The 218937-nt window shown below is 65.6% G+C and carries 191 protein-coding genes, 6 tRNA genes and 8 pseudogenes; 129 read left to right on the top strand and 76 right to left on the bottom strand.

Translation table 11 applies throughout. From position 1 onward, the window contains the following. The first annotated feature begins 80 nt into the window (after nt 1–80). The 3 genes from ACQY5A_RS16055 to ACQY5A_RS16065 all read left to right on the top strand — a co-directional run bounded on the left by ACQY5A_RS16055 (nt 81) and on the right by ACQY5A_RS16065 (nt 1473). Nucleotides 81–164 (top strand) — tRNA-Leu (locus tag ACQY5A_RS16055). 119 nt (nt 165–283) lie between these two features. Next, a complete protein-coding gene (locus ACQY5A_RS16060) occupies nt 284–631 on the top strand; it encodes a hemophore-related protein (RefSeq protein ID WP_428341305.1) in 348 nt (115 codons plus the stop codon). 83 nt (nt 632–714) lie between these two features. Continuing rightward, a complete protein-coding gene (locus ACQY5A_RS16065) occupies nt 715–1473 on the top strand; it encodes a thioesterase family protein (protein ID WP_428341535.1) in 759 nt (252 codons plus the stop codon). An 87-nt stretch (nt 1474–1560) separates the two neighbouring features. Here the strand turns inward: ACQY5A_RS16065 and ACQY5A_RS16070 are convergent, their stop codons facing one another. Then, a complete protein-coding gene (locus ACQY5A_RS16070; protein ID WP_428341306.1) occupies nt 1561–2139 on the bottom strand; it encodes an MPT63 family protein in 579 nt (192 codons plus the stop codon). A gap of 281 nt (nt 2140–2420) precedes the next feature. Between ACQY5A_RS16070 and ACQY5A_RS16075 the strand changes: the two genes are divergently transcribed. After that, nucleotides 2421–2561 (top strand): hypothetical protein, encoded by a 141-nt coding sequence (locus ACQY5A_RS16075; RefSeq protein ID WP_428341307.1) that lies wholly within the window; start codon nt 2421–2423, stop codon nt 2559–2561. A gap of 24 nt (nt 2562–2585) precedes the next feature. On the opposite strand, the gene ACQY5A_RS16080 is transcribed toward ACQY5A_RS16075, so the two are convergent. The 5 genes from ACQY5A_RS16080 to ACQY5A_RS16100 all read right to left on the bottom strand — a co-directional run bounded on the left by ACQY5A_RS16080 (nt 2586) and on the right by ACQY5A_RS16100 (nt 7953). Then, a complete protein-coding gene (locus ACQY5A_RS16080; protein ID WP_428341308.1) occupies nt 2586–3005 on the bottom strand; it encodes a lipoprotein LpqH in 420 nt (139 codons plus the stop codon). A gap of 87 nt (nt 3006–3092) precedes the next feature. After that, a complete protein-coding gene (locus tag ACQY5A_RS16085; RefSeq protein ID WP_428341309.1) occupies nt 3093–3935 on the bottom strand; it encodes an SDR family oxidoreductase in 843 nt (280 codons plus the stop codon). Between the two features lie 178 nt (nt 3936–4113). Continuing rightward, nucleotides 4114–5433, bottom strand: coding sequence for a TetR/AcrR family transcriptional regulator (locus tag ACQY5A_RS16090; RefSeq protein WP_428341310.1), 1320 nt, complete (start codon nt 5431–5433; stop codon nt 4114–4116). Nucleotides 5434–5698: 265 nt separating this feature from the next. After that, nucleotides 5699–6799, bottom strand: coding sequence for an acyl-CoA dehydrogenase family protein (locus ACQY5A_RS16095; RefSeq protein ID WP_428341311.1), 1101 nt, complete (start codon nt 6797–6799; stop codon nt 5699–5701). After that, a complete protein-coding gene (locus tag ACQY5A_RS16100; protein WP_428341312.1) occupies nt 6796–7953 on the bottom strand; it encodes an acyl-CoA dehydrogenase family protein in 1158 nt (385 codons plus the stop codon). The genes ACQY5A_RS16095 and ACQY5A_RS16100 overlap by 4 nt, the downstream gene beginning before the upstream one ends. A gap of 195 nt (nt 7954–8148) precedes the next feature. On the opposite strand from ACQY5A_RS16100, the gene ACQY5A_RS16105 reads away from it, so the two are divergent. Further along, nucleotides 8149–9633: an aldehyde dehydrogenase family protein gene (locus tag ACQY5A_RS16105; protein ID WP_428341313.1), complete on the top strand. Its 1485-nt coding sequence runs from the start codon at nt 8149–8151 to the stop codon at nt 9631–9633. Nucleotides 9634–9715: 82 nt separating this feature from the next. Then, on the top strand, nt 9716–11182 hold the full coding sequence (locus ACQY5A_RS16110; RefSeq protein WP_428341536.1) for an adenylate/guanylate cyclase domain-containing protein: 1467 nt from the start codon (nt 9716–9718) through the stop codon (nt 11180–11182). Nucleotides 11183–11203: 21 nt separating this feature from the next. Here ACQY5A_RS16110 and ACQY5A_RS16115 read toward each other — a convergent pair whose 3' ends face one another. Beyond that, nucleotides 11204–12316: an NDMA-dependent alcohol dehydrogenase gene (locus ACQY5A_RS16115; RefSeq protein WP_428341314.1), complete on the bottom strand. Its 1113-nt coding sequence runs from the start codon at nt 12314–12316 to the stop codon at nt 11204–11206. Between the two features lie 113 nt (nt 12317–12429). On the opposite strand from ACQY5A_RS16115, the gene ACQY5A_RS16120 reads away from it, so the two are divergent. Next, on the top strand, nt 12430–13518 hold the full coding sequence (locus tag ACQY5A_RS16120; protein ID WP_428341537.1) for a phosphotransferase family protein: 1089 nt from the start codon (nt 12430–12432) through the stop codon (nt 13516–13518). A gap of 6 nt (nt 13519–13524) precedes the next feature. Here the strand turns inward: ACQY5A_RS16120 and ACQY5A_RS16125 are convergent, their stop codons facing one another. Both ACQY5A_RS16125 and ACQY5A_RS16130 read right to left on the bottom strand, forming a co-directional pair. Beyond that, entirely contained in the window at nt 13525–14346 is an 822-nt protein-coding gene (locus ACQY5A_RS16125) for a mycofactocin-coupled SDR family oxidoreductase (RefSeq protein WP_428341315.1), read from the bottom strand. Between the two features lie 85 nt (nt 14347–14431). Further along, nucleotides 14432–15598, bottom strand: a complete 1167-nt coding sequence (locus ACQY5A_RS16130; protein ID WP_428341316.1) for an acyl-CoA dehydrogenase family protein — start codon at nt 15596–15598, stop codon at nt 14432–14434. A gap of 100 nt (nt 15599–15698) precedes the next feature. Between ACQY5A_RS16130 and fabG the strand changes: the two genes are divergently transcribed. The 5 genes from fabG to ACQY5A_RS16155 are packed head-to-tail and all read left to right on the top strand — an operon-like array spanning nt 15699 to nt 20782. Then, nucleotides 15699–16487: a 3-oxoacyl-ACP reductase FabG gene (gene fabG / locus ACQY5A_RS16135; RefSeq protein ID WP_428341538.1), complete on the top strand. Its 789-nt coding sequence runs from the start codon at nt 15699–15701 to the stop codon at nt 16485–16487. Then, complete coding sequence (locus ACQY5A_RS16140) at nt 16484–17704, top strand: acetyl-CoA C-acetyltransferase (protein WP_428341317.1); 1221 nt, start codon at nt 16484–16486, stop codon at nt 17702–17704. Before fabG ends, ACQY5A_RS16140 begins: the two co-directional genes overlap by 4 nt. Next, the gene (locus ACQY5A_RS16145) at nt 17701–18894 is read left to right on the top strand and encodes a CoA transferase (protein ID WP_428341318.1); all 1194 of its coding nucleotides are present in this window, start codon (nt 17701–17703) and stop codon (nt 18892–18894) included. Before ACQY5A_RS16140 ends, ACQY5A_RS16145 begins: the two co-directional genes overlap by 4 nt. A gap of 17 nt (nt 18895–18911) precedes the next feature. After that, nucleotides 18912–20105, top strand: coding sequence for an acyl-CoA dehydrogenase family protein (locus ACQY5A_RS16150; RefSeq protein ID WP_428341319.1), 1194 nt, complete (start codon nt 18912–18914; stop codon nt 20103–20105). 2 nt (nt 20106–20107) lie between these two features. Beyond that, nucleotides 20108–20782 carry a GntR family transcriptional regulator gene (locus ACQY5A_RS16155; RefSeq protein ID WP_428341320.1) on the top strand — a complete coding sequence of 225 codons (675 nt, stop codon included), beginning with the start codon at nt 20108–20110 and terminating at the stop codon, nt 20780–20782. 180 nt (nt 20783–20962) lie between these two features. On the opposite strand, the gene ACQY5A_RS16160 is transcribed toward ACQY5A_RS16155, so the two are convergent. After that, entirely contained in the window at nt 20963–21751 is a 789-nt protein-coding gene (locus ACQY5A_RS16160) for a TetR/AcrR family transcriptional regulator (protein ID WP_428341321.1), read from the bottom strand. 462 nt (nt 21752–22213) lie between these two features. Here ACQY5A_RS16160 and ACQY5A_RS16165 point away from each other — a divergent pair, with 462 nt between their 5' ends. Further along, on the top strand, nt 22214–23260 hold the full coding sequence (locus ACQY5A_RS16165) for an acyl-CoA dehydrogenase family protein (protein ID WP_428341322.1): 1047 nt from the start codon (nt 22214–22216) through the stop codon (nt 23258–23260). Between the two features lie 49 nt (nt 23261–23309). On the opposite strand, the gene ACQY5A_RS16170 is transcribed toward ACQY5A_RS16165, so the two are convergent. After that, nucleotides 23310–23462, bottom strand: a complete 153-nt coding sequence (locus ACQY5A_RS16170) for a hypothetical protein (RefSeq protein ID WP_428341323.1) — start codon at nt 23460–23462, stop codon at nt 23310–23312. A 283-nt stretch (nt 23463–23745) separates the two neighbouring features. Here ACQY5A_RS16170 and ACQY5A_RS16175 point away from each other — a divergent pair, with 283 nt between their 5' ends. The 3 genes from ACQY5A_RS16175 (at nt 23746) to ACQY5A_RS16185 (ending at nt 26162) form a co-directional block, all read left to right on the top strand. After that, nucleotides 23746–24639 carry a hypothetical protein gene (locus tag ACQY5A_RS16175; RefSeq protein WP_428341324.1) on the top strand — a complete coding sequence of 298 codons (894 nt, stop codon included), beginning with the start codon at nt 23746–23748 and terminating at the stop codon, nt 24637–24639. Between the two features lie 714 nt (nt 24640–25353). Beyond that, nucleotides 25354–25932: a GAF domain-containing protein gene (locus ACQY5A_RS16180; protein WP_428341325.1), complete on the top strand. Its 579-nt coding sequence runs from the start codon at nt 25354–25356 to the stop codon at nt 25930–25932. After that, on the top strand, nt 25914–26162 hold the full coding sequence (locus ACQY5A_RS16185) for an ANTAR domain-containing protein (protein ID WP_428341326.1): 249 nt from the start codon (nt 25914–25916) through the stop codon (nt 26160–26162). Before ACQY5A_RS16180 ends, ACQY5A_RS16185 begins: the two co-directional genes overlap by 19 nt. A 31-nt stretch (nt 26163–26193) precedes the next feature. Here the strand turns inward: ACQY5A_RS16185 and ACQY5A_RS16190 are convergent, their stop codons facing one another. The 3 genes from ACQY5A_RS16190 to ACQY5A_RS16200 all read right to left on the bottom strand — a co-directional run bounded on the left by ACQY5A_RS16190 (nt 26194) and on the right by ACQY5A_RS16200 (nt 28310). After that, on the bottom strand, nt 26194–26949 hold the full coding sequence (locus ACQY5A_RS16190) for a GAF and ANTAR domain-containing protein (RefSeq protein WP_428341327.1): 756 nt from the start codon (nt 26947–26949) through the stop codon (nt 26194–26196). Further along, entirely contained in the window at nt 26946–27656 is a 711-nt protein-coding gene (locus ACQY5A_RS16195) for a GAF and ANTAR domain-containing protein (protein WP_428341328.1), read from the bottom strand. The genes ACQY5A_RS16190 and ACQY5A_RS16195 overlap by 4 nt, the downstream gene beginning before the upstream one ends. Nucleotides 27657–27821: 165 nt before the next feature. Then, the gene (locus ACQY5A_RS16200) at nt 27822–28310 is read right to left on the bottom strand and encodes a winged helix-turn-helix transcriptional regulator (protein WP_428341329.1); all 489 of its coding nucleotides are present in this window, start codon (nt 28308–28310) and stop codon (nt 27822–27824) included. Nucleotides 28311–28401: 91 nt separating this feature from the next. On the opposite strand from ACQY5A_RS16200, the gene ACQY5A_RS16205 reads away from it, so the two are divergent. Next, the gene (locus ACQY5A_RS16205) at nt 28402–29586 is read left to right on the top strand and encodes a thiolase family protein (RefSeq protein WP_428341330.1); all 1185 of its coding nucleotides are present in this window, start codon (nt 28402–28404) and stop codon (nt 29584–29586) included. 166 nt (nt 29587–29752) lie between these two features. Here ACQY5A_RS16205 and ACQY5A_RS16210 read toward each other — a convergent pair whose 3' ends face one another. The 11 genes and pseudogenes from ACQY5A_RS16210 to ACQY5A_RS16260 form a co-directional block, all read right to left on the bottom strand. After that, nucleotides 29753–29908 (bottom strand): hypothetical protein, encoded by a 156-nt coding sequence (locus tag ACQY5A_RS16210; protein WP_428341331.1) that lies wholly within the window; start codon nt 29906–29908, stop codon nt 29753–29755. Further along, complete coding sequence (locus ACQY5A_RS16215; protein ID WP_428341332.1) at nt 29905–30240, bottom strand: hypothetical protein; 336 nt, start codon at nt 30238–30240, stop codon at nt 29905–29907. Before ACQY5A_RS16215 ends, ACQY5A_RS16210 begins: the two co-directional genes overlap by 4 nt. Before the next feature lie 86 nt (nt 30241–30326). Beyond that, nucleotides 30327–30830 carry a hypothetical protein gene (locus tag ACQY5A_RS16220; protein ID WP_428341333.1) on the bottom strand — a complete coding sequence of 168 codons (504 nt, stop codon included), beginning with the start codon at nt 30828–30830 and terminating at the stop codon, nt 30327–30329. Between the two features lie 8 nt (nt 30831–30838). Further along, on the bottom strand, nt 30839–31303 hold the full coding sequence (locus tag ACQY5A_RS16225; RefSeq protein ID WP_428341334.1) for a hypothetical protein: 465 nt from the start codon (nt 31301–31303) through the stop codon (nt 30839–30841). Nucleotides 31304–31775: 472 nt separating this feature from the next. After that, nucleotides 31776–31952, bottom strand: a complete 177-nt coding sequence (locus ACQY5A_RS16230) for a hypothetical protein (RefSeq protein WP_428341553.1) — start codon at nt 31950–31952, stop codon at nt 31776–31778. A 158-nt stretch (nt 31953–32110) separates the two neighbouring features. Next, nucleotides 32111–33850 carry an FAD-dependent oxidoreductase gene (locus ACQY5A_RS16235; protein ID WP_428341335.1) on the bottom strand — a complete coding sequence of 580 codons (1740 nt, stop codon included), beginning with the start codon at nt 33848–33850 and terminating at the stop codon, nt 32111–32113. Beyond that, nucleotides 33847–35343 (bottom strand): flavin-containing monooxygenase, encoded by a 1497-nt coding sequence (locus tag ACQY5A_RS16240; RefSeq protein ID WP_428341336.1) that lies wholly within the window; start codon nt 35341–35343, stop codon nt 33847–33849. Before ACQY5A_RS16240 ends, ACQY5A_RS16235 begins: the two co-directional genes overlap by 4 nt. Before the next feature lie 86 nt (nt 35344–35429). Then, on the bottom strand, nt 35430–36500 hold the full coding sequence (locus ACQY5A_RS16245; protein ID WP_428341337.1) for an AraC family transcriptional regulator ligand-binding domain-containing protein: 1071 nt from the start codon (nt 36498–36500) through the stop codon (nt 35430–35432). Nucleotides 36501–36749: 249 nt separating this feature from the next. After that, complete coding sequence (locus ACQY5A_RS16250; RefSeq protein ID WP_428341338.1) at nt 36750–37889, bottom strand: zinc-binding dehydrogenase; 1140 nt, start codon at nt 37887–37889, stop codon at nt 36750–36752. A gap of 62 nt (nt 37890–37951) precedes the next feature. Beyond that, a complete protein-coding gene (locus ACQY5A_RS16255; protein ID WP_428341339.1) occupies nt 37952–39610 on the bottom strand; it encodes an acyl-CoA synthetase in 1659 nt (552 codons plus the stop codon). Between the two features lie 8 nt (nt 39611–39618). Then, nucleotides 39619–39921: pseudogene (locus ACQY5A_RS16260) on the bottom strand (PaaI family thioesterase); the annotation flags it as partial. Nucleotides 39922–40167: 246 nt separating this feature from the next. Between ACQY5A_RS16260 and ACQY5A_RS16265 the strand changes: the two are divergent. The 3 genes and pseudogenes from ACQY5A_RS16265 to ACQY5A_RS16275 all read left to right on the top strand — a co-directional run. Continuing rightward, nucleotides 40168–41274 carry a PHB depolymerase family esterase gene (locus ACQY5A_RS16265; protein ID WP_428341340.1) on the top strand — a complete coding sequence of 369 codons (1107 nt, stop codon included), beginning with the start codon at nt 40168–40170 and terminating at the stop codon, nt 41272–41274. Next, entirely contained in the window at nt 41271–42314 is a 1044-nt protein-coding gene (locus ACQY5A_RS16270) for a TIGR03857 family LLM class F420-dependent oxidoreductase (protein ID WP_428341341.1), read from the top strand. Before ACQY5A_RS16265 ends, ACQY5A_RS16270 begins: the two co-directional genes overlap by 4 nt. A gap of 79 nt (nt 42315–42393) precedes the next feature. Beyond that, a pseudogene (locus ACQY5A_RS16275) lies at nt 42394–42546 on the top strand (SDR family oxidoreductase); the annotation flags it as partial. Between the two features lie 7 nt (nt 42547–42553). On the opposite strand, the gene ACQY5A_RS16280 reads toward ACQY5A_RS16275, so the two are convergent. After that, a complete protein-coding gene (locus ACQY5A_RS16280) occupies nt 42554–44050 on the bottom strand; it encodes an acyl-CoA carboxylase subunit beta (RefSeq protein WP_428341342.1) in 1497 nt (498 codons plus the stop codon). Nucleotides 44051–44108: 58 nt separating this feature from the next. Here ACQY5A_RS16280 and ACQY5A_RS16285 point away from each other — a divergent pair, with 58 nt between their 5' ends. From ACQY5A_RS16285 to ACQY5A_RS16295, 3 genes and pseudogenes are all read left to right on the top strand, one after another. Next, a complete protein-coding gene (locus tag ACQY5A_RS16285) occupies nt 44109–45182 on the top strand; it encodes an LLM class F420-dependent oxidoreductase (protein ID WP_428341343.1) in 1074 nt (357 codons plus the stop codon). After that, nucleotides 45175–46393 (top strand): annotated as a pseudogene (locus tag ACQY5A_RS16290) (cytochrome P450). The gene ACQY5A_RS16285 and the pseudogene ACQY5A_RS16290 overlap by 8 nt, the downstream one beginning before the upstream one ends. 42 nt (nt 46394–46435) lie before the next feature. After that, a complete protein-coding gene (locus ACQY5A_RS16295) occupies nt 46436–46804 on the top strand; it encodes a DUF732 domain-containing protein (protein WP_428341344.1) in 369 nt (122 codons plus the stop codon). Here ACQY5A_RS16295 and ACQY5A_RS16300 read toward each other — a convergent pair. From ACQY5A_RS16300 to ACQY5A_RS16315, 4 genes are read right to left on the bottom strand one after another with little or no spacing between them, the layout of a single operon-like run. Further along, nucleotides 46801–48162, bottom strand: a complete 1362-nt coding sequence (locus ACQY5A_RS16300; RefSeq protein WP_428341345.1) for an HNH endonuclease signature motif containing protein — start codon at nt 48160–48162, stop codon at nt 46801–46803. The genes ACQY5A_RS16295 and ACQY5A_RS16300 overlap by 4 nt on opposite strands. A gap of 46 nt (nt 48163–48208) precedes the next feature. Next, a complete protein-coding gene (locus ACQY5A_RS16305) occupies nt 48209–49033 on the bottom strand; it encodes an alpha/beta fold hydrolase (RefSeq protein ID WP_428341346.1) in 825 nt (274 codons plus the stop codon). Then, the gene (locus ACQY5A_RS16310; protein WP_428341347.1) at nt 48966–50123 is read right to left on the bottom strand and encodes a Zn-dependent alcohol dehydrogenase; all 1158 of its coding nucleotides are present in this window, start codon (nt 50121–50123) and stop codon (nt 48966–48968) included. Before ACQY5A_RS16310 ends, ACQY5A_RS16305 begins: the two co-directional genes overlap by 68 nt. Next, nucleotides 50120–51355, bottom strand: a complete 1236-nt coding sequence (locus ACQY5A_RS16315; RefSeq protein ID WP_428341348.1) for a cytochrome P450 — start codon at nt 51353–51355, stop codon at nt 50120–50122. The genes ACQY5A_RS16310 and ACQY5A_RS16315 overlap by 4 nt, the downstream gene beginning before the upstream one ends. Nucleotides 51356–51456: 101 nt before the next feature. On the opposite strand from ACQY5A_RS16315, the gene ACQY5A_RS16320 reads away from it, so the two are divergent. Genes ACQY5A_RS16320 through ACQY5A_RS16335 form a run of 4 tightly spaced genes read left to right on the top strand, consistent with a single transcriptional unit; the run spans nt 51457 to nt 55029 of the window. Continuing rightward, a complete protein-coding gene (locus ACQY5A_RS16320) occupies nt 51457–51816 on the top strand; it encodes a Rieske (2Fe-2S) protein (protein WP_428341349.1) in 360 nt (119 codons plus the stop codon). Next, nucleotides 51813–52865, top strand: coding sequence for an amidohydrolase family protein (locus ACQY5A_RS16325; protein ID WP_428341350.1), 1053 nt, complete (start codon nt 51813–51815; stop codon nt 52863–52865). Before ACQY5A_RS16320 ends, ACQY5A_RS16325 begins: the two co-directional genes overlap by 4 nt. After that, entirely contained in the window at nt 52862–54010 is a 1149-nt protein-coding gene (locus ACQY5A_RS16330) for an amidohydrolase family protein (protein ID WP_428341351.1), read from the top strand. Before ACQY5A_RS16325 ends, ACQY5A_RS16330 begins: the two co-directional genes overlap by 4 nt. Nucleotides 54011–54057: 47 nt before the next feature. After that, nucleotides 54058–55029, top strand: coding sequence for an alpha/beta hydrolase (locus ACQY5A_RS16335; protein ID WP_428341352.1), 972 nt, complete (start codon nt 54058–54060; stop codon nt 55027–55029). Nucleotides 55030–55050: 21 nt separating this feature from the next. On the opposite strand, the gene ACQY5A_RS16340 is transcribed toward ACQY5A_RS16335, so the two are convergent. Next, the gene (locus ACQY5A_RS16340) at nt 55051–55671 is read right to left on the bottom strand and encodes a hypothetical protein (RefSeq protein WP_428341539.1); all 621 of its coding nucleotides are present in this window, start codon (nt 55669–55671) and stop codon (nt 55051–55053) included. Nucleotides 55672–55697: 26 nt separating this feature from the next. Beyond that, nucleotides 55698–56495 (bottom strand): hypothetical protein, encoded by a 798-nt coding sequence (locus tag ACQY5A_RS16345; RefSeq protein ID WP_428341353.1) that lies wholly within the window; start codon nt 56493–56495, stop codon nt 55698–55700. Nucleotides 56496–56624: 129 nt separating this feature from the next. On the opposite strand from ACQY5A_RS16345, the gene ACQY5A_RS16350 reads away from it, so the two are divergent. Continuing rightward, nucleotides 56625–57767, top strand: coding sequence for an acyl-CoA dehydrogenase family protein (locus tag ACQY5A_RS16350; RefSeq protein ID WP_428341354.1), 1143 nt, complete (start codon nt 56625–56627; stop codon nt 57765–57767). After that, nucleotides 57767–59038: an acyl-CoA dehydrogenase family protein gene (locus tag ACQY5A_RS16355; protein ID WP_428341355.1), complete on the top strand. Its 1272-nt coding sequence runs from the start codon at nt 57767–57769 to the stop codon at nt 59036–59038. The genes ACQY5A_RS16350 and ACQY5A_RS16355 overlap by 1 nt, the downstream gene beginning before the upstream one ends. Here ACQY5A_RS16355 and htpG read toward each other — a convergent pair. Then, nucleotides 59035–60964: pseudogene (gene htpG / locus ACQY5A_RS16360) on the bottom strand (molecular chaperone HtpG). The gene ACQY5A_RS16355 and the pseudogene htpG sit on opposite strands and share 4 nt — an antisense overlap. Before the next feature lie 327 nt (nt 60965–61291). Between htpG and ACQY5A_RS16365 the strand changes: the two are divergent. From ACQY5A_RS16365 to ACQY5A_RS16405, 9 genes are read left to right on the top strand one after another with little or no spacing between them, the layout of a single operon-like run. Further along, entirely contained in the window at nt 61292–62155 is an 864-nt protein-coding gene (locus ACQY5A_RS16365) for a mycofactocin-coupled SDR family oxidoreductase (protein WP_428341356.1), read from the top strand. Between the two features lie 49 nt (nt 62156–62204). Beyond that, the gene (locus tag ACQY5A_RS16370) at nt 62205–62525 is read left to right on the top strand and encodes a hypothetical protein (protein ID WP_428341357.1); all 321 of its coding nucleotides are present in this window, start codon (nt 62205–62207) and stop codon (nt 62523–62525) included. 50 nt (nt 62526–62575) lie between these two features. Continuing rightward, nucleotides 62576–63514: a thiamine pyrophosphate-dependent dehydrogenase E1 component subunit alpha gene (locus ACQY5A_RS16375; protein ID WP_428341540.1), complete on the top strand. Its 939-nt coding sequence runs from the start codon at nt 62576–62578 to the stop codon at nt 63512–63514. Between the two features lie 4 nt (nt 63515–63518). Continuing rightward, nucleotides 63519–64517, top strand: coding sequence for an alpha-ketoacid dehydrogenase subunit beta (locus tag ACQY5A_RS16380; RefSeq protein WP_428341358.1), 999 nt, complete (start codon nt 63519–63521; stop codon nt 64515–64517). Continuing rightward, on the top strand, nt 64510–64746 hold the full coding sequence (locus ACQY5A_RS16385; RefSeq protein ID WP_428341359.1) for a biotin/lipoyl-containing protein: 237 nt from the start codon (nt 64510–64512) through the stop codon (nt 64744–64746). Before ACQY5A_RS16380 ends, ACQY5A_RS16385 begins: the two co-directional genes overlap by 8 nt. 19 nt (nt 64747–64765) lie before the next feature. Next, entirely contained in the window at nt 64766–65638 is an 873-nt protein-coding gene (locus ACQY5A_RS16390) for an enoyl-CoA hydratase-related protein (protein ID WP_428341360.1), read from the top strand. A 7-nt stretch (nt 65639–65645) separates the two neighbouring features. Continuing rightward, nucleotides 65646–67178 carry an acyl-CoA synthetase gene (locus tag ACQY5A_RS16395; protein WP_428341361.1) on the top strand — a complete coding sequence of 511 codons (1533 nt, stop codon included), beginning with the start codon at nt 65646–65648 and terminating at the stop codon, nt 67176–67178. A 19-nt stretch (nt 67179–67197) separates the two neighbouring features. Beyond that, nucleotides 67198–68580, top strand: coding sequence for an aromatic ring-hydroxylating oxygenase subunit alpha (locus tag ACQY5A_RS16400; protein ID WP_428341362.1), 1383 nt, complete (start codon nt 67198–67200; stop codon nt 68578–68580). Then, on the top strand, nt 68577–70277 hold the full coding sequence (locus ACQY5A_RS16405) for an FAD-binding protein (RefSeq protein ID WP_428341363.1): 1701 nt from the start codon (nt 68577–68579) through the stop codon (nt 70275–70277). The genes ACQY5A_RS16400 and ACQY5A_RS16405 overlap by 4 nt, the downstream gene beginning before the upstream one ends. 94 nt (nt 70278–70371) lie before the next feature. On the opposite strand, the gene ACQY5A_RS16410 is transcribed toward ACQY5A_RS16405, so the two are convergent. The 3 genes from ACQY5A_RS16410 to ACQY5A_RS16420 form a co-directional block, all read right to left on the bottom strand. Further along, nucleotides 70372–71220: an enoyl-CoA hydratase-related protein gene (locus ACQY5A_RS16410; protein WP_428341364.1), complete on the bottom strand. Its 849-nt coding sequence runs from the start codon at nt 71218–71220 to the stop codon at nt 70372–70374. A 30-nt stretch (nt 71221–71250) separates the two neighbouring features. Beyond that, nucleotides 71251–72444, bottom strand: a complete 1194-nt coding sequence (locus ACQY5A_RS16415) for an amidohydrolase family protein (protein ID WP_428341365.1) — start codon at nt 72442–72444, stop codon at nt 71251–71253. Between the two features lie 101 nt (nt 72445–72545). Beyond that, nucleotides 72546–73580 (bottom strand): hotdog fold thioesterase, encoded by a 1035-nt coding sequence (locus ACQY5A_RS16420; protein WP_428341366.1) that lies wholly within the window; start codon nt 73578–73580, stop codon nt 72546–72548. 154 nt (nt 73581–73734) lie between these two features. Here ACQY5A_RS16420 and ACQY5A_RS16425 point away from each other — a divergent pair, with 154 nt between their 5' ends. Beyond that, a complete protein-coding gene (locus ACQY5A_RS16425) occupies nt 73735–74064 on the top strand; it encodes a hypothetical protein (protein WP_428341367.1) in 330 nt (109 codons plus the stop codon). Between the two features lie 190 nt (nt 74065–74254). After that, complete coding sequence (locus tag ACQY5A_RS16430) at nt 74255–74386, top strand: hypothetical protein (RefSeq protein ID WP_428341368.1); 132 nt, start codon at nt 74255–74257, stop codon at nt 74384–74386. A gap of 86 nt (nt 74387–74472) precedes the next feature. On the opposite strand, the gene ACQY5A_RS16435 is transcribed toward ACQY5A_RS16430, so the two are convergent. Beyond that, complete coding sequence (locus tag ACQY5A_RS16435; protein ID WP_428341369.1) at nt 74473–75978, bottom strand: MFS transporter; 1506 nt, start codon at nt 75976–75978, stop codon at nt 74473–74475. 322 nt (nt 75979–76300) lie between these two features. Here ACQY5A_RS16435 and pstS point away from each other — a divergent pair, with 322 nt between their 5' ends. Beyond that, entirely contained in the window at nt 76301–77398 is a 1098-nt protein-coding gene (gene pstS, locus ACQY5A_RS16440) for a phosphate ABC transporter substrate-binding protein PstS (RefSeq protein ID WP_428341370.1), read from the top strand. A 24-nt stretch (nt 77399–77422) separates the two neighbouring features. Here pstS and ACQY5A_RS16445 read toward each other — a convergent pair whose 3' ends face one another. The 5 genes from ACQY5A_RS16445 to ACQY5A_RS16465 are packed head-to-tail and all read right to left on the bottom strand — an operon-like array spanning nt 77423 to nt 83262. Further along, the gene (locus ACQY5A_RS16445; protein ID WP_428341371.1) at nt 77423–78925 is read right to left on the bottom strand and encodes a class I adenylate-forming enzyme family protein; all 1503 of its coding nucleotides are present in this window, start codon (nt 78923–78925) and stop codon (nt 77423–77425) included. Continuing rightward, nucleotides 78922–79857 carry an acyl-CoA dehydrogenase family protein gene (locus ACQY5A_RS16450; protein WP_428341372.1) on the bottom strand — a complete coding sequence of 312 codons (936 nt, stop codon included), beginning with the start codon at nt 79855–79857 and terminating at the stop codon, nt 78922–78924. The genes ACQY5A_RS16445 and ACQY5A_RS16450 overlap by 4 nt, the downstream gene beginning before the upstream one ends. Further along, nucleotides 79857–81002 carry an acyl-CoA dehydrogenase family protein gene (locus ACQY5A_RS16455; protein ID WP_428341373.1) on the bottom strand — a complete coding sequence of 382 codons (1146 nt, stop codon included), beginning with the start codon at nt 81000–81002 and terminating at the stop codon, nt 79857–79859. Before ACQY5A_RS16455 ends, ACQY5A_RS16450 begins: the two co-directional genes overlap by 1 nt. Before the next feature lie 2 nt (nt 81003–81004). Continuing rightward, the gene (locus ACQY5A_RS16460) at nt 81005–82132 is read right to left on the bottom strand and encodes an acyl-CoA dehydrogenase family protein (RefSeq protein ID WP_428341374.1); all 1128 of its coding nucleotides are present in this window, start codon (nt 82130–82132) and stop codon (nt 81005–81007) included. Next, nucleotides 82129–83262, bottom strand: a complete 1134-nt coding sequence (locus ACQY5A_RS16465; protein WP_428341375.1) for an acyl-CoA dehydrogenase family protein — start codon at nt 83260–83262, stop codon at nt 82129–82131. Before ACQY5A_RS16465 ends, ACQY5A_RS16460 begins: the two co-directional genes overlap by 4 nt. Before the next feature lie 90 nt (nt 83263–83352). On the opposite strand from ACQY5A_RS16465, the gene ACQY5A_RS16470 reads away from it, so the two are divergent. Beyond that, complete coding sequence (locus tag ACQY5A_RS16470; protein ID WP_428341376.1) at nt 83353–84204, top strand: LLM class flavin-dependent oxidoreductase; 852 nt, start codon at nt 83353–83355, stop codon at nt 84202–84204. On the opposite strand, the gene ACQY5A_RS16475 is transcribed toward ACQY5A_RS16470, so the two are convergent. Continuing rightward, nucleotides 84201–84491 carry a hypothetical protein gene (locus tag ACQY5A_RS16475; protein ID WP_428341377.1) on the bottom strand — a complete coding sequence of 97 codons (291 nt, stop codon included), beginning with the start codon at nt 84489–84491 and terminating at the stop codon, nt 84201–84203. The genes ACQY5A_RS16470 and ACQY5A_RS16475 overlap by 4 nt on opposite strands. Before the next feature lie 169 nt (nt 84492–84660). Here ACQY5A_RS16475 and tnpA point away from each other — a divergent pair. From tnpA to ACQY5A_RS16490, 3 genes and pseudogenes are all read left to right on the top strand, one after another. Beyond that, nucleotides 84661–85075: pseudogene (gene tnpA, locus ACQY5A_RS16480) on the top strand (IS200/IS605 family transposase). Nucleotides 85076–85077: 2 nt separating this feature from the next. Continuing rightward, on the top strand, nt 85078–86307 hold the full coding sequence (locus ACQY5A_RS16485; RefSeq protein WP_428341378.1) for an RNA-guided endonuclease InsQ/TnpB family protein: 1230 nt from the start codon (nt 85078–85080) through the stop codon (nt 86305–86307). Between the two features lie 180 nt (nt 86308–86487). Further along, nucleotides 86488–86739 carry a hypothetical protein gene (locus tag ACQY5A_RS16490; RefSeq protein ID WP_428341379.1) on the top strand — a complete coding sequence of 84 codons (252 nt, stop codon included), beginning with the start codon at nt 86488–86490 and terminating at the stop codon, nt 86737–86739. An 18-nt stretch (nt 86740–86757) separates the two neighbouring features. Here the strand turns inward: ACQY5A_RS16490 and ACQY5A_RS16495 are convergent, their stop codons facing one another. After that, nucleotides 86758–87477: an SDR family oxidoreductase gene (locus ACQY5A_RS16495; RefSeq protein WP_428341380.1), complete on the bottom strand. Its 720-nt coding sequence runs from the start codon at nt 87475–87477 to the stop codon at nt 86758–86760. Between the two features lie 18 nt (nt 87478–87495). Further along, entirely contained in the window at nt 87496–88317 is an 822-nt protein-coding gene (locus ACQY5A_RS16500; RefSeq protein WP_428341541.1) for a FadR/GntR family transcriptional regulator, read from the bottom strand. A gap of 136 nt (nt 88318–88453) precedes the next feature. On the opposite strand from ACQY5A_RS16500, the gene ACQY5A_RS16505 reads away from it, so the two are divergent. Further along, the gene (locus ACQY5A_RS16505; RefSeq protein WP_428341381.1) at nt 88454–90835 is read left to right on the top strand and encodes a CoA transferase; all 2382 of its coding nucleotides are present in this window, start codon (nt 88454–88456) and stop codon (nt 90833–90835) included. A gap of 19 nt (nt 90836–90854) precedes the next feature. Beyond that, entirely contained in the window at nt 90855–91046 is a 192-nt protein-coding gene (locus ACQY5A_RS16510) for a ferredoxin (RefSeq protein WP_428341382.1), read from the top strand. A gap of 4 nt (nt 91047–91050) precedes the next feature. On the opposite strand, the gene ACQY5A_RS16515 is transcribed toward ACQY5A_RS16510, so the two are convergent. Next, on the bottom strand, nt 91051–92277 hold the full coding sequence (locus ACQY5A_RS16515; protein WP_428341383.1) for a cytochrome P450: 1227 nt from the start codon (nt 92275–92277) through the stop codon (nt 91051–91053). 197 nt (nt 92278–92474) lie between these two features. On the opposite strand from ACQY5A_RS16515, the gene ACQY5A_RS16520 reads away from it, so the two are divergent. From ACQY5A_RS16520 to ACQY5A_RS16550, 7 genes are read left to right on the top strand one after another with little or no spacing between them, the layout of a single operon-like run. Then, nucleotides 92475–93605, top strand: a complete 1131-nt coding sequence (locus ACQY5A_RS16520) for an aromatic ring-hydroxylating oxygenase subunit alpha (protein WP_428341384.1) — start codon at nt 92475–92477, stop codon at nt 93603–93605. Continuing rightward, complete coding sequence (locus ACQY5A_RS16525; RefSeq protein ID WP_428341385.1) at nt 93605–95200, top strand: AMP-binding protein; 1596 nt, start codon at nt 93605–93607, stop codon at nt 95198–95200. The genes ACQY5A_RS16520 and ACQY5A_RS16525 overlap by 1 nt, the downstream gene beginning before the upstream one ends. Nucleotides 95201–95235: 35 nt before the next feature. Then, complete coding sequence (locus tag ACQY5A_RS16530; RefSeq protein ID WP_428341386.1) at nt 95236–95646, top strand: nuclear transport factor 2 family protein; 411 nt, start codon at nt 95236–95238, stop codon at nt 95644–95646. A gap of 56 nt (nt 95647–95702) precedes the next feature. After that, nucleotides 95703–96173 carry an FAS1-like dehydratase domain-containing protein gene (locus ACQY5A_RS16535; RefSeq protein ID WP_428341542.1) on the top strand — a complete coding sequence of 157 codons (471 nt, stop codon included), beginning with the start codon at nt 95703–95705 and terminating at the stop codon, nt 96171–96173. Next, the gene (locus tag ACQY5A_RS16540) at nt 96170–96577 is read left to right on the top strand and encodes a MaoC/PaaZ C-terminal domain-containing protein (protein WP_428341387.1); all 408 of its coding nucleotides are present in this window, start codon (nt 96170–96172) and stop codon (nt 96575–96577) included. Before ACQY5A_RS16535 ends, ACQY5A_RS16540 begins: the two co-directional genes overlap by 4 nt. A gap of 8 nt (nt 96578–96585) precedes the next feature. After that, nucleotides 96586–97116, top strand: a complete 531-nt coding sequence (locus ACQY5A_RS16545; protein ID WP_428341388.1) for a maleylpyruvate isomerase family mycothiol-dependent enzyme — start codon at nt 96586–96588, stop codon at nt 97114–97116. 15 nt (nt 97117–97131) lie between these two features. Then, the gene (locus ACQY5A_RS16550; RefSeq protein ID WP_428341389.1) at nt 97132–98388 is read left to right on the top strand and encodes an NAD(P)/FAD-dependent oxidoreductase; all 1257 of its coding nucleotides are present in this window, start codon (nt 97132–97134) and stop codon (nt 98386–98388) included. 9 nt (nt 98389–98397) lie between these two features. Here ACQY5A_RS16550 and ACQY5A_RS16555 read toward each other — a convergent pair whose 3' ends face one another. After that, complete coding sequence (locus ACQY5A_RS16555) at nt 98398–99867, bottom strand: aldehyde dehydrogenase (RefSeq protein WP_428341390.1); 1470 nt, start codon at nt 99865–99867, stop codon at nt 98398–98400. Nucleotides 99868–100013: 146 nt separating this feature from the next. On the opposite strand from ACQY5A_RS16555, the gene ACQY5A_RS16560 reads away from it, so the two are divergent. Then, on the top strand, nt 100014–101336 hold the full coding sequence (locus ACQY5A_RS16560) for a lipocalin-like domain-containing protein (protein WP_428341391.1): 1323 nt from the start codon (nt 100014–100016) through the stop codon (nt 101334–101336). A gap of 13 nt (nt 101337–101349) precedes the next feature. Here ACQY5A_RS16560 and ACQY5A_RS16565 read toward each other — a convergent pair whose 3' ends face one another. Further along, nucleotides 101350–103047, bottom strand: coding sequence for a serine/threonine-protein kinase (locus ACQY5A_RS16565; RefSeq protein ID WP_428341392.1), 1698 nt, complete (start codon nt 103045–103047; stop codon nt 101350–101352). A 141-nt stretch (nt 103048–103188) separates the two neighbouring features. Between ACQY5A_RS16565 and ACQY5A_RS16570 the strand changes: the two genes are divergently transcribed. From ACQY5A_RS16570 to ACQY5A_RS16585, 4 genes are all read left to right on the top strand, one after another. Then, nucleotides 103189–104412, top strand: a complete 1224-nt coding sequence (locus ACQY5A_RS16570; protein WP_428341543.1) for a low temperature requirement protein A — start codon at nt 103189–103191, stop codon at nt 104410–104412. 503 nt (nt 104413–104915) lie between these two features. Then, the gene (locus ACQY5A_RS16575; protein ID WP_428341393.1) at nt 104916–114179 is read left to right on the top strand and encodes a fatty acid synthase subunit beta domain-containing protein; all 9264 of its coding nucleotides are present in this window, start codon (nt 104916–104918) and stop codon (nt 114177–114179) included. A 78-nt stretch (nt 114180–114257) separates the two neighbouring features. Continuing rightward, a complete protein-coding gene (acpS, locus tag ACQY5A_RS16580; RefSeq protein ID WP_428341394.1) occupies nt 114258–114650 on the top strand; it encodes a holo-ACP synthase AcpS in 393 nt (130 codons plus the stop codon). A gap of 57 nt (nt 114651–114707) precedes the next feature. Further along, the gene (locus ACQY5A_RS16585) at nt 114708–116042 is read left to right on the top strand and encodes a dipeptidase (protein ID WP_428341395.1); all 1335 of its coding nucleotides are present in this window, start codon (nt 114708–114710) and stop codon (nt 116040–116042) included. Here ACQY5A_RS16585 and chrA read toward each other — a convergent pair. From chrA to bcp, 3 genes are all read right to left on the bottom strand, one after another. Further along, the gene (chrA, locus tag ACQY5A_RS16590; RefSeq protein WP_428341396.1) at nt 116039–117199 is read right to left on the bottom strand and encodes a chromate efflux transporter; all 1161 of its coding nucleotides are present in this window, start codon (nt 117197–117199) and stop codon (nt 116039–116041) included. The genes ACQY5A_RS16585 and chrA overlap by 4 nt on opposite strands. Continuing rightward, a complete protein-coding gene (locus ACQY5A_RS16595) occupies nt 117199–117978 on the bottom strand; it encodes a VIT1/CCC1 transporter family protein (RefSeq protein ID WP_428341397.1) in 780 nt (259 codons plus the stop codon). Before ACQY5A_RS16595 ends, chrA begins: the two co-directional genes overlap by 1 nt. A gap of 80 nt (nt 117979–118058) precedes the next feature. Next, nucleotides 118059–118532 (bottom strand): thioredoxin-dependent thiol peroxidase, encoded by a 474-nt coding sequence (bcp, locus tag ACQY5A_RS16600; protein WP_428341398.1) that lies wholly within the window; start codon nt 118530–118532, stop codon nt 118059–118061. Between the two features lie 118 nt (nt 118533–118650). On the opposite strand from bcp, the gene ACQY5A_RS16605 reads away from it, so the two are divergent. Next, nucleotides 118651–118878, top strand: a complete 228-nt coding sequence (locus ACQY5A_RS16605; RefSeq protein WP_428341399.1) for a DUF3618 domain-containing protein — start codon at nt 118651–118653, stop codon at nt 118876–118878. 8 nt (nt 118879–118886) lie between these two features. Here the strand turns inward: ACQY5A_RS16605 and ACQY5A_RS16610 are convergent, their stop codons facing one another. Then, nucleotides 118887–119747 (bottom strand): lysophospholipid acyltransferase family protein, encoded by an 861-nt coding sequence (locus ACQY5A_RS16610; RefSeq protein ID WP_428341544.1) that lies wholly within the window; start codon nt 119745–119747, stop codon nt 118887–118889. 74 nt (nt 119748–119821) lie between these two features. Here ACQY5A_RS16610 and ACQY5A_RS16615 point away from each other — a divergent pair, with 74 nt between their 5' ends. Beyond that, nucleotides 119822–120394 carry a TetR family transcriptional regulator gene (locus ACQY5A_RS16615; protein ID WP_428341400.1) on the top strand — a complete coding sequence of 191 codons (573 nt, stop codon included), beginning with the start codon at nt 119822–119824 and terminating at the stop codon, nt 120392–120394. A gap of 137 nt (nt 120395–120531) precedes the next feature. Further along, entirely contained in the window at nt 120532–120684 is a 153-nt protein-coding gene (locus ACQY5A_RS16620) for a hypothetical protein (protein ID WP_428341401.1), read from the top strand. A gap of 51 nt (nt 120685–120735) precedes the next feature. On the opposite strand, the gene ACQY5A_RS16625 is transcribed toward ACQY5A_RS16620, so the two are convergent. Next, a tRNA-Lys gene (locus tag ACQY5A_RS16625) sits at nt 120736–120811 on the bottom strand. Nucleotides 120812–121030: 219 nt separating this feature from the next. On the opposite strand from ACQY5A_RS16625, the gene ACQY5A_RS16630 reads away from it, so the two are divergent. After that, entirely contained in the window at nt 121031–122188 is a 1158-nt protein-coding gene (locus ACQY5A_RS16630) for a L,D-transpeptidase (protein ID WP_428341545.1), read from the top strand. 130 nt (nt 122189–122318) lie between these two features. Next, nucleotides 122319–122504 (top strand): hypothetical protein, encoded by a 186-nt coding sequence (locus tag ACQY5A_RS16635; protein WP_428341402.1) that lies wholly within the window; start codon nt 122319–122321, stop codon nt 122502–122504. A gap of 43 nt (nt 122505–122547) precedes the next feature. Here ACQY5A_RS16635 and ACQY5A_RS16640 read toward each other — a convergent pair. After that, nucleotides 122548–122620 (bottom strand) — tRNA-His (locus tag ACQY5A_RS16640). Nucleotides 122621–122654: 34 nt separating this feature from the next. Then, entirely contained in the window at nt 122655–123302 is a 648-nt protein-coding gene (orn, locus tag ACQY5A_RS16645) for an oligoribonuclease (protein ID WP_428341403.1), read from the bottom strand. Nucleotides 123303–123422: 120 nt separating this feature from the next. Between orn and ACQY5A_RS16650 the strand changes: the two genes are divergently transcribed. Beyond that, complete coding sequence (locus tag ACQY5A_RS16650) at nt 123423–124958, top strand: helicase HerA-like domain-containing protein (RefSeq protein WP_428341404.1); 1536 nt, start codon at nt 123423–123425, stop codon at nt 124956–124958. Between the two features lies 1 nt (nt 124959). Here the strand turns inward: ACQY5A_RS16650 and cmrA are convergent, their stop codons facing one another. Next, on the bottom strand, nt 124960–125763 hold the full coding sequence (cmrA, locus tag ACQY5A_RS16655; protein ID WP_428341405.1) for a mycolate reductase: 804 nt from the start codon (nt 125761–125763) through the stop codon (nt 124960–124962). Between the two features lie 24 nt (nt 125764–125787). Between cmrA and ACQY5A_RS16660 the strand changes: the two genes are divergently transcribed. Then, nucleotides 125788–127101, top strand: a complete 1314-nt coding sequence (locus tag ACQY5A_RS16660) for an MFS transporter (protein ID WP_428341406.1) — start codon at nt 125788–125790, stop codon at nt 127099–127101. On the opposite strand, the gene ACQY5A_RS16665 is transcribed toward ACQY5A_RS16660, so the two are convergent. Together ACQY5A_RS16665 and ACQY5A_RS16670 are read right to left on the bottom strand one after the other, a co-directional pair. Next, on the bottom strand, nt 127098–127853 hold the full coding sequence (locus tag ACQY5A_RS16665; protein ID WP_428338518.1) for an MmpS family transport accessory protein: 756 nt from the start codon (nt 127851–127853) through the stop codon (nt 127098–127100). The two genes, ACQY5A_RS16660 and ACQY5A_RS16665, sit on opposite strands and share 4 nt — an antisense overlap. A gap of 76 nt (nt 127854–127929) precedes the next feature. Continuing rightward, nucleotides 127930–128562 (bottom strand): SACE_7040 family transcriptional regulator, encoded by a 633-nt coding sequence (locus tag ACQY5A_RS16670; protein WP_428341407.1) that lies wholly within the window; start codon nt 128560–128562, stop codon nt 127930–127932. An 81-nt stretch (nt 128563–128643) separates the two neighbouring features. Between ACQY5A_RS16670 and ACQY5A_RS16675 the strand changes: the two genes are divergently transcribed. The 5 genes from ACQY5A_RS16675 to ACQY5A_RS16695 are packed head-to-tail and all read left to right on the top strand — an operon-like array spanning nt 128644 to nt 134718. Continuing rightward, entirely contained in the window at nt 128644–130194 is a 1551-nt protein-coding gene (locus tag ACQY5A_RS16675) for a carboxyl transferase domain-containing protein (protein WP_428341408.1), read from the top strand. 5 nt (nt 130195–130199) lie between these two features. Next, nucleotides 130200–132185: a biotin carboxylase N-terminal domain-containing protein gene (locus ACQY5A_RS16680; protein ID WP_428341409.1), complete on the top strand. Its 1986-nt coding sequence runs from the start codon at nt 130200–130202 to the stop codon at nt 132183–132185. Next, entirely contained in the window at nt 132178–133338 is a 1161-nt protein-coding gene (locus ACQY5A_RS16685) for an acyl-CoA dehydrogenase family protein (RefSeq protein WP_428341410.1), read from the top strand. Before ACQY5A_RS16680 ends, ACQY5A_RS16685 begins: the two co-directional genes overlap by 8 nt. A gap of 49 nt (nt 133339–133387) precedes the next feature. Next, nucleotides 133388–133900 carry a MaoC family dehydratase gene (locus tag ACQY5A_RS16690; RefSeq protein ID WP_428338523.1) on the top strand — a complete coding sequence of 171 codons (513 nt, stop codon included), beginning with the start codon at nt 133388–133390 and terminating at the stop codon, nt 133898–133900. Beyond that, entirely contained in the window at nt 133900–134718 is an 819-nt protein-coding gene (locus ACQY5A_RS16695; RefSeq protein ID WP_428341411.1) for an HpcH/HpaI aldolase/citrate lyase family protein, read from the top strand. Before ACQY5A_RS16690 ends, ACQY5A_RS16695 begins: the two co-directional genes overlap by 1 nt. A gap of 18 nt (nt 134719–134736) precedes the next feature. Here ACQY5A_RS16695 and ACQY5A_RS16700 read toward each other — a convergent pair whose 3' ends face one another. Together ACQY5A_RS16700 and ACQY5A_RS16705 are read right to left on the bottom strand one after the other, a co-directional pair. Further along, a complete protein-coding gene (locus tag ACQY5A_RS16700; RefSeq protein ID WP_428341412.1) occupies nt 134737–135486 on the bottom strand; it encodes an enoyl-CoA hydratase in 750 nt (249 codons plus the stop codon). A 97-nt stretch (nt 135487–135583) separates the two neighbouring features. Further along, nucleotides 135584–135657: transfer RNA gene (locus ACQY5A_RS16705), tRNA-Arg, on the bottom strand. A 191-nt stretch (nt 135658–135848) separates the two neighbouring features. Here ACQY5A_RS16705 and ACQY5A_RS16710 point away from each other — a divergent pair. The 10 genes from ACQY5A_RS16710 (at nt 135849) to ACQY5A_RS16755 (ending at nt 153394) form a co-directional block, all read left to right on the top strand. Then, entirely contained in the window at nt 135849–137087 is a 1239-nt protein-coding gene (locus ACQY5A_RS16710) for an alpha/beta hydrolase fold domain-containing protein (RefSeq protein WP_428341413.1), read from the top strand. 272 nt (nt 137088–137359) lie between these two features. Next, entirely contained in the window at nt 137360–138835 is a 1476-nt protein-coding gene (locus ACQY5A_RS16715) for a wax ester/triacylglycerol synthase family O-acyltransferase (protein WP_428341414.1), read from the top strand. A gap of 61 nt (nt 138836–138896) precedes the next feature. Then, nucleotides 138897–140678, top strand: coding sequence for an HAD-IB family hydrolase (locus tag ACQY5A_RS16720; RefSeq protein WP_428341415.1), 1782 nt, complete (start codon nt 138897–138899; stop codon nt 140676–140678). After that, nucleotides 140675–143014: a glycerol-3-phosphate 1-O-acyltransferase gene (locus ACQY5A_RS16725; RefSeq protein WP_428341416.1), complete on the top strand. Its 2340-nt coding sequence runs from the start codon at nt 140675–140677 to the stop codon at nt 143012–143014. Before ACQY5A_RS16720 ends, ACQY5A_RS16725 begins: the two co-directional genes overlap by 4 nt. 24 nt (nt 143015–143038) lie before the next feature. Next, nucleotides 143039–145057 carry a cytochrome c oxidase assembly protein gene (locus ACQY5A_RS16730; protein WP_428341417.1) on the top strand — a complete coding sequence of 673 codons (2019 nt, stop codon included), beginning with the start codon at nt 143039–143041 and terminating at the stop codon, nt 145055–145057. A 201-nt stretch (nt 145058–145258) separates the two neighbouring features. Next, a complete protein-coding gene (gene ssb / locus ACQY5A_RS16735; protein WP_428341418.1) occupies nt 145259–145717 on the top strand; it encodes a single-stranded DNA-binding protein in 459 nt (152 codons plus the stop codon). Between the two features lie 71 nt (nt 145718–145788). Further along, nucleotides 145789–147465 (top strand): energy-dependent translational throttle protein EttA, encoded by a 1677-nt coding sequence (gene ettA / locus ACQY5A_RS16740; protein ID WP_428341419.1) that lies wholly within the window; start codon nt 145789–145791, stop codon nt 147463–147465. 48 nt (nt 147466–147513) lie between these two features. Further along, nucleotides 147514–152319, top strand: coding sequence for an NAD-glutamate dehydrogenase (locus ACQY5A_RS16745; protein WP_428341420.1), 4806 nt, complete (start codon nt 147514–147516; stop codon nt 152317–152319). Next, nucleotides 152316–152735 carry an acyl-CoA thioesterase gene (locus tag ACQY5A_RS16750; protein WP_428341421.1) on the top strand — a complete coding sequence of 140 codons (420 nt, stop codon included), beginning with the start codon at nt 152316–152318 and terminating at the stop codon, nt 152733–152735. The genes ACQY5A_RS16745 and ACQY5A_RS16750 overlap by 4 nt, the downstream gene beginning before the upstream one ends. After that, nucleotides 152723–153394, top strand: coding sequence for a hypothetical protein (locus ACQY5A_RS16755; protein WP_428341422.1), 672 nt, complete (start codon nt 152723–152725; stop codon nt 153392–153394). Before ACQY5A_RS16750 ends, ACQY5A_RS16755 begins: the two co-directional genes overlap by 13 nt. Here ACQY5A_RS16755 and ACQY5A_RS16760 read toward each other — a convergent pair whose 3' ends face one another. The 3 genes from ACQY5A_RS16760 to ACQY5A_RS16770 are packed head-to-tail and all read right to left on the bottom strand — an operon-like array spanning nt 153395 to nt 156452. After that, entirely contained in the window at nt 153395–154429 is a 1035-nt protein-coding gene (locus ACQY5A_RS16760; protein WP_428341423.1) for an FAD-dependent oxidoreductase, read from the bottom strand. Nucleotides 154430–154455: 26 nt separating this feature from the next. Beyond that, the gene (locus ACQY5A_RS16765) at nt 154456–156057 is read right to left on the bottom strand and encodes a glycoside hydrolase family 13 protein (protein ID WP_428341424.1); all 1602 of its coding nucleotides are present in this window, start codon (nt 156055–156057) and stop codon (nt 154456–154458) included. Then, nucleotides 156057–156452, bottom strand: coding sequence for a globin (locus tag ACQY5A_RS16770; RefSeq protein ID WP_428341425.1), 396 nt, complete (start codon nt 156450–156452; stop codon nt 156057–156059). Before ACQY5A_RS16770 ends, ACQY5A_RS16765 begins: the two co-directional genes overlap by 1 nt. 161 nt (nt 156453–156613) lie before the next feature. Between ACQY5A_RS16770 and ACQY5A_RS16775 the strand changes: the two genes are divergently transcribed. The 3 genes from ACQY5A_RS16775 (at nt 156614) to ACQY5A_RS16785 (ending at nt 158069) form a co-directional block, all read left to right on the top strand. Continuing rightward, on the top strand, nt 156614–157270 hold the full coding sequence (locus ACQY5A_RS16775) for an HNH endonuclease (RefSeq protein ID WP_428341426.1): 657 nt from the start codon (nt 156614–156616) through the stop codon (nt 157268–157270). Nucleotides 157271–157384: 114 nt separating this feature from the next. Then, a complete protein-coding gene (gene ctaJ, locus ACQY5A_RS16780) occupies nt 157385–157606 on the top strand; it encodes an aa3-type cytochrome oxidase subunit CtaJ (protein WP_428341546.1) in 222 nt (73 codons plus the stop codon). After that, entirely contained in the window at nt 157593–158069 is a 477-nt protein-coding gene (locus ACQY5A_RS16785; protein WP_428341427.1) for a DUF5130 domain-containing protein, read from the top strand. The genes ctaJ and ACQY5A_RS16785 overlap by 14 nt, the downstream gene beginning before the upstream one ends. Nucleotides 158070–158085: 16 nt before the next feature. Here ACQY5A_RS16785 and pepN read toward each other — a convergent pair whose 3' ends face one another. Next, nucleotides 158086–160668 (bottom strand): aminopeptidase N, encoded by a 2583-nt coding sequence (pepN, locus tag ACQY5A_RS16790; RefSeq protein WP_428341428.1) that lies wholly within the window; start codon nt 160666–160668, stop codon nt 158086–158088. A gap of 96 nt (nt 160669–160764) precedes the next feature. Here pepN and ACQY5A_RS16795 point away from each other — a divergent pair, with 96 nt between their 5' ends. The 5 genes from ACQY5A_RS16795 (at nt 160765) to ACQY5A_RS16815 (ending at nt 163991) form a co-directional block, all read left to right on the top strand. Next, a complete protein-coding gene (locus tag ACQY5A_RS16795; RefSeq protein WP_428341429.1) occupies nt 160765–161376 on the top strand; it encodes a DsbA family protein in 612 nt (203 codons plus the stop codon). A 28-nt stretch (nt 161377–161404) separates the two neighbouring features. After that, on the top strand, nt 161405–161887 hold the full coding sequence (locus tag ACQY5A_RS16800; RefSeq protein ID WP_428341430.1) for a ribose-5-phosphate isomerase: 483 nt from the start codon (nt 161405–161407) through the stop codon (nt 161885–161887). 6 nt (nt 161888–161893) lie between these two features. Continuing rightward, entirely contained in the window at nt 161894–162700 is an 807-nt protein-coding gene (locus ACQY5A_RS16805; protein WP_428341431.1) for an Fpg/Nei family DNA glycosylase, read from the top strand. Nucleotides 162701–162820: 120 nt separating this feature from the next. Beyond that, nucleotides 162821–163525 (top strand): hypothetical protein, encoded by a 705-nt coding sequence (locus tag ACQY5A_RS16810; RefSeq protein ID WP_428341432.1) that lies wholly within the window; start codon nt 162821–162823, stop codon nt 163523–163525. A 178-nt stretch (nt 163526–163703) separates the two neighbouring features. Then, a complete protein-coding gene (locus ACQY5A_RS16815) occupies nt 163704–163991 on the top strand; it encodes a hypothetical protein (RefSeq protein ID WP_428341433.1) in 288 nt (95 codons plus the stop codon). A gap of 331 nt (nt 163992–164322) precedes the next feature. Here ACQY5A_RS16815 and ACQY5A_RS16820 read toward each other — a convergent pair. The 4 genes and pseudogenes from ACQY5A_RS16820 to ACQY5A_RS16835 all read right to left on the bottom strand — a co-directional run. Then, nucleotides 164323–165522 (bottom strand): annotated as a pseudogene (locus ACQY5A_RS16820) (serine hydrolase domain-containing protein); the annotation flags it as partial. 174 nt (nt 165523–165696) lie between these two features. Next, nucleotides 165697–166467, bottom strand: a complete 771-nt coding sequence (locus ACQY5A_RS16825; protein ID WP_428341434.1) for a serine hydrolase domain-containing protein — start codon at nt 166465–166467, stop codon at nt 165697–165699. A gap of 79 nt (nt 166468–166546) precedes the next feature. Then, nucleotides 166547–166855 (bottom strand): serine hydrolase, encoded by a 309-nt coding sequence (locus ACQY5A_RS16830; protein ID WP_428341435.1) that lies wholly within the window; start codon nt 166853–166855, stop codon nt 166547–166549. Nucleotides 166856–167025: 170 nt separating this feature from the next. Next, nucleotides 167026–167099: transfer RNA gene (locus tag ACQY5A_RS16835), tRNA-Gly, on the bottom strand. A 126-nt stretch (nt 167100–167225) separates the two neighbouring features. Here ACQY5A_RS16835 and ACQY5A_RS16840 point away from each other — a divergent pair. The 22 genes from ACQY5A_RS16840 (at nt 167226) to proB (ending at nt 193881) form a co-directional block, all read left to right on the top strand. After that, a tRNA-Pro gene (locus ACQY5A_RS16840) sits at nt 167226–167299 on the top strand. A gap of 65 nt (nt 167300–167364) precedes the next feature. Beyond that, nucleotides 167365–168810, top strand: a complete 1446-nt coding sequence (tig, locus tag ACQY5A_RS16845) for a trigger factor (protein ID WP_428341436.1) — start codon at nt 167365–167367, stop codon at nt 168808–168810. A 97-nt stretch (nt 168811–168907) separates the two neighbouring features. After that, entirely contained in the window at nt 168908–169513 is a 606-nt protein-coding gene (locus ACQY5A_RS16850; protein ID WP_428341437.1) for an ATP-dependent Clp protease proteolytic subunit, read from the top strand. After that, the gene (locus tag ACQY5A_RS16855; protein WP_428341438.1) at nt 169510–170145 is read left to right on the top strand and encodes an ATP-dependent Clp protease proteolytic subunit; all 636 of its coding nucleotides are present in this window, start codon (nt 169510–169512) and stop codon (nt 170143–170145) included. Before ACQY5A_RS16850 ends, ACQY5A_RS16855 begins: the two co-directional genes overlap by 4 nt. A 316-nt stretch (nt 170146–170461) precedes the next feature. Next, nucleotides 170462–171745 (top strand): ATP-dependent Clp protease ATP-binding subunit ClpX, encoded by a 1284-nt coding sequence (gene clpX, locus ACQY5A_RS16860; RefSeq protein ID WP_428341439.1) that lies wholly within the window; start codon nt 170462–170464, stop codon nt 171743–171745. Between the two features lie 23 nt (nt 171746–171768). Continuing rightward, a complete protein-coding gene (locus ACQY5A_RS16865; protein ID WP_428341440.1) occupies nt 171769–173007 on the top strand; it encodes an MFS transporter in 1239 nt (412 codons plus the stop codon). Nucleotides 173008–173322: 315 nt separating this feature from the next. Then, nucleotides 173323–175263 (top strand): 2-oxoacid:acceptor oxidoreductase subunit alpha, encoded by a 1941-nt coding sequence (locus ACQY5A_RS16870; protein ID WP_428341441.1) that lies wholly within the window; start codon nt 173323–173325, stop codon nt 175261–175263. Nucleotides 175264–175267: 4 nt separating this feature from the next. Further along, complete coding sequence (locus ACQY5A_RS16875; protein ID WP_428341442.1) at nt 175268–176347, top strand: 2-oxoacid:ferredoxin oxidoreductase subunit beta; 1080 nt, start codon at nt 175268–175270, stop codon at nt 176345–176347. A 1-nt stretch (nt 176348) separates the two neighbouring features. Then, a complete protein-coding gene (gene mobA, locus ACQY5A_RS16880) occupies nt 176349–176951 on the top strand; it encodes a molybdenum cofactor guanylyltransferase (protein WP_428341443.1) in 603 nt (200 codons plus the stop codon). A gap of 687 nt (nt 176952–177638) precedes the next feature. Then, nucleotides 177639–178268 (top strand): transglycosylase family protein, encoded by a 630-nt coding sequence (locus tag ACQY5A_RS16885; RefSeq protein WP_428341547.1) that lies wholly within the window; start codon nt 177639–177641, stop codon nt 178266–178268. Between the two features lie 124 nt (nt 178269–178392). Beyond that, complete coding sequence (locus ACQY5A_RS16890) at nt 178393–180408, top strand: prolyl oligopeptidase family serine peptidase (protein WP_428341444.1); 2016 nt, start codon at nt 178393–178395, stop codon at nt 180406–180408. Further along, nucleotides 180405–181664: a saccharopine dehydrogenase family protein gene (locus tag ACQY5A_RS16895; protein ID WP_428341445.1), complete on the top strand. Its 1260-nt coding sequence runs from the start codon at nt 180405–180407 to the stop codon at nt 181662–181664. The genes ACQY5A_RS16890 and ACQY5A_RS16895 overlap by 4 nt, the downstream gene beginning before the upstream one ends. Before the next feature lie 102 nt (nt 181665–181766). After that, nucleotides 181767–182339 carry a DUF937 domain-containing protein gene (locus ACQY5A_RS16900; protein ID WP_428341446.1) on the top strand — a complete coding sequence of 191 codons (573 nt, stop codon included), beginning with the start codon at nt 181767–181769 and terminating at the stop codon, nt 182337–182339. A 72-nt stretch (nt 182340–182411) separates the two neighbouring features. After that, nucleotides 182412–185075 carry a valine--tRNA ligase gene (locus ACQY5A_RS16905; protein ID WP_428341447.1) on the top strand — a complete coding sequence of 888 codons (2664 nt, stop codon included), beginning with the start codon at nt 182412–182414 and terminating at the stop codon, nt 185073–185075. A gap of 2 nt (nt 185076–185077) precedes the next feature. After that, nucleotides 185078–186520 (top strand): bifunctional tetrahydrofolate synthase/dihydrofolate synthase, encoded by a 1443-nt coding sequence (folC, locus tag ACQY5A_RS16910; RefSeq protein ID WP_428341548.1) that lies wholly within the window; start codon nt 185078–185080, stop codon nt 186518–186520. Then, the gene (locus ACQY5A_RS16915; RefSeq protein WP_428341448.1) at nt 186517–186921 is read left to right on the top strand and encodes a DUF4233 domain-containing protein; all 405 of its coding nucleotides are present in this window, start codon (nt 186517–186519) and stop codon (nt 186919–186921) included. Before folC ends, ACQY5A_RS16915 begins: the two co-directional genes overlap by 4 nt. Before the next feature lie 20 nt (nt 186922–186941). Beyond that, on the top strand, nt 186942–187364 hold the full coding sequence (gene ndk, locus ACQY5A_RS16920; RefSeq protein WP_428341449.1) for a nucleoside-diphosphate kinase: 423 nt from the start codon (nt 186942–186944) through the stop codon (nt 187362–187364). 298 nt (nt 187365–187662) lie between these two features. Beyond that, nucleotides 187663–190506 (top strand): Rne/Rng family ribonuclease, encoded by a 2844-nt coding sequence (locus tag ACQY5A_RS16925; RefSeq protein WP_428341450.1) that lies wholly within the window; start codon nt 187663–187665, stop codon nt 190504–190506. 169 nt (nt 190507–190675) lie between these two features. Next, complete coding sequence (gene rplU, locus ACQY5A_RS16930) at nt 190676–190987, top strand: 50S ribosomal protein L21 (protein WP_428341451.1); 312 nt, start codon at nt 190676–190678, stop codon at nt 190985–190987. Between the two features lie 12 nt (nt 190988–190999). After that, entirely contained in the window at nt 191000–191275 is a 276-nt protein-coding gene (rpmA, locus tag ACQY5A_RS16935) for a 50S ribosomal protein L27 (protein WP_428341452.1), read from the top strand. A 58-nt stretch (nt 191276–191333) separates the two neighbouring features. Then, nucleotides 191334–192779 (top strand): GTPase ObgE, encoded by a 1446-nt coding sequence (obgE, locus tag ACQY5A_RS16940; RefSeq protein WP_428341453.1) that lies wholly within the window; start codon nt 191334–191336, stop codon nt 192777–192779. Continuing rightward, a complete protein-coding gene (gene proB / locus ACQY5A_RS16945; protein ID WP_428341454.1) occupies nt 192772–193881 on the top strand; it encodes a glutamate 5-kinase in 1110 nt (369 codons plus the stop codon). The genes obgE and proB overlap by 8 nt, the downstream gene beginning before the upstream one ends. Here proB and ACQY5A_RS16950 read toward each other — a convergent pair. After that, nucleotides 193878–194516: a TetR/AcrR family transcriptional regulator gene (locus ACQY5A_RS16950; RefSeq protein ID WP_428341455.1), complete on the bottom strand. Its 639-nt coding sequence runs from the start codon at nt 194514–194516 to the stop codon at nt 193878–193880. The genes proB and ACQY5A_RS16950 overlap by 4 nt on opposite strands. 92 nt (nt 194517–194608) lie before the next feature. Between ACQY5A_RS16950 and ACQY5A_RS16955 the strand changes: the two genes are divergently transcribed. Further along, nucleotides 194609–195868, top strand: a complete 1260-nt coding sequence (locus ACQY5A_RS16955) for a cytochrome P450 (RefSeq protein ID WP_428341456.1) — start codon at nt 194609–194611, stop codon at nt 195866–195868. A 41-nt stretch (nt 195869–195909) separates the two neighbouring features. Here ACQY5A_RS16955 and ACQY5A_RS16960 read toward each other — a convergent pair whose 3' ends face one another. Next, nucleotides 195910–196758 carry a Sir2 family NAD-dependent protein deacetylase gene (locus ACQY5A_RS16960; protein ID WP_428341457.1) on the bottom strand — a complete coding sequence of 283 codons (849 nt, stop codon included), beginning with the start codon at nt 196756–196758 and terminating at the stop codon, nt 195910–195912. 69 nt (nt 196759–196827) lie between these two features. Here ACQY5A_RS16960 and ACQY5A_RS16965 point away from each other — a divergent pair, with 69 nt between their 5' ends. Then, nucleotides 196828–198870: an NAD(+) synthase gene (locus tag ACQY5A_RS16965; RefSeq protein WP_428341549.1), complete on the top strand. Its 2043-nt coding sequence runs from the start codon at nt 196828–196830 to the stop codon at nt 198868–198870. A gap of 136 nt (nt 198871–199006) precedes the next feature. Here ACQY5A_RS16965 and ACQY5A_RS16970 read toward each other — a convergent pair. Beyond that, a pseudogene (locus tag ACQY5A_RS16970) lies at nt 199007–199367 on the bottom strand (molybdopterin-dependent oxidoreductase); the annotation flags it as partial. Between the two features lie 99 nt (nt 199368–199466). Between ACQY5A_RS16970 and ACQY5A_RS16975 the strand changes: the two are divergent. The 3 genes from ACQY5A_RS16975 to ACQY5A_RS16985 all read left to right on the top strand — a co-directional run bounded on the left by ACQY5A_RS16975 (nt 199467) and on the right by ACQY5A_RS16985 (nt 200912). Further along, nucleotides 199467–200066 (top strand): nuclear transport factor 2 family protein, encoded by a 600-nt coding sequence (locus ACQY5A_RS16975; RefSeq protein ID WP_428341458.1) that lies wholly within the window; start codon nt 199467–199469, stop codon nt 200064–200066. After that, a complete protein-coding gene (locus tag ACQY5A_RS16980) occupies nt 200063–200185 on the top strand; it encodes a hypothetical protein (protein WP_428341459.1) in 123 nt (40 codons plus the stop codon). Before ACQY5A_RS16975 ends, ACQY5A_RS16980 begins: the two co-directional genes overlap by 4 nt. A gap of 241 nt (nt 200186–200426) precedes the next feature. After that, the gene (locus ACQY5A_RS16985) at nt 200427–200912 is read left to right on the top strand and encodes a molybdate ABC transporter substrate-binding protein (RefSeq protein WP_428341460.1); all 486 of its coding nucleotides are present in this window, start codon (nt 200427–200429) and stop codon (nt 200910–200912) included. Between the two features lie 149 nt (nt 200913–201061). Here the strand turns inward: ACQY5A_RS16985 and ACQY5A_RS16990 are convergent, their stop codons facing one another. Together ACQY5A_RS16990 and ACQY5A_RS16995 are read right to left on the bottom strand one after the other, a co-directional pair. Continuing rightward, entirely contained in the window at nt 201062–201823 is a 762-nt protein-coding gene (locus ACQY5A_RS16990; protein ID WP_428341461.1) for an SDR family oxidoreductase, read from the bottom strand. A gap of 123 nt (nt 201824–201946) precedes the next feature. Further along, nucleotides 201947–202069, bottom strand: a pseudogene (locus ACQY5A_RS16995) (hypothetical protein); the annotation flags it as partial. Nucleotides 202070–202088: 19 nt separating this feature from the next. On the opposite strand from ACQY5A_RS16995, the gene ACQY5A_RS17000 reads away from it, so the two are divergent. Together ACQY5A_RS17000 and ACQY5A_RS17005 are read left to right on the top strand one after the other, a co-directional pair. Beyond that, nucleotides 202089–202322, top strand: coding sequence for a UTRA domain-containing protein (locus ACQY5A_RS17000; RefSeq protein WP_428341462.1), 234 nt, complete (start codon nt 202089–202091; stop codon nt 202320–202322). Between the two features lie 287 nt (nt 202323–202609). Then, nucleotides 202610–202828: a hypothetical protein gene (locus ACQY5A_RS17005; RefSeq protein WP_428341463.1), complete on the top strand. Its 219-nt coding sequence runs from the start codon at nt 202610–202612 to the stop codon at nt 202826–202828. A 20-nt stretch (nt 202829–202848) separates the two neighbouring features. On the opposite strand, the gene ACQY5A_RS17010 is transcribed toward ACQY5A_RS17005, so the two are convergent. Then, on the bottom strand, nt 202849–203403 hold the full coding sequence (locus ACQY5A_RS17010) for an isoprenylcysteine carboxylmethyltransferase family protein (RefSeq protein ID WP_428341464.1): 555 nt from the start codon (nt 203401–203403) through the stop codon (nt 202849–202851). A 28-nt stretch (nt 203404–203431) separates the two neighbouring features. Further along, nucleotides 203432–204289, bottom strand: a complete 858-nt coding sequence (locus ACQY5A_RS17015; RefSeq protein WP_428341465.1) for a ribokinase — start codon at nt 204287–204289, stop codon at nt 203432–203434. A gap of 197 nt (nt 204290–204486) precedes the next feature. On the opposite strand from ACQY5A_RS17015, the gene ACQY5A_RS17020 reads away from it, so the two are divergent. From ACQY5A_RS17020 to ACQY5A_RS17070, 11 genes are all read left to right on the top strand, one after another. Continuing rightward, the gene (locus tag ACQY5A_RS17020) at nt 204487–206667 is read left to right on the top strand and encodes an adenylate/guanylate cyclase domain-containing protein (RefSeq protein WP_428341466.1); all 2181 of its coding nucleotides are present in this window, start codon (nt 204487–204489) and stop codon (nt 206665–206667) included. Then, nucleotides 206664–208067 (top strand): mechanosensitive ion channel domain-containing protein, encoded by a 1404-nt coding sequence (locus ACQY5A_RS17025; RefSeq protein ID WP_428341467.1) that lies wholly within the window; start codon nt 206664–206666, stop codon nt 208065–208067. The genes ACQY5A_RS17020 and ACQY5A_RS17025 overlap by 4 nt, the downstream gene beginning before the upstream one ends. A 21-nt stretch (nt 208068–208088) precedes the next feature. Beyond that, a complete protein-coding gene (locus tag ACQY5A_RS17030) occupies nt 208089–209336 on the top strand; it encodes a glutamate-5-semialdehyde dehydrogenase (RefSeq protein ID WP_428341468.1) in 1248 nt (415 codons plus the stop codon). 22 nt (nt 209337–209358) lie between these two features. After that, the gene (locus ACQY5A_RS17035; protein WP_428341469.1) at nt 209359–210234 is read left to right on the top strand and encodes an AAA family ATPase; all 876 of its coding nucleotides are present in this window, start codon (nt 209359–209361) and stop codon (nt 210232–210234) included. A gap of 10 nt (nt 210235–210244) precedes the next feature. Beyond that, nucleotides 210245–211687, top strand: coding sequence for a vWA domain-containing protein (locus tag ACQY5A_RS17040; RefSeq protein WP_428341470.1), 1443 nt, complete (start codon nt 210245–210247; stop codon nt 211685–211687). Between the two features lie 157 nt (nt 211688–211844). After that, nucleotides 211845–212858 (top strand): PE-PPE domain-containing protein, encoded by a 1014-nt coding sequence (locus ACQY5A_RS17045; RefSeq protein ID WP_428341471.1) that lies wholly within the window; start codon nt 211845–211847, stop codon nt 212856–212858. Nucleotides 212859–212932: 74 nt separating this feature from the next. Then, nucleotides 212933–213553, top strand: coding sequence for a nicotinate-nucleotide adenylyltransferase (gene nadD / locus ACQY5A_RS17050; protein WP_428341472.1), 621 nt, complete (start codon nt 212933–212935; stop codon nt 213551–213553). Next, on the top strand, nt 213550–213909 hold the full coding sequence (gene rsfS / locus ACQY5A_RS17055; RefSeq protein ID WP_428341473.1) for a ribosome silencing factor: 360 nt from the start codon (nt 213550–213552) through the stop codon (nt 213907–213909). Before nadD ends, rsfS begins: the two co-directional genes overlap by 4 nt. Beyond that, the gene (gene gpgP / locus ACQY5A_RS17060; RefSeq protein ID WP_428341474.1) at nt 213906–214586 is read left to right on the top strand and encodes a glucosyl-3-phosphoglycerate phosphatase; all 681 of its coding nucleotides are present in this window, start codon (nt 213906–213908) and stop codon (nt 214584–214586) included. The genes rsfS and gpgP overlap by 4 nt, the downstream gene beginning before the upstream one ends. Further along, nucleotides 214576–215307, top strand: coding sequence for a diglucosylglycerate octanoyltransferase (gene octT, locus ACQY5A_RS17065; RefSeq protein WP_428341475.1), 732 nt, complete (start codon nt 214576–214578; stop codon nt 215305–215307). Before gpgP ends, octT begins: the two co-directional genes overlap by 11 nt. Next, nucleotides 215292–216125 (top strand): DegV family protein, encoded by an 834-nt coding sequence (locus ACQY5A_RS17070; protein ID WP_428341476.1) that lies wholly within the window; start codon nt 215292–215294, stop codon nt 216123–216125. Before octT ends, ACQY5A_RS17070 begins: the two co-directional genes overlap by 16 nt. A gap of 4 nt (nt 216126–216129) precedes the next feature. Here ACQY5A_RS17070 and ACQY5A_RS17075 read toward each other — a convergent pair. Next, on the bottom strand, nt 216130–218937 hold a 2808-nt coding region (locus tag ACQY5A_RS17075), incomplete at its 5' end, for an RND family transporter (protein ID WP_428341477.1).

The following is a 218937-nucleotide window of genomic DNA, read 5'->3' on the forward strand; positions in this document are numbered from 1 at the left end:
TTTGGCCCCTTTTACCGGGCAATGTACGAGGAGCTACCGACAGATTGATCGGTGATCGAGGCGGTACGATCGCGGGGCATGCGGGCGTGGTGGAATTGGCAGACACCCGGGCTTTAGGTGCCCGTGCTCGAAAGAGCGTGAGGGTTCGAGTCCCTCCGCCCGCACTCATTCGGTGGCAGATCTTCGGCCCTGTTGGTACTCGGCCGGTGGCAATTTAGCGGCGCTAAGCTGGTGTTGTCGCCGTATTGCTTGAGGCTGTGCGTTGGTTGGAGGGTCGTCACAGATGGTTACCCTGTCGCTGACCAGACTGGCCGTCGCAGCTGGCGGTCTGGCACTGTTCCTGACCGGCGGGGTCGTCGCGTCGGCAGACCCCGATCTAGAGCCGGTTATCAACACCACATGCAATTACTCGCAGGTGGTGTCGGCGCTTAATGCCCAGACGCCGGTCGCTGCCAGTCAACTGAACTCGTCGCCGTCGGCGCAGGCCGCGTTGCGCGGATTCCTCGATTCATCGCCGGATCAGCGCCGGCAGATAGTCGAGGAGTTGCGGAGCAAGCCGCAATCTCAGCAGTACTTTGAGCTGTACGGCGGTTTTGTCGTGCAGGTCGCCAACACCTGCAACAACTATTGAGCGGGGTCAGGTCCCGCACTCCCTAACATGAGCGGGTGGAAGCATTCTTCACCGCCGAGGGCGCATCCTATGTGCCGGGAACGATGACCCGAGGACCGTGGGGCGCGACGATGGGCGGTCAGATCGTCGGTGGGCTGCTGGGCTGGGCGCTGGACCGCCACGGCAGCGGCGATCTGCAGCCCGCCCGACTGACGGTTGATCTGTTGCGGCCGGTTCCTATCGAACCGGTGTCGATCGAGATGTCGGTGCAACGCGAGGGCCGCCGGATGAAACTCGTCGACGCCGCGATGTCGCAGCGCGGCCGAGTGGTGGCGAGGGCGAGTGCGCTGTTCTTGCGTCGCAGTGCGGAACCCGAGGGTCAGGTGTGGTCGGCAGCCGTGGCGATGCCCCCGGTGCCGATCGAGGCCCAGCCGCTTGAATCGGAAGTGCCCTTTGACATTTGGACCTACAGCGCGAACTCTGGCGACGGCAGTCCGGGTATGCCTCCACTCGAATGGGAGCAGCCGGGTGTGCAGAAGTTTGCGTGGACGCGGATATTTCGCCCGATGGTGGCGGGCCACCCGCTGACGCCGTTCGCGCGGGCAGCCTTCGCCGGGGACATCATCAGTTCGCTGACGCATTGGGGCACAGCAGGATTGCGCTACATCAACGCCGACTACACCGTGGCGATCAGCCGGCTACCCGAAGGCGAGTACATCGGTCTGGCCGCTCAGACCTATTACGGCAACGACGGGGTGGGAACCGGCGCGGCAACGCTGTTTGATCGCACCGGCCCGATCGGCACCGGGACCGCGTTAGCGCTCGCCCAACCTCCCGGCGCGTTCCAGCCGAATCCCCTGTGAATTCTTGCTACACAGCGAAATGCACGCAGGAAAGAAAAATATCTCCCCTCGCTAACCATCGCAGCGAGGGGAGATATCAGAATCGGATCAGGTGGTGGCCGGCGCCGGGAGCGCGCCCGGCAACGGACCGGAGTCACTCGGCTCACCAGTCCCCGTCGTTCCAGGCTGGCCCGACGTCGAGGTCCCGGGCACATTCGACGTCCACATCAGAATGTCTTGCAACCCGTCGTTGTAGACGATGCCGTTGGGCGGCGCGCCGGTCGCGTCGAAGTAGAGCGTGCCCTTCGACTCACTGCCCTGCGGAATGGCCGCGGGGTTGAGGCCATTGGGCACCTCGACGTTGTCGACCAGTTTGTAGGTCTGGCCGTTCGGGCCGCGGGCGCTGAAGTCGCGCACCTGAGGAGTGACGAGTCCGCCATCCGAGCGGACGGTGACGTCGGCCTGGTACAGCGTCCCCTTGGGCGTGTACCCGGGGATTGCGATGGTGCTGGGCTCCAAGTTGCTCACCGTGTAGTTGGTGACCATCGGCCCATCGATCAATGGTTCGCTGCTTCCGAATCCCTGAATGTTCGGCGCGGCGGAAGCGCTGGCCGCGGTGGCAAAGCCGATGGCAGCGATACCCGCGGCGCCAATCGCCGTCTTCATGATCGTTGTTGCGTACTTCACGATGAACTCCTTTGTGTTTCCTGCGTCTGAGCGCGAACTCTTTTTGAGCCGGCAACGCTCGAAGGGTGCAATAGCCTCCCCGTAACAGTTCCAAACGTCGCGTCATTGCGATCGCGCGATCTGCAGCGCTGTCAACTGGCCAAATGTCGATTCTATGAATTGCTGGGCGGAGGTTAATCGCGTAACTCGAACAACAGGGGCACCAGATGAATTCGTATCGCGCGCACGAATTCGGAAATCTAGCCGCAATTCGATTCACCCGACCTGGCACCATTGACGATATGAACGCCGTGATCATCGTGCTGCTGATCCTGCTCGCTACCGGCGTCGTGGTCAGCCCACTTTTGAGGATGCGGGCGTGGCTGAAAAAGTCGCCGCCCGCGCAACAGCTTCAGCCACCACCGGACGACGAAATCGACTAGCAGCCGGAGCGCCTGCCAATGAAGTCAGCAGCCCACCTCGATGGTGAACGGTTGCGTCACCGACACGCGTGGGTCGTTGAGCTGGGTTCCGGAGGCCGTGCCGGTGATGGTGTACGTGTCATGCGCGACCTGGATCTTCGACTCACCGGCGCCCGAGTTGGAGACACCGTAGAAGCCGACGAAGTTGTCGAAGTGCACCGATTCGACCGTGGGCTTTTCTGGGTCCAGCCGGAGCAGCACCTTCACGTTGGCCGGGGCCACGCTGATGTTCGCCGTCAGCAGCCAGTTCACCTGGTTGCATTTGACGGCGTGCGAGGTCCGGGTGTTGTTGTCGACGGTGACACGCGCAGTCTTCTGCGTCGCATTGTCCTGCGTGAAGCAGCCTGAGCACGATGCTGCAACCAGTACCGCGCTCACCGCCGCGGTGATCAGCCGTTGCTCCATCGGGCACCTCCCCACGCACGCAGGTTGAAGTCTCACCGTTTTTCTATCAGCCTGCGCGCGTCCCGGGGAGCAAACGTGCGCGCAGGATCAGCCGAACGAGATCTTGCCCATCAGCATGTCGATGATCGGCTTGCCCGCCTCGAACGTTCCGGTGCTGGACGAGTTGACGTGTCCGTAGTCGACCAGCAGCGTCACGCCGTTGATTCCGGCGGCAGCGTCGCTGTTGAGGAACGCCATCACGTTGCCCATCTGCTCGGGTGTGTGGGTTGCCGTTCCGGTGGCTTCGCGGTAGTCCTGGGCGAACGACAGCCAGAGGTCGGCGTTGGCCCGGGCCAGTGGAGTGTCGGTCGGGCCCGGGCAGATCGCGTTAATCCGAATGCCCTTGGCCAGGAACGGGAATGCGTGCGTGGCGACATAGGCGTTGATCGCCTGCTTGCTGGTGCCGTAGTGGCCGAAGTTTTCCGCCTCGTGCGCCTTGCTCCAGGCGTCCGCCGACTCGAAGTCGGGTGTGGCCAGAAACTCCTGCAGCCGCGGCAGATCGGTCTCCCAGCCGATGCCCGCCACCGACGAGATGAAGCAGATGGCCCCGCCGCGATTGAGTTGGCCGTTGTTGATCAGTCGGTCGATCACGTGCCGGTGGCCGATGAAGTTGATCTTCATCAGGTCCGGACCGTCGGCGATGCCGGCGGCCGAGAACAGCGCATCGACCGGCCCGCCGATCTGCTCGAGCGCGCTGTCGATCGACGCGGGGTGGCGCAGGTCGACCTGAATGCCGCGACCGAGCCCCGATTCCACCGGCGCGTAATCCAGGTTGATCACCTCGGCCCCGAGGTCACCCACGATCTTGGCCGCTGCGGCGCCCATGCCGGTGGCACCCCCGACTACCAACGCCCGCTTGCCGTCGTAGCGGAACTGCTCGATACCAGTCATTTCGATCCTCTCTTGCGACGCCCACAGCAAGGCTCGCGAGTACCCACACGGAACAGATGTTTGGTGCTACCGGTCGATAAGCCAACACGGGAAGTCCAGACGCGGACTTCAGCACAACGCACCCCGTCAGTATGCGCAGACAAACGCGCCTACCGGTGAGTATCAGATAATTTGGTTGTCAGATTTGAGTAGAAGTGTCACGTTCCGCAGCTCCGCGCACCAGGGTGTCGCGGGCATTGACCAGCGCCGCACCCCTGCCCTGAGCGCGGACGATGTTTTCCGGCACCCACAACGCATCCATCACATAGCGCGCCAGCATCGACAGCGACGGCGAGTCCTCGATCCGGATATCGCCCGACTCGATCCCATCGGACAACAACGCCCGGAGTTGACGCAGTCGCATGGTGAACGCCAGGCCGGGGTTCGGCGTGTCTGGCGGCGACTGCCGCATCCACGCGAGCTGGATCTTCCACTCGTCGGGAAACTGATCCAACGCATTGATGTTGACCCAGCTGAGCGCGTCCAACTTCTGCACCGGTGTGGCGTCCGTGCGCAGCACGCTGGCGAAGCCTCCGCCGGCCTTCTTGCCGAACGACTCCATGATCGAAGCGAGGAGTTGGTCCTTCGACCCGATCAGCCGATAGACCGTTCCGGTGCCCAGTCCCGCCGCGGCAGCGATGTCGCGGATCGTGGTGACCTCGTAGCCTTTTCGGCCGAACTCGGCTCGCGCCACCGAACGGACGTGCACGCTCTTGTCGTTACCGTCGGTCTCCTCAGCCCACGTCTTGATGGCCTCCTCGGCGGCCGCGAAAGCGCTGGATCCATTCAGTTCGGAATCGCTGTAAGGCCGACTGGCCAATCCGTGCAACATGATCCGGCACATGACGACCGCGGTTTGATCGGCCCCGCCGGTGTGCCTGATGATGTCGAGCCCGACGTGCATCATGGTTTGGCAGATTCGGTCGGCCAACGTGGGAAGGTCGATATCGGACCTGATGAAGCCGCTCCACCTCCCCGCGCGCAGTGTCTGCAGCATCGCCTGCTGGACAGCGGTCGGCGGATTCTGCAGGAGTTCGACGAGTTCCGGGTTGGCGCTGGGCGCCTCGTAGAACGACATCTGCAGCGCCGCACGATGTTGTACCGCACAGCGCGCGATTGCGGATCCCAGCTCCACAATCTTGTCCGCGACAGAGCGCGGGTCGGCCTGATCCAGCTTCTCGTGGGCGATTTCGCCGATCCGGTCCAGGTCGGCGTAGTACCGCCGGACCAGCTCGACGAGAATCGCTTCTTTCGATTCGAAGTGGTGATAGAGGCTTCCGGGCAAGATGCCCGCTGCGTCGGCGATCTCTTGCAGGGATGTCCGCAGGCCCGACGAGGCGATCAATGACGCAGCCGTGTGCAGGATTTCGGTGCGACGAGTCCCGTCGTCGTAGGAGCCGCCGGTGCCCGCTGTCAACTCGGGAATGCGCTTGGCGGCACCCCGGCCCCGCTGCGTCACGCGAGGACGTCCGGCACTGTCAGGCCGGACCAACGAATCGGCATCGGGCAAGTCTAGGCGTGCAGAGTGCGGTGTTCGTGCAGCCTCGGATGGTTGCTGAAGCCCCACGACACCTCCGCAGCTTCCACCTATAGGCGGTCGCCTTTTCGGTCGCCACCATTTCTGCCGGTGCGGCGAGACCGCTGACCCAACATTTGGTTTAACGCTACCAGGTTGCCGTGGTCCGATTGTGCAGGTTGAACGCATGTTGCGGCGCCCGCAACCGTCAGTGCAGAACCGCCTCGGCGAGCTGCGCGCCGAGTTGCACGAGGTAGCCGTCGGAGCCGTCCAGGAATGCGCTCCAGCCCAGCAGACGCTTGAGGTAGAGATGGGCGTCGTGCTCCCATGTGTAGCCAATTCCGCCGAACACCTGAATGGCGGTGTCACCGACCGCGGCAAGCCGGCCCGCGAACGCCTTCGTCCGCTGCGCGGCCGCATGCCGCTCCGCGCGGCTCCCGGCATCTGCGGCCCACAGCGCATGAATGACGCCGCTGCGGGCAAGCTCCACGGATTCGTACATGTCGACGCAGAGGTGTTGCACCGCCTGGAACGCGCCGATCGGCTGGCCGAATTGGCGACGTACCTTGGCGTATTCGACGACGAGATCGAGTACGGCACGTGCCGCACCAAGAGCGTCAGCAGCCCAGGCGATTGTCACGTCGTCGATCAGCGCCTCGACGGCGTCGGGCGATGCGATCGACAGCCGTTGCGCGGGACTGTCGTCGAAACGGACGCGAAACCGCTTGCGAGTCTGGTCGATTCCGGCCTGCAGCGTGCTCTCGAAGCCGGGGGTTCCTGCCTGGACCGCGAAAAGACCTGTCCCGTACCGATCTTCGGCCACCACGAGTACCACATCGGCGGAGCCGGCATCCCACACGTTGTCGATCCCACCGCGCAGCGCAACGCCGTCACCGTGCTCGACAACGCTCGGGCCCGGACCCTGTAATGGGCCTACCGTGGCAATCGTGGAGCCGTCGGCGATTCCGGTGAGAAGGGGGGCGGCCAGGTCGTCTTGCACGCCGAACCGCATCAGCGCACGGGTCGCCGCGACAGCGCTGGACAGCCAGGGACCGGGATGCAGGCCGGCGCCGAGCTCCTCGGCGACGATGCCGGCCTCGACCATCGTCATCCCGGCGCCGTCGTATTCCAGCGGCACCAGTAATCCGGTGGCGCCGAGTTCGGCAAGCCCTCGCCATACCGGTTCGGTCGTGCCGGTGTCGTCGTCGAGCAGCGGGCGGACATGCTCGGCGATCGGGGCTCGTTCGGCCAGATAGCCTCGGACGGTGTCGCGCAGCGCGATCTGCTCGTCGGTCAACTCGAGGTTCATGAACGCGGCAGCCCCAACACGCGCTGGGCGGTGATGTTCTTGTTGATCTGCGTCGTGCCGCCGGCGATGGTCAGCGACCGCGACGTCAGCCGGTAGTCGGCCCAGCGCCGGCCCGCGGGATCCATCCCCATCAGGTCGAAGGCCAATGCGGCGATGTCCTGCCCGACTTCACCCCAGATCGATTTGGCCAGACTCGCTGACCCGAATGCGTCGCCGCCGTGCATGATCGCCGAGATCGACCGTTTGCACAGAAGCTCGAGATACTTGATGCGCACAGCGATTTCACCCAGCCGTCGCAACGTCGTGGGCTCCTCGAGCACAGGCCGGTTGCCGACCCGGACGTCCGCAAGATCGGTGACGAGTTCCTCGAGCCGGGTCTGCATCTCCGTGTAAAGGCGTGCGGCGCCGGCGCGCTCGTGACTCAGCGTGGTGGTGGCAATGCGCCAGCCGCCGTTCTCCGTGCCGAGCAGGGCGTCCGCCGGCACCCGAACATCGTTGAAGAACACCTCCGCGAAATCGGCCTCACCGCTCAACGTGACAAGTGGTCGAACTTCGATGCCCGGCAACGACATGTCAAGAATCAGGCAGGAGATGCCTTTGTGCTTGGGCGCATCCGGGTCGGTGCGCACGTACAACTGGCACCACTGCGCGCGGTGCCCCAGCGAGGTCCAGATCTTCTGGCCGTTGACGACGAAATGGTCGCCGTCACGCACCGCGCGCGTTCGAAGCGAGGCGAGATCGGAGCCGGCCTCAGGTTCCGACATGCCCTGGCACCAGATGTCGTCAGCACGCATCATCCGGGGGAGAATGGTGCGCTTCTGCTCCTCGGTTCCGTGCTCCATGATCGCCGGCGCGATGTTGTTCATCCCGATCACGTTGAGGTGGACCGGGACCCGTGCTCGGGTGGTTTCCTCGGCGCAGACCAGCTGCTCGAGCACCCCCGCCCCGCGGCCGCCGTACTCCGGCGGCCAAGAGACCGCGGCCCACCCGGCATCGGCCATCGTCGCGTTCCACGTCCGCAGGGTCTGGAACGCCGCGTCGTCCCTACCTCTGCCGCGGTTGGCCGCGATCACGTCGTCGGTCAGGTTCGCGGCCAGCCAGGCACGCAACTCCTTGCGGACCTGTTCCACCTCGGGTGGGTATGAGAAATCCACGTGTCCTGTTGCTTCGGGGTGATTGACGTCGGGCAATGGCGAACTCTACGGTGGAACAGATATTTGGTCAACAAACTCGAGGGTGGCGTGGTTGCCGTCTGGGGGTTGCCAACCGGCTCTCTTCCGGTAAGGCTTCCCATAGTACCGTGCGACTCGGCGCTCGCTCTGCGTCCCGACTACGAAAGCGCAACACACATGACTGAAGCTGTAAAGGTCCGCTTCGAGCCGAAGATGATGATCGACGGCAAGTTGGTCGACGGCCAGGCCGGAACCTTCACCAACATCAACCCGGCCACGGAGGAGCAGCTCGGGGAGGTGGCGGACGCGTCGAAAGAGGACATGCACCGGGCCATCGACGCCGCCCGGCGGGCCTTCGACGAGACCGACTGGTCGACCAATCACAAGTTGCGTCAGCGCTGCCTGCTGCAGTTGCACGACGCGATCGAATCGGAGAAAGAGGAGCTGCGCGAGGAACTCATCCTCGAAGTCGGCTCGCCGCGCGCCATCACCTTCGGCCCACAGCTGGACGCACCACTTCAGGACGGGCTGAAGTACCCGGCCCGGCTGATTGACGAATACCCGTGGGAGACCGACCTGGGCGATCGCGTGATCAGCCTTACCGGGGCGAACACCACCATCAAGCAGTGGCGCGAGCCGGTCGGCGTGGTCGGTGCGATCGTGCCCTGGAACTTCCCGTTCGAGGTCACCCTCAACAAGCTCGGCCAGGCGCTGGGAACTGGCAACACCGTGGTGCTCAAGGCGGCGCCCAACACCCCGTTCAATGCGACTCGCCTGGGCCGGCTGATCGCCGAAAAGACCGACATCCCGGCCGGCGTCGTCAACGTCATCACCGCATCGGATCACTTTGTCGGCGAGGAACTTACGCTGTCGCCCAAGGTCGACCTGATCTCATTCACGGGCTCGACGGTGGTCGGCAAGCGGATCATGGAAAAAGGCGCGGCCACCATGAAGCGGCTGTTCCTCGAACTCGGGGGTAAGTCGGCCACCATTGTCTTGGAGGACGCCGACTTCGGCTTGGCCTGCGCGATCGGCATCGCCCCGTGTATGCACGCCGGACAGGGTTGCGCCAACCCGACTCGGATGCTGTTGCCGCGCTCGCGCTACGAGGAGGGTGTGGCGATCCTCAAGAGCATCTACGAGAGCATCACCTGCGGCGACCCGCAGGACCCCGGCACCTTGTGTGGACCGGTGATCTCGCAGCGGCAGTACGACCGCGTGACGAATTACATCAAGAAGGGTGTCGAGGAAGGCGCCACCGCGCTGGTCGGCGGACCCGGCGCGGAGACCGGTTTCGACAAGGGATACTTCGTCCGGCCAACGCTTTTCACCGATGTCGACAACAAGATGACGATCGCCCAGGAGGAGATCTTCGGCCCGGTGCTGTCGGTGATTCCATTCGACGACGAAGAAGACGCGATCCGGATCGCCAACGACAGCCCGTACGGCTTGGCCGGCAACGTGATGTCGGGCTCGCTGGAGCATTCGCTGGCGGTCGCGCGGCGCATCAAGGCCGGCTTCATCGGCGTCAACGGCGGCGCACCTTATGGCGCCGACGTCCCGTTCGGCGGATACAAGGACAGCGGCGTCGGCCGCCAGAACGGTGTGGCCGGCTTCGACCAGTACACCGAGGTCAAGTCCGTGGGGTACCCCGCGGTCTGACCTACCTCTTCGCGCACCCGGGTCGGGTTACGTTGATCCCGTGACCGACGCCGGGGCAGCGCAGCGCAAGACCGGCCGCGATATGGCCATCCGCTACGCGGCCGGTCTCGCGTGCGGTCACCTGATCGGCTGCGGGGATGCCGCCGCGATCGTCATCCCGCTGCACGGCCAGTTCGCCGGCAACGCGCGAGCGTACTTCACGCCGAGCAGCCTGATCAGCGCGGCGGTGATCGTCGCGCTCGGCACCGCTGCGGTCGCGGGCGGCGGTGTCGCGAATCTCGTTCCGGTTCTGCGCTGGTTCGTCGGCGGGCGGCGACCGAACGCCGATCAGGGATTGTCGGCGATGCGCTTACTCACGCGGCAGTCGATGATCCTCGCAGTCGTGTGGGCGGTCAGCGGTACGACCTACCTCGTGCTGAACCTCCGAGGCGTTGCCGCCCTTTGGGTTCCGACTCTGCTGGCGGTGATCTTCGGCGGAAGCGCGGCCGCGAGCCTCAGCCTGCTGCTCACCCAGCGATCACTTCGCCCCATCATGCTGGCGGCCACGCACGGCACCGAGGGCCTCGTGGTCGCGCCCAGCGTGCTGACCCGGCTTGTCGGAATGTGGCTGTTGGGAAGCGGTCTGCCGTGCTTGGCGATCGCCGGTCTGGTGTTGACGCGCTCGAACGGCTGGATCATCCAGAAGACCGGATCGGTCGAGATGCCGATTCTGGTGGTGACGCTTGTCGCACTCCTGATCGGGCTGCCCGTGATGATCATGACCTCCCGATCGATCTCGGATCCGGTGCGCGAGGTCGTCGACGCGATGGCGCAGGTCGAGCGAGGCGAGATCGACACCTTCGTCGGTGTCTACGAAAAGTCCGAAATCGGCCGTCTGCAAGTCGGATTCAACCGGATGGTTGCCGGAATCGGGGAACGTGACCGGTTACGCGATCTATTCGGTCGTCATGTCGGCGCCGACGTGGCCCGCCGCGCGCTCGAAGAGGGCACCTCACTGTCCGGCGATGTTCGTGAGGCGGCGATCCTGTTCATCGATTTGGTCGGCTCGACGACGTTGGCAGCGAGCAGGCCCCCGCAGGAAGTGGCCCGCGTGCTCAACGACTTTTTTCGCATCGTGGTCAGCGCTGTCGACGACGGCCGCGGGCTGATCAACAAATTCCAGGGCGACGCCGTGTTGGCTGTCTTCGGGGCGCCGCTGGCCCACGACGATTCCGCGTCGGCAGCATTGGCCACTGCGCGACTGCTCCGCAGCCAACTGCAGCAACTGCCGCAGGTCGACTTCGGGATCGGGGTCTCGGCTGGGCCCGTGTTCGCCGGCAACCTCGGCGCCGAAAACCGTTACGAATACACTGTTGTCGGCGACGCGGTCAACGAGGCAGCCCGGCTCGCGGACTTCGCCAAGACGCTGGAGCAACGGATCGTGGGCTCAGCCGCGGCGATTGACCGGGCCGACGCCACCGAGCGTGTGCTGTGGATGTCGGACAGCGAGACGGTGTTACGCGGCCGCTCGGACACCACTCACATCTGGACACCGGCGAACGGGGAGTAGCCGCGCGTTGGGTTGCGCAACTCAATGGTCGTGGATGATGACGCCGCGAATGTTGCGGCCCGCCAGCATATCGTCGTAAGCCTCGTTGATGTCGTTGAGTTTATATTCGGCGGTCACCGTCTCGTCGAGCAAAAGCTTGCCCTCGCGGTAGAGGCTCAGCAGTCGATGAATGTCGGCGCGCGGATTGGCCTCGCCGTAAAGACTGCCCAGGAGCCGTTTTTGAAACAGCGTGAACATCGCCATCGGAAGGGTCGGCGTCACGTCGGTGATCGACGCCAGCGCCGTCAGCACCACGGCCCCGCCCTTGCGGACGATCTCCAGCGCCTCACCGATCATGTCGCCCTTGGCAACCCCAACAGTCAGCAAAGCCGAGTCGGCCATCACGCCACGCGTCAAGTCGCCGACCAGAGCGGTGGCTTCGGTCATTGACGTTGTGAAATGAGTTGCTCCGAATTGGAAAGCCTTGTCCCGCTTGCCTTCCGCGATTTCGACTACCACAATCTTTTCCGCGCCAGACAATCGCGCGCCCTGGATGGCGCCGCTACCGATGCCGCCGCAGCCGATCACCACGACGGTGTCGCCCGGGCTCACCTTGGCGGTGTTGACGGCTGATCCCCACCCAGTGGTGACCCCACAGCCGAGGAGGCAGGCACGCGAGAGCGGAAGGTCATCGTCGATCTTGACGATCGAGCTGTCCGGCACGGTGCCGTACTGGGCGAACGTGCCCAAGAAGCATGCCGCACCCACGTCGCGGTCCCCGACCCGGCGCCGATAGGTCCCATCGAGCTGGGCGCCGCTCAGTAGCAACGCGCCCTGGTCGCACAGATTCTGGTGGCCGCTTGCACACCAACGGCAGCGTCCGCACGCCGGAAGAAAAGACGCCACCACATGGTCGCCGACCTTGATGTCCCGCACACCGGCACCGACCTCTTGCACGACGCCGGCGCCCTCGTGGCCGCCGACGATGGGCAGCGGAACGGGAAGGTCGCCGGTGCGGACATGATGATCGGAGTGGCATAGCCCGGCGGCCTCGAACGACACCAGGACCTCGCCGTCCTGCGGGCCGTCCAACTCCACGTCCTCGACGCTCCATTCGGCGTTGAAGTCCCACAGAACCGCGGCATTCATCTTCATGGTGGGGGGAGTTTAGGACGGGCCGGACGCGCGACGGGGGGGATTCGACATTTACAGGAGGTGAGAGGATGGCAGTTGTCATTCCGCGCTGCGCGAAAGGGGCGGGCATTGCCATGCCGATTCCCCGATATCCAGAGGACGTCACCATCGAGTGGCTTTCGGGCGTGCTCGGCAGCAACACACCGGTGCCGCTGTCCGGCGTGGACGTGGTTGCTATCGGTACGGGCCAGACCGGCGCGACGTACCGGGTATCGGTGGCCTACACCGGGGCGAGCAGCTTGCCGGACACCTTCGTGATCAAACTGCCCGCCCAAGACGACACCGTGCGCGAGCGGGTGGCCATCGGCTACCGCAGCGAATGCGCCTTCTACACCGGCGTCGTCGACCAGGTGAAGGTGCCGACGCCGCAGTGCTTCTACTGCGAGATCAGCGACGACGCGATGAACTATGCGCTGCTGCTCGCGGACCAGGCGCCCGCATCACAAGGTGACCAGATTGCCGGTTGCGGAGAGCGGGAAGCGCGGCTGGCCGTGGCGGCGTTGGCCGGGCTGCACGGGCCGAGCTGGTGCGACGCGGTCTGGCTGGACTTCCCGGGGATCGCGTTCGCCCGGCCCGATGAAGCGTCGGCCAACGGCCTGGGCGAGGTCGCGCGGATGAGCACCGAAATCACGCTGGACAAGCTCGGTGACCGGATGAGCGCAGCCGATCGGGAGACCTTCTCCGCGGCAATGGGTTTGGTCGCACCTTGGCTGATGGCGGAGCATGACCGGTTCGCCCTGCTGCACGGCGATTACCGCCTCGACAATCTGCTGTTCTTTCCCGACGGAGCCGGGGTGACGGTGGTGGATTGGCAGACGCTCGGCGTCGGCCTGCCGGCCCGCGATCTCGCGTACTTCACCGCGACCAGCCTTCGGCCCGAGCTACGCGCGTCGATCGAAAGGGATCTCGTCGACGAATACCATCGCGCCCTGTGTGACTACGGTGTCACCGGCTACGACCGCGAAACCTGTTGGCAGGACTACCGACTCGGCATGACGCAGACGGTGCTGATCTCGGCGCTGGGGTTCGCGTTCGCGACGGCGACCGATCGCGGTGACGATATGGTGCTTACGATGCTATCGCGCGGCTGCCGGGCGATCCGCGAACTGGGCTCCATCGATCTGGTCGGCCAGTATGCGGCGCATCAGGCGACGGCGACGTGACGCTGATCAATATTGTGTGGAACCTTGATCGACCGGAATCGCCGCCGCGGTGATGTTTCTCGATTCCCCGCTGGCCAGCCAACACACCGTATCGGCGATATCCTCGGGCTCGGCAACCCAATTCGGCAGAAACGGTGTGAGGGTGTTCGCCAAGTGCGGACTGGTTTCGGTGAATTTTGCCAAGGCGCCGGCCATGTCGCCGCCGCCCATTGCAGTGTTGACTGGACCGGGGTGCACACTGTTGACCCGGATCGAATGCATACCCAACTCGGCGGCGAACGCACGTGCCATCCCGGTCACCGCGTGCTTGCTCGCCGTGTAGTGCACCATGAACGGCTGCATCTTCATACCAGCCGCGGAGCTGATCAATATGATCGACCCGCCGCGACCACCGTCGATGATCTTCTGCGCGCCGGCCATCACCGTGTTCCACGTACCAGTCACGTTGACGTCGATAACGTCCCGGAACGATTCGGGCGTGATCTCGTTCCAGGCCTCCGGCGCCGTGATGCCGGCATTGGCGACGATGACATCCAGCCCGCCGAGCGCAGCAACGCCGTCCTCCACGGCCCGGCTTAGACCGTCGAAGTCGCGAATATCGGTGGCCGAACCCATGATTTCGCGGCCGGTGGCCTCGACGAGCCGAACGGTTTCGGCCAGATCCTCCGGTGTTGCCGAGTCGTAACGGACACAGGATGGAAGCTTGCCCGCAATGTCGACCGCGATGATGTCGGCGCCCTCGCGGGCCATTCGGACGGCGTGGGCGCGGCCCTGGCCGCGTGCCGCTCCGGTGATGAATGCCACCTTGCCGGCGAGCCGACCGCTCATGTGCGCTCCGTATCGTGAAGGTCGATCTTTATCGTCACGGGCACTGTAACTTCGACGATACTAGCGTCCGACGCCCGGCCGCCCGTCACTGCTTGCGCCGGGCCGCCTTCACCAGGTTCGAGCCGATGATCAGTCGCTGGATCTCGCTGGTGCCCTCGTACAGTCGCAGCAGGCGCACGTCGCGGTAGATACGCTCCACCGGCACCTCACGCATGTACCCGCTGCCGCCATGGATCTGTACCGCGAGATCAGCCACTTTGCCAGCCATTTCGGTGCAGAAGACCTTGGCCGCCGAAGGGGCGATCCGGCGATCCTGGTCGGTCAGCCATAGCCGGGCAGCGTCACGCACGAGGGCGCGACCGGCCATCACCCCGGTCTGCTGATCGGCCAGCATCGCTTGCACGAGTTGAAAGCTGCCGATCGGATTGCCGCCCTGAGTGGCGGTGGCCGCGTACGCGACGGACTCATCCAGGGCCCGCTGAGCGGCCCCCACCGCCAGCGCCGCGATGTGGATCCGGCCGCGCGCAAGCGAGGTCATCGCCGCTCGGTAACCGACGTCCTCGCTGCCGCCGACCAGCGCAGAGTCCGGCACGCGGACATCGGTGAAGCGGACGTCCGCGGTCCAGGCTCCTTCTTGTCCCATCTTGCCGTCTTTGGAGCCCACCTCGACTCCGGCCGCGTCCGCGGGCACCAGGAACACGGCGATGCCCGTCCCGGCGTCGTCGGCAGGACGAGTCCGGGCAAAGACCACGAACAGGTCTGCCACCGGGGCGTTGGTGATGAATCGCTTTTCGCCGGAGATCACCCAGTCTTCACCATCGCGAATTGCCTTGGTAAGCAACCCCGCCGGATTCGATCCCGCCCCGGGTTCGGTCAACGCGAACGAGGCAACCTTCCCGGAGGCGAGCGCTTCCAGCCAGGTGGCCTTCTGCTCGTCGGTGCCGAACCCAACCAGGACCTGGCCGGCGATCCCGTTGTTAGTGCCGAACATCGACCGCAGCGCCAACGAGGTGTAACCGAGCTCCATCGCCAGTTCGACGTCTTGGGTGATGTCCAGCCCGAGTCCGCCCCACTCCTGCGGAATGGCGTAACCGAACAGGCCCATGTCCTTGGCTTGGTCCCGAAGGTCGTCCGGCACCCGATCGCTCGCGAGGATCTCCAGCTCGCGGGGCACGACGGCGGACCGGACGAACGTGCGGGTCTGCGCGAGGATCTGCTGAAAATCGTCGTCGTCGACGGCAGCAGTGGACATTGGCTCAACGCTCCTTCTTCGGCGGTTCGATCGCGGGTGCGCGCAACCAGAGCGTGGACCCCGCCGATCGTCGTCTGGGCGCGATCATATATGAAATATGATGTTCGATAATGCCCCGCGCTCGGGGCGCAGACAGGAGGACACGATCGTGACGTTGTTGGCCGGCAAAATCGCAGTCGTCACCGGTGGAGCCCAGGGTTTGGGGCTGGCCATCGCGCGGCGTTTTGTCGACGAGGGTGCGCGAGTGGTGCTCGGCGACGTGAATCTCGAGGCGACACAGGCAGCGGCGGCCGAGCTCGGCGGCGACAACATCGCCATCGCCGTGCGTTGCGACGTCACCTCCGGTGACGACGTCGACGCGCTGATAGGTGCGGCGTTGGACGGATTCGGTGCGCTGGACATCATGATCAACAACGCCGGCATCACCCGCGACGCGACGATGCGCAAGATGACTGAGGAGCAGTTCGACCAGGTGATCGCGGTACACCTGAAAGGAACCTGGAATGGACTGCGCAAGGCTGCGGCGATCATGCGGGAAAATCAGCGCGGCACGATCGTGAACATGTCGTCGATCTCCGGGAAGGTCGGCATGGTTGGTCAGACCAACTATTCGGCGGCCAAGGCCGGCATCGTCGGGATGACCAAGGCGGCATCGAAGGAGCTCGCCCACCTCGGCATTCGGGTCAACGCAATTCAACCGGGGCTGATCAGGTCAGCGATGACAGAAGCCATGCCGCAACGGATTTGGGACTCTAAAGTCGCGGAGGTACCGATGGGGCGAGCGGGTGAGCCCGAAGAAATCGCGAACGTCGCCTTGTTCCTGGCCTCCGATCTGTCGTCCTATATGACCGGAACCGTGCTCGAGGTGACCGGCGGGCGGCACCTATGAGCACTCTCGACGCCGTGATCTGTGAACCGGTGCGGACCCCGATCGGCCGCTACGGCGGAATGTTCGCTTCGCAGAGCGCTGTTGAGCTCGGGGTGGTCGCCCTTACCGGGCTGCTCGACCGCACCGGCGTCCCCCCGGACGCAGTGCAGGATGTCATTCTCGGCCACTGCTACCCCAACAGCGAAGCCCCCGCGATCGGACGCGTCGTCGGGCTCGATTCCGGACTTCCGGTCACGGTGCCCGGCATGCAGGTCGACCGCCGCTGCGGTTCGGGCCTACAGGCAGTCATCCAGGCGTGCTTGCAAATCCGTTCTGGTGACCACGATCTCGTGGTCGCCGGCGGCGCGGAGAGCATGAGCAACGTCGCCTTCTACTCTGCTGATATGCGCTGGGGTGGTGCCAGCGGGGTGCAGGTGCACGACGGATTGGCCCGCGGGCGCACCACCGCCGGTGGTCGCCATTACCCGGTGCCAGGCGGAATGCTGGAGACCGCAGAGAACCTGCGCCGTCACTACGACATCTCACGTCAGGAACAAGACGAGCTCGCGGTGCGGTCACACCAACGTGCGGTGGCCGCACAGAAGGACGGTGTTCTGGCCGAAGAGATCATCCCGGTCACCGTACGAAGCCGTCGCGGCGAAGACGTGATCGACACCGACGAGCATCCGCGCGCGGACACCACGGTGGAATCGCTGAGCAAGCTCAAACCTGTTCTACTCAAGGATGATCCAGACGCGACGGTAACAGCCGGCAACGCCAGCGGCCAGAATGACGCCGCGTCCATGTGCCTGGTGACAACTCCAGAGCGGGCCGCAGAACTCGGTCTCACTCCGCTGGTGCGACTGGTGTCGTGGGCCACCGCGGGCGTCGCACCCAACGTTATGGGAATCGGCCCGGTACCGGCCACCCAGAGCGCGCTGACCAAAGCTGGACTGCACTTGAGCGAAATCGATCTCATCGAGCTCAACGAAGCCTTCGCCGCACAGGCGCTGGCCGTGATGCGCGAGTGGGGTTTCGGCGCCGGCGACCACGAGCGCACCAACGTGCACGGGTCAGGCATCTCACTGGGTCACCCGGTCGGTGCCACCGGCGGCAGGATGCTGGCGACGCTGGCCCGCGAACTACATCGGCGCGACGCGCGATACGGACTGGAAACGATGTGCATCGGCGGGGGACAAGGTCTCGCAGCGATTTTCGAGCGGGTCACACCGCGATGACCGCGCCGCTGGCCGATCTCACCGTGGTCGAGGTGTCCAGCTTCGTCGCGGCGCCCTTGTGCGGGATGACGTTGAGCCAGCTGGGCGCGACGGTGATTCGCGTCGACCCGATCGGGGGTGCCTCGGACACCAACCGGTGGCCGGTCACCGCCGACGGCACCTCGATCTACTGGACCGGCCTCAACAAGGGAAAACGTTCGGCCACCATCGATTTACGCTCGGCCGACGGGCAGGAGTTGGTTCAGCGGTTGATCATCGAAGGCGGCGGCGTTGTGGTGACCAACGCCGCGGGCCTGCCGTGGTTGTCGTATGACACGCTCGCCGCCAAGCGTCCCGATGTGGTCCATCTTCAAGTGCTGGGTCGCCACGACGGTTCCACCGGTGTCGATTACACGGTCAACGCGGCCACCGGATTCCCGTTGGTCACCGGCCCCGTGGACCATGCCGGACCGATCAATCACGTATTACCAGCGTGGGACGTCGCCTGCGGTCTGTATGCGGCACTCGCCGTCGTCGCCGCGGTGCGGCGGCGTGACCAGTCGGGTATCGGCGCCCAGATCAGCCTCCCGCTGGAAGACGTCGCCTTGGCTACCGCGGGCAATCTGGGGCTGCTCACCGAGCCTCAGATCAACGGCACCGAACGGGAGCGTCTGGGCAACGCGATCTATGGCCAGTACGGCCAGGATTTCACCAGCCGCGACGGCGTCGCGTTCATGGTGGTGACATTGACCAGGCGACACTTCCAGGATCTCGTCGAGGTATCCGGTTGTGGTGCGGCCATTTCCGCGCTCTCCGACTCACTGAACGCGGACTTTGGCGACGAAGGTGTGCGCTACCGCTACCGGGGCGTGCTGAGCGGACTGTTCGCGACGTGGTTCGCCGAGCATTCGGGCGACGAGATCACCCGGGCACTATCGGCGACCAGCGTGCTGTTCGAGCGCTACCTGAGCTTCGCCGAGACCGCTGCCGATGCGCGAGTCACCGCGAATCCCTTGTTCTCCCGGCTGCGTCAGGACGGACTGGGCGAGTACCTGGCACCCGGCTTGCCCACCGCGTTCGACGGCAGCCATGTCGCCGCCGAGCCCGCGCCTCGCCTCGGCGGCGACACTGCCGACGTACTCACCTCAGGATTGGGGCTGAGCGCCGCCGACATCGACCGCCTGACCGACGCGAAGACCATCGCCCGCTGACCAGGAGATAGACCACTATGACCAAGCTCGCACAGACGATTGGCCTGACCGACGTTCAGGACGAAATCATCTCGACCGTAAGACAATTCGTCGACAAGGAAATCATCCCGAACGCAGCCGAACTGGAACGCACCGACACCTATCCGCAGGCCATCGTCGACCAGATGCGGGAGATGGGCCTGTTCGGCCTGATGATCCCGCAGGAGTACGGCGGACTGGGTGAGTCGCTGCTGACCTATGCCCTGTGTATCGAAGAATTGGGTCGCGGCTGGATGAGCGTGTCCGGGGTGCTCAACACCCACTTCATCGTCGCCTACATGCTGCGCCAGCACGGCACCGACGAGCAGAAACAACGCTTCCTACCGCGCATGGCCACCGGTGAGATCCGCGGATCGTTCTCGATGTCGGAGCCGGAGTTGGGATCCGACGTCGCCGCGATCCGCACCCGTGCCACCCGGGGGTCCGACGGCGACTACACCATCAACGGCCAGAAGATGTGGCTGACCAACGGCGCCAGCTCGAATCTGGTTGCGGTACTGGTCCGCACCGACGAGGGAGCCGAGGCGCCGCACCGTAACCTGACCGCGTTCCTCGTCGAAAAGCCCACTGGTTTCGGCGAAGTCAAACCCGGACTATTGATCCCGGGCAAGATCGACAAGCTCGGATACAAGGGTATCGACACCACCGAGCTGATCTTCGATGGATACGCCGCAAGCGCCGAGGACATCCTCGGCGGAAGCCCGGGGCAGGGCTTCTATCAGATGATGGACGGCATCGAGGTCGGTCGGGTCAACGTATCGGCCAGGGCTGTCGGTGTGGCCCTGCGGGCGTTCGAGCTCGCCGCGCGATACGCTCAACAGCGGCACACCTTCGGCAAGCCGATCGCCGAACATCAGGCGATCGCGTTCCAAATCGCGGAGATGGCAACCAAAGTCGAAGCTGCGCATCTGATGATGGTCAACGCGGCCAGGCTCAAGGATTCCGGTGAGCGCAACGACGTGGCCGCCGGAATGGCGAAATATCTCGCCAGCGAATTCTGTGCCGAGGTGACCCAGCAGAGCTTCCGCATCCACGGCGGATACGGCTACTCCAAGGAGTACGAAATCGAGCGGCTGATGCGCGACGCGCCGTTCCTGCTCATCGGTGAGGGAACCAGCGAGATCCAGAAGTCGATCATCAGCAAGCGACTGCTTGCCGAGTACCGGATTTGATCGTGAGCGTCCCGGATTTCGCCGCGCGACCGCAGCTTTCCGAAGACGTTGCGCGCTTCGTCCGTAAGCGAATCTTCGATGGCACCTACTCGGCGGGTGAGTACGTTCGCCTCGATCAGCTGGCCGCCGAATTGGGAATCAGCGTCACCCCGGTGCGCGAGGCCCTCTTCGAGCTGCGGTCCGAGGGTCTGTTGGCTCAGCAGCCGCGCCGCGGCTTCGTGGTGCTACCGGTGACCGAGCGCGATCTTGCCGACGTCGCCAATCTGCAAGCGCACGTGGGTGGCGAGTTGGCCGCGCGGGCTGCCGCCAACATCGACGACGACCAACTGCGTGAGCTCAAGGAAATTCAGTCGCAGCTGGAAGAGGCGCACGCCGGCAACGACATTGAGCGGACCGTTCGTCTCAATCACGAATTTCATCGAGCCATCAACGTGGCGGCCGAGTCGCCGAAGCTCGCGCAGATGATGTCGCAGATCACCCGCTACGCTCCCGAGTCGGTGTTTCCGATCATCGCCGGCTGGCCCGATCAGTCGATCAAAGACCACCGCCGGGTGGTGGCAGCGTTGGCCAAACGCGACAGCGAATCCGCCCGCGTCGCCATGTCGGAGCACTTGGCCGCGGGGGCGGCTCCGCTGATCGACCACCTCGCCGAACATGGCGTGGTTGAACCGACCTGACCGCCCGCGTCGGCCAGCATTTCGCGCAGCCGCCCGACATCGGCCTTAACCGTCGGGCCGCGCGGAATCGCGTCCTCAGATTCGAGCGGTAGCCACACGGTCGGGGCCTGTCGCACACGGCTGCCGTGCCCACGCGATCTGCCTGTGCACCAGCTAGATTGGTGACGAAGCTGAGTTGCCTCAGCCGCGCGGACTCTTGGCCCGGCCGGCGGAGTTTGACTTGCGTGCCCGGGACGGCGGCGACTTACGTTGCCGTCCAGCCGACTTCGAGCCCTGTTCGATCAGCCGACTGGCGTTGTCGAGGATGCAGTCCAGGCCGTACTCGAAGTTGTTGTCATCGGGGGCGCCGATGTGGTGACCCTTGGCGGTCATCTGGGCGAGTAGCGGCGTGACCTCGGGATCGATGACCATCGCATCTTCGATGGTGTGTCCGCCACTGTCGGTTGCGTGGTTCTTTTCCTGAAGTCGGTGCAACACAACCGAGCCCCGCACGTGGACCGAGACAGCGGAGTAGGTGTCGAAAGCCTGTGCCGGCGAAAGCCCCGCTTCGACCAGTCCCACGATCGCTTTCTCGATCTCTTGGACGCCCAGCCGGGCTGCCCTCGGGCTCAGCGCCGACCTGATCAGAATCAGATCGCAAAGAATTGGGTTGCCCATGAAGGTTTTACGTATCGAGCGGGCGTGATTGCGCAGGGTGTCGCGCCAGTCTTTGGCCTCCACGTAGGGGGTGGCGAAGACATACTTACTCAGTGCCCGGTCCGTCATCGCGTTGAGCAGGTCGTCTTTCTTGCGGAAGTACCAATAGATGCTCGTCACGCCGACACCCAGGTGCTTACCGAGCAGCGGCATGCTTAGGTTGTCGATCGAGACCTCTTCCGCCAGATCGAACGCCCCACTGATGATGTCGTCGGGATTGATGGACCCGCGTTCGCGCCGCTGCCGTTTTTCGGCGGTTGCTTGCTTGGCCACTACGGGCACCTCTCTCACGTTCAACGCTGCGCCGGGTCGATCTGCGGCCGCGCAGCCGTGTCATCATCCCAGCCCACTACTGTAATACCTATCGTAGGCTTTTTGATACGCATGCTGGTAAGCGACGGATGGCCGGGAGTCTGGCCCGAGCGGATGCGCCGGACCAAATGTGTTCAGTGATAGCGGTTTTGGTTACCCAGGGCAACCCATGGATGCCCATGGCCGCTGACGGGCGGAAGGGCGAAAGCGTGGGGCTTGCGCCTGGTCGTAGGGCCTGCGCGACTGTTGCAGAATGCTGTACCGATAGGTATACAGTATGCGTACATGCTGCAGTGTAAGTGCCGCCTGAGCTCAGGGGAGGACGGTCGATGAGCACCACTGAATACCCGCCGACGTGCTGGAGAGCTATCTCTACAACAACGCGCAGACATTCTTTTTCGACGGCCACGAGGAGCGCTGACCATGGATCGTTACGAACTCCGCAGAATCGACTACAGCCTGACTGACGATCATCAGGCGCTGCAGGCTGCGTATCGGGACTTCTTCAAGACGCACTGTTCCATTGAAACTGTCCGCGCAGCAGAGGAATCCGGCTTCGACAAGAACCTCTGGGAGCGACTCTGCGGGATGGGGGCCACCACGATGGCGTTGCCCGACGCCGTCGGGGGAGACGGCGCGACATTGGTCGACCTGACGCTGGTTGCCGAGGAGATCGGCCGTTCGCTGGCGCCGGTGCCGTGGATCGATCATGTGTGCGCGGCGCGACTGCTCGCCAGACTGGGGTCCGCGGAACCCGCGGTCGTCACCGGCCAACAGCTCGCGGCGTTCGATGCCCAGCACGACAATGTGCACGGGACACGGCTCATCCCGACCGGGTCGATCGCCGACCACATCATCGTTCGCGACGGCAGTGAACACGGGGCTGTGGTGCTCCTTTCCTTCGACACCCGGCCGGCCAAGGTCGACAACATCGGCCGGCTCCCGATGGCCTGGGTCGACCCGGCCAGTGCCGACACCCGTGTCGTGCTGGCGAGCGGACCCACGGCAATGGCGGAATACCAACGCGCGCTGGACGAGTGGCGAGTCCTGATGGCTGCGGCGCTGGCCGGGCTGGTGGAAGAGACGATGACAATCGCCGCCGAGTTCGCCAAGACCCGCTACACCCTGGGCGTGCCGATCTCGACGTTGCAGGGCATTTCCCACCCACTGGCGAACATTGCGATCACCGTTCAGGGCGGGCGCAATCTGGCGCATCGTGCCGCGTGGTTTCTGGACAACGAACCCGGCGAGCGACCCGAGTTGGCGGCCTCGGCGTTTTTCTTCATGGCCGAGGAAGCCTCGAAGGCCGCGACCATGGCGGTGCACGTGCAGGGTGGTCTCGGTGTCTCCGCGGAGGCGGCGGCGACCGCGTATCTGGTGCGAGCCCGTGGCTGGGCACTGGCCGGCGGCGACCCCGGTGCAAGCGCCAGATACATCGGCGAACTCGTCGCTGCTCGCGAAAGCCGTTGAGGAACGGACAGATAGGCGGATTTCTCACGAGTCGCCCTGGCCGACGAACCTAGTGGACACTGGTGCGGGCGATTTTGGCCAATGCGTCGCTGAGGTACTCGCGTAGTGGATCGGCGGCGGTGAGGATCTGGGGGCCGGAGGTCGCACCTTGATCGGCCACCAGACCCAGCGTCCACAGCAGCGCGGCGATGGACGGCGTCACGAACGAGCGCACCACCACTATGTCAAAAAACTGCAACGTGAGCCGAGTCAGTTGACACCGGTTACTGGCACACCCGCCACCGAGGTCTCATCAACTTCGACGCGATCGACGCTTCTATGAGCTGAGGATGCGGTATTGAGCACGTCAGCGGCGGGTTGGTGGGCCAGCACCGGGCAAACGATCAATTTTTTGAACTTTTCACATATTGCGCACAGATACTGCTAAGTATAAGTTCCGCGCTATCAGCAGTTCCGCAACACAGGTGCGGCGGAAAGGAAGACTCATGAACGTTCGTCGTCTGCGTCGGCTGGGCATGGTGGTGGTGGGGTTGGGCGTCGGCGCGGCGATAGCCGCTACGCCGGGAATCGCCGCGGCAGACACCGGAATTGCCGACCCGGTCAACTGGCTCGCGGGGATCGACCCGTTGTCGGCCGCCACGCTGGCGCCGGCCTCACCGTTGGATCTGGCCATCTCGGTCGACGGATTCCAGCTGCTCGATCTGGGCACCACCGCCGTCGCCAAGTCGGGCATGGGCGACGCCGCGATCGCCTTCGGCCCCAATAGCACCGCCATCGCCGCGGGCGGCTTCGGTGACTACGCCACGGCCGGCGCCGGCGCCACGGCCATCGCCGGCGCCACGGCCACCACCGTTGCCACTGGCAACAATTTCGACTTCGCCAGCGCCAGCGGCATCGGCAGCAATGCCCTGGCCGGCATTAGCGGATTTAACGAAACCACCGGCAGCAGCTTCGACTACGCCAGCGCCAACAGCGGCACCAACATTAACGCCCTAGACGGCGCCACAGCCGTCGCTGGTGACAACGGCAGTGGTGACTCCGCCAGCGCCGTCGGCCAGGCTGCCTTGTCCTTTGCCGGCCTGAGCCACATCGCTGCTACCCCGGCAAACTTTGACTCCGCCGACGTCTTCGGCAACCTCAGCGCCCCCACCACCGGGCTCACCGAGGCCATTGCCGGAGGCCAGCCCGGCATCTTCGGTGGGGGCATCGGGGGCAGCAGCGACAACGCCTTCGTCATCGACCCGCTGGGCACCGTGGGCAGCACCGCCACCGCCGGGCTGGGCAACAACTTCGACCTCGCCGGCGTCTTCGGCGACGCCCTGCACGCCACGGCCACCAGCGGCAGCAACGTGATCGACCTGCTGCCGACGTTGTTCTAACGCAAGTCCCTCAGCGACGGCCTGCCGGTGGACTTCGTGGTGCGTCCACTCCGATGGTAGAGAGGCTGGCACATGAGCCGCACTAGTCGAAACCGCCCGCGCCGGTCAACTGGATGGCATCTTGCCGACATTGCTACCGCGTTGCCCGGTCCGCGACCCAGGTTCGACGCGGCCGTATGGAAACCGCCGGAAACACCGTTAGCGAGATAGTCCCATCCTGGTGGTCGATGCAAATTTCGGGGATGATGCCGATCGTGTCGCCGTGGGCACCGACAACCGTTGAGCCAGTAAGGATGTCGGCGTCGACGGGTGCAGCCGGCGCAGCGCCATGGTCAGAGTGCACGGGGGACTTCCGGATCACACGAGATCAGATCAGTGTGGGCGGACGGCGTCGCCATACGATGCCGCGACCGATCGGCGGCGGCAGCGGCCCCAGGCCGGCTGCGTGTTCAGCACATTCCAGAAAACGCGGGGATCTCAGCCTTATCAAACACGGGCGCCAGATTTTTCGTGCCGTTCACACTGCCTCCTGCTGCCGGGGCGTCGCGCGGGATTTTCGTGCCTACGACGTCGCGGATTCGGTCAGGAATTCGCACTGCCGTACCCGATCGCAATGTTTTAAAATCTGAACGATCTCCGCACTCGAGGCTGCTCTCGGCACATGTGCGGGCATGCTGGTCAGGGTGTCGGGCCGACAGTAAGGAGTCGGGTGTCGTGACCGAGATCGACGCTCAGCCTGATCGACAGGTGTCGACCGGGGCGGAGCTGACCCGTGCCCAGGTGGTCTCCGATGATGGCGATCTGGCTGCGGGGTTGCGCGGGCTGGCGGCGCTAGTGGCCGGCGGTCGAAGCCTCGATGAGCTGTTGACCGCGGTCGCCGGGTTCGCGGCGCATGCGATTCCCGGTGTCGATGGCGCGGGGGTGACGTTGATCGAGCCGAGGGGCACCACGATGGGCATCGCGGCGTGGGCGGTGACCGCGCCGTTCGTCAGGGAGATCGACATCCTGCAACACGAGACGCTGCAGGAGGGGCCCTGCACCACCTGTATGCAGGAGCGGGTGGCGGTGATCAGTGGGTCGTTGGGCGGTGATCACCGTTGGCCGCGGTTCGGGCCCCGGGTGGGCCGGTTGGGGGTGGCCTCGTCGATGTCGTTGCCGATGCTGATCGCCGATCAGGTGGTCGGCTCGGTCAACTGTTACGCCTATGACGCCGATGTGTTCGGTAGGCATGAAGTTCGCTGGGGACGCAGTTCGCGGCACCGGCGGCGGTGTCGGTGTACAACGCGCAGGTGATCGCCGCGGCCCGGGACACCGCCGAACAGCTACAGCGTGCCCTGGTCAGCCGAAAGACGATCGATCAAGCGATCGGCATCATCCGGGCCCGGTCCGGGGGCACCGAAGAGGAAGCGTTCAACCGGCTGCGGCGGATCAGCCAAACCGAGAACATCAAACTCCACGAGGTCGCCCGCCGGATCCTCGATGAAGCGGTCCGCCGCGCCGACGCCCGCCACCACCAGTCCTGACCCGCCAACAGTTCACGACCGACGGGCACGGTCAGGACGGGTTCAACGTGAGCTGTCGCATCCGGTCCAGGATCACCTCGCGGTCGTCGCGCACGGTCAGCAGGCGCCGCGCCACGTCGGTCATGTGTTCGCCATAAGCATGCGCGTAGCGGCGCAGCAGGGTGAACGCGTCCTCTACGGACACCGTGAAACGTTCCCGCAGAAACCCTTTGGCCTGTTCGACCACGACGCGGCTAGTCAACGCGGCCCGCAGCTGGGGTAACACCGTGGCTGGGGTGGGGGCGTGTTCGGACAGGATCGCCACACACGCGATATGGGCCAAGGTTTGGGCCAACAGCTGGTCGGAATCGTTGAGTTCCCCAATCCCGGTGCCGAACAAGCCCAACGCGCCCAGCACGCTGCCGGCAGCGCGCATCGGCACCGCGTGCACCGAGGCGAACCCGGCGTCGGTGGCGGCCGCCACGAACCGCGGCCACCGCGCGTGCTGCTCGGACAGGTCGGCCACCGAGACGGGGTTTCCGGTGGTGTAGCAGTCCAGGCACGGCCCTTCGTCGGATTGCAGCTGAAACAGCTCCAGATCGTGGGTGGCCTCCGAGGTGGCGGCCATCAGATGCAGCTGGCCGCGGGGATGGGCCAGAAGCAGTCCCGCCGAGGCGATGTCGAGCAGCTGCGCGCACCGTTCGGTGAGCTCGGTCAGCAGATCCACCACATCGAAGTCATCGAGCAGGCTGTCCACCAGCGACACCACCGCGCCTAAAACGCGGGTCTCCCGCGACGGATCTGTCATTTGTCGGCCTCCAGGACTAGGCGGCGATTGAGGATGTCGCGGGCCACCGAGGTGGCCGAGGTGCCGGTGGCGTACGCGTGCGCGCGTAGCCGCACCAGCGCCACGGCCGGGTCGACGTCGAGTTGGGCGACCAGCATGCCGGTGGCCTGGCTGATCTCGGTGCGCGACAAGGCGTTCAGTTCGGCCCAGGCAGTGCTGTCGGGATCGGTGACCGCGGCGTACAGGTCGGCGCCGATCAAATCCAAAAACGCCATCTCGGCCAGTTCGGCGGCGACCAAAGCGCCGGCGAGATGGTCACTGCCCAACAGCCCCGGTGTCGTCCGGAAAAGATCCAGGGCGCCGAGGTACTGACCGGCTACCAGCACCGGCAGAGCAAACACCCCGCGGATGCCATGGCCCCGTACCGCTGGGCTATACGCCGGCCACCGCTGATGCTCGGGAACGGCCAAATCCACCACCAGCACCGGCGCGCGCTCGGCCACCGAGTCCAAACACGGACCCTCACCCAAGGTGAACTGAAGCTCATCGATCGCCCGCGCAGAAGGCCCGCTGGCGCCCAGGGTGCCGGTGCTGGCGCCGTCGAAGACCAGCGAGATCGCCGCCGCGTCCACGCCGAACAACTGCACGCACGCTTCACACAACCGATCGGCCGCACCAGCGCCGCGTTCGTCACCGACGACGTCGAGCAGCTGCTCCTGAATGGCCACCCCTAACAACCGGCCCGGCAGGCGACGAGCGGGTCGGGAACAGCGGAAGGCAGCGCAGGCGTCATACCTCCACCATCCCCCATGTGCATCTCAATGTCACCGCCCGAGCGGACCTGTCGTCGCTGCTTTCGGCGAAGTACGGGTACGGGAGTGGGTCGCCAGATGTCAGGCCTCGCGATTGCGGGTCCGTTTGCTCAATTCCACGCCGAGTTCTTCCGGCGGTACCGGGTGACCCTCGGTGCAGCGGACCTCGACGGTCGCGTCGGCTCCGCAGCCAATGTGGGTGAGACGTAACCGGTTGCGGCCCGGCAGATGCCGTTGCCCCCACTCGAACATCGCCCACACCACCGGCATGAAGTCGGTACCGGCCTCGGTGAGAACGTATTCATCGCGGGTTCGCTGCCCCGGTTCGCGGTAGGGCCGCCGGGTCAGTAGCCCGAGGTCGACCAGCTCGGTCAGACGCGCAGCGGCAGCGGCCTTCGTGATTCCGACGCGGTGCGCGAAGTCGTCGAATCGGGTGGTGCCGTAGTAGGCCTCGCGCATGATCAGCATCGCGGATTTGGTGCCGAGTGCCGACATGGTCTTCTCGATCGAGCACTGGCCGACCGTCGTCCACGCGTCCCGGTCGGACAGCACGCCCTGCAGGAGTGTCATAGATCACCTCGATTCTGGGTTGCTCGCAGTATACCTAGGTGTTACATCTGGGTATAGCGAGCAATATCTAGCTCGGACTCAAGGAGGAGTCGTGCCATATCAGGATCGAGACGCCGTCATCGTCGGGGCGGTACGCACACCCGTGGGCAAAGGCAAAGCCAGCGGAGCGCTGCACGGCATTCTGCCTGCTGACTTGCTGGCGCACAGCCTGCGAGAGATGGTTGCACGCGCCGGTGTGGACCCGGCCCAGATCGACGATGTCATCGCCGGTGCGGTGACCCAGGTGGGTGATCAGGCGGTCAACATCGCGCGCAACTCGTTGCTAGGGGCGGGTTTCCCGGAGTCGGTTCCGGGCACCACCATCGACCGGCAGTGCGGCAGCAGCCAGCAGGCGATCAGCTTCGCGGCCCAGGGCGTACTTGCCGGCGCTTACGACATCGTGGTGGCCGCGGGCGTGGAATCCATGAGTCGTGTCCCGATGGGTACCTCGGTATTGCCGGGCAGCAACCCGTTTGGTGACGGCATGACGGACCGTTATCCCGAAGGGCTTGTGCCACAGGGCATCAGTGCCGAACTCATCGCATCGCGATGGGGTTTCTCGCGGGTCGAACTCGACGAGTTCTCGGCCGAGAGTCATGAGAAAGCGGCGCGGGCAACGAAAGAAGGGCTCTTCGCCAACGAGTTGGCTCCCATCGCGGGACTGAGCTCTGACGAAATCATCCGGTCCGGCACCACCGTCGAGACATTGGCCGGGCTCAAGCCGGCCTTCTATGACGCCGCGGTGGGAGAGCGCTTCCCGCAGATCAATTGGGAGATCACGCCCGGTAACTCGTCGCCGCTGTCCGACGGTAGTGCCGCGGTGTTGATCACCAGCGGTGCGGCCGCCGCGAAGCTGGGTCTGCGTCCGCTGGCGCGCATTCACACCACGACGGTGGTCGGCTCGGATCCGCTCTACATGCTGACCGGCGTCATTCCCGCCACCGAGAAGGTGCTGCACCGTGCGGGCTTGAAGCTGTCCGACATCGACCTCTTCGAGGTGAATGAGGCCTTCGCGCCGGTGGTGCTGGCCTGGGCCAAGGACACCGGTGCCGATCTGGCCAAGACCAACGTCCACGGCGGCGCGATCGCCATCGGACATCCTTTGGGCGCCAGCGGCGCTCGCATCATGACGACGATGGTCAACGCACTTGAACAACGTGGTGGCCGGTACGCGTTGCAGACGATGTGTGAGGGCGGCGGCATGGCTAACGCCACCATCATCGAGCGACTGGACTAGACACACCACCGACAAGACCCCTCCTGCCTCGCAGTCGGAGGGGTCTTCGCTGTTGAACTAGGGACCCTGCTGGATGGGGAGTGCGGCCCGTCCGGATTGGTTGCCGGGTCGGCGGCGCGAGCACATTCGACGCGCAGCAGGGGTCTGGTGACACCTGAGACCGCCGCTATATGCCGCTATATGCGATGGCGGGGTCGGTCAGCTTGGTCATCACGGCGACCACCTGATCGACGGTGGGCACGGGTTCGTCCGCGCAAGCCGTTGCAGGCGAAGCGATTGACGCCGCCGTGAACAGCAAGAGCGTGAACGCCGAGAATTTCATGGTCCGTCGCCTGGCGGTGGCGCGTCGCCCGGCGGTGGCGGCGGCGCGTCCTCCGGCGGTGGCGGAGCATCACCCGGTGGTGTTAGTCCTTGGAAATACCGGGAGTTCAGACATCGTTCTAAAGGCACGTAATCCGGATCGCGTCGGTAATGGCGGGCTTCTCTTTTGCACTTCGGCACCACTATGACAAACGCCTCGATACGGGCTTGCGCTAAAACCCACTGAGTGGTGACGAGATGCCCTGGCAGCGCAGGCCCGACGATCAGTGTCGCGGGCGCGGCCATACCGGCCAGGGATACGGCGAGCAATGTCAGTCTGACAGCGGCCTTCATGCTCGCACGTTAGCTCTGCTGCCTGTCAACGATCTGTACGCGGTGGGCACATTTGGCGTCCAGCGGTACAGCGCAGTCGGCCAGACTCAAATGACGAACCCTCCGCGAGGCACGTAGCGAGTTGCGTTGTACCAGAACAAGTCCAGCTCGGCCATGGCGCTGTCGTGGGCGATCAGCCAGTGTCCGCCCTGATCGGCCAGCACGATTGGCTTGGGATTTGTGGCATGGCGATATCCCCCCGTGGTGGCCAGGGTGGCGCCGGCAAGGTTGGCGGGCGCAGGCTGAATGTCGGTCACCACGAAGTCCAGCGGCAGAAGTCCGCGTGCGTTCTGCCGGTTGAGATGGTCGTTGATCGACTCAGCTTCCTCGGGGGTAAATCCCGGTGTGACGATGTCGGTCTTGTTTGCGGCGGGAATGCCCGGGTCAGTCAACTTAGCCATGATGGCGACCACCTGATCAACGGTCGGGACAGGTCCGGTGCAGGGGTCTTGGCCGGGATCGCCACAGTCCGCGTAAGCCGTTGCGGGCGAAGCGATCAGTGTCGCAGCCATCATTGCCGCGGAGATACCGATCGGCGTGGTCCAGAACATCTGCGGTTCTATTGCCAGGCGTCAGCGGGGCCGTTGTCGTCGCGACGGGCGTTGTACCAGAACGCATTCACCGCGGTCATCGCGGTGTCGCGCGTGATGAACCAGTGCCCGTGCTGATTTACGAGCACGATGGGCTTGGCTGCGCTGACTTGGTGAAACGAACCGGTGGTCGCCAAGGTGGCTCCTGCGAAATTGTTCGGTGCGGGCTGAATATCGGTCACGACGAATGGCAGCGGCACGATGTGGACCGCGTCCATTCGGCGAAGATGATTATCAATCGTGCCAGCTTCGTCGGGCGAGAATGCGGGCGTGACGATGTCGCCCTTTCCGGCGGCAGGCTTATTCGGGTCAGTCAACTCGGCCATGATCGCGACCACCTGATCGACGCTGGGCACAGGCCCCGCGCAAGGGTCTTGGCCGGGGTCGCCGCAGTCTGCGTAAGCCGTTGCGGGAGAGGCGATCAGCGCCGCCATGAAGACCGTGATCGCGGTACCCGAGAGTTTGCTCATGGTGAAGCCGGTTCAGGTGCGTCGGGCGGCGGTGGAGCGTCACCCGGTTCATCGGGCACCCGTGGCTCGTTACCCGGTGGCCTCGGTGGTGGAGCATCTGGTGGTGGATCACAGCACGGCCAATAGAAATAGCCTGGTGGAGCGTCGTGTGGAACATAGCCGCGTGGTAGCACGCCCACCATCCACCAGGAGTCCATACAGTACATCGGGACTCTGACGTTCGGATTGTTGCTGTAAGCCCTTGCGAGTCTGTGGCAGTAGGTAATTACAGCACCAATGGCGTGGGCACGGGGTGGCGCTGAAACCGAGAGCGTTACAGGCGCAGCGACCACAGCTATGGCTAGCAAAGTGGATTTGACTGCGGTCTTCATGCGCGGACTGTAACGCTGTTTGCTGTAGATCATCTGTGCGTCAACAGTGCCGCCACAGGGCTGGGTTACAGCCCGATGGACGACAGCAGATCGACGAATGACGACGGATCAACGGCGCTCGTGGCGTCGGTGACGGTTCCGGTGTAGTTCAACAGGTAATCGACGATGGAGGTGATGTTCTCGTCGCCGAAGGGGGTCAGGAGGAAATCCCCGATGGTGGTGGAGGTCCCGGTGCTGTTCATGGCCTCTTCCAGTACATTGCCCCATCCGCCCCCAACTCCTCGACGAGGAAGGCGTTTCCTGGCCTTCGTTGGGTGTCGGGTCGACGAAAAACATCTCACCGACGACGACACCCAGATTTTCGAAACCAAAAGCTGCCAACATAGCTGCGAGGGTAGCCCTAAGAGCCGGGCGCGGTCCTCCCCGCGAGGTAGAGGGCGCCCGGTGCGCTTGCCGGGACGGCCGGCTGAATCGGGCTCACCGGTGCAACACGGACGTAAGCGGACCCGAGCGGCGGACGAGGGTCCGGCTCACCCTTGTTCGGCCACAGCGCTGTGGCGCGCTCGGCCAGCGCGGTGATGGTCAGGGATGGGTTCACACCCAGGTTCGCGGTGATTGTCGAGCCGTCGATCACGTGCAACCCCGAATATCCGTGCAGGCGGTGGTACGGGTCCACCACTCCGTCATCGGCGCTCTCACTGATGACGCAGCCTCCGATGAAGTGTCCCGTCATCGGGATATCCGCCAGATCCGCCCAGGCGCCGCCGGCAATACCGTCCAGGTGCTCAGCCGCGCGTCGAGCCACTTTGTGCCCGACGGGAATCCATGTCGGGTTCGGTTCGCCGACGCCCTGACGTGAAAACATCCGTCGCCCGAAGAGCCAGCGCCGCGTGTAGGTGGTGATCGAATTGTCGTGCGTCTGCATGACGAGCAGTGGAATCGTCTGCTCCGACCAATGTTTCGGGTTGAGCAGGCGGCCGAGATCCCGGCGGTTACGGACGAGTTCCTTGATCCCGGTCCGCCACCGGCGACGGCCGCCTTTTTCGAGGCCGTCCAGCCCGTCCACGAGAATGGTGCCGAGCAAGCCCATCAGATTCGAGTCGTGACCGTAGCGGCACGGCTCGACATGGGTGTGCTCGTCCGGATGGATCGATGACGTGATGGCGACGCCCTCCGAGTAGTCCACGTCGTTGCCGCGGGCGCGCACGGCCAAAATCGATTCGGAGTTGGTGCGTGAGAGCTCGCCGAGCCTGGGCGAGATGTCCGGCAGGCTGCCCCGGTCCCGCAGTCGGTGCAGCAGACGCTGGGTTCCGAGTGCGGCCGCCGAGAACACCACGTGCTGTGCGGTGAATGTGCGACGGCGCCAACGGATCTTGCCGCCGGTACGCCGTGTCATCACGTCGTATCCGCCGTCGGAACGCGGTCGGACGTCGACGACGGTGGTCATCGGGTGAACCGTCGCGCCAAGGCCTTCGGCGAGGTACAGGTAATTTTTGACCAGCGTGTTCTTGGCGTTGTGTCGGCAGCCCGTCATGCATTCGCCGCAGTGAAGGCACGCGTTGCGGTCTGGACCTGCCCCGCCGAAATAGGGGTCGCCGACCGGAGCGCCGGCGGCGGCGGGTTCGCCGTCGGCGTCGCTGAAACACACCCCGACCCGGGTGGCGCGAAAGGTTTCCGCGACGCCGAGGTCGGTGGCTATTTGCAGCATGACTTTATCCGAAGGCGTTGTCCGCGAGTAGGTCTCGACGCCGAGCATCCGCGAGGCCTGGTCGTACCAGGGCGCGAGCTCATCCTTCCAGTCGGTGATGTTGCTCCACCGCGGGTCGGCGAAGAACGGGTCGCCGGGCTCGTACAGCGTGTTCGCATACACCAGCGAACCCCCGCCCACTCCTGCCCCGCTGAGCACGACCGCGTCGGAAAGCAGGTCGATTCGCTGGATGCCGTAGCACCCGACCGACGGCTTGAACAGATAGTCCCGGACGTGCCAGCTGTTCTTGGCGAAGTCCTGATCGCGGAAACGCCGGCCCGCCTCGAGAACGCCTACGCGGTAGCCTTTTTCGCTCAGCCGCAGCGCGGTGACGCTGCCGCCGAAACCGGATCCGATGACGAGCACGTCATAGTCGAACGAAGCCTGGGTCACGCGCCTACCTCCTTGACTGCGGCGAGGGGAAGTATTTCGTCGTAATCGGCGAGCACCGCGGTCTGTGTCCTGCGCTGATATTCGTGGACCAGCCCCGGCCAGTTTGTGGTTACCCGGCCGGAGGCGGTGCGATACCAGGAGTCGCAATCGGTCCATACCCCTTTTTCGAGCCGAGACTGAACCTCCGCATCGTAGGCGGCTTCGACGTCAGGCCGAATATCGAATGCGCGGGCGCGTCCAGCGCGGGCAAGCTCTTCCACGACCTGGCGGATGTAACGGGCCTGCTGCTCGATCATCTGAATGACCGAGCTGCTGCCGAGATTGGTATTCGGGCCGTAGATGAGGAACATGTTCGGAAAGCCGGGCACCGCCATGCCGAGATGGGCGCGGGCGCCGTCGGTCCACTCGGAACCGAGGTCGCGTCCGTCTCGGCCGGTGACTGTCATCGGGGCGAGGAACTCGGTGGCCTTGAACCCGGTTCCGTAGATGATGACGTCGACCTCGTGCAGCCGGCCGTCGGCGGTCCGTACCCCGTTCGGCGTCACCTCCTCGACCGCGTCGGTCTCGACGTCGACGTCGTCGCTGGCCAGCGCCGGGTACCAGGCGCTGCTGAACAGCACGCGCTTGCACCCGATCGGGTAGTCGGGAGTGACCTTCGCCCGCAGCACCGGGTCCTTGATGTGCCGCTTGAGATTCGCTGACGCGAGGACGTGGAGTGCCCGAGCCAGCGGCGCGACTCTGGTCAGCGCGAGGCCCAAGAGCTCGGTCAACTCCCAGATCGACGTGCGCATGGCGGCGGCGAAGCCAGGAACCTGGCGAAAGGCGGTGTGGTGAGCATCGGTGTAGGCGCGGTCCACCTTCGGCACGACGTACGGCGCGGAACGCTGAAATACCGTGACATGCGCGGCCGCCTCGCGAATGCGCGGCACGAATTGGATCGCCGACGCGCCGGTGCCAAGGACCGCGATGCGTTTGCCGGTCAGGTCGACGTCGTGGCGCCACTCGGCCGAATGAAACGACGGACCCGCGAAGGTGTCGAGTCCCGGGACTGTCGGAAACGCCGGCCGCGACAGCTGACCCATCGCGGGTATTAGCACGTCGGCCTCGAAGACTTCACCGGACAAGGTCGCGACCTGCCAGGTGGCGGTGCGGTCGTCGTACTCCGCGGATGTGACCTCGACGCCGGTGCGCACCAGCTTGCGCAGGCCGAACACATCGGCGGTGTCCTGGATGTAGCCGAGGATGTCGGGCTGCTCGGCGTAGCGGCGGCCCCAGTCGGTTTTCGTGGCGAAGGAGTAGGAGTACAGATTCGACGGGACGTCGCAGGCAGCGCCGGGGTAGGTGTTCTCGCGCCAAACGCCGCCGACGTCATCGGCCTTCTCCAGCACCGTCACGTCGGCGAGGCCATCTTTGGACAGCTCGTAGGCGGCGCCCAGGCCTCCGAATCCGGCTCCGATGATGACGACGCGAGGACGCCGAGTGGTGGAGGTCATACGAACGACGCTACGAGCAGGTCGGATGTGCGGGCAGAGCATTGCGGACGGAAAATCCATGATTGCGGCCAAAGGACCGGTCCAGGTCAGACATCCAGCCGCGCGCGGGGAGCCACTGAGCGCTGATAGCGAGCGGGAGTCGTGCCCGTCCACCGCTTGAATGCGGCGATGAAGCTCGTCGCCTCGGCGTAGCCGAGCCGCAATGCGACGTCTCCGACCGACAAGGCGCCCGTCCCTAGCAGCTCCTCGGCGAGCACCCGATGGACTTCCTCGACGAGGTCCCGGAAGGTGGTGCTCTCCTCGGCGAGGCGACGCCGAAGCGTCCGTTCGCTCATCGCCAACTGCCGGGACACGCCCGCGATCGTGTGCGGTGCGCCGTCGATCGACGCCAGTTGCTCGCGAACGCGCAAGGCGACACCGGTCCGCTGGCGACGACGCTCCAACAGCGCGTGACACTGCTGCCGGCACATCGCCACACTGATGTCGCTGGCCTGAGGCAGCCGTTGTTCCAGCAACTCGGCGGGCCAGGACGCCATCGTGAGAGCCGATCCATAGCCCGGCGTCACGCCGAACGCCTCGCGGGCCGCAACGTCACCGGAGGGTGGCACCGGGCCGGCGAACTCGATCGTGGTGAACGGGACAGGGCTCCCGAGCGACTCCGACATCACTTGGGCGATCGCGGACAGGTCGCGCCGGATCAGGAATTCGGCAATCGGACCGGTGAGGTCCGGCAGGTCGAGTCGCAACGCCGCGACCGGTCCGTCGACCGTCACAGTTGGCAGGCAGAACCCGTAGCTGAGCTCGTAGTACCGGGCCGCGAACCGGACGGTGTCGCCCAGGGTCGAACTGGTCAGGCAGGCGAAGCCGAAAATGCCGAACGCTCCGACGTGATAAGTCGCGCCCACCCGGACCCCGAGGTCGGCCGGCCCGGCTTCTGCGCCGAGCAGATCTACCAGGTTCGTCGCGATCGCCAGTTCCTGGCGTCCGACGATCGTCCGGCCGTGATCGTGCAAGTCGGTCTCCGACAGTCCAGATCCCTCGAGCACATCCGCGGCGGCGAGTCCGTTCTCGCGGCCGAACTCGGCCATCAATGCGGCGCTGGCGGTGTTCCGCGGAAAGTCCCAGTGCGACAACTGGGATCCGGCAAACACCTGCACCTCTCCAGTATGGCCAACGAGCTCGAACGCGACGGCGCGGGACCATCAGGCTCTTGCACAATCGACCGACGGGGAGCGTGGGTCCTGGCGAAAACCAATCCGGGAGTGCCGAATCCGATCGAGCCACCGGCGCTGACTCTCGCCGGTGAAGCACGCTTGAACAACAGCATCGGTTTGCACGGACTCGCGCAGTTGCCGGTGTCACTCGGATAGGTGAATCCCATGAAGTCGCCGAGAGTCAACGCACAGCTATGCCTGCGGAGTGACCAAAAATTTCTCCCCGGTCGCCTTTTTGACATAGGCGTGGAACGCGTCGGGTTGGAGCATGCCGGCCAGTGACACTTCCTGGGTGTAGGTGCTCGCGAATGTCGTGGTGAGATCCGCGGCCACCCGGGCGCGCAGAGAGGCAATGCCGTCGGCCCCAACGTTTTGCAGGAATGGCGTCAGCAACCACCCTCCGATGCCCCACGCCATCCCGAAGTTTCTGGTCAGGGTGGTCGGGCCGGTGTCGAGTCCGCCGTAGATGTAGACCTGCTTGTGTACGGCCGATCCGTAGCGGGAGTACTCCGCGGCGTTCGCGCTGGCCGCCTGTTCCATCCCGTTGAGGATCTGGCTCGCGAGCGTGCCGCCACCCGTGGCATCGAAGGCGATCGTCGCCGACGTCGCGGTCAGAGCTTCGACCAGGTCCTTCGAAAACGACGGCGAGGAAGAGTTGCAGACATGCACGGCGCCAAGTGATCTCAGCAGTTCCTCTTGGTCGGGCTTGCGGACGATGTTGACGAGTTGGACCCCATCGGCGATGCAGAGCTTGACAAGCATCTGGCCGAGATTCGACGCCGCAGCCGTGTGCACGAGTGCCGAATGACCCTCCCGGCGCATGGTTTCCAGCATTCCGAGCGCAGTCAACGGGTTGACGAAAGACGAGGCGCCGTCCTTCGCCGTTGCCCCGTCCGGCAGGACCAGACACCCGGAGGCATCAACCGCCCGGTACTGGGTGTACATGCCACCGCCGGCAATTCCCACCGTCTTGCCGAGCAACGCCTGGGCCGCTGACGACGACCCTGCGGCCACCACGGTCCCGGCCCCTTCATTGCCGACCGGCAGCGACTTGTCGACGCGCGCCGATAGCCCCGCAAACGCGCGGTCGCCCAGCGGGGCGGTGACCACCGGGTGCTCGGGGGTACCGGAGAACGTTGCGGTGGACATGTCGGCGCCAGGGATGAGGACGCCTAGATCCGACGGGTTGATCGGCGAGGCTTCCACCCGGACCACCACTTCATTGGCCGCGGGGGACGGAACTGGGACGTCGTGCAGTGAGATCTCCAGCGTGCCTTGCGACGTCACCAGCGATCGCAGTTCGAGTGCCTGCTCGGGCAAATCTGCGGTCATCGCGCTACCTCTTCCGTGTGGTCAATGGGCCTGTTGCAGAGCGGCCCGTGCGTCGTCGTCGGTCACGGCTGTGATTCGTTGACGGCTTGATCTCGGGCCCACCGGTAGTCGGCCTTGCCCGCCGGGCTGCGCTCGAGCACGGTTCGGAACACGACCGCCTTGGGCAGCTTGTACCGGGCCAATGTCTGTGCGGCATGCTCGATTAGCTCGCTTGCTGCAGCCTTTGCGCCATCTGCGAGGGCGACTACCGCCACTACTTCCTGACCCCACCGCTCACTGGGCCGTCCGGTGACGACGACGTCGATCACGGCGGGATGCGATGCGATTGCGGTTTCGACCTCTTCGACGAAGATCTTTTCCCCGCCGGAGTTGATCGTCACCGAGTCGCGGCCCAGCAGCTCGATGCAGCCGTCGTCTCGATGCCGTGCGCGGTCGCCCGGAACCGCGTACCGCACACCGTCGATCACCGGGAAGGTTGCGGCCGTCTTGGCGGCATCGCCCTTGTAGCCGAGCGGAATGTAGCCGCGCTGAGCCAGCCACCCCATCCCCTCGTGGCCCGAATCCAGGATCCTGCCGAGATCCTCAGCGGCGACGCATGTATCGGATCCGGCAGTGAAAGTGCCCGTCGATACCGTTGTCGCCGTTGACATATGGTGCATCTGGCCACCGGTCTCCGAAGACCCGACGCCGTCGATGATGATCGCGTTCGGCAGAACGTCGATCAGGCGTTGCTTGACGTACGGCGTCAGAAGCGCGCCGCCGTTGGCCACCACCATCAACGATGACACATCCTCGATGCCCTTCTCGATGGCGGCGACCAGTGGCCGCGCGATCGCGTCGCCGACCACCGTCACCGTCATGACCTTCTCGCGCTCGATCGTGCGGACGACGTCATCGGCGTCCAAATGATCGACGACAGAAGGGAAAACGACGGTCTGTCCAGTCGTGATCGCCGTCATGACGCTCCACTGCGCCGCGCCGTGAATCAGTGGCGGCAGAATCAACAGCTTGGTGCCGGCACTGCCGGTCAGTCTTTCCACTATCTCGTCGAGCGAGCTGCTGGGCTCACCGGTCATCAGGTTCCGGCCGCCGAAGGACGTCATGAAGATGTCGTGCTGCCTCCACAGCACGCCCTTCGGCATACCGGTCGTACCGCCGGTGTAAAGCACATACAAGTCGTCGGGGGAGTGCTGGAGGGCCGGCGCCGGTGACTCCGAGTTGACCGCCGCCTCGTAGTCGACGGCGCCGTCGAGCAACGCGTTGCCCGACTCGTCGGCGATTTGGATCAGGACTCGCAGTTGCGGAAGATCGGGCAGCACCTCTGCGATCCGCGGCGCGAAGGTCGCGTGGTAGATCAATGCCGTCGCACCCGAATCGGCGAGCAGGTACTGCAGCTCGCTTTTGACGTAGCGGAAGTTGACATTGAACGGCGCGGCCCGGGCGGCGAAGGCGCCGATCAGCGACTCGACGAATTCGTTGCCGTTGTAGGCATACAGCCCGACCAGGTCCTGTCCTACTTCGTGGCGCTGGAGTGTCGCCCGTTCGGTGTGGCAGCCGATCCCGCGCGAATGCAGGTAGGCGGCCAGCCGCTGCGCCCGGTCCATGATCTCGGCGTAGGTGTAGCGGCGATCGCCCTGGATGATCAACTCGCGATCCGGAATCGCTGCCGCCACAGCGGCGGTGACGGCGGGAACGGTGAATTCGACTGCGGTGTCGGACATCTGGACCTTTACGGCTGGTGCGGAAGCAAGCGAACCATCAGGCCGTGGGCTTCGCTGAGTACCGTGCCGTCGGCCGATGTCATCGTAGCCTCTATGAAAACTTTGCGGCCGTCGACTTCGGTGATCGACACGCGCGCCTCCAGCGGCTCGTCGATCGGGGTGATCGTGCGGTAGTCGACGTGCAGGAACGCGGTGCGCGTCGGGCGGATGCCGGCGGCGGTCACCGTCATCCCGAGCAGCCAGTCATACAGCAGCGGAACGATGCCGCCATGCATCGCTCGATTACCGCCAGCATGAGCCTCGCTGAAGTGCGGATATTCACCGAAGATCTCCGGCATTTCCCACTGCGGTTCCTTGGGTTTCGGGCTGATTCCACACGAGACGCATCCGTACTGCTCTGTAAGCCGGGTACACCCGCAACCGCAGTACGCTGGCAACGTGCCCGGCAAGAAACGGATGTACATGGGATATACCGGCGGGATCCCCGAATACCGGCGCCGCTGCGATGACATTGCGGCCGCCGGATACACCGGCTTCGCACTGGCTAGCTGATCGGCATGTCATTGGCAACACTCAGCGTCAACGTGGCACGCGAGCTCAGCCTGCTGGTGCCGCGCACGGTAGCCGGGCTCAAGGAGTCCACTGGGTGGAATCCGGCGTCGCCGCGCGGTGTGCGTCAGTTCGGCGAGGTCATGCTGGACGAGCTTGCGCTGTCCGGGTTTTCGCTTCTGGGCGAAGCGCCGACGGCGGTTCGGTCACTCGACGCCTGCAGTACGGCAGCCGACGAGCTGTCAGCACTGGGTATCGACGGAGCGCATGCTGACCCTCAACCTCTGCAGGTCGACACGATCCAGCCGCGACGCATCGCCGGACTGGTCTACGAGCGGATGACTTTCGACCACGACCCGTTGCTGCCGGAGACCTTGGCGGCCGAACGGTTGGGCGGGCCGGCCAGGGCCGTGGTCCATCTGTGCCGGCACCCGGGTGGGCCCAGACCGTGGTTGGTGTGGGTGCACGGCGCTGGCCAGGGCGGTGTCGAGGATCTGCTGCTGAGTCGAATCGGACGCATCCATCACCAGCTGGGTTACAACGTCGCGATGCCCGTGCAGCCCCGTCATGGCTCTCGGCGACGGGAATGGCCGGCCTACCCCGACATGGATCCGCTCGGCAACGTCGCCGGCATGATGCGCGCGGTGTCGGAGGTGCGGGCCGTGGTCAAGTGGGTGAGGTCCCAGGCCAGTGCCGTTGTGGTGGGCGGTATTTCGATGGGAACGCCGGTTGCGGCGTTGGTGTCCCATCTGGAGCGCGACATCGACGCGGTGGGGTTGTACACGCCGATCCTCGGACTCAACGGGATGATCGCGCGGCACTTGGGGCGCTGGGGCTCCTCGCGCGACGCGTTCCGCGAACTGCTGGAGTCCCCGGTGGTCGCGAAGCTGACATCGGTGATCGACCCGCTCGCCGCCGACCCGGCACCGCCGCCGCAGCGACGACTGATCGTCGGCGCGTGGCATGACCGGATGGCGATGCGCGAGCCCACGAATGCGCTGCAGGACCGGTGGGGCGGTCAATTGTATTGGTACGACGGCAGCCACGTCGGTCACATATTTTCGCGGAAAGTCTTCCGGGTGACCGAACGGTTCTTGCAAGGAGTCGCCACATGACCGGTCAGCCGTTGAACGAGCTCGGTTACTACCTGCTCGCCGGGGCCGGCGGTGATGGGCCCGCGACCCTGATGGACGAGGCCCGCCGAGGCGAGGAGCTGGGTTTGGGTACGGCGTTCATCTCCGAGCGTTGGAACGTCAAAGAAGCGTCGTCGCTGTCCGGCGCCGCATGCGCGGTCACCAGTCGCATGCAGATCGCCACCGCGGCAACGAATCACAACACCCGGCACCCGTTGATCACCGGATCCTTCGCCACCACGATGCACCGGCTGTCCGGCGGCCGGTTCACTCTCGGCATCGGCCGCGGGATCGCCGCCATCTACGGGGCGTTCGGTGTGCCCAAGGTGACGACCGCGCAGATGGAGGATTGGGCCGGCGTCATGCGCCGACTATGGCACGGCGAAGTGATCTTCAACCACGACGGCCCAATGGGTAAGTACCCCATCCTTTTTCTCGATCCAGACTTCGACGAAGACATCAGGCTTGCCCTGGTGGCCTTCGGTCCCAACACGCTGGAGTTGGGTGGCCGGGCCTTCGACGACGTCATCCTGCACACCTATTTCACGCCGGAGACGCTGCAGCGCTGCGTCAAGACTGTGAAGACCGCCGCGGAAAAGGCCGGCCGCGATCCTGACAGCGTGCGAGTCTGGTCGTGTTTTGCCACAGTCGGCGATCATCTGCCCGAACAGCTGCGGCTGAAGAAGACCGTCGCGCGACTGGCCACCTACCTTCAGGGCTACGGCGACCTGATGGTCAAGACCAACAACTGGGATCCCGCTGTGCTGGAGCGGTTTCGCGCCGACGCGGTGGTGGCGTCGGTCGCCGGCGGAATCGACCATAAGGCCACGACCGAGCAGATCGAACACGTCGCGACGCTGATTCCCGACGAGTGGCTGGAGCCGTCGGCGACCGGGTCGGCTCAGCAGTGTGTGGACCGCATCCGCCAGGAACTCGACTACGGTGCCGACGCGGTGATCATGCACGGTGCTACTCCGGACGAACTCGAGCCGATTGTCACGGCGTATCGAGCGAGCGGGTAAGAACTACCTATGTCGACGCATCTACAGAACAAGGTGATCATCGTGACGGGCGCCGCAAGCGGCTTCGGCACACTGATCGCCCAGAAGTCAGCTGGATGTGGACTCGGTCGGGTACTGGCTGATCAACCCGGACGATCTGACCAATGCGATCATCCACGTCATCGATCAACCGTGGGGCATCAACATCAGCGATGTGACGGTGCGGGCCAGCGGCGAAAACTACGTCTACTGACGGCCGCTCACGGCATGATCGCGGTCCGGGCCACCGGTTCGGCCGCGGCCTGCCGGCTCGACAGGCCCCGCCGCAGCGCGGCCAACAACGCATCGCGTGTCTCGCGTGGGTCGATCAATTCGTCGAAGCCCATGTGCTCGGCTGAGCGGTAGGACGCCTGCAGTTCGGCGTCGCGCAGTTTGGCGGTGAGGTCGTCACCGGCGTGCGACGCCTTGCTCAAGGCCGCCGCGCTCATCGCACCCATCGTCGCGCCGGGGTAGGCGAACGTCGCGCCCTGACCGTCAAAACTCAACAGCGACATGACCATCGAGCCGAAGCCGTATGCCTTGCGCAGCGTGACATGCAGCTTGATCGTGGTGGCCATGGTCTGAGCGACGAACATGCGGCCGCCGGCCCGCAGCACACCGCTGCGCTCCGATCGGCTACCCGGGAGCATGCCGGGATTGTCGGCGAGGAACACGATGGGCAGATGGAACGAGTCGGCCACCGTGATGAAATGCGCCGCCTTGTCCGCGGCATCGGCGTCGATCGAGCCGGCCAGCACCTGAGGCTGGTTGGCCACGACCGCGACCGGATGCCCGCCGAGATGTGCCAGCGCGCAGATGATCGCCTTACCGAACTGTGGTTGGACCTCGAGCCAGTTGGGTTGGTCGAAGACCACGTCGAGTACCGAACGCATGTCATAGATCCGGCGGTTGTCGCGCGAGACGATCTCAACCAACTCCGGCGTCGGCCGCGGCGTTGTGGTTTCGTCGTCGGGCTGCGCCGACGGGTATGACCATGCGCTGGAGGGGAAGTAAGACAGGTAGCGGCGGATGTCGTCGAGCACCGTTTCGTCGTCCTCGCCGACGTTGTGAATCACCCCGCTGGGAAGCGCGACACTGGGGCCGCCGAGTTCTTCCTTCGAGATGTCTTCTCCCGTAGACTCTTTCACGACGGGTGGCCCGGCGGTGAAAATCGCGCCTTGCGCGCTCATGATCCGGAAGTCACACACCGGCGCCACCAGCGCGCCGTGTCCGGCCGACGGGCCCAAGACCGCGGCAACGGTCGGGACCCGGCCCGAGCATTTCGCTTGAGCGAGCAGATCGGTCGGGGAGCGGCCGTAGTGTCCGCCGGTCGGTCGAAAACCAGCGCCCTCGAGCAGCATCACCAGCGGAACCTTGTCGCGCAAGGCCAATTCGGCGATGCGGTAACGCTTCGAGTTACCACCCGGTCCGATGCTGCCGGCCAGTGTGGTGAAGTCTTCGGCGCCGAGCATCACCGGTGAGCCGTTGATCAAGCCGGACCCGACGATGATGCCGTCGGCGGCGGTCTCGCCCCCGACCATGGTGCCGATTTCGCGAAACGTCCCCGGGTCAAGAAGGTGCTCGATGCGTCCGCGCGCATCGAGTTTGCCCTTGCCGCGGTGCTTGGCAAGCCGCTCCGGACCGCCCATCGCCCGGGTGTGCTGGCGGCGACGGGCGAGGTCGTCGAGCGTTTCCTCCCAATCGGGGGACTTCGTCATCGGCACGTCCTCACTCGTCGGCGCCATTTACTGAAGTGCTTACTGTAGCTTCACGAATATGACCCCGGTCCGCGCTACCCAGGCGACCGGTCTAAAAGTCGACGGCGGCATCTTCACCGACCTCACCGAAGTTCCCGCACTGGCCGGCGAACTCGAGCAGCAGGGTTACGACGGCTGCTGGACCGGCGAGATCAACCACGATCCCTTCTTCCCGCTGTTGCTGGCCGCCGAACACACGTCGCGGATCGACATCGGCACCAGCATTGCGGTCGCGTTCGCGCGCAGTCCGATGACGGTGGCGAACGTCGGCTGGGATCTGCAGTCTTACTCGCAGGGCCGGTTCATCCTGGGTCTCGGCACTCAGATCAAGCCGCACATCGAGAAGCGTTTCAGCATGCCGTGGAGTCAGCCGGTGGCCCGGATGCGTGAGTTTGTGCTTGCGCTGCAGGCGATCTGGTCGGCGTGGAAGGACGGCACGCGACTGCGGTTCGAGGGTGAGTTCTACACCCACAAGCTGATGACGCCGATGTTCACCCCTGAGCCGCAGGCCTTTCCGGCGCCGAAAGTCTTCATTGCCGCCGTCGGTGAAGCGATGACGGACATGTGCGGGGAGATTGCCGACGGGCTACTGGCCCACGCTTTCACGACACGGCAGTATCTGCACGAGGTCACGATGCCGGCGGTGCAGCGCGGCTTGGAGCGCTCCGGCCGCGAGCGCAGTGCGTTCGAGGTTTCATGCCCGGTGTTCGTGGTGACCGGTGGCGACGAGGCCGAAATGGGCGTCGGCGCGGCCGGTGTCTGCAAGCAGATCGCCTTCTACGGATCGACGCCGGCCTATCGCAAAGTCCTTGAACTGCACGGCTGGGGCGACGTTGCCGACGAACTGCACCGGCTTTCGCTGCAGGGCGAGTGGGACGCGATGGCGACGTTGGTCGACGACGACATCCTCAACGCATTCGCGGTGGTTGCGACTCCGGATATGCTCGCCGCCGCCCTCAAGGACCGTTGCGACGGCGTCATCGACCGGGTGATGCCGACGTTTCCCCGAACCCTGTCCCGCGACACCGTCACCGCGGTGTTGAACGAGTTGCGCCGAGGAGTAGCTGCCGATGAGCACACCGACGATGGATGACGCGGCCAAGGTGCTCGCCGACCCGCAGGCCTACGCCGACGAGTCGACATTGCATGCGGCCCTGTCGCATCTGCGCGCCAACGGTCCAGTCTCCCGAGTGGAAGTGCCGAACTACCGGCCATTCTGGGCGATCACCAAACACGCCGACATCATGGACATCGAGCGCAACAGCGCATTGTTCACCAACTGGCCGCGTCCGGTGCTGACGACGACCGAGGGCGACGAGTTGCAGGCCCGCGGGGGTTCGCACCCTGATCCACCTCGACGACCCGCAGCATCGGGCGGTGCGGGCGATCGGCGCGGATTGGTTCCGGCCCAAGGCGATGCGGGCGTTGAAGGTCCGCGTCGACGAGTTGGCCAAGACCTATGTCGACAAGATGCTGGCGGTCGGGCCCGAATGCGATTTCGTCCAAGAGGTCGCGGTGAATTACCCGTTGTACGTGATCATGTCGCTGCTGGGCATACCCGAGTCCGACTTCTCGCGCATGCTCACGCTCACCCAGGAGCTGTTCGGCAGCGACGACAGCGAATTCAAACGCGGTAGCAACAACGGAGATCAACTACCGGCGCTGCTGGACATGTTCGCTTATTTCAACGGTGTCACCGCGGCGCGGCGTGAGCATCCGACCGAAGACTTGGCGTCCGCTATCGCCAACGCCCGCATCGATGGGGAGCCGCTGTCGGACATCGAAACGGTGTCCTACTACCTGATCGTTGCCACCGCCGGCCACGACACCACCAGCGCGACGATCTCTGGTGGTTTGCATGCTCTGGCCGAGAACCCCGACCAACGTCACCGGTTGCGCGACCATCCGGATCTGATGCTGCTGGCGACCGAGGAAATGATCGAATGGACCACTCCGGTCAAGGAATTCATGCGGACCGCCGCCGTGGACACCGAGGTGCGCGGCGTCCCGATCGCGGCGGGGGAGTCGCTGCTGCTGTCGTACGTGTCGGGCAATCGGGACGAGGAGGTCTTCGCCGATCCGTTCCGCTTCGATGTCGGCCGCGATCCCAACAAGCATCTGGCGTTCGGTTACGGCGTGCACTTCTGTTTGGGCGCGGCGCTGGCGCGGATGGAGGTCAGCAGCTTCTTCTCCGAGCTGGTCCCGCGGCTGGATTCGATTGAGCTGACCGGCGATCCAGAGTATGTCGCGACGACGTTCGTCGGCGGGCTCAAGCATCTGCCGGTCCGGTACTCGCTGCGCTAAGGCAGGTCAGACGGTAGTTGGGGTCGCGTTTCGCCGGCATCGGTGTCACGCTTAGCCATGCTCGTCACCTCGTTCAGTCGGCTTGCCGCCGCTGTCGCAGCGGCACTCGTTACCGCGGCGGTTGCTCACGCTGACCCGCAGGACGACCAGTTTCTCGGCTTGTTGGCGAAAGATGGAATCACAGCCGGCCCATCGGATCAGCTGATCGCCCTCGCCCACGAGAGGTGCCAGAACGACACTCTTTCTCGCGACCAAGTGCCCACCTTTCGCTTCGGCCCGCTACCAAGCGCATTCAGCACCGCCCAGCGCCAGCTCGCCGCCAAACTGGTCGGTCAGGGTCTGGCGGATGCCCAGGTCCGGCCGTTCATGCTCGACGCCATCAGCGTCTATTGTCCCGACGCCCACAGTTAGGGCGCGTCGTCATCGCTGTCCTGTAAGAGTTTTTCGGGGTGGTGGTAGGTGTTGACCCGCGGCTGTCCGTGGTCGAGGTGTGGTGGGGGGATCCATTCGGTGTCGCCGCGGCTGTTTTTGCGGGTGGTCCAGCCTTGTTCGGTGAGGTCGTGGTTGGGGTGGCAGGTAAGCGTTAGGCCGTTGACGTCGGTGACCGGGTTGGTCCGGTAGGGGTCGCAGTGGTGGACCTCGCACAGGTAAGCCGGGATGGTGCAGCCGGGGAATGAACACCCACGATCCTTGGCGTAGAGGACTATTCGCTGGGCTGGTGAGGCCAGGCGTTTGGTGTGATACAGCGCCAGGGCTTTGCCGTGGTCGAAGATCACCAGGTAATGGTGGGCGTGGGAGCCGAGCCGGATGACATCGGACATCGGCAGCAGCGTGCCGCCGCCGGTCAACGCTTTGCCGGCGCCGGCTTCCAGCTCCCGCAGGGTGGTGGTGACGATGAGGGAGGCGGGAAGCCCATTGTGTTGACCGAGCCCACCGGAGGCCAGCAGCGCGCGGGCGGCCGCGAGCAGGGCGTCGTGGTTGCGCTGGGCGTGGCTGCGGGTGTCGCCCTGGATGGCGGCCTGTGACGGTGTCCCGCTGATGCAGGGTTGGTCATCGGCGGGGTTGCACATGCCGGGGGCGGCGAGTTTGGCGAAGACGGCGTCGAGGGTGGCGCGGGCTTCGGGGTTGAGCCATCCGCTGATCGGGGACATGCCGTCGATGTCTTGGGTGCCGATGGTCAGGCCGCGGCGTTTGGCGCGGTCGATGTCGGTGAAGTCGCCGTCGGGGTTGAGGCAGTCCATGAGCTTGTCGGCCAGTTTGGCCAATTCGTCGGGGCGATGCTCCAAACTTAGCCGCGCCAACTGCGCCTCAGCCGTGCTCCGGGTCTCGAGGTCGACGAAATCGGGCAGCCGATGCCAGAAGCTGCGGATCACCGCGACATGACCGGCACCGAGCTCGCCGTTGCGTTGCGCGGCGGCGGTGGCCTCCAACACTGGCGCCAACGGCTCGCCATTCAACGCCCGCCGCTCACCGAGATCGGCGGCTTCATGGATGCGCCGGGAGGCTTCGGCGCGGCTGATCCGCAACCGGTTCGCCAACGCCGGCGCGAGCTTGCCGCCCACCTCGGTCGGGTCGGCTTGCCCGGCGAGCTGGTTGATCAGCGCGTGTTCGATGGCCGGCTGCCCGCGCCGCATCTGCTCAAGGCTTTCCAGCACACCGAGCCGCTCGGGCGTGGTCAACACGTCGAACGTCAAATCCAGGGCGCACTTGTGAGCAGCCGACAGCGCGTCGAGAACCTCGACGATCTCCTCACGACTACTAGCACGCATGTCCGAATAATAACGACGACCACCGACAGGTTTCAGAGCGCGAAACTCAAGTGACGCAAGTGGTTTGAGAGGCGCGACAGCGTTCAACCAGGATTTCGGCCAGCAGGCGGGGTTCGCTGATCATCAGGTCGTGGCAGGTGTCGACCGGGATCAGTGTCTGCACACCGCCCAGCGCGGCGATGCTGCGCAACTGGGTGCGCCGAAAGAGCGCGTGATCACGCAGGGTGAGGATCCAGGTCCGCGGAACGTCGTTGGGAAGGTCGCCGCGATCGACCGGCTCGGCGATGATTGTCACCGCCTCAGGATAAATCCGCGACATCGTAAAACGGCGCTGGTCGCGCGTCATGCCATTGCAGAAGATCAACGCGCTCAACATATCCGGCATGGTCGCGGGCGGCCTCCGCAGCCGGACGGCGCGCCGCACGTACCAGGACAGCGGACCGACGAGCGTATCGACGATTGCACTGCCCTGCGTCGGAAGGCAGGACGCTGCCAGAATCAGCTCGCGCACCCGCGAACTTCCCAGCGCCGCAACGATCCCGGGCACGGTCAGCCCGGCGAGCGAATGCCCCACCACGATCACCTCGCCCAAGCCCGCTGCTTCCACCTGTCCGACCGCCGCTCGGACACAATCGGCAATGGTCACAGTGCTCAGGTCGCCGGGCGTTGCACCGTGACCGGGCATGTCGACAGCCAGAACAGGCAATTCCGGTGCCAGACAGCGCAGTTCATCGATGGTGAGATCCCAGCAATCCGCCGAATGCTGGCCGCCATGGACGAGAACCAGGGCTGGCGAGCGCAGCTTACGCAACTCCGAAATCGAGGATTCCGCGGACGATTTCACCGTTGAGCAAGTCGGCGTAGGCGTCATTGATGTCGTCGAGGCGGTACCGCCGGGTGATCATCTCGTCGAGCAGCAGTTGGCCGCTCTGGTAGAGCCGGGCCAACCGGTTGATGTCCGCCTTCGGATTGCACGAGCCGAAGATGGTGCCTGCCAACGTCTTGTTCATCAGGATGAATTCCTGCAGGTTGATCTTGACCGACTGGGTGAGCTGAGACGTCATCCCGGTGAGCACGCAGGTGCCGCCCTTGCGGGTCAGGGCCACCCCGTCGCGAACGTCTTCGCGGCTCATCAACGACGGGGAGACGACCACCGCGTCGGCCATCACGCCGTAGGTCAGACCCCGGACCAAGTCCATCGCTTCTTCGGCCGATGCGGCGCTGTGCGTCGCGCCGAACCGTAGCGCCGACTTCTGTTTGAACTCAACGGGATCGACGGCGACGATCTGCGCAGCGCCGTTGATCCGGGCGCTCTGTATCGCCGCCGTGCCGATGCCGCCGACGCCGATCACCACGACGGTGTCACCGGCGCGCATGTTCGAACGGTTTTCCACCGAGCCGTAGCCGGTTGGGATGGCGCATGACAGCAGCGCGCTCGGCGCCAGCGGAAGGTGTTGCTCGATCTTCACCAACGACTTGGTCGAGGCCACCGTGTGTTCGGCGAATGTCCCGACCTTGGCGATGTGGCCCAGGTCCCGGCCGTCGGAGGTGTGATGACGGAAGGTGCCGTCAGTCGGCATGCCCGGGATCATGGTGAAGGCGCCGACATCGCAGATGTATTCCGCTCCGGTTGCGCACCAACGACATTGACCGCAGACCGCGACAAACGACATCACCACGTGATCGCCCGGCGCGAACTCAGTGACGCCTTCGCCGACTTCCTGCACGATGCCCGAGCCCTCATGCCCGCCGATCATGGGGAACATGGTGGGCAACCCCATGGCACGCATCACGTCGTTCGGCGCCGACATGTCGCCCTTGAGGATGTGGTCGTCGGAGTGGCACAACCCGGCAGCGGCCATCTTCACCAAAACCTCGTCGGCCTTGGGTGGATCCAGCTCGAATTCCTCGACGGACCACGGACCCCCGACGTCGTGCAGGATCGCGGCGCGGCTTTTCATGACACCGGTGTGAAGGTCACGGGCAGTTTGTTGGGAGACCGGAAGATTGGGCCTACAATCTTGGACTCCTCGCCGGTCCCGTCGTCGGCTATCAGGGCCAAATCAGGGGCCCGGTCCAGAAGGCTGTTCAGCATCACCCGGGTTTCCATCCGAGCCAAATGCATTCCAAGACACATGTGGATCCCGCCGGCGAACGAGATATGTGCTTGGCGAGGCCGGCAGATGTCGAAGATGTTGGCGTTGTCCCACCGACTCTCGTCACGGTTGGCCGACCCCATGCACAAATCGATTTGTGCATTGGCCGGGATGGTGTGGCCGCTCACCTCCACCTCCTCGGTAGTGGTGCGCATGACCATGACGAGCGGTGTTTCGTAGCGCAGTCCCTCTTCGATCGCCGCCGGTATCAACGAGCGGTCCTGCTGGACCATCGCCAACTGCTCGGGGTGGGTCAGCAACAGATAGAGGAGATTGCCTGACGAGCGGTATGTAGTCTCCAGACCGGCGGGCAGCAGTAGCCGCAAGAAGGCGATGATGGCCTCGTCGGTGAGCTTTTCGCCGTCGATCTCCGCGGCGACGAGATCGCCGATGATGTCGTTGGTCAGTTTGCGACGACGCTGCTCGACCTGGTCGAGGAAGTAACCGTGCAACTCGTTGGCCGCGGTCAATCCCGCCATGATGTCCGTCGGGATCGAGATGATGTCCAGCGACAACCGCCGGAACAGGTCGAGGTCCTCGCGCGGGAGTCCGAGCAGTTCGGAGATGATCCGGGTGGGGAACTCGAACGTCAGCGCTTTCACCAGGTCGGCGTGCCCGTCGTTCTTGATCTCGTCGATCAACTGATCGCAGACCGGGCCGATGACCGATGGCTCCCAGCGCTCCAGCGCGGTAGCCCGAAATGCCTTGGCTACCAAGCTGCGATGGTCATGATGCTCCTTGCCGCCCATGGCCAGAATCATGTGCCCCATCACCAACCCGATGGTTTTCTCGTACGCGGCGGAGGTAAAGGTCTTGTCGTCGCGGAACGCCTGGAAGACGCCGTCGTAGCCGAACAGCACCCATTCGTCTTCTGGTTTCAACTCTGGCGGCATCAATTCGTGGTCCATCAGCGACCCGTGGAACACCGGATCCGTGCGCCGCATGTACTCGAAGAACGGATAAGGGCTGGATTCGCCGCTCGTATCCAGGGTGACTGGCTCGCCGCCAAGATCCGGGCTATCGGTACGCAGCGTCATTGCCGCTCCTTACAGGGCGATTGGAATCTCGTTATCATAGTATAGATAGCAACCAAGCCCAACGCTTGTGACCGTTACCGTAGTAGGGACAGTATTGAACCGTGCTTGAACGTCGATTCGTGTGCACTCTCGACGAGCTGCCACCGGGCGCGATGAAGTTGGTCGACGTCGGGAAGTTCGGCGTCGGCGTATACAACGTCGCCGGTTCGCTGCACGCGATCGTCAACTACTGCTCCCACGAAGGCGCCCCGCTGTGTGAGGGTCTCCTGGGCGGCACCAACGAGTTCGCTCCCGACGAGCCCGGCGGGCTGCGCCGCGTCAAAGATGGCCAGATTGTCCGATGCCCTTGGCACAACTGGGAATTCGATGTCACCACGGGGCAGAACCTGGCCGATGCCAAGCGGCGGGTCCGCACCTACGACGTCGACGTCGCCGACGGGCAAGTGTTCCTGACCGCATGATCATCGACACGAACGTTCAGCCGCAATTCCGCTACAACGCCGAGATCCGGCGCTACCTGCCCGCTGCCCACAAACTGCGGTCCATCCCCGACGTCGAACAACAGTGGTATCAGGCGCCAAACGGAAACTACCGGCAGGACCTGTACGGCGAGCACTATCCCGGCTCCGACTGCGAGACCGTTGCCCGGCACCTGTTCGACGAAGCCGGTGTCGACTACGCGGTGCTGAACCCGTTGACCCGCGGCAACATTGCCGATTATCTGCTCAACAGTCGGATCTGCGCCGCCGTCAACGACTGGCTGCTGGATCGCTGGCTGGAGCCGGACACCACCAACCGCTTCCGCGGCACCATCAGGGTCAACCCGGAGGACCCGAAGGGCGCGGTCGCCGAGATCGAACGCCTCGCCGGACATCCCAAGCTGGTGCAGGTCGGCGTCCCGATGCAATCCCGCGAGCCCTACGGCAAGCCGATGTTCGAGCCGATCTGGGAGGCCGCCGCCGCCCACGGTCTTCCGGTCGCCGTTCACATCAACGGCGGCAACGGGGTTGACTACGCGCCCACGTTCGCCGGTCATGCCGGCACCTACCCCGGCTATGCGGCCTTCATGCCGCTGAACTACTTCGTGCACTTGGCGACGCTCATCGTCGAGGGTGTATTCGGACGTCACCCCGACCTGAAATTCGTGTTCGCCGATGGCGGCTACGACATCCTGACCCCGCTGATGTGGCGCCTGGACACGTTCTGGCTGTCGATGCGCGATCAGACGCCCTGGGTGGACCGCTATCCCAGCGACTACCTGCCCGCCCACGTCCGGTTCTGCTCGTCGTCGTTCGACGGGCCCACCGATTTGAGCCAGACGCAGCGGTGGATGGAGTTCTCCGGCAAGACCGATCTGCTGATGTACGGATCGTCCTACCCGCACTGGTCGACGTCGTCACCCGAAGACGCCGCCGGCGGGCTGGACAGCGCGCAGCGCGACAGCGTGTTGTGGCGAAATGCCAGTGAGCTGTACGGGCTTACGGCGCCAATGAAAGGGAGCGCGTCATGACCATCATCGAGCGGGCCGAATCGCATACCGAGAGCGACGAGATCGCGGTCGCCATCGTCGACACCGACGTGCATCCGATGCCGGTCTCGACCGACGTCCTCAAGTCCTACGCGCCACCTGAATGGGTTGACAAGATCTGGCCGACCGGAAACGCCGTCACCCCACTCCCGCACTTCTACGACACGCCCGACTCCTACAAGACCATGTCGATGCGCGTCGACGCCGCGCCACCCGGGGGCGGCCTTGCCGGCACTGATCCCGATTACGCAGCCCAGCAACTACTCGTCGACGCCGGCGTCAGCATCGCCACGCTGGAACCGATGTGCGATGCGCAATTTCCACAGGCCGAGCACGTGCTGAAGTCGACCTACAACGACTGGCTCGCGGATGTGTGGCTGGGGCGCAACAACGCGCACGGCCGCTGGCGCGGCTCGATCAGCGTGAGCGCGCAAGTGCCTGAGCAGGCGGCGCGCGAGGTCGAGCGCTGGGCAGGTCATCCGTACATGGCGCAGGTGCTGATGACGCCGCAGACCCGCGGAATCCCTTTCGGCAACCCGCATTTCGACCCGCTGTACGCAGCCGCATCGGCCAACGGGCTGCCGGTGGCCACCCACCTGATGGGGCAGACACCATTCGAGCTGATTCCGATCTATCCGGTGGGCAATCCGGCGCACTGGCACGACTTCTTCGCGTCATGGCCGCTGCTGTACGTCTCGCATCTGATGAGCCTGGTATTCGACGGCGCCTTTGACCGGCACCCCGACCTACGGGTGGTGTTCGTCGAGGGTGGCTTCACCTGGGCCATGCCAGTGATGTCACGGATGGACCGGATTTGGGAAGCGCGTCGCGCCGATCTGCCGCACGTCCGTCGGCGGCCCTCGGACTACGTACGCGAACACGTCCGGTTCACCACCCAGCCTTTGGAGGACACCGACGTCAAACAGTTCCGCGAGTACGTCGAGATGATGGATCTCGGCGACAACCTGATGTTCTCGACGGATTATCCGCACTGGAGTTACGACGCGCCGACCTACGCGATCAACCGGTTTCCGGCGGCGCAGCGCGAGCGGATCATGCGCGGCAACGCGACCGCGTTGTACGGTCTGCCCTCGACCGTCAAAGCCCTCCCCGGAGAGCGGCCCTGAGTCAACCGCTTAAATAGGGTGACCCGATCACGCTGAAGGACGAGGGCATGACGACTGAGATCGATCGCGCCGAGGCCACCCGCCCCAGAGGGATCGGCCGCATCGACCCGGCGCTGCGCGACGCGGCGGCCGGTTTGGCGATCGCTGAATTCCGGACCGAGTCGCTGCCGACCGAGCGGGAGCGGGCCGACCTGCTGGCCGCCGCTCGTGCCGCCGCCGTGGACACCGCCGGCGTCCAGATCGAGGACCGCGCCATCGCCGGACCGGACGGCGGACGGCTCGGTCTTCGGTTGTACCGCGGTTCGGCCGGCTCGGCCGCGCCCCTGGTGGTCTACGCCCATGGCGGCGGTTTCGTCACCGGCACCCTCGACACTGACCACGCTCACTGCGTGCAGCTGGCCCGCGAGGCGAGTTGCCTGGTCGCGTCGGTTGACTACCGGTTGGCGCCCGAACATCCCGGTCCGGGTGCGCTCGACGACGTGGAAGCCGCGTTTCGCTACGTCGTCGAGAACAGCGCGGCCCTGGACGCCGACGGCGAGCGGGTCGTGGTGATGGGCCGCGACGCCGGCGCCGCGCTGGTGGCGGCATTGGCCCAGCGCACCTTCGACCGGGAAGGCCCGACGATCCTTGCGCAGGTGTTGCACCAGCCGATGCTCGACTCCGACGCGACGCCGTCACGACGGGAATTTCAGCGCACACCGGGACTCAACGGGCCCGCGGTGAGCCGGGCATGGGGCCACTATCTCGGTCACGGCGCCGCGACGGCGCAGCAGGTTCCGGCTCAGCGGGCCAACTTGGAAGGCCTGCCGCCCGCATTCATCAGCTGCGCTGAGATCGATCCGTGCCGCGATGAGGCCATCGACTATGCGAACCGGCTGCTGCACGCTTTCGTGCACACGGAGCTGCACGTTGTGGCGGCGACGTTCCACGGGTTCGACTCAGCGGTGCCGGACTGGGTCGTCTCGCAGGAGAGCACCGCGCTGCATGCGCAGGCAATCCGGAGGGCGTTCGCCGTCTAGACGGGCGAGACTTTGGCCCTGTCAGATCGGATCGAACTTCGTGATCAGCCAGACCCCCTGCTGCTTGGTCAACGAGACCAGGATGCTGCTGGACGCCATCGTGGGGTCGGGCCGTTCCTTACTGGCGGTGACTTGGTTGACAAAGACCAGCACGACCGCCGAATCCCGGTGCAGCTCCGTGGCCGCTGCGCCGACGACCTGAGCCATGGTCGTCACGCCTTTCGACTGCGCGGCCGGCGTGATGACCTGCCTGGTGAACTGGTCGTAGTAGTTCCGGAAGTCGCCGCTGAGGTGCGATTTGGCGGCATCGAAGTCCTGGTTGAGGGTGTCAGGCTTGTAGGACAGCAACGCCACGGTCCCGTCTCGGGCCGCATTGACCGCAGTTCGTTCGACCGCATCGTCTGTCTGCGCGTCAGGGCGGTACTGCGAGAAGTACAGCCATCCGGCCAGGCCGCCTGCTGCCAGCAGGCTCAGGATGAGAGCCAGCGGAATGACGGGGATCGCGGCGAGACGTCGTTTGGGGGTTGTCGGGCTCGTCTCGCTGTCGGGCGACGGGTCGGCCTCGGTCGGGGCGTCGTCGCTTTCGGTGGCCTCGTCGCTGTCGACGGCCCTATCGATCTCGACGCCCTCGGTGGGCTCGATGTCGGGCGTGGTCGTGTCGTCGTCGCTCACAGTACGAACTCCACTTTCGACACCTTCAGATCGGCGCCGTCATGCACCACCGACACCCGGAATCGGAAGGTCCGCGGTTGGTCTTTGGCGCCCGCGATGTTCGTGACGCGCTCGTTTGCCAGCACCAAAATGACAGCGGAATCGTTGTTCATCGACTCGACCGCAGTCGCCGCGACGGATCCCTCGGTCACCGCCTTGGAATCTTTCACCACCGACGCGAAATCCTCTGCGCGCTTTTGAAAGTCGTCTTTGAAGTCGCCGGTGGCAATGTCGAGGACGCGCTGAACGTCTTCCTTGGCCTTGTTGAAGTCCAGCGAGGTCAGGTTGATGACGCCTTGTCGGGCGGTCGCGGAGAAGGCCGCGGCGCGCTGTCGTTCGTTCACGACGTTGTGGTGCTGCCAGGCCATCCAGCCGCTGGCACCGAGCAATCCGACGATGGCGACCAGGGCGGCAGTACCCAACGCCAGCGACAATTTCGGCGCGTGCAACCGTCGGCCGGCGGGCTCGGGCTCTGCGGATTCGGGCTCTGCGGGCTCGGCCACCTCGTCGGTGATTTCGGTTTCGGCTACCGCCGGGCCGGCTTCAGAGGCTTCGACCTCGGCGTCCGCTTCCGCTTGGGCCTGGGTTTCTTGGGCCTGAGCTTCTCGCCGCAGTTGGATGGCCCGGGCGCGTGCACGGGCGGCCGCTGCCAGCGCTTCGGCCTCGGCGGCTTCGGCCTCGGCTTGCTCGGCAAGCGCGAGCGCGTCAGCCTTCGTCTTGGCCGGATCCTGCGGCCCGTTTCCCGCGTCAGCCATGGCTATCGCACCTTGGAAACGTCATATCGATTGAACTCCGGTATCTCTTACGGTATTGCTCATTGCTACCATCGGGTCACCAGCGACCAGCGACTGAGACGCACGGCCAGGAAGGTCTTCGCCATCATCATGACTGCCGTCGATTCCCCCGAAAAGATACTCTTCGCCTCCACAACCCAGTCGTTTCTGCAAAAAGAGGTTCCACTGAGTCGGGTGCGGGACTTGCATTCCCAGGGGGTCTCGTTCGAACACCCTTGGTGGCAGCGAGCCGCCGAACTCGGGTGGACGGCGCTGCTGGTTCCCGAGGAACTCGGTGGCGGCAGCGTGTCCGGCGATGGGTTCGCCGACTTGGCGATGGTCGCCGAACAGCTCGGAAAGACGGTGGCTCCCGGCCCCCTGTTCCCGGTCAGCACCGTGCTCGCGGCGCTGGTGGATTCCACCGACCCGCAAGCTCATGCGGAGACGATCGAATCCCTGGTCGCCGGCCAGGCCGTCGCCTCATGGGCGGTGTACGAGCCCGGCCACGGCTGGTCCCCGCACGAGCCGTCGGTCACTGCGACGGCGACCGACTCGGGCTATCGCATCGACGGTGTCAAAGACCGAGTCGAGGCCGGCGCCCAGAGCAGCCTGCTCCTGGTGGTGGCCCGCACCGACGACGGCGTGCGCCAGTTCCTGGTTCCGACCGACGCGCCTGGCGTGCGCGTCGAGCCGCAGCAGTCGATCGACATGGTCAAGCACTACGCCCGAGTGCAATTCGACGGAGTCGAGGTCGACCGCGGCGCGGCTGTCCACGGGCCGTCCGACCTGATCGACCGGCAGAGCCAGATCGCGCAGGTACTGCAGTGCGCCGAGGTGGTCGGCATCCTGCAGACTGTCTTCGACTTCACCGTGGCGTGGGCGCTGGATCGGCACAGCTTCGGTCGCCCGCTCGCGTCCTACCAAGCGCTCAAACACGGTTTTGCCGACATGAAGATGTGGCTGGAGGCGTGCCGAGCGACGACCGCCGCGGCGGTGACGGCCATCTCGAAACGTTCGGCCGATGCGTCGCTGGCGGCCAGCGTCGCCAAGTCCTACGTCGGGGAGATGGCCACTGTGATCATCCAAGCGTGCGTGCAGATGCACGGCGGCATCGGCGTGACGTGGGAACACGACCTGCACCTCTACCTGCGGCGAGCTGCGTTGTACCGCTCCGTGTTCGGCACACCGGAGGAGCACAACCTGCGGGTCTACGCGCTGCAGGAAGCCGGTCAGCAGGCGCCGAGGTCCGCCTGATGACCGAGACGTACCGGGTCGACGCCGCGGCATCCGCCGACGCCGAATCCATCGACGAGTTCCGGGCCCGCGCGCGGGCCTGGCTCGCCGAGCACATGCCGCCGATCGACCCGGCGCACCCGCCGGCGGCTCACCGCGACGAGGAGCGCTGCTGGCTGCGCGCCCGCGAACTCCAAAAGCGGCTCTACGAAGGCGGTTTCGCGGGGATCTGTTTTCCCCGTGAGTACGGCGGCCTGGGTCTGGACTACGAGTATCAGAAGGCTTTCAACGGCGAGAGCCTCAGCTACGAGATGCCGTTGATCCTCAACACCCCGACGTTCACGATCTGCTGCGCGACGTTGCTCGACACCGCCAGCGAGGAGATCAAGCGTCAGCACATCGCCGGGGCCTTGCGTGGTGACGAGGTCTTGGTACAGCTGTTGTCGGAGCCCAGCGGCGGGTCGGATCTCGCAGGTGTGCTCACCCGCGCCGACCGCGACGGCGACCGGTGGGTGCTCAACGGCGCAAAGACCTGGAGCACAAGCGCATTCAGCGCTGACTACGGCCTGTGCCTGGCTCGCACCAATTGGGACGTACCCAAGCACGACGGCCTGACCATGTTCTTGGTGCCGATCAAGCATCCCGGAATCACGTTGCGGCGCATCACTCAGCTCAACGGCTCCACGGAATTCTGCGAGGAGTTCCTCGACAACGTCGACGTCGGGGACGACGCGGTCGTCGGTGAGGTCAACGAGGGGTGGTCGGTGGCCTCGCGGCAGCTCTACCACGAGCGCCGCGCAGTGGGGATGGGCTCGGAGTTCGCCAGCGGCAGCGGCAGCGAGGGTGGCCGCTCGACTCCGGTGAACTACGCGCGGCTGGCCGCGACGACCGGACAATCCGAGAACGAGCGGGTGCGACAGATCGCCGGGCGGGCACTGGTGCACCGTGCGGTCAGCGACCAACTCGGTGCGCACATCTTCCGCAGCGTGAACGACGGTTCGTTACCGCCCGCCGCCGGGACCCTGCTACGGCTATTCCACGCCGAGACAGTCACTTTGGAGATGGACGCCGGACTGTCCATCACCGGAACCGCCGGAGTCGTCGGCGCCGAGGGGGAGGGCCTGGAAACGGGCCTGCGCTACCTGTCCCGTCAAACCGTCTGCATCGGCGGCGGCACCAGCGAGTTGGCCCGCAACGTCATCGGTGAGCGGGTGTTGAACTTCCCCCGCGAATACGCCGCCGATCGCGGTGTGCCGTTCAACCAGGTCAAGCACGGCAAGACCAGCCGCTAGACCGTGCGCGCCAGCCGGTTCGCCAACAGGTCGGCGAACCGCGCCGGATCCTCGGGCGCGTTACCTTCGGCGAGAAGCGCTGCACCGTAGAGCAATTCGGCAGTCTCGCCGTTCGTCGGGTCATCGCCGCGGTCTCTGTGTGCCCGCTGTAACCCGGTGATCAGCGGATGCGTCGGGTTCAGCTCCAACGTCCGTTTGCCGACCGGGACGTCCTGGCCGGTGGCCCGGTAGATGCGGGCCAGCGACGGCGTGATGCCGAACGCGTCGGTGATCAGGCAGGCCGGCGAATCGGTCAGACGAAGTGGACAGCCGCACTTCCTTGACGTGCTCGCTCAGGGTCTCGGTCAGCCAGGTCAGCAGATCGGCGAAATCCTGCTCCTGCTCTTTGCGTTCGGCCTCGTGCGCGGTCTTTTCTTCCTCGGTGTCGAGGTCGACGTCGCCCATGGCGATCGACTGCAGCGGCTTTTCGTCGAACTCGGTGACCGAACCCAGCCAGATCTCGTCGACCGTGTCGGAGAGCAGCAACACCTCATAGCCCTTGGCTTTGAATGCTTCCAGATGCGGAGTGCTGAGGATCTGCTGTGGTGATTCGCCGGTGGCGTAAAAGATCTGCCGCTGGCCTTCTTTCATCCGTCCGACGTACTCGGCCAGCGTGGTGAGCTCGTCCTCGTTGTGCGTCGAGGCGAACGAGGAGATTCCGAGCAGCATCTCCTGATTGTCGAAGTCCCGCATCAGGCCTTCTTTGACGACCTTGCCGAACTCGCCCCAGAAGGTGCGGTAGTCGTCTGGTCGCTCGGTCTGCAATTCCTTGATGGTCGAGAGGACCTTCTTGGTCAACCGGCGCCGAATCGCGTTGATCTGTCGATCTTGTTGCAGGATCTCGCGGGACACGTTCAGCGACAGGTCTTGGGCGTCTACAACGCCCTTGACGAAGCGCAGGTATCGGGGCATCAGCTGGTCGCAGTCACCCATGATGAAGACGCGTTTGACGTACAACTGCACGCCGATGGAGGCGTCGGGCTCGTACATGTCGAGCGGGGCCCGCGACGGGATGAACAGCAGCGCTTGATATTCGAAGGTGCCCTCGGCCTTCATCGAGATGACCTCGAGCGGCTCGTCCCAGGCATGCGCGACGTGCTTGTAGAACTCTTTGTACTCCTCCTCGGACACCTCGTCTTTGGGCCGAGCCCACAGCGCCTTGCCTGAGTTGAGGGTCTCGACCTCGGTTGTGACGGTCTCCTCGCCACCGCCCTCGCCGGGAGTGGTCTTCTGGACCTCCATCCGGATCGGCCAGGCGATGAAGTCCGAGTACTTCTTGACCAGCGTCCGCAGCTTCCACTCCGAGGTGTAGTCGTGCAGCGCGTCCTCGGCGTCGACCGGCTTGAGATGCAGCGTGACCGCTGTTCCCTGCGGGGCACCCTCGATCGTTTCGATGGTGTACGTGCCGTCGCCGCTGGACTCCCACTTGATGGCTTCGCTGTCGCCGGCCTTGTGGGTGAGCAGCCCGACCTTGTCGGCCACCATGAAGGTGGAGTAGAAGCCGATGCCGAACTGACCGATCAGCTCCTCGGACACGGTGGGGTTTTTCGCGTCCTTCAACTGCTGGCGCAGTTCGGCGGTCCCGGACTTCGCGAGCGTGCCGATCAGATCGACCACCTCGGCACGGGTCATGCCGATGCCGTTGTCACGAATGGTCAGGGTGCGGGTGTCGGTGTCCGCCTCGATCTCGATGTGCAGATCCGACGTATCGACGTCGAGGTCTTTGTTCTGGAACGCCTCGATGCGCAGCTTGTCCAGCGCGTCTGAGGCGTTGGAGATCAGCTCCCGAAGGAACGAGTCCTTATCGGAGTAGACCGAGTGCACCATCAGGTCCAAGAGTTGGCGCGCCTCGGCTTGAAACTCCAACTGCTCGACGCCGGCGCTCATGACTGCTTGCTCCACGACATAGCTGGTGAATCTACCGAAACGCACGTCGCCGCCGCGAACACGCCTCGCAGAGCGGCTGCCGGGCCGTTTCGGTGTCTTTCCTATTTTAAGTAGAATAGATACGATAAATTTTCGGCAGCCCGCTCCGCAATGACGCAGCGTCGTGAGAGAGAAGCGATGGAGTTGAACGCTCATCCGGTCCCAATCGTGGGTCGGGTCAGCGCCTCCGCCGCGCCTACGGCGACCCATGCAGACGCCGGCTCCCGTACCGAATGGCTTGAGCGCCAATGTAAGTCGCGCTGTTGAGCGCATGAGAGGGGATCGGGCATGGGCAGAGTGACGGGCAAGGTCGCGGTCATCAGCGGAGCCGCGCGTGGTCAGGGCCGCTCGCACGCGCGCATGCTCGCCGCCGAGGGCGCCGACATCATCGCCGTGGATCTGTGCGAGGACATCGAGACCAACGAGTATCCGTTGGCCCGGCCCGAAGACCTCGACGAAACCGCCCGTCTCGTCGAGAAGGAGGGTCAGCGCGTCGTCACCGCGATCGCCGACGTTCGGGACCGGTCAGCACTCGCGGCCGCGATCGACCAGGGCGTCGCCGAACTCGGCCACCTCGACATCGTGGTCGCCAACGCCGGGATCTGCCCGCTGACGGCGGGACTGCCGGCCCAGGCGTTCGCCGATGCGGTCGATGTGGACCTCGGTGGGGTGCTCAACCTGGTGCACGCCAGCCTCAAGCATCTGGAGGCCGGGGCATCGATCATCGTGATCGGGTCCAACGCGGCATTCATGTCGTCGATGAACACCACTGGGATCGACGGCGGGCCCGGTGGAGCCGGATACGCCTTCGCGAAAATCGCCGCCGCGCACTACGTCAACGACTTCGCCCGCTCGCTGGCTCCGTTCTCCATCCGGATGAACGCGGTGCACCCGACGAACGTCAACACCGACATGTTGCACAGCGCACCGATGTACCGGGCTTTCCGGCCCGACCTGCCGAACCCGACCCGCGCGGATGCCGAACCGGTCTTCCCGCTGGTTCAGGCCATGCCGATTCCCTACGTCGAACCCGAGGACATCAGCGAGGCGGTGCTGTTCCTGGCCTCCGACGCCGCCCGCTACATCACCGGTCAGCAACTCCGCGTCGACGGCGGCGGCTTCCTGAAGGTGAAGCCGTGGTCGGGCGCCTGACGCACTGTCAATTGAACTGCACAGCAACCGAAATGGAGAGGTGGGGATGATGGCCAAAGGCATCATCTATCTGGAGACCATGCCGGTGACCGCGGACCGCGAAGCCGAATATCACAAGTGGTACAACGACACGCATCTGGCGGAGATTTGCTCGGTGGACGGAATCGTGTCGGCTCGCCGCTTCGCGCCGTCCGATGGAACTGGGCCGTTCATCGCCATTTACGAACTCGACTGCGACGACCTCGACGGCGTGGTCGCCAAGTTGGGTGAGCTTGGCGCAAGCGGCAAGATGTCCTCGCTGGAACTGCTCAACCTGGAGACGCCGCCGATTCCCAAGGTCTACCGGGAGATTGGTGCTTACACAAAGTGATTGCGGCAGCAGAGGTCTCTGCGGACGTCCAACAGCGCCTGTATGCGTTGATGGTGCTGATGAAGGCTGCCGATGACCGGCTCTCCAAAGGCATTGGCACCGGGGAATTCATGTGCGTGTACTGGCCGTCCCGCGGTCAGGAGGCAATCGCTGCCGCGATGGGTGTGTCACTGCGGGCCGACGACCAGCTGGTCACGACCTACCGCGGGCTGCATGACCTGATCGGCAAAGGCGTGCCGCTGGAAGAGATCTACGGCGAGATGATGGGACGCGTCGTCGGCGCAAGCCGCGGCAAGGGCGGGACGATGCACATCGCCAAACCCGACAACGGCGTGATGCTGTCGACTGGAATTGTGGGAGCCGGGCCGCCGGTGGCGGTCGGTCTGGCGATGTCGGCGCAACGCAAAGGACTGGACCGGGTCACCGTGGTCAGCTTCGGCGACGGCGCGACCAACACCGGGTCGTTTCACGAGGCGGCGAATATGGCTGCGCTGTGGGCCCTGCCGATGGTCTTCGTGTGCCAGAACAATCTCTACGCCGAGATGACACCCACCACCGACACGATGAAGATCGAGCACGTCGCCGACCGGGCGGCCGGCTATGGCATGCCGGGCGTGCGGGTTGACGGCAACGACCCGCTGGCGGTGAAATCGGTTCTCGACGAGGCGTTGCAGCGTGCCCGCAACGGGGACGGCCCGACCTTCATCGAGTGCGTGACATTCCGCTTTCGCGGCCACTACTTCGGCGACCGGATGCCCTACATTCCCAAGGAACAGCTTGCCGCGGCGATGGAGGCCGACCCGGTGCCGAAGTTCCGTGCGCACCTCGCCGAGGCCGGCATCTGTACGCAGGCCGAGTTGGACAGCATCGACAACGCGGCGTCGACGACCGTGGACGCTGCGCTGCAGACCGTAATGGCCGCCGAGTCTCCGTCGGCCGACGAGTTGGACCGCGACGTGTACGCAAACCCGATCAAGTTCCCGGTGTAAAGGCATGGAAGACAAAGAGATGACGATGCGCGAGGCGCTGAACCTCGCGTTGGATCAGGCGCTGCAGGCTGACGAACGAGTGTTCCTGCTTGGCGAGGACATCGCTGACCCAGGCGCGTCCGGGCCGACGGCAGGTTTGTCGACGAAGTACGGCCATCACCGCGTCCTGGATACTCCGATCTCGGAAGCCGCGATCGTCGGCGCTGCGATCGGTGCCGCGATCGACGGGATGTTGCCGGTAGCCGAGATCATGATCATGGATTTCATCGGGATCGCCGCCGATCAGCTGATCAACAACGCCGCCAAGCTTCGCTTCATGACTGCCGGCCGAACCACCGCCCCGATCACTGTCCGTACTCAGGTTTATGCCGGATTGGCCACCGGCGCAACGCATTCCCAGAGTCTGGAGGCGTGGTTCATGCACATCCCGGGCATGAAGGTGATCGTGCCCTCCACCCCGCGGGACGGCAAAGGGTTGCTGGCGTCGGCGATCTTTGACGAGGACCCATGCCTGTTCGTCGAAACTGTTCGGCTGCAGAGCAAGAAGGGGCTAGTTCCGGTCGATCCGGGTTTCAGGATTCCGTTGGGGCAGGCCGACATCAAGCGTCCGGGCAAGGATGTGACCCTGATCAGCTATGGGCGCGCCGTGCACGATGCGCTGGCCGCGGCGGAAACCCTGGCGGGCCAGGATGTCAGCGCGGAGGTGGTCGACCTGCGGACGCTGGTCCCGCTCGACGTCGACACCATCGTCGAATCGGTGCGCCGCACCCGCCGGGCGGTCATCGTCCACGACGCCGTGCAATTCGCCGGCCCGGGAGCCGAGGTCGCCGCGATCTTGCAAGCCGAACTGTTCGGCGAGCTCGCAGCACCCGTCGAGCGGGTCGCCGCCAGGTTTGTCCCCAATCCTGCGGCGGCAGCGCTCGAGGCGCAGGTGTACCCGTCTCCGCAGCGGGTCGTCGCCGCCGCCCAGCGAACTCTGCAGAGGGCGGGAGCGCGTGGCTGACTTCACTATTCGCATTCCGCGGGTGTCGGTCGCCGTCTCGGAAGCCGAGCTGACCGAGCTGCTGGTGGCGGCTGGAGAGCACGTGGAGGAGGGCACACCGATCTTTGTGATTGCCACCGAGAAGGTTGAACAAGAAATCGAAGCCGGGGCATCGGGCACCGTGCAGTGGATCGGCGAGATCGGCACGACCTACGACATCGGCGCAGAAATCGGCGTCATCACTTCTTAGAGAGAGGGCACGAAAACAGATGGATCTCAACGAGACCCGAGAAAGAATCATCTACCAAAAGGATGGACCGATCGCGAAGATCACCCTCAACTGGCCCGAGAAGGCCAACGCTCAGGACCAGAAACTCGCCGAAGAAGTCGATGCCGCGTTGCTCGATGCCGACCGCGATTACGACATCAAGGTTCTGGTGCTCAGGGCCAACGGCAAGGGGTTCTGTTCCGGGCACGCGATCGGCGACAACGCCACCGACTATCCGGCGTTCGTGGAGAACGCCATGGTGACCGGCAATCCATGGAAGGCGCAGTCGGATCTGTTCGTCAAGCCGACCCTCAATCTGTGGGAGTTCTCCAAGCCCACCATCGCGCAGGTGCACGGCTACTGCGTGGGCGGCGGTACGCACATGGGCCTGACCACCGACATCGTCATCGCCTCCGAGGACGCCTACTTCTCTTACCCACCCCTGCAGGGGTTCGGTATGCCATCCGGTGAATGTTCCATCGAGCCTTGGGTGTTCATGAACTGGCGCCGCGCCGCCTACTACCTTTTCACCGCCGAGGTGATCGACGCCAAGAAGGCGCTGGAGGTCGGCCTCGTCAACGAGGTGGTCAAGCGGGAGGACCTGGACGCCCGGGTGGATTCGATCGCCCGCCATATCGCCCAGGCGCCGTTGACCACCCTGATGCTCACCAAGGCCAACCTGAAGCGGGCCTGGGAGCTGATGGGCATGCGGGTGCACTGGCAAACCTCCAACGATTTGGTCGCGCTCGCGTCGGTCAGCAAGGACGTGCAGGAACTGATTCAGCAGGTGTTCAAGGACAAGGTGTTGCCGTCCGAGCACGCCCGACGCCAGGCCGCCGCCGCCGCATCGAGCGACGGCGCAGCAACCCCATAGGTCGGCTGTGAACATCGCCGATCACGCGATCAGCGCCGGTACGTCGCCGGCGCTGATCATGTCCGACGGCGATGTCATGTCGTTCGGCGAGCTGTACGACAGAAGTCAGCGGGTCGCCGCGGCGCTGCGCGATGCCGGGCTGCGCCCTGGCGACGGCGTGGTTCTGGTGCTGCCGAACCGGCCGGAGTTCTTCGAAATCACCTGGGGCTGTCAGCTTTCCGGGCTCTACTACACCGCGGTGAACACCCACTTCACCGCCGATGAAGTCGCCTACGTCGTCGGCGACTCCGATGCCAAGGCGGTTTTCGTCGATGCGTCGATGGCCGACCTCGCGGCGTACCTGCGCTCCGCCAACGCCGGCGTCGCGGTGCACGTCACGGTCGGCGGCGAGTTGCCGGGCTGGCAGTCCTACACCGAAGCCGTCGCCGCCGCGGGCGAGGCGCCACCGGTGGTGGACGGATCGGAGATGTTGTATTCGTCGGGCACCACAGGCCGTCCCAAAGCCGTTCGCCGACCGCTGCCGACCGACGGCAACGGTTCGTGGGCGCAGTCGGTGCTGGAGATGGCGCTGATCCACAAATACGGCATGACAGCGCAGAACGTGTACCTCTCGCCCGCACCCATGTACCACGCGGCCGGGGTGAACTACACGATGGCGGTCAGTCGGGTTGGCGCCGCGGCGATCATCATGCGCAAATTCGACGCCGAAGACGTGCTGCGCCTGATCGAGACGCACCGGGTCACCCACGCCCAGTTCGTGCCGACGATGTTCGTCCGGATGCTGAAGTTGCCCGAGGCGGTACGCCGACAGTACGACGTATCGAGTTTGCAGTGCGTCATCCACGCGGCCGCCCCCTGCCCGGTGGACGTCAAGCAACAGATGATGGACTGGTTCGGCCCGATCCTTCACGAATATTACGGCGGCACTGAGGGATTCGCGGGCACCACGATCGGGCCTTTAGCATGGCTGGCTCACCCGGGGTCGGTCGGTATCCCGATGTCGCCGGTGCACGTGGTCGGTGATGGCGGCGAAGAACTGCCGACCGGGCAGACCGGTGAGCTCTTCTTCGAAGGCGGGCCGAATTTCGAGTACTTCAAGGACCCGGCCAAAACCGCGTCTGTCTCCAACGACCGTGGCTGGCGATCGCTGGGGGACATGGGCTACGTCGACGAGGACGGGTACCTCTACCTCACCGACCGCTCGACGTTCATGATCGTCTCCGGCGGGGTGAACATCTACCCGCAGGAGGCGGAGAACCTGCTGGTCATGCATCCCACGCTGGTCGACGCCGCGGTATTCGGGGTGCCCAACGACGAGTTCGGTGAGGAAGTCAAGGCCGTCGTTGAACCGGCGGACGGCGTCACGGCCGGACCCGAGCTGGAAGCCGAGCTCATCGAATATTGCCGAACACACCTCGCCGGCTACAAATGCCCGCGCACAATCGAATTCGACATCCTGCCACGCGACCCGAACGGGAAGCTCTACAAGCGGCGTATCCGCGAAAGGTACTGGCAGGGGCGGGCGTCCCGGATCGTATGAAGCTGACAAGGACAATCAGATGAACTCGCGAACTGACGTGAACTGGACTCCGCTGCCGGTGCCGTTGGCGGTGGCGGATCCGAGTCGGATTCCCAAGCAGCGCTACTACGATCCCGACTTCTACGCGGCCGAAGCCGAGCTGTTCTGGCCGCGGGTGTGGCAGATGGCGTGCCGGCTCGAGGAGATTCCGAAGGCGGGCGACTTCGTCGAGTACGAGATCCTGGACCAGTCGATCATCGTCGTCCGGGTCGACGCCGACACCGTCCGCGCTTACCACAACGCCTGCCGTCATCGCGGGGTGAAGCTGGTGGAGGGCAACGGCTCTCTTCCCGGGGCCCGGCGGCGGACGTTCGTCTGCCCGTTCCACGGCTGGTGCTGGGGTATCGACGGCCGCAACACCTTCGTGCTGCGGCCCGAGGCCTTCGCCGAGGAGAACATGAGCGCCCACGACCTGGAGCTGGTGTCGGTCAAGTGCGAACTGTGGGGCGGCTGCGTCTGGATCAACCTCGACGACGACGCCCCGCCGCTGCGTGACTGGATGGAGCCCTTTGCCACCATTTACGACGCGTGGAAGGTCGAGTCGCTGCGCGTCGAGTGGTGGCAATCGTGCAAGCTGCCGGTGAACTGGAAGTTGGCGACCGCCGCGTTCATGGAGGGCTACCACGTTCCGCAGACGCACCCGCAGTTGTTGCCGTCGGCGCAAAACGGCAGCTCGTCGGAAGCGGTGCATCCCGTCGTGGCGAGCAGTCTTTATTTCATGCGCACGCTGGGCGACGGCATGGGCGGTATGACCCACGAGAACGACGTCCGCATCGCCGAAGGCATGCAGACTCTTGCGCTGCCGTCGGATCCGGCGGAGGCGATGGCGGGCTGGCGCGGCGCGCTCAACGACGCTGTGGTGCAGTGGCATCGGGCCCGGGGGAGCGAGATGCCCGACCTGAATGACCTGATCCGCCGCGGGATCACCGACGCGATCGGCTTCGCCTTCCCGCACCACTTCATCCTGCCCACTTACAGCAGCGCCTCCTCATACCGGATCCGTCCACTGGGTCCGGAGGAAACTTTGTTCGAGATCTGGTCGTTGACCCGGATGCCCGACGATCGCTCCACCGGCAAGCCGACTCCACCCGTGCCGTTGGCGCCGGACGACCCGCGCTGGCCACCGATCCCCGCTCAAGACTTCTCCAACTTGCCGCGACAGCAAAAGGGACTGCATTCCAAGGGGTTTGACTACATGCGCCTGTCGGATCGGATCGAGGGGCTGATTTCGAATTTCGAACGGGTCGTCGACGGCTTCCTCGCCGGTCTGCCCTATGAGGAGCTGATTCCTGCGATCCAGAAGACCAACACCACGATCGACGTGCCGATCGCCGATCTCGGTTTCTCCTCGGATGCGAAATGACCACGCAATGGGACCGCTCCGTCGACCTGGTGATCGCCGGCAGCGGCGGCGGTGGCATGGTCGCCGGCCTGGCCGCACTCGACAGCGGGCTGGAGCCGCTGATCGTGGAAAAGCAAGCGCTAGTGGGCGGTTCGACGGGATTGTCCGGCGGCATCGTCTGGCTGCCCAATAATCCGCTGATGCGGGCCGATGGCATCGCCGACTCACACGAGGACGGGCTGGCCTACCTCGCCGACGTGGTGGGCGACGTCGGCGCAGCGTCGTCGCGTGAGCGCCGCGAGATGTTTCTGACCGCCGGCTACGAGATGATCAACTTCCTGATCCGCCGGGGAGTCAAGATGATCCGCTGCGCCGGCTGGAGCGACTACTACCCGAATCACAAGGGCGGCAATGCCGCCGGCCGGGCCATCGAGGGCATTCCGTTCGACGCCGCCGAGCTGGGGGACTGGCACGACAAGGTGCAGCCGGCGCTGGCCAAGAACTACGGCTACACAGTGCTGACCAACGAGCTCCGGTCGGTGCAGTATTTCAACCGTGCGCCAAACGCTTTCGCGGTCGCGACGAAAGTCTTCCTGCGCACCGCCGCGGGTCGGGCGCGCCGACGGCAGATCCTGACCAACGGCGCCTCGCTGATCGGTCAGATGCTCAAGGCGCTGATCGACCTCAGCGACGGGCGGCCACCGCTGTGGATCAACGCCGCGATGGATGACCTCATCGTCGAAGACGGCCGGGTGGCGGGTGCGCGCATCGTGCATGACGGGAAGCCGTTGAATATCGAGGCCCGCAGGGGAGTCCTTTTGGCCGCCGGGGGATTTGGGCACAACGCCGAGATGCGCCAGAAGTACAGCGGTGATCAGCCCAACGACGCCAAGTGGTCGATCGCCAACGCCGGGGACACCGGCGAAGTGCTGCAGACCGCGATGCGACTGGGCGCCAAGACCGACCTGCTCGACGAAGCATGGTGGTTGCCGTCGGTTTTCATCGCCAACGGTGGGACCGTCGCGGCCTCGCTGGGCTCGGGACGTCAGCGGCCCGGCGCCATCTATGTGGACCCCACGGGCCGACGGTTCTGCAACGAGTCGAACTCTTACGTGGAGGTCGGCAAGGCGATGTACGCCAACAAGGCGGTGCCGTGCTGGATGATATTCGACGACGGATATGTGCGGCGCTACGTCACCAGCGCCAACCCGCTCAAGCGCAATCAGCAGCTGCCCACCGAACTGATCGAGTCCGGCGCGGTCAAGTGCGCCGACACCATCGAGGACCTGGCCCGCCAAACCGAGCTGCCCGCCGACGAATTGACCCGAACGATCCAGCGCTTCAACGAGTTTGCGGTCAAGGGGCTCGATCCCGATTTCGGCCGGGGGCAGTCGGCCTACAACGACTGCCTGGGTGATCCGGGGTATCGGCCCAACGCTGCCGTCGGCCCGCTGGACCGGGCGCCGTTCTACGCGACCCGGGTGTTGCCGGCCGACGTCGGCACCTGCGGCGGCGTGATCACCAACGAGTACGCGCAGGTTCTCGACGAGAAGGACCAGGTGATCGACGGCCTGTACGCCACCGGCAACAACACCGCGACGGTGATGGGCCGAACCTATCCGGGTGCCGGCGCCAGCATCGCCAGCTCGATGGTGTTCGGGTATGTGGCCGCGCGGCACGCCGCGGGGCGTGCGCTGCCCGGCGAACGCAGCCGCTGAAGCTTCTCTGCCGAGCGTTTAGGTGCGAGCTCCCGTCTAGCCGGGCGTTCGGCTGCGTGACCCCGGCTAGCCGGGCATCCGGCAGGTTGCGTGGTTAAGTCGGCGCTGAGCCTGAATCGTCGCGGTCGATGAAATCCCTTGGCTTCAAACCGGATTGTATGAGCTGCGCCCGTCGTTCCTGGACGTCGGATGCCGCACCGACCATGTTGGTCAGGATGTGGCTGACCTGCATATGCACCCGCATGCCCATCAACTCGTAGGCGCGTTTGACGCTGTTCTTGACCGCCATCGACGTGGTCAGCGGCACTTGGGCAATCTTGCGGGCCATTTCCTCGACGGTGTCTTCGAGCTCGTCGCGGGCCACCACCTTGTTGAGTAGCCCCCACTCCAGCGCCTCGGCGGCCGACAGCGTCGGAGCCAGCAACAGCCAGTCCATGGTGCGATGCCAGTTCATCAGCAGCCACGGCTCGATCATGGTGTGCCCGCCGGGTTCACCGAGGCTCTGGGCAAGCGGCATTTGGAAGTACGCGTCCTCGGATGCGACGCAGAAGTCGGTCAGCAGGCCCAGGTAGATCCCGCCGCCCATGCAGTAGCCATGTATCTGCGAGATCGTCGGTTTCGGAAACTCCCACAGATACAACGTCGGCCAGAGGAACAGGTCGGCGGTGCCCTTGTAGAGATCTTCGAACGAGTCGCCGAAATCCGGATAGGGGTTTTCGTCCGGACCCCAGCGGGCCACGTGTCCACCGCAGAAGCCTTTGCCGTTGGCCTTGAGGATCACCACTTTGATCTCGCGGTCGCGGTCTGCTTCATGCAGGCAGGCGTCAACTTCTCCGACCAGCGTCGCGTCCTTGGTGTTGGCCTTGTCGGGCCGGTTCAAGATGATTCGCGCGATCGGCGGTTCGCGTTCGTAGATCACCGCTTCCAGGGTGCGCCGCTCCATGGTGGCGACCCTATTACGGCCGACGGCGAATCAGGCCGAGACCGGCTTGGCGACCTTCATCAGTTTCATCAGGTTGCCGCCCATGATCTTGGCAACGTCCTCTTCGCCGAAGTCGGTGAGCTCGTCGACGAAGCTGATCGGGTCCTTCAGGCCCTCGGGGTGCGGCCAGTCAGATCCGAACAGCACCCGGTCGGTGCCGACCATGTTGACGATCTCGGTGAACCGGTCTTCCCAGAACGGAGTGATGTACACGCACCGCTTGAACGCTTCGATCGGGTCCTCGAGGAAGGCCTGCGGCATCTTCTTGTATACGCCTTTGAGGCCTTTGAACAGGTCCGGCACCCAGTCGGCGCCGTTCTCGATCGACAGGATCCGCAGCTCCGGGTTGCGCGACAGGGCCCCGTGGCACACGAGTGCACCCATCGCGTCGAGGATCGACCGGTGACCCATCGCGAAGCTACGGAAGGCGGTCGGTTTGAACGGCAGGAACTCGTCGCCGGGCTCCCAGACGTTGGCGAACTCGGAGTAGCCGCTGTCCGAAGCGTGCATCGACACCGGAATATCAGCCTTGATGCAGGCCTGCCAGAACGGATCGAACTCCTCGAGTCCGAACGAGCGGCTGCCCCTGAATCCGGGCACCGGCGCGGGGCGGACCAACACCGTGCGGGCGCCACGCTCCAGACACCATTCGAGCTCTTCGAGCGCGCGCTCGACGATCGGCAGGGTGATCACCGGGGTGGCGAAGATGCGGTCCTTGTGGTTGAACGACCACTGCTCGTACATCCACTCGTTGAGCGCGTGGATGACGTCGTGGGTCATCTCCGGGTCGTCCTTCATCCGCTCTTCGACCAGGCTGGCCAGGGTCGGAAACATCAGGGCGTAGTCGATGCCGAGCTCGTCCATCGCCTCCAGCCGGGCCGCCGGCTCACGGAAAGCCGGGATCGCCTTCATCGGCTCGCCGAGAATTTCGCGGTAGGTCTTGCCCTGCGCGCCGTTGCGGAAGTAGTCCTCCTGCGCGCCTGGCTTGGCGACGACCTCGAAGGTCGGGTTGGGGATGTATTCGCTGATGTGGCCGCGGACGACGATCTTCGTGCGGCCCCGAACCTGCACGTAATCGATGACGCGCTTCCGGTTCTCCGGCAGGAACTTGGTCAGTGCTTCCTGCGGCTCGTACATGTGGTTGTCGGCGTCGAACACCGGGAAGGAAAGCTCGCGAGACGGCATGACGATCTCCTGCGGGGCTGGTTCTGGGGACGGGATTCTCAATGGGTGGTAATGACGTTACCATCCAGTGCGGGTTGGTCGAAAGTCGCGCCAGGTTGGTTTCAGGCGGACGGCCAGTCCGGCAGTTGCGGGGTCGCCCCGTTGATGACGGCGAAGTTCACCGTCGCCGAGGCGAGCAATGCCGCCTCGCCGTCGTCGTCGCTGAGGACATCGACCTGCATGACCATTGCGCGTCGACCGGCGCGCAACATCCGCGGGACCGCGTATGCCGTGCCCTGCCGGATCGGTCGCAGGTAGCGGATGTTGAGGTCGGCCGTGGTCATCGTGGTGCCGTCCTGCAGGAAGTCCAGGCCGAATTGCCCGCCGGCGACGTCGACGAGGGTGGCGATCAGGCCGCCCTGCAGCGCGCCGGAGGTGTTGACCACCTGCGGGCTCACCGGAATGGTCATCGCAAATTCGCCGTTGCGGGCACCCGGCCGCATGCCGATCTGGTTGAACAGCTCGGCCAGCGTCGGCATTTCCGGCTGGACGCTTTCGTCGACGCCGAGTGCGCGCACGCAGAAGTCGTAGAGGTGCGCGCCATCGATTGGCGCGCCGGTTAATTCGGCTCCCAGCCAATGCAGTCGCAGAGCGCCCAAGATTGTCTGCACGATGATTGCCGAGGCCGGCCCGACGTCGAGGGTGGGCCGAAAGACGCCTTCGCTGATGCCGCGCTGCACGACGTCGCGGATCAGCTCGTGCAGCGGGAGGATGATCCGGGCGTAATCACGCGGCCGGGTCTCGGCCAGATGCTGGTTGTACAGGTTCATCGCCCGATTCAGGCTGTCTTGGGTGCTCGACTCGGGCTCAGCGCTGATGCGGTCGATGATCAGCTTGATCGCCGAAGTGCTGTCCATGTCCGCCGTCTCGGCGCGCCAGGCCTGCGTGGACTGGGCCATCGTCCGGTCCAGCAGAGCAATCAGCAGTTCGTCCTTGCCGCTGAAGTGTTGGTAGAACGCACGCAGTGATGTCTTGGAGCGAGCCACTACTTCTTGGACGGTGAAGTCGGTGCGACCGGTCTCGCGAAGGATCTCCACCGCGGTCTTGATGAAGCGAGCGTCCCGGGTCGTCGGCTCCGATTCGCGGTCCTGCGCCATGCCGCCTCCTTCACCCCGCGCACGTTGCGCTGTGAGAATGAGGTTACCGCGCCTGGGCCGGGCGCGGCGGAACGTGACGATAGGCGGGCGCCATTAAGGATCCATTTAGCGGGCTGCCTTAATTTTTGCCCTGACGACGACGAAAGGAAGCGCCATGACGCTGAAGACGGTCACCGCCAGGGCCCTGCTAGCGGGTGGTCTGGCAGTAGCCGGATTGGGCCTGGGTGCGGGCACTGCGCAGGCCGCGCCACTTCGCTGGTGCCCCGGCGACCCGCCACCGAAAGCTCTACTGCCGACTCCCACGGGCAGCTGGGCACCGGGTCCGGTCAACCCTGCGTGGGATACCTCTGTCTGCCACGACTACACGATGAGAGACAACCAGGTCGCCGAAGGAATCAGTTGTCCGTTGCCGGATTTCCAGTGGTTTCAGTGCCCGCCCGGCACAACCCCGTCCAAGCTGATGCCGCTTGTTCCGAATCGTTAGCGACCATCAGGGGGATGGCGCGGGGGGTGGTGAGTCGGTCGGCTTGGGCGCAGCCGCATTTGGATGCAGGCACTGCTGATATTCGTCAGTACCTGGGACGTTGTCAGCGCCGCAGCTGCAATCGTGAACCTGGGCGGGGGGAAGCGAATTGCAAAAGTCGCTACCGGCCGACGCCGACGGTGCGGTCCACATGACACCAGCGGCCAAGGCTGCCGCGGCGGCACCGACCGTGTCCCTCAATATTGTCGTCTTCATGCTGGGATTCCTTCTCTTGGAAGACCACGGCTTGCCGCCGTCGCCGGTTGCGCTAGCCGAATCGTAGGGCTTCCAGGCGCCGCGCGTCTTCCGGGAGTTCGCCCACTACGCAGCGGACTATAACGCCTGCCGCGGCCGAGCAGACCGGGAATCTCAGGCGGCCGGAACCTCTGCTTCTGCCTTGCCGACGTCCTCGAGGTTCACGCCCGTGGTCTCGATCCGGAAGAAGTAGGTCACCAACGCGCCGGCCAGGAAGCACACCACCAGACCCCAGAGCAGTGCGGTGGTGCCGATCGTCTTGAGCAGGATCGGGAACAGGAAGGCCGTCAACACCGCCCCGATCTTGGCGAAGGACGCCGCGAAACCGGCACCCTTACCCCGGACCTCGGTGGGGAAGACTTCGCCGGCGAGCAGGTAGGTCATCGCGTTCGGCCCGAAGTTGACCATGAAGTAGAACAGCGTGAAGCCGAGGAAGAGCAGCCACATGACGTTGCTGCCGTCGGAGCGGATGGACAGCCCGGACAGCAGCAGGCCGACGGCGCAGCCGATGAAGCCCCAAATCTGCAACTTGATCCGTCCGACGCGGTCAACCAAAAAAATCGCCACGATGACACCCAAGACGAACAACACGTCCATCATGGCCGAGCCCTTGGCGCCCAGGATGTCGTTGTGGATGGTGTCCGACAGCCCGTGCGACTTGGACTCCTTGCCGATGACTGCACCCAGAATCGTGGGCGTGAAGATACCGATTCCGTAGACCCCCAAGTCCTGCAGGAACCACGGAACCGACGCCAGGATCGTCGCGCGGCGGTTCCGCTTCTTGAACAGCGCCAGGTAGGTCGCGTGCTCCTCGGCGGCCTTATGCGTCTGCGCAAGGTGTCCCAGCGACACGTTTTTCGGGTACTGCGGGGTGCGCTTGAGTAGCTGTGTGGTGGCCTTTTCGCCCTCCGCGGTACGGCCTTTCGACACCAGCCAGTGCGGGCTCTCGGTGACGTAGAGGCGTCCGACCACGACCAGGACCGCCGGCACGATTGCCGCGGCGTACATCATCCGCCAGGCGTCCAGGTTCGGGTTGGCGTACAGGATGCCGAAGCCCAGTGCCGTACCGAAGAATGCTCCGACGGCCTGGAAAGCGAAGGCGCTCAACACGAGTCGGCCGCGCATCGAGGTCGCGATGCTTTCCGAGATCACCATGTGCGCGGTCGGGTAGTCGCAACCCAAAGCAATGCCGGCGCCGAACAGACAGATGACCAAGGTGATGAAGTTGGGGGCGAACGTCAGGCCGACCAGGAACACCGAGAAGATGATCATCTCGATGATGAACATCTTCTTGCGCCCGTAGCTGTCGGCCAAGCCGCCGAGTGCCGTCGCGCCGACCAGGATGCCCGCAAGAGAGGAAGCGGTCACCAGACCTTTGTCGGTCGCGTTCAGATGGAATTGGATCGAGATCAGCGGCAGGGCAACGCCGGTCATGAACACGACCATGCCCTCGAAGAATTTGCCCGCGCAGGCCAGTGCCCAGATCCGAAACTGCATCGCGGTCATCGGCATTGACTTCAGCGCCGTGCCGTCGGGCCACTGGGGCAACTCGTCGATGTATTCCTGGACTGTTTTGCCGTTGACTTCGGGTGCCTGCGATTTGTGGAGCGTGTCGGTCATGTCACCTCTCTTGGCGAAGCGCATCAATGCCGTTTCGCTGACCTGCGGAACCCGCTATGACCAGCGTCAACCACGCAGACGCTAGGTCAAATAACTGAACGGCCGACAACAGCAGGATGAATTTGGCACATGCACAGGTCCCCGCGGTGGCTTCACCTGTTGTTTGCTTCCCCATTGATTCGATGTCGATCAAGGTGACTACTAATTCTCGCGGACGTGCTCGAATCGACGTGCGGCACCAAGTCGCGCAACGTCAAGCATTTCCGGCCCGGCAAACGGGCGGCCGATGTGCGGCTAACGGGTTGTTGTCAAGGAGGCAAACATGAAGCAGCACAGAGGATTTATGGCCGCGGCCAGCCTGATTGTCGCGGCCAGCCTTGCGTTATCGGGATGTACGCACCTGGATACGCCGCCGAAATACGCCAAGGACGCGAAGATCGACTGCGGGGGCAAGCAAGACTTGGCCGGCAGCGGTTCTACCGCCCAGGCGAATGCGATGAGCCACTTCATCACCAGCTACGAGGACTCGTGCTCGGGGAAGCAGTTGAACTACTCTGCCACCGGATCCGGTGCCGGCGTCTCGGACTTCCTCGGTGCCAAGACCGATTTCGGCGGCTCGGACTCTCCGCTGAGCGGCGACGAGTATGACGGCGCCAAGCAGCGTTGCGGCGGCAAGGACGCCTGGAACCTGCCCGCCGTCTTCGGTCCGATCGCGATCACCTTCAACGTCAAATCGACCGACGTCCTCACCTTTGACGCGCCCACGCTCGCCAAGATTTTCAGCGGCGCCATCACCCGCTGGAACGACCCGGCCATCGTTGCGCTGAACGACAACAGCAGCCTTCCCGACGAATACATCCACGTCGTGTACCGCAGCGACGCATCGGGCACGAGCGACAACTTCCAGCAGTACCTGCAGGCTGCTTCGGGCGGCGCGTGGACCAAAGGCGCCGGCAAGACCTTCAACGGGGGTGCCGGCACTTCCGCGCAAGGCAACGAGGGCACCGCGGAAGCCGTCAAGAAGACCGAGGGCGCGATCAGCTACAACGAGTGGTCCTACGCGAAGAAGCAGCACCTGGACGTGGCCGGCATCAAAACCGCGGGCGACGTGGTGCACATCGGGAATGACTGGGTCGGCAAGACCATCTCCGACATCACGATCAAGGGCACGGGCAACAACCTGGTGCTCGATTTGTCGAAGGTGTACGCCACCGGCACGCCTGGCGCATACCCGATCCTGCTGGCCAGCTACGAGCTGGTCTGCTCCAAATACCCTGACGCTCAAACGGGCACGGCGGTGAAAGCGTTCATGGAGTCGACTGTCTCGGTCGGACAGGGCGGCCTCACGCCGCTGGGATACATCCCGCTTCCGACCGACTTCCAAATAAGGGTCGCGGCGGCCGCCCACAGCATCAGCTGAATTGGGCCAGCCCCTGAGACGGGTTCAGCCGCCTCGGGTTTCGACCATCGCCGAGCGGTTGACCTTGGTTGCCGCGGTGCGGGGGATCTGGTCGACGAACTCCACGGTCTTGGGAACTTTGTACCCGGCAAGCCGGGTCTTGGCGTATGCGATCACGTCGCGCTCGGTCAGCGGCGTCGAACCCTCGGCGAGCTGAATCACCGCGTGCACGCGGCGGCCCCACTCGCTGTCGGTGAGTCCGATGACGACGACGTCGGCGATCGCGTCGTGTTCGGCCAACGCGCACTCCACTTCGGCGGGAAAGACATTGGCCCCGCCGGTGATGATCATGTCACTGCGGCGATCGGCGATGTAGAGGTAGCCATCGTCGTCGAGATGGCCGATGTCGCCGGCGGTCCGGAACCCGTCCGGCGTCGAGGGCAGCAGCGGCGCCCCACCCAGATACAGGTATCCGGCGCTCATCGGCGAGCGCAAATACACCTCGCCGAGTTCCCCCGCCTTCACCGACTGGCCCTGCTGATCCAGGATCCGCACCTCGGTGTCACGGAAGCCGCGACCGACACTGCCCGGATGAGCCAGCCATTCGTCGCCGCGTAATGCGGTGAGCCCCAAACCCTCCGTCATCCCGTATGCCATCACGACCTGTTCCGGGCTGAGCAGCTCGAACCAGGCGCGCAGCAACGTCTGCGGCATCACCGCGGCGCCCTGCAAGATCCAGGCGATGCTGGACAGATCCCGCTCGCGGATGTCGGGCAACGCCGCGATGCGCGACAGCATCGTCGGCGTTGCGGTGAAGTTCGTGATGCGGTAACGCTCGACGACATCGACAACCATTGCGGCGTCGAACTTTTCGAGGACAACCAGCTCGTCACCGCCCAGCAGATAGGTCAGTGGCGCGAACCCGTTGGTGTGATACATCGGACCGGGCACCAGGATGGTCTGCGGTGTGGGTGTGGGAGCCCACGCCGCGAGGAAGGGGAGTGACGACTCGAGCGTCCACATGCCCTGGGCCAGCGTCATAATGACCTTCGGCAGTCCGGTGGATCCACTGCTACAGATCCCGTTGGCCTTGGGGGACACCGCGTCCGGTAGCGGGTCCGCGGACTGACCCGCCGCGCTTGCGGTGAGTACCGACCGGGTTTCGTCGTCGATCGTGACCGCGGGGGCGATCACTTCGAGCACGCGTGACCGCTCCCAATCGGGCAGGTCCCATCGCATCGGCACCGGGACGGCGCCGATCTTCCAGCAGCCAAGAGCGGCGAGTATGAATTGTTCGGAATTGGGAATCCCCAGTGCGACAAGCGAACCGAGCTGGGCACCCGCGGCAGCCAGGGCCCGTCCCCATTGATTGGCCCGACCATCGAGCTCCGCGAAGGTCATCGACTGCGCATTGCCGTCACGCGCAATGACGGTCAGAGCCGGGTCGTCTCCACGCTGTTGGGCGAGTTCACGAAGTTTGGCGCCGAACGGGATTCCCTCGTCCGACGGATTGGCGGTGCCCCCTGACACGGTTGTCTGGGTGCTCACGCCGATACCGGGCCAGAAAACAATGTTTCAAGCCCGCCGCTGCGTACCTCCGGCAGCAGGCGCATCGCGAGCACCTCGGCGCCGACCGGCAGCCGGATCAGCGGCTGGGTGTGCCGGTCGAGCACACTGACGTCGGACTCGTCGCAGAAGCCGAGCGCCCCCAGTAGCTGATGTGCGGTGCGGAACACCTGTCGTGCCGTCTCCGCGGCTTTGAGCCTGAGCACCAGCGCGTCCGCCGAACGAACTTGCGCCGGAGTCGATTCCACGCGGCTGATGGTGTACTTGGCGAGTTCGTGTAGCCCGCGGGCGGCAACGGAGGCGTCCGCGATGGTGAATCGGACGGCCTGGAATTCCGCGAGCGGTTTGCCGAACTGCATCCGCGCCTTCACATGTTGACGAGTGATCTCCAACGCCTGCTGCACGGCGCCGACGATCCGCCACGACCCCAGCGTGAGGTGCAGGTCGACGTCGACGGCTGGGACGGTGCCGTCGGGTTGACCCAGCGTGGCCGGCACCAGAAAGGGCCCGAGCTTCGCGGCGGTCCGCGACGACGGCTGCACGCGATACCGCGCGCCGTCGAGGTCGGCGGCGACCCAATCACCGGCCAGGTCGCCGTGGTCGACCCGGGGCGCCTCGGGGTTCACCAGCGCGAGGCGGGCGCCGTCGATCGCCAGCAGTTCTTCGACGAGCGGGTAGGGCAGCGCCGTGGCGCCGACGGCCTGGCAGAGCACGGCCGCGGCCAGCAGATCGTCGGCGGAGGCCCGGACGTCGAGGTCGAAGGCTCCGAGGTCGGACAGCGCGGTGCGGGCGTCGTCGCGCAGGTGATCCTCGGTCTCGGCCCGCAGCGCCGCTTGCGCTCCGCCGAACCGGAACAGCCTTTTGTTGGCGATCGCTGCGAAGTCGGCAATGTCTTCTGGCAAAGCGGTTTTCATCAGCGATCTCCTAACGTTTCGCGCGCGACCAGCATCCGCTGCACTTCGATGGTTCCGGATGCCACGGTGGCTGCCTGGGCGTACCGCCAATGGTCTTCGATCGCACCGTGCAACGGCGCCGGCATGCCGCTGTCCAGTGCCGACGGGCCGAGCACGTCGAACAGCAGCTCGGCGACCTGCTGGTCGCAGGTGGTGGTGGCGATACGGGCGGCGCTGGCCGCGGCGCCGGCCGACGGGTCGTCCTGCAGTGACACCGCGCGATAGGCCAGCAGCCGAGCGATCCGCAGGTCGATCAGTGCCCGCACCCACCGCGTCCGGATCGACTCGGGCAGCCGGTCCCAGTCGTCGCCGAGTTCGGTCTGCATCCGGTCCAGCAGGGACTCGCACCGGGCGTACCGGGCAATCCCCACGCGCTCGAACGCCAGAGCTTCGCGCATCACCCGCCAGCCGTCGCCCAATTCGCCGAGCACCTCGTCGGGGAACACTTCGACGCCATCGAGGAACACCTCGTTGAGGTGATGCGGCCCCAGCATCGACCGAATCGGCCGCACGGTGATCCCAGCCCGGTCCATCGGAACGAGAAACAGGCTGAGCCGCTTGGGTTTCGGCGCGTCCGGGTCGGTGCATGCCGCCAGCACGCACCAGGACGCCATCTGCGCGTAGGACGTCCAGACCTTCTGCCCGGTGACACGCCAGCCGTCACCGTCGGGCACCGCGCGGGTGCGCAACGAGGCGAGGTCGGTGCCTGCCTCGGGCTCGGAGAACCCCTGACACCAGATCACCTCTCCGCCCGCGATGGCGGGCAGGTGCCGGGCTTTCTGTTCGGCGGTTCCGTACCGCATGAGCGCGGGGCCGACCCAGTTGATGCCCATGTACTGGGCGCCGCGAGGTTCGTGGTAGGCCCACATTTCCTCGCGCAGCACAGTCTGCTGCCACACCGAACCCCCGCCCCCGCCATGCTCTTTCGGCCAGGCCAGCGCGAGCAGTCCGTCGGAGGCGAGCATCTTGCAGAACGACTCGGTGGTCGCCAGGTCTTTGGGATCGTTGGTGCACGCCCCCAGGAACCCTTCGGGGATATGCGACGCGATCAACTCCCGAAGGCGTGTTCTGAGTTCTTTCGCGTCGGTGCCGAGGTCGTAATCCATCGTCATCCCTTCGGCAGTCCGAGCAGTCGCTCGGCGATGATGTTGCGCTGGACCTCAGATGTCCCGCCGTAGATGGTCGCCGCCAGCGCGTCCTGCCGTTCGAAGAGCAGGTCGGTGTCGTCGATCGAGCGAGGCCCGGCCGCTGCAGCGGCTAGCTCCCAAACCCGTTGCAGGGTAAGTGAACCAAGAAGTTTCAGAATGTCAGATTCCGGACTTGGCAGCCCGGAGAGTTCGTTGTTGAGCGCGCGATAGCCAGTCGCCCGCAACGCCTCGGCGTCGGCGAGTAGCGAGCCGAGTTCAGAGAAGACCTCGCCGGAGGCGTAGTCGTCGTCGTGGGTGGCTTGGGAGTGGCGGACGTCGTTGAGTCCGCGCTGGATCTCCACCCAGTTCATGATCCAAATCATTTGCCGCTCATGGTTGAGCGACGACATCGCGACCTGCCATCCGCCGTTGATGTCTCCGAGCAGGTTGTCGGCGGGTATCTCGACGTCGTCGAGAATGACTTCGCAGAATGTCTCGTCGGAGATCGACGCCATCCGGATGGGTTCGATGGTCAGACCCGGCGACTCGAGATCGAGAATGAAGCATGAGATTCCGCGGTGCTTCGGTGCGTCCGGATCGGTGCGGGCGTAGAGGGTGCACCACCGTGACAGATGAGCATGGGTGGTCCAGATCTTTCTGCCGTTGACGCGGAAGATGTCGCCGTCGCGCACGGCTCGCGTGCGCAGGCCGGCGAAGTCAGACCCGGCCTCCGGCTCGGACATGCCCAGCGCCCACCACTCGTCGCCGCGCAGTAGCGGGACCAGCAGCCGGTCGATCTGCGCGGGGGTGCCGAACTGGCGGATCCCCGGCGCGGCGACACCGGGCCCGGCGACGTTGGGCAGCTTCGGTGCCGAGCGCATCGCGGCCTCGAGCCGGATTTCCATCGCCTCCGCCAGACCCAGCGACCGGCCGCCGTGTTCGCGCGTCCATGTCGGCTGCAGCCAACCGGCCTCGAACGCGGCGCGTTGATGATCGCGTCGAAGCTCGATGTCCCAGCGGTAGTCGTCGTAGCGCTCGTAGTAGTCGGTGGGCAGGAAGTCGGTCAGCCAGGCGCCGTATTCGGCGGTCAGGTCAGTCGCGCGGTTCATTGGCGCCGCTCCTCAGCATCGCTGCGCTCTGCCTTGTCGCCGGCGCGGCTCATTGCCGCACTTCCGGCGAAGCGGCGCCCCACAGCGTGATAGAGCGCGCGGCTGTCTCCCAGCGTCGAAGCGCCTTGCCAGGCGTGCCGTAAGTAAAGGTGCATGTCGTGTTCCCAGGTCTGCGCCAACGCGCCGTGGACCTGCACCCCGGTGCGCCCGCAACCGACCGCGGCCTCGCCCGCCGCCGCCTTGGCCATCGCCGCAGCGTTCCAGCCGGCGGCGATCGGGGTGGCGGGATCGTCGAGGCGCACAGCGGCGGCGTAGGTCAGACCGCGGGCGCGCTCGAGTGCCATGTAATTGTCGGCGAGCGCGTGCTTGATGCCCTGGAACGCACCGATCGGCTTGCCGAACTGCTGGCGTGTTTTCGCGTGCTCGACCGAGCGGGCCAGTGCGGCGCCGGCGACACCGACCAGGTCGGCGGCCGCGGCGAGCAGCGGCGTCGCCAGTGCCGCTTCCAGGTCGACCGGCGCGACGGCGACCGGCTCGGCGTCGACCTCGACATCGGCCACCGGTTGCGCGGGATCGGTGGATTCGGCGTCGCGCAGGGTGACGCCATCGCCGACGCGGACAACAGCGGCGACCGGCCCTTCCGCCGACGAGGCCAGCGTGACGACCAGTTCGGCGCGGGGGAGACCGGGCACCGCGACGGCACGTCCCTTGACTCGGCCGCCCTGCATAGTCATCGGGACCCCCGGCAGGCGAAAGCCTGGTGGATGCACGGCCAGCGCGGCGACGACGCCACCACCAATATCGGTCAACACATCGGCGACCGCGGGACCGGCCTGGCGCAGCAGACCCGCGGCCAGGCCGACGCTGGACAACAACGGGACGGGTGCCAGCGCCGCGCCGCACTCCTCGAGGACCACGCTGAGGTCCATCCGGCCGAACGAACCGTCGGTCTCGGTGCCGGGCGCTGCGAGTTCGGTCCAGCCGAGGTCGACGACTGTCTTCCATACCGTGTGCCAGCGCTCCGGGTCCGTCATGGCCTGTCGTGCGACTGCCGGCGGGCATTCTGTGCGCAGGACGTCACGCACGCTGTCGCGCAGCGCCAATTGTCCAGAATTCAGTCCGAGATCCATAATTCCCCTAACATAGTAAAAATAGTAAACTAGCGCGACAATCGTCAATCGCTTCTCCCGCGTCGTTCCGCGGTCCGAAGGGTGGTGGTTATGGCCGAGTGGTACCTGTTCCTGCCGCAGGTGCGGGTCGCGGTACCCGACATCGTGGAGCGGGCACGTCACGCCGAGGCCAGCGGCTTCTCCGGAATCGCCTTCATCGACCATCTCGAGGCGCCGGGGTTACCTGACGAAAACATCTGGGAGGCAATGGGCGTCGCATCCTGGGTAGCCGCCAAGACTGAGCGGCTACGGATCGGACACCTGGTGCTCTGCGACGCGTTCCGCCACCCGGCGGTACTGGCGAAGCAGGCTGTCACCTTGTCAGATGCATCCGACGGCAGGTTCGAACTCGGGCTCGGGTCGGGGTCCTGGCCCGCGGAATTCGCCAGATTCGATGTCGGTCAACAAGATCCGGTCGCCAGGGTGAAGCAGCTGGAGCAGCATCTTGACCTGATCAACCAGTACTGGGGGCGCGGCGAGGGGGCCGCCGGCAGTCAGTCCCCGCTTCCCAGCCATCACATACCGCTGATCCTCGGCGGGACGGGGCGTCGGATGATGGAACTTGTTCGCAAGCATGCCGATTGGTGGAACATCCCGGTCACCCACATCGACAGACTCGCGGAGTTGACCCCGGCCGCGGGGTCCGCTCGGGTGTCGGTTCAGCAGATGGTCGGCTTCATCCTTAAGGACAGCGACCCGACCAAGGTGCGTGAGGTCAGCGCGAAGCGCTTCGGCGATCTCGGGTCAGGCCTGATTTGTGGTGATGCCAACGAACTGTCCGGACACTTCGGTCATTTGTCCGGTCAAGGCGTCGAGCGCTTCTATGTCTGGTTCGCCGATTTCGCCGCACCGGAATCGCTGCGCGAATTCGGCGAAACGGTGATCAAGCCCTTCCCGCACTAGCGCTCCGTCAGTTGGCCGAGCTGGAAAGCGGGTTCGATCGGGCAGCCAGCGACACTGAGCATCATCGTGGCCATGACGTAATGGCCGACCAAAGTGGCGAATTCGAGGATCTGATCTTCGTTGAGTTCGCGACGTAGGTCCACGAAGGTCGCCGGTGCGAGGTTCTTGGTGGCGATCAGCTCGTCAACGGCCCGCATCAGCGCCCGAGTGCGCGGTGACCAAGCGTCGTCGGATTCTTCGGTCAGCGATATGACCTCGGATCGCGGAACGCCCAGCGCCAGCGCCATCCGACTGTGGTGGGCGTATTCGTATTGGCATCCGGCCCGCCACGCGACGCGCGTGACCGAGACTTTCTTCGGTTTAAGCCTTCGACTTTTGTCGGGGGATAGCCGATCGCGTCTTTGCGGTCCGGGTAGCGGGCCGTGTTTGTCGTAGGTGGGGTTTATCGTGGGGTTCATGCAGTACCGGTCGACGCGTAAGTCGGTGTTTTCGGTGAAGTACCACGTGATTTGGTGCCCGAAGTATGGCCGTGATGTGTTGGGTGGGCCGATCCAGACGCGGTTGAAACAGCTCATCGCCGAGGTGGTCACCGAGTTCGGCGGGATCGTGATCGAGGTCGAGACGATGCCCGATCATGTGCATCTACTCGTCGGGTTGCCACCGCAGGTGGCGGTATCCGAACTCGTCCAGATCCTCACGGGCAGGTCGTCACGGTTGCTGCGCCAGGAGTTCGCGCATCTGGCGCGGATGACGTGTTTAGTGGTCGCCGTCCTGGTTCGTCTTTACTGTCGGCGGCGCACCGTTGGAAGTGGTCAGGCGGTATGTGGAGAACCAGAAAGTCGCCGCTGCGCGCGCGGGGAAGGTGGCGTAGCGGTGGCGCACCGGTACCGGTTATATCCGACCAGCGAGCAAGCAGCGTTCATGCTGTGCAGGCACTGCGCTGATGCCCGGTATGTGTGGAATCTTGCCGTGGAGCAGTTCACTTGGGGCCGGTCAGGGCGCTCAGCGCCCGGACCCGCCGCCCGGCAGAGACAACTCGCCCAGGCCCGTCAAGGGTTCGACTGGCTGGGGTCAGGATCGTCGTCGGTGCAGCAGCAAGCGTTGCGGGACTTCGACCGCGCCGCGGCGGCGTATTTCGCCGGCATCCACCGGCGGCCGACATGGCGGCGCAAGTTTGTCGACGAGGGATTCTGTGTCCGCGATAGCCGCGTCGCGAACATTAACGGTAAGTGGGCGCACATGTTTGTGCCCAAGCTAGGGCGGGTGAAGTTCCGGCTGTCGCGCACGCTGCCGGCGGGCAAGCTTGGGATGGCCCGGATCACCTGTAAAGCGGGTCGCTGGCATGTGGCGTTTCCTGCCCCGCAGCCGTCGGTCACCGCCGCTGCGGGCAGACAGGGGCAGGCGGTCGGTATCGACCGGGGAGTGACGACCACGCTCGCACTCTCAGATGGCACGATGCTGCGGGCACCGATCATGCGCCGCAGCGAGCACAAGACGCTGGTGCGGCTGCAGCGTCAGCTTGCCCGCGCCCGCAAGGGCAGTATCCGCCGCGGCAAGGTCAAAGCGCGGGTCGCACGGCTACACGCCGGGGTGTCTGATCGGCGGCGGGACTGGGTCGAGAAAACCACCACGCGCATTGCTGCCACCTACGGCGTGGTGGCCGTGGAGAAACTCGCGACCCGCAACATGGTGCGCTCGCCGAAACCCAAACCCGACCCCGACATGGTGGGGCACTACCTGCCGAACGGGAAAGCCGCGAAAGCGGGTTTGAACAAGGGGATTTACGCGAACTGCTGGGGTGTGATCGCCCAGCGGCTCAACCACAAGATGTCCGCGTCCGGCACCAAGCTGGTGTTTGTGCCGGCCGCGTACAGCAGTCTGGAGTGCCGCAACTGCGGCCACAGCGTGAAGGAAAACCGTAAGAGCCAAACGGAATTCCGTTGCGTGCAATGTGGCCACGAAGACCACGCGGATATTCAGGCGGCCAACACCATCCTCGCCCGGGCCACCGCGCCCGCGCTCACCTCCGGACCGGAGGCAACACCCGTCACCGCGGGTGTGCTCGCGCAAGCGAGAAGACCCGATGACGCGCAGCCGGCATAGGGAATCCCCCGATCCTCAGTCGCGGGAGAAGGTCAAAATGCGCTCACTGTCGGCACCCCCCCGGGGATGTGGCCGTGTTGGAGCAGTTGCGAAAAGAACAGGGTGTGCAGCGGCATGACTTTGCCGAGCCGGGCCGAGAAAAAGCAGGTTGAGTCATAAGTTTCGCCGGCAAGGACGCGGATGCTGGCGATCCAAGGATGGGCGCACGCGCAAGCGCACGATAAGTCTCGCGATGTGATCGTCGAGAGCCTTGAACGCCAACTGGCCTCCTACCGAATGGTCGCAAGGCGATGGACCACCGCGCGAAAGGCTCCCTCGACCGCCAGGGCGATCGCCGCCGCGGTGATTGGCTACGTCGTCCAGAGCGCCTTCAGCGACATCGAGATCGACGTCGGCCAGTACTGCAACGGTCTGAGCGGGTTGGGCCAGTAACAGCCTGCCCGTGCCCGGTCATTGGCGCTGGGCGGCCCGCCGGTGAACTTCGTCGGGAACAACTGGCACCCGCGCATACGGCCCGCGCCGCACCGCGCTCAGCCGGATCTCCGGCAGATCCACCGACGGGTCCACGGTGTCGAGCCAGGCCACCGTGTCGGCCACGTCGGAGACCTGAATAGCCTGCATCTCGAACGGAACATCGTGCAGCATCTCGGTTTCCACCGGGCCCGGCGTCACGATGTGCACGGCGATGCCGTCGCGGTCGACCTCGAGGGCCAGCGCGCGAGCGAAGGCGTTCATCCCCGCCTTGGATGCCGAGTAGGCGGTGCGGGCCATCATCGGCTCGTGCGCTGCCGAGGACGAGATGAAGATGAACCGGGAGCCGGCCCGCATCTTGGGCAGCGCGGCGGAGGTCAGCACGAAGCAGGAATCCAAGTTGGCCGAGATGATCGCCTGCCACTGCTCGAATGTCTGCTTGCGCGCGTACGTCCCGCCCAGAGCCCCCGCCGCGTGTACGACGAGGTCGATCGTTTTCAGCGAGCCGATCGCGTCCGCGAAGCCAGTGCCATCGGCGGCGTCAGCGACCAGATAGCGTGCGCCGATCTCGTCGGCAGCGGCGCGCAAAGGTTGTTCGCGGCGCGCCGAAAGCACTACGTCGTAACCTGATTCGCATAGTTTGGCCGCGCAGGCCTTGCCGATACCGCCGCTGCCGCCGGTGACCAGGGCGGTTCTCACGATTGGCGCGTCCACGGTTTATAGATGGCGGGTGTCCCGCGGGCGGGACAGGGCTTGCGGCGACAAGGCGTAGATCCGTTGGTCGGGTCCGGCGGCCAGCACGTGGTTCTGGGTGTCAGAAAGATGCCTGGCGGCCACCCGACGGGCTCGCTCGACATCACCGGCCTCGATCATCTCGGCCATCTTGATGTGGGTGTCGAGGACGGCGCGACGTTTGGTCAGCGACGGGTAGGTGCCTTTGGCGGCGCTCTCGTCAGCCCACTGCTGTTCGTGACTGGTCCACAGTGTCTCGAGGGTGCCGACGACGGCGATGATCGTTTTGTTGCCGCAGCCCTGCACGATGGCATCGTGGAATCTGCGGCCGATTTCGGTGAATTCGGGCCCGTCTTCCAGATGCGTTTCCATCGCGTCGTTGATCTCGTTGAGCTCGATCACGATGGTGTCGGCCCGGTCGGCCCGTTGGGCGGCCAATGCTGCGCACGCGGGCTCGAGTTCCAGCAGGGCGCTGCCGAGGTCGGCGACGACCACCGCCTCGCTCTGCAACAGCAGACCCAGCATGTAGGCGGCGCTGGTCTTCGCCGGAGCGTGGACGATGGCACCGCCGCGGTTGCCGCGCCGAACCGAGACCAGGCCCTCGGTCTCCAGAATTCGCAACGCCTCTCGCAGCGAGACGAGGCTGACGTTGAACTGCTCGACGAGTACTTCCTGCCGGGGCAGCAGGTCGCCGTCGGCCAACTCGCCATCGATGATCTGCCGGCGCAACTCGTCAGCGACGATCTCGGCGATCCGTGGCGCCGACAGTCGGCGTCGGGCCTCGGGGCCAATTCCCAAAGCAGTCATCTGATTCCAGCAGCGGCGCTCACCGGCCGGAGACACGGCCGCTGCGCCCGCGAACTCCATTTAGTGCAATCTTAGCAGTAATGGCATAATAGCCGTGCTGGTCAACGGCGCGGTTGCAAGCGAATGGGATACAGGTTTGACTGACGGGCACGGCAGCCGATCGACACCGCTGGACGATGTCCGTGTTGTCGAGATCAGCGACCGGATCGCCGGCAGCTACTGCGGCAAGCTCCTGGTCGACGCCGGCGCCGAAGTCCGGAAAATCGAGCCGCCGCAAGGGGATTGGCTGCGGCGCTTCAGCGCCAGCGGATCGGCCATCCCCTACGGCGCGGACTCTCCGCAGTTCAGTTACCTCAATGCCGGCAAGCACAGCGTCACCTGGCCCGGTGCCGACCTCGGCGCCGAAATCGCCGGCGCTGACATCGTTGTGGTGACGGCCACCCGATCGCAGGCAGCCCAGTGGGACATTGAACCGGAGCGGCTGCTGGCGCAGTTCCCGCGAGCGGTTATCGTCACGATCTCCGACTTCGGCTGGACCGGTCCGTATGCCGATCGAGCTGCCAGCGAGTTCACCCTGCAGGCATGGTCCGGCCTGACCGGATTCCGCGGCGACCCGGCCGGGCCCCCTATCGCGGTCGGCGGCGACCTCGGCGAGTACATGGGCGGGGTGTTCGCCGCCTTCGGTGCACTGGCCGTGCGCCGACGCGTCGAACACGGCGGACCCGGTGAACATCTGGATCTTTCGATGCTGGAAGCAATCACGTTGATGCAGAGCGGGGAATGGCTGCACTCGCATCTGCTGCAGACGCCGCCGGTGACGCGGACCATCGAGGTGCCGTCGATCGAAGCGGCCAAAGACGGCTACATCGGGATCACCATGGTCACCGGTCAGCAGTGGCTGGATTTCGCCGCGATGGTCGACTGCCCTGAGCTGACCGAGAATCCGCAGCTGAGTTTTCAGATCGGCCGTTGGCAGTACCGCCACTTCATCCGTGAGCAGATCCGGCCGTGGCTGGCCGAACGCACCGTCTCCGAAGTCGTCGAGCTCGGCCAGTTGTTTCGGCTGCCGATCGCGGCGCTGGGTAACGGTGCGACGATCCGCGAGACCGCCTATGCGGCGGAACGCGGCGCGTTCGTGCCCAACCCAGCGGGATTTCACCAACCGCGCACGCCCTGGCTGATGTCACGATGCGCACCGGCGTCGCTGCGTGCTGCGCCCGCGCTCGGTGAGGCCGACGACACCGCGCCGTGGCCGGCCCGGGAATATCGCGATCCGCTGTCCGATTCGCGGCTACCGTTCGATGGCATCCGCATCGTCGACCTGACCGCGTTCTGGGCCGGACCTGCCGCGACTCACCTGCTCGCGGCGTTCGGCGCCGACGTCGTCAAGGTGGAATCGATCCAGCGGCCCGATGGCATCAGGTATTCGGGTGGCATGCGAAAAGACCGAGACGACTGGTGGGAATACGGCTGGGTTTTCCATGCCATGAACACCAACAAGCGTTCTGTCACACTGGATTTGGGCTCGGACGAAGGGCGTCGCCTGTTGTGCGACCTGGTCGCCGGCGCCGATGTCGTGATCGAGAATTTCTCGCCGCGGGTGATGGACAACTTCGGCCTGACCGCTGACGTGCTGCTGGAGATCAACCCGCGACTCGTCGTCGCTCGGATGCCTGCGTTCGGGCTGGACGGTCCCTGGCGCGACCGGGTCGGCTTCGCGCCGACCATGGAGCAGATCGCGGGCCTGGCCTGGGTCACCGGGCTGGCCGACGGGCCGCCTATCCCGCCGCGCGGAGCGTGCGACCCGTTGGCCGGCGTGCATGCGGCGTTCGCCGTGACGGCCGCGCTGTGCTTCGCCGACCGAACCGGAGTGGGCCAACTGGTCGAGCTGCCAATGATCGAGACCGTGCTCAACGTCACGGCGATTCAGCCTATCGAGGCCGAAGTGTTCGGCGTCACGCTCAGCCGCCGGGGCAATCGCGGACACGGCTGGTCGGTGCAAAACCTGTACCGCTGCGACGGTGACGACGATTGGATCGCGGTCACCGTGTGCACCGACGGGCAATGGCACGCGCTGGCCGAGGTGCTGGGCCGGCCGTCGTGGACCGACGACCGCCGTTTCGACACCGTGGACGGGCGACGCACCCACGCCGACGAGATCGACGGCAAGCTGCGAGGCTGGTTCGCCGGTCAGAAACTCGACGATGCGGTGAATATGCTTGCCGCCGCCGCTGTTCCGGCTGCGCCGGTGGTGTCGCCGTCTCTGGTGACCGAGAACACTCAACTCAATCACCGCGGGTTTCTGGAAACGCTCGAACATTCGAGCACCGGAGCAGGCCGCTACCCGAGTCCGCCGTTCGCGCCGCTGGATGGACGGCGCCACTGGCTGATGCGGCCGCCCCCGACTCTGGGTGAACACAACAGCGAGGTGCTGCGCGACCTGTGCGGCCTCACCGATGACGACCTGGCGCGACTGGCATCCGCCGGGGTGATCGGCACCCGGCCCGAAGGGCTGTGAACGTTGAAGGGAGACCGTGATGCGAATAATCGTCGATGAGTCACTGTGTGAGGCCAATGGGTTCTGCGAATCGTTGGCGCCGGACATCTTCGAGATCGGAAAGGCCGACGTGGTGCATGTCGCCGACGGCGAGGTGCCGGAGGATCTGAAGATCGACGTGGCGGCCGCGGTCGACCAGTGCCCGAAAGCCGCACTGCGGGTCGTCGACTGATCCGTCAGCGCGCGGTCAGCGTTATCGGCATCTCGTCGTAGATCGACATGTTGGTGGTCAGATTCGGGTAGCTCACCTCGGCCGCACCGAGTGTGATGCCGTCGCACCGCAACAGCAGTTCATCGAGTACTGCGCGGATCTCGGCACGGGCGAGCATGGCGCCCAGGCAATGGTGCGCTCCACCGCCGCCGAATGCGACATGCGGGTTGGGATGGCGTCCGATGTCGAAGGCGAACGGCGAGGCAAAGACCTCCTCGTCGCGGTTCGCCGAGCGCAACATTGCCACCACTCGCTCGCCTTTGGGGATGCGCTGGCCGTCCATTTCGATGTCGAGCTTGGTGCTGCGAGTCCAGTAGGCGACGGGCGATGCCCAGCGCAGCACCTCCTCGACGGCGCTGGACCGCACGGATTCGTCGTCGCGGTAGCGCTCGATCTGTGCGGGATTCGCCACGAACGCCTGCAGTCCGATGGCCAGCGCGTTCTTGGTGGTGTCGCTACCGGCGAACGCGAGCACGAAGAAGAAGAACTCGAGTTCGTTTGCGGCCAAGCTGAATTGCTCACCGTCGTCACCGGTGATGACGCCGGACGCGATCGTACTCCAGATGTCGTCGGTGGGATTCTTGCGCTTCTCGGCCGTCAGCTCCATGGCGTACCCGAAGATCGACGCGAAGAGCTCGGCATCGACCGGCCGACCCTTGCCGGTTTGCGCCTTCAGAATGTGGTCGAAGCCGTCGAAGATGCGCGGCCGATCCTGTTCGGGGATGCCGATGATGTCGCCGATCACGGTCATCGGCAGCGCATCGGCGACGTCGTCGATCCAGTCACCGCTGCCGCGGGCGAGCAGATCGTCGATCATGCGCGCCGCCCGAGCCCGGATACCGTCTTCGAGCTTGGCGATCGCCCGCGGGGTGAAAGCACTCGAGATGAGTTTTCGGTGCTTGCTCTGCTCGGGCGGGTCCAGCGTGATGATCGTCGGATACGACGCGAACAGGTCCGCCGGCTGGATCAGCGGACCGTCGCCGGCGGTGAACGAATCGGCGTCGCGGTGCAGGCGCACGGCGTGCCGGTGCTTGGTGGTCATCCAGAAATCCCGCTTGACGGTTTTCTCGACACCCGGTGTCAACCCGTGTCGAAACAGCGGTCTGGTGCGGCGCAGCTCGGCGAACAGCTCGTCGGGAAAGCCATTGCGCCACAGCGTGACATCGGACAGATCGACTGTCGAAGCCGTCATTCGCAACCTCGATCAATTAGGACGCTTACTCCGCGCGGGAGACGGGTTCGATACTTGACCCTACCGGCGAAGAGCGTGCGCGTTGACGTTCAATGCTTAAAATAGTAAAAATAGACGAAATCTTCAAAAGCGCGGTAAGCGTCAGCGCGGCCGTGCGCCAATTGGCTGGCACGGGAATGACGCAGAAGGAGCAGCCAATGACGGACACGATTTCGGACTCCTCGATCGATCCGTCCGACAACGACCCCTCGGAACGGGAATTCGGCCCGAGCGGCATCAGCCTGTCGCCGTACCGATTCCCGACCGGATGGTTCATCGTCGGCTTCGCCTCGGAGCTGGCACCCGGCGACGTCAAGCGGGTGCACTACTTCGGCGAGGAGATGGTGCTGTTCCGCACCGAGTCCGGCGAAGTGAACGTGCTGGACGCCTACTGCCAGCACCTCGGCGCCAACATGGGTGTCGGTGGCACCGTCGAGGGCGAGAACATCGTCTGCCCGTGGCACGGGTGGCAGTGGCGCGGAGACGGCACAAACGCCCTGATCCCGTACAGCAAGATCGGCTGCAAAAACAACGTCCGCGTACGGACCTACCACAGCGCGGAGTGGTACGGCTACATCCTGGTGTGGCATGAGCGCCACAGCCGGGCGCCGTACTGGCAGCCGCCGGTGCTGCCCGAGTTGGAGACCGATGAGTACTACCCGCTGCACCCGCACAGCCGGATGCTGAACCGGGTCAAGGTGCACGCGCAGATGATCATCGAAAACGCCGCCGATCCTTACCACGTGCAGTACGTGCACAAGGCGGCCAATCCGGCCAACACGACGTCGTTCGAAGTGGCCGGCTACCACCTGCATGCCACCGTCAGCGCCCACTTCGGCGGCGGCCGGTCACAGACCTGGCTGACCCCGAACGGGCCGGTCGACGCCAAGATCATCTACGACAACTACTCGTTGGGCCTGGGCATCGTGCGCTTCCCCAGCGACTTGGTGGCCACGATCGAGGTGACCGGACAGACACCGGTCGACGAGGACTACACCGACTACTTCTACACCCAGGCGTCGGTTCGCGAGCCGGGCGATTCCGGCGACGTGCCCACCGGCCGAGCCGCAAAGTTCCTGGCGCTGCAGCAAGAGGTGATCAAGCAGGACTTCTTCACCTGGGAGAACATGAAATACCTGGAGAAGCCGAACCTGGCACCGGAAGAAGCGCACGACTACGCGGCGCTGCGGCGCTGGGCGCACCGTTTCTACCCGGGCGAAGAGGCGGCGCACGACGACTTCGGCTACACCGCCAACGGTGATCCGGACCCGGCTGCTGCGGGAGCCTGATGTCCCGCGTGCCGGTTCGGGCCGCCGCATGCGACGGAAAGCCCATCGGCCCAGCTGATTTCGGCGTCGAGCAGTTCAGTGTCGCGGCGGTCCTCGATCGTCGCGCCGAGCAGTGTCCCGACCGGGTGATGATGTCGATCGACGGCGTCGACGTGACCTTCGAGCAGATGCGCCGGCGTTCCAATGCTGCCGCTCGTGTTCTGTCCGACATAGGCATTGGGCCGAGGGATGGCGTGGCGCTGTTCGCCGGGACCTGCGCGCAATGGGTCTACTTCTGGTTGGGCGCGGGTCGCATCGGCGCGGTGGCCGCGGCCGTGAACACGGCCAACAAGGGCGACTTTCTCTTGCACGCGCTTCGCTTATCGCGGGCGAAGGTAATTGTCACCGACGCCGAGCGGCGGTCCCGGGTTGCCGAGGTGGCCGATGAACTCCCCGGGCTGGCCAGCATTGTGGTCGAAGACATCTCGCTGGATCGCGACGCCGCCGCGGTCGCCGGGTACGCCGGCCGGGTCGATGACATCGGGTCGTTGTTCTTCACATCCGGCACGACCGGGGCATCCAAAGCCGTTGCGACCACGTGGCACTACCTGTTCACCACAGCCGCGACCGCCGCTGCGGCCTGGGAGTTCGGTGCCGGTGAGGCGATGTGGACGGCAATGCCACTGTTTCACCTCAGCGCCGCGCCGGCGGTTCTGGCGCCGATGCTGGTCGGTGGCACAACGGTTTTGGCGTCCGAATTTCACCCGGCTTCGGTGTGGGACGAGGTGCGGGCCTGCGGTGCCGTGGGCTTCGTTGGCGCCGGCGCGATGGTCTCGATGCTGTTGAATCTGCCGCCGGACTCCCGCGACGCGCAGTTGCCGCTGCGCTTCATCTCCGCGGCACCGATCGCCGCTGACAAATACCGCGACATCGAAAAGCGCTACAACTGCCGGATCGTCACCATGTACGGGCTGACCGAAGCATTCCCGATCGCCGTCAAAGGCGTTGCCGACGACGGGGTGCCGGGAACGTCGGGCCGGCCCAACCCAAACTTCGAAGTTCGCATCGTCGGCCCGGACGGCGCGCCGGTCTCCGACGGCACGGTCGGCGAGATTGCCTGCCGACCCCGGCACCCACACGTGATGAGCGAGGGCTACCTGAACGCCTCGGGAGAAGGACTCGTCCGGCACCCGCGCTGGTTTCGCACCGGTGATCTCGGCGTGCTCGACAGCGATCAGAACCTGACCTACCTGGATCGGGTGAAGGACTCGTTGCGCCGCCGCGGAGAGAATATTTCGTCGGTCGAAGTCGAGACCGCGGTGATGCGCCATCCGGCCGTGCTCGAAGCCGCAGTGGTCGGTGTGCCCAGCGACCTGGGCGAGGACGACATCCTGCTGTTCGTCACCGTGCAACCCGGCGCGGCGCTGGATTACATTGAGCTGCTGGACTTCTGCGGTGCCCGAATGCCGTACTTCTCGGTACCTCGGTATGTGGAGATCGTTGGCGAGCTGCCCAAGACCGTGATCGGGCGGATCCGCAAGGACACGCTTCGCGCCCAAGGCGTCGGCCCCGCGGCCTGGGACCGCGAAACCCATGGATACATCGTGAGTCGTTAGACGGGGATCAAACAGAGCGACAGGGAGAACAACACATGGCCATGACCTATCAGCAGCAATACGTCCTCGACGGCTCGGTGGGTCGCGACGCGATCTTGAACCTGACGGCGCGGCACAACCGGCACTTCTCCGAAGGCGACCGCAACGCGTGGATCGCGACGTTCCGCCATTCGGGTGCTCGATTCACCCGCGACGGTTCGGAATTCACGGATCTGCGAGAGGCTTTTGACGGCGGTAACGGCCGACTGGTCACCGTCGATCACGAGATCACCGTTGACGGGGTCAATGCCACGCAGCGCTGCGTGGCGTTGCTCTTCGCCGCGGCCGACGGCGGTTCTACGTTGCGTGCCACCGGAAGCTACCGCGATCAACTCATTTACGAGCGCGGCGGCTGGTACTTCACTTCCCGCGAGCTGCAGTGGGACTCGGTGCCGGTCTCGGCGTGACGTCGACTCCGATCAGCTACAAGCTGGCGTTCGGCACCTACCAGGACGCCCTACGCATGGTCGGGGTGACCTCTGAGCCGAGGGTCGCGGGAACCGTCGTCAGTGCGGCGCGGATCCAGATGTTCGCTGCCACAGTGCAAGACGGCAACCCGTCGTACTGGGACGCCGACTTCGCGACGAAGACCTGGGGCGGGCTGCTGGCGCCGCCGGCGCTGCTGATGGGTTGGCTGGTTCCGCTGCCGTGGGAGCCCGGTGGACGGCCGCCGGTCGCGGCGATCGCGCTCCGGGTTCCGCTGCCCGGCACCACAATCGTGAACGCCGCCAACGAGGCCGAGTTTCCACTGCCCATTCTCGACGGCGACCGACTCACCATTGTCGAACAAGTGGTGTCGGTGTCACCGGAGAAGCAATCCAAGCTCGGTGTCGGGCATTTCATCGAAACGTTGGACACCTTCACCCGTCAGGACGGTGCGATCGTGGCGACCAACCGGAACACGCTGTTCCGCTTCAGCCCGCCGGCGTCGTGACCCTCGACTGGGGTCAGATCAGCGTGCCGCTTGAGCTACCCGAAGTGCGCGACGAGATCAGCTACCAGCGGGTGGTGATGAACTCCGGATCCACCTGGGACTACACCCCGGTCCATTTCGACCCGTTTTACGCCGAAAAGCAAGGGCACCCGGGTATTTTCGTCAACACCATGCACATCGCCGGCTTTGCCGACCGCATCGCCACCGACTGGGCGGGCCCGCAGAGCCGAGTGGTGCACCGAAAGATGAGGCTCGCCGGATCGATCTACGCCGGCGACACGATGGTCGGCCGCGGCCACGTGGTCGCCAAACCTGCGCCCGGCCTGGTCGACCTGCAGATCGACGTCGTCAATCAGCGCGGTGAATTGTGCAGCCCGGTCGAGCTCACTCTGGAACTGTCTTAGTAATTCTCATGACCGAGGGCTTGGGCGATCGGCACCTGGCGGTGTGCCGAAGGTTCGGCGACTCGGTGCGTGCAGCGACTGGGAAATGGGAGCGCCCTTCGCCCTGCGACTCGTGGGATGCCAGGGGCGTGCTCGAGCATGTCATCGGTTTTCACGATGTGCTGCTGCTTCGACCGTTGGGGCTCAAGCCCGATCGCCCACGCGATAGTCCGCAGCGGCGATGGGAGCTGACGTACGGTCAGCTGGAGAAGGCATTCGAACTCGATATCGGGCCGGACGCCGCGTCGGTGCTGCCGAACCTGACCCGCGACGTGTTGGTGCACACCTGGGACCTGGCCCGGGCGGTCGGGGCCGATGACCGGTTGGACTCCCGATGGTGCGAGCTGTTCTACGCGGCCTTGCCCGCTGACCCCGACGCGCTGAGCGGTTCGGCGATGTTCGATGCCCCCGTCGCGGCGGGTGAGCAGACCGACGTGCAATCGAAGCTTCTTGGTCGGCTTGGCCGTAACCCAAACTGGCAGCCGTCGGCGCATTCATGAGGGAGGCTGCCTGCTATGAAGTCTGAGTCCGTTTGTCCCGAAGGATCCAGGCAACCCGCGCGAGACCGCGTTGAGGAGATCGTGGTGCTCGGTTCGGGATTCGCGGGACTGTGGGCGGCCCTGGGTGCCGCGCGGCGCCTCGATGAACTCGGTGCCGTCCCGGGCACAATCGGGGTGACGATGATCAGTTCGCGGCCATTCCATGACATTCGAGTACGCAACTACGAGGCTAACCTGACGCCGAGCCGCATTCCGTTGAGCGGCATCCTGGGGCCTGTCGGTGTCAGTCACGTCGCTGCGGACGTCACCGCGATCAACCCGGCCGCCCGCACCGTCACCTACTCAGGCGGATCGCACACCTACGGCCGGCTGGTCGTCGCTCTGGGCAGCGAGTTGGTCAAGCCCGACATCTCAGGCTTGGCCGAATTCGGGTTCGACGTCGACACTTTTGACAGCGCGACGACGCTGAACCGACATCTTGCCGCGCTGGCGGACCGTCCTGCCGACCCGGCGACCGACACCGTCGTCGTCGTCGGCGCGGGCCTGACCGGTATCGAGACCGCGTGCGAACTGCCCGCGCGCCTGCGGCACGTATTGCGGCGCGCGTCGCGGGTGGTGCTCATCGACCGCCACCCCTCCGTTGGCTCCGACATGGGAGAGTTCGCGCGTCCGGTGATCGAGCAAGCGCTGGCCGACATCGGCGTCGAGACCCGCACCGGGGTGGGCGTAGCCGAGGTCGATGCCGGCGGAATCAGGCTGAGCAGCGGCGAAACAATAGCTACCCGCACGGTGATCTGGTGTGCGGGCATGCAGGCCAATCCGCTCACCGCACAGTTCGGCGTCCAACGCGATCATCTCGGCCGACTGCCGGTCGACGAGTACCTGCGGGTGGTGGGGGTGCCTGGGGTATTCGCAGCAGGTGATGTCGCCGCGCTGCACGTCGACGACGACCATATGTCGGTGATGTCGTGTCAGCACGGCCGGCCCATGGGCCGATACGCCGGCTATAACGTGGTCGGCGACCTACTGGGTGAGCCGATGCTGGCGCTGCAGATCCCCTGGTACGTCACGGTTCTCGACCTCGGATCCGCCGGCGCGGTGTACACCGAAGGATGGAACCGCCACGTCGTCGCCCGAGGCCAGCAAGCCAAGGCGACCAAACGCACCATCAACACCCAGCGAATCTATCCGCCGCTCAACGGCGATCGCGACGCCATCCTTTCCGCCGCGGCACCCGTACTTCAAGATCGGCCAACCCGCCCAGGCGGTTAGCCTGCCGTATCACGACAGTGGCGGCATCGCGCCTTTGCTGATCACCGACTGCAGCTCGACGTACTCGTGCAGGCCCTCGGGGCCGAACTCGCGACCGATGCCCGACTGCTTGAAGCCGCCGAATGGGCTGCCGATGTCGAGCGTGTACATGTTGATGCCGTAGGTGCCGGCCCGCACGCTTGCGGCCACCTCGAGCCCGTGGGCGATGTCGGCAGTCCACACCGACCCGGCCAGACCGTAATCGCTGTCGTTGGCGATCTGGACGGCATCGGCCTCGTCGCGGTAGGTCAGCACGCTGAGCACCGGGCCGAAGATCTCCTCGCGCGCGATCCGCATGTCGTTGGTGACGTCGGTGAACAAGGTCGGGCGCACGTACCAGCCCTGGTCGTGCGGCGCGTCCTCGCCGCCCAGGATCATCCGGGCGCCCTCTTTGACTCCGGACCGGATGTAGTCCTGCACCCGGGCTTGCTGGCGCTGGGCGACCAGAGGCCCGACGTCGGTGGCCTCGTCGGCCGGATCGCCGACCTGCAGGCCCGACATCATCTCCGCCAGCGCGTCGACCACCTCGTCGTGGTTCCGCTCGCTGACCAGGATGCGGGTCTGCGCCACGCAGGCCTGCCCGTTGTTCATCAGGCTTGCCGACTTCAATTCCCGGACCGTCTTGCCGATGTCGGCGTCGTCGAGAATGATCGCGGCCGACTTGCCGCCGAGCTCGAGGCTCACCCGCTTGAGCTGCTCGCCGCACAGCGTGGCGATCCGGCGTCCGACCCCGCTCGACCCGGTGAACGACACCTTGTCGACACCGGGATGGCGGACCAGCGCTTCGCCCACATCGGTACCGCCGGGAAGCACGGAGACCACCCCTTCGGGCAGGTCCAGCTGCTCGATCATCTCGGCCAACCACAAAGCGTCCAAAGGTGTTTCGGGCGCAGGCTTCACGATGACGGGGCAGCCGGCGATCAGTGCAGGTATCAGCTTCGGCATGATCAGGAACTGCGGCACATTCCACGGCACGATTGCCGCGACCACGCCGACCGGGGCACGGCGCAGATGTACTTCGCCGAGCACACCGTGGCGCCGCTCGGTCCAGGGGAAGTCGCGGGCGACCGCCAAGGTGAGGTGGATCATCGAGACCGCCGCGGCGGCCTGGCCCAGTCGGCTGAAGCTGCGCGGCGAACCCATCTCGTCGGTGATCAGGTCGGCCATCTCGTTGAGGTGGCCGCTGTAGATGTTCGCGAGTTCCTCGACCTTGTGCATGCGTTCCTGCGGGTCCAACCGGGGCCATAGGCCATGGTCGAAGGCGTGCCGGGCGGCGGCGACCGCATCGTCGACGTCCGCAGCAGTAGCCGCCGGGACGTCCCCGATCGAACTCTCGGTGTGTGGGGAGATGACCGTCAGGCGCTCATCGGTGGACGGCTTACGCCATCGTCCGCCGATGAAAAGCTCGTCGTAGCAACGGTGGTCACGGGTTTCCGGCATGGGCACGACCTTTGCACGACCTTTGAAAAGGCGAAAGCAACTTCGCTATTGATGCTAACATAGCAAAAAAGACGGGACGGCTGGTAGCTGTCGTGAATCCACTGCGATTACGACGGGCGCGACGCGATCCCCCCACGAGGCTTGAGATGAACACTGACTGGCGTAAATATCCGTTTCGCTTAGTTGACAACGACCGGGCGCTGGACTTTCCGGAAGCCGAAGGTCTGCACGCCGATCAGGAATCCGACACCTGGTTCATTGCCGGCGAGCTGACCGGCGCGACGGGGCGCAAGTTCGCCTATCTGACCATCTTCAACAAGAACCGCCCCGGCGGGACCGTGATCGCTGATTTCTACACAATGGCGCTGTTCGATTGTGACACAGGTGAATACGGCACCTACACCGATTACGACATGCCGCCCAAGAACATGCAACCGGGTGCGCAACCGAAGATGACGATGGCCACCGGCTATCTCGACATCCATTACGACAGCAGTGCCGGGCCGGTGACGTGGACCTCCTGTCGCAACGACGACGGCGAACTGCGGCCCTACAGCTACCGGGTGAGCCTGCGCGGCGTCGATCAGGCCGGCCAGTCCATGGAATTGGACTTGGACGTGACGCCGACGCGTGCTCCGGTGCCGGTCGGCGCGGACACCTACGACGGCAAGATCGCCTGCTTCGGTCAGCCTGACACCTACTCGTATTTCCAGACCGGCATGGCAATGAATGGAACGCTGCGCTGGGCCGAGCAGTGCGAAGAGGTCAGCGGCATCGCGGGACACGTTGACCGGCAGTGGTTTCCCAGGTACGCCGGCGGCGGTGGAACCGGGGGCGACCCCAGGGCGCGGTCCCACGAATGGCGCACGATCAACTTGGACAACGGCGTCGACATGAGCATCTGGCACCAGTTCGACCGGCTGGATGGCAATGCGCTGCAGCCGTTCTCCGGCGCGACGGTGAGCTACCCGGACCCCGCCACGGCGCCGCAGTGCGTGGAAGACGTCGAGGTCACGGTGAGCACTTACGTGCGATGGCCGAAGTCGATTCGGCCCTTGGTGCGGCCGCCCGCTCCGGATCGGTTCATGCCGAACCTGCATCGGCTGCGCAGCGCCGCACTGGAATTGGACCTCACCGGAGAACCGCTGGTTCCGGCGCCGGCGCACGGACTGCCGATCGAATACATGGAAGGGCCCTTCCGCTACCACGGAACGATGCGCGGGGAACCGGTGAGCGGCTTCGCGTTCTACGAACGCTCGCTGGCGCTTTACCGGGGCTGGGAGCTGATCGATGTGCTGGCGTCGGCGCTCGACGACCCGAGCGATGTGCTCGAAAAGCTGCGTTCACTCATCGCGGCCGGCAATCGGGCGGATGCGCGAAAGCTACTGCAGGACAATCTCACCACGCTTCCCACCGGTGGGCGCGATGTCGCGGAGGCGTTGATCGAGGTGCTGTCGCCCGACAGCTGAGCGGTATCCCGGGTCAGCCGGCCGGCTGCACGCCGGGGGGCTCCCAGGCGGATCCACCAGGGGTCCCGACGCAGGTCACCGGACCGCCGGAGTTGGAGACGGCCGCGGAACCTTCTGCGCCGCAGGGCATGCCGACCGCCGGCCGCGTGTCGAGGATGTTCGGTCCAGACGGGGTTGTCGTCGTCGCCGGCTTGGCCGGTTTCGACGTGGTGGTCTGCGGCGCGGTGCTCTGCGCCGGCGTCGTAGCTGCCGGTTTCGATGTGGTTGCCGGCACCGTCGTCCTCGGTGCGGCGGTGGTGGTGGCTACCGGTGGCGGGGCAGCTACCGGCGGCGGGGCGACGACCGGCGGCGGGGGAGGCGGGGCGACGACGACCGGCGTCGGCGCGATGAACGCCGGGGCCGGGGTGCTCGGTTCAGCGGACGTGGTCTCGCTATTGGCGGGAGCGTCGTTGGACTGGGAGGCCGAGCGCAGGGCCTTGACTCCAATGAACCACGCCAGCAACACGACCGCGATCGCTCCGGCGATCGCCGCAGAGTGCTGCAGTCGGCGTTTGCGCGCCGCGGCTACTTCGTCATCGTCGAACTCGTCATCGTCGAAGTCGTCGTCGAACTCCTCGGACACCGGGGGCGCGACAGTCGTGGCGACATCGTCGATATGCTTGTTGGACCGCCCATTTGACGTGACCAGCGGAGCAATAGAAGTGGTTTCGGCTGCGGCGTGGGCCGCGGTCGGGGCCGGCACGGCCTCGGTCGGCGGCGAGTCGTCGGCCTTTGTTTCGACGAATGCTGTGGCTGCGGAATCGCCGTTCCCGTTGGCTTCGCGAAAGATCGACGCCGCCCGAACTTCAGAGCTGGCGCGGATATGTGAGCGTTTGCCGGTGGTCGACTCGAGCGCTTTGGCGAAGTCACGGCAACGCCGGAATCTGTCGACGGGATCCTGCGAGAGCGCGCGGGCGAAGATCGCGTCGAACTCGGTCAGGTCCGGCCGGACGTCGCTGGGCCTGGGTGGTGCGTCGTTGAGGTGCTTGCTGACCACCACTGACGGATTGAAATGTGCGAACGGCGGCGAACCGGTCAATAGATGAAAAGCGCTGGCCGCCAAGGCGTATTGATCTGCCCGACCGTCGAGCTCCTCACCCATCAGCTGCTCAGGTGCGGTATAGCCGGCGCTACCGATGAACATGCCGGCGCGGGTCAGCGTGTTGTGAGCGCCCTCAGGGCGCGCTACACCGAAGCCGGTCAAAGCAATTCGTCGTCTGTCGGCCGGCGACCTGCTGACCACGATGTTGCCGGGATTGACATATCGGTGCAACACACCGCGGTCGTGCGCGTAGTCCAGGGCGTCGGCGATCTCCGACACGATCTCGATCACCAGTCGCGGCGGCATGCCGTCGAGATGGCCGTCGCCCAGCAGTTCGGCGGCATCCGAGCCGTCGACGTATTCGGTCGAGATCCACAGCTGGTCCTCGAACTCACCGCGGTCGGTGAGACCGGCGATGCTCGGATGCCACAACGTAGCTGCCTGATCGGACTCCTGGTAGAACCGTTCGCGGTAATCCAAGTCGACGGAGGTCTCGACGGGAATCAAGTGAAGAACCTGCTGGCGGGGAAGCCTCGGATGCTCGGCGACGTAGAGCTCACCGAACTCTTCGTATCCGAGCTGCCGAACAATGTTGAATCCGGCGGCCGTCGCGCCGATGACCAGCGGCATGGGGAAATGGTACAGACTGCCGCTCACCGTTAACGGATGCGGTGCGAAGCAGACACCTAATTGAGACCGGAGGAAAATATTCGCGTGAGCGAACCTGCAAGCCATTCGAACCACGTGGTCCGGACGCACCGGTTCCGTCGAATGTCGGGACGAGATCCCCACGAGCCGCATCGGGTGGCGACGCCGCTGGAGCTGCTGTTCGATCTGACCTTCGTCATCGCCTTCGGTGTCGCCGCGTCGCAATTCGCGCACGCATTGGCCTCCGGTCACGCCGAGGCCGGGCTGATCAGCTTCAGCTTCGCCACGTTCTCGGTCTGTTGGGCGTGGATCAACTTCAGCTGGTTTGCCTCGGCGTACGACACCGACGACTGGGTGTACCGGCTGACGACGATGCTGCAGATGGTCGGCGTCCTGGTACTGGCGCTGGGGATACCGCAGGTGTTCTCGTCGATCGCCGCCGGCGCCCACGTGGACAACCGGGTTCTGGTCAGCGGGTATGTGGTGATGCGGGTGGCGATGGTGATCCAGTGGCTGCGCGCGGCGATGCAGGACCCGGGCCGCAAGGCCGCATGTCTGACCTACGCGGCCACCATCACCGTCGCGCAGATCGGGTGGATCGTCATCGCCGTCGTCAACAGCTCGGTGGATGTCACTTTCGTCCTGTTCACGGTGATGATCGCCATCGAGGTGAGCGGCCCGCTGCTCGCCGAGAAGCGGAGGGGCGGAACGCCCTGGCATGCTCACCACATCGCCGAGCGCAACGGGCTGCTGACGATCATTGCGCTGGGCGAGGGCGTGGTGGGGACGGTCGCCTCGCTGTCCGCCATGGTCGCCGAGCACGGGTGGACGACCGACGCCGTGCTGGTGGCGATCGCGGGGACGGGTCTGACCTTCGGGATGTGGTGGGTGTATTTCGTGGTCCCGGCGGCGCACCTGCTGCACGCTCATCGCGAACGCTCGATCGGCTATGGCTACCTTCACATCGCGGTGTTCGGCTCGATCGTTGCCACCGGCGCCGGGCTGCACGCGGCCGCGGACCTCATCGAGCATCGGTCCGAGCTCGACTCGGTGGCGACGGTGGTCGCGGTCGCGGTGCCGGTCGGGGTCTACGTCGTCGCGGTCTATGGGACCTACCTGCTGCTCACGCGGACCTGGGACGGCTTTTATACGGCCGTCGTGCTGGTCACGCTGTCGGTGCTGGGCATCGCGGTCGCCCTCGCGTCGGCGGGGATCTCGACTCCGGTGTGTCTGCTGGTCGTCACCGCGGCACCGGCCGCGGTCGTCGTCGGTTACGAGTGGCTCGGGCATCAGCGGACGTCGCAGGCGCTCGCCAGAGGCGCGGAATCCGGCGGCCGTCGGCTGTGATGCCGACGCGGGGGGCTGAAGCTGACTCCTAAGTAAGGTCCCAGCAAACTCCGGTCGGCCAACGGATGGGCCGGATTCTCAACAGTCGCACCGCTGCGTCTTGTCATTGGCGGATCGCGAAGCCCGATATGGCACAGATTTTCCAGATAACGATTAGGTAACAATACTGCTTTGATCTGCGCAGTTATAGCTACTGCACCGTAACCACCCGCACGCAGCAGGTTTGGTCCGGACGCTCTCAATGGCCTTTGAGTGAAGTGTTACCCAGCCCACCATTACTCGTGCGTAGTACTCACCAGTAACCAATTACCCCCGGAAACCTCCCAATTTCTTATGACACTCTTAGTGCAGCCGATGACGCCCCTTTGGCGTGACCCGCGAAAGCCGGGTCGGCCAAGACCCGGTCAGGCGTGGACCGGGGGTTCGATTGGGATTTGACGATATCTACGGGGCAGCGCGGCTCCGGCGCCTGAGCCGACGAGCGCTAATAGGGAGATACAGACGTGACGATCTATGAGCACCATCGAGTGTCCGCCGATCACGACGGAGTGAATGCGGATACTCATGCGCTCGTCGATCGTTTGACTGCCGGTGAGTCTTATGCGGTTGCGTTCGGCGGCCAGGGCGGCGCGTGGTTAGAGACGCTTGAAGAGCTGGTGTCGTCGTCCGGTATCGAATCCGAGCTGGCGACGTTGGCCGGCGAGGTGGACCTGCTGCTCGAGCCGGTGGCCAACGAGCTGGTGGTCGTGCGACCGATCGGGTTCGAACCGCTGCGCTGGGTGCGGGCGCTGGCAGCCGAAGACCCGGTTCCCTCCGCTAAGCACCTGACCTCCGCCGCGGTGTCGCTGCCCGGCGTCCTGCTCACCCAGATCGCCGCGATCCGCACCCTGGCCCGGCAGGGCATGGACCTGATAGCCACTCCGCCGGTGGCTGTCGTCGGGCACTCGCAGGGCATCCTGGCCGTCGAGGCGCTGAAGGCTGGGGGTACGCGCGACATCGAGCTGCTGGCGATGGCGCAGCTGATCGGAGCGGCGGGCACGCTGGTCGCGCGCCGTCGCGGGATCTCGGTGCTCGGCGATCGCTCGCCGATGGTGTCGGTGAGCAACGCCGACCCCGAGCGCATCTACCGACTGCTCGAGGATTTCTCGCAGGATGTCCGGACCGTGCTGCCGCCGGTGCTGTCCATCCGCAACGGCCGTCGCTCGGTCGTCATCACCGGAACGCCCGAGCAGCTGTCGCGCTTCGAGCTCTACTGCAAGCAGATCTCGGAGAAAGAAGAAGCCGACCGCAAGAACAAGGTCCGCGGCGGCGACGTATTCGCGCCGGTGTTCGATGTGGTTCAGGTCGAGGTGGGCTTCCACACGCCGAGGCTCGCGGACAGCATCGACATCGTCGGCGAATGGGCCGACAAAGTCGGCATCGACGTCGACTTGGCCCGCGCCATGGCCGAAGCCATCCTGGTCCGGCCGGTCGACTGGGTCGACGAGGTGATCCAGGTGCACGACGCCGGGGCACGCTGGATCCTCGACCTGGGTCCCGGCGACATCCTGACCCGGCTGACCGCGCCGGTCATCCGCGGACTCGGAGTCGGCATCGTGCCCGCGGCGACCCGCGGTGGCCAGCGCAACCTCTTCACCGTCGGCGCAGTTCCCGAGGTGGCCCGGCCGTGGTCGAGCTACGCCCCGTCGGTGGTCAGCCTGCCCGACGGGCGGGTCAAACTCTCCACCAAGTTCACCCGGCTGACCGGCCGGTCTCCGATCCTGCTGGCAGGGATGACCCCGACCACCGTCGACGCCAAGATCGTTGCCGCCGCGGCCAACGCCGGGCACTGGTCCGAGCTGGCCGGCGGCGGGCAGGTCACCGAACCGATCTTCAACGACCGCGTCGAGCAGCTCGCTGGGTTACTCGAGCCCGGTCGCACCTATCAGTTCAACTCGCTGTTCCTCGACCCGTACCTGTGGAAGCTGCAGGTCGGTGGCAAGCGATTGGTGCAAAAGGCCCGTCAGTCGGGTGCGGCGATCGACGGCCTGGTCGTCAGCGCCGGCATCCCCGAGTTGGAAGAAGCCGTCGAGCTCATCGACGAGCTCAACGAGATCGGCATCTCGCACGTGGTGTTCAAGCCGGGCACCATCGAGCAGATCCGCTCGGTCATCCGGATCGCCACCGAGGTGCCGACCAAGCCGGTCATCATGCACATCGAGGGTGGACGCGCCGGTGGCCACCACTCGTGGGAAGACCTGGACGACCTCCTGCTGGCCACCTATTCCGAACTGCGGTCGCGGCCCAACATCACCGTCTGTGTCGGAGGCGGCATCGGCACGCCCGAGCAGGCGGCCGAATACCTGTCCGGACGGTGGGCCCAGTCGTACGGCTTCCCGCTGATGCCGGTCGACGGCATCCTGCTCGGCACCGCGGCGATGGCCACACTGGAGGCCACCACGTCGCCGTCGGTCAAGCAGATGCTGGTCGACATCGGTGGCACCGACCATTGGGTCGGCGCTGGAAAAGCACAGGGCGGCATGGCTTCTGGCCGCAGCCAGCTTGGTGCCGACATCCACGAGATCGACAACACCGCGTCCCGTTGCGGCCGGCTCCTCGACGAGGTCGCCGGAGACGGCGACGCGGTCGCCGCGCGTCGCGACGAGATCATCGCCGCGATGGCCAACACCGCCAAGCCCCACTTCGGCGACGTCGGCGACATGACCTACCTGCAGTGGCTGCAGCGCTATGTCGAGCTGACCATCGGCGACGGCGACAGCACCGCGGACACCGCCGCGCCCGGCAGCCCGTGGCTGGCCGACACCTGGCGCGACCGATTCGCGCAGATGCTGCAGCGGGCAGAGGCGCGGTTGCACCCGCTGGACACCGGACCCATCGAGACCTTGTTCTCTTCGTCCAGCGGTTCTGAGCTGCTCGAGCGCCCCGACGAGGCGGTCGACGCGCTGGTCGCCCGCTACCCGGACGCGCAGACTGTGCAGCTGCACCCCGCCGACGTGCCGTTCTTCGTCACGCAGTGCAAGACGCCGGGCAAGCCGGTGAACTTCGTCCCGGTGATCGACGAGGACGTACGTCGTTGGTGGCGAAGCGATTCGCTGTGGCAGGCCCATGACGCCCGCTACGACGCCGACCAGGTCTGCATCATCCCCGGCACCGCCGCGGTCGCCGGCATCACCCGGCTCGACGAGCCCGTCGGCGCGCTGCTGGACCGTTTCGAGCAAGCCGCGGTCGATGACGTGATCGCCGCGGGCGCGACCCCGACGCCGGTCACCGCGCGCCGCCAGGGCCGCACCGATGTGCGCGGTCCGCTGGCCACCGTCCTCGACGCCCCGGATGTGTTGTGGGCCGGCCGCGTTGCCATCAACCCGGTGCACCGCATCGCCGACCCCGCCGACTGGCAGGTGCACGGCGATTTCGGCGGGCCCGAAGAGCCGCGAGCCACCCACTCGTCCACCGGGGCGCGTCTGCAGGCGGTCACCGTGGACGGTGCCGACCAGGTGGTGCTGAGTGTGCCGATCGCCGGTGTGTGGATCGACATCCGATTCAGCTTGCCCGCCAACACAGTTGACGGCGCGATCCCGGTGATCCGGACCAAGGACGCGATCGAGGCCATGCGTTCGGTGCTGGCGATCGCCGCCGGCGCCGACAGCCCCGAGACGTTGCCGCGGGTGCACAATGGCACCGCGACCGTCACGGTTCAGTGGGACCCCGAGCGGGTCGCCGACCACACCGGGGTCACCGCGATCTTCGGCGACCTGCTGGCGCCCACCCTGACCACCGTGCCGGACGCGTTGGTCGGCCGGTGCTGGCCGGCGGTCTTCGCGGCCATCGGCTCCGCCGTCACCGGCGCGGGCGTCCCGGTCGTCGAGGGTCTGTTGAGCCTGGTGCATCTGGACCACGCCGCTCATCTGGTTGCCGCGCTACCGAAGGTGCCGGCCGAATTGATCGTCACCGCAACGGCTTCGGTTGCCACCGACACCGAAGTCGGCCGGGTCGTCCCGATTTCGGTGACCGTTGCCGGTGCGGATCGCACGGTTCTGGCCACCATGGAGGAGCGGTTCGCGATCCGTGGCCGCACCGGGCCCGGCGAATTGACCGACCCAGTGCGGGCCGGCGGCGCGGTCTCGGAGAACGCCACGGACACCCCGCGGCGCCGCCGTCGCGACGTCACGCTCACCGCTCCGGTCGACATGCGGCCATTCGCGGTGGTCTCCGGTGACCACAACCCGATCCACACCGACCGGGCGGCCGCACTGCTGGCGGGTCTCGACTCGCCTATCGTGCACGGCATGTGGCTGTCGGCCGCGGCGCAGCACGTGGTGACCGCCACCGACGGTCAGGCCCGGCCACCAGCCCGGCTGATCGGCTGGACGGCGCGCTTCCTCGGCATGGTGCGCCCCGGCGACCAGGTGGACTTCCGTGTTGATCGCGTCGGAATCGACCAGGGCGCAGAGGTTTTGGAGGTCGCCGCGCGGATCGGCTCGGATCTGGTGATGTCGGCGACCGCGCGACTGGCCGCGCCGAAGACCGTCTACGCATTCCCCGGCCAGGGTGTCCAGCACAAGGGCATGGGCATGGACGTCCGCGCTCGCTCCAAGAGGGCCCGCAAGATCTGGGACGACGCGGACAAGTACACCCGCGGGACGCTGGGCTTCTCGATTCTGAATGTGGTGCGGGACAACCCGACCACCCTTACCGCCAGCGGCGTGCACTACAACCACCCCGAGGGAGTGCTGTACCTGACGCAGTTCACTCAGGTCGCGATGGCGACGGTGGCCGCGGCGCAGGTCGCCGAGATGCGCGAGCAGGGCGCCTTCGTGGAAGACGCGATCGCCTGTGGACACTCGGTCGGTGAGTACACCGCGCTGGCCTGCGTGAGCGACGTCTACGGGTTGGAAGCGTTGCTGGAGACGGTGTTCCAGCGTGGATCAAACATGCACGACATCGTGCCGCGCGACGAGCTCGGCCGGTCCAACTACCGGCTGGCCGCGATCCGGCCGTCGCAGATCGATCTCGACGATGCCGACGTGCCGGAGTTCGTCGAGGAGATCTCCCGGCGCACCGGGGAGTTCCTGCAGATCGTCAACTTCAACCTGCGCGGCGCGCAGTACGCAATCGCCGGCACGGTCCGCGGATTAGAAGAGCTGGAGGCCGAGGTCGAGCGACGTCGCGAAATCTCCGGCGGTAAGCGGTCTTTCATTCTGGTGCCGGGTATCGACGTGCCGTTCCACTCCGAGGTGCTGCGGGTCGGCGTCGCCGAGTTCCGCCGCTCGCTGGAACGGGCCATGCCGCGGGGCAAAGACGCCAGCATGATCATCGGGCGCTACATCCCTAACCTGGTGCCGCGGCCGTTCAGCATGGACCGCGACTTCATCCAAGAGATCCGGGATCTGGTGCCTGCCGAGCCGCTGGACGAGATCCTGGAGAACTACGACCACTGGCGCAACGAGCGCCCGTTCGACCTGGCGCGCACGCTGATCATCGAGCTACTGGCCTGGCAGTTCGCCAGCCCGGTCCGCTGGATCGAGACCCAGGATCTGCTGTTCACCGAAGAGGCCGCCGGCGGTCTGGGTGTGGAGCGGTTCGTCGAGATCGGCGTGAAGTCGGCACCGACCGTCGCCGGGCTGGCCACCAACACCCTCAAGCTGCCCGAATATGCCCACAGCACAGTGGAAGTGCTCAACGCCGAGCGCGACGCGGCGGTGCTGTTCGCCACCGACACCGACCCTGAACCGGAAGATTTGCTTGAAGAGGCTTCGGATTCCGACGCTGTCGCGCCGGAGGGTGCACCCAGCCCCAATGTCGCACCCGCCGTCGCTCCGGCTGGCGCCGGAGCTCCGTCGGGTGCTCCGCGCCCCGACGACATCGGGTTCGATGCCGCCGACGCGACGCTGGCGCTGATCGCGCTGTCAGCCAAGATGCGCATCGACCAGATCGAGCAATTGGACTCCATCGAGTCCATCACCGACGGCGCGTCGTCGCGACGTAACCAGTTGCTGGTCGACTTGGGTTCCGAGCTGAACCTCGGCGCCATCGACGGCGCCGCCGAGGCCGACCTGGCCGGTTTGCGGGCGCAGGTCACCAAGTTGGCACGCACCTACAAGCCTTACGGGCCAGTGCTTTCCGACGCGATCAACGACCAGCTGCGTACCATCCTCGGCCCGTCCGGAAAGCGGCCCGCCGCGATTGCCGAGCGGGTGACCAAGACCTGGGAGCTGGGCGAAGGCTGGGTTAAGCACGTCACGGTCGAGGTCGCGCTCGGCACCCGCGAGGGAACCAGCGTTCGCGGCGGTTCACTGGGCAACCTGCACGAGGGTGCGCTGGCTGACACCGCCGCGGTCGACAGCGTCATCGACGCTGCCGTCACGTCTGTGGCCTCCCGTCGCGGCATCGCGGTGGCGCTGCCGTCCAGCGGTGGCGGCGGCGGCGCGACCGTCGATGCGGCCGCGCTCGGCGAGTTCACCGAGCAGATCACCGGCCGCGACGGCGTGCTCGCCTCGGCGGCCCGCTTGGTCCTTGGCCAGCTCGGCCTCGACGAGCAGGTCAGCGCTCCGCCGGCGGCCACCGATGCCGACCTGATCGACCTGGTGACCGCCGAACTGGGCGCCGACTGGCCGCGGTTGGTGGCACCGGCGTTCGACGGCAAGAAGGCCGTGGTGTTCGACGACCGATGGGCCAGCGCGCGCGAAGACCTGGTCAAGCTGTGGCTGATCGAGGACGACGAAGCCAACGCCGACTGGGCAAGGCTCTCAGAGCGTTTCGAGGGAGCCGGCCACGTGGTGGCGACACAGGCGACCTGGTGGCAGGGCAAGGCCCTGGCGGCCGGACGTCAGATCCACGCGTCGCTGTACGGCCGGATCGCGGCCGGCGCGGAGAACCCGGACAGCGGCCCGTTCCACACCGAGGTTGCCGTGGTGACCGGTGCGTCGAAAGGCTCGATCGCCGCGTCGGTGGTCGGCAAGCTGCTCGATGGCGGTGCCACCGTCATCGCCACGACCTCGAAGCTCGATGACGAGCGGCTGGCGTTCTACCGGAATCTCTACCGCGACCACGCCCGCTTCGGCGCCTCGCTGTGGGTGGTGGCGGCCAACATGGCGTCCTACTCCGACATTGATGCGCTCGCCGAGTGGATCGGTAACGAGCAGTCCGAAAGCCTTGGGCCGCAGTCGATTCACATCAAGAACGCGCAAACCCCGACACTGCTGTTCCCGTTCGCGGCGCCGCGGGTGGTCGGCGATCTGTCCGAGGCCGGTGCGCGCTCGGAGATGGAAATGAAGGTGCTGCTGTGGGCCGTGCAGCGGCTGATCGGCGGCCTGTCCAAGATCGGCGCCGAGCGTGACATCGCCTCACGCCTTCATGTGGTGCTGCCGGGCTCGCCGAACCGCGGCATGTTCGGTGGTGACGGCGCCTACGGTGAAGCGAAGTCGGCGTTGGACGCCTTGGTGACCCGCTGGGGAGCCGAGTCGTCGTGGGCGCATCGGGTCAGCCTGGCCCATGCGCTGATCGGGTGGACTCGCGGCACGGGCCTGATGGGGCACAACGACGCGATCGTCAGCGCCGTCGAAGAGGCCGGTGTCACAACGTATTCCACCGATGAGATGGCCGGCATGCTGCTGGGGCTCTGCGACACCGAGTCCAGGACCGCCGCCGCGGCCACACCCATCAAGGTAGACTTCACCGGTGGTCTCGGCGACGTCGACCTGGACATGGCCGATCTCGCTGCCAAGGCCCGTGAGGAGCGTTCGGCGAGTACCGCCGAAGATGGGGCCGACGATGCCGCGGACGATGGAACCATCCCCGCGCTGCCGTCACCGCCGCGCGGCTTCAACCCGGCACCCCCGCCGGCGTGGAACCACCTCGACCTCGACCCGTCCGAGTTGGTGGTCATCGTCGGTGGTGCCGAACTCGGCCCGTACGGCTCGTCGCGGACCCGCTTCGAGATGGAGGTCGACAACGAACTGTCGGCCGCCGGTGTACTCGAATTGGCTTGGACCACTGGGTTGATCACGTGGGAAGAGGATCCGACGCCCGGCTGGTATGACGTCGCCTCCGGTGACCTGATCGACGAGGCCGAGTTGATCGAGCGCTATCACGACGCCGTGGTCGAGCGGGTGGGAGTTCGCGAATTTGTTGATGACGGCGCGATCGACCCTGATCACGCATCGCCGTTGATGGTGAGCGTGTTCCTGGACAAGGACTTCACGTTCGTCGTCTCCTCGGAAGCCGACGCCCGCGGCTTCGCCCAGTTCGACGCCGAGCACACGGTGGTCCGGCCAATTCCGGGCTCCAGCGACTGGCAGGTAACCCGCAAGGCGGGCACCGAGATTCGCGTGCCGCGCAAGACCAAGCTGTCGCGGACCGTCGGTGCGCAGATCCCGACCGGGTTCGACCCGACCGTGTTCGGCATCAGCCAGGACATGGCCAGCTCGGTCGACCGGGTGGCGCTGTGGAACATCGTGGCGACCGTCGATGCGTTCCTGTCGTCAGGCTTCACCCCGACCGAGCTGATGCGTTGGGTGCACCCGGGCCTGGTCGCCAGCACCCAGGGCACCGGCATGGGCGGCATGACGTCGATGCAGACGATGTATCACGGCAACCTGCTCGGCCGCAACAAGCCGAACGACATCCTGCAAGAGGTGCTGCCCAACGTCGTTGCCGCACATGTGATTCAGTCCTATGTCGGCAGTTACGGCGCGATGATCCACCCGGTCGGCGCATGCGCCACCGCGGCGGTCTCGGTCGAGGAGGGCATGGACAAGATCCGCCTCGGCAAGGCCGAACTGGTGGTCGCGGGCGGGTTCGACGACCTGACGCTGGAGGCCATCATCGGCTTCGGTGACATGGCCGCCACTGCCGACACCGCCGCGATGCGCGGCCGCGGTATCAGCGACGCGAAGTTCTCCCGTCCCAACGACCGGCGCCGGCTCGGGTTCCTGGAAGCCCAGGGCGGTGGCACCATCCTGTTGGCCCGCGGTGATCTCGCGGTGAAGATGGGTCTGCCGGTGCTGGCGGTGGTGGGTTACGCGCAGTCGTTCGCCGACGGCGTGCACACCTCGATCCCGGCTCCGGGTCTCGGTGCGCTGGGAGCCGGACGGGGCGGCAAGGATTCGCCGCTGGCCCGGTCGCTGGCCAAGCTGGGAGTCGGCGCCGACGATGTCGCGGTGATCTCCAAGCACGACACCTCGACGTTGGCCAACGATCCCAACGAGACCGAACTGCATGAGCGGCTTGCTGATTCGATGGGCCGCTCCGACGGGGCGCCGCTGTTCATCGTGTCGCAGAAGAGCCTCACCGGGCACGCCAAGGGTGGTGCGGCGGTCTTCCAGATGATGGGCCTGTGCCAGATCCTGCGCGACGGGGTCATACCGCCGAACCGCAGCCTGGACTGCGTCGACGACGAGCTCGCCGACTCGGCGCACTTCGTCTGGGTCCGCGACACGCTCCGGCTGGGGAAGAAGTTCCCGCTGAAGGCCGGTCTGGTGACCAGCCTTGGGTTCGGCCACGTGTCCGGCTTGGTCGCGCTGGTGCACCCCGAGGCCTTCCTGGCCACGCTGGGCGCCGAGCAGCGGGCGGACTACCAGCGCAGGGCGGACGCCCGACTGCTGGCCGGACAGCGCCGACTGGCGTCGGCGATCGCGGGCGGCCGCCCGATGTACGAGCGGCCCGCCGACCGTCGCTTCGACCACGAGGGATCCGAGAAGCGGCAGGAATCGGCGATGTTGCTCGACGTGAACGCGCGATTGGGCGACGACGATGTCTACCTGCAGTGAGCATCCGATAGGTTCGTAATTGATGAGCCGTGCCGATGACGATGGTGCCGGCGCAGCCGGCATCGAGGAGTGGCACCAATGAGCATCGTTGGAGTAGGGATAGACCTTGTCTCCATTACTGAATTCGCCGAGCAGGTCGACCAACCCGGAACCGTCTTCGCCGAAACTTTCACTCCCGGTGAACGGCGGGATGCCTCGGACAAGAGTTCGTCGGCGGCACGCCACCTGGCGGCGCGCTGGGCGGCCAAGGAAGCGGTGATCAAGGCCTGGTCTGGATCGCGGTTCTCCCAACGACCGGTGTTGCGCGAGGACATTCATCGCGACATCGAGGTGATCACTGACATGTGGGGCCGGCCCAAGGTGCGGCTGACCGGTGATATCGCCGCGCATCTCAAGGATGTGACGATCCACGTGTCGCTGACGCACGAAGCCGACACCGCGGCGGCGGTCGCCATCCTGGAACTGCCTTAGCATTTCGCAAGGTGGCGTCGATCTCGGCGGGACGCAGTACCGCTAGCCTGGACGACTATGAGCGATCTGGTCGAACGCGTACGCGAGTTGTTGCCGTCGGTGCGTGAGGATCTGGAAGACCTGGTGCGCATCCAGTCGGTGTGGGCCGACCCGGCCCGCCGCGACCAGGTGCACCGCAGCGCCCAAGCCACCGCAGACCTGTTGTCGCAAGCCGGTTTTGCTGACGTGCAGATTGTCAGCGAGGGCGGCGCGCCGGCGGTGATCGCACGGCACCCCGCACCGCCCGGCGCGCCGACCGTGTTGCTGTACGCCCACCACGACGTGCAGCCCGAAGGCAATCCCGATCAGTGGGCGTCGCCGCCTTTCGAGCCGACCGAACGCAACGGCCGGCTCTACGGGCGCGGCAGCGCCGACGACAAGGCAGGTATCGCAACGCATTTGGCGGCGTTTCGGGCGCACGATGGCAATCCGCCGGTCGGGGTGACGGTCTTCGTAGAAGGCGAAGAGGAGTCGGGGTCGCCGTCGCTGGGTCGCCTACTTGCCGCCCATCGCGAAGCACTCGAGGCCGACGTGATCGTCATCGCCGACTCGGACAACTGGAGCGTCGAGGTGCCGGCGCTGACGGTGTCGCTGCGCGGGCTCGCCGATTGCGTGGTCGAAGTAGCCACCCTCGACCACGGCCTGCACTCCGGTCTGTGGGGCGGGGTGGTACCCGACGCGCTGATGGTGCTGACCCGCCTGCTGGCCAGCTTGCACAACGACGACGGCAGCGTCGCCGTGGCCGGTCTGCATCAAAGCATCGCCGCTGCAGTCGATTACCCAACTGATCGGGTGCGGTCCGAGTCGGGATTGCTGGACGGGGTGAGCGAGATCGGTTCCGGCTCGGTACCGCAACGGATGTGGGCCAAGCCGGCGATCACGGTGATCGGCATCGACACCACTTCGATTGCGGCATCGTCGAATACGCTGATTCCGCGCGCTCGCGCCAAAGTGAGTATGCGGGTCGCTCCCGGCGGCGATGCGGCCGCGCATCTGGACGCGCTGATCGCGCATCTGGAGCAGCACGCACCGTGGGGCGCTCAGGTGATCGTGACGCCCGGCGACATCGGTCAGCCCTACGCCATCGACGCGACGGGGCCGGTGTATGACGCCGCGCGAGCCGCGTTTCGGCAGGCGTGGGGAGCCGAGCCGGTCGACATGGGGATGGGCGGATCGATCCCGTTCATCGCCGAGTTCGCGGCGGCCTACCCGAACGCGGCGATCCTGGTCACCGGCGTGGAAGACCCGGCGACGCAGGCGCACAGCATCAACGAGAGCCTGGATCTGGGCGTGCTGGAGCGCGCCGCGACCGCCGAGGCGCTGCTACTGGCGAACGTGGCCTACTCGCCCTAGTGGGGTAACGGCAGGCCTGTGCCGACTAAAACGATCCCGGTCAGTCCTGCGACAAGCAACGTCATCACGACTCCCCGTCGCAGGACCAGAAGTAACACGGCTGCGACAGCCAAGACGAAGAACTGCCACGGCTGAGACAGGGTTCGCGCGAGAGTCAGCGCTGAGCCGAGGATTGCGCCGATCGCAGCAGGTCCGGCGCCATCGAGAAATCCACGGGTGGCGGGGCTGCTCCGGAGTAGTTCGAAGTGTCGTGCCCCCACGAGTACGAACACGAAGGACGGGCTGAACGCGACGGCCGCGGCCAGAAGACCGCCGCCGATGCCAGCAGCCGCATATCCGACGACTGCGACGGTCTGCACCACCGGTCCGGGCGTAATTTGGCCGAGCGCAACGGCGTTCAAGAACTGGGCCCCAGTCATCCAGCGGTTGACATGGACTGCGTCGTTTTGCATCAGCGGGATGATGACGAATCCGCCGCCGTACGACAGCGCGCCCACCTTGAACGCCGTCCAGCTGAGCGAGGCCATTGTCCCGAGGCTCACAACGCCGGTCGCGAGGAACGGCATCGGCGCGACGGATAAAGGGCCTTGGCGAAAGTGTGCGCAACGCAGGCCGAGCTCGATCAAGCCACACGACAGCAAGACCAGCACCAGCCACGGACCGAGTGCCACCGCACCCGCCACACCGGCAGCCAGGTACGTCGTCCAGCGGCACTGAGTGGGCCGGCCTTCGTCACCGGCGCGACGCCAGCTCGCCGGCACGAGCGATGCCGCGGTGCTGACTGCGACCGCGGCCACCGCTGAGCCTGCTCCCGCCCCGGCTGCCAGGACCGGCGCAGGCGGACGCCCCAGGAAAAGGGCAGCAAGGCCCAGGATGAGAAGCAGGCCGGGGACGATGAACGCGGCACCACCCACCAGAGCACCAAGAGCTCCGCGCATCCGCCACGCGCAATAGATCGCCAGCTGAGTCGACGCGGGGCCGGGCAGCAAATTGCAGGCAGCCACGGCGTCCTCGAATTCGACCGGAGACAACCACCTCTCGCGCGTCACGCACAAATCGCGCAACAACCTGATGTGGGTCGGCGGCCCACCGAAACCGACGCAGCCGAGGCGGCCCCATTCCCGTAGCAGCACAGCTAAATTCGGACGCGTTGTCATTATCCCAGGGCAGTGCCGAAGAGGTGGCCTATGCCGTAGGTGAGCATCAGCCCCGCCGCGCCACCGAGCACGACGCGCAGTACGGCGCGCCCTGGGCGTGCGCGGCCGATCCGGGCGCCCAGTGCGCCGGTGACGGCGAGCGCGGCGACCACCGCGGTGAACGTGACGGGTACGCGCCAAGACGCCGGTGGCAGCAGGATGGCGGCCAACGGCAAGAGCGCCCCGACGGTGAATGCCGATGCCGACGCTGCTGCGGCCTGCCAGGGGTTGGCCAGTTCGTCCGGGTCGATGTTGAGTTCGGCGTGGGCATGCGCCGTGAGCGCGTCGTGCGTGGTCAGCTCTCGGGCTACCTGCGCTGCGGTCTGGGGCGAGAGACCTCGACATTGGTAGATCGAGGCCAGTTCTGCCAGTTCGGCCTCGGGGCTATGCCGCAGTTCGCGCTGTTCCAATGCCAGCTGCGAGGTTTCACTATCGCGCTGGCTCGAGACGGAGACAAACTCGCCGAGGGCCATCGAGACGGCACCGGCCACCAACGCCGCCAGCCCCGCCGTGAAGATAGGGCCGCGCAATGTGGAGGCGCCGGCGACTCCGACCACAACACCGGCGACGGAGACGATCCCGTCGTTGGCACCTAAAACGCCCGCGCGCAACCAGTTCAGGCGCCGGGACAGACTGCTGGCGTGCGGCTCGGCGTTGTGGGTCAGCTCGTCGCCCGTCGAATCCAGCTGCCGTTGGATCTGTTTCGACCGACGGGAGTGCTGTAACCGATCGTCCGCCATGCGGACAAGTGAAGTGCAAAATCGCGCGTGATGCCAGCAAGGGCAGGCTTGTCAAACCTGCTCATTCGTAGGGTCTGGCGCTAGACAGACAGCTCGCGGCGCAGCTTGGCGACGTGTCCGGCTGCCTTGACGTTGTACTGCGCCTCAGCGATCTTGCCCTTCTCGTCGACGACGAACGTCGAACGGATCACGCCCTGAACTGTCTTGCCGTACATCTTCTTCTCACCGAACGCGCCGTAGGCCGCTAGCACCTTGCGTTCGGGATCGGACAACAGCGGGAACGTCAGCTTCTCGGCATCGCGGAACTTCGCCAGCTTCGCCGGCTTGTCGGGGGAGATGCCGATGACGTCGAGGCCGGCGCCACTGAGTTCGCTCAGGCTGTCGCGGAAGTCGCAGGCCTGCTTGGTGCAGCCGGGCGTGGCGGCGGCGGGGTAGAAGTAGACGATCACGCGACGGCCCTTGTAGTCGGCGAGCGAAACATTTTTGCCGTCGGCGTCGGGAAGGGTGAAGGTGGGCGCTTTGTCGCCCGGCGCGAGGCGTGTGGTGTCGGTCACGGAGCTGCCTTTCTGTTCACCGGCAAGTGGGATGAGTGCCGGCTGATCTAGGGTAGGTCGGCAGGCACCAACCTAGACCGCGCCTGGTCCGGGTTCGCCGACGACAGGGAGGACGAGCGTGGCGGAGCGGGATCCCGACACCATCAAGCAGGAGATCGATAAGGCCCGCGACCAGCTCGCGTCGACCGTCGACTCGCTGGCTGTGCGGGCCAACCCCCGCCGACTGGCCGACGACGCTAAGGCCCGGGCGATCGGATTCGTCAGGAAGCCCGCCGTGGTGGTGTCGCTGGCCGGCATTGCGGCACTCGCCGTCGCTGTGGCTGTGCGCCGGATTCGCAACAAGTAGACGGCGGTTCAGCTGGCCTGGACGGCCCTCGTCCACGCCAGCGGGTTCAGTTCGCGGAACGGGTCCGCGGCGCGAATCTCCAACAGCGCGTCGAGGATTGATTCGAGTGAATCTTGGGTTCGCTCTTTTACCGACGCGACCCATTTGTCGACCGTTATGCGTTTCGGACGTGTCGTCTCGATCGGCTGCCCGAATTGCAAGTACATCCGCTGGGGGCGGGGAATCAGGGTGGGCCCAACGCCTCGCATCACCGGCATCGCCATGTCGGAGTTGCCCGACAGCCTGGTGCTGACCTTCTGAGTGAGCCGGCCCATCACACTGTCGCGGGTGAACAGGCTCTTGTAAACATCGTCGCCGCCGACCAGTCCGACCGGGACTATCGGGTAGCCGTTCTCCGCCGCGATGCGGGCAAATCCGGCCCGTCCGGTCCAATTCAGCTGGTATTCCTCGCCTTTGAATTTCGCTATCTCGCGGCCTCCACCCGGAAACACCAGGACGGTCTCACGGTTGCGCATGAGTTCTCGCGCCGCATCGGGCGCGCCGACCACGCCGCCGTAAGCGGTCATCAGGTCGCGGCTAAAGCCCGGACGTTCTCCGATTCGACGATCCGCCAGGGTGCGCACGCGAGTTCCGATCGCGCGTCGCACAAAGTGTGGGATCAACAGAACTTCGCCGCCGATGAACTGAGTGTGGTTGCCCACCAACAGAAACCGTCCGTCGGCCGGCAACCCATTCAGGCCATTCACATACGGCCGGGTCAGGTCGATGAGGGGAGCGATCCGGCCCTGTAGCCCATCCAACGCGGAGCGCAGGCTCTGCGCCCGTCGCGATGGATGCGACGCCGCTTCCGGGTCGGTCGGCTGATTCATGGCCAGGTCGGCTGCATGTGGCGGCATCCCACCAATGTATCAAACGAACTAGTTCGTATGGTTAGTATCTTGCTGTGCGAACCACCACAGAGTTGCGGGAAACGATCTTGGCTGCGGCTCGATCCGAGTTCGCTCAATTCGGGCTGGCCGGCGCCAGGATCGACCGGATTGCGAAATCCGCGGCGGCCAGCAAAGAGCGCCTCTACGCCCACTTCACCGATAAAGAGGCGCTGTTTCGCGGCGTGGTTGCCGCCGATATGGCGGAGTTCTTCGCCGCGGTGACACTACGCGGCGACGCGGTTCCGGAATTTGTCGGAGACATCTACGACTTGGCGTGCCGTCGCCCTGAGCACCTACGCATGATGACGTGGGCCAATCTCGAAGGATTGGTGATCGAGCCCCCTTCCGTCGACAGCGGTGGATCGATTACGCAGCGCGACGTCGGTGTCATTGAGGCGGCGCAAACCGCCGGGCAGGTGGATGCGGAATGGGAACCCATGGACCTGCTGGTGCTGCTTTTCGGAATCGGGCTGGCGTGGGCTCAATCGCCGCATTCCGATGCGTTGGCTGCCGATCCGGCGATCGTCGCGGCCCGACGCGCGGCCGCCGTGGAAGCGGCCCGTCGGATCATCACCCCGGCAAGATGATTCGCGACGAGAGGGTGCCCTCGTGGAAACACTGCTCGAGCGGCGAGCCGAGGGCGATTTGGCGGAAGCCGCGGCCGCGATCAAGCGGTTGGCGGAGGCCATGATCGACCGATCGGCTGGCCGACCGCGGCTTCGCCATGCGCGACATCTGGCTGATGCGGCTGCGGGCGCTCTTGGCCCGGGCTCACGGCGATGCCGTGTCCTACGGGCAGTTCCGGGATCGCTATCGGGACATGGCGAGGGATCTTGGCTTCGAGGGGCATATCGAGTGGGCCGAGGATATGTCCTGACCGCCGTCGGGCTGCGCTACCCGTGCCGGCAAGTCCCGCAACGAGCTTTGGTGGTGCGCCGTCAGGGTTTCGAACCCCGGACCCGCTGATTAAGAGTCAGCTGCTCTACCAACTGAGCTAACGGCGCGTGCGTCCTGCTGGACCGCGTTTGAGACAATAACAGCCATTCTGCCGACGGACGAAATCGTCGAGCCGGGCGTCGATCGCCGAACACGGTTACCAGTCGTCTACGCCTTAGAATACTCCGCAGTAACTCACGCATTTCACGTCACGAGGGGGAACAGCGCAGGTGGCAGGTCGCTTGGTGAGGACACGGCACGAATTTCGGCGGTGGCTGGTTGTGCTGATGGTGCCGCTTGCCGTCTTCGGCGCGGGAGCCTGCAGCGGCAACGGCGGTGGCCCCGCGCCCAAGGCCATCATGGACAAAGCCTCGCCGTTCGGTGACCTGCTGGTGCCCAAACTCACCACATCGGTGACCGACGGCGCCGTGGGCGTAGCGGTGGACAGCCCCGTGACGGTGAGCGCTGACAACGGTGTGCTGGCCTCCGTTGAGATGGTCAACGAGAACGGCGGCTCGGTCGACGGCCAACTGAGCCCCGACGGCGTGCACTGGCAGACCGCCGAGCGGCTGGGCTACAACAGGCTCTACACACTGACCGCCAAAGCGCGTGGGCTGGGTGGAGTGGCCACTCGCCAACTGTCGTTCCAGACCCATTCACCGCAGAACCTGACGATGCCGTACGCGATGCCGCACGACGGCGAGGTAGTGGGCGTCGGCGAGCCGGTGGCGATCCAGTTCGACGAGAAGATTGCCAACCGGGCGGCGGCCGAGAAGGCCATCGCCGTGACCGCCGATCCGCCCGTCGAGGGTGCGTTCTACTGGCTGAACAACCGGGAAGTGCGTTGGCGCCCTGAGCATTTCTGGAAGCCGGGGACGAACGTGAACGTCGCGGTGAACACCTACGGTGTCGATTTGGGTGATGGGGTCTTCGGCGAGGACAACGCGCGCTCGCACTTCACCATCGGCGACGAGGTCATCGCGACCGCCGATGACAACACCAAGATGGTTACCGTGCGGGTCAACGGCAACGTCGTGAAGACGATGCCGACATCGATGGGCAAGGACAGCACCCCAACCGCCAGCGGCACCTACATTCTCGGCGTGCGATTCGCGCACATGATCATGGACTCCTCGACGTATGGAGTACCGGCCAACTCGCCCAACGGATATCGCACCGAGGTGGACTTCGCCACCCAGATGTCCTACAGCGGTGTCTTCGTCCACTCGGCACCGTGGTCGGTGGGCGCCCAGGGGCACACCAACACCAGCCACGGCTGCCTCAATGTGAGCCCGAGCAACGCGCAGTGGTTCTTCGAGAACACCAAGCGCGGCGACATCGTCGAGGTGCTCAACACCATCGGCCCGCCGCTTTCTGGCACCGAAGGGCTCGGTGACTGGAACATTCCGTGGGACCAGTGGCACGCCGGCAACGCGAAGGCGTGACACCGATTCGCAACGCCACATTGGTTATCTGGCAACCTCATTCGCGTGCAATTAAGGCTGTGGATGCCTGACACGCCGATCCGGTCACACGTCCATGCATCGGCAAGCCTGTGCTTTTAACCTAATTGGTATGAGTCCAACTCTCAGTGAGCGTGAGGCAACGGCCCAGCGCGGTCGCCTGGCGGTATTCGGCGGCATCGTGCTGTGGCAAGTGGTCGGCGCCGCCGCGGGCGCCATCAGTTACGCCGCCGAGGCGGGTGGGTTCGAGCTGGAGATGCGCCGAGCGGCTTTGCGCAGCGAACTCAGGCGCCGCTGAAGACCAACGGCTCAGAACGCCGCGAGCATGGCGCCCCATTCGGGGTGACTGACGGGACTTGAACCCGCGACATCCAGGATCACAACCTGGCGCTCTACCAACTGAACTACAGCCACCATTGCCGCCAGACGAGCAGCGGCGTCGTTGATACTAGCCGTTTGTGTCCCCGGCGGCCGAATCAGTTCCCTGCGGCGTGGGCGGCTCGACACCGAGCCTTTCGGCTACGTCGGCGATCTCGCTGGTCGTAGGGCCCGGCTGCGGCACGAACGCGGTGCCCCGGTAATACTGCAACTCGCGAATGGACTCGTGGATGTCGGCCAGGGCGCGGTGTGCCAGGCCTTTCGCCGGCTGGCCGTAATAGATCCGCGGATACCAGCGGCGGCACAGTTCTTTGATCGAGCTCACGTCGATCATCCGGTAGTGCAAGAACGAGTCCAGGGCGGGCATGTCGCGTGCGATGAAGCCACGGTCGGTAGCGATCGAGTTTCCTGCCAGCGGCGCCGTTTTGGCCTGCTTGACGTGTTGACGGACGTAATCGAGCGCCGCAGCTTCAGCGGTCGCGAGGTCCACGGAGGACGCCCGGACCTCCTCGATGAGCCCGGAGCGGGTGTGCATCTCGGTCACGACGTCGACCATCGAGTTCAGCGCCGAGTCGTCAGCGTGAATCACGACGTCGAGGCCGTCGCCGAGAACGTTCAGTTCGCTGTCGGTCACCAGGACGGCGATCTCGATCAACTTGTCCGAGCCCAGGTCCAGCCCGGTCATCTCACAGTCGATCCACACCAGTTCGTCCCGCACGGCATTCACAGTAGGCAAAGTTGCCTGGCTGCCCGCAGCCACCCCGGCTGAGCGGGTCTTTAGCAAGTAAGGTCGTGGGTTGTCACCGACCACGACTTCTAGGGGAGAGGCAGCGGCTTAGTGAGCAGTGAATCGACAGAGACTCCGGCACAGCAGATCGCCAAGGGCTACGCCGTCCAGGGCCAGGCCTTGGAGTTGGGCACGGTGGTCGTCGACGACAAGGCTGACCCGACCGCGCAGATCGGCATTCCGCTGGCCACCATCAACCGGCACGGCCTGGTGGCCGGCGCCACCGGTACCGGCAAGACAAAGACGCTGCAGGTGATCGCCGAGCAGCTCTCGGCGGCGGGCGTGCCCGTGCTGATGGCCGACGTCAAGGGCGACCTGTCCGGCTTGTCGAAGCCCGGTGAGAGCAGCGACAGGATCGCCGCACGCGCGAAGGACACCGGCGACGACTGGTCCCCGAGTGGCTTCCCGGTGGAGTTTCTGTCGCTGGGCACCAAGGGTATTGGTGTTCCGGTTCGGGCCACAATCGCCAGCTTCGGGCCGATCCTCCTGTCAAAAGTTTTGGGCCTGAACAGTACTCAAGAATCGACGCTCGGTCTGATCTTCCACTGGGCCGAGTCGAAGCAGTACGAGTTGTTCAATTTGGCTGACCTGCGTGCGGTGATCAGCCACCTCACCAGCGACGAGGGCAAGGCCGATCTCAAGGACCTGGGCGGGGTTTCAGCTCAGACGGCCGGGGTCATCTTGCGCGCCCTCGTCAATCTGGAAGGCGAAGGCGGCGATACCTTTTTCGGTGAGCCGGAACTCGATCCCAACGTATTGCTCAATAGCGACAGCAAAACTCCCGCAACGATCTGGCTGCTCGAACTGGGCGACCAAGCCGCCCGCCCGGTGCTGTTCTCCACCTTCTTGATGTGGATCCTGTCCACGCTCTTCAGGTCGCTCCCCGAGGTCGGCGACATCGACAAACCCAAGCTGGTGTTCTTCTTCGACGAGGCGCACCTGCTGTTCGCCGACGCGTCGAAGGCATTCCTGGACCAGGTGGAGCAGACCGTGAAGCTGATCCGCTCTCGCGGCGTCGGCGTGTTCTTCTGCACCCAGTTGCCCACCGACATTCCCAATGCCGTTCTGTCGCAACTGGGTGCGCGCATCCAGCACGCGCTGCGGGCGTTCACCCCCGATGACCAGAAGGCATTGACCAGGACCGTCCGCACCTACCCGAAGACCGACGTCTACGACCTCGCCTCGGCGCTCACGTCGCTGGGCATCGGCGAGGCGATCGTGACTGTGCTGTCTGAGCGGGGTGCGCCGACACCAGTCGCCTGGACCAGGCTGCGCTCACCGCGTTCGCTGATGGCCGCCATCGGCGACAAAGCGATCGAGGACGCAGCCAAATCCAGCCCACTGCAACAGAAATACGGCAAGACGGTCGATTCGCCATCCGCTTACGAGAAGATCGAAGCCGAAAAAGCCAAGGCCCCAGCCGATCAGCCCGCGGTGGCGGGATCGAAGAACCCGCCCGAGGCCGCCAAGAAGCCCGGCTGGTTCAGCCGATTCGTCAACAGCCGCGGCTTCCAGACCTTCCTCAAGGCACTGGGCACCGAACTCATCCGCAACATGTTCGGCGGTGGCACCAAACGCCGTCGCTAGGTCAGGTGCCCATCTTCTTATAGAAGCTCCCGACGATCGGGGCGACGATCGCACGTGGTGCGTACTGGCTGGCCACCGACATGGCCTTGGACGTCACGCCGGGTACCACACGCATCTTGTTGCGCGCCAACGCATCCAGCGACTTCTTCGCGGTGTACTCGGTGGAGATCCACAAGAAGTCCGGCACCAGCTTCTCGACGATCGAGGCCTCCGACGCGTCGGGCAGGTCGGTACGCACCGGACCCGGGGCCAACACCGTCACGTGCACACCGGTTTTGCGTAGTTCGCCGCGCAACGACTCGCTGAAGGTGTTCGCGAACGCCTTGGTCGCCGCGTAGGTCGCGTTGTACGGGATCGGCGAATTGCCCGCTGCCGAACCGGAAATCAGAATGCCGCCTGCTTTGCGCTCGATCATTCCCGGCAGCACCGCCAACACCAGGTCGTGCACCGCGACTGCATTCAATTGCACCTGAGCTCGCTCCAGCGCGGCGTCCAGTGCTGACACTGACCCGAAGGTCGCGGTGCCGGCGTTGGCGCACAGGATCGAGATCTCCCGGGTGGCCAGTTCGTCGACCAGCTTGGCGCGGTCGGCGGGGTCGGCCAGGTCGGCCGGGCGCACTTCGACGGTGACGCCGTATTTTTCGGTCAGGTTGCCGGCGAGCGCGGTGAGCAGATCCTCGCGGCGAGCGGTGATGATCAGGCTGTGACCGCGCGCTGCCAATTCGGTGGCCAGTGCTTCGCCAATGTTCTGCGAAGCTCCGGTGACAACTGCACGAGCGTCGGGACTGGGGGCGGGTACCGGCATGCGGCAATGGTAGACAGACCCACGATGTCTGAATCCATCAGTGACGTTTCGCGCGGCTCCACGCGGTCTCAAGCGGTGGCGTGGGCGCTGTGGGACACCGGCTCCGCCGGCGTGAGCGCGGTCGTGGTGACATTCGTGTTCTCGGTGTATCTGACCGGCGCCGTCGGCAAAGGCTTGCAGGGTGGGGTCACGCCGGCGAGTTGGCTGGGTCGGGCGCTGGCAATCGCCGGGTTGACGATCGCCGTGCTGGCCCCGGTGATCGGCGTCTGGGTCGAGAACCCCCGCCGGCGGCGCCTCACCCTGGCCGTGCTGACCGGCCTGGTGGTCGGGCTGGTCAGCGCGATGAGCCTGATCCGTGAGCGCCCGGACTACCTGTGGGCGGGCTTGGCGCTGCTCGCGATCGGTGCGGCCTGCGGGGATCTGGCCAGCGTCCCGTACAACGCGATGCTGCGTCAGCTGGCGACGCCACAGAACTCCGGGCGGATCTCCGGGTTCGGCCTGGCGGCGGCGTTCGTCGGCAGCGTGGGCCTGTTGCTGGTCGTCTACGTCGGTTGCATCGAAGGAAAAGGCTCCACCCGCGGATTCCTGCATCTGCCGGTCGGCGACGGCATGAATGTGCGGATCGCGATGCTGGTGGCGGCCGGCTGGCTGGTGCTGTTCGCGGCTCCACTGCTGTTGACCGCGCCCAGGCTGCCGGCGCCGGCGGGGGCCGACGGGCCCGCCCAAAGCGCCCTGGGTGGCTATCGCAGGCTCTGGACGGACCTGTTCAGCGAGTGGCGCCGAGATCGCAACCTGGTCTATTACCTGTTGGCCGCGGCGGTTTTTCGGGACGGCCTGGCCGGTGTGTTCACCTTCGGCGGCGTGCTCGGCGTCAACGCCTACGGAATCTCGCCGGACGATGTGCTGATCTTCGGAGTGGTCGCCAGCGTGGTGGCCGCACTGGGCGCCGTATTCGGCGGTTTCCTGGACGACTGGATCGGGTCCAAGCCCGTTATCATCGGCTCGCTGGCCAGCATCATCGCGGCCGGGCTGGCGATGATGGCGTTGTCCGGTCCGCACGCTTTCTGGGCCACCGGGCTGCTGCTCTGCCTGTTCATCGGGCCCGCGCAGGCGTCGGCGCGGACGCTGCTGCTGCGGATGTCCAGCGAGGGAAAAGAAGGCCTCGCCTTCGGCCTTTACACGATGACCGGGCGTGCGGTGTCGTTCGTGGCGCCGTGGCTGTTCTCGTTGTTTGTCGACGTGTTCGGGGCGGTCCGGGCCGGGATGGGTGGGCTGTGCCTGGTCATGGGCGTCGGACTGCTGGGTCTGCTGATGGTGCGTGTCCCGCGCCGGGTTTAGCCGTTGCCGTTGCAGATCGTCAGGCCGGCGCCGCTGCGCTGGTTGATCTCGACCCCGTCGACGGTCACCGAGCAGGTGACGTCGTGCCCGATGTTCACGATGGTGACGTTGGGCGTCCTGCTGCCGGACTCGGGCAGGCTGACTTCCTTACTCCACGGCAGCCCGACGTTGAACTCGGTCTGCATCATGCCGTCGGTGTCCACGTAAGTGATGCTGATGGCGCGGCCGTCGCCGCTGACGTTGTAGACCACGGTCTGCATGGTGCTCGGGTCAGCGGGCTGGCCGGGCTCGGTCGGGCCCGCCTCGGGCGGGCGGCCCGAATGTGACGGCGAATGCGGTACGACCGGGACAGGCCTCGGTGAACTCGGCGTCGACGGCAGCGCGGGCACGGCCGTCTGCTTGCGGGCCGTCCCATTGGCGATCACCAACGAGATCAGCAACGCAGTGACCAGCACCACCGCCGCGGCGGCGGCAACCCACAGCCAGCGCGGCGCCTTCGGCTTTCCCGGCTCGGGGTCCAGCGGTGCCTGATCCGGCGGAGGCTGGCCCTGCAGCCAGTACTGCGGCAGCTTGTCCGTGGGGTTTGCCGAGTTCGGATCGTGCGACGAGCCGGAGTAGTACGGCGGCGGGTAAGACGGCTGGCCGCTGTAGGCGGGGTCGACGTGCGGCCGGTAAGCCTGGTGCAACCGTTGGGTTTGCTCGTTCCGCTCTTGGATCGAACGGGTGTCGTCGGGATGACGTCGATCGCTCATGCCCACCTCATTTCTGCAGGGTACCTGCAGTGCAACCGTCGGTGCCGAAACGTCTGATGAACAGTGAAAATGCTGGTCATGACGACGTTACGCCGACGCTCAGCGCGGCAACGGTCATCGCCCGCATCACCGCACGAGACCGTGCGGGGCTGTCGGGCTTGAGGCTGTGCGGGGTGGAGTTGAGCAACCCGAATGCGGCGTGCGCCATCAGCCTGGCGTCGGTCTCGGCGAGACCGGGCTGGAGCTCGCGCAGGACGCCCACCCACACTTCGACGTATTGACGCTGGGCCCTGCGCACCTGGCGCTCGGCCGCAGCCGGCAGATAGGTCAGGTCGCGATCCTGGATCCGGATGAGGTCGGGCTCACCGAGGGTGAAGTCGAGGTGAAAGTCGATCAGGCCGTCGAGCGCAGCGGCGGCGTTCGACTCTCGCGAGCGGACCTTGCGCGCTCCGGCCAGTAGTCGGGTGCTGATCCCGACCAGCAGCTCGACCAGCAGCGCCTCCTTGTTGGGGAAGTGCCGATAGATCGCGGGCCCGCTGACGCCCGTTGCCGCGCCGATGTCTTCGAGCCGCACCGCCAGGAAACCGCGTTCGGCGAACAGTCGCTCCGCGGCGGCCAGCAGTTGCAGGCGGCGGTCCGACTTGCGCTGGCTGCGAGGGTTCGGTGCCGGGGTCTGGTCGCCACGCTCGGCCGGGGCGGACGCTGCCATCCAGCCTCCCTAGACAGTTCGGTTAACGGCCACTAACATAACACGAGTTAGTGACCATTAACCGAAATTGGCGTGCAATCGATGACCTCACCGGCGGAAAACCGCACGGCGCATACCGCTCTTGTCGAGCAGTTGCGCGGCAAGCTCGCGACGGCCGCGCTGGGCGGTTCGGAACGCTCCCGCGCCCGCCACGTCGACCGCGGCAAGCTGCTGCCGCGGATGCGCGTCGACGGGCTGCTCGACGCCGGCAGTCCCTTGCTCGAGATCGCGCCGTTGGCCGCCGACGGGATGTATGACGACGAGTGCCCAGGGGCCGGCATCATCACCGGGATCGGCAGGATCTCCGGACGGGAATGCATGATCGTCGCCAACGACGCCACGGTCAAAGGTGGTACCTACTACCCGATTACGGTCAAGAAGCACCTGCGCGCCCAGGAGATCGCCGCGCAGAACCGGCTGCCCTGTATCTATCTGGTCGACTCCGGTGGCGCGTTCCTGCCGCGTCAGGACGAGGTTTTCCCGGATCGCGACCATTTCGGCCGGATATTCTACAACCAGGCCAATCTCAGCGCGCAGGGCATCCCGCAGATCGCCGCCGTGCTCGGATCCTGCACCGCCGGCGGCGCCTACGTTCCGGCGATGAGCGACGAAGCGATCATCGTTCGCAACCAGGGCACCATCTTTCTGGGCGGCCCGCCGCTGGTGAAAGCGGCTACTGGTGAGGTGGTCACGGCCGAGGATCTCGGTGGCGGAGAACTGCATTCGAAGACCTCCGGTGTCACCGACCACCTCGCGCAGGACGACCGCGATGCGTTGCGCATTGTCCGGCGCATCGTATCGACGTTGGGGCCGCGCGAACGACCCATCTGGGATGTGCAGCCGACGGTGGACCCGATCGCCGATCAATCGGAGCTCTACGACGTGGTGCCGGTCGATCCGAGAATTCCGTACGACGTGCACACCGTGATCAACCGGATCGTCGACGGCGGCGAATTCGCCGAATTCAAAGCCGAATACGGCGCCACCCTGATCACCGGGTTCGCCCGCATCCACGGCCACCCTGTCGGCATCGTGGCCAACAACGGGGTGCTGTTCTCTGAATCCGCGGTCAAGGGAGCGCATTTCATCGAGCTGTGCGACAAGCGGATGGTGCCGCTGTTGTTCCTGCAGAACATCTCCGGGTTCATGGTCGGCCGTGAATACGAAGCCGGTGGCATCGCCAAACACGGCGCGAAGATGGTCACCGCGGTGGCCTGCGCGCGGGTGCCCAAGCTGACCGTGGTGATCGGTGGGTCCTACGGCGCAGGCAATTATTCGATGTGCGGGCGGGCGTATTCGCCGCGTTTTCTGTGGATGTGGCCGAACGCGCGGATTTCCGTGATGGGCGGTGAGCAGGCGGCGTCGGTTCTCGCGACGGTGCGTGGGGAGATGACCGCCGAGGAGGAAGAAGCGTTGAAAGCTCCGATCCGCGCCCAATACGAACATCAGGGCAACCCGTACTACTCGACGGCGCGACTCTGGGACGATGGTGTCATCGACCCGGCAGATACCAGAACGGTTGTTGGGCTCGCGCTTTCGGTGACTTCCACCGCGCCGGTCAACCCGGTGTCCTACGGCGTCTTCCGGATGTGAGCGCGATGGGCCTGCATACCGTTCTGGTCGCGAACCGGGGTGAGATCGCCGTTCGGGTGATCCGCACACTCAAGGCGATGGGCATTCGATCGGTGGCCGTCTACAGCGACGCCGACGTCAACGCGCGACACGTCGCCGCGGCCGACGTCGCGATCGCGATCGGTCCGCCGGCGGCACGAGACAGCTATCTCAATGTTGCCGCGATCGTCGACGCGGCCGTGCGCACCGGCGCTCAGGCGGTCCACCCCGGCTACGGATTCCTCTCGGAGAATGCTGATTTCGCGGCTGCTCTGGCATCGGCCGGGATTGCGTTCATCGGGCCGCCGGTGGGCGCCATCCAGACCATGGGCGACAAGATCGCCGCCAAGGGGACCGTGTCGGCCTTCGGCGTGCCGGTGGTACCCGGCGTCGCGCGGCCTGGCCTGACCGACGAGGAACTGATCGTGGCCGCCGAGGACATCGGTTACCCGGTCCTGGTCAAACCGTCCGCCGGTGGCGGCGGCAAGGGCATGCACATGGTTGGGCAGTCGGCAGACCTGCCCGCCGCCCTGGTCAGCGCTCGTCGTGAGTCCGCTGCCGCATTCGGCGACGACACGCTCTTTCTGGAGCGGTTTGTGCTGCGCCCCAGGCATATCGAGGTGCAGGTGCTGGCCGATACGCACGGCAATGTGGTGCATTTCGGGGAGCGGGAGTGCAGCCTGCAGCGCCGGCATCAAAAGGTGATCGAGGAGGCTCCGTCTCCGCTGCTCGATCCCGAGACCCGCGCCCGGATCGGCGCCGCCGCCTGCGATACCGCCCGCAGCGTGGAGTACACCGGCGCGGGCACGGTGGAGTTCATCGTCTCCGCCGACCGGCCCGATGAGTTCTTCTTCATGGAGATGAACACCCGGCTGCAGGTCGAGCATCCCGTCACCGAATTGGTGACCGGATGGGATCTCGTCGAGTGGCAGGTCCGGATCGCGGCAGGGGAGAAGCTGACCGTCGGCCAGGCCGATATCACGTTGCGGGGGCACGCGATCGAAGCGCGGGTTTACGCGGAGGATCCAGCACACGGCTTTCTGCCCACCGGCGGCGATGTGCTGGCGGTGACGGAATCCAACGCGGCCGGCGTGCGGATCGACTCGGGCCTGTCGGCAGGGATGGTTGTCGGCAGCGACTACGATCCCATGTTGGCCAAAGTCATTGCCTATGGTGCGGATCGGGCCGCGGCGCTGCGAACCCTGGATCGGGCGCTGGCAGACACCGCGGTGCTCGGTGTTGTCACCAACATCGAGTTCATTCGTTTCCTGCTGACCGACCCTGACGTCGTCGCGGGCCGGCTCGACACCGGACTGCTGGACCGTCGTGCCGGCGACTTCGTGGCGGCGGAGCCCTCCGATGAACAGTTCGTCGCCGCAGCGGCGTTCCGATGGTTGCGACGTTTTGCTGAGGCGGGTGCCGACCTGTGGGAGGTGCCGTCCGGGTGGCGGATCGGTCGCCGCGCGCCGGTCAGCGTTCGGCTGCGGGCCGGGGACCGCACCGACCACGTGCACGTCGTTGGTGACCCAGGCGCTGCCGAGGTTCGCATTGAAGATGGTGAATCTCGTGTGCTGCAAGCCGCTTTGGTAGGTGACCGGCTGACAGTGACTCTTGACGGGCTGCGAGCCACGTATACCGTTGCAGCGCAGGACAGCAAGATCTGGCTGGCCGGCGACGGCGTCTTCGCGGTGCTCGAGGAGGTCCGCGAGCCATCGGTCCGTGAAGACGAAGAGCTCAGCGGGGACGCCGAGTTGATCAGCCCGATGCCCGGCGCGGTCGTCGCGGTCGGCGTGGACGACGGTGCCGAGGTTTCGGCAGGAACCGTCGTGGTCACGGTCGAAGCGATGAAGATGGAGCACGCGCTGACTGCGCCGGTGGACGGTGTCGTCGAACTTCTTGTCGCCGTTGGCGATCAGGTGAAAGTGGGCCAGCCGCTGGCCCGAATCAAGGCAGGGGACAACGCTGATGACTAATTTTCTGTCGACCGGGACGCTCCCGGACGAATGCCAACAGCTGGCCAAGACGGTCCGCGACTTCGCTCAGAGCGTGGTCGCGCCGGTAGCTGCAAAGCACGACGCCGAACACTCCTTCCCCTACGAAGTGGTGGCCGGGATGGCCGAGATGGGCTTGTTCGGCCTGCCGTTCCCCGAGGAGTGGGGCGGCATGGGCGGCGACTACTTCGCCCTGTGCCTGGCGTTGGAAGAACTGGGCAAGGTCGACCAGAGTGTGGCGATCACCCTCGAGGCTGGGGTTTCGCTGGGCGCGATGCCGGTTTACCGGTTCGGCAGCGAAGCGCAGAAGCAGGAATGGTTGCCGCAGTTGGCCAGTGGACGTGCACTGGGTGCGTTCGGTCTGACCGAGCCGGGTGGCGGCACCGATGCCGGCGCGACGAAAACCACCGCGCAGCTCGACGACGGCCATTGGGTGATCAACGGCTCCAAGCAGTTCATCACCAACTCCGGCACCGACATCACCAAGCTGGTCACCGTCACCGCGGTGACCGGTGAGCGAGATGGCAGGAAGGAGATCTCGTCGATCCTGATTCCCGCGCCCACCAAGGGATTCACCGTGGAGCCCGCCTACGACAAGGTTGGTTGGAACGCCTCGGACACCCACCCGCTGAGCTTCGACGATGTGCGGGTCCCGGAGGCGAATATGCTGGGGGAGCGCGGCCGCGGCTACGCCAACTTCCTGCGCATCCTCGACGAGGGCCGCATCGCGATCGCGGCGCTGTCCACCGGCGTTGCGCAAGGTTGCGTCGACGAGAGTGTCAAGTACGCCCGCGACCGCGAAGCATTCGGGCAAGCGATCGGGCGGTATCAGTCCATCGCGTTCACCATCGCCCGGATGGAGGCCCGCGCGCACACCGCCCGCACCGCCTACTACGACGCAGCGGCGCTGATGCTGGCCGGCAAGCCGTTCAAGAAGCAGGCGGCGATCGCGAAGCTGGTCGCCAGCGAAGCGGCGATGGACAATGCCCGAGACGCCACCCAGGTTCACGGCGGCTACGGGTTCATGAATGAATTCACCGTGGCCCGGCATTACCGGGACAGCAAGATTCTCGAGATCGGTGAGGGGACCACGGAGGTGCAGCTGATGTTGATCGCCCGCGAGGTTGGACTGTGAAGTCGAGTGAGCGGAACGAGCGCCAGCGCGTGACGGGAACGGTGAGCCTGTGACTAATGGCGAGCAGCCGGTCCGGACGGTCGTCCAGCGCGGCCTGTGGTTCGAGGAGTTCGAAACCGGTGTGCGGTATCTGCATCGTCCGGGCCGAACGATCACCGAGGCCGACAATGTATTGTTCACGACGCTGACGATGAATACTCAAGCGCTGCATCTGGATGCCGCGTTCTCCGATGCGCTACCACCGTTCAACCAGCGATTGGTGAACTCGATGTTCACCCTGTCGACGCTGGTCGGCCTTTCGGTCGCGCAACTGACCCAGGGCACCATCGTCGGCAATCTCGGTTTCTCCGACATCGCGTTCCCCAAGCCGCTTTTCCACGGTGACACGCTGTACGCCGAAACCGTCATCCTCGAGAAGCGGGCCTCCGCAAGTCGTCCGGGTGAGGGCATCGTGACGTTCGCGCACACCGGGCGCAACCAGCACGACGAGGTGGTCGCCACCGCGAACCGCAAGACCTTGGTGCGGATGCAGCCACCCGAGTCCGCCGGTGGGGATGACTGATGGGCCTCAGCAATCCCGGGCCGGCGTGGTTGTTCTGCCCGGCCGATCGTCCGGAGCGCTACCACAAGGCCGTCGCGGCAGCCGATGTCGTGATCCTCGATCTCGAGGACGGGTGTGCACCCGCTGATCGGCCTGCCGCGCGCAAAGCACTGGTTGACGTCCAGCTGGATCCGGCTCGAACCGTGGTGCGCGTCAACCAGTTCGGCACCGCCGACCAGGAACTCGATCTCGAAGCGCTCGCGCAAACCCCGTACGACACCGTGATGCTGCCGAAATGTGAAGCAGTCGAACAGATCAGCGCGCTGGCGCCGCTGGACGTGATCGTACTTGTCGAGTCGCCGAAGGGTGCGCTGATCGTGACGGACACCGTCCAGGTGGACAACGCCGTCGCGGTGATGTGGGGGGCTGAGGATCTGTTCGCGGTGCTCGGCGGTACGGCCAACCGCTACCCGGACGGGACGTATCGCGAGGTTGCCCGCCATGTCCGTTCGCAGTCGCTGTTGGCGGCCAAGGCCTACGGTCGACTCGCGCTGGATTCGGTCTATCTCGATATCCAAGACCTCGACGGGCTACGCGCCGAGGTCGATGACGCCGTCGCGGTGGGCTTCGACGCCAAGGTTGCCATCCACCCGAGTCAGGTGCCGGTGATCCGGGCCGGATATGCGCCGTCGCCCAAGCACATCCAATGGGCGCGCGACGTTCTCGCCGCAGCCGTGGATGAACGCGGCGTCTTCGCGTTCGAGGGCGGCATGGTCGATGCACCGGTGTTGCGGCGAGCCGAGCGGATCGTGCACCTGGCCGGTGAAGCCGGCTCGTAGCAGCCCGGCCGGTAGCGCCTACTTCCTTTTGGCCGCATTCAGTCGCGCGGCGAACTCTGGTGACTGGATCGAGTGAGCCTGCGGCCCGAGTTCGGTGTCCTTGGCCTGCTCGTGCAGATCGACATCGAACGCACCCGGGCTGGCGGTAGCGCGCATGGTGGCTTTGGTGGCAAGCACCACCTCGCGCGGCGCAGCCGCCGGGCCGGCCGCCAACTCCAGTGCGGCGGCAACCGGGTCGTCGGCGATGCTGAGCGCAAGGCCATGCCGCACAGCGGATTCCGCGTCGAAGCGCATGCCGAACAGCAGCGCGGCGCGGGCCACCTGCGGTCCGACTCCGCGGTGCAGCATCCACGTCGCGCCGCCGCCGGGATGAATCCCTAGCTTCTGGAAACGGCTGTCGAACAACGCGTTTGGCCCCGCTATGCGCACGTCGGCAGCGAGCGCCAAGTTCAGTCCGGCACCAACGGCGGGGCCGTTGACGGCAGCGATCGTCGGCAGCGTGCACTTGCCCACGGCCATGAAGCCGTCGTAGAGCCGGCGCAATCCCTCCTCGGCGGCGCCGCCCAGGGCGCCGAGGTCAGCTCCGGCACAAAACGCCTTGCCGGCACCGGTGACGACCACCGCATGCACGTCGGCGTCAGCCTCGGCGCGTTCTACGGCGGCGCGCAGCTGCGTTGACATGTCGCTGGTGACGGCATTGCGGCGGTCTGGGTCGTTGACGGTGATCAGCGCGACGCGGTCGGCGACATCGAACAAGACCAGGGACATCGGGGACCTCCGTAGATCGGCCGGGCGACGGCATATGGCGCACCGCTGGAAGACACGCGCCACGGGTGACTTATCGGCCACATTGGCACCTGAGCTGCACCCCCGGCAGGATTCGAACCTGCGACCACAAGATTAGAAGTCATGTGCTCTATCCAGCTGAGCTACGGGGGCCGAGGAGTTCAAGCCCAGGTCAGTGTAGCCAACCGGAGAAACGAGTAATCCTGACCTCGCAACGCCGTCCGAAATGGCGCTGGCGCGGATAGCAATTGGTCTAGTGTGAGGCCTGCCACACGCCCCGGGGGACAGTAATGCTGCGGGAATCGTGTGCGCAACGGACCTCATCGACGAGGAGCGGCAAAGGCATGACCGTAGCCATTGATGTCAGGACGCGCTGTTCCCAGGCGCGTAGCGAAATGCTGCAGCTCGCTGCGATGCCGCTCGAGGCGTATCGCACCGGCGCATTGTTGCTGCGTGGCTCGCCCGTGGTGGCGCGCTTTCTGGCAGGTTGGCTCTCCGCTGAGTTCCCCCCGCACGTCGTCACCGGTCATGCCCTGTCCGGTGTGGCGCCCCTCGACCGATTGGCGACGACCTGGGCCGCGCAGCGGGCAGACCAGGTGCTGACCTCGGCTTTGGCCGAATCGTTGGGCCCGAACTACCGCGACGAGGTCATCCAGCCGATCGACCGCCCCGCGTGTCGGGGACGCGTCGGCCTGCTGCAAGCGGCCGGGCACCGCCGCCGCTACGCAGCCCAGACGTCGGACATCGTCTACGGCCCGAATCCGCGCGACAACATGCTCGACATCTGGCGTCACCGCGACGTCAAAGCAGGAGGCCGTGCGCCGGTGGTTCTGCAGATCCCGGGTGGCGCCTGGACGGTCAACGGTCGTCGGCCGCAGGCGTATCCACTGATGAGCCGGCTGGTCGAGCAGGGGTGGATCTGCGTGTCGATCGATTACCGCAAGAGCCCCCGCAACGCGTGGCCCGCGCACATCATCGACGTCAAGCGCGCGCTGGCCTGGGTTCGGCAGAACATCGCCGACTACGGCGGCGATCCCGACTTCATCTCGGTCACCGGCGGCTCTGCTGGTGGGCACCTCGCGTCGCTGGTCGCGCTCACCGCCAACGAGGAGCGGTTGCAGCCAGGCTTCGAGGATGTCGACACGACGGTGCAGGCGGCGGCGCCGTACTACGGCATTTACGACCTGACCGACGACACGAAAATGCACGAAATGATGATGCAGTTCCTCGAGATGTTCGTCATCAAAGAGCGCTACGCCGACAACCCGGAAGTCTACGAATTCGCTTCGCCGATCTCGCATGTGCACCATGACGCTCCGCCGTTCTTCGTGCTGCACGGTGAAAGCGATTCGGTGATCCCGAGTAAGCAGGCACGCACCTTCGTCGACGCACTTCGTGGGGCCAGCGCCAACACGGTTGGCTACGCGGAGCTTCCACACGCGCACCACGCTTTTGACCTGTTCTCCACGGTGCGGTCCAGGTTTGCCGCTAACGCTGTGGCCGACTTCCTCGGTGTGGTCTACGGGCGGTACGCGCGCTCACAGTTAACGCTTTCGTGTGAGCGCGCCAACCCGGCCAGCTGAATGCAGCAGGCCAAAACCGTCCTGTCATAGTTAATTCAGCTATCCGCCAGCGGATTTCACCGACCATCGTGGGCGGGTGAATTCGGCGTTCTGATCCGCACATTTGGCTACCGTCGTCGGGCCGACCCGACTACGTTGGAAGGGCGCATACATCATGCTGGCAAACAATCAGCTGACGTCGCGGGGGCGTGACGGTGGGACGGTTCCGAAACGGGAGGCTTGAGTGGCGAACGCGGTGTCGGCGAGCGCGGCGACCAGACGGAGGATGAGCTGTGGCTGAGCAGCTCGACGCCGCCGGAATGCCCACGGCGCTGGGGCCGGTCGATTACCTCTTGCATCGCGGGGAGGCCAATCCTCGGACCCGCTCAGGGATCATGGCACTAGAGATTCTGGACCGCACACCGGATTGGGAGCGGTTCCGCACCCGCTTCGAGAACGCATCGCGAAAGGCGTTACGGCTTCGGCAGAAGGTGGTCGTGCCGACGTTGCCGACCGCCTCGCCACGCTGGGTCATCGATCCCGATTTCAACCTGGATTTTCATGTCCGCCGGATGCGGGTGCCCGAGCCGGGTTCGCTGCGACAGGTCCTCGACATCGCGGAGTTGATGATCCAGTCGCCGCTCGACATCGCCCGGCCGCTGTGGACGGCCACCCTGATCGAGGGTCTTCCCGGTGGCAAGGCCGCGACTCTGTTGCATCTGTCGCACGCCGTCACCGACGGCGTGGGCAGTGTGGAGATGTTTGCCCACATCTACGACCTCGAGCGCGATCCAGCGGAGCAACCGACACCGAGCGAGCCCATTCCGCAAGATCTATCGGCCAACGACCTGATGCGCGAGGGGCTCAACAACCTGGCCATCAACGTGGTCAGGGGCGCAGGCGGCGTGTTGTGGGGTGCGGCGACGGGCCTCGGGCGGGCGGTGTCCCGTCCGAGCGCTGCGTTGTCGGGTGCGCTGAGATACGCCCGTTCGGGGGCGCGGGTGGTGAGCCGCGCCGCTGAGCCGTCTCCGCTGCTTCGTCGCCGCAGCCTGGCCACCCGCAGCGAGGCCATCGACATCAGGCTTTCCGATCTGCACCGGGCGGCCAAAGCCGGTGGCGGCTCGATCAACGACGCCTACCTGGCCGCTCTGTCCGGTGCACTGGGGCGCTACCACGAAGCCCTCGGAGTGCCGATCTCAACGCTGCCGATGGCGGTTCCGGTCAACCTGCGGGCCGAGTCCGATGCGGCTGGCGGCAACCACTTTACCGGCGTCAACCTGGCGGCCCCGATCGGTACCAAGGATCCGGTCGCTCGCATGCAGAAGATTCGGTTGCAGATGACCCAGCGTCGCGACGAACCCGCGATGGACATCATCGGGTCGATTGCGCCGGTGTTGAGCGTGTTGCCGGGGCCGCTGCTGGAATCGATGACGGGATCGGTGGTCGGCTCCGATGTGCAGGCCAGCAACGTGCCGGTGTATCCCGGCGACACTTTCCTGGTCGGGGCAAAGGTGTTGCGGCAGTACGGAATTGGCCCGTTGCCCGGTGTGGCGATGATGGTGGTGCTGATTTCCCGAGGTGGCTACTGCACCGTCACCGCCCGCTACGACCGTGCCGCAATCCGCGACGAAAAGCTGTTCGCCAAGTGTCTATTGGACGGTTTCAACGAAATCCTCGCGTTGGCAGGTGATCCCGCTCCGCAGGCGGCGCCGGCTTCGTTTGATCCCGATCCGTCCGAGACGTCCGAGCGATCGGTGGTAAGCACATGAGCCGCGCCGGCGACGATAGACCGGGCAGCGCGATCCGGGAGGGTCAGGAGGAGCGGCGCAGATGAGCCAGGAAGAATCGAAGAAGCCGCCGCGCGATCTCCGGCTACCGGGCTCGGTTGCCGAGATCATGGCCAGCCCGTCCGGACCCGAGGTCGGTGCGTTCTTTGACCTCGACGGAACGTTGGTGGCCGGCTTCACCGCCATCATCCTGACCCAGGAACGCTTGCGGCGCCGCGACATGGGTGTTGGCGAGCTGATCAGCATGGTCACCGCCGGCTTGAACCATCAACTCGGGCGTATCGAGTTCGAAGAGCTGATCAGCAAAGCCTCGGGCGCGTTACGCGGCCGCGTGCTGAGCGACCTCGACGAGATCGGCGAGCGACTGTTCGTGCAGCGCATCGAGTCCCGGATCTACCCGGAGATGCGCGAACTGGTTCGCGCCCACCTGGCCCGCGGGCACACCGTCGTGCTCAGCTCGTCGGCGCTCACCATCCAGGTCGCACCGGTGGCGAAGTTCCTCGGCATCCTGAACACCCTGACCAACAAGTTCGAGACGGACGAGGACGGCATTCTCACCGGCGGCGTCGTCGCCCCCATCCTGTGGGGACCGGGCAAGGCAGCCGCAGTGCAGAAGTTCGCCGGCGAGCACGGGATTGATCTCACGGACAGCTATTTCTATGCCGACGGGGATGAAGACGTCGCGCTGATGTATCTGGTCGGTAATCCGCGGCCGACCAACCCCGAGGGCAAGATGGCCGCGGTTGCCAAGCGACGTGGGTGGCCGATTCTGCGGTTCACCAGTCGTAGCGGCGGCGGCATCACCGCGCAGCTGCGCACACTGGCCGGCGTCGGATCGGTGGTTCCGGTTGCGGCCGGCGCGCTCGGCATCGGATTGCTGACCCGCAGCAGGCGTCGCGGGGTCAACTTCTTCACCGCGACGTGGTCGCAGATGTTGTTGACCGCCAGCGGTGTTCAGCTGAATATCGTGGGCGAAGAGAATCTCACCGCCGAGCGGCCGGCGGTGTTCATCTTCAACCACCGCAACCAGGCGGACCCCGTCATCGTCGGCGCGCTGATCCGCGACAACTGGGTTGCGGTGGGCAAGAAGGAACTCGAGAGAGACCCGATCATGGGCACGCTCGGCAAGGTGCTCGATTCCGTCTTCATCGACCGGGACAATCCGACGGCCGCCGTCGAAACGTTGCATCAGGTGGAAGAGCGTGCGAGGCAAGGGCTGTCCATCATGATTGCGCCCGAGGGCACCAGACTGGACACCACCAGCGTCGGGCCGTTCAAGAAGGGTCCGTTCCGGATGGCGATGTCGGTGGGCATACCGATCGTGCCGATCGTGATTCGCAACGCCGAAATCATCGCCGCGCGTAACTCGACCACGATGAACCCCGGCACGGTGGATGTCGCTGTCTTTCCGCCGATTTCCGTCGCCGACTGGACAGTGGACAAGCTTTCGGATCGGATCGCCGAGGTGCGTCAGCTGTATCTGGACGCGCTGGCCGACTGGCCGGTCGACGAGCTGCCTGACCACGACGTGTACCGGAAGAAACCGGCACCCCGCAAGGCGCCGCAAAAGGCCACCAAGGCCGCGCCGGCGAAGAAAGCCGCGCCTGCGAAGAAAGCCGCGCCGGCCAAGAAAGCCGCGCCCGCCAAGAAGGCCGCGCCCGCCAAGAAGGCCCCGCCCGCCAAGAAGGCCCCGCCCGCGAAGAAAGCCGCGCCCGCGAAGAAGGCCGCCGCGAAAAAGGCGGCCAAGGCAGTTCAACCCAAGGCGGCACCACGCAAAGCGACCAAAGCGCAACCGAATACGCCTCGGCCAAAGGGACGATCGTGACCACCCCGTCCGCCGACTCCGCCACGCTCACCGCGAGCGATGACACGTTGGTGCTGGCGTCGGCATCGTCGGCGATCGAGTCGAAACTGCTGGCAACGTGGCTGGATCAGCAACGCGCCCGGCATCCGGAGACCAAGCTCGAGGTGCTGGCCCTGCCCGAGCAGGACTCGTCGCCAGGTGCGATGGCGCAACTCGTCGAGCAGCTCGAGTTGGATGAGGACCGCTCGATCGTGCCGGTTCGGGTCTTCTGGATGCCGGCGGCCGACGCGACGGCGCTGAACCGGGTGACGGCGTTGCTCCCGGGGCAAAATCCCTACCAGCCCAGCGAACGTCAGCAGCGCCACATCCTGCGGTCCGACCGTGCCCGCGCCCAAGTGGTGGCCGGCGAGTCGGCCAAGGTATCCGAGCTTCGTCAACAATGGCGCGACATCACTATCGGCGACAATCCCCGTGAATTCGCGCATTTCGTCACGCGCCGGGCTCTGCTGGCGATGGAACGCGCCGAATACCGAATCCTCGGACCGCAATACAAATCGCCGCGGCTGGTCCGCCCAGAGATCATGGCATCTGCGCGCTTTCGTGCCGGCCTGGAGAAAATCCCGGGTGCCGACCTCGAGCAAGCCGGGAAGATGCTCGACGAACTCGCCACCGGGTGGAGCCGGGTGTCGGTCGACCTCGTCTCCGTGCTCGGCAGGTTGTTCAGCCGAGGGTTTGATCGCGATATCGACTACGACGAGTACCAGGTCGCCAAGCTTCGCACGGCGCTGGAATCGCATCCGGCGGTGTTGCTGTTCTCGCACCGCTCCTACATCGACGGCGCGGTGATGCCGGTGGCGATGCAGGAGAATCGGCTGCCGCCGGTGCATGTATTCGCCGGCGTGAACTTGGCTTTCGGGGTCATGGGACCGCTGCTGCGCCGCGCCGGAACCATCTTCATCCGCCGCAACATCGGCAACGATCCGGTCTACAAGTACGTGCTCAAGGAGTACGTCGGCTATGTGGTGGAGAAGCGGTTCAACCTGAGCTGGTCCATCGAGGGCACCCGGTCGCGCACCGGAAAGATGTTGCCGCCCAAGCTCGGGCTGATGAGTTACGTGGCCGATGCGTATCTGGACGGCCGCAGTGATGACATTCTGCTGCAAGGGGTTTCGATCAGCTTCGATCAGCTGCACGAGACGGCCGAATACGCCGCCTACGCCCGCGGCGGCGAGAAGCGTGCCGAGGGCCTGAGCTGGATGTACAACTTCATCAAAGCCCAGGGCGAACGCAACTACGGCAAGATCTACGTCCGCTTTCCCGAAGCGGTGTCGATGCGCGACTATCTCGGCCCACACGGCCAGGCGGTCGACGACGAAGCCGCCAAACGGCTTGCGCTGCAGAAGATGTCGTTCGAGGTCGCCTGGCGGATCCTGCAGTCAACCCCGGTCAACGCGACCGGCCTGGTATCTGCGCTGCTGCTGACCACGCACGGGCTGGCGCTGACCTGCACGCAGCTGCATCACACTCTGCAGGATTCGCTCGACTACCTCGAGCGCAAGAACACGCCGATGTCCACTAGCGCGCTGCGGCTGCGGACACCCGAAGGAGTCCGCGCGGCGGTAGACTCGCTGTCGAATGGTCATCCGGTCACCCGGGTGGACAGCGGCCGAGAACCGGTGTGGCGCATCGCCCCTGAGAACGAACACACCGCGGCGTTCTACCGCAACTCCGTCATCCACGCGTTCCTGGAGACCGTGATCGTCGAGCTGGCGCTGGCCTACGCGGCGCGGGTCGATGGGGACCGGCTCGAGGCATTCTGGACCCAGGCGATGCGGCTGCGGGACCTGCTGAAATTCGACTTCTACTTCGCCGATTCGGCCGCATTCCGCCAGAACCTCGCCGACGAGATGGCCTGGAACGACGGCTGGGAAGCAAAGGTCGCGGCGGGCTCCGAGGAGATCGAAGCGATGCTCTACGCGAAGCGACCACTGATGTCGGACGCGATGCTGCGGGTGTTCTTCGAGGCCTACGAGATCGTCGCCGATGTGTTGCGAGACGCCCCGGCGGAGATCGGGGCCAAGGAGCTCACCCAGTTGGCGCTCGGCGTCGGCAAGCAGTACGCCGCGCAAGGGCGCGTGCGCAGCAACGAACCAGTGTCGACATTGCTGTTCGACACCGCGCGCCAGGTCGTCGCTGACCAGAAGTTGCTCGAGCCCGCAACCGACCTCGCCGAGCGACGGGTCGCCTTCCGTCGCGAATTGCTAGCCATCCTCGGGGATTTCGATCACGTTGCGCTCATCGCGCGCAAACAGTTTGCCGCCCGTGAGGCTGAGGCCCGCGGCGCGAGTCAGTCTTAGGCAACGCGCCCGTACTCTTTGGGTATGACGGGTACTCCGGCCGCAACGCGCCGCGCGCTGGCGTGGCCGATGCTCGTGGCGGTGGCAGCGCTGGCCGGTTGCACCGCCGCGGGGATCGGGGTGCTGTCGCTGACAGCGGCGCTGACCGCGACCGGATTGCCCGATCCGGGCCCGGTGACCACGCTCGGCCTGCCGTTCGTGCGGGCCGCCGGCGAGGTCGCAGCCGTGGTTGCGGTCGGATCCTTCTTGATGGCCGCATTTCTTGTCCCGCCGCAAGGCAACGGCGTCCTCGACGCCGACGGCTATCGCGCGCTGCGCGTCGGGACCGTGGCGGCCGGAACATGGGCGGTGTGCGCCGCGCTGTTGGTGCCGCTGACCATCTCGGACATATCCGGTCAGCCCTTCACCGCTCACCTGAACCCCGCGAGTCTGTGGTCGCTGGCCGGCATCATCAACATCTCGGCGGCGTGGCGGTGGACCGCACTGCTGGCTGCGGTGCTGACGGTGGCCAGCCTTCCGGTGCTGCGCTGGTCGTGGACGCCGTTGCTGCTGGCCGGGTCGCTGGTGACGCTGATACCGCTCGGGCTGACCGGTCACTCGTCGGCCGGCGGTTCGCATGACCTGGCCACCAACAGCCTGCTGATCCACTTGGTCGCCGGGAGCCTGTGGGCCGGCGGCCTGCTGGCGCTGCTGACACACGTGGTTCGCGGTGGGCAGCACGCCGATCTGGCCGCGCGACGGTTCTCGACGATCGCGTTGTGGTGCTTCGGCGCCATGGCGGTCAGCGGCGTCGTCAACGCATTGGTGCGGGTCCGCCCATCGGATCTGCTGTCCAGTGACTATGGACACCTGGTCATCGTCAAATTCGTGGCACTGTGCCTGCTCGGAATCCTTGGTTGGCGTCAACGTCGCACCGGAGTCCTTGCGCTGCAAGCGGATCCGACATCACGAGCGCAACTGATCCGGCTGGCTCTGATCGAGGCGCTGTTGTTCGGTCTCACGTTCGGTGTCGCTGTCGGGCTGGGTCGCACCCCGCCTCCACCGCTGCCGATCGGCATCCCCTCGATATCGGACGTGAAAATTGGTTATGACTTCGACGGACCGCTGACTACGGTCCGGGTGCTCCTCGATTGGCGGTTCGACCTGATCTTCGGCTCGGCGGCGATCATCTTCGCCGCGCTGTACGTGGCCGGGGTGCTGCGGCTGCGGCGCCGTGGTGACGCATGGCCGATGGGCCGGACCGTGGCCTGGTTGCTGGGCTGTCTGGCGTTGCTGTTCGTCAGCTCGTCCGGGATGGGCCGCTACATGCCGGTGATGTTCAGCATGCACATGGCGGCGCACATGATGCTGTCGATGCTGGTGCCGGTGCTGCTGGTGCTGGGCGGTCCGGTCGGCCTGGCGTTGCGGGCGCTGCCGGCTGCCGGCAGTGCGAATCCGCCCGGCATGCGGGAGTGGGTGCTTGCGGCACTGCACAGCAAGGTCTCGAAGTTCCTGACCAACCCCCTGGTCGCGACGGCATTGTTCGTTGCCGGGTTCTACGGGCTCTACCTGGGCGGCCTTTTCGACGCTGCGGTCGGCAGCCACATCGGCCACGTCATCATGAACGTGCACTTCCTGGCCAGCGGCTACCTGTTCTATTGGGTGGTCATCGGCGTGGACCCGACGCCGCGGCCGATCCCGCCGATCGCCAAGGTGGCCGTCGTGTTCGCGTCGCTGCCGTTGCACGCCTTCTTCGCCGTCATCTTGATGAGCATGGACAAAGTGCTCGGCGGGAGCTTCTACCGATCGCTGCACCTGAGCTGGCACACCGATTTGCTGGGTGACCAGCGGCTCGGCGGTGGAATGGCTTGGGCCGCAGGGGAAATACCGCTGGCGGTGGTGATGATCGCGCTGCTGGTGCAGTGGTCGCGCAGTGATCGGCGGACCGCCCGTCGACTCGATCGTGCCGCCGACCGCGACGATGACGCCGAGCTGGTGGCCTACAACGCGATGCTCGTCGAGCTGGCCCGCGGCGATGCGCCGGGCCAGCGCTCACACCCCTAGCTTTCCGCGAACCGGGAGCCGGGGCTGGAGTTCTTGCCGAACCACGACCGTGGGTTCCGTTTCGCGCTTTCCCACAGTCGCGCCTTTATCCCCAGGATCGCTGAGTCCGCCGCACCGATCGGGTTCGCCGTCGGTAACCCGGAGCTGAATGGCCGGCAGGCAGCACCGGTTGCGGTGCATAGGAGAAACGAGGAACCAGAAATGTTCGAAACGCCAGTGACCGTGGTCGGAAACGTGGTCAACGACCTGAAGCGCCGCCAAGTCGGTGACCAGGAGGTTCTGAAATTCCGGGTCGCGAGCAATTCCCGGCGCCGCGCAGCCGATGGCAACTGGGAGCCCGGCAACTCGCTGTTCGTCACCGTCAACTGCTGGGGCCGGCTGGTCTCCGGTGTTGGCGCTTCGCTGGGTAAGGGTTCGCCGGTGATCGTGTCCGGACACCTTTACACCAGCGAATACGAGGACCGCGACGGCAATCAGCGATCGACTCTGGAGATGCGCGCGATCGCGGTCGGCCCCGATCTGTCCCGCTGTATCGCGCGGGTGGAGAAGACCGTCTCGCCCGGATCGGTGACCGCTGCGATCGAGGCTGACGAGGCGAAGGAACCGGACAGCGCGGACGGCGATTCCGCTGCGGAGGCACCGCTGCCGATGTCGGCTTAGAAGCCCGGCGGGCAAGTTGCCTAGGATGGGGCGCGAGCTACACCCCGCAATCAGAAAGGCAACACCGCCGCATGGCTGAGTTCATCTACACGATGAAGAAGGTCCGCAAGGCGCACGGCGACAAAGTCATCCTCGACGACGTCACCTTGAGCTTCTATCCGGGCGCCAAGATCGGTGTCGTCGGCCCCAACGGGGCGGGTAAGTCGAGCGTCTTGCGGATCATGGCCGGATTGGACAAGGCCAACAACGGCGAGGCCTTCCTGGCCCCCGGCGCGACGGTCGGCATCCTGCAGCAGGAACCACCGCTGAACGAGGAGAAGACCGTTCGCGGCAACGTCGAGGAAGGGCTGGGCGACATCAAAGTCAAGCTCGACCGCTTCAACGAAGTCGCCGAGTTGATGGCCACCGATTACTCCGACGAGTTGATGGAGGAAATGGGCCAACTGCAGGAAGAGCTCGACCACGCCGACGCGTGGGATCTCGACTCGCAGCTGGAGCAGGCAATGGACGCGCTGCGTTGCCCGCCGCCCGACGAGCCGGTGACGCACCTGTCCGGCGGTGAGCGGCGCCGCGTGGCGCTGTGCAAGCTGCTGCTGTCCAAGCCGGACCTGCTGCTGCTCGACGAGCCGACCAACCACCTCGACGCCGAGAGTGTGCAGTGGCTCGAGCAGCACCTGGCCGCCTACGAGGGCGCGGTTCTGGCGGTCACCCACGACCGCTACTTCCTCGACAACGTGGCGCAGTGGATCTTGGAGCTCGACCGCGGCCGCGCCTACCCCTACGAGGGCAACTACTCCACCTACCTGGAGAAGAAGGCCGAGCGGATCTCGGTGCAGGGCCGCAAGGACGTCAAACTGCAGAAGCGGCTCACCGAGGAGTTGGCTTGGGTCCGGTCCGGCGCCAAGGCCCGGCAGGCCAAGAGCAAGGCCCGTCTGCAGCGCTACGAGGAAATGGCGGCCGAGGCCGAGAAGACGCGCAAGCTCGACTTCGAAGAGATCCAGATCCCGACCGGTCCGCGGCTGGGCAACCTGGTGGTCGAGGTCGACCATCTCGACAAGGGCTTCGAAGGTCGCACCCTGATCAAGGATCTGTCCTTCACGCTGCCCCGCAACGGCATCGTCGGCGTGATCGGTCCCAACGGTGTGGGTAAGACCACGCTGTTCAAGACCATCGTCGGGCTCGAGCAGCCGGACAGCGGCGTCGTCAAGGTCGGCGAAACTGTGAAGCTGAGCTACGTCGACCAGTCACGCGGCGGGCTCGACCCGAAGAAGAATGTCTGGCAGACCGTCTCCGAGGGGTTGGACTACATCCAGGTCGGGCAGAACGAGATTCCGTCGCGGGCCTACGTGTCGGCGTTCGGTTTCAAGGGCCCCGACCAGCAGAAGCCGGCCGGCGTGCTCTCCGGTGGTGAACGCAACAGGCTCAACCTGGCGCTCACGTTGAAAGAGGGCGGCAACCTGATCCTGCTCGACGAGCCGACCAACGACCTCGATGTCGAGACGCTCGGTTCCCTGGAGAACGCGCTGGAGAAGTTCCCGGGCTGCGCGGTGGTGATCTCGCACGACCGCTGGTTCCTCGACCGGACCTGCACGCACATCCTGGCGTGGGAGGGCGACGGCGAGCACGAAGCCAAATGGTTCTGGTTCGAGGGCAACTTCGGCTCCTACGAGGAGAACAAGATCGAGCGCCTCGGAGCTGACGCGGCGCGTCCGCACCGGGTAACTCACCGAAGGCTCACACGCGATTAATGTCAGGCGTGCCAGCGTTGGTGGTATGCGTGCTGAGGAGCGGTCGGCATGACGGTTGATGCTCGTGACTGGACCAAGTTCGCTGACGGCAAAGACATCCCCGAGTGGATCTCGAACGCCTACTCCGACAGCTATCAAGGTCCGCACGAAGGTGAGGCCGACGTCGAGTCGGCCGCGGAGTCGATCCCGACGGTCACGCCGGCGCTATTGAAGTCGCACTACCGGCTGGGCTCGCACCGACCGGCGGGGGAGAGCCTGGTCGCCGTGTACCCGCCCGACCACCCGGGCGGCTTCGGGCCCGCGCTGCAGGTGGTCACCGACGACGGCGCAATGCTGATGGACTCGGTGACAGTCCTGCTGCATCGACTCGGGGTGTCCTACGCCGCGATCATGAACCCGGTGTTCCGCGTGCGCCGGGACGACGCCGGTGACCTGCTCACCGTGGGTCCGAAGGAATCCGGCGGCGATGGAGTCGACGAGACCTGGCTGCACGTCCAGCTCTCACCGTCGGTGGACCGGAACGCGCTGCACGAAGCCGAGCGCCTGCTGCCGGGCGTCCTCGCCGACCTGCGCACCGTCGCAGCGGATTCGACGGCGATGATCGCCGTGCTCGACAACCTGGCCAACGACGTCGAATCCAACGCCGGCGCCCACTACCCGGGTGACGACAACGCCGACGTCGCGACCCTGCTGCGCTGGCTGGCCGCCGGACATTTCACGCTGCTGGGGTATCAACGCTGCCCGGTGCACAACGGCCGGGTGTCAGGTGATGCGGCGACGACCAGCCTTGGAGTGTTGCGGCGGCGCAAGGGTTCTCGCCCGCGGCTGACCTTGGACAACGAACTGCTCGCGCTGGCGCAGACCGACGTCGCCAGCTACTTGCGCTTCGGCGCCTACCCGTATGTGTTCGCCGTCCGCGAGAACGCCGATGGCAGCGTCTTCGAGCATCGCCTCATCGGACTATTCACCGTCGCGGCGATGAACGCCGACGTCCTGGAGATCCCGATCATCTCGCGCCGGGTTCACCAGGTCCTCACCCTGGCCGAGCTCGACCCCGGCCATCCTGGACAGCTGTTGCTGGACGTCATCCAAACCGTGCCTCGCTCAGAGCTGTTCGCGCGCAGTGCCGACGAGCTGCTGGCGATGGCCAAATCGGTGGTCGACCTCGGATCGGGGCGTCGCGCGCTGCTGTTCCTGCGCGCCGACCGGCTCGAGTACTTCGTGTCGTGCCTGGTGTATCTGCCCCGCGACCGCTACACGACGGCAGTGCGCATGCAGATCGAGGAAATCCTGGTTCAGGAATTCGGCGGCACCAGCCTCGAATTCACCGCACGTGTCACCGAATCACCCTGGGCGCTATTACATTTCATGGTCCGGCTACGTGCGGACAATGCCACAAAAATCGACACGTCGGACGTCAACCGGGTTCGGCTGCAATCCCTGTTGACCGACGCCGCGCGCACCTGGTCGGACCGGCTGATCACCGAAGCCGTTGCGGCCGAACTCGATCCCTTGGAGGTCGAGCACTACGCGGGCGCGTTCACCGAGGCGTACAAGCAGGTCGTCACCCCGGCGGATGCGATCAACGACATCGCAATCTTCGACGAGCTCACCGACGATTCGGTCAAGTTGGTGCTCTCCGACCATGACTACGACGAAAACGTCCGGCTGACATGGTATCTGGGCGGCCGAACCGCGTCACTGAGCGAGCTGCTGCCGATGCTGCAGTCGATGGGTGTGGTGGTGCTCGAAGAGCGGCCTTTCTCCGTCACCCGTCCCGACGGGCTGCCCATCTGGATCTATCAGTTCAAGATCACCCCACTTCCCACCGTCCCGCTAGCGCGGCCCGGGCCGCAACGGGAGGACACCGCTGCGCGCTTCGCGGACGCGGTGAGCGCGATCTGGGAAGGCCGCGCCGAGATCGACCGGTTCAACGAGTTGGTGATGCGCGCCGACCTGACCTGGCAGCAGGTGGTGCTGCTGCGCAGCTACGCGAAGTACTTGCGGCAGGCCCGGTTCGCCTACAGCCAGTCGCACATCGAGTCGGTGCTCAACGAAAATCCCTCCACCGCAAGGGCGCTGGTGGCGCTGTTCGAGGCGCTGTTCGACCCCGACCCTTCTCGATCGAAGACCCGCGACGCGCAAGCTGCCGCGGCGGCGGTCGCCTCCGACATCGACGCGCTGGTCAGCATGGACACCGATCGCGTCCTGCGCGCGTTCGCCGAGCTGATTCAGGCCACCTTGCGCACCAATTACTTTGTCACGCAAACGGGCTCGGCCCGCAGTCAGAATGTGCTGTCGCTGAAATTGGACGCGCAGCTGATCGAGGAACTGCCGCTGCCGCGTCCGAGGTTCGAGATTTTCGTCTACTCACCCCGCGTCGAGGGCGTACACCTGCGGTTCGGCTTCGTCGCGCGCGGTGGGCTGCGCTGGTCGGACCGCCGGGAGGATTTCCGCACCGAGGTTCTCGGGCTGGTCAAGGCGCAGGCCGTCAAGAACGCGGTGATCGTGCCGGTCGGTGCCAAGGGTGGATTCGTCGTCAAGCAGCCGCCGCTGCCCACCGGTGACGCCGCCGCCGATCGCGACGCGAACCGCAACGAAGGCATCGCCTGCTACAAGCTGTTCATCTCCGGTCTGCTCGACGTCACCGACAACGTCGACCACGTCACGCGAGAGGTAACCGCCCCAAGGGAAGTCGTGCGGCGCGACGGCAACGACGCCTACCTGGTGGTGGCCGCCGACAAAGGCACCGCGACCTTCTCCGACATCGCCAACGAGGTGGCCGGGTCCTACGGCTTCTGGCTGGGCGACGCCTTCGCCTCCGGCGGATCGGTCGGCTATGACCACAAAGCGATGGGCATCACCGCCAAAGGCGCCTGGGAAGCGGTCAAGCGGCACTTCCGCGAGATGGGCGTCGACACTCAGACCAAGGACTTCACCGTCGTCGGCGTCGGCGACATGAGCGGCGACGTGTTCGGCAACGGCATGTTGCTGTCCAGGCACATTCGGTTGCTGGCCGCCTTCGACCACCGGCACATCTTCCTCGATCCCGACCCCGATGCGGCCTCCACATGGCAAGAGCGACAGCGGATGTTCGAGCTGCCCCGGTCCAGCTGGGACGACTACGACACGTCGCTGATCAGCACCGGCGGTGGGGTGTACAGCCGCGAACACAAGTCGATCCCGATCAGCGATCAGGTGCGTGAAGCGCTGGGCATCGAGGACGACGTCACCGAGATGACGCCACCCAATCTGGTACGCGCGATCCTGCGGGCGCCGGTGGACCTGCTGTTCAACGGCGGCATCGGGACCTACGTCAAGGCGGAAGCGGAATCCGATGCCGACGTCGGTGACCGCGCCAACGATGCGCTGCGGGTGAATGCGAACCAACTGTGTGCGAAAGTCGTTGGCGAGGGCGGCAACCTGGGTGTCACAGCACTCGGCCGGGTCGAGTTCGACCTGTGCGGCGGCCGGATCAACACCGACGCTATGGACAACTCGGCCGGTGTGGATTGTTCGGACCACGAGGTCAACATCAAGATCCTGGTCGACGCCCAGGTGACGGCAGGCAAGATCGATCCGGGCGAACGCACCCAGCTGCTCGAGTCGATGACCGACGAGGTCGCCGAGTTGGTGCTCGCCGACAACGCCGACCAGAACGACCTGATGGGCACCAGCCGCGCCAACGCCCCAAGTCTTTTGCCGGTACACGCCGACCAGATCAAATATCTGGTAGCCGAGCGGGGGCTCAACCGCGATCTCGAAGCGCTGCCCTCGGAGAAAGAGATCACGCGGCGGCTCGAGGTCGGCCTGGGACTCACCTCGCCGGAACTCGCGACGCTGATGGCGCACGTCAAGCTGACGCTCAAAGACGAAGTGCTCGAAACCGATCTGCCGGATCAAGAGGTGTTCGCCCGCAAGCTGCCCCGCTATTTCCCGTCACAGCTGCGAGCCCGATGCGGTCCCGCGATCCGCTCGCATCAACTTCGGCGCGAGATCGTGACCACCATGCTGGTCAATGATCTGGTGGACACGGCCGGCATCAGCTACGACTACCGCATCACCCACGACACCGGGGTCAGCCCGGTCGACGCCGTCCGTACCTACGCGGCGACCGATGCCATCTTCGGGATCGAACCGCTGTGGCACAGCATCCGCGAGGCGGGGCTGCCGATCGCAGTGTCCGATGCCATGACGCTGGACACCCGCCGGCTGATCGACCGCGCCGGACGCTGGCTGCTCAACTACCGGCCGCAGCCGCTGGCCGTGGGCGCTGAAATCAACCGGTTCGCCACCAAAGTCGCGGCGCTGACGCCGCGGATGTCGGAGTGGCTGCGCGGCGACGACAAGGCGATCGTCGAGAAGGAAGCCGCCGAATTCGTCCGGCAAGGCGCCTCCGGCGAGCTCGGCTACATGGTGGCCGTCGGCTTGTACCGCTACAGCCTGCTGGACATCATCGACGTCGCCGACATCGAGGACCGCGAGCCCGCCGAGGTTGCCGACACCTACTTCGCGCTGATGGACCGTCTGGGCACCGACGGTCTCTTGACCGCGGTATCGGAACTACCGCGGGCTGACCGGTGGCACTCGTTGGCGCGCTTGGCGATTCGTGACGACATCTACTCGTCGCTGCGTTCGCTCTGTTTCGACGTGCTCGCGGTCGGCGAGCCGGACGAGACCGGCGAGGAGAAGATTGCCGAATGGGAGCACACCAGCGCATCGCGAGTGGAGCGGGCTCGGCGGACCCTGATCGAAATCTATGAGGGCGGCCAACGCGATTTGGCCACACTGTCGGTGGCGGCGCGCCAGATCCGCTCGATGACGCGCACCAGCGGGCGAGGGGCGGCAGGTTGACAGCCCTCCCCGGATTCGTTGCGCAGGTTCCGGTCCGGTGGTCGGACATCGACATGTACCAGCACGTCAACCACGCGACCATGGTCACGATCATGGAAGAGGCACGCGTTCCGTTCCTGAAACCGGCTTTCGAATCGGACATCCTCGAGGTCGGCCTGCTGATCGCCGACGTGCGGGTCAGCTACAAAGGTCAACTCCGGCTGATCGATTCGCCGCTGCAGGTGACGATGTGGACCAAGCGGCTAAGGGCGGTCGATTTCACCCTTGGCTACGAAGTGCGGTCGGTCAGCGTTGATCCGGAGTCCAAGCCCGCGGTGATCGGCGAGTCGCAACTGGCCGCATTCCACATCGATGAGCAGCGACTGGTGCGTCTTTCGCCACATCATCGGGAATACCTGCAGCAGTGGCTGCGGTAGCCGATCGGGGGGTGTGGCTGAGCCCCGAATCTGTTCCCGCCCAGCGCGCCGACCTGGCCGCATTCGTCGAACGGGCGATGCGACTCGACGCCGCCACGGTCATCCGGTTACGTGCACGTCCGGCGGGGGAGTTCACCGCTTGGGCGTCAACCGGTTTGGATGTGCTGGCCAGCAGGGTGGTGGCCGGCGTGGTGCGGCCGGACGACTTGTCGGTCGGCGCAGATGAATTGGGGCGGGGCCTGGCGGCCGTCGATCGTTCCGGCTACGTCGATCCCGGCTTTCCGATGGACTCCGCATGGCGCGGTGTCCTGCCGCCGGACGCGGGCTTCGCCCATCTCGACGACGTGCCCGCCCGCCTGCTGCTGGATTTGGCGCAGCGCGGTTCGCAGCTGGCCAAAGAGCACAGCAGCGCGCAGGGGCCACCGGTTTCGCTGCTGGATCAGGAAGTGATCCGGGTCAGCGGGGGTGGCGACAGTGTCGGCGTGCCGATGCGTTGCGTATTCGCGCTGACGGCAATGGGTTTTCTGCCGCAGGACGCCGATGCCGTCGACTCCGGTGAGATTGTGCGGGTCCGGACCATGCGGGCGTGGTTGCGGATCGACGCGCGCTTCGGGTCGGTGTACCGGCGACGCGGCGACCCAGCGGTCGTGTTGCGCTGACTAGGTGGAGTACTGCAGCCAGAGGGGCAGGATCTCCTGGAGGTAATCCATGAACTTCTTCAGCCCGACCCGGTATTCGACGTAGCCGTAGCGGTCGACCGCTCGCTGCGGAAACGCGACCCCGACGCCGAAGAGTCCGGGCGCCAGAATGCCGTTGTCGGGGTTGTAATCAAGCTGACCCCATTGTGGAGTTTCGGGCAGTGGTCGCCGATCGAAGCCGACCGTGTATACCGCCAGGCCGCACTCGGCGAGCTTCTCGTCGAAGTCCGGGCCGTCGACCAGACACCGCTCGAGGCGGTCCGGTAGCACACCGTCGATATTGTCCCGGGCCCAATCCGCTGCCCGGCCTTTGAGTCCTGAATCGTCGTAGAAGATCCAATCATCCAAGTAGACGGCGTATTTGAGCGGACTGCGGTAAAAGTTGATCACCTTTGCCACCGGGAGACGCAGCAGGTGCGGAAGCACGATCATCGAGGAGTGCGATGAACCGAACACCGCGACCGTGGTGTTCTCCAGCGGTTGGTCAGCCAGCTTGTCCGGGTCGAGGGCGATCTCCAGCGGAATCTCTTGCAGCTGAGGGTAGTCGAGCTTGTTCGGGGTTGCTCCGACCGCGAGGATCACATTGGCCGACGTCAGGTCTTGCTGCTCTGTCTGGATCCGCCACTGCCGGTTCTGCAATACCAGGCCGGTGGCCGTGGTTTCGATGGCGTCCATCCGCGCCCGAAGGTGGTCGGTGATCCACCGCAAGGGATCGGCGACCAGGGCGAGCGCGCAGGTTTCCTCGGGATCTGTTTCGGTCAGTGGCATCGGGGGTGCTTCGGAGAACCGAAAGGCTTTGGCGCCGTTGAGGTAATCCAGGAAAGCGCCGACCTTCGTGTTGCTGGACACCGATCGCCACTTCGCGCCGAGATCGCCCGCCGCGAAGTCAGGATCGATCCAGGCGATGTCCTTGTCGGCCACGCCGTGATCGAGCAGCTTCCCCGCGGCTGCGATGCCCGCGGGCCCGGCGCCGATGACCGCCCATTCGTACGTCATGCGTCATGTATTCCAGATGCGCGCGGTCACGCGCCACCCGCGGGGTCCGACGGCGACACCAGCCACGCCGCCGCATTCGCTGGCAGTTCCCCGTCGACCAGGGGTGCGCTGGTCAGAATCGGCTCGCCATCCGGAAGCGGTATCGGCTCCTTACCGGCGTTGAGCACGCAGCGCAACCCGCCGTCGCCGCGGGCGAAGGCGAGTATGTCGCCGGGTGCCTCCAGCCACTCAATACCGTCGCCGGTGAATTCACCGTGGCTGCGCCGTATTTCAAGGGCACGTTGGAAGAACGACAACGTCGAGTCGGGGCGGAGTAGCTGCCTCTCCACGGTGAGCGATTCCCATTCCGGCGGGATCGGCAACCAGGTGTCGGTCGACGTGGAGAAACCGAAGGGGGGAGTGTCGCCGCGCCAGGGGATCGGGATCCGGCATCCGTCGCGGCCGCGGACGGTGTGTCCGGAGCGTTCCCAGGTCGGATCGCGCAGCGCTTCGTCGGGCAATTCGACGTTGGGTAGGCCCAATTCCTGGCCGTTGTAGAGAAATACCGCTCCGGGCAGGGCGAGGATCAGCAGCGCCATTGCGCGCGCCCGATCCAGTCCGACGTCGCCCCCGCCGTAGCGAGTGGGCGCCCGAACGACATCGTGATTCTCCAACGTCCATGTGGGAGTGGCATTTTCCATCGCTGCCGCAACCAGGGTGTTCTCGATCGCATCGTGAATCTCGGGCGGATCGAATTCGGCTCGCACCAAGCGGAAATTGAAGCCCAGGTGCAATTCGTCGGCGCGGACGTACTCAGCCCAGCTGGCGTTGTCGAACACCCACACTTCGCCGATCGTCACTGCCGCCGGGTAGTCGTTCATCACCCGGCGGATATTGCGGTGAATCTCATGCACGCCTGCGTGGTTGAACCGTGGATCGCCGTCGCTGAGCATCCGCGGCCGCATCTCGACGTCGGTGTCCGGAAGGCCAGGCGGTTTGGCCATGCCGTGTGCGACATCGATGCGGAACCCGTCGACGCCGCGCTCCAACCAAAACCGCAGCGTCTTTTCGAGATCGTCGAAGACCTCCGGGTTGTCCCAATTGAGGTCCGGCTGTTCGACATCGAAGAGATGTAGATACCACTGGCCCGGAGCGCCGTTCGGCTCGACGGCCCGCGTCCACGACGACCCGCCGAACACGGACTGCCAATTGTTCGGCGGCTCGGCCCCATTGGGTCCGCGTCCGTCGCGGAAAATGTAGCGGTTGCGAGCGGCGCTGCCCGGCTCGGCGGCCAGCGCCTCGTGGAACCACGGATGTGCCGAGCTGGTGTGGTTGGGCACCAAGTCCATGGTGATCTTGATGCCGCGTTGATGTGCCGCGGCGATCAGCCGTTCCAGTGCGGCCAGGCTGCCGAACAGCGGATCGATATCGCGTGGGTCCGATACGTCGTAGCCGTGATCGGCCATCGGGGACACCATGATCGGGCTGAACCAGATCGAGTTGACCCCGAGTCGGTCCAGATAGTCCAACTGCGCTGCCACACCGTCGATGTCACCGACACCGTCACCGCTGCTGTCGGCGAATGATCGCGGATACACCTGGTAGAACACGGCATCCGTCCACCACGTTCGCCGTTGTCGAGTGCTCATCAGAACGGAGAATTGACCATTGATTGTGCCGCCATTTCCAGGTAGTCGAGCAGCACCTTGCGATGCGCGTCGTCGAGGGTCGCCGAGTCGATCGACGCGACCGCGGTGTGCATGCAACGCAGCCACGCGTCGCGCTGAAACGGGCCGATCTGAAAAGGCGCGTGCCGCATCCGTAGTCGGGGATGGCCGCGCTGCTCGGAATACGTACGCGGGCCGCCCCAGTACTGCTCGAGAAACATCCGCAGCCGTACTTCGGCGCCTGCCAGGTCGTCCTCGGGGTACAGCGGCCGCAGAATCTCATCCTCGGCGACCAGCCGGTAGAAGTGCGCCACGATCGCATGGAACGTATCCGCACCGCCGACAGCGTCGTAGAAGGTTTCTTGTGGTTGTTCCATCGCCCTCCATTGTGGGCCATGCCCCGAGCCGGCCGCTGAGCGACATACGAACCTTGCGCCTGCACCTCGCTACCGGGTGTTCACCGGATTGACCAGCGAACACCGGCCAATTTGGCGTGCACTCGCTGACGAATCGTGGTGGACTGGTCGGCGGAGGACGTATGGCGCAGCGCACAAAACGCCGCAGCCACCACAATTCAGGTGCGGCGGCAGGCCTCAGCAGGCCCGCGAACGGCTCAACCCTGCACAGCGTCCAGAGCGTTGACTCGGCTTCCCCAATCCTGCATGACCCCGGATCCATCTGGAATCGCCGGCGGGTGCTGCTGCTCAACTCGACGTACGAGCCGTTGACGGCGTTGCCGGTTCGGCGCGCGATCGTCATGCTGATCTGCGGCAAGGCCGACGTGGTCCACGACGATCCGACCGGTCCGGTCGTCCACTCCTCGACGAGTTCGATCGCGGTGCCGTCGGTGATCCGGTTGCGCACGTTCGTCCGGGTGCCCTACCGGGCCCGGGTTCCGATGACCCGCGCGGCGCTGATGCACCGCGACCGGTTCTGCTGCGCCTACTGCGGAGCCAAGGCCGACACGGTTGACCATGTGGTCCCGCGCAGCCGCGGCGGCGGTCACTCGTGGGAGAACTGCGTGGCATGCTGCTCGACCTGCAACCACCGCAAGGGCGACAAGTTGCTTGCCGAGCTGGGTTGGTCGCTGCGGATGGCGCCCACCCCGCCCAAGGGTCAGCATTGGCGACTGCTGTCGACGGTCAAAGACCTCGACCCGGCGTGGGTACGGTATCTCGGCGAAGGCGCGGCCTAGCCCGGTCACGATGCGCGCCGCGGAGCGGCACGCTGGGAAGGCGGGCAATCGATCCGAGCGCTGCTTATCTGGCCCACCGATCGCCGGTGAGATACGGTTTGCGTCGTGAGCACCATGGAAATTCACGCCTTGTTGCTGGGTATCCCGTTACTGCTGACCGGTTTACTCGCCGCGGCGATCTGGAGACGCAAGGGTCCGCACCCAGCGACCTACACCATGTCGGAGCCCTGGACACATTCGCCGATCCTGTGGGCGGCCACCGACGAGGCCGTCGGTCACGGTCACCACGGACACGACGAGTTCAGCGTCGGAGGTGGCGCAAGTGGCGAGTGGTGAAATTGCAACCGTCGCATCAGGCCTGCCCGCCGAGTTGCCACATGGCTCGGCGATCACGACCAGTGGCCGCATCTCGGGTGTCACCGAACCCGGCGAACTCTCGGTGCACTACCCGTTCTCGACCAACGACCTGGTCACCCTCGACGACGCACTGACCTACGGGTCGCGGGCAGCGGGTGCACGGTTCGCGGTTTACATCGGCGACCTGGGCAGCGACACCGGTGCGCGGGCGCGCGAGATCCTGGCGAAGGTGCCGACGCCGAACGACGCGGTGTTGATCGCCGTCTCACCGGATCAGCACGTGATCGAAGTGGTCTACGGTTCAGCGGTCCGCGGCCGGGGAGCCGAGTCGGCCGCGCCGCTCGGTGTCGCCGCAGCGGCCGCGTCTTTCAATTACGGCCACCTGATTGGCGGGCTGATCAGCGCGATCCGGGTGACCAGCGCTGGTATTTCGCGGGCCTAACGGCCTGCCGCTTTTCTCAGGCTTCGCCGGCGCCGTCGAATCGTCGCGCTCGTAGCGACCTTTCGATGCCGGCGCGGCCCTCGAGCACCAGTCGCCTTAAGGCCGCGGGCAACCCGGTGTCGGCGAGGAACTCGTCGGCAGCGGCGATGCCTTCGTCGCTGATGTCCCACGACGGGTACAGGCCGACCACGACCGTCTGCGCGACTTCACTCGACCGGCGCTCCCAGATGCCCGCGATCGCGGCGAAGTATCTGGCGCCGAACGGTTGCAACAACTCGCCCTGGCCCGGCTGGACGAAACCGTTGATGATCGACCGGGTGGTGATGTTGGCCAGCGTGTCGTCTTCGGTGGCTGAGATCCACGCCGCGTCCTTCACCGCAGCCTGCGGACGCGCCGTCGCGGCCTGAGCGCCGTTACGTTTGCCGGCCGCCGTCGGGTCACGCTTCACCTCAGCGTCGATGAACGGCGTCTGCGTGCCGTCGGCGTCGATCGCGCCGGCGGCGGCCAGCGCGGTGACGATCCGCCAACGCAGATCGGTGTCGACGGTCAGCCCCTCCAGGCCCAGATCGGCGGGATCGCGTTCGAGAAGGTCGGCCAGCACGGACACCTGCTCAGGCGAGAGCAGCGATGTGCACAGCGCGTTGACGAACGCCAGCTGATGGTCTGAACCCGCTGCCGCGCTGCGCGCCAGCTCCAGCAGCCGGTCGGCGAACGCCGGCCAGCCTTCCGAACGCGCCCACTCGGGGTCGGCGTAGGAGCCCAGCGCGGTCTGCGCCTGCAGCAGTAGTCGCTGGGCCACACCGACTTCGGTCTCGGCCTCAATCCCGCCGGACACCAGCGACACGAAATCGCGGGCGCGCAGCTCGGCATCGCGGGTCATCTCCCACGCCGCCGACCACACCAATGTGCGGGGCAGCGGTTCGGCGATGTCAGCGATCCGGCCCAGGGCGGTGTCCAGCGACCCGGGGTCCAGGCGCAACGAGCAGTAGGTCAGATCGTCGTCGTTGACCAGCACCAGTCGGCCCGCCGAAACCCCAACCAGGGCCGCAACGTCCGTGCTTGCGCCGGACACGTCGAGTTCTTCGCGATGCGAGCGGGTCAGCCTTCCGCTGCCGTCGTCGTCGTAGATGCCGATCGCCAGGCGGTGGGTGCGGGTTTCACCCGCGCCGGGCGCGGCGCCACTCTGGGTCACCGCGAAGCGGGTGAAGCGGCCGTCGGCGTCGACATCGAAGTCCGCGCGCAGGGTGTTGAGGCCAGTCGTCTTCAGCCAGAGCCGGCCCCAGTCGGAAAGGTCACGGCCGGAAGCCTTTTCCAAAGCGCCCAGCAAGTCGCCGAATGTGGCATTGCCGAACGCATGCGCCTCGAAATAGTCGCGCAGCCCAGACAGGAAGTGCTCCAGCCCGACGTAGGCGACCAACTGCTTGAGCACACTGGCGCCCTTGGCGTAGGTGATGCCGTCGAAGTTGACCTCGACGGCGGCCAGGTCGGGAATGTCGGCCGCCACCGGGTGTGTCGAGGGCAACTGGTCCTGGCGGTAGGCCCAGGACTTCTCGGAGTTGGCGAAAGTGGTCCACGCCGTGGTGAATTCGGTCGCCTCGGCTTGGCACAGCACGGAGGCGAACGTGGCGAAGGACTCGTTGAGCCACAGGTCGTCCCACCACTGCATGGTGACCAGGTCGCCGAACCACATATGCGCCATCTCGTGCAACACCGTCTCGGCGCGCCGCTCGTAGGATGCCCGGGTGACCTTGCTGCGAAAAACGTAGTCCTCCAGGAACGTCACCGCGCCGGCGTTCTCCATCGCGCCCGCGTTGAACTCCGGCACGAACAACTGGTCGTACTTGCCGAATGCGTACGGGACGCCAAAGTTCTTGTGGTAGAAGCCGAAACCTTGTTTGGTCTGGGTGAACAACCGCTCGGCGTCCATGAACTCCGCCAGCGTCGCCCGGCAGAACAAGCCGAGCGCGATCTCGCCGTGCTCATCGCGGTAGACGTCGTCCCAGCGAGCGTACGGGCCGGCGATCAGCGCGACCAGATACGTGCTCATCTTCGGGGTGGTGACGAACGTGTGCACGCCGTCGACGGCGCTCGCCGTGGCCCCGTTCGAGATCACCTGCCAGTGCTGCGGCGCGGTCACCGAGACGTCGAACGTGGCTTTGAGGTCGGGCTGGTCGAAGCAGGCGAACATCCGCTTGGCGTCCGCCGTCTCGAACTGCGAGTAGAGGTACACCTCGTCGTCGACGGGGTCGACGAACCGGTGCAGACCCTCGCCGGTGTTCGAGTAGCGGCAGTCCGCGTCGACCACGAGGACGTTGTGTTCGGCCAGCCCGGTCAGCGCGATACCGGTCGACTCGTCGTAGCCGGAAACGTCGAGGTCCTGACCGTTGAGGGTCGCGCCGCGGACAGTGCCGGCGGCGATGTCGATGACGGTGTCGGCGCCGGGGAGGGCGTCGAAGGTGACGGTGGTGGTGGAGCGGAAGGTCTGTTCGCCCGGTTTGCCGTCACCGTCGGTGAGGTCCAAGGCGATCTGGTAGTTGTCGACGGTGACTAGCGCAGCGCGCTCGGCAGCCTGGTCACGGGTGAGGTTGGGGAGTGCCACTCCACTAACTTAGGCGTCTCGGTCCCGACGGCGGGAACAGGACCGCCGTGGCTAGGGTTGTGCTGGACGGTTAACCGTTGACGAGAGGATCTGAGCATGTCCGAGAAGTCCGTTGCCGATTTCTGGTTCGACCCGCTGTGCCCGTGGGCATGGATCACCTCGCGCTGGATCCTGGAAGTGGAGAAGGTCCGCGACATCGAGGTGAACTTTCAGGTGATGAGCCTGGCGGTGCTCAACGAGAACCGTGAGGGCCTGCCGTCTGATTACAAGGAGAAGCTGGCCAAGGCGTTCGGCCCGGTTCGGGTGGCGATCGCCGCCGAGCAGGCCCACGGCTCCGAGATTCTCGCCCCGCTGTACGAGGCGATGGGCACGCGAATTCACAACGAGGGCAACAAGGACCTCGACGACGTGATCACGCAGTCGCTCAAGGCGCTGGACCTGCCCGCCGAGCTCGCCGACGCCGCGAACAGCGACGCCTACGACGAGGCGCTGCGCAAGAGCCACCACGCCGGAATGGACGCGGTCGGCGATGACGTCGGCACGCCCACCATTCACATCAACGGCATCGCGTTCTTCGGTCCGGTGCTGTCGCGGATTCCGCGCGGCGAAGAGGCCGGCAAGCTGTGGGACGCATCGGTGACGTTCGCGTCGTACCCGCACTTCTTCGAACTCAAGCGAAGCCGTACCGAGGGCCCCGAATTCGACTAGCGGCGACCGGCGGAGCAGGATTTCGCTCATGCGCGTATACCTCGGCTCCGACCATGCCGGCTACGAACTCAAACAGCAGATCATCGAGCACCTCGAAGAGACCGGCCACGAGCCGGTCGATTGCGGCGCCTATACCTACGACGCCGAGGACGACTACCCCGCCTTCTGTATCGCGGCCGCACTGAAGACGGTCGCCGATCCGGACAGCCTCGGCATCGTGCTCGGCGGATCCGGCAATGGTGAGCAGATCGCGGCCAACAAAGTTCCGGGAGCGCGCTGCGCGCTGGGGTGGAGCGTCGAGACCGCGTCGCTGGCCCGCCAGCACAACAACGCTCAGCTGATCGGCATCGGCGGCCGTATGCACACCGTGCCGGAAGCGTTGGCAATCGTCGATGCGTTCCTGAGCACCTCGTGGTCGAAAGCCGAACGCCACCAACGGCGTATCGACATCCTCGACGAATACGAGCGCACTCACCAGCCGCCGCCGGTGCCCGGCGCCGGCAGCGAGTAGCCTTCCGTGCCGGAAGGGCATACCCTTCATCGACTGGCCCGGCTGCACCAGCGTCGCTTCGCCGGATCGCCGGTCGCGGTGTCGAGCCCGCAGGGCCGTTTCGCCACCGACGCATCCGTGGTCGACGGTCAGGTGCTCAAACAGGCCACCGCCTGGGGCAAGCACCTGTTCCATCACTACGTCGGCGGCGCCACCGTGCACGTCCACCTCGGCTTGTACGGCAAGTTCACCGAGTGGGCGCGTGAGCCCGATGAGGATCTGCCGGCCGCGGTCGGGCAGGTTCGGATGCGGATGATCGGCGCCGAGTACGGCACCGACCTGCGTGGGCCCACGGTGTGCGAGATCATCGACGAGGCTCAGGTCGCCGACGTGGTCGCGCGGCTGGGGCCCGACCCGCTTCGCCGGGATGCCGACCCCGCCTGGCCGTGGGGGCGAATCACCAAGTCGCGCAGGCCGATCGGTGCGTTGATGATGGACCAGACCATCATCGCCGGAGTCGGCAACGTGTACCGCAACGAGCTGCTGTTCCGTCATGGCATCGATCCGTACCGTCCCGGCCGGGCGATCGGCGAAGCGGAGTTCGCCGAGTCGTGGACGGACTTGGTGGCCCTGATGAAAGTCGGGGTACGACGCGGCAAGATCATCACGGTGCGGCCCGAACACGACCACGGCGGACTGTCATACGGCCGCGGTCGGCCACGGACCTATGTGTATCGCCGTACCGGCGACCCGTGCCGGGTGTGCGGAACGCCAATCCGCACAGCCGAATTGGAGGGGCGCAACCTCTTCTGGTGCCCGACCTGCCAGACGTGACGGGAGGGTCACCGCCGACTTCTCATCCGGCCAATAGAATCCGCTGCGCGCGCGCATAGCCTGACCAGGTACGTATAGCCCATGAACAAATTTGCGAGCTGTGCCATTGCATCGGCAGCGATGGCCGCAGCTTTTGGATTAGGCGGCATCGCCGACGCTCACGCGCAGCCCGGACAGAACTGGTGCCCGGGCGACTTCTGGGACCCGTCGTGGGGAAGCAACTGGGATTGGAACGCTTGCCACGGCAACTCGTTCGTGCCCCCGAACACCAACAACGGACCCACCATCGTCCAGCGGCCACCGATCGTCGGTCACCCAGGTGCACCCGGCGGCCCCGGACCTGGGGGCCCAAGCGGACCCGGCGGCCCGGGTGGCCCGCCACCCGGCGGCCCCGGTGGGCCAGGCGATCCGGGAGGCCCCGGGGGACATGAATCGGGCGGTGGCCACGGCGGACACGGCGGCCACGGGCCAGGCGGACATGAACCCGGCGTCCCCGGTGGTCACGACCCGGGGGGACCGGGCGGCCATGAGCCGGGTGGACCGGGCGAGCCCGGTGGACACGACCCCGGTGGACCGGGCGCTTCTGGGCCGGAGGCGGGAACGGCTGGACCGGGTTCCGGCGGGCCGGCCGCCGACGGCGGCGGAGCCCCGGCTCCGGATGCGGGCCCCTCTGCACCCGACAAGGGTGGAGCGTCGGACTCCGGCGGAGCGTCGGACCCAGGTGGAGGCGACTCGCCGGGAACCAGTGACGTGGGCGGCGGCGACTCGTCCGGAGGATCGGACTCTTCGGCTGGAGGCGCCTCGTCCGGTGGGGGCGATTCCTAAGCCGCAGTGATGATTTCGAGACATGGGTCGATGCAGGTGACCGCTTCGGCGGGCCCCGATTGTCACGGTTCCGCATCGCGACAACGGGCGGGTTTTGGCCTGACACCGAATATCACAGATCGAAAAAGGTTGTGCTCCTAGCCTTTTCAGCGTTGATGACTCGGGTAGCCTTTATCGCATGAAGAGAACCGTACGCATCGTCGCGGCAAGTGCCGCAGTCGCCGCCGGCATGGGCTTGGCCGGTTTGGCTGTCGCTACCGAAGCTCATGCCCAACCGGGTCCGCTTCCCACCTGGTGTCCCGGTGAGTTCTGGGATCCAGGCTGGGGCAACAACTGGGATTGGGGCGGTTGCCACGAGAACTTCTATAACGGGTGGGCAGGTGGCCCGCGTGACGACTTCGGCCGGCACGACGACTTCGGCCGGCGCGATGACTTCGGTCGGCACGACGGTTGGGATCACCGCTGACCGCTGCATCGATCTGAAACGGCATTGCTGCGAATTCGCTTCGCAGCAATGCCGTTTCGTGTTAAAGCTTTGAGAGCTGCAACCCGGTCGGCACGGCCCGGCCCTGCCTCGAATGTTCGGCCACCGACGTTGGGTAGCCCGGGATATCGACGTCCGGCCTGGCAAATATCCGGATCGTGGCGGCGTGCGTGCCTTAACAGCCCCGACGCGCTGCTTGCGATCGCGAGGCGTCGCAAACCCTCATTTCACTCCCGCCGCGCTTGCCCGGCGGGGGATGCTTCACATGCTGCGGGTGGTAGCGACCGTCATATGCACCGCAGGGGTCTGACGCCAATCCGAGGGCGGCGTAAATCTCATCGATGAGGGCGACACTGCGTGGATCAGCGTTGGCCTCAGTGACGTCGTAATAGTTCATCACGTATGCGTAGCCGATCCGGTTTTCGAGGTCGACGAAGCCGAACGAGCCGCCCGAGCCGCCGTGGCCGAACGCGCGTGGATTTGGTCCCACAACGCAGCGCTGATTGAGCATGTAACCCAGTCCCCAGCCGTGATTGGCGACTCGCGGTCCAAGCACCAGGTCGGCGTCGAAGCCGCCCTGCGATGTCCGGACCAGATCCATGTGGCGCCGACTCAACAGCTGTTCCTGGGCAAGCGCGTTGTAGAAGCTCGCCAATCCCAAAGCCGAAACCAGGGCGTTGCTGCCGGCCAATTCGATCTCGCGCCATAGCTCGGGATTGTTGATGTGAAGTATTTCGTCCGGGATGAAGCCCAGACCCAGCGACACGGCTACTCCGGCTTTGCTGTGGTCGGTCAGCGAGACGGGGCTACCGGCGGGGGATTGGGCGTTGAGCAGGAGCTGATGCGCCTCCGAATGATTCGCCAACTCGGCGCAGCGGTGGTGCGCGCTGGCGGGTAGGCCGATGTGTACATCGATGCCAAGCGGTTCGGCGATTTCTGCCCGTAGGTACTCACCAATGGTGCGGCCGACCACGCGGCGAAACACTTCGCCCAAGATGAAACCAAAGCTGACGCCGTGGTAGCCCTGGGCGGTGCCTGGCTGCCACCAGGGTTCGGCGGCGGCCAGCCGGTCGCACACCAGATTCCAGTCGGCGACGTCTTGCCAGCGCAGCGGGGTGCGCGGCCCGATCACTCCCGCCCGATGGCTCATCACCATCGCCAGGGTGATGTCCTTCTTGCCGGCTTGCCCGAACGCCGGCCAGTAGCGGGCCACGGGTGCATCGAGATCAAGGTCTCCGCGCTCGACCAGCTGGTGCACGCACGTGCTGGTGAGCCCCTTGGTAGCGGAGATCACGGCGGCCAGCGTGTTTTCGCGCCATGGGCGGCAGCCTGCCGCGTCGGCTGTCCCGCCCCAAAGGTTCACAACAAGCTCACCGTCGACCCAGGCGGCGACAGCCGCACCGACCTCTTTGCGCAGCAGAAAGTTTCGCTCGAACGCGGCGCGCACTCGGTCGAACCGCGGCTCGCATGAGCCGTGGATGTCGATCTCGGTTAGGGTACTTGCCTGCGGAATGTGCCGGCCCCCCTCAGCCTCGCCGCCTATGGCGGGGAATCAGACCCGCAGTAGATGCTCGGCTGACTTTACCGGTCCAAGCGAGGGTCCGACGCTTCCCTCTCATTGCAAAAGGGCTGCGGTTCGGTCGCATTCGGGGATATGTCGGTCCCGTTGTTCTTCGGTTCCGCGGGTTCAGACCTTGACTCCGACGGCAGCGTATATTTCGTCGACCAGCCCGACACTGCGTGGATCGGCGTTGGCCTCGGTGGTGTCGTAGTAGTTCATTACGTAGGCGTAGCCGATCCGGTTTTCGAGGTCGACGAAGCCGAACGAGCCGCCTGAGCCGCCGTGGCCGAATGTGCGGGGATTTGGTCCGACGAGGCAGCGCTGATTGAGCATGTATCCCAAACCCCAGCCGTGGTTGGCGACTCGTGGACCCAGGACCAGGTCGGTGTCGAAGCCGCCCTGCGATGTCCGGACCAGATCCATATGGCTGCGACTCAACAGCTGTTCCTGGGCAAGCGCGTTGTAGAAGCCGGCCAGCCCCACTGCCGAGACGAGCGCGTTGGTTGAGGGCAGTTCGATCTTTCGCCATAACTCGGGATCGTTGATGTGGAGCTTTTCATCGGGTATGAAACCCAACCCCAGCGACACGGCCACCCCGGCCTTCTTGTGGTCGGCCAGCGAGACGGGGCAACCGGCAGGGGCCTGAGCATCGAGTAGTGGTTGGTGAAACTGCGGATGGTTGACCACGTCGGCGCAGCGGTGGTGTTCTTGAACAGGCAAGCCGATGTGTACATCGATGCCGAGCGGTTCGGCGATCTCAGTGCGCAGGTACTGGCCGACGGTGCCGCCGGTGACCCGGCGGAACACCTCGCCGAGGATGAATCCGAATGTCGTCAGCGTGATAGCCCTGCGCGGTGCCCGGCTCCCACCACGGTTCGGCGGCGGCCAGTCGGTCACACACCAGATCCCAGTCGGTGACGTCTGGGTCCAGTCGCAGGCGGCGTGCGCGGCCCGATGACCCCCGATCGGTGGCTCATCACCATGGCGATGGTGATGTCCTGCTTGCCCGCTTGCGCGAACTTGCCGGCCAGTAGCGGGCCACCGGCGCGTTCGAGGTCAAGATCTCGCCACGTTCGACGAGTTGATGAACGCATGTGCTGGTCAAGCCCCTTCGTAGCCGGACAGCACGGTGGACAGCGTGTTTCCGCTTGCCATGGCCGCGCAGCCTTCGGCGTCGGCCGTCCCGGCCCACAGGTTGCACGACCAGTTCGCCGTCGACCCATGCGGCGACCGCTGCGCCAATTTCTTTGCCCTGCACGAAGTTCTCGGCGAACGCCTCGCGCACTCCGTCGAAGCGACTCGCGCATGAGCCGCGGATGTCGACATCGGCGGTGGCACCTGGATGCTGAATCGGTCAGCCTCCTCAGCTTGCCGGGTCGGCCTGGCCGGCCGCTGGGCCGACGCAGGCGCATTGAGCGTCCTCAGCCTAGTCCGCCTCGGTTTCCGGCGCCGGTATGGAGCGGGCGACGGGAATCGAACCCGCGTAGCTAGTTTGGAAGACTAGGGCTCTACCATTGAGCTACGCCCGCGTGTTTTAGTCGAGCGCGACTGTACGTCGCGGCTGACATCCTATCCAAATGATGCCGTCCCGTGACCCGGTCGTGAGGCCGCTACGGGGACTGACGAGCCTTGGCCGTAGGATTTCGAGGTCACCGCGGGGTGTAGCGCAGCTTGGTAGCGCATCCGCTTTGGGAGCGGAAGGCCGCAGGTTCAAATCCTGTCACCCCGACTGGCCTGCCACCCCCCAACCGGCTCGGCAGTACACGACCGTCAGCACAATCAAGGAGCACACGCGTGAAGAGCACCGTCGAGCAGCTGAGCTTAACCCGGGTTCGCATCAACGTAGAGGTGCCATTCAAGGAACTGCAGCCAGACTTCGAGCGGGCTTACAAGGAGCTCGCCAAGCAGGTGCGGTTGCCGGGATTCCGTCCGGGCAAGGCCCCCGCGAAGCTGCTGGAGGCGCGGGTCGGCAAGGAAGCAATCCTCGACCAGGTCGTCAACGAGGCCCTGCCCAGCCGCTACGGCCAGGCCGTCACCGAGTCCGACGTGCGCCCGCTCGGTCAGCCCGAGATCGCGGTCACCAAGAAGGAGTACGGCGAGGAGCTGGTCTTCACCGCCGAGGTCGACGTGCGACCCGACTTCACCCTGCCGGACCTCAGCGCGCTGAAGATCACCGTCGAGCCGATCAAGGTCAGCGACGACGACGTCGACACCGAGTTGCAGAATCTGCGGGCCCGGTTCGGCACCCTGTCCGGGGTCGAACGGCCCGTCGCGACCGGCGACTTCGTCTCGATCGACCTGTCGGCCACCATCGACGACGAGGACGTACCCGAGGCAGCGACGCAGGGCCTGTCGCATGAGGTTGGCTCCGGGCGGCTCATCGACGGCCTCGACGACGCGCTCATCGGTTTGTCGGCCGGCGAGTCCAAGGTCTTCACCACGGACTTGGCCGCCGGAGCGCATGCCGGCAAGCAGGCCGAGGTCACCGTCACTGTCGGCTCGGTCAAAGAACGTGAGCTGCCCGAGCCCGATGACGAATTCGCGCAACTGGCAAGCGAATTCGACACCATCGACGAGCTGAAGGCCAGCCTGTCCGAACAGGTCAGCCGGGTCAAGCGCGTGCAGCAGGCCGAAGAAATCCGCACCGCCGCGCTGGACGCCTTGCTGGAGGGTGTCGACATGCCGCTGCCGGAAGCGATCGTGCAGGCCCAGGTGGACAACACCATTCACAACGCGCTGCACGGCCTCGACCACGACGACGCCAAGCTGGCCGAGGCACTCGAGAAGCAGGGCACCTCGCGGGAGAAGTTCGACGCCGACGCCCGCGCCGAGGCGGAGAAGACGATCAAGACCCAGCTGCTGCTCGACGCGCTGGGCGACGACCTCGACATCCAGGTCGGCCAGGAAGATCTGACCGAGCGGTTGGTGACGACCTCGCGGCAGTACGGCATCCAGCCCCAGGAACTGCTCGGCTACCTTCAGCAGCAGAACCAGCTGCCGGCGATGTTCGCCGATGTGCGCCGGGGCAAGACCATCGCCGCGGCGGTCGAAGCGGCCACGGTCAGCGACTCCGACGGCAACGTGATCGACACCTCTGAGTTCTTCGGCGGCCAACGTCCGGAGGACGTAGAAGGCACAGGACAGGACGCCAAGGACGCCGAGGACGCCGAGGACGCAGAAGATGAAGTGATTGACGAGGCCGGCGCGTCCTCCGACGAGCCATCGGGCGACACGAAGTGACGCTGTGAGCGAACAGCAGGGACTTCGGGGAGTCTTCGGTGGTCCCGGTTGGTTAGTGTCGGTGGAGACGGAACTGAAAGAAAGCAGGTAACCCACTGTGAGCCGTGGGACTGAAATGCGCGGCAGCGCGCTTGGTCTGAACCTCACCGACTCGGTCTATGAGCGCTTGCTCTCCGAGCGGATCATCTTCCTGGGGTCGCAGGTCGACGACGACATCGCCAACCGGCTGTGCGCACAGATCCTGCTGCTCGCCGCCGAGGACGCCGACAAAGACATCCACCTCTACATCAACTCGCCCGGCGGATCGATCAGCGCCGGGATGGCGGTCTACGACACGATGGTGCTGGCGCCGTGCGACATCGCCACCTATGCCATGGGCATGGCGGCGTCGATGGGCGAGTTCCTGTTGGCCGCCGGCACCAAGGGCAAGCGCTACGCGCTGCCGCACGCGCGCATCCTGATGCACCAGCCATTGGGCGGGGTGACCGGTAGTGCGGCCGACATCGCGATCCAGGCCGAGCAGTTCCACGTCATCAAGAAAGAGATGTTCCGGCTCAACGCCGAGTTCACCGGGCAGTCCATCGAACGCATCGAGGCCGATTCCGATCGCGACCGCTGGTTCACCGCACCCGAAGCGCTGGAATACGGATTTGTCGATCACATCATCACCCGCGCCGAGCACATCACCGGAGAAGCCGAATGAACCCCGAGACCCAGCCGCAGGCGCGCTATATCCTGCCGTCTTTTGTCGAGCACTCCAGCTGGGGTGTCAAAGAGTCGAACCCGTACAACAAGCTGTTCGAGGAACGCATCATCTTCCTGGGCGTCCAAGTCGACGACGCGTCGGCCAACGACGTCATGGCCCAGTTGCTGGTGCTGGAGTCGCTGGACCCCGACCGTGACATCACGATGTACATCAACTCGCCCGGCGGCAGTTTCACCTCGTTGATGGCGATCTACGACACCATGCAATACGTGCGGGCCGACATCCAGACGGTGTGCCTGGGTCAGGCCGCCTCGGCCGCGGCGGTGCTGCTGGCCGCTGGCACCCCGGGTAAGCGGATGGCGCTGCCCAATGCCCGGATCTTGATCCACCAGCCGTCGCTGTCCGGCGTGATCCAGGGCCAGTTCTCCGACCTGGAGATTCAGGCCGCCGAGATCGAGCGGATGCGCACGCTGATGGAGACGACGCTGGCGCACCACACCAACAAGGACGCCGCGGTGGTCCGCAAGGACACCGACCGCGACAAGATCCTGACCGCGGCGGAGGCGAAGGACTACGGGATCATCGACACCGTCCTGGAGTACCGCAAGCTTTCGGCGTCGACGGCCTAACCGGCTGTCGCGCAGGCCAGTTCAGAGACTGCCGCAATGGCGGCCGGATAGCTCGTCCCCGTGCGCGTCAACGTCAGTCGTCCAACCCCCGTCGGCGATCAACCCGCTAGTCTCAGCCGTATAACGTCCGCGACACGGCGGCGCGCCCGCCAAGCGTAGGGGCGCACCAAGCGATATGTTCTTGCGCACAACACGAATATCACCGACGCGATTCACCTCTATCGGTCGCATCGCCGTGGAGCAAGCGGGTAGCGTCGGGAAATACACGCGACATAGCACGACCAACACGGTGAACAGGAAGTAGGCCCCCAGCACCATGGCGCGCATCGGAGACGGCGGCGACTTGCTGAAGTGCTCGTTCTGCGGCAAGAGCCAGAAGCAGGTCAAGAAGCTCATCGCGGGGCCTGGCGTGTACATCTGCGATGAATGCATAGATCTCTGCAACGAAATCATTGAAGAGGAACTGGCCGACGCCGACGACGTAAAACTCGACGAATTACCCAAGCCCGCCGAGATCCGGGAGTTCCTGGAGGGCTACGTCATCGGGCAGGACACCGCCAAGCGGACGTTGGCCGTCGCGGTCTACAACCACTACAAGCGCATTCAGGCCGGTGAGAAAGGCCGTGAATCCCGCTCCAGCGAGTCCGTCGAGCTGACCAAGTCCAACATCCTGATGCTTGGGCCGACTGGCTGCGGAAAGACCTATCTGGCCCAGACCCTGGCCAAGATGCTCAACGTCCCGTTTGCGATCGCCGATGCGACCGCGCTGACCGAGGCCGGCTACGTCGGTGAAGACGTCGAGAACATTCTGCTCAAGCTGATCCAGGCCGCCGACTATGACGTCAAGCGGGCCGAGACCGGCATCATCTACATCGACGAGGTCGACAAGATCGCCCGAAAGAGCGAGAACCCGTCGATCACCCGCGATGTCTCCGGCGAAGGCGTGCAGCAGGCGTTGCTGAAGATCCTGGAAGGCACGCAGGCTTCGGTGCCCCCGCAGGGCGGCCGCAAGCACCCGCACCAGGAGTTCATCCAGATCGACACGACCAATGTCCTGTTCATCGTGGCGGGCGCGTTCGCCGGTCTGGAGAAGATCGTCTCCGATCGCGTCGGCAAGCGTGGCCTGGGCTTCGGAGCCGAGGTGCGTTCCAAGGCCGAGATCGACACCACCGACCACTTCGCCGAGGTCATGCCCGAGGACCTGATTAAGTACGGCCTGATTCCCGAGTTCATCGGGCGTCTGCCGGTGGTCGCCTCGGTGACGAACCTGGACAAGGAGTCGCTGGTCACGATCCTGTCGGAGCCCAAGAACGCCCTTGTCAAGCAGTACACCCGGCTGTTCGAGATGGACAACGTCGAACTCGAGTTCAGCCAGGACGCGCTGGAGGCGATCGCCGAACAGGCCATTCACCGCGGCACCGGTGCTCGTGGGCTGCGCGCGATCATGGAAGAGGTCCTGCTGCCGGTGATGTACGACATCCCGAGCCGCGACGACGTCGCCAAGGTCGTGGTGACCAAGGAGACCGTGCAGGACAACGTGCTGCCGACGATCGTGCCGCGCAAGCCTTCGCGTGCCGAGCGTCGCGACAAGAGCGCCTGACTCTGCTGCGTGCCCGTTAGACATTGAGCGCCGACGCCGCGGAGGCGGTGCCGGGTCGCATTGCTCGTGCGCTGGATCTGTCGAATTTCTTTCTCGCCGATGTGCGCGACGGCCTCGGCCCCTACCTGTCGATCTACCTGCTGCTGACCCATCACTGGGATCAGGCCTCGATCGGGTTCGTGATGGGGATCGGCGGCATCGCTGCGATCGCCGCACAGACGCCAGTCGGTGCGCTCGTGGACCGAACCTCCGCCAAGCGCGCGCTGATCGTCGCTGGCGCGTTGACCGTCACCGTCGGGACGTTGGCGCTGCCGCTGTTACCGCAATTCGCCGCGATCTCGGTGCTGCAGGCGCTGACCGGAATCGCCGGTTCGGTCTTCGCGCCGGCGCTGGCCGCGATCACCCTGGGTGTTGTCGGGGCCCGGCGCTTCTCCCGGCGGATCGGGCGTAACGAGTCGTTCAACCACGCCGGCAATGCGACCGCCGGCGCCATCACCGGGGGACTGGCCTACGCCTTCGGCCCGGTGGTCGTGTTCTGGGTGCTGGCGGCGATGGCTGCGCTGAGCGTTGCGGCCACCCTGTGGATCCCTGGCGAGGCGATCGACCATGACCGGGCCCGCGGCATGGACCACGCGGCGGGCGACGCCCACCTGCCAGCGTCCGGGTTCGCGGCGCTGCTCCGCGACCGCAGACTGCTGATTTTCGCCGCGGCCATGGCTGCATTTCATCTCGCCAACGCTGCGATGCTGCCGTTGGTCGGGCAAGTCCTTGCCCTGCAGAACAAAGACGTCGGCACCGCGTTGATGGCGGCGTGCGTGGTGGCCGCGCAGGTCGTGATGGTGCCGATGGCCTACCTGGCCGGCGTCAAGGCCGACAGTTGGGGTCGCAAGCGGATCTTTCTGATCGGCTTCGCGTTCCTGACCGCGCGGGGCTTCCTCTACACGCTGTCCGATAATCCCTACTGGCTGGTCGGTGTCCAGGTTCTCGACGGCGTCGGAGCCGGGATCTTCGGGGCACTGTTCCCGCTTGTCGTGCAGGACCTCACCCACGGCACCGGACGATTCAATCTCAGCTTGGGCGCGTTGACGACGGTATGGGGTGTCGGCGCCGCCGTCTCGAACGTCGTCGCCGGCTGGATCGTTGTCGTCGCGGGCTACCGCGCGGCCTTTCTTTCGCTGGGAATCATCGCCGCTTCGGGCCTCGTGCTCTACGCGGCGGCCATGCCGGAGACCGGGCCCAGCGCGGCCCGAAAACCGGGTTAGCCCAGGCTGGCGGGCCTCCCCCAAATGGGGGAGGCAATGTTACTGGCGCGTAACTTCGATTCTTAGACTTTTTCGGCCGGCAAAAGTGACCAACGCCACACTTTGTCCTAGCTTGGATCGCCCGCGTGTGTCTGACCTCGTACTTTGATGACGAGGGCGTAGCGTGGCGGTAAGGACGGGCGTCCCTGAATCCCTAAGAGAAGTGCAATAATCGGTACCGCCAGTGACATAAAGATCGGTCAGGGCAGCGCTCGGACGATTCGCCCCGATTTCGGCGACATGCCGGGGCGGTGAACAGCTACGGAAGGCGGCGACGTGGGTCCGAACGGAAACGGAGCCGACGCGGCGCGCCCCGAACGGAGAAAACCAGAAAAACTGGAAAAGATCGTCATCCGTTTCGCTGGGGACTCCGGCGACGGTATGCAGCTCACCGGCGACCGATTCACTTCCGAGGCAGCGCTTTTCGGCAACGACCTGGCCACCCAACCGAGCTACCCCGCCGAGATCCGTGCGCCGCAGGGCACGTTGCCCGGCGTGTCGTCATTCCAGATCCAAATCGCCGACTACGACATCCTGACCGCCGGTGACCGGCCCGACGTGCTCGTCGCGATGAACCCGGCGGCGCTGAAGGCCAACATCAGCGACCTGCCGATCGGCGGACTGGTGATCGCCAACTCCGACGAGTTCACCAAGCGCAACCTCGCCAAAGTCGGCTACGACAACAACCCGCTGGAATCCGGCGAGCTGACCGACTACAAGGTCGAAGCCGTCGCGATGACCACCCTGACCCTCGGTGCCGTCGAGGCCATCGGTGCCACCAAGAAGGACGGCCAGCGCGCCAAGAACATGTTCGCGCTCGGCCTGCTGTCCTGGATGTACGGGCGACCGATCGAGACCAGCGAGCAGTTCATCCGCGAGAAGTTCGGCCGCAAGCCCGACATCGCCGAGGCGAACGTGCTGGCCCTCAAGGCCGGCTGGAACTACGGCGAGACAACCGAAGCTTTCGCCGTCACCTATGAGGTGTCGCCGGCCAAGCTGCCGGCCGGTGAATACCGCCAGATCTCCGGCAATACGGCGCTGTCGTACGGCATCGTCACCGCCGGTCAGCTCGCCGACCTCCAGGTCATGCTGGGTAGCTACCCGATCACGCCGGCGTCGGACATCCTGCACGAGCTGTCCAAGCACAAGAACTTCAACGTCCTGACCTTCCAGGCGGAGGACGAGATCAGCGGTATCTGCGCCGCGCTGGGCGCCTCGTACGGGGGTGCGCTCGGCGTCACCAGCACGTCGGGTCCCGGCCTGTCGCTGAAATCCGAAGCGCTGGGTCTCGCAGTGATGACCGAGTTGCCACTGATCGTCATCGATGTGCAGCGCGGCGGGCCGTCGACCGGTCTGCCGACCAAGACCGAGCAGGCCGACCTGCTACAGGCGCTCTACGGGCGCAACGGCGAGTCGCCGGTGGCCGTGCTGGCGCCGCGGTCGCCGTCGGACTGCTTCGACGTGGCGCTGGAGGCGGTGCGCATCGCGGTGTCGTATCACACCCCGGTGCTGATCTTGTCCGACGGCGCGATCGCGAACGGCTCCGAGCCCTGGCGAATCCCGAATGTTGATGATCTGCAACCCATTCAGCACACCTTCGCCAACCCCGACGAGCCGTTCATGCCGTACGCCCGCGACCCGGAGACCCTGGCCCGCCTGTTCGCCATCCCCGGCACGCCCGGGCTCGAGCACCGCATCGGCGGGCTGGAATCCGCGAACGGAACCGGCGCTATTTCCTACGACCCGGCCAACCATGACCTGATGGTCCGGTTGCGGGAAGCCAAGATCGAGGGAATCTCCGTCCCGGATTTGGAAGTCGACGATCCGACCGGTGACGCTGAACTGCTGCTGATCGGCTGGGGCAGCTCTTACGGCCCGATCGGCGAGGCCTGCCGGCGTGCGCGGCGCAACGACATCAAGGTCGCGCACGCTCATCTACGCCATCTGCGCCCGTTCCCGGCCAACCTGGGTGAGGTGCTGCGCCGCTACCCGCAGGTGGTGTGCCCGGAGATGAACCTGGGCCAACTCGCGCTGCTGCTTCGCGGAAAGTATCTCGTCGACGTGCAATCGGTCACCAAGGTTCAGGGCGTCGCGTTCCTGGCCGACGAGGTGGGACGCGTCATCCGCGCGGCGCTGGGCGGCAGGCTGGCCGAAATCGAGCAAGACAAGAGAATGGTCGCGCGACTGGCGGCGGCCACGGTTGGAGCAGGGAGCTAGTTGGATGACTGACCTGATCGGCGCAGACCTGGGCCTCACGGACTTGCTGTCCGGGCACGGCCGCGTGCCCACGACGGACCAACCGCAGAAGGCCAAGGACTTCACCAGCGACCAAGAGGTCCGCTGGTGCCCGGGATGCGGCGACTACGTCATCCTCAACACGATGCGAAACTTCTTGCCCGAGTTGGGATTGCGGCGCGAGAATATCGTCTTCGTCAGCGGCATCGGGTGCTCGAGCCGGTTCCCGTACTATCTGGAGACCTACGGTCTGCACTCGATCCACGGCCGGGCGCCGGCGATCGCGACCGGCCTGGCGCTGTCACGTGAGGATCTCTCGGTCTGGGTCGTCACCGGCGACGGCGACGCGTTGTCGATCGGTGGTAATCACTTGATCCACGCCTTGCGGCGCAACATCAACCTAACCATCCTGCTGTTCAACAACCGGATCTACGGCCTGACCAAGGGCCAGTACTCGCCGACCTCCGAGGTCGGAAAGGTCACCAAGTCGACGCCGATGGGCTCGCTGGACCAGCCGTTCAACCCGGTATCGCTGGCACTGGGCGCCGAGGCGAGTTTCGTTGGGCGCGCCCTGGATTCGGACCGCAAGGGTCTCTCGGAGGTGCTGCGCGCCGCCGCCCAGCACCGGGGCTCCGCGCTCGTCGAAATCCTGCAGGACTGCCCCATCTTCAACGACGGCTCGTTCGACGCGCTGCGCAAAGAGGGCGCTGAGGAGCGGGTGATCAACGTCCACCACGGCGAGCCGATCGTGTTCGGCTCAGGCGACGAATACTGCGTCGTGCGCTCCGGATTCGGCCTCGACGTGGCCAAGACCGCGGACGTCGATGTCAGCGAGATCGTGGTGCACGACGCGCACGCCGACGACTCCGCGTACGCCTACGCCTTGTCCCGGCTGTCGCAGCAGAACCTCGAGCACACGGTGATGGGTATCTTCCGTCAGGTCAGCCGGCCCACCTATGATGATGCTGCGCGGTCGCAGATCCAGGCCGCGCAAGAATCGAAGCCCTCCGACCGCGCCGCCCTGCAGTCGCTGCTGCACGGCCGTGACACTTGGACCGTGAACTGACATGACTGCAGTGGGTAAGCCGGCTTCACTTGCCGGCGTAGTGGTGGCCGCGGGCGCATCGCCCTGGGAGGGCCGCGTCAAAGCGCTCAAGCAGGCTCCCGATGGGCACACCACGGCGGTCGAACACGTCGTGAGCGTTCTCGGGCAGCGGTGCCAGCCGATCTTCGTGGTGACCTCGCCGGGTCAGTCGCTGCCGGAACTGTCGGCACAGGTGGTGCGTGATGATCTGCGCGGGGGTGGCCAGCTGTCCGCGATCGGTCGTGGGTTGCGTGCCGCCGCCGATTCCGGTGCCGAGTACGCCTTTTTGGCTTCCGTTGACTCAACGGTCCTGAGCGCGGACGTGATCGACCTGCTTGCGGCCCGCGCGGCCCAGGGCGACGCCGACATCGTGTTGCCGTGGGACGGCAGCAACCATTATCTGGCCGCGGTATATCGGACCGAATTAGCTGCTGTCGTAGACGATCTCGTTGCTGAGGGCGCGCGCGGCATTCCCGCTTTGGTCGCTCGGGTCGACTCGCAGCGGGTTCTGATCGGCGATTCGGGAGCGCCGGTCGAGGCCACGTCGGCCTCGGCTCGGCGCAGCCTGCTCAACACTGCACGCTGACCGCGAATTCGCATTTTCCTCAACACGATTCACCGCACCGCCGGTGAGTTTGACATTCGTGCGTGCCGTTGGAATCGAATGCTGTTGGCGCACAGTCACTTAACGCCTTTGGATCATCAGTTCCGGACAGCTGGATAGCTCGTCGCGGCGAAATTTCTTGCGGCGCGCCGAAATTAGCGTGTGATCTTGACTACTTCTCACGCGAGCGGTTCGCGCATCAAACGGTCTCTTCTGGTGCCGTTTTCATACCGAAAACCGGTGGTGCAGCTCACAAAAAGTGGGTGATATGACTCACCATCGGGTGCGAATTCGCGGAAACTGACACCGTCGACAAACATGCGGTTGACCTGCGGGGTCCATCGTCTGCGCAGACGCAACCGGGCGGTAATCGACGCCGCACACCGGCGTGTCTCGAGATGACGAGTGCCGCGCATTTCTCGTACGGTCCGTGGCGACCTGAAAAGGCCAAAGAAAAATCGAATCCACGGACCCGCGTGTGAGCGGGGGCTACGGACGGCGACGATGCCCCCGTGCGGCCGCCGGGCACTGGCCCGGACCGGCTGCAGATGCCCCTGCTGTCGTGCCTGATCGAGACGGCGCGATTCGAAGTATCCAACCTGCCAAGAACTGGCACTCAGCCCTATCAACGGGCTTGCTTCGGCGTGCGCACCCGCGAAAGGAACGATGTTGAACAACGTCCGCCAGACACTTCGCATGGCTGCGCTCACTGCGGTGATCACTTCGGCCCCGCTGAGTCTGTCCACCGCGATTGCCTCCGCCGATTTCGAGCGGGTGAGCCTGACCGCGCCGTCGGCGCCGTTCGAGACGGCCGCCTTCGTGCCTGCTCCAGTCCCGCCGCCGGCCGACAACGCTCCGGACGCGGCGCCGGCGCCGGACGCCGCGCCAGCGGCCGATGTGGCCCCGGCCGACCTGCCACCGGCCCCGGAAGCGCCCGCTCCTGCCCCGGAGGCGCCCGCGGCTGCACCGGAGGCGCCCGCGCCGGCGCCGGAGGCACCTGCACCCGCCCCGGAGGCGCCTGCTGACCCCGCCCCTGCGCCGGAGGAAGCGCCGGCGCCGAAGAGGGCCTACAGCGTCAACTGGGACGCCATTGCCGGCTGCGAGTCGGGTGGCAACTGGGCGATCAGCACTGGCAACGGCTACTCCGGTGGTCTGCAGTTCACGTCGAGCACGTGGCGTTCCAACGGTGGCTCGGGTTCCCCGAACGGCGCGAGCCGTGAGGAGCAGATCCGGGTGGCCGAGAACGTGCTGCACACGCAGGGCATCGGCGCGTGGCCGGTCTGCGGCCGTCGCGGCTGAACCAACTCATCACTGACAAACGGCGGTGGTCGGGCTCCGGCCCGCCACCGCCGTTTGGCGTTCTCTGCAGGTCGGGGATCAGGGTGCCGGGCATACACCGGTTGCCCTGTGTTACGAACGATTCATGACGGCAACGGCATTCGACAGCCTTGACGACTATCTGGCGCTGCCGCGGGTTTCCGGTCTTGCGGTCTCAGCCGATGGGTCGCGGGTGGTGACCACGGTTGCCGTACTCAACGACAAGCGGTCCGAGCACATCAGTGCCGTCTGGGAACTCGATCCGGCCGGCCAACGCCCCGCGTGCCGTCTCACCCGCAGCGCCCACGGAGAGTCGTCACCGACATTCACGGCTGACGGCGATCTGTTGTTCCTCTCGTCGCGGCCGACCGCGGAGAACTCCGACGAGGGTACAAAGTCGCCCGCCTCGCTGTGGCGACTGCCCGCCGGCGGCGGCGAGGCGGTCGAGGTTTCGCGGATGCCGGGCGGAATCAGCGCCGTACAAACCGCACGCGGCGCCGAGGCCGTCGTCGTTGGGGCGGCCATGCTGTCGGCGGCCCGCGACGTCGACGATGATCGTCGGCTGCGTGATCTCCGTAACGACTCATCGGTGACCGCGATCCTGCACTCCGGCTATCCAGTTCGCTTCTGGAACACCGACATCGGCCCCGACGAACCGCACCTGCTCGACGCCGACGCACGGCGTGACCTGACTCCGCGACCCGGTAACGCCCTGCGCGCCGCCGGCTTTGACGACGTCGACTTCGACATCAGCGCAGACGGCCGCTTCCTTGTGACGACCTGGCAGCTCACCGGGCCCGGACCCACCCAACGGTCGGTGCTGATGCAGATCGACCTGGCGTCCGGAGAGCGACGGGTCATCGCCGACGATGCCGATGCCAATCTCGAGCACCCCGCGATCGCACCGGACGGCTCGGGCGTCGCCTACGCCCGCCAAACCATCTCGACCCCCGACCGGGCTCCGCGAACGACGTTGCAGTATTTGCGATTCGGCGATCAGCCCCGACCGGTCGCCGACGGTTGGGATCGCTGGCCGAGTTCGATCGCCTGGTCCAGCGATGGCACCGCGCTGGTCGTCACCGCCGACCAGGACGGGCGCGCACCGGTGTTCAGCGTCGACGTGCGGACCTCGGCGGTCACCCAGCTCACCCATGACGATTTCGGCTACACCGATGTGGTTGCTGCACCGGCCGGCGTGCTGTACGCGTTGCGGAGTTCGTATGCGGCACCGCCTCATCCGGTTCGCATCGACCCCGACGGCACAGTCACGACGCTGCCGTGCATCGAGTTACCCACTCTTGCAGGCACATTGACTGAAGTGGCAACGACGGCCGCCGACGGGTCGAGGGTGCGATCGTGGTTGGTGCTGCCAGCCGGTTCAGCACCGGCCCCGTTGCTGCTCTGGGTCCACGGCGGTCCGTTGGGCAGCTGGAACAGCTGGGCGTGGCGATGGAATCCGTGGCTGATGGCATCCCATGGCTACGCGGTGCTGCTGCCCGATCCGGCGCTGTCGACCGGATACGGACAGGATTTCATCCAGCGGGGTTGGGGCGCCTGGGGTGGACCACCGTTCGACGATCTGATGGCGGCGACCGACGCGGCGTGTGAGCACCCCCGCGTCGACGCGACCCGGATCGCCGCGATGGGCGGGTCGTTCGGCGGATACATGGCCAACTGGATCGCGGGCCACACCGACCGGTTCGCCGCGATTGTCACCCACGCCAGTTTGTGGGCACTCGACCAGTTCGGGCCGACCACCGACACGGCCTATTACTGGCGCCGGGAAATGACACCGGAGATGACGGCGGCCAACTCGCCGCACCGCTTCGTCGGCAACATCAGCACGCCGATGCTGGTGATCCACGGCGATAAGGACTATCGGGTGCCGATCGGTGAAGGTCTGCGGCTCTGGTACGAGCTGTTGGCCAGCTCGGCGCTGCCCGCCGGCGACGACGGCAGCAGTCCGCACAGGTTTTTGTATTTCCCCTTTGAGGACCACTGGGTGCTCGCGCCGCAGCACGCCAAGATCTGGTACGAGGTGGTGATCGCCTTCCTGGCTGAGCACGTGCTGGGGGAAAGCGCCGAATGGCCGGAGGCGCTCGGAGTACCGTCGCGCCCGTGACTGCAACGCGGGAATTCGACATCGTCGTGTACGGCGCGACCGGCTTCGTCGGCAAGTTGACGGCCGAGTATCTGGCCCGGGCCGGCGGCACGGCGCGGATCGCGCTGGCCGGCCGCTCGACCGACCGTCTGCTGGCGATCCGGGAAACGCTGGGGGAGTCGGCGCAGTCCTGGGAGGTCCTGACCGCCGACGCGTCGTCACCGAAGACGCTGGATGCGATGGCCGCCCGGACCCAGGTCGTCGTCACGACGGTCGGTCCCTACAGCAAATACGGACTGCCGCTGGTCGCGGCGTGTGCGGCCGCAGGCACCGACTATGCGGACCTGACCGGAGAACCCCCGTTCATCCGCGACAGCATCGACCTGTATCACAAGCAGGCCCAGGACACCGGCGCGCGCATCGTGCACGCGTGCGGATTCGATTCCATCCCTTCGGATCTCACCGTCTACGCGCTCTACCGCAGGGCGCTGGAAGACGGCGCGGGCGAGCTCCTCGGCACCGACTTCGTGGTACGCGCGATGTCGGGGGGGCTGTCCGGCGGGACCATCGCCTCGGGCGTGGAAATGTTGGACGCCGTGTCGAGGGATCCCGACGTGCGCCGACAGTTCGCCGATCCCTACACGCTGAGCCCGGATCGTGGCGCCGAACCCGAACTCGGTGCGCAACCCGACCTGCCATGGCGTCGCGGCCGCCAGATCGCGCCGGAGCTGACCGGGCTGTGGACCGCGGGATTCATGATGGCGGGGCCAAACACGCGAATTGTCCGGCGCAGCAACGCATTACAGGATTGGGCCTATGGCCGGCGGTTCAAATACAGCGAGCACATGAGCGTGGGCTCGTCGGCGGCGGCGCCGGTGGTGTCTGCGGCGATCAGCGGGATCGGCAGCGCGATGACCGCACTGGGCAGTCGCTACTTCCGGCTGTTGCCGCGCCGGTTGGTCGAACGGGCGTTACCCAAACCCGGCACCGGCCCCAGCGAGACCGCTCGCGAGCGTGGCTATTACAAGGTCGAGACCTACACCACCACTGCGTCCGGCGCCCGCTACATCGCCACCATGGCCCAGCGTGGCGACCCCGGCTACAAGGCGACCGCGGTGCTGTTGGGCGAGAGCGGGCTGGCGCTGGCACAGGACCGCACAGCCCTCTCCGAACTGCGCGGAGTGCTGACACCGGCGGCGGCGATGGGAGACGCGCTGCTGGCGCGATTCTCGGCGGCCGAGGTCTCGCTGGAGACCGCGCGGCTGATGCACCGCTGAACCCGGCGACCGGGTCTAGAGAGAACCCTGTCGGGCAAGATCAGCTGGCGCTAGTGTCGTCTCAGAATCACACCATCCCAGCAACGTTAGGTGGACGGGTCCATGGCTGGCCTTGAAGATCTTCTGTCTCAGATTCCTACCGGTGACATCGCCAGCAAGCTCGGCGTCGACGAAGGCGAAGTCAACAAAGCGGTGCATCTGCTGGTACCGGTGCTGGTCGGCGGACTGCAAGAGAATGCACAGGACCCCGATCACGCCACCAACATCGAGTCGGCGGCCGACAACCACGCCGCCAGCGGCCTGCTCGACGGCGGCGTGAGCCTCGACCACGTCAACGAGGCGGACGGTCAACAAGCCATCGCGAAGATCTTCGGCGGCAACGACGCAGCGCAGGTGGCCAGTGCACTGGCTGGCGGCGGCGGGGGCAACAGCGATCTGCTCAAGCAGTTGCTGCCGATCCTCGCGCCCATCGTTCTCGCCTACATCGGCAAGCAACTCGGCCAAAAGAACGAACCCGCCAAGCAGGAGGCCTCCTCCGGCGGTGCGCTCAACGATGTGCTGGGCAGCATCCTCGGCGGAGTTGCCGGTGGCAACAAGTCGCTTGGCACGGTGTTGGGCAACGTGCTGGGCGCCAAGGCGGGCGACATCCTCGGCGGACTGTTCGGCAAGAAGTAGGCCTGGGTCGCTCACGGCCGCCCGCGACGGGCGGTGTTCGTTGCACGCGTCGGTCCTTTCTAGACTTGACGTGTGACCACTAGCTCAGAACGCGCCGCTGACACGCGGGCTGACGACCTGCCGAAGGCGTGGGACCCGGGCGCGGTCGAGAGCGAGATCTATCAGCGCTGGGTGGAGGCCGGCTATTTCGCAGCGGACCCGACGAGCGGCAAGCCCGGATATTCGATCGTGTTGCCGCCGCCGAACGTGACCGGCAGCCTGCACATGGGCCACGCGCTCGAGCACACCATGATGGACGCGCTGACCCGTCGCAAGCGCATGCAGGGTTACGAGGTGCTCTGGCAACCAGGGATGGACCACGCGGGCATCGCCACCCAGAGCGTCGTCGAAAATCAACTCGCCGTGGACGGCAAGACCAAAGAGGACTTCGGCCGCACGCTGTTCATCGACAAGGTGTGGGACTGGAAGCGCGAATCGGGCGGTGCCATCGGCGGTCAGATGCGCCGACTCGGCGACGGTGTGGACTGGAGCCGCGAACGCTTCACCCTGGATGAGGGCCTGTCGCGGGCGGTGCGCACCATCTTCAAGCGGCTTTATGACGCGGGCTTGATCTATCGGGCCGAACGGCTGGTCAACTGGTCACCGGTGCTCGAGACCGCGATCTCCGACCTCGAGGTCAAGTACGAAGATGTCGAGGGCGAACTGGTCTCGTTCCGGTACGGCTCGATGAACGACGACGAGCCGCACATCGTGGTCGCCACCACCCGGCTCGAAACGATGCTGGGTGACACCGCAATCGCCGTGCATCCCGACGACGACCGGTACCGGGATCTGGTTGGCCAGACGCTGCCGCATCCCTTCGTCGAGCGCGACATCGTGATCGTCGCCGACGGGCACGTGGATCCCGAATTCGGCACGGGCGCAGTCAAGGTGACGCCCGCACACGATCCCAACGACTTCGAGATCGGGCTGCGGCACAACCTGCCGATGCCCACCATGCTCGACACCAAGGGACAGATCGCGGGCACCGGAACGCAGTTCGACGGCCAGGACCGCTTCGAGGCGCGGGTGAGCATCCGCGAGGCGCTGGCCGCGCAGGGTCGGATCGTGGCCGAGAAGCGTCCGTATCTGCACAGTGTCGGACACTCCGAGCGCAGCGGCGAACCGATCGAGCCGCGGTTGTCACTGCAGTGGTGGGTCCGGGTGGAATCGCTGGCTAAAGCCGCTGGTGATGCGGTTCGTCACGGCGACACCGTGATCCATCCCGCCAGCATGCAGCCGCGCTGGTACGCCTGGGTCGACGATATGCACGACTGGTGCATCTCGCGGCAGCTGTGGTGGGGTCACCGGATTCCGATCTGGTACGGACCGGACGGCCAGCAGACGTGCGTGGGTCCCGACGACGCTCCGCCCGAGGGCTGGGAGCAGGATCCCGATGTCCTCGACACCTGGTTCTCGTCGGCGCTGTGGCCGTTCTCCACGTTGGGTTGGCCGGAGAAGACGCCGGATCTGGAAAAGTTCTATCCGACAAGCGTTCTGGTGACCGGCTACGACATCATCTTTTTCTGGGTGGCTCGGATGATGATGTTCGGCACCTTCGTCGGCGGCGATGACGCGATCACCCTGGACGGCCGCCGCAGCCCGCAGGTGCCGTTCAAGGATGTCTTCCTGCACGGGTTGATCCGCGATGAGTCCGGCCGCAAGATGAGCAAGTCCAAAGGCAACGTGGTCGACCCGCTGGATTGGCTGGACCTCTACGGCGCCGACGCGCTGCGGTTCACCCTGGCCCGCGGCTCCAGCCCCGGCAGCGATCTCAGCGTCGGTGAAGACCACGTCCGGGCTTCGCGCAACTTCGTCACGAAGCTGTTCAATGCGACCCGGTTCGCGTTGATGAACGGTGCGGCGTTGCAACCGCTTCCGGCCGACGACGAGCTGACTGACGCCGACCGCTGGATCCTCGGCCGGTTGGAAGAAGTTCGCGCCGAGATCGATTCGGCGTTCGACTCGTACGAGTTCAGCCGCGCGTGCGAAAGCCTCTACCACTTCACCTGGGACGAATTCTGCGACTGGTATCTGGAGTTGGCCAAGACGCAGGTTGCCGACGGCCTGTCGCACACCACCGCCGTATTGGCTGCCGCGCTGGACACGCTGCTGCGGCTGCTGCACCCGGTGATCCCGTTCGTCAGCGAGGCGCTGTGGCAGGCGCTGACGTCGGGGGAGTCGCTCGTCATCGCCGACTGGCCGGCACCGTCCGGTATCACGCTGGACACCGCTGCCGCGCAACGGATCACCGACATGCAGAAGCTGGTCACCGAGATCCGGCGGTTCCGCAGCGATCAGGGGCTGGCCGACCGACAGAAAGTGCCGGCGCGCTTGTCCGGCATCGACACCGCCGACCTGAGCACGCAGCTCGGTGCCGTGTCCTCGCTGGCGTGGGTGACCGGGCCGGCCGCCGACTTCACGCCCTCGGCGTCGCTGGAGGTCGGGCTCAAGGGCGGCATCGTCCTTGTCGAACTCGACACCTCGGGGACCATCGATGTAGCCGCCGAGCGTCGCCGCCTGGAGAAGGATCTGGCCGCCGCCCAGAAAGAATTGGCCTTCACCACAGCGAAATTGGGAGACCCGGAATTCATGGCCAAGGCGCCTGAGGCTGTCGTCGCCAAGCAACGGGAGCGGCAACGGATCGCGCGTGAGGAAACGGACCGGATCACCGCCAGGTTGGCCGGGCTGAAGTGACGATGGAACCCGAACCCGACGACGAGGTACTCGCTGAGGTTCCACCCACCCCGGACGAGATCGCCGCACTGCTGCAGGTCGAGCACTTGCTCGACCAACGCTGGCCGGAAACGAAGATCGAGCCCAGTCTGGACCGAATCTCGGCGCTGATGGATCTGCTCGGCTCGCCGCAACGCAGTTACCCGTCGATCCACATTGCCGGCACCAACGGCAAAACCTCGGTGGCGCGGATGGTGGACGCGCTGCTGACCGCGCTGCAGCGGCGCACCGGGCGTACCACCAGTCCGCACCTGCAGTCGGCGGTCGAGCGGATCGCGATCGACGGAAAACCCATCAGCCCAGCGACATACGTGGCGACCTACACCGAGCTCGAGCCGTTCATCCAGATGATCGACGAACAGTCGCAAGCGGGTGTCTTCGGCAAGGCTGGCCCGCGACTGAGCAAGTTCGAGGTGCTCACCGCGATGGCGTTCGCGGCGTTCGCCGATGCCCCGATCGACGTGGGGGTGGTCGAGGTCGGTCTCGGCGGACGCTGGGACGCCACCAACGTGATCGACGCGCCGGTCGCGGTGATCACCCCGATCAGCGTCGACCATGTCGAGTTCCTCGGCGAGGATATCGCCGGCATCGCCGCTGAGAAAGCCGGCATCATCCGCCGAGCCGAGGACGGCGCCCCGGACACCGTGGCGATCATCGGTCGTCAGGTGCCGGAGGCCATGGAGGTGGTGCTGGCGCAGACGGTGCGCGCCGATGCCGCTGTCGCGCGCGAGGATTCGGAGTTCGCGGTGCTCCGCCGCCAGATCGCGATCGGTGGCCAGCTGCTGGAGCTGCAGGGCCTCGGCGGGGTGTACAGCGAGGTGTTCCTCCCGCTGCACGGCGAACACCAAGCTCACAACGCGGCGCTCGCACTGGCGGCGGTGGAGGCGTTCTTCGGGGCCGGTCCGCAGCGTCAACTCGACATCGACGCTGTGCGAGCCGGATTCGCCGCGGCAACCAGTCCCGGTCGGCTGGAGCGGATGCGCAGTGCGCCGACGGTTTTCGTCGACGCAGCGCACAACCCGGCGGGTGCGGCGGCGCTGGCCCAGACCCTGGCCGAGGAGTTCGACTTCCGGTTCCTGGTCGGTGTGGTCAGCGTGATGGGTGATAAGGATGTCGGCGGCATCCTGAGCGCCCTCGAGCCGGCGTTTGATCGAATCGTGGTGACCCACAACGGATCACGGCGGGCGCTGGACGTCGAATCGTTGGCGCTCACCGCGCAGCAGTACTTCGGGCCGGACCGGGTGGACACCGCCGAGAACCTGCGCGACGCGATCGACACCGCCACCGCGCTGGTCGATGACGCCGGGGCCGAAGACGAGTCGTTCGCCGGCACGGGCATCGTCGTCACCGGCTCGGTTGTGACCGCCGGCGCCGCTCGTTCGCTGTTCGGTCGTGATCCCGCATGAGCGCGCTGGACCCGCAGCCCGAGACGCCAAAACCGGACCCGTGGAAGAGCTTTCGCGGAGTCACGGCCGGCACGCTGATCCTGGAGGCGATTGTGGTGCTGCTGGCACTGCCGGTGGTCGGGGCGATCGGCGGCGGGCTGAACGCGGTTGCTCTGACGTATCTGCTCGGTTTGACGGCGATCCTGATCGTCCTTGCGGGGCTGCAGGGCCGGCCGTGGGCGATCTGGGCGGACCTCGGCGTGCAACTGATACCGATCGCCGGATTCGCGCTCTATCCGGGTGTCGGCATCATCGGCCTGATCTTCGCCGCAGTGTGGGCGTTGATCGCCTACGTGCGTGCGGAGGTGCTGCGGCGGGAGCGGCTCGGGTTGCTCCCCGGTCAAGACGGGCCGCCGGACTGAAATCCAGTACGCTGTGCGCCGTGACGAGCGGTAATGAGCAGACCCTGCTGTTGATCAAGCCCGATGGGGTCGAGCGGCGCCTGCTGGGCGAAATCCTCGGCCGCGTCGAGCGCAAGGGCCTGACCATTGCGGCGCTGGAGTTGCGGACCGTCAGCGAGGAGCTGGCCCGCAAGCACTACGCCGAGCACGACGGCAAACCCTTTTTCGGCTCCCTGGTCGAGTTCATCACATCATCCCCGCTGGTAGCGGCGATTATCGAGGGCCCGCGGGCGATCGCGGCCATCCGGCAACTCGCGGGCGGAACCGACCCGGTGGAGAAGGCGCTGCCAGGCACCATCCGCGGCGATTTCGGCCTCGAAACGCAGTTCAACCTGGTGCACGGCTCCGATTCGTCGGAGTCCGCGGAGCGCGAGATCGCGCTCTGGTTCGCCCACGCTGGATAACGGGTCGGCCGCACCTGGTCCGACCCGGTAGCCCGGTATGGGACACTGATAGTCGGGTGAACGTTGCCGGACCGGCTTAGGAACGTCGACAGGCGCCCGAATGAAGACTTCGACAAGCGCGACCACCGCGAATCGCGGCGCGGCTGTCCAGCCATCATTCAGACCGGCACCGAGTGTGTTCGACCCGAACTGCTCGGGGCAAGACCATCACAAGCCCGGGAGGAAGTGACCCGGGTACATAGCGAAGCCCTCGCGTGGCCGCGTCGAAAGGACGCGCCCGAGGGCTTGAGGAGAATACGTGACAAACGGTGGCCCATTCTCAGAAGTCCCGGACGAGTCGTCGCAGCCAGAAGACCTGCCAGAGCGCCTGAGGGTCCATTCCCTGGCGCGGGCGCTGGGAACGACCAGCCGGCAGGTGCTCGACGCGCTGACCGAGCTCGACGGCCGGGTCCGCAGTGCCCACTCGACGGTGGAACGCGTCGACGCCGTCCGGGTTCGCGACCTGCTCGCCAACGCTCCGGCGGCCGTCGCCGCGTCGGCCACCGCGGCCAAAGCGGGTGCGACCAGCGACGCCGAGGAACCCGAATCGCGGCTGATGCTGGAGACCCCGCCGGCCGACCGTCCCGAATACATGCCGCTGTTCGTGGCACCCCAGCCCGTCAAGCGGGTCGAGGTCCTGGAGAAACCCGCCAAGTCCGACGAGGCCGAACCCGACGTCGCCGAGTCCGACGACGACGATGACGACGACTTCGACGGCGACGGAGACGCGGACGACGACCAGTCCGACCGGCCGGCCAATCGCCGTCGCCGCCGCGGACGTCGCGGACGGGGCCGCGGCCGCGGCGAGCAGAACGGCTCCGACAACGGCTCCGGCGACGGCAGCAAACCAGACTCCGATGACGATTCGGACGACGACTCCGCGGACGACACGGACGACTCCGATGGCTCCGACGACGACAACGGTTCCGGCGATGGTGCCACCAAGCGCCGCCGTCGCCGCCGTCGCCGCAAGTCCGGTTCCGGTGACGACTCTGACGACAATTCGTCGCCGGACGACCCGCCGAACACCGTGGTGCACGAGCGCGCACCCCGGGCCAAGAGCAAACCCGACTCCGGCAACAACGAGATCCAGGGCATCGACGGCTCGACAAGGCTCGAGGCCAAACGACAGCGTCGCCGCGACGGCCGTGACGCCGGCCGCCGGCGCCCGCCGGTCCTGACCGAAGCCGAATTCCTGGCCCGCCGCGAGGCGGTCGAGCGGGTGATGGTGGTCCGCGACAAGATGCGCACCGAACCGCCGCAGCAGGGCAGCCGCTACACCCAGATCGCCGTACTCGAAGACGGCATCGTCGTGGAGCACTTCGTCACCAGCGCTGCCTCGGCCTCCCTGGTCGGCAACATCTACCTAGGCATCGTGCAGAACGTGCTGCCGTCGATGGAGGCGGCGTTCGTCGACATCGGCCGCGGCCGCAACGGCGTGCTCTACGCCGGCGAGGTGAACTGGGAGGCCGCCGGCCTCGGCGGTTCCAACCGCAAGATCGAGCAGGCGCTCAAGCCCGGTGACTACGTCGTCGTGCAGGTCAGCAAGGACCCCGTCGGCCACAAGGGCGCCCGGCTGACCACGCAGGTGTCGCTGGCCGGCCGCTACCTGGTGTACGTGCCCGGGGCCTCGTCGACCGGCATCAGCCGCAAACTTCCCGACACCGAACGCCAGCGGCTCAAGGAGATCCTCCGCGAGGTCGTACCGGCCGACGCCGGCGTGATCATCCGCACCGCGTCCGAAGGCGTCAAAGAAGACGACATCCGCGGAGACGTCAACCGGCTGCAGGAGCGGTGGAATGAGATCGCCGAGCTGGCCGAGCAGACCAAGAAGAAAGCGGCCGGTGCCGCCGTCGCGCTCTACGAAGAGCCCGACGTTCTGGTCAAGGTCATCCGCGACTTGTTCAACGAGGACTTCAAGCAGCTGATCGTTTCCGGCGAGGACGCCTGGACCACCATCAACGAGTACGTGAATTCGGTTGCGCCCGAACTTGTCTCGAAGCTGAACCAATATCAGCCGGCCGCGGACGACGGCCCGGATGTCTTCGCGGTGCACCGCATCGACGAGCAACTGGCCAAAGCGATGGACCGCAAGGTCTGGCTGCCCTCTGGTGGCACGTTGGTCATCGACCGGACCGAGGCGATGACCATCGTCGACGTCAACACCGGCAAGTTCACCGGCTCGGGCGGCAACCTCGAGCAGACCGTCACCAAGAACAACCTCGAGGCGGCCGAAGAGACCGTGCGTCAGCTGCGGCTGCGCGACATCGGCGGCATCATCGTCATCGACTTCATCGACATGGTCCTCGAGTCCAACCGCGACCTGGTGTTGCGACGGCTGACCGAGGCGTTGGCCCGCGACCGCACCCGCCACCAGGTGTCGGAGGTGACCTCGCTGGGTCTGGTGCAGCTGACCCGCAAGAAGCTGGGTACCGGCCTGATCGAAGCCTTCTCGACGACGTGTCCGCACTGCAGCGGCCGCGGGATCATGCTGCACGGCGATCCGGTCGACTCGGCCCCGTCGACCGGCCGCAAGTCGGAGACCGGCAGCCGCCGCGGTCGACGGGCCAAGAAGGGCAAGACCGAAGAGCCCGCCGTCGCGAGCGTGCCGGTGCATGCGCCCGGCGAGCATCCGATGTTCAAAGCCATGGCCGCTGCCAACGGTGGCCATGACGAGGACGGCGAGGTGACGCACGGCGACGACACCGACAACGTGCCCGCCGATCAGCACGAGGGCAACGCCGAAGCCGATGAGCAGCTGCAGAAGCTGGCTGCCAAGGAGGCGGCGGAAGAAGACCTCGAGGACGACGACTTCGACGACAGTGACGACGATGATTCGGATGACGACTCCGACGAGGACGACACCGAACAGGTCGACCTCGACGACGACGATGACGACCTCGATGACGAGGACGATCTCGACGACGACGACGACGACGATGACGACGACGACGAGGACGATCTCGACGACGACGATGACGACGACGAGGACTCCGATCGGGCGCAGGAGTCGCACGTTGCCGCCGTTTCTGCCGCCGACGGACGGCCCCGCAGGCGACGGTCCGCCGCCCGCCCCGCCGGTCCACCCGCCCACGAGGACTGATCGGCGGACCGACAGGCCGGTTTGACCCTGTAGCCGCTGGTCACGTACCCTTGACCAGTTGTCGCCAGGCCCGCTGGCCTGCCAGTAGCTGGCAGACACCCCCAATCAGCCCGCGCACGCTCATGCTGGGTGGCGCCCGCGAGATTCAGAAGAAGAGGTAGACGTAACCATGGCGACCTACGCAATCGTCAAGACCGGCGGTAAGCAGTACAAAGTTGCCGTCGGTGACGTCGTCAAGGTCGAGAAGCTCGACTCCGAGCCGGGCGCCCAGGTGTCGCTTCCGGTCGCCCTGGTCGTCGACGGCGCCGACGTCACCTCCGAGGCAGCCGCACTGGCCAAGGTCGCGGTCACCGGTGAGGTGCTCGAGCACACCAAGGGCCCGAAGATCCGCATCCACAAGTTCAAGAACAAGACCGGCTACCACAAGCGTCAGGGTCACCGTCAGCAGCTGACGGTCCTGAAGGTCACCGGAATCAAGTAGGAGGCGTCAGGCATGGCACACAAAAAGGGCGCATCCAGCTCACGAAACGGTCGCGATTCAAACTCGCAGCGGCTGGGCGTGAAGCGATTCGGTGGCCAAGTCGTCAAGGCCGGCGAGATCATCGTGCGCCAGCGCGGCACGCACTTCCATCCCGGCGTCAACGTCGGCCGTGGCGGCGACGACACGCTGTTCGCCAAGGCGGCGGGCGCCGTCTTCTTCGGCGTCAAGCATGGCCGCAAGACGGTCAATATCGTCTCGGCCGCGGCCGATCTTCCTGCGACCAAGTGACCACTCGTCGAGTGTGAGGGCGCGCTAGCTTCACGCTCGATGAGTTAGAGGAATTCCGATGGCTCCTCGGTTTGTCGATCGCGTCGTGATCCACGCGCGCGCCGGCTCCGGTGGTAACGGCTGTGCCTCTGTCCACCGCGAGAAATTCAAGCCACTCGGCGGACCCGACGGTGGCAATGGTGGCCACGGCGGCAGCATTGTGCTGGTCGTCGACCCGCAAGTGCACACCCTGCTCGACTTTCACTTCCACCCGCACGTGGCTGCGGCGTCGGGCAAGCAGGGCATGGGCGGTAACCGCGCCGGCGCTGCCGCTCCCGATCTGGAGATCAAGGTGCCCGACGGCACCATCGTGGTCGACGAGAACGGCCGCATGCTTGCCGATCTGGTCGGCGCCGGCAGCCGCTTCGAAGCCGCCGCCGGCGGTCGCGGCGGGTTGGGCAACGCAGCGCTGGCATCCCGCGCCCGGAAAGCCCCCGGATTCGCGCTGCTGGGCGAAAAAGGCGAAGAACGCGACTTCACCCTGGAACTCAAGACGGTCGCCGACATCGGGCTGATCGGATTCCCGTCAGCCGGCAAATCCTCACTGGTGTCGACTATCTCAGCGGCCAAGCCGAAAATCGCCGACTACCCATTCACCACGCTGGCCCCCAATCTCGGGGTGGTGTCCGCAGGGGAGCGCACCTTCACGGTCGCCGACGTGCCGGGCCTGATCCCGGGTGCCTCGCAAGGCCGCGGTCTGGGTCTGGACTTCCTGCGCCACATCGAGCGGTGCGCGGTGCTGGTACACGTGGTGGACTGCGCGACCGCCGAACCGGGTCGCGACCCGATCTCCGACATCGACGCGCTCGAGGCCGAGCTGGCTGCCTACACCCCTACCCTGCAAGGGGATTCGACGCTGGGCGATCTGGTGGAACGCCCACGCGCGGTGGTGCTCAACAAGATCGATGTGCCGGAAGCCCGCGAGATGGCCGATTTCGTCCGCGACGAGATCGCCGAACGCGGGTGGCCGGTGTTCACGGTGTCGGCGGTTGCCCGAGAGGGGCTGCAGCCGTTGATCTTCGGGCTGGCCAACATGGTCAAGGAGTACCAGGCCGCGCAGCCGGTGCTGGTGCCGCGACGACCGGTGATTCGTCCGGTGCCCGTCGACGAGTCCGGCTTCACGGTGGCGTCCGACGGGGAGGGCGGGTTCGTGGTCCGCGGCCGGCGGCCCGAGCGCTGGATCGCTCAGACCAGCTTCGACAACGACGAAGCGGTCGGCTATCTCGGCGACCGTCTGGCCCGACTCGGGGTCGAGGACGAGCTGATGAAGTTAGGCGCCCGTCCGGGCTGCGCGGTCACCATCGGCGACGTCACGTTCGATTGGGAGCCACAGACGCCGTCCGGTCTGGACACCCTATTGACCAGACGAGGTACCGACCCGCGCCTGGACACCGACGACCGGGTCCGCGCCGAGGAACGCAAGGCGGCACGCAAGCAACGCCGCGGCGCCAGCGACGATGAGTAATAGTGTTGCGCGCGAGGCTGTTCGGACTGCACGCAGCGTCGTCGTCAAGGTCGGCACCACCGCACTGACCACCCCGACCGGCATGTTCGATGCCAGTCGGCTGGCTGGGCTCGTCGACGCCATCGAGGCGCGGATGAAGGCCGGTTCCGACGTCGTCATCGTGTCCTCGGGCGCCATCGCCGCGGGCATCGAGCCGCTGGGGCTGAGCAAACGGCCCACCGACCTGGCCACCAAGCAGGCCGCGGCCAGTGTCGGTCAGGTGGCGTTGGTCAACGCCTGGAGCGCCGCGTTCGCCCGCTACCAGCGCAGTGTCGGTCAGGTACTGCTGACCGCGCACGACGTCTCGATGCGGGTGCAGCACAACAACGCTCAACGCACACTCGACCGGCTGCGGGCACTGCACGCGGTGGCGATCGTCAACGAGAACGACACGGTGGCCACCAACGAGATCCGGTTCGGCGACAACGATCGGCTCTCCGCGCTGGTGGCGCATTTGGTCGGCGCCGATGCGCTGATCCTGCTCAGCGACATCGACGGCCTGTACGACGCCGACCCGCGCAGGTCCGACGAATCACATTTCATCGCAGAGGTTTCCGGGTCGGACGACCTGGACGGCGTGATCGCCGGGCAGGGCAGCCACCTGGGTACCGGCGGCATGGCATCGAAACTGTCTGCGGCGCTGCTGGCCGCCGACGCCGGCGTTCCGGTGCTGCTGGCCGCGGCCGCCAACGCCGAAGCGGCGCTGGCGGACGCCTCGGTGGGTACCGTCTTCGCCCCGCGACCCAACCGCATGTCAGCGCGCCGGTTCTGGGTGCGCTACGCCGCCGAGGCCGCCGGAGTATTGACCCTGGACCATGGCGCCGTGAATGCTGTTCTGGGTCAACGGCGTTCGCTGCTGCCCGCAGGAATTACCGCGCTGGACGGCCGCTTTCACGGCGGCGACGTCGTCGATCTGAACGGGCCCGACGCGGTTCTGGTTGCTCGCGGGGTGGTCGCCTACGACGCCGCCGAACTGGCCACCATGATCGGCCGGTCGACGTCGGACCTGCCCGCGGAGCTACGCCGGCCCGCCGTCCACGCCGACGACCTGGTTGCCGTCTAGCCCTTGGGTATCGGTGTGAGATACAAAGCACCCCAAGCGATTTCGGTCAACGTTGTGGTCAGTTCGGCATCGTATGCGGGCGGCCTGTTCGGCAGGTTCTGCTGACAGGCCCGTTCGACCATCCAGCTGAGCGCGCTGGCCGTGGTAGCAGCGGGCAGTTCTCGGCGAATCGAGCCGTCGGCCTGGCCGTCCTCGATGACCTGCGTGAGTCGGCTGGAGATTCCGGTGAGCAGCTCGCGGTAGGTCGCCGCCACCAGCGGGTCATACCCGGCCATCTCGTTGAGCGCGACCAGGACGGGTTGATGTCGCCGGTAGCTGGCGATGATGCCGCCCATCGCGGCTCGGACATCGTCGGGGTCGTGCCGCCACGCCACCTCCCACCAGAGCTCGGCGCTGTCGGCGAGATCGCCGAACACCTGGCCGGCCAAGCGCCGCAGCAAGTCGCCTTTGTCCTCGAAATAGATGTAGAAGTTGGCCCGCGACATCCCAGCCTCAGTAGCGAGTCGGTCGACGCTGAGTTCGGTGAAGCTCGCACCGTCGCGCATCAGCCGCTCGGTGGCATCCAGCAGTCGACGTTCGATCTGCTCACGTCGCTCCTGCCGCTTGGCTTGCGGCTTACGGGTGACCGACGGCATGGTCGACAGTATGACACCTTGACTAGACACGCTGTCTAGTTTTAGGGTCGTCAATGTTCCTGTGACCGGTGTCATAGCCAATGGAGGATCCGATGACAGCGACGACCGCAGCACCTCGCGCCTACGACCCCATCGACCTGTCGTCCCGCGCGTTCTGGTCAACCACCGCTCAGGAGCGGGAGCAATCATTTGCCGAGCTTCGGGCCGCCCGCCCGGTCAGTTGGCATCCGCCGGTCGAAGACGCCATGCTGCCGGACCCCGATGACCCCGGCTACTGGGCGGTCACCCGCCGCGACGACATCGTCGCGATCAGCCGCGACAACGACGCGTTCCGGTCCGGCAAGGGCGTCATGTTCGAAAACTTCCCGGAAGAGCTTCTCGAAGCGTCGCAATCATTCCTGGCGATGGACCCGCCACGGCACACGTTCCTGCGCAAACTCGTCAGCGCCGCCTTTACCCCGCGGCAGGTCCGGCGAATCGAAGATTCGATCAAGGCGAACGCGAAGACCATCGTGGAGGAGCTCAAAGCCGCAGGCAGCGGGGCTGATTTCGTTGACCTCTGCGCGAAGGAGCTGCCCATTCGCACGCTGTCGGACATGGTGGGCATCCCCGAGTCGGAGCGCCAACAGCTCGCCCATTCGGCCGACGCCATGGTCTCGTCGGGCGACCCGGAGTACCTCAATGGCCGCCACCCGCTCGAGGTGTTGGTCGAGGCGCAGACCTATGTGCATCAGGTGGCTGGAATGCTGGCCGCGGAGCGCCGCGAGCAGCCCGGCGACGACCTGTTCACCAGCCTGGTGACCGCCGAGGTGGACGGCGACACGTTGGCCGACGCTGACGTCGCCGCGTTCTTCGTATTGCTGACCGTGGCCGGAAACGACACCACCCGCCAGACCACCAGTCATGCGCTGAGGGCTCTCACCGACTTCGGAGACCAACGTGACTGGCTGCTGGAAGACTTCGACAACCGCATTGGCGGAGCGGTCGAGGAGTTCATCCGGTGGGCCAGCCCGGTGATGACGTTCCGCCGCACGGCCGCAAAGGATGTCGAGATCGGCGGCCAAGCCATCCGCGCCGGCGAGAAGGTCGTGATGTTCTACTCGTCGGGCAACTTCGACACCGACGTGTTCACCCACCCCGAGCGCCTCGACCTGAGCCGCAACCCGAACCCGCACGTCGGCTTCGGTGGCGGCGGCGTGCACTTCTGCCTGGGTGCGAACCTGGCCAGGGCGCAGCTGCGGGCAATCTTCGGTGAGCTACTGCACCAGCTGCCCGATATCCAGGCCGGCGACCCGGCGTTTGTGGCGGGCAACTTCATCCACGGCATCCGCAGCATGCCCTGCACGTTTTAGTCCTACGAGCTACCCAGTCGGCGTTGTTCTGACTGCGCGTTCTAGCGGACCACGGCGGGGTAGAGCTCCTCGGCCAGCAGCGTCAGCAGCTCCGAGCAGCCGCCGTCGACCTTGACACCGGCCAACTCGTCGCCGCGGGTCGGGCCGCGATTGATGATGGCGATCGGCATACCTAGGCTGGCGGCGTGCCGGACGAAGCGATAACCGGAGAACACCGTCAACGACGAACCGGCGACCAGTAGCGCCGCAGCATCCTTGACCAGTGAAAATGCCTGCCGGACAACGTCTTTCGCGACGCTCTCGCCGAAGTACACGATGTCGGGTTTGAGCATGCCACCGCAGGTGGGGCAATCGAGGTAGCGAAACGACGCGGTGTCGTCGACGATCGCGTCCGCGTCCGGTGCCACCGCCAACCCGCCGACGGCCTCCACCCGTTCGGTGAAGCCCGGGTTCAGCGCGTCCAGCTCCTCGGCCAGTGCCGCGCGGCTCGACACCCACCCGCAGCTCAGGCAGACCACCTGCGCGTAGGTGCCGTGCAGGTTGATCACGTTGCTGCTGCCCGCCTTGGTGTGCAGCAGATCGACGTTCTGGGTGATGACGCCGCCGACGATGCCGAGGTGCTCGAGTTCGGCCAGCGCGCGGTGCCCGGCGTTGGGCCGGGTGTCGTCCATGTGCCGCCACCCGACGTGGTTGCGGGCCCAGTACCGCTGGCGGAACACCGGGTCGGAGGTGAACTGACGAATCGTCATGGGATTGCTCGGCGGTGAGTCGGGTCCGCGATAGTCGGGGATGCCGGAGTCGGTCGACATACCCGCTCCGGTCAGCACGGCGACCCGGCGACCGGTCAGGGCAGCGACCAGCTCCGGAGCCTCCGCACGCACAGCCGTCACCACATCGAGGGTACGGATTCAGACCCGATGGGCACTTATTTGCACTTGCCGGGCGACAATAGAGGGACGATGGACTTCTACAACGTCTACAACCAGGGGTTTGCCCGGGTTGCCGCATGCACGCATCACGCTGCGATCGGCGACCCCGAAGCCAATGCCGCGTCGGTGCTGCGGCTGGCTCGGCAGTGCCACGACGAGGGTGTGGCGCTGGCGGTTTTCCCGGAGCTGACGCTGTCCGGCTACTCCATCGAGGACATCCTGCTGCAGGACGTGTTGCTGGACGCGGTCGAGGACGCGGTGCGCAACGTCGTCGCCGCATCGGCTGAACTGCTGCCGATACTGGTGGTCGGCGCCCCGCTGCGGCACCGGCATCGCATCTACAACACCGCCGTGGTCATTCATCGCGGCGCCGTCCTGGGCGTGGCACCCAAGTCGTATCTGCCCACCTACCGCGAGTTCTACGAGCGCCGCCAGGTCGCGCCCGGTGACGACGAGCGCGGCACCATCCGGGTCGCCGGGATCGAGGCGCCGTTCGGTCCGGATCTGTTGTTCGAAGCTTCCGACATGGCCGGCTTCGTGCTACACGTCGAGATCTGCGAGGACATGTTCGTCCCGATCCCGCCGAGCGCCGAAGCGGCGCTGGCCGGTGCGACGGTGCTGGCCAACCTGTCCGGCAGCCCGATCACGATCGGCCGCGCCGACGACCGCTCGCTGCTGGCCCGCTCGGCGTCGCAGCGCTGCCTGGCCGCCTACGTGTATGCCGCTGCCGGAGAAGGCGAGTCGACCACCGACCTGGCGTGGGACGGCCAAACCATGATCTGGGAGAACGGTCGGTTGCTCGCGCAGTCCGAGCGCTTCCCCAAAGGGGAGCGCCGCAGCGTCGCCGACGTCGACCTCGAGCTGCTCCGCGCCGAGCGGTTGCGGATGGGCACCTTCGACGACAACCGGCGCCACCACCGCGCGTCGGCGGAAGCGCTGCGGCGGATCGAGTTTCGACTGGAACCGCCGGCCGGTGACATCGGGCTGCTCCGCGGCGTCGAGCGGTTTCCGTTCGTGCCCGCCGACGCGAATCGTCTGCAGCACGACTGCTACGAGGCGTACAGCATTCAGGTCGCCGGGCTCGAACAGCGGTTACGCGCCCTGAACTTTCCCAAGGTGATCATCGGGGTTTCCGGCGGGCTCGACTCGACGCACGCGCTGATCGTCGCCGCGCGGGCGATGGACCGAGAAGACCGGCCGCGCAGCGACATCCTGGCCTTCACTCTGCCCGGCTTCGCGACCGGTGAGCACACCAAGCGCAACGCGGTGGAACTGTGCCGCGCGCTCGGTGTCACCTTCGCCGAGATCGACATCACCGAGACCGCGTCGCTGATGCTCACGGAGATGGACCACCCGTTCTCGCGCGGCGAAAAGGTCTACGACGTCACGTTCGAGAACGTCCAGGCCGGGCTGCGCACCGATTACTTGTTCCGGCTGGCCAATCAGCACGGTGGCATCGTGCTGGGCACCGGCGATCTGTCCGAGTTGGGCCTGGGTTGGTCGACGTACGGTGTCGGCGACCAGATGTCGCACTACAACGTCAACTCCGGTGTGCCCAAGACACTGATTCAGCACTTGATCCGCTGGGTGATCTCCTCCGACCAGTTCCCGCCCGAGGTCGGTGGGGTGCTGCGGTCGGTGCTCGACACCGAGATCACCCCCGAACTGGTACCCGCCGGCGAGAACGATGCGCTGCAGAGCAGCGAAGCCAACGTCGGACCGTATGCGCTACAGGATTTCTCGCTGTACCAGGTGCTGCGCTACGGGTTCCGGCCGGCCAAGATCGCGTTTCTGGCCTGGCACGCGTGGAGCGATGCGGAGAATGGCAACTGGCCGCCCGGTTTTCCGGAGAACAAGCGTCCGGCGTACACGCTCAAAGAGATTCGGCACTGGCTGCAGGTCTTCGTGCAACGGTTCTATTCGTTCAGCCAGTTCAAACGATCGGCAATGCCCAACGGGCCCAAGGTGTCCCACGGTGGCGCGCTGTCGCCGCGCGGCGACTGGCGTGCCCCGTCGGACATGTCGGCGCGCGCCTGGCTCGATGCGATCGAACGCGAGATCCCCGAGGATTAGGTCCTCGGATCATCGTGCCCGTCTCCGCGGCGCGCGACGCTGCCGAGTCGGGCGGCATAGGCCAGTGTGCTGAGACCGTAGAGGGCGCCGACGAGCAGCAACCACCGCCCGAAGAAAGGCGATCAGTGTCCGCATATCAGGGGTGTCCGAATTCGATGGACCGCTCCCATTTGGTGTTGTGCACACCCGCCAGCGCGGGCACGACGACGCGCGCGGGATAGCCGTGATCGACAGACATGTCCACGCCGTTGACCCGAAGGGCCAGCAGCGAGACGGGATTATCCACCTGATTGGCTTGCAGGACGGTTTGATTGAACGCGCCGGCCCGCTCCAGTGAGCGCACGGTGGTTCGGCGAGGGCTGGGTGTCGCCGGCCAGTGCGGCCAGATCGCGCAGACGGACTCCACTCCATGTTTGGGTGGTCGACCATCCTTCGACGCAGGCGATCGGCAGTTCGGCGGTGTGCTGCGGCATTGCTTCGAGGGCGGCCATCGCCAACGACGGAACCGATTCAGACGCAACACGCGGTGGCGGTCACAGTCCCCGCGCGGGGATAGCCTCAGCCGATCGGGACACTTTTGCGGGAAGGATCGTCTTATGGGTGACGTTAGCGCGGCTCGGTTATCCGACATCGAGGCCATCAGGATGCTGATGGCTGGTTGGATTCATCGGGATAACGACAACTGGGACGAGCTGGCCGGCTTGTTCCACCCCGATGCGACCATCGAGATCACCTGGTTTTCCGGTCTAGCCCGCGACTTCATCGAAGGCTCGCGGAGCATGGACCAATCCGCCCTGCGGACTAAGCATTTCATCGGCGAGCCGGTGATCACCTTCGCCGGTGATCGTGCGCTGGTCGAAACCAACGCGATGATCATCGGCGAGAACACCGACCTCGATCTCGGAACCACCACGCACAACCGGTTCCTCGACCGGGTGCAGCGCCGTGACGGTATCTGGCGCATCGCCCAGCGCGACTCCGTGTATGACTTTTCGTCGTTTACTTTCCCCTACGGTCGGATCGACATCGACACCGCTGCCGCGCGGGGCTTTCCCCGCGAGTACTTCGCGCTGGCGTACCTACTTGTCGAAAGTGGATTCAGGGTGGATCGTGTATTCGCCACCCGCGGCAGCGACTTGGAGCAGCGCATCCGTACCGCTAGCGCACAGTGGCTCGCCGCCAAACAACGCCCGTGAGCGTCATCGGCCCGCTGTCCGAGCTCCAGGAAATGACCGCGTTCTTTGCCTCCGCTGGCAAGGGAGGCAGTCAGTTACTTCCCGGCAAGAAGTTCTCGCACGCCGCGGCGATGCCCTGAAGATTGCGCACGAGTTGAATCCTCTGGGCGGCCGGCCTGGCGGGAACGCCCCCGTGAGTCAGTAGGCACCGAGCGTGTCTGGTAGGCGGGCGGTGGCTGAGACGCGATGAGATTCTTGAGGATTCGGCGCGCCTGGAGTCCTGCTTTGTCGGTTGGAAGGCTCGGCGGACGCAGGTCGAAAAACTCATTTCCGTCCATCAGCCGAAAGCACTCCTCGATGATCGTGCATCCTCCTGCGTGAATGTGTAATGGGCCACGGAGAGCATCTCGCGGGTCTTTTCCTCGAGTTCAGCGCGGCGCACCCACACCCGACATCAGCTCCGCCGAGACCTTAACGTGCGCGCTGATAAGTGCGGACACGATCGTCGTGTCGGAAAGCTCGAGCGGAATCTATTTCCGAACGGAGTTGCTCCCGAAATTAGGTTTTAGAGAACAGGTTTGGCCGAGGGTGCGAACCGTGGCTGATGAGCTGCCCGGCTTCGCAGTCGCGCGCGGAGAGGCCCGAATCGTTGTCGAGCAGCTGTCCGAACTGGTCGTCGTCGACGGCGTCGAGGTGGCGGGATTGCTGCCGGAGAGCCTGCAGCAGCACCTAACGGTGGGAGTGGCACTCGGCGGCGGGCATCCGACACGCAGAGGCGCACGCGAACTCATCGCCTTCTTGGCTTCGCCACAGCAGCGTGGCGTGCTGCGAGCCGCTGGTATGAAACCGTCGACCGCTGCGCCCTGAATGAGAGTCCCGTTCACGCGAGTCAAACGGCCGATGCGCAGCGTCCTGGCCTGAGCCCTCACGTCAACCAATCCCAATCACGAAACGCAGCAGCATATGTGCGTCATCAACCAAGCAACACGGAACAGCAGCCTGCCCCCTTCAAAGACTCAAAGGACCTGCTCGGTCGGGCGTATCAGTATCTCGTTGACCGCTGCGTGGCGTGGTCGGCTTGTCATGTAAGTGATGGCATCGGCGATGTCGCTGGGGTCTAGGACGCCGAGTCCGGACGGGTTGCGTGCGTCTGGCGCGTGTGGATCTCCGCTTGTTGTCATCTCTGTGGTGACGATGCCTGGTTCGATCAGGCCGACTCGGACGTGCCGGTCGGCGAGCTCTTGGCGAAGCGCCTCGGAGAACGCTGCGACGGCGTGTTTGGTGGCGGCGTACACGTTGCTGTTGGCGCCTGGAACCTTGCGACCCGCGATGGAACTGACGGTGACGATGTCGGCAACGCCGCGGGCGCCTTGGGCGGCGCGGGTCAGGTGCGGCAGCGCCGCGTGGGTGGTGTTGAGGACTCCATTGAGGTTGACCTCGACCATCGCATGCCATTTGCTCAGGTCCGCCTCGGCTGCAGGTCCCCATGTCCCGGTTCCTGCGCAGTTGACGAGGATGTCGATCCCGCGCAAGTCTTGGGTCACCTTGTCCAGTGCAGCCCTGACGGCGGGCGCGTCGGTGATGTCCACGGCATAAGCCCGTGCCGCCTCATTGTGTGTGTCGTTGATCCTCCTCGTGAGAGTGTCGAGAAGGTTCTTTCGGCGGGCGAACAATGCGACTGTTGCGCCGTTGGCAGCCATCGCCAGTGCGGTGGCCGCCCCGATTCCGCTAGAGGCCCCGGTGATGACAGCCGTCGCCCCGTGCAGTGTGTCGGTCATAGGAGTCTCTCCTTGTGCCCAGTGGGCTCGTTGATCGGGCAGCTTCGCTTCTGGCGCTGCTGGGTTGCCGGACCGCCGCCCAGTGGCGTTGTTGAACTCTGCAACGTACGTGTTGGCTCCAGGTCACAGCGCCAGGGTTCCGATGATATTCATGGGTCGATCGTGGTCCCCGACTTGGCGGCCCCAGACGTACTCGACGGCGTACGGGGAGCCGGTATCGACGTGGTTGTGCGGCGCGAGCCTCGCGTGCGCCGCGTCCCTGCGAGTGCGGCGCGAGCGCAGAACCGACGAGCCGTTGATGACCACCGAAGCCTGGCTGCCGGCCGAACTTTCCGACGTGTTGAGCGCATCGGCGTTGCGAGAAACGCCGCTCTACGAGTTGCTCTCCGACGCAGACGTTGTCGTTGACCGGATGCAGCACGAGGTCACCGCCGAGATCGCCGGTCACGCAATGCAAGCCTGCTCGATGTGCCGATCGGGTCTGCGCCGCTTCGGGTGAAGCGGCTGGCTTTCGTGGCGGGCGTGCCACACCACTACGTGTCGATTCTGCTGTCGCCTAACCGGAGTCGAGTGCTGATGCGGGAGAGCGCCGAGGCGCTGACCTTAAGGCGATGGTCTCGCGATCACCCACGACGTGCGGCGCTAGCCCGCAGTCCCGCCCGCCCCGGAACCACCTGGCTAAAATAATATGGAGTAAGGGGAATAAAGACTCTGCTCGACTCCTTGGACGTGAGGTAGGTAACGCAGCGACGCGCTCGTTAGGCGTGGTCACGGAAGGTGTCGACAATGCTCTTGAACCTGGTAGGAATCGCTTTTTTGTTGTTGTTCGGGGTGTTGATCGTTGACGGGATGTCCACCAGCTTTGCCGCGACGAGCGAGCGGGGAACGGATGTCACGACGCGAAGCCGCAAGTCGGAGGCCGAGGCGACCGCCCCGACGGCAATCGATGGTTCCCGCAGGTTCGGTGAGCGTCGCCCGGACGATGGCACCGAACTGGCGGCCTGACAGCGACTTCTCTCAACGAATCAACCCGACGCCCGGAATGAACCGGCCGACCCGGGCGGTGTAGTCCCGATACTGGGCTCCTCGACCCCACGGACCTGCAACTCGAGTGAACCGAGCGCCAGGACGAATCCGGTTATGGTCACCGGATTCGTTGCCAACAGCGCGATCCCGAATTCGAAGACGAGCATCGCGGAGTAGATCGGGTTGCGCAGGCCGAAAACTCCGCTGTGCACGAGCTGAGTCGTTTCCTCGCTGTCGACGCCGATACGCCAGGAATCGCCCATCTCCAGCTGCGCCCAGATCGTCAGCGCAATGCCGACCACCGCCACAGCGGCCCCTGCGACGTGTAGCCACGCCGACGCCCAGACGTGCAGTGGTGCGGTGACGTTGACGAACTGCAACAGTGGCCCGAGTCCCGCCACGGCCATCGCCACGACGAAGCCGACACCGGCGATCCATTCCACCGAGCCCACGCGTCCGCTGACCCCGTGAAATCCGTACGAGCCGGTACACCGTCGTTGCAGCCAAGTGCGCCAGCCGAATCCGAGTACAGCGAAGACCGCGAGCAACGCCACCGCGATGGCGGCGACGGCGACATGGTCATCAGCCCGTCAGCATCGCGTCGTCGATCGCGCCGGAATACGGCGCGCAGTCGCCGGCGCCGGAGACCAGCGTCGCGAGCGCCCCGGCGGCACAGGCTCGCCGCAGCGCGCGGTCGCGATCGCCGGACCAGCCGGCCGCCAGGACGCCGGCGAACACGTCGCCGGCGCCGGAGGCGTCGAGTGGCTCCACGGCGGGACTGGGCACGGTGAACTCCGCCCCGTCGCCGCGGTAGCTGGCGCCGCGCGCGCCGAGGGTGGTCACCCGATGCGGGGCAGGCCAAACCCAGTGGGCTGCCTCGGTTTCATTGACGACCAGGACGTCGATCACTGCTGCCAGCTGAGCCAGCTCCGCTTCGTTGGGGCCCGGCGGTGACGCGTTGAGGATGACGGTCAACCCGGCCGAGTGTGCCGCGCGCGCAGCGGCCGTCGCGGTGGCGACGGGGATCTCCAACTGCAGCAACAACACATCGCTGTTCGCGACGAGGCTGCGCAGTGTCGTCTCGCCCAACGTCAGCCGACCGTTGGCCTCCGGTGCGACCACGATGATGTTCTCGCCGCCGGAGTCGACGATGACGACCGCGTTGCCGCTACGCCCTGCGACGGTGATCAGCCCGTCAGTTCCGACGCCGTTTGTTTCGAGGTGCGCGCGCAATTGGGCTGCCGCGGCGTCGTCGCCGACGGCGCCGACAAACTGCACGTCCGCGCCCGCGCGCGCCGATGCCACCGCCTGATTCGCGCCCTTGCCGCCGGGTGTCGAACGCATCGAGGCCGCTAATGCCGTCTCACCCGGACCGGGCAATGTGTCGACATCGAAACCGATATCGATATTCACGCTGCCCACCACACAAACCCGCGTCATTGCGCCGACGTTATGGAGAAGACCTCGAATACACAAACGTCGTGTTGATAACGGTTTTCGGCAAATCCGTTTTCGCCCCGCAGTAGGCGATATTCTGCTGCCTGATCTGGGTCTTTTGGTCCGTCGCCGCTTTGCGACGATGCGGGCCGGTACGGCCCGGTGAGGAGCACAGCGATCAGGCTGCGAAAGGACGCTGATTGACACCGCAGGTCTCCGCTGATCCGGCACCGCTCGAGCAACCGGTCCCGGCGAGAAGTGCTTGGCGCGGTCGCCCGCGGCAGCGGGGCAGATTGAGCATCCAGTCCAAGATCATGGTGATGCTGCTGGTCGCCAGCCTCGGGTCGCTGGCGGTGATCGGTGTCGTGGGCTACGTGACCGGTCGCCGCACGCTGATGCCCATCGCCTCCGAACGCATGACCCAGTTGCGTGCAGGGCAGAAACGCGCAATCGAAATGCTGTTTGCCGACTTGTCGAACTCGCTGGCGATTTACAGTCGCGGATTCACCGCGGATGAAGCGGTGCAGGCATTCGCGGCGGGATTCGACCAATTGGTCGACGCCCCGGCCGATCCCGGGCAGCAACAAGTGCTGGAGAAGTTCTACACCGACAAGCTGGTCACACCGATCCAGCAGACGACCGGGCAGAAGCTCGACCTGGCCGCGCTGCTGCCCAGCAACAACGCGCAGCGATACCTGCAACTGCGCTACACAATTCCGGCCGCGAGCGCCGCTACTCCGCCCGAAGATGCGGGAGACGGCAGCGCATGGTCGGCGGCGAATGTGCGCTTCGATCAATACTTTCGCGAGATTGCCACCCGATTCGAATACCGCGACGCGATGCTGCTCGACACCCGCGGCAATGTGGTCTACAGCGTCAACAAGGGTCCCGCTCTGGGTACCAACATCCTGAATGGCCCGTATCGCGCGTCGAACTTGCGGGGCGCGTACGAAAAGGCAATGACCGCTGATTCGGTCGACTTCGTCTGGATCACCGATTTTCAGCCGTTCCAGGCGGCGGGGGGAATGCCCATCGCCTGGCTGGTGTCTCCAATCGGCTTGGCGGGCAAGACGAGTGGTGTCATGGCCCTGCCGCTGCCGATCTCGAAGGTCAACCGGATCATGACGGCCGACCAGCATTGGAAGGCCGCCGGGATGGGAGCAACGGCCGAGACGTATCTGGCCGGCCCGGACGGGCTGATGCGTTCCGACTCAAGACTGTTCCTGCAGGATCCGGAGCAGTATCAACGCGACGCAGTCGCCGCGGGCACCCCACCGGACATTGTCGCCAAGGCGATGCGGTGGCATGGCACCACGTTGGTGCAACCCGTCCAGACCGAGGCGTTCCGCGCCGCGCAGCGCGGGCAGAGCGGGACGGTCATGGATACCGGCTATCTGGGCGACCAGGAGCTCGCGGCGTATGCCCCGGTGGCCATTCCGAATTCCGATCTGCGCTGGTCGATCCTGGCTACCCGGGACAGTGAGGAGGCCTACGCGCGGATAGCGTCGTTTGCCCGCACGCTGGTCGTGACGGCCGCCGCGACGGTTTTCGCGCTGTGTGTGCTCGCGATGCTGATTGCACAGCGATTCGTCGGGCCCGTCCGGCGCCTTCAGGACGGCGCCGAGGAGATCGGCGCCGGGAATTACGACGTCGCGATACCGGTCACCTCACACGACGAGATCGGCGACCTCACTGCGGCTTTCAACGAGATGAGCCGCAACCTGGAGATCAAGGAGGGGCTGCTCACCGAGCAGCGCAAGGAGAATGACCGTCTGTTGCTGTCGCTGATGCCCGAAACGGTGGTGCAGCGCTACCGCGACGGCGAGCAGACCATTGCAACTGAGCATCAGGATGTGACGGTCATCTTCGCCGACATCATCGGGCTCGACGAGATCTCCAGCGGGCTGTCCGGCGACGAACTGGTCGGAATCGTCGACGAGCTGATGCGCGAACTCGATTCGGCGGCGGAAACCTTTGGCGTCGAGCCGATTCGCACCGTGCACAACGGCTATCTGGCCAGCTGCGGTTTGACCGTGCCCCGGCTGGACAGCGTGCCCCGAACCATCGACTTCGCCGTCGAGATGCAGCGGATCATGGAGCGTTTGAATTCCGGCAAGGGCTACCACCTCAGTATCCGGGCCGGTGTCAACACCGGCAATGTGATCAGCGGGCTGGTCGGCAGATCCAGCGTCATCTACGACATGTGGGGTACCGCCGTGAATCTGGCCCACCAGATGCGCAGCGGCACAACGGAATCCGGAATATTTGTGACCACGGACGTGTATGAGGTGATGCGCGATATTCGCCAATTCGCCAGTGCGGGAACCGTCCTGGTCGACGGCGCGGAGCAGGCGATCTGGCGATTGACGGAGCGCAAATGAACATCGACGCGTTGTGGGCGTACTGGGCCATCGGGTTGGCCATCGGCCTGCCCGTGCTGCTGATCAGCCTCACCGAGTGGCAGCAATTCCTGGTGCGCCGCGGCAACAGCGCCCTGGTCAGGCCGGTCAATCTGTTGCGCAGCTACCTGGTGCCACTGGCGGCGCTGCTGGTGCTGCTGGTCAAAGTGGCGCGGGTGCCCACCCACGTCGATTCGGTGCGGCTGCTCGCGACCGTATTCGGTTTCGTGGTGCTGCTCCTGCTGTTGTCGGGGCTCAACGCCACGGTGTTCGAAGGAGCGCCGCAGGGCTCATGGCGCCAGCGGGTGCCTGCGATATTCCGGGACGTGACAAGGTTTTTGCTGATTGCAGTCGGCCTCGCGCTGATCCTCTCCTACGTTTGGGGTGTGCGCGTCGGTGGCCTTTTCACCGCGCTCGGCGTGACCTCGGTGGTCATCGGCCTGATGCTGCAGAACTCCGTCGGTCAGATCGTGTCCGGGTTGTTCATGTTGTTCGAGCAGCCATTCCGGATCGGGGACTGGCTGGACACTCCGGCTGCGCGCGGACGCATCGTGGAGGCCAACTGGCGCGCCGTCCACATCCAGACCGGCCACGGGCTGCAGATCACGCCGAACTCGGTGCTGGCCGCAACGTCGTTCACCAACCTCAGCCGGCCACCCGGCTCGCACAAGCTGTCGATCAGCACGACGTTCTCGGTCGAGGATCCGCCAGAGCGGGTGCGTCTTCTCCTGATCCGGGTCGCACGTGCCCTCCCGCAACGCAAAGCCGACGTCGCACCGACATCCTCGGCAGCCGGTTCCGGTGAGTACCAGGTCAGCATCGCACTGAAGTCGCCCGCCGATGACGGCGCCGCGAAAGCCACCTTCCTACGGTGGATTTGGTACGCGGCCAGACGCGAGGGCCTCCATCTCGACGGTGCGACCGATGAATTCTCCACGCCGGCGCGCGTACAGATTGCGATGCGAGACGTGGTGGCGCCCGCCATGCGGCTGAGCCTGACCGACCAACAATCATTGATCGCGCACGCAAGGATGATCCGGTACGGCGCTGACGAAATCGTCCAGTACGCAGGCGAAGTGCCCACGTCGATGACGTTTTTGGTCAGGGGCAGCATTCGACGGACCATTACCGCCGACGACGGCTCGGTCATTCCGCTGAGCATGTTGGAAGAGGGCTCGTTCCTCGGGTTGAGCACGCTGACCCGGCAACCGAGTCTGTCCGGCGCGTACGCGCTGGAAGAAGTGACGGCGCTCGAAATCGATCGCGAGCACATCGAAGATCTCGTGCTTCGGACCCCGTTACTGCTGCAGGAATTGGGCCGGATCATCGAGGACCGCCGCAAGGAGACATCGGCGATCGGGGCCGTCTCTACCCGACGCTAGATTGCCCGCTACCCTGAGTCGATGAGTGTGCACGCCTTCTCGGCGGTGGATGTGCGCCAGCAGGTGCACGATGCGGCACGCCGGGCCCGAGTGGCCGCGCGGCTGCTGGCCTCGCTGCCGACCGTTGCCAAGGATCACGCGTTGCGGGTCGCCGCCGATGCGCTGGCGGCCAACACCGACCGGATCCTGGCGGCCAATGCCGACGACCTGAGCTCGGCCCGCGCCGCCGACACCCCGACCGCCATGATCGACCGGTTGGCGTTGGACGCCACCCGCGTCGAGGGGATCGCGGCGGGGTTGCGTCAAGTCGCCGGTCTGCCCGACCCGGTCGGGGAGGTACTCCGCGGCTACACGCTGCCCAACGGTCTGGCCCTGCGTCAGCAGCGAGTGCCGCTCGGTGTCGTCGGGATCGTCTACGAAGGCCGGCCCAACGTCACCGTGGACGCGTTCGGGTTGACGCTGAAATCCGGCAACGCGGCGCTGCTGCGTGGCAGCGCTTCCGCGGTGCACTCCAACGCGGCGCTGGTCGAGGTGCTACGCGAAGCGCTGCGCGGCGAGGACCTGCCCGTCGACGCCGTGCAACTGCTCACGTCGGCCGACCGCTCGTCGGTCACGCATCTGATCCAGGCCCGAGGCCTGGTCGACGTGGTGATCCCGCGGGGGGGAGCCGGCCTGATCGACGCGGTGGTCCGTGACTCCCAGGTGCCGACCATCGAGACCGGTGTCGGCAACTGCCACGTCTACGTCAACGATGCCAACGATCTCGACATGGCCGAGCGAATCCTGTTGAACTCCAAGACCCGTCGCCCGAGCGTGTGCAACGCGGCTGAGACGTTGCTGGTCGACCGGTCGATCGTCGACCAGGCCATGCCGCGACTGATCAACGCGCTGCAGGACGCCGGTGTCACCGTTCATCTCGACCCCGACGATGAGCATTTGCGGCGCGAATATCTCGAGATGGAGATCGCGGTCGAGATCGTCGACGGCGTCGACGCCGCGATCGCTCACATCAACGAATACGGCACCGGGCACACCGAAGCCATCGTCACATCGAACATGGCTGCGGCGCAACGCTTTACCGAGGGCGTAGATGCAGCCGCAGTGATGGTGAACGCCTCGACGAGTTTCACCGACGGTGAGCAGTTCGGGTTCGGCGCCGAGATCGGCATCTCTACCCAGAAATTGCATGCCCGCGGCCCGATGGGGCTCGCGGAACTGACCTCGACCAAGTGGATCGGCTGGGGCGACGGCCAGACCCGCCCGGTCTGAGATAGCTGAGGAGAAAAACGACGTGAGTGTGCCCGCGCGGCCGGCGCCGCTGTTTGCCGACATCGACGATGTCGGCCGGCGGCTGGCCGAGACCGGCTACCTGCCGGACACCGCCACTGCGACAGCCGTTTTCCTGGCCGACCGGCTCGGAAAGCCGCTGCTGGTGGAAGGCCCGGCCGGAGTGGGCAAGACCGAACTCGCCCGCGCCGTCGCTCAGGCCACCGGTTCTGAACTGGTCCGCCTGCAGTGCTACGAGGGCGTTGACGAGGCTCGCGCGCTCTACGAGTGGAACCACGCCAAGCAAATCCTGCGGATTCAATCCGGGTCCAACGACTGGGACCAGACCAAGACCGACGTGTTCACCGAGGAATTCCTGCTGTCCCGGCCGCTGCTGACCGCGATTCGGCGCACCGACCCCACCGTCCTGCTGATCGATGAAACCGACAAGGCCGACATCGAGATCGAAGGCCTGCTGCTGGAGGTGCTGTCTGACTTCGCTGTGACGATCCCCGAGTTGGGCACCATTACGGCGGAGCGGACGCCGTTCGTGGTGCTGACCTCCAACGCGACCCGTGAGCTGTCCGAGGCGCTCAAACGTCGCTGCCTGTTCCTGCACATCGACTTTCCCAACGCCGAGCTGGAACGCCGAATTCTGTTGTCCCGCGTCCCGGAACTGCCGGCACACATCGCCGAAGAACTGGTGCGCATCATCGGTGTGCTGCGCGGCATGCAGCTCAAGAAGGTGCCATCGGTGGCCGAGACCATCGACTGGGGACGCACCGTGCTGGCCCTCGGCCTGGACACCATCGACGACGCGACCATCGCCGCGACGATGGGTGTGGTGCTCAAGCACCAGTCCGACCAAACTCGCGCCACCTCCGAACTGCGGCTGAACTGAAGCGTCGCTGATGGCCGTCCGACGAGTTCGCCCCAGCCAGCCGCTGGCCCCGCATGGCCTGCCGGGCCACCTGGTCGGGTTCGTCGAAGCGCTACGCGGACAGGGCATCTCAGTAGGCCCGTCGGAGACCGTCGATGCCGGCCGGGTGATGGGGGTCCTCGGTCTCGGTGATCGCGAGATCCTGCGCGAAGGTCTGGCGTGCGCGGTGCTGCGACGGCCCGAGCACCGCGAGACCTACGACGCGATGTTCGACCTGTGGTGGCCGGCCGCGCTCGGCACCCGGGCGGCGGTCACCGAGGAAGACGCCATCGATCCCGAGATGCAGTTGCCGCCCGACGATGTCGAGGCGATGCGGCAGATGTTGCTGGATCTGCTGACCGACAACCCCGACCTCGCCGACATGGACGATCGGCTGGTCGCGATGATCGCCCAGATCGTCGACGCCTACGGCAAATACAACTCCAGCCGCGGACCGTCGTACTCGTCGTATCAGGCGCTGAAGTCGATGGCGCTCGACGAGTTGGAGGGCAAGCTGCTGGCGGGCCTGCTCGCCCCGTACGGCGACGAGCCCACCCCGACCCAAGAGCAGATCGCCAAAGCGCTGGCCGCGCAGCGCATCACCCAGCTCCGGAAAATGGTCGACGCCGAGACCAAACGGCGCACCGCCGAGCAACTCGGCCGCGACCACGTCCAGATGTACGGCATCCCGCAGTTGTCCGAGAACGTTGAATTCCTGCGCGCCTCCGGTGATCAGCTGCGGTCCATGCGCCGCGTCGTGCAGCCGCTGGCCCGCACGCTGGCCACCCGGCTTGCCGCGCGGCGGCGCCGGGCCCGGGCGGGCGCGATCGACCTGCGCAAGACGCTGCGTAAGTCGATGTCCACCGGCGGTGTGCCGATCGACCTGGTGCTGCGCAAGCCCCGGCCGGCCCGCCCGGAACTGGTGGTGTTGTGCGACGTGTCCGGCTCGGTCGCCGGCTTCAGCCACTTCACGCTGCTGCTGGTGCACGCCCTGCGGCAGCAGTTCTCTCGGGTCCGGGTCTTCGCGTTCATCGACACCAGCGACGAGGTCACCCACATGTTCGGCCCGGACGCCGACCTCGCCGTCGCGATCCAGCGGATCACCCGCGAGGCCGGCGTCTACACCCGCGACGGCCACAGCGACTACGGCAACGCGTTTGTCTCGTTCATCCAGGACCACCCGAACGTGCTCTCGCCGCGAAGCTCACTGCTGGTGCTCGGCGACGGGCGGACCAACTATCGCGACCCGGCCATCGACGTGCTGTCCCACATGGTGACCGCCAGCAGGCACGCGCACTGGCTCAACCCGGAGCCCAAACACCTGTGGGGCAGCGGCGACTCAGCGGTGCCCCGCTACCAGGAGGTCATCACCATGCACGAATGCCGCTCGGCCAAGCAGCTGGCTTCGGTGATCGACCAGCTGCTGCCGGTCTAGCGCTGGCGGAGCCGGTAGCGCAAACCTCACCAGCCCCGCGCGCCGCACGGGTCGCTGCTCTGGGTGGACTCTAAAAAGAGTGACCCCCAGCTAACGTTACTGGTGTGGCATGTGATGGCGTAGGTGAGCTCGCCATCAGATAAACATAAGGGTCGTCATGCTGAAAAGTCTTCGCGTCATCGCGCCGATCCTCGGTGCGACCGCTGTGTCGATCGCCCTCTCAACAGCGGCCCACGCCGACGTGGACGACCCACTGCTGGGCAGCACCCATGCGATCTTTCTCGGCGGCACAGCCGAACCGACACCGTCGACGGCGTACGCGGACGCCGCGGACCAGCTGTTTCTACAGCCGTTGGGGTTCGCTGACGGCACGTCGATCTGCGACATGGCCGGAAACTTGCCATGCGACGGTTCGTTGCAGGTGTTGACGACGCCGGAGGTGTTCGAGTTCGGCCCTAGCAGCCTTCAGGACGAGACCAACCTCGTGTACGCGATCGAAGCTGAATATCACGACGGTCTGATGAGCCCCTCCGATCCGCTGGCGGTGTTCGCATACTCGCAGAGCGCCATCGCCGCTTCGGCGGCCGAGAAAATGCTCGCGACCGACGGCATTCCCAAGGAAGACCTGCATTTCGTGTTCATCGGCGACCCGAGCGACGCGAACGGGATCGCGACGAACATCTATAAGGACCTGATCCAATTGTTCGGCGGCGGTACGACCGGGACAACTCTCACGAACGACCTTCTCACCGCCATCAACGAGGACCAGTTCGCCCCCGGCGGCTTACTCGCCGGTTACACACCGGACAACCTGTACCCGACGACCGTCTACACGATCGACACCGACGGGGTCGCCGACTGGCAGGAGGATTGGAACGCCGTCCTCGCCGGTGGCGGCAGCCCTCTGGAAGCCCTCGGGAACGATCTCTACCACTTCTTCACCACCCACGTGGAATACCTGGGGTTGACGCCGGAGGAAGTCGCCAGCGGCATGGCGCTGACCACCGGCCTGACCACCACCATCACCATCCCTGACGGATCGGACATGGGCGCCATCATCAACGACGGCGCCGCGCTGCTGGGCGCGTTCTCCCACGGCATTGCGGACAGCGGAGCGATCACTGCCTTGCTCGACACCGTCAAAGACCTCTTCAACCCGGCCTACTTCTAACTGCATCCCCGATCAACTCGCGCTGACGCTCGCGCGGTGAGCCGCGCCGAAAAGCTCAAGTAAGCTGGCAAACCGTGCAAAAGCGGCGGCTGGGAGTCATGGGTGGGACGTTCGATCCCATCCACAACGGGCACCTGGTCGCCGCCAGCGAGGTCGCTGACCGGTTCGATCTCGACGAGGTGGTGTTCGTGCCGACCGGCCAGCCTTGGCTCAAGGGTCGCGAGGTCAGCCCCGGCGAGGACCGCTATCTGATGACGGTCGTTGCCACCGCGGCCAATCCGCGGTTTTCGGTCAGCCGCGTCGACATCGACCGCGGCGGCCTCACCTACACCAAGGACACCTTGCGGGATCTGCAGTCGCTCAACCCCGATTCCGATCTGTACTTCATCACCGGCGCCGACGCACTGTCGTCCATCCTGTCGTGGCAGGACCTCGACGAGCTGTTCGCGGCGGCGCGGTTCGTCGGCGTCAGCCGGCCCGGCTACGAGCTCGGCAGCGAGCATCTTGCCGGCGTCCTCGACGGCCTGCCCGAGGATGCGCTGTCCCTCGTCGAAATCCCAGCTCTGGCAATCTCTTCCACCGACTGCCGGCTGCGTGCCGCGCAGGGCCGCCCGCTGTGGTACCTGATGCCCGACGGTGTCGTGCAGTACGTCTCCAAGCGCGACCTTTACCGCAAACCGGGGGAGCAGACGTGACCGCCGCAGCTGAGGCGATCGAGATGGCCGGAGTTGCCGCACGCGCGGCGGCCGCCAAGCTCGCCGACGACGTCGTGGTCATCGACGTATCCGATCAACTGGTGATCACCGACTGCTTCGTGATCGCGTCGGCGTCCAATGAGCGACAGGTCAACGCCATCGTCGACGCGGTCGAAGAGAAGATGCGCGTGGCCGGACACAAACCCGCCCGCCGCGAGGGCACCCGCGAGGGCCGCTGGACCCTGCTGGACTACGTCGACATCGTGGTGCACATCCAGCATCAGGACGAGCGCGATTTCTACGCCCTCGACCGGCTCTGGCGCGACTGTCCCGTCCTAGCGGTGGATTTGTCATGACGGTCCGGCGGCTGGTGATGCTGCGGCACGGCCAGACCGCGTTCAATTTCGGCAGCCGGATGCAGGGCCAGCTCGACACCGAGCTGACCGAGCTGGGCCGGGCGCAGGCGGTGGCCGCAGCCGAGGCGCTCGCTAAGCACCAGCCGCTGCTCATCGTGTCCTCCGATCTGCGCCGCGCATACGACACCGCGGTGGCGTTGGGGGAGCGCACCGGCTTGCCGGTCCACGTTGACGATCGGCTGCGCGAGACGCACCTCGGCGACTGGCAGGGCATGACCCACACCGAGATCGATGCGCAAGCGCCAGGTGCGCGGCTGGCGTGGCGCGACGACGCCAGCTGGGCGCCGCACGGCGGGGAGAACCGGGTCGACGTGGCCGCGCGCAGCGTGCCGCTGGTCGCCGAGCTAGTCGCCGGTGAACCCGAGTGGGGCGCCGACGAAGAACCGGCACGCCCGGTGGTGTTGGTCGCCCACGGCGGGCTGATCGCCGCACTGACCGCGGCGCTGCTGCGGCTACCGGTCGGCAACTGGCCGGCGTTGGGCGGTATGGGCAATGCCAGTTGGACGCAGCTGTCCGGCCACACCGCTGGCGGCGCGGCCGCCGACGCCTTCGACGCGATCCGCTGGCGGCTCGACGTGTGGAACGCATCGGCACAGGTTGCGGGCGATGTCCTCTGAGCCTCGGCCGACCTTGCTGGTCTTTGCCGATTCGCTGGCCTACTACGGACCGACCGGTGGGCTACCGTCCGACGATCCGCGCATTTGGCCCAATATTGTTGCTGCACAACTCGGTTGGGACTTGGAGTTGATCGGCCGCATCGGGTGGACATGCCGGGATATCTGGTGGGCGGCCACCCAGGATCCGCGAGCTTGGGCAGCCCTGCCCCGGGCCGGGGCGGTGGTCTTCGCGACGAGCGGAATGGATTCGCTGCCTTCGCCGTTGCCCACCGCGCTGCGGGAGCTCATCCGCTATGTCCGCCCACCGTGGCTGCGCCGCTTGGCTCGAGAGGCCTACGGCTGGCTGCAGCCGCGGCTGTCGCCGGTGGCAAGGCCCGCGCTTCCGCCGCAGCTGAGCGCCGAGTATCTCGAAGAGACCCGTGGCGCAATCGATTTCAACCGGCCGGGCATCCCGATGGTTGCGTCGCTGCCGTCGGTGCACATCGCCGAGGCCTACGGAAAGGCCCATCACGGGCGGGCCGGCACCGTCGCGGCGATAACCCAGTGGGCCAACCAGCACAACGTCCCACTGGTCGACCTCAAAGCCGCCGTCGCCGGCGAGGTGATGAACGGTCGCGGCAATCCTGACGGCATTCACTGGAATTTCGAAGCGCATACCGCGGTCGCGGAGTTGATGCTGAAGGCGTTGGCCGAAGCGGGCGTTCGATGCCCGTCGTCGTAGTCACCGATTCGTCGGCACGGCTTCCCGACGAGTGGCGCCGGCAGTGGGGGATCCGCCAAGTTCCGCTGCACGTCCTGCTCGACGACACCGACCTTCGCGACGGCGTCGACGAGATTCCCGACGACATCCACGACCACGGCCACGCCACCACGGCTGCCGCGACACCCGCCGAACTGGCCGAGGTCTATCGGCAGGCGCTGGCCGACAGTGGGGGCGACGGTGTGGTGGCCGTGCACCTGTCCAGGGCGCTGTCGGGAACGCTGACCGCTGGCGAGTCCGCCGCCGCCGAGATCGGTTCAGGCATAAGAGTTCTCGACTCGAAGTTCACCGGGATGAACACCGGATTCATCGCGATGACGGCGGCGCGGGCCGCCGCCGATGGCGCCGATCTGGATGCCGTCGCCGCAGCCGCGGCGGCCGCGACCGACCGCAACCACGGGTTCATCGTCGTGCATCACCTCGACAATCTGCGCCGCAGCGGACGCATCGGCGGCGCGGGGGCGTGGTTGGGCACCAAGCTGTCGCTGAAGCCGCTACTGCGCATCGATGGCGGCAAACTGGTTCTCGCGCAACGGGTTCGGACGGCCAACAAGGCAGTCGCGACGATGATCGACCGGGTATGCGAGATCGTCGGAGAGCGGCGCGCCTCGATCGCGGTCCATCATGTCGCCAACCCCGACGGTGCGCAGAACCTGGCCGGCGCGCTCGCCGAGCGGTTGCCCGGCTGCGAGCCGGCGATCGTCACCGGGCTGGGCCCGGTGCTGGCGTTACATGTCGGCGCCGGCGCGCTCGGCGTCTGCGTGGAAGTGGACGACTAGCTCGTCACGACTTGTGCACGGCCAGCGGCGCGGTGTTGGCGTCCTCGGTGACGGCCGCCGGCGGCTTCGGCTTGGCGTGGTCGCCGCGGGGATGGACAACCTGCGGCCACCAGAACCAGCGGCCCAGCAGCGTCGCCAGCGACGGCATGAACAGCGTTCGCACGATCAAAGTGTCGAGTAACAGACCGATGCAAACCGTCGAGCCGAACTGGCCCAGCACCGTCAGCTCGCTGCCCAGCATGGCCGCCATCGTGAAGGCGAACACCAGACCTGCCGAGGTCACCACCGCGCCGGTGCCGGCCATCGACCGGATGTACCCGGTTTTGAGACCGGCGTGTATCTCTTCTCGGAACCGGGACACCAGCAGCAGGTTGTAGTCGGAGCCGACGGCCAACAGGATGATGACCGACAGCGCCAACACGATCCAGTGGAGATGGATGCCGAACAGGTCCTGCCAGATCAACACCGACAGACCGAACGACGCGGCGATCGAACTGCTCGCCGTCCCGACGATCACCAGCGCCGCCACCACGCTGCGGGTGAGCAGCAGCATGATCATGAAGATCAGCGTCAACGCCGACACCACGGCGATCATCAGGTCGTACTTCGCACCGTCGGCCATGTCCCGGAAGGTCGCTGCGGTTCCGCCGAGATACACTTTGGCGTCCGACAGCGAGGACTGCTTGATTCCCTCCTGAGCAGCGGTTCGCTCCGCGCCCACCCGGTCGATGCCCTCAGGTGTCATCGGGTCACCTTGGTGAGTGATGAAGAACCGCACCGACTTTCCGTCGGGGGAGAAGAACATCTTCACACCGCGAATGAATTCCGGGTTAGCGAACGCCTCGGGCGGCAGGTAGAAGAAGTCGTCATTCTGCGACTTGTCGAAGCTTTGCCCTTGGACGATGGCGGTGTTACTCATCGCCTCCATCTGGTCGATCATGGCGTGGAATGTCTGGTACATGGTCAGCGTGAGACCATGCGTCGTCTTCAACGTGTTGAGCATGATCGGGATCAACTGCTCCAACTCGTGGGACGCCGCCGCGGTGCGGGCGATGTCGCCGGAGAGCTCGTGGAACTTCTCGGCGAGTTGGTCGAAACCGTCGACCGAGTCGAACAACGACCGAAACGAGAAACAGACCGGTATGTCGTAGCAGTGCTTCTCAAAGTAGAAGTAGCTGCGGATCGGCCGGTAGAAGTCCTCGAAATCCGCGATGTGGTCACGCAGGGTGTCGGTGATTTCGGAGGTTTCCTGCGTGGTTTTCGCGCTGTCGAGGGCGGCGGTGGCCAGGTCATGGGTGACCTTCGCCTGGCGTTCCGTCACGTCGATCATGATCTGCATCTGGTCGGCCATCGTCAGAAGGTCTTTCATTCTGTCTTTGAGAAAGCCCATATTCTGGATGGTCGTCTGGCTCTGAATGCTATTCTGGAAAGGAATTGAGCTGTGCTGGATCGGAATTCCCAACGGCCGGGTGATGTCCTGGACCATCGAGATGCCGACGGTGCGGATCTCGTTCTTGGCGACCTTGTCCAGCACCAGCATGTCGGCGGTATTGCGCATATCGTGGTCGGCCTCGATCATCAGCAAGTCCGGGTTCATCCGGGCTTCGGAGAAGTGCCGATCGGCCGCGGCATACCCGATGTTGGACGGCGCAGTTTCGGGTAGGTAGTGGCGGTCGTTGTAGCTCGTCTTATACCCGGGCAACGCGACCATACCCACCAGCACGACCGCGGCGCTCACCGCGAAAATTGGTGCGGGCCAACGCACGACGGCGGTGCCCACCCGCCGCCACAATCGTCCGCGGCCCTGGCCCTTCTTTTCGAAGAGACCGAAGCGGCTGCCCAGGAAAACCACGGCGGGTCCCAGCGTCAGGCCGGCCAGCACCACGACGATCATCCCGATAGCCACCGGTGCGCCCATGGTGTTGAACCAGGGCAGCCGCGCAAAGCTCAGGCAGTACGTCGCGCCGGCGATCGTCAGACCCGACCCCAGCACGACGGGAGCTACTCCGCGATATGTCGTGTAGTACGCAGTCTCCCGGTCTTCGCCGGCTCGGCGCGCTTCCTGGTAACGCCCGATGAGGAAGATCCCGTAGTCCGTGCCGGCCGCGATCGCGAGCATCGTCAGGATGTTTGCCGCGAACGTGGTGAGCCCAAATGCGTTGTTGTAACCAAGAACTGCGACGATGCCTCGGGCACAGGCCAGCGCGACAAACGTCATGAAGAGCTGGATCAGCGTCGTGACGATCGAGCGGTAAACCAAAAGCAGCATGATCGCGATCGCACCCAGGGTGAACAGTGTGATTTTCGCCAGACTGCCGTTGCCGATCACGTGTGTGTCGTTAGACAACGCTGCGGGGCCGGTGACGTAGCCCTTCACTCCGGGTGGCGCCTTTTCTTCGTCGACGACCTTGCGGACGGCCTCGACGGAGTTATTGGCTTGGGTGGTGCCCTGGTTACCGGCGATATTGGCCTGCACGTAGGCGGCCCTGGCGTCGGCGCTCTGGGCGCCCGCCGCGGTGAACCGGTCGCCCCAGAAGTCCTGGATGTGCTCGATATGCTTGGTGTCCTTGCGCAGTTTGCGCACGATGTCGTCGTAGTAGCGGTGTGCGGCCTCGCCGAGTGGCTGCTGGCTTTCCACCACGAACATCACCGTGCTGTTGGAGTCGAACTCTCCGAAGTCGTGTCCCACCCGCATCATCGCCTTCATCGACGGTGCGTCCAGCGGAGCCATCGGCGCCGAATGCGCCTCACCGACGACTTCCAGCGTTGGGACCGCGACGTTGACGATGACGGTCAGGGCGACCCAGCCGAT

Source organism: Mycobacterium sp., assembly GCF_965277065.1.
Taxonomy (GTDB): domain Bacteria; phylum Actinomycetota; class Actinomycetes; order Mycobacteriales; family Mycobacteriaceae; genus Mycobacterium.

Coding starts and splice junctions, on each gene's coding strand:
- ACQY5A_RS16060 (WP_428341305.1), top strand. CDS start 284: ATGGTTACCCTGTCGCTGACCAGACTGGCCGTCGCAGCTGGCGGTCTG.
- ACQY5A_RS16065 (WP_428341535.1), top strand. CDS start 715: ATGACCCGAGGACCGTGGGGCGCGACGATGGGCGGTCAGATCGTCGGT.
- ACQY5A_RS16075 (WP_428341307.1), top strand. CDS start 2,421: ATGAACGCCGTGATCATCGTGCTGCTGATCCTGCTCGCTACCGGCGTC.
- ACQY5A_RS16080 (WP_428341308.1), bottom strand. CDS start 3,005: ATGGAGCAACGGCTGATCACCGCGGCGGTGAGCGCGGTACTGGTTGCA.
- ACQY5A_RS16085 (WP_428341309.1), bottom strand. CDS start 3,935: ATGACTGGTATCGAGCAGTTCCGCTACGACGGCAAGCGGGCGTTGGTA.
- ACQY5A_RS16095 (WP_428341311.1), bottom strand. CDS start 6,799: ATGAACCTCGAGTTGACCGACGAGCAGATCGCGCTGCGCGACACCGTC.
- ACQY5A_RS16105 (WP_428341313.1), top strand. CDS start 8,149: ATGACTGAAGCTGTAAAGGTCCGCTTCGAGCCGAAGATGATGATCGAC.
- ACQY5A_RS16110 (WP_428341536.1), top strand. CDS start 9,716: ATGGCCATCCGCTACGCGGCCGGTCTCGCGTGCGGTCACCTGATCGGC.
- ACQY5A_RS16115 (WP_428341314.1), bottom strand. CDS start 12,316: ATGAAGATGAATGCCGCGGTTCTGTGGGACTTCAACGCCGAATGGAGC.
- ACQY5A_RS16120 (WP_428341537.1), top strand. CDS start 12,430: ATGCCGATTCCCCGATATCCAGAGGACGTCACCATCGAGTGGCTTTCG.
- ACQY5A_RS16125 (WP_428341315.1), bottom strand. CDS start 14,346: ATGAGCGGTCGGCTCGCCGGCAAGGTGGCATTCATCACCGGAGCGGCA.
- ACQY5A_RS16130 (WP_428341316.1), bottom strand. CDS start 15,598: ATGTCCACTGCTGCCGTCGACGACGACGATTTTCAGCAGATCCTCGCG.
- fabG (WP_428341538.1), top strand. CDS start 15,699: ATGTTCGATAATGCCCCGCGCTCGGGGCGCAGACAGGAGGACACGATC.
- ACQY5A_RS16140 (WP_428341317.1), top strand. CDS start 16,484: ATGAGCACTCTCGACGCCGTGATCTGTGAACCGGTGCGGACCCCGATC.
- ACQY5A_RS16145 (WP_428341318.1), top strand. CDS start 17,701: ATGACCGCGCCGCTGGCCGATCTCACCGTGGTCGAGGTGTCCAGCTTC.
- ACQY5A_RS16150 (WP_428341319.1), top strand. CDS start 18,912: ATGACCAAGCTCGCACAGACGATTGGCCTGACCGACGTTCAGGACGAA.
- ACQY5A_RS16165 (WP_428341322.1), top strand. CDS start 22,214: ATGGATCGTTACGAACTCCGCAGAATCGACTACAGCCTGACTGACGAT.
- ACQY5A_RS16175 (WP_428341324.1), top strand. CDS start 23,746: ATGAACGTTCGTCGTCTGCGTCGGCTGGGCATGGTGGTGGTGGGGTTG.
- ACQY5A_RS16190 (WP_428341327.1), bottom strand. CDS start 26,949: ATGACAGATCCGTCGCGGGAGACCCGCGTTTTAGGCGCGGTGGTGTCG.
- ACQY5A_RS16200 (WP_428341329.1), bottom strand. CDS start 28,310: ATGACACTCCTGCAGGGCGTGCTGTCCGACCGGGACGCGTGGACGACG.
- ACQY5A_RS16210 (WP_428341331.1), bottom strand. CDS start 29,908: ATGAAATTCTCGGCGTTCACGCTCTTGCTGTTCACGGCGGCGTCAATC.
- ACQY5A_RS16215 (WP_428341332.1), bottom strand. CDS start 30,240: ATGAAGGCCGCTGTCAGACTGACATTGCTCGCCGTATCCCTGGCCGGT.
- ACQY5A_RS16220 (WP_428341333.1), bottom strand. CDS start 30,830: ATGTTCTGGACCACGCCGATCGGTATCTCCGCGGCAATGATGGCTGCG.
- ACQY5A_RS16225 (WP_428341334.1), bottom strand. CDS start 31,303: ATGGCGGCGCTGATCGCCTCTCCCGCAACGGCTTACGCAGACTGCGGC.
- ACQY5A_RS16230 (WP_428341553.1), bottom strand. CDS start 31,952: ATGAACAGCACCGGGACCTCCACCACCATCGGGGATTTCCTCCTGACC.
- ACQY5A_RS16240 (WP_428341336.1), bottom strand. CDS start 35,343: ATGACCTCCACCACTCGGCGTCCTCGCGTCGTCATCATCGGAGCCGGA.
- ACQY5A_RS16250 (WP_428341338.1), bottom strand. CDS start 37,889: ATGACCGCAGATTTGCCCGAGCAGGCACTCGAACTGCGATCGCTGGTG.
- ACQY5A_RS16255 (WP_428341339.1), bottom strand. CDS start 39,610: ATGTCCGACACCGCAGTCGAATTCACCGTTCCCGCCGTCACCGCCGCT.
- ACQY5A_RS16265 (WP_428341340.1), top strand. CDS start 40,168: ATGTCATTGGCAACACTCAGCGTCAACGTGGCACGCGAGCTCAGCCTG.
- ACQY5A_RS16270 (WP_428341341.1), top strand. CDS start 41,271: ATGACCGGTCAGCCGTTGAACGAGCTCGGTTACTACCTGCTCGCCGGG.
- ACQY5A_RS16280 (WP_428341342.1), bottom strand. CDS start 44,050: ATGACGAAGTCCCCCGATTGGGAGGAAACGCTCGACGACCTCGCCCGT.
- ACQY5A_RS16285 (WP_428341343.1), top strand. CDS start 44,109: ATGACCCCGGTCCGCGCTACCCAGGCGACCGGTCTAAAAGTCGACGGC.
- ACQY5A_RS16300 (WP_428341345.1), bottom strand. CDS start 48,162: ATGCGTGCTAGTAGTCGTGAGGAGATCGTCGAGGTTCTCGACGCGCTG.
- ACQY5A_RS16305 (WP_428341346.1), bottom strand. CDS start 49,033: ATGACGCCTACGCCGACTTGCTCAACGGTGAAATCGTCCGCGGAATCC.
- ACQY5A_RS16310 (WP_428341347.1), bottom strand. CDS start 50,123: ATGAAAAGCCGCGCCGCGATCCTGCACGACGTCGGGGGTCCGTGGTCC.
- ACQY5A_RS16315 (WP_428341348.1), bottom strand. CDS start 51,355: ATGACGCTGCGTACCGATAGCCCGGATCTTGGCGGCGAGCCAGTCACC.
- ACQY5A_RS16325 (WP_428341350.1), top strand. CDS start 51,813: ATGATCATCGACACGAACGTTCAGCCGCAATTCCGCTACAACGCCGAG.
- ACQY5A_RS16330 (WP_428341351.1), top strand. CDS start 52,862: ATGACCATCATCGAGCGGGCCGAATCGCATACCGAGAGCGACGAGATC.
- ACQY5A_RS16335 (WP_428341352.1), top strand. CDS start 54,058: ATGACGACTGAGATCGATCGCGCCGAGGCCACCCGCCCCAGAGGGATC.
- ACQY5A_RS16345 (WP_428341353.1), bottom strand. CDS start 56,495: ATGGCTGACGCGGGAAACGGGCCGCAGGATCCGGCCAAGACGAAGGCT.
- ACQY5A_RS16350 (WP_428341354.1), top strand. CDS start 56,625: ATGACTGCCGTCGATTCCCCCGAAAAGATACTCTTCGCCTCCACAACC.
- ACQY5A_RS16355 (WP_428341355.1), top strand. CDS start 57,767: ATGACCGAGACGTACCGGGTCGACGCCGCGGCATCCGCCGACGCCGAA.
- ACQY5A_RS16365 (WP_428341356.1), top strand. CDS start 61,292: ATGGGCAGAGTGACGGGCAAGGTCGCGGTCATCAGCGGAGCCGCGCGT.
- ACQY5A_RS16370 (WP_428341357.1), top strand. CDS start 62,205: ATGGCCAAAGGCATCATCTATCTGGAGACCATGCCGGTGACCGCGGAC.
- ACQY5A_RS16375 (WP_428341540.1), top strand. CDS start 62,576: ATGGTGCTGATGAAGGCTGCCGATGACCGGCTCTCCAAAGGCATTGGC.
- ACQY5A_RS16380 (WP_428341358.1), top strand. CDS start 63,519: ATGGAAGACAAAGAGATGACGATGCGCGAGGCGCTGAACCTCGCGTTG.
- ACQY5A_RS16390 (WP_428341360.1), top strand. CDS start 64,766: ATGGATCTCAACGAGACCCGAGAAAGAATCATCTACCAAAAGGATGGA.
- ACQY5A_RS16400 (WP_428341362.1), top strand. CDS start 67,198: ATGAACTCGCGAACTGACGTGAACTGGACTCCGCTGCCGGTGCCGTTG.
- ACQY5A_RS16405 (WP_428341363.1), top strand. CDS start 68,577: ATGACCACGCAATGGGACCGCTCCGTCGACCTGGTGATCGCCGGCAGC.
- ACQY5A_RS16410 (WP_428341364.1), bottom strand. CDS start 71,220: ATGGAGCGGCGCACCCTGGAAGCGGTGATCTACGAACGCGAACCGCCG.
- ACQY5A_RS16415 (WP_428341365.1), bottom strand. CDS start 72,444: ATGCCGTCTCGCGAGCTTTCCTTCCCGGTGTTCGACGCCGACAACCAC.
- ACQY5A_RS16420 (WP_428341366.1), bottom strand. CDS start 73,580: ATGGCGCAGGACCGCGAATCGGAGCCGACGACCCGGGACGCTCGCTTC.
- ACQY5A_RS16425 (WP_428341367.1), top strand. CDS start 73,735: ATGACGCTGAAGACGGTCACCGCCAGGGCCCTGCTAGCGGGTGGTCTG.
- ACQY5A_RS16430 (WP_428341368.1), top strand. CDS start 74,255: ATGACACCAGCGGCCAAGGCTGCCGCGGCGGCACCGACCGTGTCCCTC.
- ACQY5A_RS16435 (WP_428341369.1), bottom strand. CDS start 75,978: ATGACCGACACGCTCCACAAATCGCAGGCACCCGAAGTCAACGGCAAA.
- pstS (WP_428341370.1), top strand. CDS start 76,301: ATGAAGCAGCACAGAGGATTTATGGCCGCGGCCAGCCTGATTGTCGCG.
- ACQY5A_RS16450 (WP_428341372.1), bottom strand. CDS start 79,857: ATGAAAACCGCTTTGCCAGAAGACATTGCCGACTTCGCAGCGATCGCC.
- ACQY5A_RS16455 (WP_428341373.1), bottom strand. CDS start 81,002: ATGGATTACGACCTCGGCACCGACGCGAAAGAACTCAGAACACGCCTT.
- ACQY5A_RS16460 (WP_428341374.1), bottom strand. CDS start 82,132: ATGAACCGCGCGACTGACCTGACCGCCGAATACGGCGCCTGGCTGACC.
- ACQY5A_RS16465 (WP_428341375.1), bottom strand. CDS start 83,262: ATGGATCTCGGACTGAATTCTGGACAATTGGCGCTGCGCGACAGCGTG.
- ACQY5A_RS16470 (WP_428341376.1), top strand. CDS start 83,353: ATGGCCGAGTGGTACCTGTTCCTGCCGCAGGTGCGGGTCGCGGTACCC.
- ACQY5A_RS16475 (WP_428341377.1), bottom strand. CDS start 84,491: ATGGCGCTGGCGCTGGGCGTTCCGCGATCCGAGGTCATATCGCTGACC.
- ACQY5A_RS16490 (WP_428341379.1), top strand. CDS start 86,488: ATGCTGGCGATCCAAGGATGGGCGCACGCGCAAGCGCACGATAAGTCT.
- ACQY5A_RS16500 (WP_428341541.1), bottom strand. CDS start 88,317: ATGACTGCTTTGGGAATTGGCCCCGAGGCCCGACGCCGACTGTCGGCG.
- ACQY5A_RS16510 (WP_428341382.1), top strand. CDS start 90,855: ATGCGAATAATCGTCGATGAGTCACTGTGTGAGGCCAATGGGTTCTGC.
- ACQY5A_RS16515 (WP_428341383.1), bottom strand. CDS start 92,277: ATGACGGCTTCGACAGTCGATCTGTCCGATGTCACGCTGTGGCGCAAT.
- ACQY5A_RS16520 (WP_428341384.1), top strand. CDS start 92,475: ATGACGGACACGATTTCGGACTCCTCGATCGATCCGTCCGACAACGAC.
- ACQY5A_RS16525 (WP_428341385.1), top strand. CDS start 93,605: ATGTCCCGCGTGCCGGTTCGGGCCGCCGCATGCGACGGAAAGCCCATC.
- ACQY5A_RS16530 (WP_428341386.1), top strand. CDS start 95,236: ATGGCCATGACCTATCAGCAGCAATACGTCCTCGACGGCTCGGTGGGT.
- ACQY5A_RS16535 (WP_428341542.1), top strand. CDS start 95,703: ATGGTCGGGGTGACCTCTGAGCCGAGGGTCGCGGGAACCGTCGTCAGT.
- ACQY5A_RS16545 (WP_428341388.1), top strand. CDS start 96,586: ATGACCGAGGGCTTGGGCGATCGGCACCTGGCGGTGTGCCGAAGGTTC.
- ACQY5A_RS16550 (WP_428341389.1), top strand. CDS start 97,132: ATGAAGTCTGAGTCCGTTTGTCCCGAAGGATCCAGGCAACCCGCGCGA.
- ACQY5A_RS16555 (WP_428341390.1), bottom strand. CDS start 99,867: ATGCCGGAAACCCGTGACCACCGTTGCTACGACGAGCTTTTCATCGGC.
- ACQY5A_RS16560 (WP_428341391.1), top strand. CDS start 100,014: ATGAACACTGACTGGCGTAAATATCCGTTTCGCTTAGTTGACAACGAC.
- ACQY5A_RS16565 (WP_428341392.1), bottom strand. CDS start 103,047: ATGCCGCTGGTCATCGGCGCGACGGCCGCCGGATTCAACATTGTTCGG.
- ACQY5A_RS16570 (WP_428341543.1), top strand. CDS start 103,189: ATGTCGGGACGAGATCCCCACGAGCCGCATCGGGTGGCGACGCCGCTG.
- acpS (WP_428341394.1), top strand. CDS start 114,258: ATGAGCATCGTTGGAGTAGGGATAGACCTTGTCTCCATTACTGAATTC.
- ACQY5A_RS16585 (WP_428341395.1), top strand. CDS start 114,708: ATGAGCGATCTGGTCGAACGCGTACGCGAGTTGTTGCCGTCGGTGCGT.
- chrA (WP_428341396.1), bottom strand. CDS start 117,199: ATGACAACGCGTCCGAATTTAGCTGTGCTGCTACGGGAATGGGGCCGC.
- ACQY5A_RS16595 (WP_428341397.1), bottom strand. CDS start 117,978: ATGGCGGACGATCGGTTACAGCACTCCCGTCGGTCGAAACAGATCCAA.
- ACQY5A_RS16610 (WP_428341544.1), bottom strand. CDS start 119,747: ATGAATCAGCCGACCGACCCGGAAGCGGCGTCGCATCCATCGCGACGG.
- ACQY5A_RS16620 (WP_428341401.1), top strand. CDS start 120,532: ATGCGCGACATCTGGCTGATGCGGCTGCGGGCGCTCTTGGCCCGGGCT.
- ACQY5A_RS16630 (WP_428341545.1), top strand. CDS start 121,031: ATGGTGCCGCTTGCCGTCTTCGGCGCGGGAGCCTGCAGCGGCAACGGC.
- ACQY5A_RS16635 (WP_428341402.1), top strand. CDS start 122,319: ATGAGTCCAACTCTCAGTGAGCGTGAGGCAACGGCCCAGCGCGGTCGC.
- cmrA (WP_428341405.1), bottom strand. CDS start 125,763: ATGCCGGTACCCGCCCCCAGTCCCGACGCTCGTGCAGTTGTCACCGGA.
- ACQY5A_RS16660 (WP_428341406.1), top strand. CDS start 125,788: ATGTCTGAATCCATCAGTGACGTTTCGCGCGGCTCCACGCGGTCTCAA.
- ACQY5A_RS16665 (WP_428338518.1), bottom strand. CDS start 127,853: ATGAGCGATCGACGTCATCCCGACGACACCCGTTCGATCCAAGAGCGG.
- ACQY5A_RS16670 (WP_428341407.1), bottom strand. CDS start 128,562: ATGGCAGCGTCCGCCCCGGCCGAGCGTGGCGACCAGACCCCGGCACCG.
- ACQY5A_RS16675 (WP_428341408.1), top strand. CDS start 128,644: ATGACCTCACCGGCGGAAAACCGCACGGCGCATACCGCTCTTGTCGAG.
- ACQY5A_RS16680 (WP_428341409.1), top strand. CDS start 130,200: ATGGGCCTGCATACCGTTCTGGTCGCGAACCGGGGTGAGATCGCCGTT.
- ACQY5A_RS16685 (WP_428341410.1), top strand. CDS start 132,178: ATGACTAATTTTCTGTCGACCGGGACGCTCCCGGACGAATGCCAACAG.
- ACQY5A_RS16695 (WP_428341411.1), top strand. CDS start 133,900: ATGGGCCTCAGCAATCCCGGGCCGGCGTGGTTGTTCTGCCCGGCCGAT.
- ACQY5A_RS16700 (WP_428341412.1), bottom strand. CDS start 135,486: ATGTCCCTGGTCTTGTTCGATGTCGCCGACCGCGTCGCGCTGATCACC.
- ACQY5A_RS16710 (WP_428341413.1), top strand. CDS start 135,849: ATGACCGTAGCCATTGATGTCAGGACGCGCTGTTCCCAGGCGCGTAGC.
- ACQY5A_RS16720 (WP_428341415.1), top strand. CDS start 138,897: ATGAGCCAGGAAGAATCGAAGAAGCCGCCGCGCGATCTCCGGCTACCG.
- ACQY5A_RS16730 (WP_428341417.1), top strand. CDS start 143,039: ATGACGGGTACTCCGGCCGCAACGCGCCGCGCGCTGGCGTGGCCGATG.
- ssb (WP_428341418.1), top strand. CDS start 145,259: ATGTTCGAAACGCCAGTGACCGTGGTCGGAAACGTGGTCAACGACCTG.
- ettA (WP_428341419.1), top strand. CDS start 145,789: ATGGCTGAGTTCATCTACACGATGAAGAAGGTCCGCAAGGCGCACGGC.
- ACQY5A_RS16745 (WP_428341420.1), top strand. CDS start 147,514: ATGACGGTTGATGCTCGTGACTGGACCAAGTTCGCTGACGGCAAAGAC.
- ACQY5A_RS16760 (WP_428341423.1), bottom strand. CDS start 154,429: ATGACGTACGAATGGGCGGTCATCGGCGCCGGGCCCGCGGGCATCGCA.
- ACQY5A_RS16765 (WP_428341424.1), bottom strand. CDS start 156,057: ATGAGCACTCGACAACGGCGAACGTGGTGGACGGATGCCGTGTTCTAC.
- ACQY5A_RS16770 (WP_428341425.1), bottom strand. CDS start 156,452: ATGGAACAACCACAAGAAACCTTCTACGACGCTGTCGGCGGTGCGGAT.
- ACQY5A_RS16775 (WP_428341426.1), top strand. CDS start 156,614: ATGGCGCAGCGCACAAAACGCCGCAGCCACCACAATTCAGGTGCGGCG.
- ctaJ (WP_428341546.1), top strand. CDS start 157,385: ATGGAAATTCACGCCTTGTTGCTGGGTATCCCGTTACTGCTGACCGGT.
- ACQY5A_RS16795 (WP_428341429.1), top strand. CDS start 160,765: ATGTCCGAGAAGTCCGTTGCCGATTTCTGGTTCGACCCGCTGTGCCCG.
- ACQY5A_RS16800 (WP_428341430.1), top strand. CDS start 161,405: ATGCGCGTATACCTCGGCTCCGACCATGCCGGCTACGAACTCAAACAG.
- ACQY5A_RS16810 (WP_428341432.1), top strand. CDS start 162,821: ATGGCCGCAGCTTTTGGATTAGGCGGCATCGCCGACGCTCACGCGCAG.
- ACQY5A_RS16815 (WP_428341433.1), top strand. CDS start 163,704: ATGAAGAGAACCGTACGCATCGTCGCGGCAAGTGCCGCAGTCGCCGCC.
- ACQY5A_RS16855 (WP_428341438.1), top strand. CDS start 169,510: ATGAACCCCGAGACCCAGCCGCAGGCGCGCTATATCCTGCCGTCTTTT.
- clpX (WP_428341439.1), top strand. CDS start 170,462: ATGGCGCGCATCGGAGACGGCGGCGACTTGCTGAAGTGCTCGTTCTGC.
- ACQY5A_RS16875 (WP_428341442.1), top strand. CDS start 175,268: ATGACTGACCTGATCGGCGCAGACCTGGGCCTCACGGACTTGCTGTCC.
- mobA (WP_428341443.1), top strand. CDS start 176,349: ATGACTGCAGTGGGTAAGCCGGCTTCACTTGCCGGCGTAGTGGTGGCC.
- ACQY5A_RS16890 (WP_428341444.1), top strand. CDS start 178,393: ATGACGGCAACGGCATTCGACAGCCTTGACGACTATCTGGCGCTGCCG.
- ACQY5A_RS16900 (WP_428341446.1), top strand. CDS start 181,767: ATGGCTGGCCTTGAAGATCTTCTGTCTCAGATTCCTACCGGTGACATC.
- folC (WP_428341548.1), top strand. CDS start 185,078: ATGGAACCCGAACCCGACGACGAGGTACTCGCTGAGGTTCCACCCACC.
- ACQY5A_RS16915 (WP_428341448.1), top strand. CDS start 186,517: ATGAGCGCGCTGGACCCGCAGCCCGAGACGCCAAAACCGGACCCGTGG.
- rplU (WP_428341451.1), top strand. CDS start 190,676: ATGGCGACCTACGCAATCGTCAAGACCGGCGGTAAGCAGTACAAAGTT.
- rpmA (WP_428341452.1), top strand. CDS start 191,000: ATGGCACACAAAAAGGGCGCATCCAGCTCACGAAACGGTCGCGATTCA.
- obgE (WP_428341453.1), top strand. CDS start 191,334: ATGGCTCCTCGGTTTGTCGATCGCGTCGTGATCCACGCGCGCGCCGGC.
- proB (WP_428341454.1), top strand. CDS start 192,772: ATGAGTAATAGTGTTGCGCGCGAGGCTGTTCGGACTGCACGCAGCGTC.
- ACQY5A_RS16950 (WP_428341455.1), bottom strand. CDS start 194,516: ATGCCGTCGGTCACCCGTAAGCCGCAAGCCAAGCGGCAGGAGCGACGT.
- ACQY5A_RS16955 (WP_428341456.1), top strand. CDS start 194,609: ATGACAGCGACGACCGCAGCACCTCGCGCCTACGACCCCATCGACCTG.
- ACQY5A_RS16965 (WP_428341549.1), top strand. CDS start 196,828: ATGGACTTCTACAACGTCTACAACCAGGGGTTTGCCCGGGTTGCCGCA.
- ACQY5A_RS16975 (WP_428341458.1), top strand. CDS start 199,467: ATGGGTGACGTTAGCGCGGCTCGGTTATCCGACATCGAGGCCATCAGG.
- ACQY5A_RS16985 (WP_428341460.1), top strand. CDS start 200,427: ATGTGTAATGGGCCACGGAGAGCATCTCGCGGGTCTTTTCCTCGAGTT.
- ACQY5A_RS16990 (WP_428341461.1), bottom strand. CDS start 201,823: ATGACCGACACACTGCACGGGGCGACGGCTGTCATCACCGGGGCCTCT.
- ACQY5A_RS17005 (WP_428341463.1), top strand. CDS start 202,610: ATGCTCTTGAACCTGGTAGGAATCGCTTTTTTGTTGTTGTTCGGGGTG.
- ACQY5A_RS17015 (WP_428341465.1), bottom strand. CDS start 204,289: ATGACGCGGGTTTGTGTGGTGGGCAGCGTGAATATCGATATCGGTTTC.
- ACQY5A_RS17025 (WP_428341467.1), top strand. CDS start 206,664: ATGAACATCGACGCGTTGTGGGCGTACTGGGCCATCGGGTTGGCCATC.
- ACQY5A_RS17030 (WP_428341468.1), top strand. CDS start 208,089: ATGAGTGTGCACGCCTTCTCGGCGGTGGATGTGCGCCAGCAGGTGCAC.
- ACQY5A_RS17040 (WP_428341470.1), top strand. CDS start 210,245: ATGGCCGTCCGACGAGTTCGCCCCAGCCAGCCGCTGGCCCCGCATGGC.
- ACQY5A_RS17045 (WP_428341471.1), top strand. CDS start 211,845: ATGCTGAAAAGTCTTCGCGTCATCGCGCCGATCCTCGGTGCGACCGCT.
- gpgP (WP_428341474.1), top strand. CDS start 213,906: ATGACGGTCCGGCGGCTGGTGATGCTGCGGCACGGCCAGACCGCGTTC.
- octT (WP_428341475.1), top strand. CDS start 214,576: ATGTCCTCTGAGCCTCGGCCGACCTTGCTGGTCTTTGCCGATTCGCTG.
- ACQY5A_RS17070 (WP_428341476.1), top strand. CDS start 215,292: ATGCCCGTCGTCGTAGTCACCGATTCGTCGGCACGGCTTCCCGACGAG.